The 214,336-nt window shown below is 71.9% G+C and carries 210 protein-coding genes, 7 tRNA genes and 2 pseudogenes (1 of these 219 cut by a window edge); 135 read left to right on the top strand and 84 right to left on the bottom strand.

Going from position 1 to position 214,336, the window contains the following annotated elements:
• Nucleotides 1–552, bottom strand: the 5' portion of a protein-coding gene (locus AAH991_RS05215) for a GlxA family transcriptional regulator (protein WP_346224592.1). Its footprint begins 420 nt before the window's first position; the window shows 552 of its 972 coding nt (coding positions 1–552); it begins with the start codon at nucleotides 550–552; the stop codon falls past the left edge of the window.
• Between the two features lie 111 nt (nucleotides 553–663).
• On the opposite strand from AAH991_RS05215, the gene AAH991_RS05220 reads away from it, so the two are divergent.
• On the top strand, nucleotides 664–1,263 hold the full coding sequence (locus AAH991_RS05220) for an HD domain-containing protein (RefSeq protein ID WP_346224593.1): 600 nt from the start codon (nucleotides 664–666) through the stop codon (nucleotides 1,261–1,263).
• Nucleotides 1,264–1,344: 81 nt separating this feature from the next.
• On the opposite strand, the gene AAH991_RS05225 is transcribed toward AAH991_RS05220, so the two are convergent.
• Nucleotides 1,345–1,725: an antibiotic biosynthesis monooxygenase family protein gene (locus AAH991_RS05225; RefSeq protein WP_346224594.1), complete on the bottom strand. Its 381-nt coding sequence runs from the start codon at nucleotides 1,723–1,725 to the stop codon at nucleotides 1,345–1,347.
• 82 nt (nucleotides 1,726–1,807) lie between these two features.
• Between AAH991_RS05225 and AAH991_RS05230 the strand changes: the two genes are divergently transcribed.
• Together AAH991_RS05230 and gltX are read left to right on the top strand one after the other, a co-directional pair.
• On the top strand, nucleotides 1,808–2,578 hold the full coding sequence (locus AAH991_RS05230) for a fumarylacetoacetate hydrolase family protein (protein ID WP_169984206.1): 771 nt from the start codon (nucleotides 1,808–1,810) through the stop codon (nucleotides 2,576–2,578).
• A complete protein-coding gene (gltX, locus tag AAH991_RS05235) occupies nucleotides 2,571–3,944 on the top strand; it encodes a glutamate--tRNA ligase (RefSeq protein ID WP_346224595.1) in 1,374 nt (457 codons plus the stop codon). The genes AAH991_RS05230 and gltX overlap by 8 nt, the downstream gene beginning before the upstream one ends.
• A gap of 95 nt (nucleotides 3,945–4,039) precedes the next feature.
• Here gltX and AAH991_RS05240 read toward each other — a convergent pair whose 3' ends face one another.
• Complete coding sequence (locus AAH991_RS05240; RefSeq protein WP_346224596.1) at nucleotides 4,040–6,022, bottom strand: M3 family metallopeptidase; 1,983 nt, start codon at nucleotides 6,020–6,022, stop codon at nucleotides 4,040–4,042.
• A 229-nt stretch (nucleotides 6,023–6,251) separates the two neighbouring features.
• Between AAH991_RS05240 and AAH991_RS05245 the strand changes: the two genes are divergently transcribed.
• The 6 genes and pseudogenes from AAH991_RS05245 to AAH991_RS05270 form a co-directional block, all read left to right on the top strand.
• Nucleotides 6,252–6,323, top strand: a tRNA-Gln gene (locus AAH991_RS05245).
• 49 nt (nucleotides 6,324–6,372) lie between these two features.
• Nucleotides 6,373–6,445, top strand: a tRNA-Glu gene (locus tag AAH991_RS05250).
• Nucleotides 6,446–6,458: 13 nt separating this feature from the next.
• Nucleotides 6,459–6,531, top strand: a tRNA-Glu gene (locus tag AAH991_RS05255).
• Between the two features lie 167 nt (nucleotides 6,532–6,698).
• Nucleotides 6,699–7,583, top strand: a complete 885-nt coding sequence (locus AAH991_RS05260; protein ID WP_346224597.1) for an alpha/beta fold hydrolase — start codon at nucleotides 6,699–6,701, stop codon at nucleotides 7,581–7,583.
• A complete protein-coding gene (locus tag AAH991_RS05265) occupies nucleotides 7,580–8,224 on the top strand; it encodes a TetR/AcrR family transcriptional regulator C-terminal domain-containing protein (protein ID WP_346224598.1) in 645 nt (214 codons plus the stop codon). Before AAH991_RS05260 ends, AAH991_RS05265 begins: the two co-directional genes overlap by 4 nt.
• 137 nt (nucleotides 8,225–8,361) lie before the next feature.
• Nucleotides 8,362–8,748 (top strand): annotated as a pseudogene (locus tag AAH991_RS05270) (ester cyclase); the annotation flags it as partial.
• Here AAH991_RS05270 and AAH991_RS05275 read toward each other — a convergent pair.
• The 3 genes from AAH991_RS05275 to AAH991_RS05285 all read right to left on the bottom strand — a co-directional run bounded on the left by AAH991_RS05275 (nucleotide 8,745) and on the right by AAH991_RS05285 (nucleotide 12,087).
• The gene (locus AAH991_RS05275; protein ID WP_428833941.1) at nucleotides 8,745–9,467 is read right to left on the bottom strand and encodes an MgtC/SapB family protein; all 723 of its coding nucleotides are present in this window, start codon (nucleotides 9,465–9,467) and stop codon (nucleotides 8,745–8,747) included. The pseudogene AAH991_RS05270 and the gene AAH991_RS05275 overlap by 4 nt on opposite strands.
• Before the next feature lie 103 nt (nucleotides 9,468–9,570).
• On the bottom strand, nucleotides 9,571–11,274 hold the full coding sequence (locus AAH991_RS05280; RefSeq protein ID WP_346224599.1) for a hypothetical protein: 1,704 nt from the start codon (nucleotides 11,272–11,274) through the stop codon (nucleotides 9,571–9,573).
• 96 nt (nucleotides 11,275–11,370) lie between these two features.
• Nucleotides 11,371–12,087 (bottom strand): IclR family transcriptional regulator, encoded by a 717-nt coding sequence (locus tag AAH991_RS05285; protein WP_030506070.1) that lies wholly within the window; start codon nucleotides 12,085–12,087, stop codon nucleotides 11,371–11,373.
• Between the two features lie 139 nt (nucleotides 12,088–12,226).
• On the opposite strand from AAH991_RS05285, the gene leuC reads away from it, so the two are divergent.
• From leuC to AAH991_RS05320, 7 genes are all read left to right on the top strand, one after another.
• On the top strand, nucleotides 12,227–13,612 hold the full coding sequence (gene leuC / locus AAH991_RS05290; RefSeq protein WP_346224600.1) for a 3-isopropylmalate dehydratase large subunit: 1,386 nt from the start codon (nucleotides 12,227–12,229) through the stop codon (nucleotides 13,610–13,612).
• A gap of 33 nt (nucleotides 13,613–13,645) precedes the next feature.
• Nucleotides 13,646–14,233, top strand: coding sequence for a 3-isopropylmalate dehydratase small subunit (leuD, locus tag AAH991_RS05295; protein WP_346224601.1), 588 nt, complete (start codon nucleotides 13,646–13,648; stop codon nucleotides 14,231–14,233).
• Nucleotides 14,212–14,472, top strand: a complete 261-nt coding sequence (locus AAH991_RS05300; protein ID WP_346224602.1) for an SCO5555 family protein — start codon at nucleotides 14,212–14,214, stop codon at nucleotides 14,470–14,472. Before leuD ends, AAH991_RS05300 begins: the two co-directional genes overlap by 22 nt.
• Before the next feature lie 53 nt (nucleotides 14,473–14,525).
• Nucleotides 14,526–14,822 carry an HU family DNA-binding protein gene (locus AAH991_RS05305; protein WP_030506067.1) on the top strand — a complete coding sequence of 99 codons (297 nt, stop codon included), beginning with the start codon at nucleotides 14,526–14,528 and terminating at the stop codon, nucleotides 14,820–14,822.
• 201 nt (nucleotides 14,823–15,023) lie between these two features.
• Complete coding sequence (locus AAH991_RS05310) at nucleotides 15,024–17,084, top strand: SpoIIE family protein phosphatase (protein ID WP_346224603.1); 2,061 nt, start codon at nucleotides 15,024–15,026, stop codon at nucleotides 17,082–17,084.
• Nucleotides 17,085–17,300: 216 nt separating this feature from the next.
• On the top strand, nucleotides 17,301–17,855 hold the full coding sequence (locus tag AAH991_RS05315) for an RNA polymerase sigma factor (RefSeq protein WP_346224604.1): 555 nt from the start codon (nucleotides 17,301–17,303) through the stop codon (nucleotides 17,853–17,855).
• Nucleotides 17,852–18,712: a hypothetical protein gene (locus tag AAH991_RS05320; RefSeq protein WP_346224605.1), complete on the top strand. Its 861-nt coding sequence runs from the start codon at nucleotides 17,852–17,854 to the stop codon at nucleotides 18,710–18,712. Before AAH991_RS05315 ends, AAH991_RS05320 begins: the two co-directional genes overlap by 4 nt.
• Here the strand turns inward: AAH991_RS05320 and AAH991_RS05325 are convergent, their stop codons facing one another.
• Complete coding sequence (locus tag AAH991_RS05325) at nucleotides 18,713–19,276, bottom strand: MFS transporter (protein WP_428833942.1); 564 nt, start codon at nucleotides 19,274–19,276, stop codon at nucleotides 18,713–18,715. It abuts the gene before it with no gap.
• Nucleotides 19,277–19,477: 201 nt separating this feature from the next.
• On the opposite strand from AAH991_RS05325, the gene AAH991_RS05330 reads away from it, so the two are divergent.
• Together AAH991_RS05330 and AAH991_RS05335 are read left to right on the top strand one after the other, a co-directional pair.
• Nucleotides 19,478–19,849: a YciI family protein gene (locus AAH991_RS05330; RefSeq protein ID WP_346224606.1), complete on the top strand. Its 372-nt coding sequence runs from the start codon at nucleotides 19,478–19,480 to the stop codon at nucleotides 19,847–19,849.
• Nucleotides 19,846–21,063, top strand: coding sequence for an RNA polymerase sigma factor (locus AAH991_RS05335; RefSeq protein ID WP_346224607.1), 1,218 nt, complete (start codon nucleotides 19,846–19,848; stop codon nucleotides 21,061–21,063). Before AAH991_RS05330 ends, AAH991_RS05335 begins: the two co-directional genes overlap by 4 nt.
• 144 nt (nucleotides 21,064–21,207) lie before the next feature.
• Here the strand turns inward: AAH991_RS05335 and AAH991_RS05340 are convergent, their stop codons facing one another.
• Nucleotides 21,208–21,408 (bottom strand): hypothetical protein, encoded by a 201-nt coding sequence (locus AAH991_RS05340; RefSeq protein WP_346224608.1) that lies wholly within the window; start codon nucleotides 21,406–21,408, stop codon nucleotides 21,208–21,210.
• A gap of 71 nt (nucleotides 21,409–21,479) precedes the next feature.
• Between AAH991_RS05340 and AAH991_RS05345 the strand changes: the two genes are divergently transcribed.
• Nucleotides 21,480–22,796 (top strand): MFS transporter, encoded by a 1,317-nt coding sequence (locus tag AAH991_RS05345; RefSeq protein WP_346224609.1) that lies wholly within the window; start codon nucleotides 21,480–21,482, stop codon nucleotides 22,794–22,796.
• On the opposite strand, the gene AAH991_RS05350 is transcribed toward AAH991_RS05345, so the two are convergent.
• The gene (locus AAH991_RS05350) at nucleotides 22,793–23,530 is read right to left on the bottom strand and encodes a TetR/AcrR family transcriptional regulator (protein WP_346224610.1); all 738 of its coding nucleotides are present in this window, start codon (nucleotides 23,528–23,530) and stop codon (nucleotides 22,793–22,795) included. The genes AAH991_RS05345 and AAH991_RS05350 overlap by 4 nt on opposite strands.
• A gap of 199 nt (nucleotides 23,531–23,729) precedes the next feature.
• Between AAH991_RS05350 and AAH991_RS05355 the strand changes: the two genes are divergently transcribed.
• Nucleotides 23,730–25,193 (top strand): MFS transporter, encoded by a 1,464-nt coding sequence (locus AAH991_RS05355; RefSeq protein ID WP_346224611.1) that lies wholly within the window; start codon nucleotides 23,730–23,732, stop codon nucleotides 25,191–25,193.
• Nucleotides 25,194–25,246: 53 nt separating this feature from the next.
• On the opposite strand, the gene cofC is transcribed toward AAH991_RS05355, so the two are convergent.
• Nucleotides 25,247–25,897, bottom strand: coding sequence for a 2-phospho-L-lactate guanylyltransferase (cofC, locus tag AAH991_RS05360; RefSeq protein ID WP_346224612.1), 651 nt, complete (start codon nucleotides 25,895–25,897; stop codon nucleotides 25,247–25,249).
• Between the two features lie 77 nt (nucleotides 25,898–25,974).
• Here cofC and AAH991_RS05365 point away from each other — a divergent pair, with 77 nt between their 5' ends.
• The 3 genes from AAH991_RS05365 (at nucleotide 25,975) to AAH991_RS05375 (ending at nucleotide 29,012) form a co-directional block, all read left to right on the top strand.
• Complete coding sequence (locus AAH991_RS05365; protein ID WP_346224613.1) at nucleotides 25,975–26,760, top strand: lysophospholipid acyltransferase family protein; 786 nt, start codon at nucleotides 25,975–25,977, stop codon at nucleotides 26,758–26,760.
• A 53-nt stretch (nucleotides 26,761–26,813) separates the two neighbouring features.
• Nucleotides 26,814–27,821 carry an NAD(P)H-dependent glycerol-3-phosphate dehydrogenase gene (locus AAH991_RS05370; RefSeq protein ID WP_346224614.1) on the top strand — a complete coding sequence of 336 codons (1,008 nt, stop codon included), beginning with the start codon at nucleotides 26,814–26,816 and terminating at the stop codon, nucleotides 27,819–27,821.
• A gap of 75 nt (nucleotides 27,822–27,896) precedes the next feature.
• Nucleotides 27,897–29,012 carry a D-alanine--D-alanine ligase family protein gene (locus AAH991_RS05375; RefSeq protein ID WP_346224615.1) on the top strand — a complete coding sequence of 372 codons (1,116 nt, stop codon included), beginning with the start codon at nucleotides 27,897–27,899 and terminating at the stop codon, nucleotides 29,010–29,012.
• Here the strand turns inward: AAH991_RS05375 and AAH991_RS05380 are convergent, their stop codons facing one another.
• On the bottom strand, nucleotides 29,013–29,468 hold the full coding sequence (locus tag AAH991_RS05380) for a DUF3515 domain-containing protein (protein WP_346224616.1): 456 nt from the start codon (nucleotides 29,466–29,468) through the stop codon (nucleotides 29,013–29,015).
• A gap of 23 nt (nucleotides 29,469–29,491) precedes the next feature.
• Nucleotides 29,492–29,725, bottom strand: a complete 234-nt coding sequence (locus AAH991_RS05385; protein WP_169947584.1) for an Lrp/AsnC family transcriptional regulator — start codon at nucleotides 29,723–29,725, stop codon at nucleotides 29,492–29,494.
• Nucleotides 29,726–29,790: 65 nt separating this feature from the next.
• Between AAH991_RS05385 and AAH991_RS05390 the strand changes: the two genes are divergently transcribed.
• The 3 genes from AAH991_RS05390 to thiD all read left to right on the top strand — a co-directional run bounded on the left by AAH991_RS05390 (nucleotide 29,791) and on the right by thiD (nucleotide 33,286).
• Entirely contained in the window at nucleotides 29,791–30,741 is a 951-nt protein-coding gene (locus AAH991_RS05390; RefSeq protein WP_346224785.1) for a thiamine-phosphate kinase, read from the top strand.
• 70 nt (nucleotides 30,742–30,811) lie between these two features.
• A complete protein-coding gene (locus tag AAH991_RS05395) occupies nucleotides 30,812–32,266 on the top strand; it encodes a hypothetical protein (RefSeq protein WP_346224617.1) in 1,455 nt (484 codons plus the stop codon).
• 222 nt (nucleotides 32,267–32,488) lie between these two features.
• Nucleotides 32,489–33,286 (top strand): bifunctional hydroxymethylpyrimidine kinase/phosphomethylpyrimidine kinase, encoded by a 798-nt coding sequence (gene thiD, locus AAH991_RS05400; RefSeq protein ID WP_346224618.1) that lies wholly within the window; start codon nucleotides 32,489–32,491, stop codon nucleotides 33,284–33,286.
• A 114-nt stretch (nucleotides 33,287–33,400) separates the two neighbouring features.
• On the opposite strand, the gene tsaA is transcribed toward thiD, so the two are convergent.
• The 3 genes from tsaA to rpmB form a co-directional block, all read right to left on the bottom strand.
• Nucleotides 33,401–33,805 (bottom strand): tRNA (N6-threonylcarbamoyladenosine(37)-N6)-methyltransferase TrmO, encoded by a 405-nt coding sequence (gene tsaA, locus AAH991_RS05405; RefSeq protein ID WP_346224619.1) that lies wholly within the window; start codon nucleotides 33,803–33,805, stop codon nucleotides 33,401–33,403.
• A 212-nt stretch (nucleotides 33,806–34,017) separates the two neighbouring features.
• Complete coding sequence (locus tag AAH991_RS05410) at nucleotides 34,018–34,860, bottom strand: NAD(P)H-binding protein (protein ID WP_346224620.1); 843 nt, start codon at nucleotides 34,858–34,860, stop codon at nucleotides 34,018–34,020.
• Nucleotides 34,861–34,970: 110 nt separating this feature from the next.
• Nucleotides 34,971–35,156, bottom strand: coding sequence for a 50S ribosomal protein L28 (gene rpmB, locus AAH991_RS05415; RefSeq protein WP_030506042.1), 186 nt, complete (start codon nucleotides 35,154–35,156; stop codon nucleotides 34,971–34,973).
• Between the two features lie 206 nt (nucleotides 35,157–35,362).
• On the opposite strand from rpmB, the gene fakA reads away from it, so the two are divergent.
• The 12 genes from fakA (at nucleotide 35,363) to ftsY (ending at nucleotide 49,465) form a co-directional block, all read left to right on the top strand.
• Nucleotides 35,363–36,937, top strand: a complete 1,575-nt coding sequence (gene fakA / locus AAH991_RS05420) for a DAK2 domain-containing protein (RefSeq protein WP_346224621.1) — start codon at nucleotides 35,363–35,365, stop codon at nucleotides 36,935–36,937.
• Nucleotides 36,938–36,973: 36 nt separating this feature from the next.
• Nucleotides 36,974–39,136: an ATP-dependent DNA helicase RecG gene (gene recG, locus AAH991_RS05425; protein ID WP_346224622.1), complete on the top strand. Its 2,163-nt coding sequence runs from the start codon at nucleotides 36,974–36,976 to the stop codon at nucleotides 39,134–39,136.
• A gap of 607 nt (nucleotides 39,137–39,743) precedes the next feature.
• Entirely contained in the window at nucleotides 39,744–40,313 is a 570-nt protein-coding gene (rsmD, locus tag AAH991_RS05430; protein ID WP_346224623.1) for a 16S rRNA (guanine(966)-N(2))-methyltransferase RsmD, read from the top strand.
• Nucleotides 40,314–40,329: 16 nt separating this feature from the next.
• Entirely contained in the window at nucleotides 40,330–40,806 is a 477-nt protein-coding gene (coaD, locus tag AAH991_RS05435) for a pantetheine-phosphate adenylyltransferase (RefSeq protein WP_169984181.1), read from the top strand.
• 70 nt (nucleotides 40,807–40,876) lie between these two features.
• Nucleotides 40,877–41,431: a YceD family protein gene (locus AAH991_RS05440; RefSeq protein WP_346224624.1), complete on the top strand. Its 555-nt coding sequence runs from the start codon at nucleotides 40,877–40,879 to the stop codon at nucleotides 41,429–41,431.
• 1 nt (nucleotide 41,432) lies between these two features.
• Nucleotides 41,433–41,612 carry a 50S ribosomal protein L32 gene (gene rpmF / locus AAH991_RS05445; protein WP_030506036.1) on the top strand — a complete coding sequence of 60 codons (180 nt, stop codon included), beginning with the start codon at nucleotides 41,433–41,435 and terminating at the stop codon, nucleotides 41,610–41,612.
• Between the two features lie 247 nt (nucleotides 41,613–41,859).
• Nucleotides 41,860–42,609 (top strand): ribonuclease III, encoded by a 750-nt coding sequence (gene rnc, locus AAH991_RS05450; RefSeq protein ID WP_346224625.1) that lies wholly within the window; start codon nucleotides 41,860–41,862, stop codon nucleotides 42,607–42,609.
• A gap of 16 nt (nucleotides 42,610–42,625) precedes the next feature.
• Nucleotides 42,626–43,504, top strand: a complete 879-nt coding sequence (mutM, locus tag AAH991_RS05455; protein ID WP_346224626.1) for a bifunctional DNA-formamidopyrimidine glycosylase/DNA-(apurinic or apyrimidinic site) lyase — start codon at nucleotides 42,626–42,628, stop codon at nucleotides 43,502–43,504.
• 47 nt (nucleotides 43,505–43,551) lie between these two features.
• Nucleotides 43,552–43,821 (top strand): acylphosphatase, encoded by a 270-nt coding sequence (locus AAH991_RS05460; protein ID WP_428833943.1) that lies wholly within the window; start codon nucleotides 43,552–43,554, stop codon nucleotides 43,819–43,821.
• A gap of 188 nt (nucleotides 43,822–44,009) precedes the next feature.
• Nucleotides 44,010–44,204, top strand: a complete 195-nt coding sequence (locus AAH991_RS05465) for a hypothetical protein (RefSeq protein ID WP_079312688.1) — start codon at nucleotides 44,010–44,012, stop codon at nucleotides 44,202–44,204.
• Between the two features lie 244 nt (nucleotides 44,205–44,448).
• The gene (locus tag AAH991_RS05470) at nucleotides 44,449–48,174 is read left to right on the top strand and encodes a chromosome segregation SMC family protein (protein ID WP_346224627.1); all 3,726 of its coding nucleotides are present in this window, start codon (nucleotides 44,449–44,451) and stop codon (nucleotides 48,172–48,174) included.
• A gap of 109 nt (nucleotides 48,175–48,283) precedes the next feature.
• Complete coding sequence (ftsY, locus tag AAH991_RS05475; protein WP_346224628.1) at nucleotides 48,284–49,465, top strand: signal recognition particle-docking protein FtsY; 1,182 nt, start codon at nucleotides 48,284–48,286, stop codon at nucleotides 49,463–49,465.
• 45 nt (nucleotides 49,466–49,510) lie between these two features.
• Here ftsY and AAH991_RS05480 read toward each other — a convergent pair whose 3' ends face one another.
• Nucleotides 49,511–50,581 carry a PLP-dependent cysteine synthase family protein gene (locus AAH991_RS05480; protein ID WP_346224629.1) on the bottom strand — a complete coding sequence of 357 codons (1,071 nt, stop codon included), beginning with the start codon at nucleotides 50,579–50,581 and terminating at the stop codon, nucleotides 49,511–49,513.
• Between the two features lie 306 nt (nucleotides 50,582–50,887).
• Between AAH991_RS05480 and AAH991_RS05485 the strand changes: the two genes are divergently transcribed.
• Nucleotides 50,888–51,481: a sigma-70 family RNA polymerase sigma factor gene (locus tag AAH991_RS05485; RefSeq protein ID WP_346224630.1), complete on the top strand. Its 594-nt coding sequence runs from the start codon at nucleotides 50,888–50,890 to the stop codon at nucleotides 51,479–51,481.
• An 82-nt stretch (nucleotides 51,482–51,563) separates the two neighbouring features.
• On the opposite strand, the gene AAH991_RS05490 is transcribed toward AAH991_RS05485, so the two are convergent.
• Nucleotides 51,564–52,400 (bottom strand): EamA family transporter, encoded by an 837-nt coding sequence (locus tag AAH991_RS05490; protein ID WP_346224631.1) that lies wholly within the window; start codon nucleotides 52,398–52,400, stop codon nucleotides 51,564–51,566.
• 65 nt (nucleotides 52,401–52,465) lie between these two features.
• Between AAH991_RS05490 and AAH991_RS05495 the strand changes: the two genes are divergently transcribed.
• From AAH991_RS05495 to AAH991_RS05510, 4 genes are all read left to right on the top strand, one after another.
• Nucleotides 52,466–53,170, top strand: coding sequence for a helix-turn-helix domain-containing protein (locus AAH991_RS05495; RefSeq protein ID WP_346224632.1), 705 nt, complete (start codon nucleotides 52,466–52,468; stop codon nucleotides 53,168–53,170).
• Between the two features lie 121 nt (nucleotides 53,171–53,291).
• Nucleotides 53,292–53,597, top strand: a complete 306-nt coding sequence (locus tag AAH991_RS05500) for a hypothetical protein (RefSeq protein ID WP_169984171.1) — start codon at nucleotides 53,292–53,294, stop codon at nucleotides 53,595–53,597.
• Between the two features lie 34 nt (nucleotides 53,598–53,631).
• Nucleotides 53,632–54,450 (top strand): polysaccharide deacetylase family protein, encoded by an 819-nt coding sequence (locus AAH991_RS05505; RefSeq protein WP_346224633.1) that lies wholly within the window; start codon nucleotides 53,632–53,634, stop codon nucleotides 54,448–54,450.
• Between the two features lie 63 nt (nucleotides 54,451–54,513).
• Nucleotides 54,514–55,140: a DUF2461 domain-containing protein gene (locus AAH991_RS05510; protein ID WP_346224634.1), complete on the top strand. Its 627-nt coding sequence runs from the start codon at nucleotides 54,514–54,516 to the stop codon at nucleotides 55,138–55,140.
• A gap of 14 nt (nucleotides 55,141–55,154) precedes the next feature.
• On the opposite strand, the gene AAH991_RS05515 is transcribed toward AAH991_RS05510, so the two are convergent.
• Together AAH991_RS05515 and typA are read right to left on the bottom strand one after the other, a co-directional pair.
• Nucleotides 55,155–55,877, bottom strand: coding sequence for a superoxide dismutase family protein (locus AAH991_RS05515; protein ID WP_346224635.1), 723 nt, complete (start codon nucleotides 55,875–55,877; stop codon nucleotides 55,155–55,157).
• A gap of 281 nt (nucleotides 55,878–56,158) precedes the next feature.
• Nucleotides 56,159–58,012, bottom strand: a complete 1,854-nt coding sequence (typA, locus tag AAH991_RS05520) for a translational GTPase TypA (protein ID WP_346224636.1) — start codon at nucleotides 58,010–58,012, stop codon at nucleotides 56,159–56,161.
• Between the two features lie 316 nt (nucleotides 58,013–58,328).
• Here typA and AAH991_RS05525 point away from each other — a divergent pair, with 316 nt between their 5' ends.
• Genes AAH991_RS05525 through AAH991_RS05540 form a run of 4 tightly spaced genes read left to right on the top strand, consistent with a single transcriptional unit; the run spans nucleotide 58,329 to nucleotide 61,729 of the window.
• Nucleotides 58,329–58,772: a hypothetical protein gene (locus tag AAH991_RS05525; protein WP_346224637.1), complete on the top strand. Its 444-nt coding sequence runs from the start codon at nucleotides 58,329–58,331 to the stop codon at nucleotides 58,770–58,772.
• Complete coding sequence (locus AAH991_RS05530) at nucleotides 58,769–59,992, top strand: NRAMP family divalent metal transporter (protein ID WP_346224638.1); 1,224 nt, start codon at nucleotides 58,769–58,771, stop codon at nucleotides 59,990–59,992. Before AAH991_RS05525 ends, AAH991_RS05530 begins: the two co-directional genes overlap by 4 nt.
• A gap of 28 nt (nucleotides 59,993–60,020) precedes the next feature.
• Nucleotides 60,021–60,923 (top strand): hypothetical protein, encoded by a 903-nt coding sequence (locus AAH991_RS05535; protein ID WP_346224639.1) that lies wholly within the window; start codon nucleotides 60,021–60,023, stop codon nucleotides 60,921–60,923.
• Between the two features lie 50 nt (nucleotides 60,924–60,973).
• The gene (locus tag AAH991_RS05540) at nucleotides 60,974–61,729 is read left to right on the top strand and encodes an alpha/beta hydrolase (protein WP_346224640.1); all 756 of its coding nucleotides are present in this window, start codon (nucleotides 60,974–60,976) and stop codon (nucleotides 61,727–61,729) included.
• Between the two features lie 199 nt (nucleotides 61,730–61,928).
• Here the strand turns inward: AAH991_RS05540 and AAH991_RS05545 are convergent, their stop codons facing one another.
• Nucleotides 61,929–63,365 carry an aldehyde dehydrogenase gene (locus AAH991_RS05545; protein WP_346224641.1) on the bottom strand — a complete coding sequence of 479 codons (1,437 nt, stop codon included), beginning with the start codon at nucleotides 63,363–63,365 and terminating at the stop codon, nucleotides 61,929–61,931.
• Between the two features lie 243 nt (nucleotides 63,366–63,608).
• Between AAH991_RS05545 and AAH991_RS05550 the strand changes: the two genes are divergently transcribed.
• Nucleotides 63,609–64,505: a coiled-coil domain-containing protein gene (locus tag AAH991_RS05550; RefSeq protein WP_346224642.1), complete on the top strand. Its 897-nt coding sequence runs from the start codon at nucleotides 63,609–63,611 to the stop codon at nucleotides 64,503–64,505.
• Here the strand turns inward: AAH991_RS05550 and AAH991_RS05555 are convergent.
• Nucleotides 64,487–65,770, bottom strand: coding sequence for a GH1 family beta-glucosidase (locus AAH991_RS05555; RefSeq protein ID WP_346224643.1), 1,284 nt, complete (start codon nucleotides 65,768–65,770; stop codon nucleotides 64,487–64,489). The two genes, AAH991_RS05550 and AAH991_RS05555, sit on opposite strands and share 19 nt — an antisense overlap.
• Before the next feature lie 76 nt (nucleotides 65,771–65,846).
• Between AAH991_RS05555 and AAH991_RS05560 the strand changes: the two genes are divergently transcribed.
• Nucleotides 65,847–66,512: a TetR/AcrR family transcriptional regulator gene (locus AAH991_RS05560; protein WP_346224644.1), complete on the top strand. Its 666-nt coding sequence runs from the start codon at nucleotides 65,847–65,849 to the stop codon at nucleotides 66,510–66,512.
• A 634-nt stretch (nucleotides 66,513–67,146) separates the two neighbouring features.
• On the opposite strand, the gene AAH991_RS05565 is transcribed toward AAH991_RS05560, so the two are convergent.
• The 4 genes from AAH991_RS05565 to AAH991_RS05580 all read right to left on the bottom strand — a co-directional run bounded on the left by AAH991_RS05565 (nucleotide 67,147) and on the right by AAH991_RS05580 (nucleotide 70,850).
• On the bottom strand, nucleotides 67,147–67,575 hold the full coding sequence (locus AAH991_RS05565; protein ID WP_346224645.1) for a hypothetical protein: 429 nt from the start codon (nucleotides 67,573–67,575) through the stop codon (nucleotides 67,147–67,149).
• A gap of 5 nt (nucleotides 67,576–67,580) precedes the next feature.
• Nucleotides 67,581–68,078 carry a hypothetical protein gene (locus AAH991_RS05570; RefSeq protein ID WP_346224646.1) on the bottom strand — a complete coding sequence of 166 codons (498 nt, stop codon included), beginning with the start codon at nucleotides 68,076–68,078 and terminating at the stop codon, nucleotides 67,581–67,583.
• Between the two features lie 123 nt (nucleotides 68,079–68,201).
• A complete protein-coding gene (locus AAH991_RS05575; protein ID WP_346224647.1) occupies nucleotides 68,202–69,113 on the bottom strand; it encodes an aldo/keto reductase in 912 nt (303 codons plus the stop codon).
• Nucleotides 69,114–69,158: 45 nt separating this feature from the next.
• Nucleotides 69,159–70,850, bottom strand: a complete 1,692-nt coding sequence (locus AAH991_RS05580; RefSeq protein ID WP_346224648.1) for a pentapeptide repeat-containing protein — start codon at nucleotides 70,848–70,850, stop codon at nucleotides 69,159–69,161.
• A 160-nt stretch (nucleotides 70,851–71,010) separates the two neighbouring features.
• On the opposite strand from AAH991_RS05580, the gene AAH991_RS05585 reads away from it, so the two are divergent.
• Entirely contained in the window at nucleotides 71,011–71,403 is a 393-nt protein-coding gene (locus AAH991_RS05585) for a MerR family transcriptional regulator (RefSeq protein ID WP_346224649.1), read from the top strand.
• 61 nt (nucleotides 71,404–71,464) lie between these two features.
• Here AAH991_RS05585 and AAH991_RS05590 read toward each other — a convergent pair whose 3' ends face one another.
• A complete protein-coding gene (locus AAH991_RS05590; RefSeq protein ID WP_346224650.1) occupies nucleotides 71,465–72,118 on the bottom strand; it encodes a maleylpyruvate isomerase family mycothiol-dependent enzyme in 654 nt (217 codons plus the stop codon).
• A 185-nt stretch (nucleotides 72,119–72,303) separates the two neighbouring features.
• On the opposite strand from AAH991_RS05590, the gene AAH991_RS05595 reads away from it, so the two are divergent.
• Nucleotides 72,304–73,359: a sigma-70 family RNA polymerase sigma factor gene (locus AAH991_RS05595; RefSeq protein WP_346224651.1), complete on the top strand. Its 1,056-nt coding sequence runs from the start codon at nucleotides 72,304–72,306 to the stop codon at nucleotides 73,357–73,359.
• 51 nt (nucleotides 73,360–73,410) lie between these two features.
• On the opposite strand, the gene AAH991_RS05600 is transcribed toward AAH991_RS05595, so the two are convergent.
• Nucleotides 73,411–75,315 carry an ABC transporter ATP-binding protein gene (locus tag AAH991_RS05600; RefSeq protein ID WP_346224652.1) on the bottom strand — a complete coding sequence of 635 codons (1,905 nt, stop codon included), beginning with the start codon at nucleotides 75,313–75,315 and terminating at the stop codon, nucleotides 73,411–73,413.
• Between the two features lie 229 nt (nucleotides 75,316–75,544).
• Here AAH991_RS05600 and AAH991_RS05605 point away from each other — a divergent pair, with 229 nt between their 5' ends.
• The 3 genes from AAH991_RS05605 to AAH991_RS05615 all read left to right on the top strand — a co-directional run bounded on the left by AAH991_RS05605 (nucleotide 75,545) and on the right by AAH991_RS05615 (nucleotide 78,684).
• The gene (locus AAH991_RS05605; protein ID WP_346224653.1) at nucleotides 75,545–76,831 is read left to right on the top strand and encodes an ABC transporter substrate-binding protein; all 1,287 of its coding nucleotides are present in this window, start codon (nucleotides 75,545–75,547) and stop codon (nucleotides 76,829–76,831) included.
• An 81-nt stretch (nucleotides 76,832–76,912) separates the two neighbouring features.
• A complete protein-coding gene (locus AAH991_RS05610) occupies nucleotides 76,913–77,797 on the top strand; it encodes a carbohydrate ABC transporter permease (RefSeq protein ID WP_346224654.1) in 885 nt (294 codons plus the stop codon).
• Nucleotides 77,794–78,684, top strand: coding sequence for a carbohydrate ABC transporter permease (locus AAH991_RS05615; protein ID WP_169984145.1), 891 nt, complete (start codon nucleotides 77,794–77,796; stop codon nucleotides 78,682–78,684). Before AAH991_RS05610 ends, AAH991_RS05615 begins: the two co-directional genes overlap by 4 nt.
• A 54-nt stretch (nucleotides 78,685–78,738) precedes the next feature.
• Here the strand turns inward: AAH991_RS05615 and AAH991_RS05620 are convergent, their stop codons facing one another.
• Together AAH991_RS05620 and AAH991_RS05625 are read right to left on the bottom strand one after the other, a co-directional pair.
• The gene (locus tag AAH991_RS05620) at nucleotides 78,739–79,797 is read right to left on the bottom strand and encodes a LacI family DNA-binding transcriptional regulator (RefSeq protein WP_428833944.1); all 1,059 of its coding nucleotides are present in this window, start codon (nucleotides 79,795–79,797) and stop codon (nucleotides 78,739–78,741) included.
• An 89-nt stretch (nucleotides 79,798–79,886) separates the two neighbouring features.
• Nucleotides 79,887–80,672 (bottom strand): IclR family transcriptional regulator, encoded by a 786-nt coding sequence (locus tag AAH991_RS05625; protein ID WP_346224656.1) that lies wholly within the window; start codon nucleotides 80,670–80,672, stop codon nucleotides 79,887–79,889.
• An 87-nt stretch (nucleotides 80,673–80,759) separates the two neighbouring features.
• Between AAH991_RS05625 and AAH991_RS05630 the strand changes: the two genes are divergently transcribed.
• Complete coding sequence (locus tag AAH991_RS05630; RefSeq protein ID WP_346224657.1) at nucleotides 80,760–82,145, top strand: MFS transporter; 1,386 nt, start codon at nucleotides 80,760–80,762, stop codon at nucleotides 82,143–82,145.
• Here AAH991_RS05630 and AAH991_RS05635 read toward each other — a convergent pair whose 3' ends face one another.
• The 4 genes from AAH991_RS05635 to AAH991_RS05650 form a co-directional block, all read right to left on the bottom strand.
• Complete coding sequence (locus tag AAH991_RS05635; protein ID WP_346224658.1) at nucleotides 82,146–82,745, bottom strand: Uma2 family endonuclease; 600 nt, start codon at nucleotides 82,743–82,745, stop codon at nucleotides 82,146–82,148.
• Nucleotides 82,746–82,795: 50 nt separating this feature from the next.
• A complete protein-coding gene (locus tag AAH991_RS05640; RefSeq protein ID WP_346224659.1) occupies nucleotides 82,796–83,335 on the bottom strand; it encodes a cysteine dioxygenase in 540 nt (179 codons plus the stop codon).
• Nucleotides 83,335–84,234, bottom strand: a complete 900-nt coding sequence (locus tag AAH991_RS05645; protein ID WP_346224660.1) for an amidohydrolase family protein — start codon at nucleotides 84,232–84,234, stop codon at nucleotides 83,335–83,337. Before AAH991_RS05645 ends, AAH991_RS05640 begins: the two co-directional genes overlap by 1 nt.
• A 100-nt stretch (nucleotides 84,235–84,334) precedes the next feature.
• On the bottom strand, nucleotides 84,335–84,706 hold the full coding sequence (locus AAH991_RS05650; RefSeq protein ID WP_346224661.1) for a phage holin family protein: 372 nt from the start codon (nucleotides 84,704–84,706) through the stop codon (nucleotides 84,335–84,337).
• A 185-nt stretch (nucleotides 84,707–84,891) separates the two neighbouring features.
• Between AAH991_RS05650 and AAH991_RS05655 the strand changes: the two genes are divergently transcribed.
• The 6 genes from AAH991_RS05655 to AAH991_RS05680 all read left to right on the top strand — a co-directional run bounded on the left by AAH991_RS05655 (nucleotide 84,892) and on the right by AAH991_RS05680 (nucleotide 89,228).
• Nucleotides 84,892–85,167, top strand: a complete 276-nt coding sequence (locus AAH991_RS05655) for a hypothetical protein (protein WP_346224662.1) — start codon at nucleotides 84,892–84,894, stop codon at nucleotides 85,165–85,167.
• A 60-nt stretch (nucleotides 85,168–85,227) separates the two neighbouring features.
• A complete protein-coding gene (locus AAH991_RS05660; protein ID WP_346224663.1) occupies nucleotides 85,228–85,932 on the top strand; it encodes a response regulator transcription factor in 705 nt (234 codons plus the stop codon).
• Nucleotides 85,929–86,993 (top strand): HAMP domain-containing sensor histidine kinase, encoded by a 1,065-nt coding sequence (locus AAH991_RS05665; protein ID WP_346224664.1) that lies wholly within the window; start codon nucleotides 85,929–85,931, stop codon nucleotides 86,991–86,993. Before AAH991_RS05660 ends, AAH991_RS05665 begins: the two co-directional genes overlap by 4 nt.
• A 4-nt stretch (nucleotides 86,994–86,997) precedes the next feature.
• The gene (locus tag AAH991_RS05670; protein ID WP_346224665.1) at nucleotides 86,998–87,384 is read left to right on the top strand and encodes an OsmC family protein; all 387 of its coding nucleotides are present in this window, start codon (nucleotides 86,998–87,000) and stop codon (nucleotides 87,382–87,384) included.
• A 1,101-nt stretch (nucleotides 87,385–88,485) separates the two neighbouring features.
• On the top strand, nucleotides 88,486–89,085 hold the full coding sequence (locus AAH991_RS05675) for a hypothetical protein (RefSeq protein WP_346224666.1): 600 nt from the start codon (nucleotides 88,486–88,488) through the stop codon (nucleotides 89,083–89,085).
• 69 nt (nucleotides 89,086–89,154) lie between these two features.
• Nucleotides 89,155–89,228 (top strand) — tRNA-Lys (locus tag AAH991_RS05680).
• A gap of 57 nt (nucleotides 89,229–89,285) precedes the next feature.
• Here AAH991_RS05680 and AAH991_RS05685 read toward each other — a convergent pair.
• Nucleotides 89,286–89,747 carry a GNAT family N-acetyltransferase gene (locus tag AAH991_RS05685; RefSeq protein ID WP_346224667.1) on the bottom strand — a complete coding sequence of 154 codons (462 nt, stop codon included), beginning with the start codon at nucleotides 89,745–89,747 and terminating at the stop codon, nucleotides 89,286–89,288.
• 207 nt (nucleotides 89,748–89,954) lie between these two features.
• Here AAH991_RS05685 and nhaA point away from each other — a divergent pair, with 207 nt between their 5' ends.
• Complete coding sequence (gene nhaA, locus AAH991_RS05690; protein ID WP_346224668.1) at nucleotides 89,955–91,268, top strand: Na+/H+ antiporter NhaA; 1,314 nt, start codon at nucleotides 89,955–89,957, stop codon at nucleotides 91,266–91,268.
• An 18-nt stretch (nucleotides 91,269–91,286) separates the two neighbouring features.
• Here the strand turns inward: nhaA and AAH991_RS05695 are convergent, their stop codons facing one another.
• Entirely contained in the window at nucleotides 91,287–92,462 is a 1,176-nt protein-coding gene (locus AAH991_RS05695; RefSeq protein WP_346224669.1) for a cytochrome P450, read from the bottom strand.
• Between the two features lie 359 nt (nucleotides 92,463–92,821).
• Between AAH991_RS05695 and AAH991_RS05700 the strand changes: the two genes are divergently transcribed.
• The 3 genes from AAH991_RS05700 (at nucleotide 92,822) to AAH991_RS05710 (ending at nucleotide 95,085) form a co-directional block, all read left to right on the top strand.
• Nucleotides 92,822–93,058, top strand: coding sequence for a hypothetical protein (locus tag AAH991_RS05700; RefSeq protein WP_346224670.1), 237 nt, complete (start codon nucleotides 92,822–92,824; stop codon nucleotides 93,056–93,058).
• Nucleotides 93,059–93,315: 257 nt separating this feature from the next.
• Nucleotides 93,316–94,260 carry an aldose 1-epimerase family protein gene (locus AAH991_RS05705; protein WP_346224671.1) on the top strand — a complete coding sequence of 315 codons (945 nt, stop codon included), beginning with the start codon at nucleotides 93,316–93,318 and terminating at the stop codon, nucleotides 94,258–94,260.
• 357 nt (nucleotides 94,261–94,617) lie between these two features.
• Nucleotides 94,618–95,085, top strand: coding sequence for an ATP-binding protein (locus AAH991_RS05710; RefSeq protein ID WP_346224672.1), 468 nt, complete (start codon nucleotides 94,618–94,620; stop codon nucleotides 95,083–95,085).
• A gap of 29 nt (nucleotides 95,086–95,114) precedes the next feature.
• On the opposite strand, the gene AAH991_RS05715 is transcribed toward AAH991_RS05710, so the two are convergent.
• Nucleotides 95,115–95,636, bottom strand: a complete 522-nt coding sequence (locus tag AAH991_RS05715) for a shikimate kinase (RefSeq protein ID WP_346224673.1) — start codon at nucleotides 95,634–95,636, stop codon at nucleotides 95,115–95,117.
• A gap of 86 nt (nucleotides 95,637–95,722) precedes the next feature.
• On the opposite strand from AAH991_RS05715, the gene AAH991_RS05720 reads away from it, so the two are divergent.
• Both AAH991_RS05720 and AAH991_RS05725 read left to right on the top strand, forming a co-directional pair.
• The gene (locus tag AAH991_RS05720; protein ID WP_346224674.1) at nucleotides 95,723–95,992 is read left to right on the top strand and encodes a DUF6458 family protein; all 270 of its coding nucleotides are present in this window, start codon (nucleotides 95,723–95,725) and stop codon (nucleotides 95,990–95,992) included.
• A gap of 44 nt (nucleotides 95,993–96,036) precedes the next feature.
• Nucleotides 96,037–96,429, top strand: coding sequence for a ChaB family protein (locus tag AAH991_RS05725; protein ID WP_346224675.1), 393 nt, complete (start codon nucleotides 96,037–96,039; stop codon nucleotides 96,427–96,429).
• A gap of 62 nt (nucleotides 96,430–96,491) precedes the next feature.
• Here AAH991_RS05725 and AAH991_RS05730 read toward each other — a convergent pair whose 3' ends face one another.
• On the bottom strand, nucleotides 96,492–97,463 hold the full coding sequence (locus AAH991_RS05730; RefSeq protein WP_346224676.1) for a helix-turn-helix transcriptional regulator: 972 nt from the start codon (nucleotides 97,461–97,463) through the stop codon (nucleotides 96,492–96,494).
• A 62-nt stretch (nucleotides 97,464–97,525) separates the two neighbouring features.
• Here AAH991_RS05730 and AAH991_RS05735 point away from each other — a divergent pair, with 62 nt between their 5' ends.
• Nucleotides 97,526–99,781, top strand: a complete 2,256-nt coding sequence (locus AAH991_RS05735) for an ATP-binding cassette domain-containing protein (RefSeq protein WP_346224677.1) — start codon at nucleotides 97,526–97,528, stop codon at nucleotides 99,779–99,781.
• Between the two features lie 6 nt (nucleotides 99,782–99,787).
• Here the strand turns inward: AAH991_RS05735 and AAH991_RS05740 are convergent, their stop codons facing one another.
• The 4 genes from AAH991_RS05740 to rfaE2 all read right to left on the bottom strand — a co-directional run bounded on the left by AAH991_RS05740 (nucleotide 99,788) and on the right by rfaE2 (nucleotide 104,418).
• Complete coding sequence (locus tag AAH991_RS05740) at nucleotides 99,788–101,614, bottom strand: transketolase (RefSeq protein WP_346224678.1); 1,827 nt, start codon at nucleotides 101,612–101,614, stop codon at nucleotides 99,788–99,790.
• Nucleotides 101,615–101,710: 96 nt separating this feature from the next.
• Nucleotides 101,711–102,709 (bottom strand): SDR family oxidoreductase, encoded by a 999-nt coding sequence (locus AAH991_RS05745; RefSeq protein WP_346224679.1) that lies wholly within the window; start codon nucleotides 102,707–102,709, stop codon nucleotides 101,711–101,713.
• A 4-nt stretch (nucleotides 102,710–102,713) separates the two neighbouring features.
• Nucleotides 102,714–102,962, bottom strand: coding sequence for a hypothetical protein (locus AAH991_RS05750; protein ID WP_346224680.1), 249 nt, complete (start codon nucleotides 102,960–102,962; stop codon nucleotides 102,714–102,716).
• Nucleotides 102,963–102,972: 10 nt separating this feature from the next.
• Nucleotides 102,973–104,418 (bottom strand): D-glycero-beta-D-manno-heptose 1-phosphate adenylyltransferase, encoded by a 1,446-nt coding sequence (rfaE2, locus tag AAH991_RS05755; protein WP_346224681.1) that lies wholly within the window; start codon nucleotides 104,416–104,418, stop codon nucleotides 102,973–102,975.
• A 187-nt stretch (nucleotides 104,419–104,605) separates the two neighbouring features.
• On the opposite strand from rfaE2, the gene AAH991_RS05760 reads away from it, so the two are divergent.
• Both AAH991_RS05760 and AAH991_RS05765 read left to right on the top strand, forming a co-directional pair.
• Nucleotides 104,606–105,658, top strand: coding sequence for a glycosyltransferase family 9 protein (locus tag AAH991_RS05760; protein WP_346224682.1), 1,053 nt, complete (start codon nucleotides 104,606–104,608; stop codon nucleotides 105,656–105,658).
• Nucleotides 105,659–105,663: 5 nt separating this feature from the next.
• On the top strand, nucleotides 105,664–106,767 hold the full coding sequence (locus AAH991_RS05765; RefSeq protein WP_346224683.1) for a DNA topoisomerase IB: 1,104 nt from the start codon (nucleotides 105,664–105,666) through the stop codon (nucleotides 106,765–106,767).
• Here the strand turns inward: AAH991_RS05765 and AAH991_RS05770 are convergent.
• On the bottom strand, nucleotides 106,727–107,635 hold the full coding sequence (locus tag AAH991_RS05770; RefSeq protein ID WP_346224684.1) for a glycosyltransferase family 9 protein: 909 nt from the start codon (nucleotides 107,633–107,635) through the stop codon (nucleotides 106,727–106,729). The genes AAH991_RS05765 and AAH991_RS05770 overlap by 41 nt on opposite strands.
• A gap of 25 nt (nucleotides 107,636–107,660) precedes the next feature.
• The gene (locus AAH991_RS05775; protein WP_346224685.1) at nucleotides 107,661–108,869 is read right to left on the bottom strand and encodes a glycosyltransferase; all 1,209 of its coding nucleotides are present in this window, start codon (nucleotides 108,867–108,869) and stop codon (nucleotides 107,661–107,663) included.
• Nucleotides 108,870–109,515: 646 nt separating this feature from the next.
• Between AAH991_RS05775 and AAH991_RS05780 the strand changes: the two genes are divergently transcribed.
• Nucleotides 109,516–109,761 carry a BON domain-containing protein gene (locus tag AAH991_RS05780; RefSeq protein WP_030505965.1) on the top strand — a complete coding sequence of 82 codons (246 nt, stop codon included), beginning with the start codon at nucleotides 109,516–109,518 and terminating at the stop codon, nucleotides 109,759–109,761.
• Nucleotides 109,758–110,486: a metallophosphoesterase family protein gene (locus tag AAH991_RS05785; protein WP_346224686.1), complete on the top strand. Its 729-nt coding sequence runs from the start codon at nucleotides 109,758–109,760 to the stop codon at nucleotides 110,484–110,486. Before AAH991_RS05780 ends, AAH991_RS05785 begins: the two co-directional genes overlap by 4 nt.
• 80 nt (nucleotides 110,487–110,566) lie before the next feature.
• Here AAH991_RS05785 and AAH991_RS05790 read toward each other — a convergent pair whose 3' ends face one another.
• A complete protein-coding gene (locus AAH991_RS05790; RefSeq protein WP_169947694.1) occupies nucleotides 110,567–110,716 on the bottom strand; it encodes a GPGG-motif small membrane protein in 150 nt (49 codons plus the stop codon).
• Between the two features lie 120 nt (nucleotides 110,717–110,836).
• Here AAH991_RS05790 and AAH991_RS05795 point away from each other — a divergent pair, with 120 nt between their 5' ends.
• The gene (locus tag AAH991_RS05795) at nucleotides 110,837–111,799 is read left to right on the top strand and encodes an LLM class F420-dependent oxidoreductase (protein WP_346224687.1); all 963 of its coding nucleotides are present in this window, start codon (nucleotides 110,837–110,839) and stop codon (nucleotides 111,797–111,799) included.
• A gap of 45 nt (nucleotides 111,800–111,844) precedes the next feature.
• Here AAH991_RS05795 and AAH991_RS05800 read toward each other — a convergent pair whose 3' ends face one another.
• Nucleotides 111,845–112,336 (bottom strand): DUF6328 family protein, encoded by a 492-nt coding sequence (locus tag AAH991_RS05800; RefSeq protein ID WP_346224688.1) that lies wholly within the window; start codon nucleotides 112,334–112,336, stop codon nucleotides 111,845–111,847.
• A gap of 55 nt (nucleotides 112,337–112,391) precedes the next feature.
• On the bottom strand, nucleotides 112,392–112,892 hold the full coding sequence (locus tag AAH991_RS05805; protein WP_346224689.1) for a DUF1360 domain-containing protein: 501 nt from the start codon (nucleotides 112,890–112,892) through the stop codon (nucleotides 112,392–112,394).
• A gap of 55 nt (nucleotides 112,893–112,947) precedes the next feature.
• On the opposite strand from AAH991_RS05805, the gene AAH991_RS05810 reads away from it, so the two are divergent.
• A complete protein-coding gene (locus AAH991_RS05810; RefSeq protein WP_346224690.1) occupies nucleotides 112,948–113,544 on the top strand; it encodes a nucleotidyltransferase family protein in 597 nt (198 codons plus the stop codon).
• 112 nt (nucleotides 113,545–113,656) lie between these two features.
• Here the strand turns inward: AAH991_RS05810 and AAH991_RS05815 are convergent, their stop codons facing one another.
• Nucleotides 113,657–114,019, bottom strand: coding sequence for a PRC-barrel domain containing protein (locus tag AAH991_RS05815; protein ID WP_346224691.1), 363 nt, complete (start codon nucleotides 114,017–114,019; stop codon nucleotides 113,657–113,659).
• Between the two features lie 160 nt (nucleotides 114,020–114,179).
• On the opposite strand from AAH991_RS05815, the gene AAH991_RS05820 reads away from it, so the two are divergent.
• Nucleotides 114,180–114,256 (top strand) — tRNA-Lys (locus AAH991_RS05820).
• A 162-nt stretch (nucleotides 114,257–114,418) separates the two neighbouring features.
• On the opposite strand, the gene AAH991_RS05825 is transcribed toward AAH991_RS05820, so the two are convergent.
• Nucleotides 114,419–114,619, bottom strand: coding sequence for a hypothetical protein (locus tag AAH991_RS05825; protein WP_346224692.1), 201 nt, complete (start codon nucleotides 114,617–114,619; stop codon nucleotides 114,419–114,421).
• Between the two features lie 166 nt (nucleotides 114,620–114,785).
• On the opposite strand from AAH991_RS05825, the gene AAH991_RS05830 reads away from it, so the two are divergent.
• Entirely contained in the window at nucleotides 114,786–115,685 is a 900-nt protein-coding gene (locus AAH991_RS05830) for a 2'-5' RNA ligase family protein (RefSeq protein WP_346224693.1), read from the top strand.
• A gap of 117 nt (nucleotides 115,686–115,802) precedes the next feature.
• Nucleotides 115,803–117,143, top strand: coding sequence for a DUF2786 domain-containing protein (locus tag AAH991_RS05835; RefSeq protein ID WP_346224694.1), 1,341 nt, complete (start codon nucleotides 115,803–115,805; stop codon nucleotides 117,141–117,143).
• Nucleotides 117,144–117,233: 90 nt separating this feature from the next.
• Here AAH991_RS05835 and AAH991_RS05840 read toward each other — a convergent pair whose 3' ends face one another.
• The 3 genes from AAH991_RS05840 to AAH991_RS05850 form a co-directional block, all read right to left on the bottom strand.
• Nucleotides 117,234–118,115 (bottom strand): hypothetical protein, encoded by an 882-nt coding sequence (locus tag AAH991_RS05840; RefSeq protein ID WP_346224695.1) that lies wholly within the window; start codon nucleotides 118,113–118,115, stop codon nucleotides 117,234–117,236.
• Nucleotides 118,010–118,849: a hypothetical protein gene (locus AAH991_RS05845; RefSeq protein WP_346224696.1), complete on the bottom strand. Its 840-nt coding sequence runs from the start codon at nucleotides 118,847–118,849 to the stop codon at nucleotides 118,010–118,012. The genes AAH991_RS05840 and AAH991_RS05845 overlap by 106 nt, the downstream gene beginning before the upstream one ends.
• Nucleotides 118,850–119,071: 222 nt before the next feature.
• Entirely contained in the window at nucleotides 119,072–119,800 is a 729-nt protein-coding gene (locus tag AAH991_RS05850) for a GntR family transcriptional regulator (protein ID WP_346224697.1), read from the bottom strand.
• Nucleotides 119,801–119,940: 140 nt separating this feature from the next.
• Between AAH991_RS05850 and AAH991_RS05855 the strand changes: the two genes are divergently transcribed.
• From AAH991_RS05855 to AAH991_RS05880, 6 genes are read left to right on the top strand one after another with little or no spacing between them, the layout of a single operon-like run.
• Complete coding sequence (locus AAH991_RS05855) at nucleotides 119,941–121,200, top strand: sugar ABC transporter substrate-binding protein (RefSeq protein ID WP_346224698.1); 1,260 nt, start codon at nucleotides 119,941–119,943, stop codon at nucleotides 121,198–121,200.
• Between the two features lies 1 nt (nucleotide 121,201).
• Nucleotides 121,202–122,146: a carbohydrate ABC transporter permease gene (locus tag AAH991_RS05860; RefSeq protein WP_346224699.1), complete on the top strand. Its 945-nt coding sequence runs from the start codon at nucleotides 121,202–121,204 to the stop codon at nucleotides 122,144–122,146.
• Nucleotides 122,143–122,961, top strand: coding sequence for a carbohydrate ABC transporter permease (locus AAH991_RS05865; protein WP_346224700.1), 819 nt, complete (start codon nucleotides 122,143–122,145; stop codon nucleotides 122,959–122,961). Before AAH991_RS05860 ends, AAH991_RS05865 begins: the two co-directional genes overlap by 4 nt.
• Before the next feature lie 5 nt (nucleotides 122,962–122,966).
• On the top strand, nucleotides 122,967–124,238 hold the full coding sequence (locus AAH991_RS05870) for a beta-N-acetylhexosaminidase (protein ID WP_346224701.1): 1,272 nt from the start codon (nucleotides 122,967–122,969) through the stop codon (nucleotides 124,236–124,238).
• Between the two features lie 36 nt (nucleotides 124,239–124,274).
• Complete coding sequence (locus tag AAH991_RS05875; RefSeq protein ID WP_346224702.1) at nucleotides 124,275–125,492, top strand: cellulose binding domain-containing protein; 1,218 nt, start codon at nucleotides 124,275–124,277, stop codon at nucleotides 125,490–125,492.
• Complete coding sequence (locus tag AAH991_RS05880; RefSeq protein WP_346224703.1) at nucleotides 125,393–125,677, top strand: hypothetical protein; 285 nt, start codon at nucleotides 125,393–125,395, stop codon at nucleotides 125,675–125,677. Before AAH991_RS05875 ends, AAH991_RS05880 begins: the two co-directional genes overlap by 100 nt.
• Before the next feature lie 47 nt (nucleotides 125,678–125,724).
• Here AAH991_RS05880 and AAH991_RS05885 read toward each other — a convergent pair whose 3' ends face one another.
• Entirely contained in the window at nucleotides 125,725–126,516 is a 792-nt protein-coding gene (locus AAH991_RS05885) for a class II aldolase/adducin family protein (RefSeq protein ID WP_346224704.1), read from the bottom strand.
• A gap of 152 nt (nucleotides 126,517–126,668) precedes the next feature.
• Between AAH991_RS05885 and AAH991_RS05890 the strand changes: the two genes are divergently transcribed.
• Together AAH991_RS05890 and AAH991_RS05895 are read left to right on the top strand one after the other, a co-directional pair.
• A complete protein-coding gene (locus AAH991_RS05890; protein ID WP_346224705.1) occupies nucleotides 126,669–127,349 on the top strand; it encodes an HAD family hydrolase in 681 nt (226 codons plus the stop codon).
• A 76-nt stretch (nucleotides 127,350–127,425) separates the two neighbouring features.
• Nucleotides 127,426–128,118 (top strand): hypothetical protein, encoded by a 693-nt coding sequence (locus tag AAH991_RS05895; protein WP_346224706.1) that lies wholly within the window; start codon nucleotides 127,426–127,428, stop codon nucleotides 128,116–128,118.
• Here the strand turns inward: AAH991_RS05895 and AAH991_RS05900 are convergent.
• Nucleotides 128,108–129,448: a helix-turn-helix domain-containing protein gene (locus tag AAH991_RS05900; protein WP_346224707.1), complete on the bottom strand. Its 1,341-nt coding sequence runs from the start codon at nucleotides 129,446–129,448 to the stop codon at nucleotides 128,108–128,110. The two genes, AAH991_RS05895 and AAH991_RS05900, sit on opposite strands and share 11 nt — an antisense overlap.
• Nucleotides 129,449–129,614: 166 nt before the next feature.
• Here AAH991_RS05900 and AAH991_RS05905 point away from each other — a divergent pair, with 166 nt between their 5' ends.
• Nucleotides 129,615–129,842 carry a hypothetical protein gene (locus tag AAH991_RS05905; RefSeq protein WP_346224708.1) on the top strand — a complete coding sequence of 76 codons (228 nt, stop codon included), beginning with the start codon at nucleotides 129,615–129,617 and terminating at the stop codon, nucleotides 129,840–129,842.
• Nucleotides 129,843–129,860: 18 nt separating this feature from the next.
• Here AAH991_RS05905 and AAH991_RS05910 read toward each other — a convergent pair whose 3' ends face one another.
• A complete protein-coding gene (locus tag AAH991_RS05910) occupies nucleotides 129,861–130,064 on the bottom strand; it encodes a hypothetical protein (protein WP_346224709.1) in 204 nt (67 codons plus the stop codon).
• A gap of 22 nt (nucleotides 130,065–130,086) precedes the next feature.
• Complete coding sequence (locus tag AAH991_RS05915; RefSeq protein WP_346224710.1) at nucleotides 130,087–130,920, bottom strand: type I restriction enzyme HsdR N-terminal domain-containing protein; 834 nt, start codon at nucleotides 130,918–130,920, stop codon at nucleotides 130,087–130,089.
• Between the two features lie 253 nt (nucleotides 130,921–131,173).
• On the opposite strand from AAH991_RS05915, the gene AAH991_RS05920 reads away from it, so the two are divergent.
• From AAH991_RS05920 to mgrA, 5 genes are all read left to right on the top strand, one after another.
• A complete protein-coding gene (locus tag AAH991_RS05920; protein WP_346224711.1) occupies nucleotides 131,174–131,767 on the top strand; it encodes a PadR family transcriptional regulator in 594 nt (197 codons plus the stop codon).
• Nucleotides 131,768–131,887: 120 nt separating this feature from the next.
• Nucleotides 131,888–132,298, top strand: a complete 411-nt coding sequence (locus AAH991_RS05925) for an SgcJ/EcaC family oxidoreductase (protein WP_346224712.1) — start codon at nucleotides 131,888–131,890, stop codon at nucleotides 132,296–132,298.
• Entirely contained in the window at nucleotides 132,295–132,750 is a 456-nt protein-coding gene (locus tag AAH991_RS05930) for a hypothetical protein (RefSeq protein ID WP_346224713.1), read from the top strand. The genes AAH991_RS05925 and AAH991_RS05930 overlap by 4 nt, the downstream gene beginning before the upstream one ends.
• A gap of 269 nt (nucleotides 132,751–133,019) precedes the next feature.
• On the top strand, nucleotides 133,020–133,649 hold the full coding sequence (locus tag AAH991_RS05935; protein ID WP_346224714.1) for an alpha-ketoglutarate-dependent dioxygenase AlkB: 630 nt from the start codon (nucleotides 133,020–133,022) through the stop codon (nucleotides 133,647–133,649).
• A gap of 161 nt (nucleotides 133,650–133,810) precedes the next feature.
• Nucleotides 133,811–134,809 carry an L-glyceraldehyde 3-phosphate reductase gene (gene mgrA / locus AAH991_RS05940; RefSeq protein ID WP_346224715.1) on the top strand — a complete coding sequence of 333 codons (999 nt, stop codon included), beginning with the start codon at nucleotides 133,811–133,813 and terminating at the stop codon, nucleotides 134,807–134,809.
• Nucleotides 134,810–135,064: 255 nt separating this feature from the next.
• Here the strand turns inward: mgrA and AAH991_RS05945 are convergent, their stop codons facing one another.
• The 5 genes and pseudogenes from AAH991_RS05945 to AAH991_RS05965 form a co-directional block, all read right to left on the bottom strand.
• A complete protein-coding gene (locus AAH991_RS05945) occupies nucleotides 135,065–135,319 on the bottom strand; it encodes a hypothetical protein (RefSeq protein ID WP_346224716.1) in 255 nt (84 codons plus the stop codon).
• 324 nt (nucleotides 135,320–135,643) lie between these two features.
• Nucleotides 135,644–136,278, bottom strand: a pseudogene (locus AAH991_RS05950) (integrase core domain-containing protein).
• Between the two features lie 117 nt (nucleotides 136,279–136,395).
• A complete protein-coding gene (locus AAH991_RS05955; RefSeq protein WP_346224717.1) occupies nucleotides 136,396–137,259 on the bottom strand; it encodes an NAD(+)/NADH kinase in 864 nt (287 codons plus the stop codon).
• A gap of 38 nt (nucleotides 137,260–137,297) precedes the next feature.
• Nucleotides 137,298–138,725, bottom strand: coding sequence for an ATP-binding protein (locus tag AAH991_RS05960; RefSeq protein WP_346224718.1), 1,428 nt, complete (start codon nucleotides 138,723–138,725; stop codon nucleotides 137,298–137,300).
• Nucleotides 138,722–140,380, bottom strand: coding sequence for an NAD(P)/FAD-dependent oxidoreductase (locus AAH991_RS05965; protein ID WP_346224719.1), 1,659 nt, complete (start codon nucleotides 140,378–140,380; stop codon nucleotides 138,722–138,724). Before AAH991_RS05965 ends, AAH991_RS05960 begins: the two co-directional genes overlap by 4 nt.
• Nucleotides 140,381–140,509: 129 nt before the next feature.
• Here AAH991_RS05965 and AAH991_RS05970 point away from each other — a divergent pair, with 129 nt between their 5' ends.
• Together AAH991_RS05970 and AAH991_RS05975 are read left to right on the top strand one after the other, a co-directional pair.
• On the top strand, nucleotides 140,510–141,208 hold the full coding sequence (locus tag AAH991_RS05970; protein WP_346224720.1) for a CBS domain-containing protein: 699 nt from the start codon (nucleotides 140,510–140,512) through the stop codon (nucleotides 141,206–141,208).
• A complete protein-coding gene (locus AAH991_RS05975) occupies nucleotides 141,205–141,684 on the top strand; it encodes a CBS domain-containing protein (RefSeq protein WP_346224721.1) in 480 nt (159 codons plus the stop codon). Before AAH991_RS05970 ends, AAH991_RS05975 begins: the two co-directional genes overlap by 4 nt.
• On the opposite strand, the gene AAH991_RS05980 is transcribed toward AAH991_RS05975, so the two are convergent.
• Entirely contained in the window at nucleotides 141,671–142,675 is a 1,005-nt protein-coding gene (locus AAH991_RS05980; protein ID WP_346224722.1) for a zinc-binding alcohol dehydrogenase family protein, read from the bottom strand. The two genes, AAH991_RS05975 and AAH991_RS05980, sit on opposite strands and share 14 nt — an antisense overlap.
• A 7-nt stretch (nucleotides 142,676–142,682) precedes the next feature.
• On the bottom strand, nucleotides 142,683–143,108 hold the full coding sequence (locus AAH991_RS05985; RefSeq protein ID WP_346224723.1) for a pyridoxamine 5'-phosphate oxidase family protein: 426 nt from the start codon (nucleotides 143,106–143,108) through the stop codon (nucleotides 142,683–142,685).
• A gap of 175 nt (nucleotides 143,109–143,283) precedes the next feature.
• On the opposite strand from AAH991_RS05985, the gene AAH991_RS05990 reads away from it, so the two are divergent.
• From AAH991_RS05990 to AAH991_RS06015, 6 genes are all read left to right on the top strand, one after another.
• Nucleotides 143,284–143,691, top strand: coding sequence for a VOC family protein (locus tag AAH991_RS05990; protein WP_346224724.1), 408 nt, complete (start codon nucleotides 143,284–143,286; stop codon nucleotides 143,689–143,691).
• A gap of 95 nt (nucleotides 143,692–143,786) precedes the next feature.
• Nucleotides 143,787–143,966 carry a hypothetical protein gene (locus AAH991_RS05995; protein ID WP_346224725.1) on the top strand — a complete coding sequence of 60 codons (180 nt, stop codon included), beginning with the start codon at nucleotides 143,787–143,789 and terminating at the stop codon, nucleotides 143,964–143,966.
• Nucleotides 143,967–143,971: 5 nt separating this feature from the next.
• Nucleotides 143,972–144,307, top strand: a complete 336-nt coding sequence (locus AAH991_RS06000; protein ID WP_346224726.1) for an ArsR/SmtB family transcription factor — start codon at nucleotides 143,972–143,974, stop codon at nucleotides 144,305–144,307.
• Entirely contained in the window at nucleotides 144,304–146,025 is a 1,722-nt protein-coding gene (locus tag AAH991_RS06005; RefSeq protein WP_346224727.1) for a SulP family inorganic anion transporter, read from the top strand. The genes AAH991_RS06000 and AAH991_RS06005 overlap by 4 nt, the downstream gene beginning before the upstream one ends.
• Before the next feature lie 81 nt (nucleotides 146,026–146,106).
• Nucleotides 146,107–147,429 (top strand): lanthionine synthetase LanC family protein, encoded by a 1,323-nt coding sequence (locus AAH991_RS06010; RefSeq protein ID WP_346224728.1) that lies wholly within the window; start codon nucleotides 146,107–146,109, stop codon nucleotides 147,427–147,429.
• Nucleotides 147,430–147,754: 325 nt separating this feature from the next.
• Nucleotides 147,755–148,924, top strand: coding sequence for a hypothetical protein (locus AAH991_RS06015; protein ID WP_428833947.1), 1,170 nt, complete (start codon nucleotides 147,755–147,757; stop codon nucleotides 148,922–148,924).
• An 18-nt stretch (nucleotides 148,925–148,942) separates the two neighbouring features.
• On the opposite strand, the gene secA2 is transcribed toward AAH991_RS06015, so the two are convergent.
• Nucleotides 148,943–151,207, bottom strand: coding sequence for an accessory Sec system translocase SecA2 (secA2, locus tag AAH991_RS06020; protein ID WP_346224729.1), 2,265 nt, complete (start codon nucleotides 151,205–151,207; stop codon nucleotides 148,943–148,945).
• Nucleotides 151,208–151,335: 128 nt separating this feature from the next.
• Here secA2 and AAH991_RS06025 point away from each other — a divergent pair, with 128 nt between their 5' ends.
• The 3 genes from AAH991_RS06025 (at nucleotide 151,336) to AAH991_RS06035 (ending at nucleotide 153,833) form a co-directional block, all read left to right on the top strand.
• On the top strand, nucleotides 151,336–151,692 hold the full coding sequence (locus tag AAH991_RS06025) for a VOC family protein (protein WP_346224730.1): 357 nt from the start codon (nucleotides 151,336–151,338) through the stop codon (nucleotides 151,690–151,692).
• Nucleotides 151,693–151,840: 148 nt separating this feature from the next.
• The gene (locus AAH991_RS06030; protein ID WP_346224731.1) at nucleotides 151,841–152,785 is read left to right on the top strand and encodes a hypothetical protein; all 945 of its coding nucleotides are present in this window, start codon (nucleotides 151,841–151,843) and stop codon (nucleotides 152,783–152,785) included.
• Between the two features lie 157 nt (nucleotides 152,786–152,942).
• Nucleotides 152,943–153,833 (top strand): DMT family transporter, encoded by an 891-nt coding sequence (locus AAH991_RS06035; RefSeq protein WP_346224732.1) that lies wholly within the window; start codon nucleotides 152,943–152,945, stop codon nucleotides 153,831–153,833.
• A 12-nt stretch (nucleotides 153,834–153,845) separates the two neighbouring features.
• On the opposite strand, the gene AAH991_RS06040 is transcribed toward AAH991_RS06035, so the two are convergent.
• Entirely contained in the window at nucleotides 153,846–155,000 is a 1,155-nt protein-coding gene (locus AAH991_RS06040) for an FAD-dependent monooxygenase (protein WP_346224733.1), read from the bottom strand.
• Between the two features lie 67 nt (nucleotides 155,001–155,067).
• On the opposite strand from AAH991_RS06040, the gene AAH991_RS06045 reads away from it, so the two are divergent.
• Nucleotides 155,068–155,637 (top strand): TetR/AcrR family transcriptional regulator, encoded by a 570-nt coding sequence (locus AAH991_RS06045; RefSeq protein ID WP_346224734.1) that lies wholly within the window; start codon nucleotides 155,068–155,070, stop codon nucleotides 155,635–155,637.
• Between the two features lies 1 nt (nucleotide 155,638).
• Here AAH991_RS06045 and AAH991_RS06050 read toward each other — a convergent pair whose 3' ends face one another.
• Nucleotides 155,639–156,217 carry a GNAT family N-acetyltransferase gene (locus AAH991_RS06050; RefSeq protein WP_346224735.1) on the bottom strand — a complete coding sequence of 193 codons (579 nt, stop codon included), beginning with the start codon at nucleotides 156,215–156,217 and terminating at the stop codon, nucleotides 155,639–155,641.
• Between the two features lie 115 nt (nucleotides 156,218–156,332).
• On the opposite strand from AAH991_RS06050, the gene AAH991_RS06055 reads away from it, so the two are divergent.
• The 4 genes from AAH991_RS06055 to AAH991_RS06070 are packed head-to-tail and all read left to right on the top strand — an operon-like array spanning nucleotide 156,333 to nucleotide 160,879.
• Complete coding sequence (locus tag AAH991_RS06055) at nucleotides 156,333–157,283, top strand: phosphotransferase family protein (RefSeq protein ID WP_346224736.1); 951 nt, start codon at nucleotides 156,333–156,335, stop codon at nucleotides 157,281–157,283.
• Complete coding sequence (locus AAH991_RS06060) at nucleotides 157,283–158,503, top strand: acyl-CoA dehydrogenase family protein (RefSeq protein WP_346224737.1); 1,221 nt, start codon at nucleotides 157,283–157,285, stop codon at nucleotides 158,501–158,503. The genes AAH991_RS06055 and AAH991_RS06060 overlap by 1 nt, the downstream gene beginning before the upstream one ends.
• 7 nt (nucleotides 158,504–158,510) lie before the next feature.
• Nucleotides 158,511–159,683 carry an acyl-CoA dehydrogenase family protein gene (locus tag AAH991_RS06065; RefSeq protein ID WP_346224738.1) on the top strand — a complete coding sequence of 391 codons (1,173 nt, stop codon included), beginning with the start codon at nucleotides 158,511–158,513 and terminating at the stop codon, nucleotides 159,681–159,683.
• Nucleotides 159,680–160,879 (top strand): acyl-CoA dehydrogenase family protein, encoded by a 1,200-nt coding sequence (locus AAH991_RS06070; RefSeq protein ID WP_346224739.1) that lies wholly within the window; start codon nucleotides 159,680–159,682, stop codon nucleotides 160,877–160,879. Before AAH991_RS06065 ends, AAH991_RS06070 begins: the two co-directional genes overlap by 4 nt.
• Here AAH991_RS06070 and AAH991_RS06075 read toward each other — a convergent pair whose 3' ends face one another.
• A complete protein-coding gene (locus tag AAH991_RS06075; protein ID WP_428833949.1) occupies nucleotides 160,880–161,527 on the bottom strand; it encodes a TetR/AcrR family transcriptional regulator in 648 nt (215 codons plus the stop codon). It lies immediately after the preceding gene.
• A 152-nt stretch (nucleotides 161,528–161,679) separates the two neighbouring features.
• Here AAH991_RS06075 and AAH991_RS06080 point away from each other — a divergent pair, with 152 nt between their 5' ends.
• The gene (locus tag AAH991_RS06080; RefSeq protein WP_346224740.1) at nucleotides 161,680–162,447 is read left to right on the top strand and encodes a nuclease-related domain-containing protein; all 768 of its coding nucleotides are present in this window, start codon (nucleotides 161,680–161,682) and stop codon (nucleotides 162,445–162,447) included.
• A gap of 47 nt (nucleotides 162,448–162,494) precedes the next feature.
• Here the strand turns inward: AAH991_RS06080 and AAH991_RS06085 are convergent, their stop codons facing one another.
• Both AAH991_RS06085 and AAH991_RS06090 read right to left on the bottom strand, forming a co-directional pair.
• A complete protein-coding gene (locus AAH991_RS06085) occupies nucleotides 162,495–163,871 on the bottom strand; it encodes a vWA domain-containing protein (protein WP_346224741.1) in 1,377 nt (458 codons plus the stop codon).
• Nucleotides 163,871–164,716 (bottom strand): AAA family ATPase, encoded by an 846-nt coding sequence (locus AAH991_RS06090; protein WP_169987807.1) that lies wholly within the window; start codon nucleotides 164,714–164,716, stop codon nucleotides 163,871–163,873. Before AAH991_RS06090 ends, AAH991_RS06085 begins: the two co-directional genes overlap by 1 nt.
• Nucleotides 164,717–164,805: 89 nt before the next feature.
• Between AAH991_RS06090 and AAH991_RS06095 the strand changes: the two genes are divergently transcribed.
• The 3 genes from AAH991_RS06095 (at nucleotide 164,806) to AAH991_RS06105 (ending at nucleotide 166,879) form a co-directional block, all read left to right on the top strand.
• A tRNA-Lys gene (locus AAH991_RS06095) sits at nucleotides 164,806–164,882 on the top strand.
• Nucleotides 164,883–165,087: 205 nt separating this feature from the next.
• On the top strand, nucleotides 165,088–165,474 hold the full coding sequence (locus AAH991_RS06100) for a hypothetical protein (RefSeq protein ID WP_346224742.1): 387 nt from the start codon (nucleotides 165,088–165,090) through the stop codon (nucleotides 165,472–165,474).
• Nucleotides 165,475–165,574: 100 nt separating this feature from the next.
• Nucleotides 165,575–166,879 carry an alpha/beta hydrolase family protein gene (locus AAH991_RS06105; RefSeq protein WP_346224743.1) on the top strand — a complete coding sequence of 435 codons (1,305 nt, stop codon included), beginning with the start codon at nucleotides 165,575–165,577 and terminating at the stop codon, nucleotides 166,877–166,879.
• A gap of 43 nt (nucleotides 166,880–166,922) precedes the next feature.
• Here AAH991_RS06105 and AAH991_RS06110 read toward each other — a convergent pair whose 3' ends face one another.
• A complete protein-coding gene (locus AAH991_RS06110) occupies nucleotides 166,923–167,852 on the bottom strand; it encodes a helix-turn-helix transcriptional regulator (protein WP_346224744.1) in 930 nt (309 codons plus the stop codon).
• A 100-nt stretch (nucleotides 167,853–167,952) separates the two neighbouring features.
• On the opposite strand from AAH991_RS06110, the gene AAH991_RS06115 reads away from it, so the two are divergent.
• Entirely contained in the window at nucleotides 167,953–168,873 is a 921-nt protein-coding gene (locus AAH991_RS06115) for an oxidoreductase (protein WP_346224745.1), read from the top strand.
• A gap of 11 nt (nucleotides 168,874–168,884) precedes the next feature.
• On the opposite strand, the gene AAH991_RS06120 is transcribed toward AAH991_RS06115, so the two are convergent.
• The 5 genes from AAH991_RS06120 to AAH991_RS06140 form a co-directional block, all read right to left on the bottom strand.
• Entirely contained in the window at nucleotides 168,885–169,478 is a 594-nt protein-coding gene (locus AAH991_RS06120) for a hypothetical protein (RefSeq protein ID WP_346224746.1), read from the bottom strand.
• Nucleotides 169,475–169,990 carry a hypothetical protein gene (locus AAH991_RS06125; protein WP_346224747.1) on the bottom strand — a complete coding sequence of 172 codons (516 nt, stop codon included), beginning with the start codon at nucleotides 169,988–169,990 and terminating at the stop codon, nucleotides 169,475–169,477. The genes AAH991_RS06120 and AAH991_RS06125 overlap by 4 nt, the downstream gene beginning before the upstream one ends.
• Nucleotides 169,991–170,070: 80 nt before the next feature.
• Complete coding sequence (locus tag AAH991_RS06130) at nucleotides 170,071–171,312, bottom strand: endonuclease Q family protein (protein ID WP_346224748.1); 1,242 nt, start codon at nucleotides 171,310–171,312, stop codon at nucleotides 170,071–170,073.
• Between the two features lie 73 nt (nucleotides 171,313–171,385).
• Nucleotides 171,386–172,246 carry a DUF4429 domain-containing protein gene (locus AAH991_RS06135; protein WP_346224749.1) on the bottom strand — a complete coding sequence of 287 codons (861 nt, stop codon included), beginning with the start codon at nucleotides 172,244–172,246 and terminating at the stop codon, nucleotides 171,386–171,388.
• A 67-nt stretch (nucleotides 172,247–172,313) separates the two neighbouring features.
• Nucleotides 172,314–174,227, bottom strand: a complete 1,914-nt coding sequence (locus tag AAH991_RS06140) for a Xaa-Pro dipeptidyl-peptidase (RefSeq protein ID WP_346224750.1) — start codon at nucleotides 174,225–174,227, stop codon at nucleotides 172,314–172,316.
• Nucleotides 174,228–174,476: 249 nt separating this feature from the next.
• Between AAH991_RS06140 and AAH991_RS06145 the strand changes: the two genes are divergently transcribed.
• From AAH991_RS06145 to AAH991_RS06180, 8 genes are all read left to right on the top strand, one after another.
• Nucleotides 174,477–175,505 carry an SIS domain-containing protein gene (locus tag AAH991_RS06145; RefSeq protein WP_346224751.1) on the top strand — a complete coding sequence of 343 codons (1,029 nt, stop codon included), beginning with the start codon at nucleotides 174,477–174,479 and terminating at the stop codon, nucleotides 175,503–175,505.
• 1 nt (nucleotide 175,506) lies between these two features.
• On the top strand, nucleotides 175,507–176,331 hold the full coding sequence (locus AAH991_RS06150) for a PfkB family carbohydrate kinase (protein WP_346224752.1): 825 nt from the start codon (nucleotides 175,507–175,509) through the stop codon (nucleotides 176,329–176,331).
• Complete coding sequence (locus tag AAH991_RS06155) at nucleotides 176,328–177,125, top strand: ATP-binding cassette domain-containing protein (protein ID WP_346224753.1); 798 nt, start codon at nucleotides 176,328–176,330, stop codon at nucleotides 177,123–177,125. The genes AAH991_RS06150 and AAH991_RS06155 overlap by 4 nt, the downstream gene beginning before the upstream one ends.
• A complete protein-coding gene (locus AAH991_RS06160) occupies nucleotides 177,122–178,189 on the top strand; it encodes an ABC transporter permease (RefSeq protein ID WP_346224754.1) in 1,068 nt (355 codons plus the stop codon). The genes AAH991_RS06155 and AAH991_RS06160 overlap by 4 nt, the downstream gene beginning before the upstream one ends.
• A gap of 55 nt (nucleotides 178,190–178,244) precedes the next feature.
• Nucleotides 178,245–179,231, top strand: a complete 987-nt coding sequence (locus tag AAH991_RS06165; RefSeq protein ID WP_346224755.1) for a substrate-binding domain-containing protein — start codon at nucleotides 178,245–178,247, stop codon at nucleotides 179,229–179,231.
• On the top strand, nucleotides 179,228–181,282 hold the full coding sequence (locus AAH991_RS06170; RefSeq protein WP_346224756.1) for a hydantoinase/oxoprolinase family protein: 2,055 nt from the start codon (nucleotides 179,228–179,230) through the stop codon (nucleotides 181,280–181,282). The genes AAH991_RS06165 and AAH991_RS06170 overlap by 4 nt, the downstream gene beginning before the upstream one ends.
• Nucleotides 181,279–182,991 (top strand): hydantoinase B/oxoprolinase family protein, encoded by a 1,713-nt coding sequence (locus AAH991_RS06175; RefSeq protein WP_346224757.1) that lies wholly within the window; start codon nucleotides 181,279–181,281, stop codon nucleotides 182,989–182,991. Before AAH991_RS06170 ends, AAH991_RS06175 begins: the two co-directional genes overlap by 4 nt.
• A 94-nt stretch (nucleotides 182,992–183,085) precedes the next feature.
• The gene (locus AAH991_RS06180) at nucleotides 183,086–184,180 is read left to right on the top strand and encodes a LacI family DNA-binding transcriptional regulator (protein ID WP_346224758.1); all 1,095 of its coding nucleotides are present in this window, start codon (nucleotides 183,086–183,088) and stop codon (nucleotides 184,178–184,180) included.
• Here AAH991_RS06180 and AAH991_RS06185 read toward each other — a convergent pair whose 3' ends face one another.
• The 3 genes from AAH991_RS06185 to AAH991_RS06195 form a co-directional block, all read right to left on the bottom strand.
• Nucleotides 184,181–185,680, bottom strand: coding sequence for a hypothetical protein (locus AAH991_RS06185; RefSeq protein WP_346224759.1), 1,500 nt, complete (start codon nucleotides 185,678–185,680; stop codon nucleotides 184,181–184,183). It abuts the gene before it with no gap.
• Between the two features lie 28 nt (nucleotides 185,681–185,708).
• Nucleotides 185,709–185,782, bottom strand: a tRNA-OTHER gene (locus tag AAH991_RS06190).
• Between the two features lie 45 nt (nucleotides 185,783–185,827).
• Entirely contained in the window at nucleotides 185,828–187,240 is a 1,413-nt protein-coding gene (locus tag AAH991_RS06195; protein ID WP_346224760.1) for a hypothetical protein, read from the bottom strand.
• Nucleotides 187,241–187,338: 98 nt separating this feature from the next.
• Here AAH991_RS06195 and AAH991_RS06200 point away from each other — a divergent pair, with 98 nt between their 5' ends.
• Nucleotides 187,339–187,920, top strand: a complete 582-nt coding sequence (locus tag AAH991_RS06200) for a GNAT family N-acetyltransferase (protein WP_346224761.1) — start codon at nucleotides 187,339–187,341, stop codon at nucleotides 187,918–187,920.
• On the opposite strand, the gene AAH991_RS06205 is transcribed toward AAH991_RS06200, so the two are convergent.
• A complete protein-coding gene (locus AAH991_RS06205) occupies nucleotides 187,880–188,329 on the bottom strand; it encodes a carboxymuconolactone decarboxylase family protein (RefSeq protein ID WP_346224762.1) in 450 nt (149 codons plus the stop codon). The genes AAH991_RS06200 and AAH991_RS06205 overlap by 41 nt on opposite strands.
• Nucleotides 188,330–188,412: 83 nt before the next feature.
• Between AAH991_RS06205 and AAH991_RS06210 the strand changes: the two genes are divergently transcribed.
• From AAH991_RS06210 to AAH991_RS06230, 5 genes are all read left to right on the top strand, one after another.
• Nucleotides 188,413–189,291: a sigma-70 family RNA polymerase sigma factor gene (locus AAH991_RS06210; RefSeq protein WP_346224763.1), complete on the top strand. Its 879-nt coding sequence runs from the start codon at nucleotides 188,413–188,415 to the stop codon at nucleotides 189,289–189,291.
• Nucleotides 189,292–189,368: 77 nt separating this feature from the next.
• Nucleotides 189,369–190,325 (top strand): DUF2332 domain-containing protein, encoded by a 957-nt coding sequence (locus AAH991_RS06215; protein ID WP_346224764.1) that lies wholly within the window; start codon nucleotides 189,369–189,371, stop codon nucleotides 190,323–190,325.
• Nucleotides 190,326–190,359: 34 nt separating this feature from the next.
• Nucleotides 190,360–191,100, top strand: a complete 741-nt coding sequence (locus tag AAH991_RS06220; RefSeq protein WP_346224765.1) for a class I SAM-dependent methyltransferase — start codon at nucleotides 190,360–190,362, stop codon at nucleotides 191,098–191,100.
• Nucleotides 191,101–191,140: 40 nt separating this feature from the next.
• On the top strand, nucleotides 191,141–191,506 hold the full coding sequence (locus AAH991_RS06225; RefSeq protein WP_346224766.1) for a hypothetical protein: 366 nt from the start codon (nucleotides 191,141–191,143) through the stop codon (nucleotides 191,504–191,506).
• A 32-nt stretch (nucleotides 191,507–191,538) separates the two neighbouring features.
• Entirely contained in the window at nucleotides 191,539–191,814 is a 276-nt protein-coding gene (locus AAH991_RS06230) for a HesB/IscA family protein (RefSeq protein WP_346224767.1), read from the top strand.
• A gap of 4 nt (nucleotides 191,815–191,818) precedes the next feature.
• On the opposite strand, the gene AAH991_RS06235 is transcribed toward AAH991_RS06230, so the two are convergent.
• Nucleotides 191,819–192,121, bottom strand: a complete 303-nt coding sequence (locus AAH991_RS06235) for a hypothetical protein (protein WP_182906538.1) — start codon at nucleotides 192,119–192,121, stop codon at nucleotides 191,819–191,821.
• Nucleotides 192,122–192,162: 41 nt separating this feature from the next.
• Nucleotides 192,163–197,559, bottom strand: coding sequence for a non-ribosomal peptide synthetase/MFS transporter (locus tag AAH991_RS06240; protein WP_346224768.1), 5,397 nt, complete (start codon nucleotides 197,557–197,559; stop codon nucleotides 192,163–192,165).
• A 624-nt stretch (nucleotides 197,560–198,183) separates the two neighbouring features.
• On the opposite strand from AAH991_RS06240, the gene AAH991_RS06245 reads away from it, so the two are divergent.
• The 4 genes from AAH991_RS06245 to AAH991_RS06260 are packed head-to-tail and all read left to right on the top strand — an operon-like array spanning nucleotide 198,184 to nucleotide 203,338.
• A complete protein-coding gene (locus AAH991_RS06245) occupies nucleotides 198,184–199,110 on the top strand; it encodes a TauD/TfdA family dioxygenase (RefSeq protein WP_346224769.1) in 927 nt (308 codons plus the stop codon).
• Between the two features lie 25 nt (nucleotides 199,111–199,135).
• Nucleotides 199,136–201,196: an HAD-IIIC family phosphatase gene (locus AAH991_RS06250; protein ID WP_346224770.1), complete on the top strand. Its 2,061-nt coding sequence runs from the start codon at nucleotides 199,136–199,138 to the stop codon at nucleotides 201,194–201,196.
• Nucleotides 201,197–201,201: 5 nt separating this feature from the next.
• Nucleotides 201,202–202,485, top strand: a complete 1,284-nt coding sequence (locus AAH991_RS06255) for a glycosyltransferase (protein WP_346224771.1) — start codon at nucleotides 201,202–201,204, stop codon at nucleotides 202,483–202,485.
• Between the two features lie 28 nt (nucleotides 202,486–202,513).
• Nucleotides 202,514–203,338, top strand: coding sequence for an SDR family oxidoreductase (locus tag AAH991_RS06260; protein WP_346224772.1), 825 nt, complete (start codon nucleotides 202,514–202,516; stop codon nucleotides 203,336–203,338).
• A gap of 23 nt (nucleotides 203,339–203,361) precedes the next feature.
• On the opposite strand, the gene AAH991_RS06265 is transcribed toward AAH991_RS06260, so the two are convergent.
• On the bottom strand, nucleotides 203,362–206,103 hold the full coding sequence (locus AAH991_RS06265) for a beta-L-arabinofuranosidase domain-containing protein (protein WP_346224773.1): 2,742 nt from the start codon (nucleotides 206,101–206,103) through the stop codon (nucleotides 203,362–203,364).
• A 330-nt stretch (nucleotides 206,104–206,433) separates the two neighbouring features.
• On the opposite strand from AAH991_RS06265, the gene AAH991_RS06270 reads away from it, so the two are divergent.
• A complete protein-coding gene (locus AAH991_RS06270; RefSeq protein WP_346224774.1) occupies nucleotides 206,434–207,696 on the top strand; it encodes a helix-turn-helix domain-containing protein in 1,263 nt (420 codons plus the stop codon).
• Here the strand turns inward: AAH991_RS06270 and AAH991_RS06275 are convergent.
• Both AAH991_RS06275 and AAH991_RS06280 read right to left on the bottom strand, forming a co-directional pair.
• Nucleotides 207,689–208,846, bottom strand: coding sequence for an NAD(P)/FAD-dependent oxidoreductase (locus AAH991_RS06275; RefSeq protein WP_346224775.1), 1,158 nt, complete (start codon nucleotides 208,844–208,846; stop codon nucleotides 207,689–207,691). The genes AAH991_RS06270 and AAH991_RS06275 overlap by 8 nt on opposite strands.
• 1 nt (nucleotide 208,847) lies before the next feature.
• On the bottom strand, nucleotides 208,848–210,113 hold the full coding sequence (locus tag AAH991_RS06280) for a serine hydrolase domain-containing protein (RefSeq protein ID WP_346224776.1): 1,266 nt from the start codon (nucleotides 210,111–210,113) through the stop codon (nucleotides 208,848–208,850).
• Between the two features lie 154 nt (nucleotides 210,114–210,267).
• Between AAH991_RS06280 and adh the strand changes: the two genes are divergently transcribed.
• The 4 genes from adh (at nucleotide 210,268) to AAH991_RS06300 (ending at nucleotide 213,307) form a co-directional block, all read left to right on the top strand.
• Complete coding sequence (gene adh / locus AAH991_RS06285) at nucleotides 210,268–211,791, top strand: aldehyde dehydrogenase (RefSeq protein WP_346224777.1); 1,524 nt, start codon at nucleotides 210,268–210,270, stop codon at nucleotides 211,789–211,791.
• Nucleotides 211,791–212,171 carry a DUF779 domain-containing protein gene (locus AAH991_RS06290; RefSeq protein WP_346224778.1) on the top strand — a complete coding sequence of 127 codons (381 nt, stop codon included), beginning with the start codon at nucleotides 211,791–211,793 and terminating at the stop codon, nucleotides 212,169–212,171. Before adh ends, AAH991_RS06290 begins: the two co-directional genes overlap by 1 nt.
• A 90-nt stretch (nucleotides 212,172–212,261) precedes the next feature.
• On the top strand, nucleotides 212,262–212,939 hold the full coding sequence (locus tag AAH991_RS06295; protein WP_346224779.1) for a hypothetical protein: 678 nt from the start codon (nucleotides 212,262–212,264) through the stop codon (nucleotides 212,937–212,939).
• Nucleotides 212,936–213,307, top strand: coding sequence for a type II toxin-antitoxin system PemK/MazF family toxin (locus AAH991_RS06300; protein WP_346224780.1), 372 nt, complete (start codon nucleotides 212,936–212,938; stop codon nucleotides 213,305–213,307). Before AAH991_RS06295 ends, AAH991_RS06300 begins: the two co-directional genes overlap by 4 nt.
• Before the next feature lie 81 nt (nucleotides 213,308–213,388).
• Here AAH991_RS06300 and AAH991_RS06305 read toward each other — a convergent pair.
• The coding region (locus AAH991_RS06305) for a pectate lyase family protein (RefSeq protein WP_428833950.1) at nucleotides 213,389–214,336 on the bottom strand (948 nt) is incomplete at its 5' end.

The following is a 214,336-nucleotide window of genomic DNA, read 5'->3' on the forward strand; positions in this document are numbered from 1 at the left end:
GATCGCGGCCGCGGCGTCCGCGCCGAACTCCCTGCGCACCAGGTGCAGGCACAGGTCGATGCCGCCCGCGCTGCCCGCGCTGGTGAGGATCCTGCCCTCGTCCACGTAGAGGTCGTCCGCGCGCACCGACACGTCCGGGTGGAGGCGGGCGAGCAGCCCGGCGTACGCCCAGTGGGTGCTCGCGGTCCGGTTCCCCAGCAGCCCCGCGCCGGCCAGCACGAACGTGCCCAGGCACAGCCCCGCGACGATCGCGCCGCGCTCGTACGCGGCCCGCAGCGCGTCCAGGGCGGGAGCGGGCGGCGGCTCGTCCGGCGGACGGCGGTAGGTCGGCACGATCACCAGGTCGGATTCCGCCACCGCGTCCAGCCCGTGCGGCGTCGCCAGGCGCACCCCGGCGTTCGTCCGCACCTCGGAGCCGCCGTCCCCGCCGATCACCCGTACGTCGAAGGACGGCAGCCCGGGCCGCTCCTCCCCGAAGACCGAGATCGGCACGGCGGACTCGAACATCGGGGTCCGGTCGAACAGCACGACCGCCACCCGGTGGAACGTCATGGGCGGAATGCTATTGCGCGGCAGGGCGGAGCCCGTCCGTGGCCTGAATCCTGCGGGAAGTGGCCGTGCGGCCGCTCGCGTCCCACCGGCCCGCCCTGCCAGTCTGGGGCCATGCCGGCTCCGATTCCCGAGACGTTCCCGCAGACCACCGCCGCGGCGGCCGCGCTGGCCGTCGCCACCAGGTTCTGCTCGCCCGCGCTGCTCAACCACTCGATCAGGTCGTACCTGTGGGGCGCCGGGTACGCCGGGGCGCACGGGATCGGCTTCGACGACGAGCTGTACTACGTGTCCTCCCTGCTTCACGACCTCGGCCTGACCGAGACCTTCGACAGCCACGAGGTGCCGGTCGAGGACGCGGGAGGACGCCTCGCCTGGGTCTTCTGCACCGCGGCCGGCTGGTCACCGGACAGATGCGCGCGGGCCGAGAAGATCATCGTGGTCCACATGCGCGATCCGGTCACCGCGGCCGAGGACCCCGAGTCGCACCTGCTGCAGGTGGCCACGTCGTGGGACGTGTCGGGGCGGCGGCCCGAGGAGTTCTCCGCGGACGACCGGGCCGCCGTGCTCGCCCGTTTCCCCCGGCTCGGCTTCGGTCAGGAGTTCCTCGCCGCCTTCGAGGAGCAGGCGCGGCGCAAGCCGGGCTGCGCCGCCGCCCACTCCGTCGCCGGCGGCATCGGCGGCCGGATCGCCGCGCACCCGCTCGACGCCTGACCCGGGCCGCCTCGATCCCGCACGGTCGCCGACCGGGCGCCGGGCCGGGCCGGCGGGGCGGCCCGGCGAGGCGACGCCTGCTCAGTCCTGCTTGGGCCCGGTGCTCTCCACGACCTCGAACGACCACAGCTCGGAGTCGGTCGCGGCCGGGCCCTGCCCGTGCCCATGACCCTGCCCATGACCCTGCCCGTGCCCGTGGCCCTGTGCGCCCGCCTCGGCGGCGGCCTGCGCGTGCCCCGACTGGAACGCCCGGCTCTCCTGCCAGCGCCGGAAGTCCTCCTCGCTGCGCCACCGCGTGTAGACGAGGTAGCGGTCGCTGCCCTCCACCGGCCGCAACAGCTCGAACCACTCGAACCCGTCGGCCGACTCGACCATCCCGGCCCGGTTGGCGAACCGCTTCTCCAGTTCGCGCCGCATCTCCTCGGGCACCGTCAGCACGTTGATCTTCACGACCGAAGGCACATCGACTCCCGTACGCTCGACTTCAGCTGATACCTGACCACCTTAAGTACGCCACCCTGGGATACCCCACTAGGCTCGTGACGTGCGTATCGCGAGGTTCTCGATGGGCGACCAGGTCGCCTTCGGCGTGGTGGAAGACGGCGGGCAGGTCATCGCCCGGATCGGCGGGCACCCCTTCCACGGGGTGGAGTTCACCGGTGAGCGGTTCCCGGTGGCCGAGGTCCGCCTGGTCGCCCCCATGTTGCCCAGCAAGATCATCGCTATCGGAAAGAACTACGCCGACCACGCCAGGGAGATGGGCGGCGAGCCCCCGGCGGAGCCGGTCGTGTTCCTCAAGCCCAACACCACCGTGATCGGTCCCTCGGAGGCGATCGCGTACCCGGCGAAGCTGTCGGAGCGGGTCGACTACGAAGGCGAGCTGGCCGTGGTGATCGGCCGGCTGTGCCGTGACGTCCCCGCCGAACGCGCGGGCGACGTCATCTTCGGCTACACCTGCGCCAACGACGTCACCGCGCGTGACCTGCAGGCCAGGGACGGCCAGTGGACCAGGGCCAAGGGCTTCGACACGTTCTGCCCGCTCGGTCCCTGGATCGAGACCGAGCTCGACCCGGCCGACCTGGCGATCACCACCACGCTCAACGGCGAGGTCAGGCAGAGCGCCCGCACCTCCCTCCTGCTGCACGACATCCCCGCGCTCGTCGCGTACGTGAGCGCGGTCATGACCCTGCTGCCCGGAGACGTCATCCTGACCGGCACGCCCGCCGGGGTGGGCCCGATGTCCGTGGGCGACGAGGTCGGCGTCTCCATCGAAGGAATCGGAACTCTCACTAACCGGGTGATCTCACGTGACTAGGGTGCGCTTCGCCCCTTCGCCCACCGGCATGTTCCACGTCGGCGGCGCCCGTTCGGCGCTGTTCAACTGGGCGATCGCCGAGCAGTCCGGCGGCACGTTCGTGCTGCGCATCGAGGACACGGACGCGGCACGCAACCGGCCCGAGTGGACCGAGGGCATCATCTCGGCCCTCGCCTGGATCGGCATCAACGGCGGCTCGCCGCGCTTCGAGGGGCCGTACTTCCAGTCCGCCTACGAGCAGCAGCACCGCGAGGCCGCGGCCAAGCTGCTCAAGGACGGCAAGGCCTACCACTGCACCTGCACGCGCGACGACGTGAAGGCCAGAACCGGCTCCGAGCACCAGGGCTACGACGGCCACTGCCGCGACCTCGGCCTGACCGAGGGCGCCGTGCGGTTCCGTACGCCCGACGAGGGTGTGACGGTCGTGGACGACAAGGTCCGCGGGCGGGTGGAGTTCCCCAACTCGGCGATGGAGGACTTCGTCATCGTCCGCGGGGACGGCTCGCCGCTGTTCATCCTCGCCAACGTCGTCGACGACATGGAGATGCGGATCGACCACGTGGTCCGCGCCGAGGAGCACCTGTCCAACACGCCCAAGCAGCAGCTCCTGTGGAAGGCGCTCGGGGCGGAGCCGCCGGTCTGGGCGCACGTGCCCGTGATCGTCAACGAGAAGCGGCAGAAGCTGTCCAAGCGCCGCGACAAGGTCGCCCTGGAGTCGTACCGCGACGAGGGCTATCTCGCCGAGGCGATGGTCAACTACCTCATGCTGCTCGGCTGGGGGCCCGGCGACGACCGGGAGATCATGCCGTGGTCGGAGATGATGCCGCTGTTCCGGCTCGAGGACGTGAACCAGGCGCCGGCCTTCTTCGACGAGAAGAAGCTGCGGGCCTTCAACGGCGAGTACATCCGGGCGCTGCCCCGCGAGGTGTTCGCCGCCCGCTGCGAGCCGTGGCTCGACCCGTCCTGGGACCGCTCGGTCTTCGCCCGCGTGGCCGACCTGGTGCAGACGCGGGTCGCCGTGCTGTCGGAGGTCACCGCCAACGTCGACTTCCTGTTCCTGGACGAGCCCGTCTTCGACCAGGCCTCCTGGGACAAGGCGATGAAGCCGGGGGCGGCCGAGATCCTGGCCGGGTACGCCGAGCGACTGGAGACGGTCAGCTGGGACCCCGACTCGCTCAAGACCGCCCTGGAGGAGGTCGGCCTCGCCCACGGGCTCAAGCTCGGCAAGGCGCAGGCGCCCGTCCGCGTGGCGATCACCGGCAGGACCGTGGGCCTGCCGCTGTTCGAGTCGATCGAGGTGCTCGGCCGCGAGCGCTCACTCGACCGGCTCCGTACGGCTCTCGCCCGGCTGTCCGAGGCTTCCTGACGCGTCAGGAAGCCCGACGGCGGGCGCGCAGAGGCGAGTGAGGGCGACGGCGCCGGGGAGTCCCCGAAAAGGGGTCCCCGGCGCCGTCCGCGTCTCTACAGGAGGCCGCGGCGGTCCAGCAGCGGGGTGATCTCCGGGTCCCGCCCCCGGAAGTCGCGGAACGCCGTCATCGAGTCCACGCTGCCGCCCCGCGACAGCAGGGCCCGGCGGAAGGTGTCGCCGTTCTCCCGGCGCAGCCCGCCGTTCTCGTTGAACCACTCGACGGTGTCGGCGTCGAGGACCTCGCTCCAGATGTAGGAGTAGTAGCCGGCGCTGTAGCCGCCCGCCCAGATATGGGCGAAATACGTGCTGCGGTAGCGCGGCGGGACGGCGGGCAGGTCCACCCCCGCCTCCCGCAGCGCCCGCTTCTCGAACTCCTCCACGTCCTCCTCGCCGTCGTACGCCGTGTGCCAGGCCCAGTCGAGCAGGGTGGCGGCGAGGTACTCCAGCGTGGCGAAGCCCTGGTTGAACTTCTGCGTCTCCAGCATCCGGTCGACGAGATCCTGCGGCATCGGCTCGCCCGTCTCGTGGTGCCTGGCGTACTCGGCCAGGATCTCCGGGTGGACCGCCCACATCTCGTTCACCTGGGAGGGGTACTCGACGAAGTCGCGCGGCACGGCGGTCCCGGAGAACCGGGGGTAGCGCACGTCGGAGAACAACCCGTGCAGCGCGTGCCCGAACTCGTGGAACATCGTGTTGACCTCGTCGAACGTCATGAGGGTCGGCTCGCCCTTGACGATGTTGAGGTTGTTGACCACGACCGGCCTGGTGCCCTCCAGGCCCGACTGCTTCACGAGGCTGTTCATCCACGCCCCGCCCCGCTTGGAGGCCCTGGCGTGGAAGTCGCCGAGGAACAGGCCCAGCGGGGAGCCGTCCTCGTCACGCACCTCGAAGACCCGCACCTCCGGGTGGTAGCCGTACAGGTCGGGGCGCTCGTGGAAGGTGACGCCGTACAGCCGGGTCGCCGCGTTGAAGACGCCCTTCTCCAAAACCGTGTTCAGCTCGAAGTACGGCCGCATGCGCCGGCTGTCGATGTCGTAGCGGGCCTTGCGCACCTTCTCGGAGTAGAACGCCCAGTCCCACGGCTGGATCGGGTGCCCGGCGATCTCCTCCAGGTCCGCCTGCTCCTTGCGCGCGTTCGCCACGGCCGGCGGCACGAGCCGGTCGAGCATCTCGGTGACCGCCCGGGTGGTGCCCGCCGTCTGGTCGGCCAGGACGTACTCCGCGTGGTTCTCGTAGCCGAGCAGCCGCGCGCGCTCCCGGCGCAGCACCGCCAACTCCTTGATCAGCTCCGCGTTGGCGGCGCCCCGCCCGACCGAGGCGCGGTGGATCCGCTCGCGCAGGGAGCGGTCGGTCAGCTCGGCCAGGGCCGGCTGGCCGGTGGGCAGGACCAGCGAGATCAGATACCTGCCGTCCAGCCCGCGTTCCCTGGCCTGGTCGGCGAGCGCCTCGATGGCGTCCTGCGACAGCCCGTCGAGTTCGGCCACGTCCTCGACCACCACGGCCCGCTCGTTGGTGTCGGCGAGCAGGTTCTGCTGGAAGGCCGTTCCCAGGGCCGACAGCCGTTCGTTGATCTCCCGCAGCCGGGCCTGGTCCTGCGGGCCCAGCGTGGCGCCCGCACGGGTGAAGTCGGTGAGGTAGCGCTTCAGCAGCCACCGCTGCTCGTCGTCGGCCGCCTCGACCGCCTGGATGCGGGCGAACAGCTTCGCGTTGAGGTGGATCGCGTCGGCGTGCTTGGCGAGCTTCGGCGTGACGTCCTTCTGGATCTCCTGTACGCCGGGCGTGGTGTCGGAGGACGCCTGGTTGAAGAACACCGCCGAGACCCGGTCGAGGAGAGCACCCGACTTCTCCAGCGCCTCGATCGTGTTCTCGAACGTCGGAGGGGCCGGGTTCTCCGCGATCGCCTCGACCTCCGCGATGTGCTCGGCCATGCCCTGCTCGAACGCCGGCGCGTAGTGCTCCTCCCCGATCTCCTGGAAGGGAGGCAGCCCGTAGGGCAGGGTGCTCGGACTGAGGAAGGGGTTCGCGGCCGAGGTCATCTCTGGCGGCTCCTCACGTGGTGCTGGCGTTTGTCCCAGCCTCGCACAGGAGCGCCACGCCCTTCCCCACAGGAGGACCGGACCCCTCTGACGGGAGGCTCGGACCCCTCGGAGCGAGGGATCGGATCACGAGATCAGGCGGCACGCCGCAATCGTTTTGGTAGTGGGTCGCAAGCTGGGCTATTCTTTCGGAGTCGCAAGCGGGAGCCGCGAGGCCCCCGCAAGCAGATGGGGTATGGGGTAATTGGCAGCCCGACGGATTCTGGCTCCGTTAGTCTAGGTTCGAGTCCTGGTACCCCAGCTGGATCCCCCCAAGGGATTCCGCTGGAAACAGCAAGTGCACAGTGCAAGGTCCCGTCGTCTAGTGGCCTAGGACGCCGCCCTCTCAAGGCGGTAACGGCGGTTCGAATCCGCTCGGGACTACTTCACTGCACACGGCTCCGTCGTCTAGTGGCCTAGGACGCCGCCCTCTCAAGGCGGTAGCGCCGGTTCGAATCCGGTCGGGGCTACATCATCGGGAACCCTCGGCACTCCCCGTGCCGGGGGTTTTCGTCGTTACGGGACGCCGCGCCCCGCTCATGGACAAATCCCTCTCTCGCAGTCGCCTCCCTAGACGGCCGCCTGCCGCCTGTCTACGCTGTAGACAGAATCTACGATGTAGAAACGAGGGGGTCGCATGCGGGAGTTCGTATCCGTGCCGGGTGCCAGGCTGTACACCGAACGGGCGGGGGAGGGGCCGGCGCTTCTGCTCATCTCGGGAGGGGGAGGCGACGCCGGCATGTACGAGGCGGTCGTCGCGCCGCTGTCCCGCCGCTTCACCGTCATCACCTACGACCGGCGGGGAAACTCGCGCAGCCGGCTCGCCGATCCCGCCGCGCCCACCTCGGTGGCCGAGCAGGCGGACGACGCCGTCGCCGTGCTCGGCCACCACGGCGTCGAGCGCGCGTACGTCTTCGGCAGCAGCGCCGGTGCGATCATCACGGTGGAGATGGTGGCGAGGCACGCGGACCGGCTGCTCGGGGCCGTCGCCCACGAGCCGCCGCTCGTGCAGATCATCCCGGGCGGCCCGGAGAGCGAGAGCATCCGCCGGCTTCAGGGCGTCGCCCGTAAGGGCCTGATGCGCGGCTGGGTGGCCTTCGCGACCATGACCATGCCCCGGACGCCCGCGTTCCTCCTGTCCCCGGCGGGGCGGCTCGTCGCCGCCGGGGCCCTTCGGGTGGGTACGGCCGTCCTTCCGGTCGTACGGCGGGTGCGGGGCGGGGAGCCCGGCGGCATGGAGCGTCTTCTCGGCAACACCCGGCGGCTGCTGCGGGTGGAGCTGCCCGCGTTCGTCGACGAGTACGAACCCGACCTGGCCGCGTTGCGCCGGGCTCCGGTGCCCTGGTGCACGGCCACCGGCCGGGACAGCGTCGGACGCCCCTACCATCGGCCCGCGCACGTCCTCGGCGAGCTGGTCGGCGTACGATGCGAGGAGTTCCCGGGAGGGCACGTCTCCTACCAGGAGACGCCCGACGAGTTCGTCCGCACGCTGACCGAGATCCTGGACGGTTTTTCGCCATGACCGACACGGGCGGCACGGTGGAGGGCAGGCCGGTGCGGCCGACCCTGAGCCACGCCTACATCGTCGCCGTCGCGCTCGCCCTCATCGACCGGGCGGGACTGGACAAGTTCTCGATGCGCAAGCTCGGCGCCGAGCTCGGCGTCGACGCCATGGCCGTCTACCGCTACTTCTCCGACCAGGAGGCGTTGTTCGACGGCATCGCCGAGGCGCTGTTCGACGAGCTCGACGTGGACTCCCTGCCGTGGGAGGCGTCGTGGCGCGAACTGGCCGCGGAGACGGCCCGCCGGATGCGGGACGCTCTGCTGCGGCACCCACACGCCGTGACGATCTTCGCGACCCGTCCCGTACGGTCGGCGGCGGCCATCTCCTGCGGCGACCGGGCCGTCGCCGTCCTGTGCGACGCCGGTTTCACACCGGTCCAGGCGGTCCAGGCGGTCCGGTGCCTCCAGGAGTTCACCGTGGGGCACGTGCTCGCCCTCACCGCCGCACAGCTGGGCGGGCTGCGGCGCAGCAGGAAGCCCGCTGCGGGCTCTCCCGGCTACAACCTCCTCGCGCTGGGCGCGGACGGGGCCGGGCGCGGCGACCACTTCGCAATGGGGCTGACGGCCCTTCTGGACGGCTTCGAGCGTCTTGTCGGCTGACCCGCCGGCGGTCCTCCACCCTCCCGCTGTGGGTGGCTCTCACATGGCGCCGCCTACGCTGGGAGGTGATGAGCAAGTGGGGGTGGTGAACGCGGTGACGAAGGCACGGGAGGTCATGGACCAGATGGGGCGTTGCTTTCGACGCCCACGACGCGGACGGCGCGATGCTGCTGTTCCATCCGGGGTGCGCGCTCGTGAGTCCCGAGGGCACGGCGGACGGACGTGAGGAGATCGCGTCGGTCGTGACGCGGTTCTTCACCGCCTTTCCGGACTACCACCGGTCGACCTGGCGGAAGATCGACGTCGGCGACTGCGCGGTGGACGAGGTCACGCTCACCGGCACCCACAAGGGCCCGCTGCTGCTGCCGGACGGCGAGGAGGCCGAGGCGACCGGGCGGCGCATCCTCGTGCGCTGCTGCGACCTCATCACCGTCCAGGACGGGCTCGTGGTCAGCTACCAGGTGTACTTCGACCAGTTGGAGCTGCTCGCGCAGCTCGGGCTCTACCCGCCGCCCGCCGCCTAGAAGTGCTGGGTGTCGGCGTCGCCGCAGGAGATGGTGAGCACACCCTCGATCTCGGCCAGCCTGCTCGTGAGGTCCCCCATCGAGCCGGGACCGTGGAGCAGCAGGGTGACCGTGACCGTGCCGGTGTCCCGGCCCAGGCCGGGCTGCTCGAGCGACAGCTCGTCGACCACGAAACGGCGGCCCGTGCACTCGGCCAGGGCCTGGCGCAGCACGCCCCGGCCGTCCAGGTACGACAGGCGCAGCCGCGACTGCGCATATCTCGAGCGGGGGAGCCGGGCCGCCAGCGGGGTGAGCCCCAGCATCACGACGAAGTTCCCGACCGTGGCCACGACGGCGAGCGGCCACAGGCCCGCCCCCGCGGCCATGCCGACTCCGGCGGTGAGCCACACGGCGGCGGCCGTGGTCAGCCCCTTGACCGCGTCACGGCGTACGAAGATCAGCCCGCCGCCGATGAAGCCGATGCCGGAGACGATCTGGGCGGCCACCCGGGACGGATCGAGCGACACGGAACCGCCGAGGACGTCGGAGAAACCGTGTTTGGACACGAGCATGAACAGCGCGGCGCCGAACCCCACGAGCGTGTGGGTGCGTAACCCGGCGCTCTTCTGCCGGATCTCCCGCTCGAGGCCGATGGCCGCCGACAGCACGAGCGCGATGACGAGGTCCACGGCCGGCTGCCACCACGCCACAGGGCTCACCATGAGTGAGATCGGCGTCACGCGACCAGACTAAGTCCGCAGGCCCGGGCCGGTCATCTCGCCGTGACCGTGGTGACGGCGAGGCCGGGACGGACACCGCCGTCCCGGCCCGGGCGGGGGACCGCTAGCGTCCCGACCGCGCCTTGAACAGCGCCCGCTTGGCGGCCTTGACCACCTGCTTGTCCGGATGGGTCTCGCCGATGAGGTCGAGCAGTTCCTCGATGTGGGGGTGGTGGACCTTCCAGATCACGTCCAGCAGCCCGATGAGCGTCTGCGCCGGGCCGATGTCGTGCAGGCTGGCCACGAACTCCGGCCGGCCGAGCCCGGCGGAGATCGTCCACATGTCGAGGATCAGCCAGTGGGTGTCCGCCTGGGTCGGCTCCGGGGCGTCCTCGACGTCCATCTGCGTCAGGTGCGTCGCGGCGTACGGCCGCAGCGAGGGCTCCTTCAGCGCCTCCTGCCAGGCCGGGACGGCGGCCTCGCCGAGCGAGCCCACCAGGCTGGCGGCCTGCACCCGCACGAGGGCGTCGGACTCCTCCTCGGCGGCGGCCTCGAGCAGCTCGGAGGCGGCCCGCGCCGGGTCGCGCAGCGCGAGCCAGGCGGAGAACTCCTCGTCGGCCTCCTCCTCGGACATGTCGGCGCTGAACGACAGCAGGTCGAGCGCGGTCATGGCGTCGATCGCGGGCCGGGCGTCGATCTCGATGTCCTCGTCGTCCAGCAAGTGGACGAGGCCCTCGGCGCCGAGCGGCGTCAGGGTCACCGTGTCTCCGTCGACGGTGGCCATGCCGTACCCGGTCAGCCAGGCGAGCACGGAGGCGAGCGGGTCGCCGGCCGCGGCCCAGGCGTCGGCGCCCAGGTCGTCGTACTCCGCCGCGGCCTCGGCCAGCTCCTCGCGCAGCTCCGGCACCCGCCGGGTGCCGCCGGCCAGCAGCACGCGGATCAGCAGCGCGCGGGTGAGGCCGGACAGGGCCAGCGTGAGGTCGTCGTCGTCGAGTTCGGGGTCGCCGTAGTCGAGCGAGTGGAGGCCGAGCATCCAGGCGTCCAGGACGTCGTCGTCGTCCTCGAAGGGCCAGGCCCCGGTGTCGGAGTCCACGCTGACCGTGTCGTCGCCGTCCGGGGCGAGGAACTCCAGGTCGATCGCGAGGTTCCACAGGTTCCAGATGTTGCGCGCGTCGGGCAGGCCGACCGCGCGCACCGCCTCGTCCACCTCGCTGTCGGTGAGCAGGGTCTCCTCGCCCACCTTGCGGCCGGTGCCGACCCACAGCGCCAGGTCGCGGGCCTGCGCGATGAGCGTCACCCGGCGGGCCGCCTCGGCCAGCTCGGTGTCGGGCCGCAGCCGGATCGTGGGCAGGGCGCCGATCTCGTCGGCGAACGGCTCGAAGTCGCCGAGGCCCTCGTCGGACTCGTCCTCGTCGAGCTCGTCCTCCTCCTCGTCCCAGTCGCGCTCGGCGATGGTGTCCTCCATCGCGTCCACGAAGTCGTCCTCGACCTCGTCCAGCTCGGCGAGCAGGATCTCGGGGGAGTCCGAGCCCGGCGAGAGCCGGCCGGTGGACGACAGGAACGTCAGGTACGCCCGGACCGCGGGAATCATGCCGTCGGCCGCGGCGTCGGGGTCCTCGACCACCTGGGGCATGCGCTCCAGCAGGACCGTGCGCAGGTCGCCGCGCTTCCACAGTCCGACGTCGGTGCGGGCGATCAGGCGGTGCCACAGGGCGACGGGGCCCACGAGATCGGGGTCGCTACCGGGTGCGTTGTCCGGCGCCCAGAGGATGAATTCTTGGAGCAGGGGACGCAGTTCAGCGGCGGCTGCCTCGATGCGGTCTGTCACCCCGCCAGCCTAGTGCCGCGACCGCCGGGATTTGCCCGGAAGGAGCGGTGTCCGGAGTGGTGCATCGCAAGGCGGAGGAGGAGCTCGGCGCTCCGATCAGTTCGCGCGTCGCATGGCTTCGGTTATCCGCTCGGCGGCGGCGACGACGGGGGCGGCGTGCATCCGGCCGGGCGTACGGGTGAGCCGCTCGATGGGGCCCGACACGGAGACCGCCGCGATCACCTTGCCGCCGGCGCCGCGGATGGGCGCGGAGACGCTCGCCACGCCCTGCTCGCGCTCGCCCACACTGTGCGCCCAGCCCCTCCTGCGTACGCTCGCGAGCGTGGCGGCGGTGAACTTGGCGCCGCGCAGGCCGCGGTGCAGGCGGTCCGGCTCCTCCCAGGCGAGCAGGATCTGCGCCGCGGACCCCGCGGTCATGGGCAGCGCGGAGCCGACGGGCACGGTGTCGCGCAGCCCGCTGGCGCGCTCGGCGGCGGCCACGCAGACCCGCTCGTCGCCCTGGCGCCGGTAAAGTTGAGCACTCTCCCCGGTGAGGTCGCGAAGATGGGTGAGCACCGGCCCGGCGACGGCCAGCAGCCGGTCCTCGCCCGCCGCCGTGGACAGCTCCGACAGGCGGGGCCCGAGGATGAACCGGCCCTGCGTGTCGCGGGAGACGATGCGGTGGTGCTCCAGCGCCACGGCGAGCCGGTGGGCCGTCGGCCTGGCCAGGCCGGTCGCCTGGACGAGCTGTGCCAGGGAAGCGGGGCCCGCCTCCAGGGCGTTGAGTACGAGAACCGCCTTGTCGAGTACTCCGACCCCGCTAGAGTTGTCCATACCCCGATACTGCCGTCTCGCCATACGAGATGCAAACGCAATGTTGGGATTCACCATATACAGTGTCCATATCCCGATATCTCCGTCTCATCATGAGAGACACGACCGGGGGTCTGAACGCGAGGAGGCGTCACAAACCATGGGTCGCACACTGGCTGAGAAAGTCTGGGAGCAGCACGTCGTACGCCGTGCCGACGGCGAGCCCGACCTGCTCTACATCGACCTGCACCTCATCCACGAGGTGACCAGCCCGCAGGCCTTCGACGGCCTGCGCATGGCCGGCCGCACCGTGCGCCGCCCCGACCTCACGATCGCGACCGAGGACCACAACGTCCCGACCGTGCTCGGGCCGATCTCCGACCCGGTGTCCCGCACGCAGGTCGAGACGCTGCGCAAGAACGCCGCGGAGTTCGGCATCCGCCTGCACCCGATGGGCGACGCCGGTCAGGGCGTGGTGCACATCATCGGCCCGCAGTTCGGGCTCACCCAGCCCGGCATGACGATCGTCTGCGGCGACTCGCACACCTCGACCCACGGGGCGTTCGGCGCGATCGCGTTCGGCATCGGGACCTCCGAGGTCGAGCACGTGCTGGCCACCCAGACGCTGCCCGCCTACCGGCCCAAGACGATGGCCATCGAGGTCAAGGGCGAGCTGCCGGTCGGCGTGACCGCCAAGGACCTGATCCTGGCGATCATCGCGAAGATCGGCACCGGCGGCGGCCAGGGCTACATCGTCGAGTACCGGGGCGAGGCCGTGCGCAAGCTCTCCATGGAGGGCCGCATGACCGTCTGCAACATGTCGATCGAGGCCGGCGCCCGGGCGGGCATGATCGCCCCGGACGAGACCACGTTCGAGTACCTGCGCGGCCGTCCCCACGCGCCCACCGGGGAGGCCTGGGACCGCGCCGTGGAGTACTGGAAGACGCTGCGCACCGACGACGACGCCGAGTTCGACAAGGTCGTGGAGATCGACGCCTCGGCCCTCACGCCGTTCGTCACCTGGGGCACGAACCCGGGCCAGGGCGCGCCGCTCGGCGCCGCCGTGCCGTCGCCCGAGCAGTTCGCCGACCCGGTCGAGCGGGCCGCCGCCGAGCGGGCGCTGGAGTACATGGGCCTGACCGCGGGCACGCCGCTGCGCGACATCCAGGTGGACACCGTCTTCGTCGGCTCCTGCACCAACGGCCGCATCGAGGACCTGCGCGCCGCCGCCGAGATCCTGCGGGGCCGCAAGGTCGTCACCCGTACGCTGATCGTCCCGGGCTCCATGGGGGTCAAGAAGGCGGCCGAGGAGGAGGGCCTGCACGAGGTCTTCAAGGCGGCAGGGGCCGAGTGGCGCGAGGCCGGCTGCTCGATGTGCCTGGGCATGAACCCCGACACGCTGAAGCCGGGTGAGCGCAGCGCCTCGACCTCCAACCGCAACTTCGAGGGCCGCCAGGGCAAGGGCGGGCGCACCCATCTCGTGTCGCCGCAGGTGGCGGCCGCGACCGCGGTGACCGGCCGGCTGACCGCCCCCGCCGAGCTCTGACCCCGCCCGCCTCAGTCCCAGGAAGAGACCATCATGGAAGCGTTCACCACTCACACAGGCCGGGCCGTGCCGCTGCGCCGCAGCAACGTGGACACCGACCAGATCATCCCGGCGGTCTGGCTCAAGCAGGTCAGCCGTACGGGCTTCGAGAAGGGCCTGTTCGCCGCCTGGCGTGAGGACCCGTCCTTCGTGCTCAACGACCCCGCGTACGAGGGCGCGACGATCCTGGTGTCCGGGCCGGACTTCGGCACCGGCTCCTCGCGTGAGCACGCCGTCTGGGCCCTTCAGCAGTACGGCTTCCGCGTCGTGATCGCCTCGCGTTTCGGCGACATCTTCCGCAACAACTCCACGAAGATGGGCCTGCTGCCGGTCGTCCTGCCCGAGGACGTCGTCAAGCGCCTGCAGGACGCGGCCGAGGCGGACCCGACGACCGAGATCACCGTGGACCTGGTGGAACGCCAGGTGCGCGCGGGAGACCTGGTCGTCCCGTTCGAGATCGACGACTACACCCGCTGGCGGCTGATCGAGGGGCTCGACGACATCGGGCTGACCCTGCGTCACGCGGACGCCATCGAGGAGTACGAGAATGGACGGCAGCCATGGCTGCCGACGACCGTCTGAACGAACCTCGGACCGGAGAAGAGCTGCTGGCGCGGCGACTGCGTGATGCGCATCGCCGCGTCAGAGCGTTAGCCTTACCACAGGAGGAGCAGGCCCGCCTGGCGCGACGGCTGCTTGCTATCTGTGACGTGGCAAAGCGGGACATAGCCCATGCGGCCGCCCGGCTGGACGCCTTCATCGCCTATCTGGACGGCACATTCGACACGCCGAGTAGGCGAAACATGCCCCCCGGTGATTGAAGTCCCGCGACCTCGTCCCCTAATTTCAAGCGCGTAAGGGGGAGGAAACCGAAATGAACAAGAAAGAGCTCGTCGACGCGATCACTGATCGTGTCGGTGACAAGAAGACGGCGACCGAAGCCGTCAACGCCGTCCTCGACGCCATCCAGAGCGCTGTCGCGGGCGGGGACAAGGTCTCGATCACCGGCTTCGGCGCCTTCGAGATGGTGCACAAGCCGGCCCGTACGGCCCGCAACCCCTCCACCGGCGATCCGATCAAGGTGGAGGAGAGCTGGGCGCCGAGGTTCCGCCCCGGCGCGGATTTCAAGGAGCAGGTCAACGCTGGTGGCAAGGCTGCCAAGAAGAAGTAGCCGGCCCCACCGGTACCAGTGGACGGCGCTCGGAGCCCCCGGGCGCCGTTCGTCGTTTCCCGGCCCGGTGCCGGCTGCCGCGCGAGAGCCCCGACCCTGCCTTTGACCTGTGCAAACGTGTGTACTCTCAAGTGAGCGAGTCGAGGGGGGCGTACGCGGGGGACCCCGATCGCATGCATCGTTCGACCGAGGGACAACGCAGTGCAAGTCGACCAGAAACGTGAGTCCGGCCGGGTGGCGCTGGAGGTGTTCGACCGGGCGCCGGTCGGAGTCCTGGTGACGCGGGGGGAAGAGCACCGGCTGCTCTACATGAACGACGCCTTCCGGGCGATGTTCGGGGACCGGCCGATCGGGACGCCGGCCGGGGAGGCCTTCGACGACGTCCTCGACCCGGAATTCCTCGGGATGCTGGATGAGGTCCTGGCGACCGGGAAGACCGCGTGCGCCGACCAGGTCTGCGTGACCGCGGCACGTCCCGGCGCCGCGCCACGCGAGCGCCTCTTCCGGGTGAGCCTCTCCACGCTTCCCCTGGAGAGCGGCGAGAACGGACTGCTGGCAGTGGCGCAGGAGGTCACGGCGCAGGTCGTGGCCACGCGGCGGGCTCGCACCATAGGGAAGGAGTTGCGCCGCCTCCGGCGCCGTTACCAGAGCATGATGTGGGCGGGCGCGCACATGGTGTGGGTGACCGGCCCGGAGGGCGAGGTCAGGGAGGTGAGCCAGGGCTGGCAGCGCCTGTCGGGCCAGACGCTGGAGGAGAGCCGCGGGTACGGCTGGCTGCGCGCCCTGCATCCCGAGGACCGCGACAGGGCCCTGGACGCCTGGGTCCGGGCCACCGAACTGGCGACCCCGATCTGGGAGCAGGTCTTCCGCGTCGCGAGCCCGGACGGCGTCTACCGGCACATCCGCTTCCGGGCCGTGCCCGTGTACGAGAACGGCGGGGTGGTGGAGTGGGTGGGCGCCTCCGCCGACGTCGAGCAGGAGTGGCAGGAGGAACGGCGCCGCCGGCTGCTGGACCGGGTCGCGGCCGCGGCGACCGACATCACCAACCTGGAGGAGATGTGCCAGGCGCTCGCCGACGTGATCGTGCCTGAGCTCGCCGACTCGTGCGACGTGTACCTGCGTCCCGAGTCGAGCGGTGGGTTCCCCCACGCGCCGGTCGTCACCGAGCGCATCGCCGCCGCCGTCCGTGCGGGCTTGCGGAGGCTGCCGACACGGCGCAAGGAGTATCACCTCCCCACCGGCGCGCTCGTGCGCGCGGTACGGCGGCGCCGCCCGGTCCACATGTCGTTCCCCCCGGGCTGCCCTCCGTTCCCCTGCCCCGAGGCCGTCAGAACCTGGATGGCCGAGAGCGGGGCGCACAACCTGGCCCTTCTGCCGATCGTGGTCCAAGGCGAGGTGGCGGCCGTGGTCGTGGCCGCTGCCTGCGGGGATCGCCCGCCGATCGCGCCGGACGACGTCGAACTGATCCGGGAGACGGTCGACCACGCGCACGACGCGATCAGCAACGCTCTGCGCTTCCGCCGTACGCAGCGGGTGGCGCTGGCCCTGCAGCACAGCCTGCTGGCCGAGCCGCCCCACGTCCCCGGCCTGGAGCTCGCCGCCCGCTACCAGGCGAGCCCGACCGCCGCCGAGATCGGCGGGGACTGGTACGACGCGTTCGTGCTGTCGTGCGGCGCCGTCAACGTGGTGATCGGAGACGTGGCCGGGCACGACCTCGCCGCAGCCGTGTCGATGAGCCAGGTGCGCAACCTGCTGCGGGCGCTCGCCGCCGACCGTGAACTCGAGTCCCCGGCCGACGTCCTGCGGCGGCTGAACGGCGCCCTGGAGACCCTTGACGGCGAGAGCACGGCGACCTGCGTCCTGACCCGCCTCGAAAGAGCCGGAGACGGCATGTGGCGGCTGGTGTACTCGGCGGCCGGGCACCCGCCGCCGCTGCTGGTTACCGGCGACGGACAGGGCCGCTTCCTCCGGGACGCGGGCAATCCCCTCCTCGGCCTGTGTCACGGGCAGCCGTGGATCAGCGCCGTGGAGCCGTTGCCGCCGCACAGCACCCTGCTGCTCTACACCGACGGCCTCGTCGAGCGGCGGGGAGAGGATCTCGGCGACGGGCTCGAACGGCTGCGACGGTGCGCGGAGCCCCTCGCCCGTGAACCCCTGGGCCAATTCTGCGACGAACTGCTCACCGGGATGCCGGTGACGGGCGAGGACGACGTCGCCATGATCGCGCTACGAGTGCCGCCGCCCGCCTGCGTCTCCTTGTGATCTTCAGGGCCGGCGGGGCCGGAACCCGGATCACGTCGCAGGCCCGGTGACGCCCTCGCCTCGATCGCCCTCGGTGTGAACGCAGGGGAAGACCGGGCCCGCCGGAGCCGTACGCCGCCTTCGCGATCGATGCGCGGGTGAGCAGGGCCGGAAACACTGCCGGAGGTGCCGGACACCTAATGAGGTGTTCCGTCGGCCTTCGACGAGGAGACACCTGTGCAAGATCCGCGCGCACCCTCCGGCATGCGAGATCGTTTCGAGGCGCTCTACCGCGCCTGCTATCCCGCGGTACACCGCTATGCGCTGCGCCGCACCGAGTCGGCCGACGACGTCGCCGACGTGATCGCGGAGACCTTTCTCGCCGCGTGGCGCCGGATGGACGACGTCCCGGACGGCGATGCGGCGCTGCTGTGGCTGTACGGCGCGGCCCGCCGTGTGCTGGCCAATCACCGGCGCGGGCAGTCGCGCCGCAGCGCGCTGGCCGAGCGGCTCCGCGACGAACTGGCCGTGCGGCAGGGCGCCCCCGCGCCCCTCGATCACCACGCGGAGAGGATCCGCGCCGCTTTCGCCCTCCTGAGCCCGGCCGACCGCGAGGTGCTCGCCCTGTCCGCCTGGGAAGGGCTGACCGGCCCCCAGATCGCCGCGGTGCTGAACTGCAGCAGCACCGCCGCCCGGCTCCGGCTGCACAAGGCCCGGAAACGGCTGGCCCGGCTGCTCGGCACCGCGGATGAGGTTCCTGTGATGAAACCGCTGCGAGGAGAGACCCGATGAACAAGATCGACCGCATGCTGGCCGGCGTCGACCCGGCCGCCGATCAGGACGAGCCCGCCCTGAGCCAGGGCATGGACGTACTTCTGGAGGAGATCGTCGCGACGCCGCCCGCCCACCGCCGCGCGTCCTGGCTGCCCGGCAGGCGGGCCACCGACCCGGAACTCGCCCACCCCTCCCCGGCATCCGCCGCGACGGCACCGCGGCAGGGCCGTTCCCCGCTGCGCCGGCGCCTGCTGGCGGGGGCGGCGGTCACGGGCATCGCCGCCGCCGCGGTGGTGGCCGTGCCGCTGTTGGCCGGAACCCAGAACGCGGCGTACGCCGTGGTGAAACAGACTGACGGGACCATCCGGGTGACGGTCAGGGAGCTCCGGGAGCCGGACGAGTTGGAGGCCAAGCTCGAGGACGCCGGCATCCCGGCAGACGTGACGTTCACCGAAGCGGGCAAGCGGTGCGCCCCCGGCCGCTTCGCCGGCGCGGACCTGGCCTACGACCCGCCGAGCACCGCGAACATGACCGAGCGGGAGCGCCGGGAGTTCGACAAGCCGGAGAACTGGCGCTCCCGCGACGCTGCCCGGCCCATCGACCGGGACACCTTCGTGATCTCTCCCGAGTACATCCGCCGGGGAGAGACGCTCGTGCTGGAGTTCCGGCCGGGCAACCACCCGGGGGTGGTCTGGACGCTCGGCACCTACCTGGCCAAGGCCGGCAGCCCGATCGCGCCCTGCGCACTCGTCGACGCGGAGTCCGACGAGGCATGGGTGAAGGAGATGACCAGGCCCACTGGTGACCATGCCGCTTGGGGTGTCCGGGCAACCGCACACCCCGGCCGCGGCTCCCACGGGGCAGGGCCGCAGTAATCAGCCGGGCAGTGCGGCGGGGGCGGTCCGGGTCGCCGGGCGCATCGCCAGGACCAGCACGGCCGGCCCGGCGAAGACGACCGCGGCGACGACGCCGGTGACGTGCAGGCCGGCGGTGAACGCCTCCCGGGCGGCCTGCAGCAGTTGCGCCCCCTGGCCGGCGGGAAGGTGCCGGCTGGCGGCGACCGCGCCGGCCAGCGAGTCGGACGTGCCCTCCATCCGGCTCCGATAGACCGCTGCGGCCACCACCCCGAGCAGGGCGAGTGTGGACGGCGCCAGGGTCGCCCCGGCGACGCCCAGGAGCGCACGCGCGACGATCAGCATCGACGGGCCGGCCACGAAGGCGGCCACGACCGACAGCACCAGGAACGCCGCTCCGCCGACCAGCAGCAGCCGCCGGTGGCCGATCCGGTCGCCGACCGTGCCCATGACGATGACCAGACCGGCCACCATGAATCCGTAGCTGTCGCTGATCCACAGCTGCTCGACGCCGGTGGCCCCCAGATCGGCGCTCAGCTGCGGCAGCGCGAGGAGCAACGCCGTCGCGTCGATCGCGACGAGCAATGCGGCAGCGCCAGGACGACCAGCCCCGGCCACGCCATGGTGATGCGCATATGTGGAAACTCCCTGTTCTCTCGACGTCTCGCCGGTTGGTCGGAGCGGCGGGGAGTTTTTTGACGCGGATGCGTGTCAAGACCACGGGGGCGGCTCCGACCAACCGGTGAAAGGGCCCGGCGGAGGCCCGCGCATCACGAGGAGAACGAGATGAAGTTCCTGATCGGCATGCATATCAACCCGGCCGTGCTGGACGCGCTGACCGATGAGGAGAGGGCGGCGATCGGCGAGGGTCACGGCAGGTTCATCGAGGAGCTGAAGCGGTCCGGCGAGCTGATCACCACGCAGGCGCTGGCCGACCCGTCGCAGGCCGCGGTGGTGTCCGTGCGCAACGGTCAGCCGGTGGTCACGGACGGCCCCTTCCTGGAGTCCAAGGAGTATCTGGGCGGCTTCTATCTGATCGACTGCGAGGACAGGGACCGGGCGATCGAGCTGGCGGCACTGATCCCGGACGCCGCGATCGAGGGTCTCGGAATCGAGGTGCGGCAGGTCATGTTCGCCGACGGACAATTGGAGGCATGACCGCACCGGTCGTCGAGGACCTGCTGCGTGAGCTCACGCCGCAGGTCCTCGGCGCGCTGGTACGGCGGCACGGCCGGTTCGAGGACTGTGAGGACGCCGTGCAGGAGGCCGTCCTCGCCGCCGCCGTGCAGTGGCCGGCCGAGGGGATGCCGGACAACCCGCGCGGCTGGCTGGTGACCGTCGCGTCCCGGCGGCTCATCGACCAGATGCGCAGCGACCACGCCCGCCGGGAGCGGGAGGCGGCAACGGCCGCCGACGTGGTGCCGCAGGACGTGCCGGCCACCGACGACACGCTCGTCCTGCTGTTCCTGTGCTGCCATCCCACGCTGACCCCGGCCACCCAGACCGCCCTGACGCTGCGGGCGGTCGGCGGCCTGACCACCGCCGAGATCGCCCGCGCGTTCCTGGTGCCGGAGGCCACGATGGCGGCCAGGATCAGCCGGGCCAAGCAGCGCGTCAAGGCCGCCGGCGGCTCGTTCGGCCTGCCGGACGGCGCGGAGCGCGCGGAGCGGCTGCGGGTCGTCCTGCACGTGCTTTATCTGATCTTCAACGAGGGCTACACCGCCTCATCGGGCAGCGAGCTGCACCGTGCCGACCTCGCGCGCGAGGCGATCCGGCTGACCCGGATGGTGCACGCGCAGCTGCCCGGGGACGGCGAGGTCACCGGGCTGCTCGCGCTGATGCTGCTGACCCACGCCCGCCGGGAGGCCCGTACGACGGCGGCCGGCGACCTGGTGCCGCTGGCCGAGCAGGACCGTACGAAGTGGGACCGCCGGCTGATCGACGAGGGCGTCGAGCTGGTGAAGGCGTCGCTGGCCGGTCCGGCGCTGGGGCCTTACCAGCTGCAGGCCGCCATCGCCGCCACGCACGCCGACGCCGCCATGCCCGAGGAGACGAACTGGCCGCAGGTGCACGCCCTCTATCTGATCCTGGAACGGATCGCCCCCAACCCGATGGTCACTCTCAACCGGGCGATAGCGCTCGCCGAGATCGAGGGCCCGGCGGCCGGGCTGGCCCTGCTGTCCACGCTGGACGGTGACGAGCGGATGGCCGGGCATCACCGGCTGCTGTCCGTACGCGCGCACCTGCTGGAGAAGACCGGCGACACGGCCGGGGCGTACGAGCACTACCGGCGCGCCGCGAAGGCCACCGCCAGCATCGCCGAGCAACGCTACCTGGAGTCCCGGGCCGGTCGGCTGAGGACGAGGTCGTAGCCCGTTCGGGGCCGCCTCCAGCGGTCAGGCGACGACCGGCGCGGTGGGGGAGCCGCCTCCCCTGCCTCGCCTCCCCGCATCCGGCGAGCGTCAACGGCGCGGACCTGGTGATCGACGGAGGGGCGATCAGGACCGTCCGACGGATCAGGGCGTCGGGAACGTGGAGAGCGTCACGTAGGTGACGCGGCCGTCCGTCATGACGAGGGCGACCCGCTGACCGGGGCGCAGGTGCCGCAGCGGGCCGGCGTCGAACGCCTCGCCGTCGAAGGGAATCCGGGTGCCGTCGTCGAGGAAGACCCAGCCCGAGCGGGTCGCGGCATCGAAGCTCTGCACCGTCGCCTGCACGGCGCAAGCCTACCGCTGCCGGTCCGAAACCACTTTGACCGGCTAAGCAGCTCGGTGCCAGCATCGTCCGGATGACTGCGGGGGTGCGAAGAAGCCTGTGGCGCGCCCGGGACTTCCGGCGCTACGCGGGGGCGGACGCGATCAGCAAGCTCGGCAGCGAGGTCTCCCTGGTCGCCCTGCCGCTGACCGCGGCGATCGCGCTGCGCGCGAGCCCGTTCCAGGTCGGGCTGCTCACCGCCGCGGAGATGGCGGCGTTCCTGCTGGTCGGCCTGCCCGCCGGGGCCTGGGTGGACCGGATGCGGCGCCGTCCCGTCCTGGTCGCCGCCGACGTGGTCCGCGCGGTGGCGTTGCTGTCGGTCCCGGCCGCCGCCGCGGCCGGGGTGCTCGGCCTGCCCCAGATGTACGCGGTCGCCCTGCTGACCGGGCTGTGCACGGTCTTCTTCGACGTCGCCCACCAGAGTTACCTCCCGTCCATCGTGGGCCGGGAGGACCTCGCCCGCGGGCACGGCACGCTCGCCGCGAACCAGTCGCTCGCCCAGCTCGCGGGCCCGGGGCTCGGCGGCTGGCTGGTGCAGGCCCTCACCGCCCCGATCGCGGTGGTCGCCGACGCTCTCAGCTACGGGGTGTCCGGGCTGCTGCTCCTCGGCGTACGCGTGGACGAGCGGCGTGAGGCCGGGACGCGGGCGGGTACGGAGGCCGGGACGCGGGCGGGCGCGGGGACCGGTGACACGCCGGACGCGGTGCCGGAGCGGGGCGCCTCGGGCGGCGCCCGGGCCGCCCGGCTGCGCTCGGAGATCGCGGAAGGGCTCCGGTTCGTCGCCGGACAGCCCGTCCTGCGCCGGGTCGCCGCCGTCGGGGCGCTGACCATGCTGTCGTTCGGCCTGTGGTCGGCCACGGTGCCGCTCTACCTGGTCCGCGAGGTCGGCACGAGCCCCGGCGCGTACGGCACGCTGCTGTCGGCGGGCGCGGTCGGCGGGGTGGCCGGGGCCTGGCTCGCCCCGCGCGTCGCGGCCCGGCTGGGCGTCGGCCGGGCGATGTACGCGGCGGCGTGGGCGGCCACGCTGTGCACCGCCCCGCTGGCACTGACGGCGGCCGGGTGGCGACTGCTGATCCTGCCGGCGGCCCTCGCGGCCAGTGGGGTGGCGACCACCGTCTTCAGCGTGGCGCAGGGGGCCTACCGCCAGTCGATCTGCCCGCCGCACCTGCTCGGCCGCCTGAGCGCCACCATGCGCTTCCTGATGTGGGGCTGGATGCCGTTCGGCGGCCTGCTGGCGGGCACGCTCGGCCAGCTCGCGGGGGTGCGGGTCGCGTTCTGGACCGCCTGCGGGGCCTACACGCTCGCCCATCTGCCGATCCTGCTGGCCCCGCGGGTCCGCGCGGTCTCCTAGCTCTCCTCGCCGGGGCCCGGCTCGGCGATGTAGGAGGCGAGGCCGCGCAGGAGGATCTCCAGGCCGAGTTCGAACCGGTAGTCGTTCGACTCGTCCACCATCCTGTCGGCGAGCGCCACCAGGTTCGGGAACCGGTCGGCGGGCAGCGAGGCGAAATAGCCCTCGATCTCCTCCCGCATCTCCTGCGGCGCCTTGCCGCCGCTCTCCGGATAGCGGTCCTGCCAGAGGACCTCCTCCAGCACGAACCCGTCCAGGTAGGTCGAGAGCAGGTCGCCCGCGATGGCCATGACCTCTCTCGGCAGGCCGGCCGCCGCGAAGACGGCCAGCAGTTTCTCCACGTGGGGGAGCAGCTCGGGCGAGAAGGGCACACGGCCGAGGGAGATCTTGACCGCGTCGCGATGGCTGAGGAGTCTGCGGCGGCCCTGGCGGGCGAAGTCCCTGATCTGCTCCTGCCAGCGCTCGGGGTCGGGCTCGGGCAGCTCGTAGCCCTCGAACATGCGGTTGTACATGAGCTGCAGCAGCTCGTCCTTGTCGCGTACGTGGACGTACAACGCCGAGACGGCGACGCCGAGCTCGGATGCGACCTGCCGCATGCTCAGGCGGTCGTAGCCCTCACGGTCCAGGACCGTGTAGGCGGCGTCGACGATGCGCTCGCGGGTGAGGGGCACCCTGGCCGGCGTACGTCGCCTGGGCGGACGCTCCCACGGCGGTGTGGGCATGTCCGGCTGCGTCATGAGGACCTCCCGCTGTTCCGCCCATGCTAGTGAACACCGCTCCGTGTTCACGAACACTGCTCTCAACACGAGATATATCTTGTGCGCGCGACAAGACGCGATATATCTTGTTGAACGCCGAACTTGTAGGTGAACATTGATCGGTGATAGAACAGCGCTCAGTTTACTATGAACAGTGTTCAGTACCCCTGGAGGGGTGATGTCGGAACCAATCACCGCCACGGCGCCACCAGCGCCGCCGACCCGAGCGCCGTACCGCTGGCGCTGGGCGGCTCTCTTCGTGATCCTCGCCGGGGAGGTCATGGACCTCCTCGACGCGACGGTCACCAACATCGCGGCGCCGAGCATGCGCGCCGATCTCGGCGGCTCGGAGGGGACCATCCAGTGGATGGGCGCCGCCTACACCCTGGCCATGGCCGTCGGCCTGATCACCGGAGGCAGGCTGGGGGACATCTTCGGCCGCAAGCGGATGTTCCTGATCGGCGCCGCGGGTTTCACCGCGGGGTCCCTGCTCTGCGCCGTCGCCCAGACTCCCGAGGTGCTCATCGGCGCCCGGGTGATCCAGGGCCTGTTCGGCTCGGTCATGCTGCCGCAGGGACTCGGCATGATCAAGGAGATGTTCCCGCCCGCGGAGATGGGCAAGGCGTTCGGCATGTTCGGGCCGGTCATGGGCCTGTCCGCGGTCGGCGGCCCGATCCTCGCGGGCTGGCTGGTCGAGGCCGACTTCTGGGGCACCGGCTGGAGGATGATCTTCCTCGTCAACCTGCCGCTGGGCCTCGCCGCGCTGGCCGCCGGCATGCGTTTCCTGCCGGAGTCGAGGTCGCCGCACCCGCTGCGCCTCGACATGGGCGGGGTGGCGCTCGCGTCCCTGGGCGGCTTCCTGGTGATCTTCCCGCTGGTGCAGGGCCGTGAGCACGACTGGCCGCTCTGGGCGTTCGCCATGCTCGTCGCCTCGGTCGTCGTCTTCGCCGTCTTCGGCCTGTTCCAGTCGCGCCGCAGCCGTTCCGGCGGCGACCCGCTGATCGTGCCGAGCCTGTTCCGCAAGCGCGCGTTCACCGGCGGCCTGCTGACCGGCATCGTGTTCTTCTCCGGCATGGCCGGGTTCATGCTGGTCTTCAACCTCTACACCCAGATGGGGCTCGGCTACTCGGCGCTCAAGGCCGGTCTGGCGATGGCCCCGTGGTCGGCCGGCATGATCGTCGGATTCGGGCTCGCCCAGCCGCTGCAGAGGTTCGGGCGCAGGCTCCTCCAGGGCGGCACCCTCGTCATGGCGCTCGGCGTGGCCGGCGTCCTGCTCACGCTGAACATCACGGGCACGCACCCCAACCCCTGGCAACTGGCCCCGGCCCTCGTGGTGGCGGGGATCGGCATGGGCCTGCTGATGTCGCCGTTCTTCGACATCGTGCTGGCCGGGGTCGAGGAGCACGAGACGGGCTCCGCGTCCGGCACCCTGACGGCCGTGCAGCAGCTGGGCAGCGCGTTCGGCTACGCCCTGCTCGGCACGGTCTTCTTCGACCTGCTCGGCGGCGTGCCGAGCGCCGGAAGCTTCGACCAGGCGATCAAGGTGACCCTCTGGGTGGTCGCCGGGATGCTCGTGGTGACGTTCGCGGTGGCCTTCCTGCTGCCCCGGCAGGCCCGGGAGAACGCGGAGGCGGCCCACTGACCACGACAGCGGACACGATCACGCCGGCACGGGGGCCGGCGTGATCCTCGCGTTCACGCGGTCCGGCCGGGCGCCGCGGACAGGCGGGCGGCGACCTCCGCGGTGGCGGGGCCGACGCCCAGGGCCAGGGCGGCACGCAGGTCCTCCAGCGTGTCCACGTCCCTGCGCACCGAGGCGATGTCGGGCAGGGCCAGCTCCTTGGCCCCCCGGGACAGGTGCCTGGCCCTCGACTCGCCGCCGAACCCCGGCCGGAAGGACACGCCCGGCCGTACGCCGTAGAACGTCGTGCCCACCTCGGCCGCGTCGGGGACGAACGCCTGGTCGAACTCCAGCGCCGCCGCGAGCACCGTCTCCAGCTCCGCGGGCCGCAGCGCGGGCAGGTCGGCCTGCAGAGCGCCGACGGCGTCGTCGGGCGCGAGCCGTACGGCCTCCTCCGCGCCCGCCCGCAGGGCGGTGTTGAGCCCCCGGTCCGGGTCGGCGACCACGTGGGCGCCGAGCGCGGCCAGCCGCCGCGCGGGCAGCGGGTCGGCCGTCACGACCACCACGCGCGCCACCAGCGGGCACCGCAGCGCCGCCGTCACGGTGTCGGAGGCCACCGCGACCGCCAGATCGGTCCGGTACGGCCCCGCCGCCGCGGCGAGCCGCGTCTTGGCCCGGATCAAGGTCTTCACCGGGACCACTATTGACCATCGCGCGAGGTGCATGCCTGTAGCATCCCGCCTCGACATCGCCCATGGCCAACCGGGAGACTTGTGCCGGATCCCGGTGATTTGGAGACCCTGTGAGCCACCCCAGCGAGCCCTCGTCCGACCCGAACGCCCCCGCAGTGCCCACCCCCGCCGTGGTGAGCCGCCGTGCCGGCCGGCCGCCGCGCTTCTGGGAGACGCTCGCGGTCGTCGTCGTCAAGCCGCTCTCACGGCTGTTCGTGAAGCGGCGGTGGCGCGGCGGGGAGAACATCCCCCGCACCGGCGGGCTGATCATCGCGGCCAACCACCTGTCGTGGTCGGACCCCGTGCTGCTCTCGCACTACCTGTACAACAACGGGCGGTGGCCGACGATCCTGGCCAAGGCGGGTCTCTTCCGGATCCGCGGACTGGGTCACGCCATCGCCCAGCTCCAGGCCATCCCGGTCGAGCGCAACAGCACCGAGGCCACCCAGTCGCTCAAGATCGCCGAAGAGCGGCTGCGGAGCGGCGCCTGCATCCTGTTCTATCCCGAGGGCACGATCACCCGCGATCCCGAGCTGTGGCCCATGGCCGGCAAGACCGGTGTCGCCCGGCTGGCCCTCGCGACCGGCGTGCCGGTCATCCCGATCGCCCACTGGGGCGCCCAGGAACTGCTGCCGTACGGAGCGACGAAGCCTCGCCTGCTGCCCCGCAAGAGCTTCCACGTGCTCGCCGGACCGCCGGTCGACCTGTCCAAGTACGCCGGGCAGCCCATGCGCGGCTCGGTCCTGCGCGAGGCGACCGCGGACATCACGGCCGCCATCACCGGCCTGCTCGCCGAGATTCGGGACGAGAAGGCGCCGGAGGTCCCCTATGACCCGAAGAACGCGGCCAACGGCTGAGCGGGGCGTACGGTGAGGGAGGAGCGCGCGGAGCAAGAGGAGTGGTGCGGCCAGTGAGCAGGGCGGCTGTTTTCGGAACGGGCTCGTGGGGCACCACGTTCGCGATGATCCTCGCCGAGGCCGGCACCCCCGCGACCCTGTGGGGCAGGCGGGCGGAGATCGTCGACGCGATCAACGAGACCCGGGAGAACCCCGAATACCTGCCCGGGACCCGGCTGCCCGACACGATCCGCGCGACGACCGACCCCGCCGAGGCCATGGACGGCGCGGACTTCGTGGTCCTCGCGGTGCCGTCCCAGACGCTGCGCGGCAACCTGCAGGTGTGGAAGCCCCACATCCCGTCCGGGGCGGTGCTGGTCAGCCTCATGAAGGGGGTCGAGCTCGGCACCTGCAAGCGGATGAGCGAGGTCGTCTGCGAGGTGGCCGAGGTGCCGGAGCAGCGGGTGGCCGTGGTCTCCGGGCCCAACCTGGTCCCCGAGCTGGCCCAGCGGCAGCCCGCCGCGGCCGTCGTCGCCTGCCGCGACGAGGACGTGGCCGTCCGGCTCCAGGATGCGTGCCACCTGCCGTGGTTCCGGACCTACACGAATCCGGACGTCGTGGGCGTCGAACTCGGTGGCGCGGTCAAGAACGTCATCGCGCTGGCCGTCGGCGTGGCGGCCGGCATGGGCCTGGGCGACAACGTGCGGGCGACGCTCATGACGCGCGGGCTGGCCGAGATCGCCCGGCTGGGCGCGGTGCTCGGGGCGGACCAGCACACCTTCGCCGGCCTCGCCGGCATGGGCGACCTCGTCGCCACCTGCACCTCCCCGCTGTCGCGCAACCGCACCTTCGGCGAGAACCTCGGCCGCGGCATGACGATGGCCGAGGTCGTCGCGGCCACGAAGCAGACGGCCGAGGGCGTCAAGACGTGCGAGTCGGTGCTCGAACTGGCCAGGAAGCACGACGTGGAGATGCCGATCACCGAGGTCGTCGTCGGGGTCGTCCACGACGGCATGACCCCCGGAGAGGCGGCCGTGCTGCTGATGTCGCGCACCCCCAAACCGGAGCGCTACGGCGTCTGATCAGGGATTCGGGCCTCCACGACGCGCGCGGCTGACAAGCCGTTTTGCGCCTCGAACACGGTAGATTCGGGCATCATGAATGAGGATCGCGAGTCCCCGTCACGCGTGCGCGTGGCAGTCGTCTTCGGCGGCCGCAACTCCGAGCACGCCGTATCCCTGATGGGCGCGGGCAGTGTGCTGGATGTCATCGACCGGTCGAAGTACGAGGTCATCCCCATCGGCATCGCCCAGGACGGCCGCTGGGTGCTGGCGTCGGGCACCCAGTCCTACGCGATCGAGTCCGGCCGCCTGCCCGTCGTGGACGACTCCGGCACCGCGCTCGCACTGCCGGGGGACTCCGGCACCCTCGTGGCGCTGGAGCCCGGTGAGATCCCGCAGGCGCTCGGGCGGGTCGACGTCGTTTTCCCCCTGCTGCACGGCCCGTACGGCGAGGACGGCACGATCCAGGGCCTGCTGGAGCTGGCCGGGGTCCGCTATGTGGGCTCCGGCGTGCTGGCCAGCGCGGTCGGCATGGACAAGGCCTACATGAAGCTCGTGCTGCACGCGGCCGGGCTGCCCGTGGGCCCGTTCGTGGTCGTACGCGACCGCGACTGGCGCATCGACCGCGGCCGGGTGCTCAAGGAGATCGAGGAACTGGGCTGGCCGGTGTTCGTCAAGCCGGCCCGCGCCGGTTCGTCGCAGGGCATCTCCAAAGCGCACGATCCCGAGTCGCTGGAGGCGGCCATCGAGCTCGCCCGCGAGCACGACCCGAAGGTGCTCGTGGAGGCCGCCATCGTCGGCCGCGAGGTCGAGTGCGCCGTGCTGGAGTCGCTGGACGACGCCGCCCCCGAGGCGAGCGTCCCCGGCGAGGTGCTCGTGGAGGGCGGCCAGGAGTTCTACGACTTCGAGGCCAAGTATCACCCCGGGCAGATGGCGCTCCAGGCGCCTGCCGACATCCCGGCGGAGGTGGCCGAGACGCTGCGCGCCATGGCCGTGCGCGCGTTCGAGGCGCTCGGCTGCGAGGGCCTGTCGCGGGTCGACTTCTTCTACACGCCGTCCGGTGAGGTGCTCGTCAACGAGATCAACACCATGCCGGGTTTCACGTCGACGTCGGTCGCGCCGCAGTTGTGGGCCGCCACCGGCCTGCCGTACGCCGGCCTGGTCGACCGGCTGATCCAGCTCGCGCTGCGCCGGCCCGCGGGCCTGCGGTGACTACTCGGGGATGCTCGACTTGACCGGCCCGGCGAGGTCGACCAGCACCGCCCCGGGCTGGTGGTCCTTCCCGATCGTCACCTCGACGTACGCCACGCGGTTGGTGGACGTGAACAGCGCCGGTCGGCGCGGGTCCTGGAACCAGCCGACGCCGTTGATGTCGGCGACCTCCGCCGTCGGCTCCATCGCGGCCGGCCGGGGCACGCCGCAGCGCAGGGCGATCTGGCCGTCGCCCCAGACCGCGACGTACGGCGAGGGGGGTTCGGAGTCGGTCCGGTCGAGCCCGTCGAGCGTCTTCGGCAGCGCGGCGTCGAGCGTGCGGCAGGCCGCGGCCGCCTCGCCGGCCGGCGTGGGCGGCTCCACGTGGACGGTGGACGAGCAGCCCGCGAGCAGGGCGAGCGCCGCCACGATCGCGACTCCCGGCGTCGTGCCCACGGGCCCCTTCGCCTTGCGCATCGTCTCCCCGGCTCGTGTCCCGCTCAGATGTGGACGATCGGACACGTCAGTGTACGGGTGATGCCCTGCACGCCCTGGATCTGGGCGACCACGAGCTTGCCCAGCTCGTCCACGTTGTTGGCCTGGGCACGGACGATCACGTCGTAGGGGCCCGTGACATCCTCGGCCTGTGTGACCCCGGGGATGGAGGAGATCTCCTCCGCCACGTTGGCGGCCCTGCCGACCTCGGTCTGGATAAGGATGTAGGCCTGCACCATGACGCCCTCCGGGTAGAGATCAGTGCCGGAGCGTAACCGTACCTCGAATGCACTAGGGGTGTGCCATCACAGTCGGAGATCTCGGCGAATTCGGAGTAATTCAGCGGATATCAGGACGCCTTCCGCGGACCGCGGCCGTACTGCTGGGCCCCGGCGACGACGCCGCGGTCCTCAAGGCCCCCGACGGGCGGGTTGTCGTGAGCACGGATCTACTGATCGAGGGTAGGCACTTCCGCCGCGACTGGTCGAGCGGGTACGACATCGGCCGTAAGGCCGCCGCACAGAACCTTTCCGACATCGTTGCCATGGGAGCCGATCCCACCGCCCTCGTGGTCGGTCTGGGGCTGCCCGCGGACGTCCCCGCCGACTGGCTGGACGCGCTGACCGACGGCTTCCGCGACGAGTGCGACCTGGTGGGGGCGACCGTGGCGGGGGGCGACATCGCCCGGTCGGAGACCGTCGTGCTCGGGGTGACCGCGCTCGGCGACCTCGGCGGCAGGTCGCCGGTGACCCGGTCGGGCGCGCGCCCCGGCGACGTGGTCGCGGTGGCGGGCCGCCTGGGATACGCCGCGGCCGGCCTCGCCCTGCTCGGGGCGGGCGTGACCGGCGGACCTCCGGAGTTGGTGGCCCTGCTGGAGGCGCACCGGCGTCCCCTGCCGCCGTACCCCTGCGGCCCGCGGGCCGCGCTGCTCGGCGCGACGGCGATGCTCGACGTCAGCGACGGCCTGCTGCAGGACCTCGGGCACGTCGCCGACGCGAGCGGCGTGGCCGTCGCGCTGGACGCCGCCGCGCTGCCCGTGCCCGAGACGCTGACCGCGGCGGCGCGCCATCTGGGTGCGGACCCGCTGGAGTGGGTGCTGACCGGCGGCGACGATCACGCGCTGGCCGCGACGTTCCCCTCCGAGGTACGGCTGCCGCCCGAATGGACGCCTGCGGGAGTGGTGACCGAGGGCCGCGGAGTGCGGGTCGACGGACAGACCCGGACCGAAGGGGGATGGGACCACTTCCGTGGATGATGTGAAATTTGTGACATACGCGTATTAGATCTGTTATTAAGTATGGCGGTCGGCAACAGGAAGGACCGTCATGGGCCGTCACACGGCAGGACGTAAGGCACGAGAGGGACAGCCGTCCCCGGCGCAGGACGGCTCTCCGGAGAGCACCGCCGACCCTGACCATCTGGCCTTCCGTCCTCCGGCGACGCCGACCGGCGCCCCGCCGGCCCCTTCCGGGATCGGCCACCCCGGGCCGCGGCAGAGCGGCGGGGACGTGCCGTGGCCGGTGCCGCCCGCGGACACGCCCGGGAATGGTGTGCCGTGGCCCGCGCCGCCCTCGCAGGCGACCGGTGGCGGCGTGCCGTGGCCCGCGCCGCCCTCGGACGCGACGACCCGGATGTTCACCGCCCTGTCGCCCGAGAGGCTGGAGTCCGAGAGCCTGGCGTCGCCCGAGCGTCCGGTGACGACCGGGCGTCCGGTGACGCCCGGGGGCGCCGGGGGCCGCGGCCTTCCCGCGCCGGGCCGGGACGACCTCGCGAAGCAGCCGAGACGCATGCGGAGGCTGGCGCTCGTGTCGGGGCTGTCCGTGCTGCTCGCCGTGGGCGTCACGACCGGCGGCGCGCGGCTGATCGCCGGGCGGACCTCCCTGACCATGGAGCAGCCGACGACGGCCTGCCCGGTCTCCGAGGACTGCACCGCTGCGGGAGCGCCCGGCTCCGGCCAGGCCCTCGGCGAGACGCGTGCCCCGGGCGATCCGGCCGGCGACCCGGTCCAGAACGGCCGGGACCAGCCGGGACGGGAGGACGCCGGCAGAACAGGTGCCGGACAGGACGATGCCCGGAGCACCGGGAAGGACGACACCGGGAAGAACGACACCGGGAAGAACGCCGCCAAGGACGACGGCCCCAAGAACGACACGGGTAAGGACACCGCGCGGGGCGGCTCGGCGGATCCGCGGGCCACACCGGTCTCCACGGCGACCTCCGGAGGCCCGGATCGCGACCACGCGTCCGCCCGTACGCGCACCCCGTCCACCGCCGCTCCGCGCGCCTCGTCCACCGCCGCTCCGCGGGTGGGCGATGCTCCCGCCGCCGTCACGGCGGCCGGAGACAACACGGCGGCCACCGTGCCCGGCGACAGCGGGAACGGCGAGGACACGGCGGGCACGGACACGGCGGGCACGGACACGGCGCAGACCGAGTCCGCCCTCGCCGGTGACGGTGCGGCGGTGCGGGTGCGCTTCACGATGACCCGGCATGACGAGAGCGGATACACGGCGCGGCTCGCCGTACGCAACGAGGGACCTGCCCTGCCGGCCTGGACCATCCGGCTGGCCGTCGGCGGGCAGGTGACGGCGGTCGAGGGGGCGGACTGGAAGCAGCGGGGAGACACGCTGACTCTGAGCTCGCAGACCGCACTGGACGAGGGCGGCGCGCTGACGCTGACCGTCCACGCCGACGGCGCGTCCGCCGCGCCCGCCGACTGCGTGCTGTCCGAGGGCAGGTGTGAGGTGACCGGCCCCGGCCGGTCCCGGCGCCACGCCTGAGCCGCCCTCATCGGGTCCGCGGGTCGCGGCGTCGCGGTGATCGGCCGACCTGCCGCCATCCGACCCTCCGGCTGGGCACGGCTTTGGTCGGCGTGGCCGTTAGGGCGACCTGCCGGTCTCCGGATCGTCCGGCTGTGCGGGGGTGGCGCCGGCCGGTCCTCGCGGCCCGTCCGGGATGGGGCGTTTGCGGGGAGGCGGGGGGTGCTTTGGTTGGATTGGCCCATGACCACCCCACCACGTGTCCTGACCATCGCGGGCTCGGACTCCGGCGGCGGCGCCGGCATCCAGGCCGACCTGAAGACCATGCTGGCCCTCGGCGTGCACGGCATGAGCGTCATCGCGGCCGTGACGGCGCAGAACTCGCTGGGCGTGCAGGGCTATTGGGAACTGCCCCCCGAGGCGGTGCGGGCGCAGCTCGACTCGGTCCTCGGCGACATCGGGGCCCAGGCGATCAAGACGGGCATGCTGGCGTCGTCCGTCCTGGTGGAGACCGTCGCGGAGGTGCTCACGGACGTGACCGCGCCCGTCGTGGTGGACCCGGTCGGCGTCTCCAAGCACGGCGACAGCCTGCTCGCGCCGGAGGCCGTGGAGACCGTCAAGAGCGCGCTGCTGCCGGTCGCGACCGTGGTCACGCCCAACCTGTGGGAGGTCGAGCAGCTCACGGGCGTCAAGGTCGAGGACGAGGACGACCTGCCCCGCGCCGCCGAGGCCGTGCTGGCGCTCGGGCCGAAGTGGGCGCTGATCAAGGGCGGCCACCTCCCCGGTGCGCCCGTGGACCTGCTCACCGACGGGTCGGGCGAGCACCGCTTCACCGCCGAGCGGCACGACAACCGGCACACCCACGGCACCGGCTGCACGCTCGCCTCCGCGATCGCGTCGTACCTCGCCCTCGGCGAGGACGTGCCCGGCGCCGTACGGCGGGCCAAGGAGTACGTCACGGGCGCGATCGCGCACGGCTTCCCGCTGGGCGCGGGCATCGGTCCCGTGGACCACGGCTGGCGGACGCGGGCGGACGTCTGAACGCCGACTCGCACCGTCGAGGTCGGCACAGGACCCGGGCCGTCCGGCGGCCTGGAGTGGTGCCGGGCGGCGACCACGCCGGCCGCGCCCGTACCCATGGCGCGGCCGGCGGTGTCATCGGTCGGGTGTGAGGAGAGGCTTCACGTCCAGGATCGGGGTCGCGTCGAGGGCTTCGAGGTTGCCGACATGGACGCGCGTTCCGTCGATGGCGAGGATGCGCACTTCATGCAGGCCGATCGGGTTGGGCCGGTCGGGACTGCGGGTGGTGAAGACGCCGGCGCGCGGGCGTGTGGCGTCACCGCGAGGGTGGACGGTGAGCGTGTCACGGTCGGCACGGTCGAGCCAGGTGAGCAGGAGCACGTCGGTGCCGGGGGACAGGCCCTCCAGGGCGGGCGCGTACCGTTCGTCGAAGACCAGCCAGGCGGCGGGGGCGCCTTCGTCGGCTTGCAGGGGTGCCACCGCTCGATCGGTGAGGGGCGATTCGACTCGCCCGATCACGCGCAGCGTGCATTCGGTCAACAGCTGAATCCCTTCGAGTTCGCCGATGTCCGGAAGGGCGTCGGCGTGCCAGATCCGACCCATGATCCAACGCGTGCGGGCCCTCCGTGGTGCGCAATTCCGAAAAACGTCGCATAAGAAGCGGGAGCCCGCCGTGCGCCGCTGAGACCGGGCCCTTCCGCGGCAGGCGTGCGTGGTGGCGGCGGTGTAGCCGGTAGGCCCGGCGGAAATCGTCATCGGAAGGCGTCGGCGTGCTCGGCGGCCCACTGCCGGAACGTCCGCGCGGGCCTTCCGGTGATCTTCTCCACGGTCGGAGTGACCAGGTCGGAGCGGGGGCGCCGGGTGCTCGCCAGCAGCGCCTCGACCAGGGCGGGCGGCCGTCCGTCCGAGAGCATCCGCTCCCGTGCCGCCTCCACGGGGATCTTCTCGAAGCGCAGCGGACGCCCGATCGCCTCGCCGATCACGCGGACCTGGTCGGCCCTGCTCACCACCTGGGGCCCGGTCAGCACGTGCGTGGCGCCCACGTGCCCGCCTCCGGTCAGCACGCGCGCCGCCACGGCTGCGACGTCACCCTGGTGGATCACCGCAGTGGGGGCGATGTCGGGGCCGCGTACGACACCGTCCTGGCGAATCTGCCCGGCCCATCCCAGCGCGTTGGAGGCGATCGTGTCTGCCCGCAGGACGGTCGGCTCCAGGTCCGACGCCTCGACGAGGCTCTCCATGTCGGCGTGGAGCTGGTTGATCGGATCGGTCTGCCGCTCGGCGTCGTCGCTCACCCCGGACGACGACAGGTAGACGAGGCGGCGGGCGGAGCCCGCGACGGCGGCGAGAACGGTGGGCGCGCCCTCGGACGTGAGGAAGGGCCAGACCAGGAACACCGTCGTGATCCCGGCGAGCGCCCGCAGGAGGGTTTCCGGTTCGGACAGGTCGCCTGTCGCGATCTCCACGCCTGGGGGCAGGCGGGTCGTCCGGGCGTCGCGCACGAACGCGCGCACCGGGACGCCGGCGGCGACGAGCCGAGCGGTCACCTCCCGGCCGACGTTGCCGGTCGCGCCCGTCACGAGGATTCGAGTCATGATCGTGGTCAACCGGCCCGGGCCCGGCGTATTCCCGGTGCCGGCGTCACGCCGGACGCGCGAGAGCCCGCCACCGGAACCGGTGGCGGGCTCTCGCGAATGTCAGACGGTCAGCGCGTGACCTTGCCCGCCTTGATGCAGGAGGTGCAGACGTTCATCCGCTTCGGCGTCCCGTTGACCACCGCGCGCACGGTCTGGATGTTGGGGTTCCAGCGGCGGCGGGTGCGGCGGTGCGAGTGGGAGATGTTGTTGCCGAAAATCGGCTTCTTGGCGCAGACGTCGCAGACGGAAGCCACGGTAATCGCTCCTTTGAATCAGTCGATCGGCCCGGCGCCGGTGCAGCGGCTCGTCCGAGCAATGCCGGGACAACCGGCTGGCCACACGAGGATATCCGATGTTCACCGGTGCACGCCAAACGGGACTCCGGCGAACGGGGATAGTCTCGTACCCGCCAACGGTAGCGCATCGAGGGGCTGGAGCGCGCGGAAGGAAGGGCGGCCGGATGCTCAAGGAGCTCGATCCCCCCGCGGTGCGCCGCTGGTCCCGCCACTGCGCGGCGGCCCTGGGCCGGGCCAGGGCGGAGATCGACGCGCTCAACGTGTTCCCCGTCCCCGACGGCGACACCGGCACGAACCTGCACCTCACGATCCTGTCGGCGGCCGAGGCGGTGGACGAGCTGCCCGGCGACGCGGACGCGGGCGCCACCTGGGAGGCCCTGACGCGCGGCGCCCTGCTCGGCGCGCGGGGCAACTCCGGGGTGATCGTCAGCCAGGCGCTGAGAGGCATGGGCGAGGTGCTCGGGCACGCGCCGGGCGGCGGCGCCGACCTGCGTGACGGCCTGACGAGGGCGGCCGAGATGGCCAGGGCGGCGGTGGTCCGGCCCGTGGAGGGCACCGTGCTGAGCGTGCTGTCGGCCGCGGCGCACGCCGTACGCGACACGCCCGACGACCTGGCCGAGGTGGCCTGCCGGGCGGCGGGCGAGGCGCGGCGGGCGCTGCGCCGCACGACGGAGCAGTTGGACGCGCTGTCCCGCAACGGAGTGGTGGACGCGGGCGCGGCCGGCCTGGTGATCATGCTGGAGAGCCTGTCCGAGGTCGTGACCGAGGCGTACAGCGAGCGGCACGAGGTGCCCGCCCCGGCCGCGCGGATCGCGCCGGAGGAGCTCGGACGGCAGGACGCGGGCGGCCCCGGATACGAGGTCATGTATCTCCTGGACGCGGGCGCGGGCGAGGTGGGCCGGCTGAGGGGCGAGCTCGACGCGCTCGGGGACAGCCTGGTGATCGTCGGCGGGGAGGGCCTGTGGAACGTCCACGTCCACGTGGACGACGCGGGCGCGGCCATCGAGGCCGGTCTCCGGGCCGGGCGCCCGCACCGGATCAAGGTGACCTACCTCGGGGGACGGCCGCACGAGCCGCGCCCGGTGACGGGCGTGGTCGCGGTCGCCGCCGGGGACGGCCTGGCGGCGCTGTTCCGGGAGGCGGGAGCGGTGGTCGTGCGGCGTGAGCCGGGCTCGGCCCCGACGGCGGCGGCCCTGCTGCGGGCCGTCCGCGAGGCCGGGACCGAGGTGGCGGTGCTGCCCAACGACGCCGCGGTGTACGACGTCGCCGTGGCCGCCGCGGAGATCGCCAGGGAGGAGGGCGTGACGGTGAGCGTCCTGCCCACCCGGGCGTCGGTGCAGGGCCTGGCCGCGCTGGCCGTGCACGACCCGCTGCGCCGATTCGACGACGACATCGTGGCGATGACGGACGCCGCCGGGCACACCCGCCACGGCCATGTGTGGGTCGCCGACCGTGCGGCGATGACCAGTGTCGGGCTGTGCCGGATCGGCGACGTGCTCGGCGTGGTGGACGGTGAGGTCGCGCTGATCGGCGCGGACCTGGCCGCTACCGCGGTCGAGGTCGTCCGGCGCCTGGTCTCGGGCGGCAGCGAGATGGTCACGCTCGTCACCGGCTCCGGCGCGCCCGGGGCGCTCCTCCACGCCGTACGCGACCATCTGGAGCGCGTCCGCCCGGATCTGGAGATCGTCGTGTACGAGGGCGGCCAGGGCGGCTACCCCCTCCTGGTCGGCGTCGAGTAGCCGGATTGTCGGCCGCTACGGGTAGAAATTGGTGACGTGACGAGCTTCGACGAGCCGCTCAAGAAGGTGGTCGGCAGGTCGGCCGCCCCATTGGAGAGCGCGCTGGGCATCAGCACGGTCGGTGAGCTGCTGCGCCACTACCCGCGGCGGTACGCGCAGCGCGGGGAGCTGACGCCCATCGCGTCGCTGGAGCACGACGAGCACGTCACCGTGGTCGCGAAGGTGTCGTCCGCCGTGCGCAGGCCGATGAAGAACCGGCAGGGCACCTGGCTCGACATCGAGGTGACCGACGGCAAGGAGAAGCTGCACCTGGCCTTCTTCGGCAAGGGCGCCTACGTCGCCGAGCAGCGGCTCACTCCCGGCACCGAGGCGATGTTCTCCGGCAAGGTCGGCGTCTTCGTCGGCGGACGGACCAGGCGCGTCTCGCTCACCCATCCCGAGTACGAGTCGTTCGACGAGACGGAGGAGACGGCCGAGGAGTTCGCCTCCGCGCTGGTGCCGATCTACCCCTCCGCCCAGGGGCTGCCGAGCTGGAAGATCCGCCGGGCCGTGCGCACGGTGCTCGACGTGCTCAGCCTGGACGACCCGGTGCCCGCCGAGATACGGGAGCGGCTGGGGCTGCTGCCGTTCGAGGAGGCGCTGCGGCGCGTCCACCGGCCCCGCAGCCAGACCGACGTCACCCGGTCCCACGACCGGCTGAAGTTCGACGAGGCGTTCGTCCTGCAGGCCGTCCTGGTGCGGCGGCGCATGGCCGCGTCCGCCTGGCTCGCCAGGGCCCGCCCCGGGCGCGACGACGGGCTGCTGCACGAGTTCGACGCGCGGCTGCCGTTCCAGCTCACCGAGGGGCAGCGGCTGGTCGGCGAGGAGATCGCCGCGGACCTCGCCCGTGAGCACCCCATGCACCGGCTCCTGCAGGGCGAGGTGGGCGCGGGCAAGACCGTGGTCGCGCTGCGCGCGATGCTCCAGGTGGTCGACTCCGGCGGCCAGGCCGTGCTGCTCGCGCCCACCGAGGTCCTCGCCCAGCAGCACCACCGGTCGATCGTGAACATGCTCGGCGATCTCGCGGCCGGCGGGATGTTCGGCGGGACGGCGGTCGCGCTGCTCACCGGTTCGATGGGGGCCGCCGCGCGGCGGAGCGCGCTGCTCGACGCGGCCTCCGGAGCGGCCGGCATCGTGATCGGCACCCACGCCGTGCTGCAGGAGCACGTCCAGTTCGCCGATCTCGGGCTGGTCGTCGTCGACGAGCAGCACAGGTTCGGCGTCGAGCAGCGCGACGCCCTGCGCGAGAAGGGCGGCGGCGGCCGTCCCCACGTGCTCGTCATGACGGCGACGCCGATCCCGCGCACGGTCGCGATGACCGTGTTCGGCGACCTGGAGGTGTCCACGCTGTCCCAGCTCCCCTCGGGCCGGGCCCCGATCACCACCCACGTGGTGCCCGCCGCGGAGAAGCCCCACTTCCTCGACCGCGCCTGGCAGCGGGTCCGCGAGGAGGTCGGCCTGGGCCGCCAGGCGTACGTCGTGTGCCCGCGCATCGGAGACCAGGAGGGCGACGAGGGCGACCTGGCGAAGGACGACGACGAGCGCAGGCCGCCCCTGGCGGTGCTCGACGTCGCGCGCATGCTCGCGGAGGGGCCGCTGGCCGGCCTGCGGATCGAGGCGCTGCACGGCAAGCTCGCGCCCGAGGACAAGGACGCGGTGATGCGCGCCTTCGCCCGGGGCGAGATCGACGTCCTGGTCGCGACCACGGTCATCGAGGTCGGCGTCGACGTCCCCAACTCGTCGGTGATGGTCATCATGGACGCCGACCGTTTCGGCGTCTCCCAGCTCCACCAGTTGCGCGGCCGGGTCGGCCGGGGCGGCCTGCCCGGACTGTGCCTGCTCGTGAGCGAGGCACCGGAGGGCACCCAGGCGCGCCGCAGGCTCGACGCGGTGGCGACGACCCTCGACGGCTTCGAGCTGTCCCGTGTCGACCTGGAGCAGCGCCGGGAGGGCGACGTGCTCGGCGCCGCCCAGTCGGGGCGCAGGTCGTCGCTCAAGCTGCTGCAGCTCCTGCGTGACGAGGACGTGATCGAGACGGCCCGGACCGAGGCGACGTCCCTGTTGTCCGCCGATCCCGAGCTGTCGGCCCACTCGGCCCTGCGCGCCGAGATCGACACCATGGTCGCCGACGAGCGCGCCGAGTTCCTCGAGAAAGCGTGATCGCCGTCCCCTCGCGGTGGCGCCCCCGGGGAGCGGGGGCGCCGCGGCCTGCGACGGGGGCCGGAAAGTGAAACGGGCGCCGTGTGAACACGGCGCCCGTTAAGGACCCAGAGCCCGGCCTTGGGACGGCCTCCCCCCGAATGCCGTCCCCGGCCGGGCCCACCCTCGGGTCAGGTGCCGAGGGCGCCGGCGTGCGGAAGGGCTCACGACCACGCCGGCCGGCCTTCCCCTGGGTCACCGTGAAGGCCGCAGAACTCATGATGCTCATGTGACGGAGCGCGGGATACGGCTCTTACTCATTCGTCGCCGCCGCTTGCCCACTCTTGACCTCGTGCCCCTCCCGTCAATCTGTGCCCCGTCACGTCGCCCAGAGCGGTACCTCGCTGCGTTGTCGCCCCACCCACGAGGATTCCTCGCAAGCTCAGAATCTCCGCGGGGCCCGGGCAAGATCGCTCGTAGCTCCGCTACGAGCTCCTCCTCCGCCTTGCGATGCGCCACTCTGGACACCGCTCCGATCGGGCAAACCTTGTCGGTCGCGGCACTGGTCGATCTCTCCGCCCATGGCCCGCCGTGCCGGGAAGGCCGTCGCGGGCGGGACAATGATGACGTGACGCGGGTGATCGCAGGGACGGCGGGGGGACGCAGGCTCGCCGTGCCGCCGGGGAGATCGACCAGGCCGACGAGCGACCGCACCAGGGAGGGCCTGTTCGCCACCGTGGGCTCCACGCTCGGCTCGCTCGACGGGGCCCGGGTCCTCGACCTGTACGCCGGGTCGGGCGCCGTGGGGCTCGAGGCGCTGAGCAGAGGGGCCGCCCACGCGCTGCTGGTCGAGTCGGACGCCAGGGCCGCGCGCACGATCAGGGAGAACATCGCGTCGCTCGGGCTTCCGGGGGCGTCCCTGCGGGCCGAGAAGGCCGAGCGGGTGGTGGGCCGTCCGTGCGAGGAGCCGTACGACTTCGTCTTCGCCGACCCGCCCTACGCGGTCTCCGACGAGGCGGTCTCCCGGGTGCTGACGGCGCTGCGCGACAACGGCTGGCTGGCCGAGGGCGCACTCGTGGCCGTGGAGCGGGAGTCGAGGGGTAAGGACCTGCTGTGGCCCGAGGGCTTCACGGAAGACAGGGTCCGTCGGTACGGCGAAGCGGCCGTTTGGTACGGTCGCGCAGCCGGGAACCCGTAAATCATGGGGGTGCGCCTTGCGTCGCGTCGTCTGCCCGGGATCGTTCGATCCCGTGACCAACGGACATCTGGACATCATCGGCCGGACATCACGGTTGTACGACGAGGTCGTCGTGGCCGTGCTCATCAACATCGAGAAGCACAGCCTTTTCACCGTGGACGAACGCATCGAGATGCTCCAGGCGGTGACGAAGGAGTACGGCAACGTCCGCGTGGAGAAGTTCCACGGTCTGCTGGTCGACTTCTGCCGGCAGCAGGGCATCCCGTCCATCGTGAAGGGCCTGCGCGCGGTCAGCGACTTCGACTACGAGCTGCAGATGGCCCAGCTCAACTACCGGATGTCGGGTGTGGAGACGCTTTTCATGTCCACCAATCCGGAGTACTCGTTCCTGTCGTCCAGCAGGCTCAAGGAGATAGCGCGCTACGGCGGGGACGTCTCCGGCCTGGTCCCGGACCTCGTCCACCAGCTGCTCGTGGAGCGGCTCAGAGGCTGAACGGGGGCTGGTATTCTTGCCTTTCAGCCTTGCACGACGGCGGTGATTCGCCATGCCTAACGAGAGCAGGATGAGTCTGCACAGCCTCGATCCCCGAGCCCCATGGGTGATCTCCACCCACGACCTGGGGCGCCGACCGGGATCGATGCGCACGCTCAGCCCGGTCCTCCCGGCACCGGCGGACCTCGCGGTCGGAATGATCGGCGTTCCCAAGGACGCCGACGTCGAGCTGGACATCCGGCTCGAAGCGGTGATGGAGGGCGTGCTCGTGACGGGCACGGCGCAAGCTCCCCTGACGGGGGAGTGCTCGCGCTGCCTGGACCCGTTGACCTCGGAGATCGAGGTCGACTTCCAGGAGCTCTACTTCTACTCGGCGGAGGACGCCGGAGAGGACGATCTGCTCCTCGACGGCGAACTGCTCGATCTCGAGCCGGTTTTCCGTGACGCGGTGGTGCTCGCACTGCCGCTGAGCCCGGTGTGCGGTGAGGACTGCCCCGGTCTCTGTGCGGAGTGCGGGATCAGGCTGGCGGATGCCGGCCCGGACCACCGGCACGAAGCGATCGACGCCCGCTGGGCGGCGCTGCAGGGTTTGGTTGTGGAACAGGAAGACGATCAGGAGGGTTGACGTGGCCGTCCCCAAGCGGAAGATGTCGCGGAGCAACACCCGCGCCCGCAGGTCCCAGTGGAAGGCGGCGGCGGTCGCACTCGTGAGCTGCCCGCAGTGCCGCTCGCCCAAGCGCCCGCACGTGGCGTGCCCGACCTGCGGCACCTACAACCGCCGTCAGGTCGTCGAGCCGTCGGCCTGATCGCGCGTTAGGCGGACATCGGGACGCCGGCCGGATCGTCAAGGCGAGCCGGTCGGCGTTACCGTGCTTCACAGGAACGTGCGGTGGCGGTTGGACGGTACGCACCCACATGCACGCCCGCGGCCGTGGTGGACGCCGGGGCCATCGGCTCCCGGCGGACCGGCGTCCACCACGCCTTCGGGCCTTCGGCCGGTCCACCTGCCTCCCGTGCACGGCCCTGCCTGCACATAGGAGTTGGGAGGATTTCATGGCCGCACCGTCTGTAAAGCCCGTCCCCGTCGAGGTCGCCAGGGACGAGCTCTATCAGGTGCTGAACGTCAGGCTCAGCACCGGCATCCTGGAGCGGGCGCTGACGCACCGCTCGTACGCGTACGAGAACGGCGGACTGCCGACGAACGAGCGCCTGGAGTTCCTGGGCGACTCGGTGCTGGGTCTCGTGGTGACGGACACGCTGTTCCGCAACCACCCCGACCTGCCGGAGGGCCAGCTCGCCAAGCTGCGCGCCGCCGTGGTCAACATGCGGGCCCTCGCGGACGTCGCCAGGACGCTCGACCTCGGCAAGTACCTGCGGCTGGGCCGCGGCGAGGAGGGCACGGGCGGGCGCGACAAGTCGTCGATCCTGGCCGACACGCTGGAGGCCCTGATCGGCACGGTGTACGTCGACAAGGGCCTCGACGAGGCGTTCCGCGTCGTCCATCTGCTGTTCGACCCGCTCATCACGCGGTCGGCGTCGCTCGGCGCCGGGCTCGACTGGAAGACGTCCCTGCAGGAGCTCACCGCCGCCGAGATGCTCGGCGTGCCCGAATACCACGTGGACGAGAGCGGGCCCGATCACGCCAAGTCGTTCTCCGCCACGGTGCGCGTGGGCGGCAAGGAGTACGGCAAGGGCTCCGGGCGCAGCAAGAAGGAGGCCGAGCAGCAGGCGGCCGAGGCGGCCTGGACCGCGATCCGCGCGCTGCGCGACGCCCGCGAGGGCGCCGGCCCCGTACGCGCCTGAGCCCGGGGGACGGCGCATGCCCGAACTGCCCGAGGTCGAGGTCGTCCGAAGGGGCCTGGAGAGCTGGGTCGCCGGCCGGACCGTGGCCGCGGCCGAGGTCCTGCATCCCCGGGCGGTCCGCCGCAACGTGGGCGACCTGCCCGCCCAGCTCAAGGACCGCACGCTGACGTCGGCCGAGCGGCGCGGCAAGTACCTGTGGCTGCCCCTGCGGGACGGCGCCCGGGAGGAGGCGGATGAGGCCCTGATCGCCCACCTCGGCATGAGCGGGCAGCTGCTCGTCGTCGATCCGCTGTCGCCGGTGGAGAAGCATCTGCGCGTGCGCATGGGCTTCACCGACGGCGGACCGGAGCTACGGTTCGTCGACCAGCGGACCTTCGGGCACCTCCTGGTGGCGCCGATGGCCGCCGCCGGGCGGGGCCGGCCGGTGCCCGAGCCGATCGCGCACATCGCCGCCGACCCGCTGGAGGACGCCTTCGACGACGAGGAGTTCGCCGTACGGCTGCGGCTGCGCCGTACGGGGATCAAGCGGGCGCTGCTCGACCAGTCGCTGATCAGCGGGGTCGGCAACATCTACGCGGACGAGGCGCTGTGGCGGGCGCGCCTGCACTGGGCCCGGCCGACCGAGACGCTGACCCGGCCGAAGATCGCCGAACTGCTCGCGGCCGTCCGCGCGGTCATGACCGAGGCGCTCGGGCAGGGCGGCACCTCCTTCGACAGCCTGTACGTCAACGTGAACGGCGAGAGCGGCTACTTCGACCGCTCGCTCGCGGTGTACGGCAGGCGGGACGAGCCCTGCCGCCGTTGCGGGACGCCGATCCGGCGGGAGGCGTTCATGAACCGGTCCTCCTACAGTTGCCCGAAGTGCCAGCCCCGCCCGAGGAACGCCCGCCAGTAGGGGACCCCCGCCTGTGGCGGCCGGAGTCGATCTGGATACTTGTAGGCGTGGTTCGGTTGACGGCATGGGTCCGGGGACGGGTGCAGGGCGTGGGATTCCGCTGGTGGACGCGGGCCCGCGCGCTGGAGCTCGGACTCGTCGGGTGGGCCTCGAACCTGGCCGACGGGAGGGTCGAGGTCGTCGCCGAGGGCCCGAGGGAGTCGTGCGAAAGGCTCCTGGCGTTGTTACGCACCGATGACACGCCCGGCCACGTTGAGGGGGTGGTCGAGCGCTGGAGCGATGCGAAGAGAGGTATCGCCGGGTTTGTCGAGAGGTAGGGCTTCCCTCAAACCCCTCAAATCCGGTATATTTATCTAGCGAGAGTGTCCACCGGTACGTCATCGCGGAGCGTTCAACTTGACCGTCTCCAATGCCGGTGCGACTCTTGAGAGGAACCACGCGCACCCCTCCCGCGGCATGAAGTGCGCGAACCAGTCTGGTCACTCAGCGTGGAGGACCCTTTACTATGGCGAAGGCTCTACTCGGCCACGTCGGCGGTCCTGACCCTCGGATGATCTCGGAAATGCGCCGTCTCCAGCAGCGCATCCGCGACCTCGAGGCAGAACTCAACCGGCTCCAGGCCCAGAACGACGCGCTCGCGGCGCAAACTCGTGATGAGGCCCTGGTCCGGCTGCAGGATCGCGAGCCGGCTCTCACCTGAGGTCCGGCAGGAACGGGAAAGGATTGTAGGGACGCCCCGCAAAGGCGTCCCTTGCCATTTCCGCCGCCGTTCCCCGGCAATTGATTCGGCGGCTAATCGATCATAAAGAGATGGGCGAACCGCCCCGCTTGTCGTTTCCGGTCTTCCCTTCACAAGCGTGCCGCCGGTGCCTATCCCGCGTGCCCGGCCGCCGGGAGCTGTAGTCTTTCCCCCCAAACGCCGGGCGGCATCAAGGGGGGCGGACGTGTACCTGAAGACGCTCACCTTACGCGGCTTCAAATCATTCGCCTCGGCCACCACCCTCCGCTTCGAGCCGGGCATCACCGCCGTGGTCGGCCCCAACGGCTCCGGCAAGTCCAACGTCGTGGACGCCCTCGCATGGGTGATGGGCGAGCACAGCGCCAAGTCGCTGCGCGGCGGCAAGATGGAGGACGTCATCTTCGCGGGCACCTCCAGCCGCCCGCCGCTCGGCCGGGCCGAGGTCACCCTGACGATCGACAACACCGACGGCGCGCTCCCCATCGACTACACCGAGGTGACGATCAGCCGGCTGATGTTCCGGTCCGGCCAGAGCGAGTACGCCATCAACGGCGACACCTGCCGGCTGCTCGACATCCAGGAGCTGCTGTCCGACTCGGGCATCGGCCGGGAGATGCACGTCATCGTCGGCCAGGGCCAGCTCGACCAGGTGCTGCACGCGGGACCGGAGGAGCGCCGGGCGTTCATCGAGGAGGCCGCGGGCGTCCTCAAGCACCGCAAACGCAAGGAGAAGGCCCTCCGCAAGCTCGACGCGATGCAGGCCAACCTGACCCGCGTCCAGGACCTCGTGGCCGAACTGCGCCGTCAGCTCAAACCGCTGGGCCGCCAGGCCGAGATCGCCCGCAAGGCGGCCGTCATCCAGGCCGACCTGCGTGACGCGCGGCTGCGCCTGCTCGCCGACGACGTGATCACCCTCCGCGACACCCTGCAGCGGGAGGAGGCCGACGAGGCGGCCGTACAGACGCGGCGCGCCCAGGTGGAGGCCGAGCTGGCCGAGGGGCAGCGGCGGGAGGCGGAGCTGGAGGCGGCCGAGAACGAGGCCCAGCCGCGTCTCAAGGCCGCCCAGGAGACCTTCTACCGCCTTTCGGCCCTGCGGGAACGGCTGCGCGGCGTGGAGAGCCTCGCGGCCGAACGGCGGCGGCACGCCGCCGACGCCGCGTCCATCGAGCGGCGCGGGCGCGACCCGGAGGACCTGGAGCGCGAGGCCGCCGAGGTGCGGGAGCAGGAGCGGGTGCTGGCGGAGGAGCTGGACGAGGCGCGTGAGCGGCTCGCGGCCGCCGTCGAGGTCCGTGCCGAGGCCGAGGAGGCGCTGGCCGCAGAGGAGCGGCGCCTGGCCCTCGCCGCCCGGGCCGCGGCCGACCGCCGCGAGGCCCTCGCCCGTCTGCGTGGTCAGGTCGAGTCGGCCAGGAGCAGGGCCAGGGCCGCGGGGGACGAGATCGGCAGGCTCACCAAGGCCGTCGAGGACGCCACCCGGCGTGCCGAACAGGCCCAGGACGAGCTCGACGCGCAGGCGCTCGACGAGGCGCCGGCCGACCCCGGGCTCGCGGCCGAACTGGAGGCCGCGCAGGAGGGCGTCGACCTCGCCCGCGCCGCGGTGGAGGAGGCCAGGGCCGTGGCCGAGCAGGCCGAGGCCGTGGTGGAGCGGGAGCGGGCCGAGCTGGCCGCGCCCAGGGACGCGTTGGCCGCCGCCAAGGCCGCCGTGGGCACGGCCCGCGCCGCCGACGCGGAGTCGCAGCGCGCCGTCGCCGCTCTCCAGGCGCGGTGCGAGGCACTGGAGATGAGCCTGGCCGGGGGAGCGGACGGGGCCGCCGCGCTGCTCGGCGCCGGGCTGCCCGGGGTGCTCGGCCCGATCGCCACGCTGCTGGCCGTACGCCCGGGTGCGGAGGCGGCCGTCGCGGCCGTCCTGGCGGTCGACGGCGTGGCCGTCGCCTCGCTCACCGCCGCCGTCGCGGCCGTCGAGCACCTGCGCGAGGCCGACGCCGGTCGCGCCGCCCTGCTGATCGCCGGCGACAGGAACGGTGGCGGGAGCGGTCATGACAGGCGGCCGGAGGTGCCCGTCGCGGGCGCCGAGTGGGCCGCCGACCTGGTCACCGTGCCGGACGAGCTGCGCCCCGCCGTGGAGGCGTCGCTGTCCGGCGTGGTCGTGGTGCCCGATCTGCTCACCGCGCGCAAGGTCGTGGACGCCCACCCCGAGCTGCGGGCCGTGACCACGTCCGGCGACCTGCTCGGCGTCCACGCCGCGCACGGCGGCTCCGGCGGCGGCGCCTCGCTGCTGCAGATGCGTACGGCCCTGGACGAGGCCGCCGCCGATCTCGCCACCGCCCGGGCCGGGGCCGAACGGCACGCGGAGGCGCTGGCCGAGGCCGTGGCCGCCGAGCGGGAGTGCCAGCTCGCGCTGGAGGCGGCGCAGGCGCGAGTCGCCGAGGCGCAGAGCGGCGTGAGCGCCGCCCAGAGCGGGGTCAACGCCGCGCAGAACGGGCTGAACGCGGCGCAGGCCGGGCTCGACCGCCTGCGCGGCAGGCAGCGGGAGGCCGACCAGCGGGCCGCGGCGGCGGCCAAGCAGCTCGCCCGGCTGGAGGCCGCGGTCAAGGCCGCGCAGGACGAGGCGGCCCGGCTCGGCCGGTCCGTGCTGGACGCCCAGGAGTCGCGCGAACAGGCGCAGGCCGCGGTCGTGGAGCTGGAGGAGCAGCTCGCCGAGGCGGAGTACGCCGCCGAGCTGGAGGCGGAGCCGACCACCGACACCCGGGACGAGCTGGCCGCCGCCTGCGGCGTCACCCGGCAGGCCGAGATGGAGGCCCGGCTGACCGTCCGTACGGCCGAGGAGCGGGTGCGGGGCATCGCCGGCCGCGCCGAGGCCCTGCTGCGCGCGGCGCAGCGCGAGCGGCAGGACCGCGCCCGGGCCGCGGCCGACCGGGAACGCCGCCGCAGGCAGGCGGAGATCGCCGCCGCGGTGGCCGACGGAGCACGCGCCGCCCTGGGCGCGCTGGAGGGCTCGCTCGCGCGGGCCGCCGAGGAGCGCGACGAGGCCGATCGGGCGCGCGGGCAGATCGACGCCGAGCTCAAGCAGGTGCGCCTGCGCGTGCGGGAGCTCGGCTCCGAGCTGGACGCCCTGGTCAACCGGGTCCACGGCAGCGAGATGGCCAGGACGGAACGCCGGCTGCGCCTGGAGCAGATGGAGCAGCGCGCCCTGGAGGAGTACGGCATCGAGCTCGAGCCGCTCATCGCGGAGTACGGGCCGGGCGTGCCGGTGCCGGGCGACCCGCCGGTGCCGTACGTCCGGGAGGAGCAGGAGAAGCGGGCCAGGACGGCCGAGCGGCAGATGACCCAGCTCGGCAAGGTCAACCCGCTGGCGCTGGAGGAGTTCGCCGCGCTGGAGGAGCGGCACGCCTTCCTCACCTCCCAGCTCGAAGACCTCAAGAAGACCCGGCGCGACCTGCTGCTCGTGGTGAAGGAGGTCGACGACCGGGTCGAGCAGGTCTTCGCGGCGGCGTACGAGGACGTGGCGCGCGAGTTCCAGGGGATCTTCCAGCGGGTCTTCCCCGGCGGGGAGGGGCGCCTGCTGCTGACCGATCCGGAGGACATGCTGACGACCGGCGTCGAGGTCGAGGCCCGGCCACCCGGCAAGAAGGTCAAGCGCCTGTCGCTGCTGTCCGGCGGAGAGCGGTCGCTGACGGCGGTCGCGTTCCTCATCTCGATCTTCAAGGCCCGCCCGTCGCCGTTCTACGTGATGGACGAGGTCGAGGCGGCCCTCGACGACACCAACACCCAGCGGTTGCTCACGCTGTTCGAGGAACTGAGACAGACTTCACAGCTCATCGTGATCACGCACCAGAAGCGCACGATGGAGATCGCCGACGCGTTGTACGGCGTGTCCATGCGCGGCGACGGTGTCACTCAGGTCGTCAGCCAGCGCCTCCGCGAGAAGGTCTAGGCAGAGCGCGTCTCCCGTTTACCCGGGGGCTCGTTTCCGCCCCTCCGGATCGCTCGAATGACCTGTGCGCTGGCGGGAGTAATGCGGGTGATCTGGGAAACTGCATGGTGTGGACGGTTACCTCGGCATCATCGTGATCGTGGCCATCGTCGCCATATTGGCGGTGGGTGGCCTCTGGCTGCTGTTCCGGCCGAAGGCGAAGGACCTGCCGCCCGCGCCGCCGGCCCCGCCCGAGCCGCAGGCTCCCGTGATCGAGGAGCCCGCGAAGACGGGACTCGGTGAGGAAGACGGCGGCTCGACGACCACGCTGCCGCCCCCCGCCCCTCCGATCGAAGAGCTGATCAAGGCTCCCGAGATCGAGGTCCCGCCGCCCTCGGCCGGCCGGATGGTGCGGCTGCGCAGCAGGCTGGCCCGTTCGCAGAACGTCCTCGGACGCGGCCTGCTCGAACTGCTGTCCCGCGACCGTCTCGACGACGACGTCTGGGACGAGATCGAGGAGACCCTGATCACCGCCGACGTCGGCGTCGCGCCGACCAGGGCGATGGTGGAGGAACTGCGGACGAAGGTGAAGGTCCTCGGCACCCGCACCCCGGACGAGGTGCGCAAGCTGCTCAGGGAGGAACTGCTCACGCAGATCGCTCCCGACCTCGACCGGACCCTTCACACGAAGCCGCACGGCGAGCGGCCCGCGGTCGTCCTCGTCGTGGGCGTCAACGGCACCGGCAAGACCACGACCTCGGGCAAGCTCGCCCGCGTCCTGGTCGGCGACGGCGGGAAGGTCGTCCTCGGCGCCGCCGACACCTTCCGCGCGGCGGCCACCGACCAGCTGCAGACGTGGGGCGACCGCGTCGGGGCGGGCGTGGTGCGCGGCCCGGAGGGCGGCGACCCGGCGTCCGTGGCGTTCGACGCCGTGGCCAAGGGCATCGAGGACAAGGCCGACACCGTGATCATCGACACGGCGGGCCGCCTGCACACCAAGACCGGCCTCATGGACGAGCTGGGCAAGGTGAAGCGGGTCATCGAGAAGAAGGCCGCGGTGGACGAGGTGCTGCTCGTCCTCGACGCGACCACGGGGCAGAACGGCATGCGCCAGGCGCAGGTCTTCGCCGAGGTGGTCAACGTCACCGGCATCGCCCTGACCAAGCTGGACGGCACGGCCAAGGGCGGCATCGTGATCTCGGTCCAGCGCGAGCTGGGCGTGCCCGTGAAGCTGGTGGGCCTCGGTGAGGGGCCGGACGACCTCGCGCCGTTCGACCCCGAGGTCTTCGTCGACGCCCTGCTCGGCGACTGACACAGGGGAAAGACCGGCGGGCCGGATTCACCGGCCCGCCCGTCGTCAGTCGCGCAGGAAGGCGCGCAGCTCCTCCAGATGCGGGGCGATGTCGATGCCCTGCCCGGACAGCCAGCGCGGGTCGCCGTAGGTGTCGCGGTAGCGCTCGGCGCCGTCGCAGATCAGCGTGACCACGCTGCCGCGCTCGCCTCGCTGCCGCATCTCCCGGATGATCTGCACCGCCGCCGCGATGTTGGTGCCGGTCGAGCCGCCGACCTCCCGGCGGGTGACCTCTCTGACCCAGTGCATGGCCGCGATCGACAGGGCGTCCGGGACCTGCGTCATCCGGTCGATGACCGTCGGCAGGAACGACGGCTCGACCCGCGGCCGGCCGATGCCCTCGATCCGCGATCCGGCGCCGCCGTGCTCCTCGCCGGAGACCCAGGACGGGTAGAACGCCGAGCCCTCGGGATCGGCCACGCACAGCCGCGTCTGGTGCCGGCGGTAGCGGATGTAGCGGCCGATCGTCGCGGAGGTGCCGCCGGTGCCCGCGCCGACCACGATCCACGCGGGCTCCGGGTGCCGTTCGAGGGTCATCTGCTGGAAGATGCTCTCGGCGATGTTGTTGTTTCCCCGCCAGTCCGTCGCCCGCTCGGCGTAGGTGAACTGGTCCATGTAGTGCCCGCCGGTCTCGGCGGCGAGCCGGTGCGACTCGTCGTAGATCGCCCTCGGGTCGTCCACCAGGTGGCACTTGCCGCCGTAGAACTCGATGATCTCCCGCTTCTCCGGCGAGGTGCTCGCCGGGATCACCGCGATGAACGGCAGGCCGAGCAGGCGGGCGAAGTACGCCTCGCTCACGGCGGTGGAGCCGCTGGACGCTTCGATGATCGTGGTGGTGGGGCCGATCCAGCCGTTGGCCAGGCCGTACAGGAAAAGTGAGCGGCCGAGCCGGTGCTTGAGTGAACCGGTCGGGTGCACCGACTCGTCTTTCAGATAGAGGTCGACCCCCCAGTGCGAGGGGAGCGGGAAGGCATGCAGATGAGTGTCACAGCTTCGGTTGGCGTCGGCCTCGACGGCCTGGATGGCGTCGGCCACCCAGGCCCTCGTGACCGGATCATGCCGATCCAGGTGGTTCATGGCGCCACTCTGGCACGTTGTCCGGCATGAACACCAAGGTCCCAGCTGTACGGACACACAGTGAAACTTGCCACATTTTACTCTCGATTGAGGCTCCAGTGTTACGCTAATGAGACTTGTTCGGCTTGCGCGTGACCTGGCCGCGCGGGCCTGGTCCCTACATCGACGGTTCTGACCAGGCCGGACTAATTAACAGCGTGCTTAGGCCCCGATCGGCACGATGTCCTTGGCACAACGATGAACGAGCGACCTCGCATGTGTTCCGGCCGGACGGGTAACGGGGGAGAAGTTCCGTAGGGGGAAGAGATGATCTCGACCGACGAGCAGCGGCAGGCATGGTTCGAGCGTGAGGTCGTGCCGGTGACGAGCCAGCTCTACGCGTCCGCGATGCGTCTGACGCGCAACCCCGCCGACGCCGAGGACCTGGTTCAGGAGACCGTGGCCAAGGCGTTCACGTCGTACCACCAGTTCCGCGAGGGCACGAACCTCAAGGCCTGGCTGCACCGCATTCTCACCAACAACTTCATCAACGACTACCGCAAGAAGCAGCGCTCGCCCAAGCTGTCGGCCGCCGAGGAGATCGAGGACTGGCAGCTGGCCGCGGCCGAGTCGCACATGTCGACCGGGCTGCGCTCGGCCGAGACCGAGGCGCTCGACCAGATTCCGGACAGCGTCGTGATGAACGCCCTGCGCTCCCTTCCGGAGGACTTCCGGGTGGCCGTCTATCTGGCCGACGTGGAGGGCTTCGCGTACAAGGAGATCGCCGACCGGATGGGCACGCCGATCGGCACCGTCATGTCCCGGCTGCACCGGGGCCGCCGTCAGCTCCGGGGGATGCTGGAGGGCTACGCCCGCGAGGAGGGTGTCGTACGCGTCCCCGAGCAGGCCTGCGCGGCCTGACGGGCAGACGCCGGGCGGCGGGGCCGCCCGGCTCAGGCGCAGGCGGCGCTCATGCGGGTCCCCAAGCGCTGTCCGGGGGCGCTCAGGCGGCGGCGATGAGGACGATCGCGCCGAGCGCGAACCCGACGCCGGTGATCTGCACGGGGCTCAGCCGCTCGCCCAGGACGTACCGCGCGAGCAGCAGCGTGCTCGCCGGGTAGAGCGACACCAGGACGGCGACCAGGGTGAGCATCCCCCGTTGCGCCGCGAACAGATAGAGCACGTTGGCGGCCATGTCGAGCACCCCGGCCGCGATCGTCACCGTCAGGCTGCCGGGCACCGGGCGCAGGCTCCTGCGCGTGGCGAGGGCGAGCAGCGCGACCAGAGTGATCGACGCGATCCTCGCCCCCAGCAGGGGCCACGTGCCGGAGTCGGCCGGGGCCAGCTTGAGCAGCACGAAGAACCCGCCGAAACCCGCTCCCGACACCAGGGCGGCGATGATCGGCCCCGCTTTCGGGCCGCTCGCGCCGCCGTTCGGCTCGCGGCTGACCAGCAGGACGGCGAGCAGGCCGAGCGCGACGCCCACCAGTGCCAGGGCGGACGGCCGGTCGCCGGTGAGCAGGCCGAAGAGCACGGGGACGGCCATCGCGGTCGTGGCCGTGGTCGGGGCGATCACGGACATCATGCCGGTGGCCAGGCCGCGGTAGAACAGCACGATGCCGAAGGCGCCGGCGACCCCGGAGGCCATCCCCCAGGCCAGCGCGGCCGGGCTCGCGTGGCCCGGCAGGAGCGGGAGCAGGACGGCGATCAGCAGCAGGCCGCCGAGCTGGGAGAGCACGACGACTGCCAGCACCTGCGAACGCCTGGTGGCGAGTCCGCCGAAGAAGTCGGCCGTGCCGAAGATCACCGCGCATGCCGTCGCGAGCGCCGCCGCCGTCACGGATCCCCCAAGAGATTGCATCAACAGTGCAATGGATTGTACTGGGAGATCACTATTGTGGACCCATGGCTGATCCTGCGACGATCACCGCGGCCATCGCCGCCAACGTACGGGGCCAGCGAGCCCACCGGGGGATGACCCTCGACGAGCTCGCGGCGCGGTCGAACGTGAGCCGCGGCATGCTCATCCAGATCGAGCAGGGCCGCACCAACCCGAGCGTCAACACGCTCACCCGCATCGCCGACGCACTGGGCGTCACCCTCGCCCGGCTGGTGGAGGTCGCCGACACCCCCGTCGTACGGGTCGTGCACGAGTCCGAGGTGGTGACGTTCCGGCATCCCGGGGGAGGATCGGCCCGCCTGCTCGTGGGGACCGACGCGCCCGCGATCCTGGAGCTGTGGGACTGGCGGCTCGGGCCGGGCGAGCACCACGACGGCGACGCGCACCCCGCGGGCACCCGGGAGATGCTCACCGTGCTGGAGGGACGGCTCACGCTGACCGTGTACGGCAGGAGCCACGTGGTGGGGTGCGGTGACGCCGTCGTGTTCAGCGCCGACCGGCCCCATCGCTATGCGAACGAGCACGACGAACCGCTGCGCTTCGTCATGGTGGTCACCGAGCCGCCCGAGCCGCCGGATGTCACGGTCCCGCCGGATGTCACGGTCCCGCCGGATGTCACGGTCCCGCCGGATGTCCAGGTGCCGCCCGATGTCACTGTGCCGTCCGACGTGCGGGAGCAGGCCGATGCCGGAGAACCTGCAGATGACTGACGAGTAAGGGCTGCGTGGTGACGCTCAGTAGCCGATGATTACAGAATGAATCCGCAAGCGCCGCTCCAAGGTTGGGTACATCCCTTTTTGTGCGTGTCTGCTGTGCAGGGGGCGGTGGCCGGTGAGTGAATCGCGAGTCGCGGTGGAAAAACTTCGCGCGGAACTCGCCGCGCTCGGGGTGGCCGACGCCTACGAGATCGGCGACGAGGCTACTCTCTCCGTCTGGATAGGCCTGGTCGTGACCTTCCGTGAGGGCTTTTACCGTTGGCGCGAGGGTGCCGTGAAGTGCCGGCACCTGGGTACGGACCCCGCAGGATGCGCCATCCGGGTGGCCCGCAGGTACGCCGAACTCAAGGCGGACGTGCCGCCCTGGTGGGAGGAGCTGGAAAAGGTTCTGCGGGGGGGATCGGCCGGAGGCTATCCGTAGCGTTCGTGGCCCCCCGCCTGCTCCGGGGGGTCGTATGCGGATCGGATCCGTTCTGCTGTCGTTGCTGCTGCTCGGCGGATGCGCCCAGGCCAGGACCGTAACGGCCGCGGGCGAGCGTCCCGTGGCGCCGCATCCGCGCTTCGGCACGCCTGGGCGTTTCGACGCCGACCTGCTGCGCTTCCGGCTGGCGGGGACACAGCGGGGAGCGCCCGGGCCGCGCCTGCCCGCGATCCCGCCGCCCCGGCGCGTCGACTGCAGACAGCACAAATGCGTGGCGCTGACGTTCGACGACGGGCCGGCCGAATACACCGGGCACGTCCTCGACCTGCTCGCCGCCCACCACGCCAGGGCCACGTTCTTCCTGCTCGGGCAGATGGTGACGGACGAGACACGGGACTTCGTACGGCGGATGGCCTCCGAGGGCCACGAGATCGGCAACCACTCCTGGGACCACGCCTCCCTGCCGGGGCTGTCGCCCGACGGCCTGCGCCGCGAGCTCGACCGGACCCAGGAGGCCGTGCGGAAGGTGACCGGCGTGCGGATGCGGCTCATGCGCCCGCCGTACGGCGCGACGAACCACACGGTCGACAACGAGACCAGACAGGCGGGCCTCGCACAGATCATGTGGGCGGTCGACACCCTCGACTGGCTCAACCGCAACCCCGCCGTGATCACCCAGCGCAGCGCCGCGGCGAAACCGGGCGACATCGTGCTCATGCATGACATCCACGCCACCACCGTGCAGGCACTGCCCCGCCTGCTCGACGAACTCGACCGCAAGGGCTTCACGTACGTGACCGTCTCGGAGCTGCTCGGCGCCACCACGCCCGGCAAGAAGTACACCAACCGGTAGACGGGCCGCGTCCCGCGCGTCCCGGTCCCGGGACTGTCGGTGGGGCGTGCGAAGGTGGGTGGCATGGGTTTCAGCGGGTTCCCTGACGAGGCGTTCATCTTCTACGAGGGCCTCGTCGCCGACAATTCGAAGGCGTACTGGACGGCCCACAAGGAGTTGTACGAGACCGGGGTCCGGGCGCCGATGCTCGCGCTGATGGACGAGCTGGAGCCGGAGTTCGGGCCCGCCCACCTGTTCCGGCCGCACCGCGACGTGCGGTTCGCCAAGGACAAGTCGCCGTACAAGACGCACCAGGGGGCCTACTGCGGGGTGGGCGTGGAGGGCGTCGGCTACTACGTCCAGGTGGACGCCGACGGCCTTTACGTGGCGGCGGGCTGGTGGATGCCCGGCGACCAGGTGCTGCGCTACCGCGAGGCCATGGACGACGACACCGCCGGGCCCCTGCTTGAGGAGATCCTCGCGGCCCTGCCCGGCGATCTCACGGTCGGCGGCGAGCGGCTCAAGACCCGCCCCCGCGGCACGCCGGAGGACCACCCCCGGCTCGGCCTCCTGCGGCACAAGACGCTGCACGCAGGGCGGCGGTTCGAGCCGGAGCCGTGGCTGCACACCCCCGAGGCCCTCGACCGGGTCCGTTCGACCTGGCGGGCGCTCGTCCCGCTGGTCGACTGGCTGAGGCGCCACCTGTCCTGACCGCCCCCGTCCGGTCAGGCGCGGCGTTTCACGACGCCGCAGCCGATCCGGGCGCCGGCGTCCCCGGTCTTGCGCGTGGTCGTGTCCGGGCCCACGGCGCCGGTGTCGTCGGGGCGGTGGAAGTACCGGTCCGGGATGTGCGCGAAGTTGTCCGGTCCGGCGTGCACCACGAACGCGCTCCCGTTGGCGTCGGCCAGTTGCTCCGGGGTGAACTTGTCGGTCACGAAGGACGCGGAGGCGGTGCCGTCCTCGGCCGCCAGCAGCGGCGGCATGTCCCCGGCCGTGTCACCGTGCGCTCCCGAGCCGAGGTGGCTTCCGGCGCTGGAGAACGCGCTGCCCGTCGCCCGGTCCACGGAGCGGGGATCGCACACGCCGGCGGCGTGGACGTGGAAGCCGTGGAAGCCGGGGGCGAGTCCCCGCATGCCGACGCTGACCCGCGACTTCTTCGCGTCGTACCGCTCGACGTGCACGGTGCCCAGCACGCGTCCCGCGGTGTTCCTGACGACCGCGGTGATCGGCTCGCCGGGGCGGGTCCGGGGTGCGAAGGCCCCCATGGTGGTCCCCGTGGCGCCGGCTGCCCTGGTGGTGGCCCCTGTGGTGGTGGCCCCTGTGGTGGTGGCCCCTGTGGTGGTGGCCGCTGTGGTGGTGGCGGACAGCACCGGCACGGCCGGGGCGGCCGCGGCGGCCAGTCCCAGGGCGAGCCCGGCGGCCATGGCGAGACGGGTTGTGCGGGGCATGATCGCTCCTCCTCAGACGCTGCACTGCCTGCGACAGCAGAGCACGGCCGGGTGTGAGGGGGAGCGCGAACGACGTCATCTGTGCCCGCCGTTTACCCGCTCTTGCCGTCGGCGTCCTCTCGTCGGCGTCGCCGCGCGCGGTTCCGGAGCACGCCGCCGAGCGGCGCAGACCGGCGGCGGCATCGCCGGGTCCGTGACGGCGCTCGCCCCACCTGCGGCCGGAAGGCCGAAGCCCCCGCCGACCGGTCGGCGAGGGCTTCGGGTGAAGGAGCCTGAGGAGCTCAGTTGGCGCGCTTGGCGCGCGCGGCGGCGCGGCCTCGGCTGGCCGAGTCGAGGACGGTCTTGCGGATGCGCACGGTCTCCGAGGTGATCTCCACGCACTCGTCGTCGCGGATGAACTCCAGGGCCTGCTCCAGGGACAGGACGCGCGGCGGGATCACCTTCTCGGTCTCCTCACTGGTGGAGGAGCGCATGTTGGTGAGCTTCTTCTCCTTGGTGATGTTCACGTCCATGTCGTCGGAGCGGGAGTTCTCCCCGATGATCATGCCCTCGTACACCTCGGTGCCGGGGGAGACGAACAGCACGCCGCGCTCCTGCAGGTTGAGCATCGCGAACGCGGTGACCTGGCCCGCGCGGTCGGCGACCAGCGAGCCGTTGTTGCGGGTGCGCAGCTCGCCGAACCACGGCTCGTACGTCTCGAACACGTGGTGCACGAGGCCGGTGCCGCGGGTCTCGGTGAGGAACTCGGTGCGGAAGCCGATCAGGCCGCGCGCCGGCACCAGGAACTCCATGCGGATCCAGCCGGTGCCGTGGTTGGTCATGTGCTCCATGCGGCCCTTGCGTACGGCCAGGAGCTGGGTGACGGCGCCCAGGTACTCCTCCGGGCAGTCGACCGTGAGGCGCTCGACCGGCTCGTGCACCTTGCCGTCCACGACCTTGGTCACGACCTGCGGCTTGCCGACCGTCAGCTCGTAGCCCTCGCGGCGCATCTGCTCCACGAGGATGGCCAGGGCCAGCTCGCCGCGGCCCTGCACCTCCCAGGCGTCCGGGCTCTCGGTGGGCAGCACGCGCAGCGAGACGTTGCCGACCAGCTCCTTGTCGAGGCGGTCCTTCACGAGGCGGGCGGTGACCTTGGCGCCCTTGACCTTGCCGACCAGCGGGCTGGTGTTGGTGCCGATCGTCATGGAGATCGCCGGCTCGTCGACCGTGATCAGCGGCAGCGGGCGCGGGTCGTCGGGGTCGGCCAGCGTCTCACCGATCATGATGTCCGGGATGCCGGCGATCGCGATGATGTCGCCGGGCCCGGCCTCCTCGGCGGGCTTGCGCTCCAGCGCCTCGGTCATCAGCAGCTCGGAGATCTTGACGCGCTGGACGCTGCCGTCGGTGCGGCACCACGCGACCTGCTGACCCTTGCGGATCGTGCCCTGGTGGACGCGGCACAGCGCGATACGGCCGAGGTAGCTGGACGCGTCGAGGTTGGTGACGTGGGCCTGGAGCGGCGCGGACGGGTCGTAGACCGGCGCCGGGATCGTGCTCTTGATCGTGTCGAACAGCGGCTCGAGGTCGGGGGAGTCCGGCATGCCGCCGTCGGCGGGGCGCTCCAGCGAGGCCCGCCCGGCCTTGGCCGAGGCGTACACGATCGGGAAGTCGATCTGCTCCTCGGTCGCGTCGAGGTCGATGAACAGCTCGTACACCTCGTCGACGACCTCGGCGATGCGGGCGTCCGGCCGGTCCACCTTGTTGATGCACAGGATCACCGGCATCTTCGCGGACAGCGCCTTGCGCAGCACGAAGCGGGTCTGCGGCAGCGGGCCCTCGGAGGCGTCCACCAGCAGCACGACGCCGTCGACCATCGACAGGCCGCGCTCGACCTCGCCGCCGAAGTCGGCGTGGCCGGGGGTGTCGATGATGTTGAGGGTCATGCCGCCGTGCCTGACCGCCGTGTTCTTCGCGAGAATGGTGATCCCCTTCTCGCGCTCGAGGTCGTTGGAGTCCATGACCCGCTCGTCCACGTCCTGGTTGGCCCGGAACGCGCCGGACTGCCATAGCATGGCGTCGACCAGCGTGGTCTTGCCGTGGTCGACGTGCGCGATGATCGCGATGTTCCGCAGGTCGTCGCGGGTGTTCATAGGCATAGTGAAGTCTCGCTCTGGATCGTCGGGGTGTCGTCCGCGTCCCGGGACTGAAGCGAGACGCACATCCGCCGCATGACACGGCCAAGCCATTTTAGTTGATCCCGATCGCCACCACGTGCCGACGGCGTACGGAACCCTCGATGGAAACGCCCGCGCGGCGATCGGCATTCCACGCCGCCGAAGGTTCGGTTCAAAGGCTCTCCGTTAGGGCAGGTGGACCGGCTGTGACGGATGAAGGCCTCGTGCTGCTGATCGCCTGGGCGGAGTTCCTCGTGCCGATCCTCGTCCTCGCCTACCTCCTGCTGCGGCGGCGCACATGATCCCGCCGGCTCGGCTGGTGCCGCCCGCCCTGCTGACGGCACTCCTGTTGTCCGGGTGCGTCAGCCCCGCGTGGGACGACCACGACTACGCGCTCAAGGCCGGGAAGACGGCAGAGTCGGCCGCCTCGGCCGTGCGGTTCGCCCGTTCCGTCGTGGCGTACCGGGACCGCATGACCGGGCCGTACGCCGAGGTGGTGCTGACCGAGGCGGTGCGCGACCTGGGCAGCGTGAACGACCAGTTCGGCGGTGTGCAGCCGCCCTCGGACGCCTCCGACCGGGTCAGGGACGAGGTGCTGCGCCTCACCGAGAAGGCCGAGAGCGAGGTCGAGGACCTGCTCATCCAGACGCGCCGGGACGGGGTGAAGGACCCGGCGGCGGCCGCACGGGACCTGGGCAGGCTCGCGAGCGAGCTGAACGACTTCGCGGAGAGGCACAGGTGAAGAGGTTCCTCGCGGTCACGCTCGGCATCCTGACGGCCTTCGGCGGGTTCGTGGACATCGGCGACCTGGTCGCCAACGCCGTCGTGGGGTCGAGGTTCGGCATGTCCCTCGCGTGGGTGGTGATCCTCGGCATCATCGGCATCTGCGTCTTCGCCGAGATGTCCGGCAGGATCGCGGCGGTGTCGCAGCGGCCGGTCTTCGACCTCGTCCGCGAGCGCATGGGCCCCCGCGCCGGGCTGGTCAACCTCGGGGCGTCGTTCTTCATCAACGTGCTCACGCTGGCGGCGGAGATCGGCGGCGCCGCGCTCGCGCTGGAGCTGGCGACCGGGCTGAACTACCTGCTGTGGGTGCCGCCCGTGGCCCTGGTCGCGTGGCTGGTCATGTGGCGGGTGAAGTTCGAGACCATGGAGCGCGTCTTCGGGCTGGCGGGGCTCGGGCTGGTCGTGTTCATCGTGGCGCTGTGGCAGCTCGGGCCCGACTGGGGCGAGCTGTCCACGCAGCTCGTCCGGCCGCCGTCGGACGAGGGCGTGCCGACCTACCTCTACTACGCGATAGCGCTGCTCGGCGGGGCGATGACGCCGTACGAGGTGTTCTTCTTCTCCTCCGGCGGCGTCGAGGAGCGGTGGACCCGCAGGGATCTGGTCACGGCGCGGGCCAACGTGTTCGTCGGCTTCCCCCTCGGCGGCGTGCTGTCGCTGACGATCGCGGCGTGCGCGGCGACCGTGTTCATGCCGGTCGCGGCCGAGCCCGACTCGCTCGGGCAGATGGTGCTCCCGGTGGCCCAGGGGCTGGGCAAGGTCGGCCTCGGCGTGGTGATCCTCGGGGTGTTCGCGGCCACGTTCGGCGCGACCCTGGAGACCGCCCTGTCGTCGGGCTACTCCCTGAGCCAGTATTTCGGCTGGCAGTGGGGCAAATACGTGGTGCCGGGCCGCGCCGCCCGGTTCCACGTGACCGTGCTGGCCGCGGTGATCGTCGCGACCGCGCTGATCCTCACCACCATCGACCCGATCAAGGTGACCGAGTATTCGCTGGTCTTCTCTGCGGCGGCCCTGCCGCTCACCTACCTGCCGGTCCTCATGATCGCCAACGATCCCGACTACATGGGGGAGAAGGTCAACGGCAGATTCAGCAACGTGCTGGGAAGTTTCTACATGGTGCTGCTGCTCGTCGTGGCGGTCGCGGCCATCCCCTTGATGATCGCGACCAAGGCGGGGCAGTGACGACGCTGCCGGAGGAGGTGAGGACTCGTTGACCGAACCCGCGCGGGTGCTGCACGCCCGTCTGCACCTGCTCGACCGGCAGGTCGTCAGGGAGAGCGACGACCGCCTGCTGTGCAAGGTGGACGACCTGGAGATGCGGCCCGGAGACCGGCCGTACGTCACCGCGATCCTTTCGGGCCCGCTCGCGCTCGGCCCGCGGCTCGGCGGCCTGCCGGGATGGCTGATGACGGAGACCGACCAGCTCTTCCGGCGGGAGGAGCGGCCGGGGCCGTACCGGATCGAGATGAGCCTGGTGACCGAGATCGGCAGCGCCGTACGGGTGGCCGGCCACCGGCAGGACCTGGCGCTGGAACGCTGGCTCACCAGGAACGTGATCGGCCGGATCCCCGGCGCCGCCGGGACCCCGGAGCAGGATGCTCCCGAGGGCGGGGCGCAGGATGCTCCCGAGGGCGGGGCGCAGGATGCTTCAGAGGGCGGGGCGAAGGATGCTTCAGAGGGCGGCGCGCAGGGCGCTTTCGGAAGCGGCGCGAGGGACGCGCCGGAGAAGGCGCTCAGGGTGCGGGAGCGGTGGGAGGACAGGCCGGACGCCATGCGGCTCGGCGGGCTGCTCGGCCGTACGGTCCGCGGCCCGTCGGGGGAGGTCGCCGGTAACACCGTGGACGTCCGACTCGTCCAGGACGGGCCACTGCTGGCCGGGGTCCAGCAGGCGTTGCGGGCGGCCGGACTGCTGATCGCCCGGCGGCGGGCCGGGCGGCTCTTCGGGTACGAGCGGGGCCCCGGGCTGTGGCGGCCGTCGCTGCTGGGCGCCCTCGTGCGCCGCATGCACGGCGAGATCCGCTACGCCGAATGGGACCAGATCGAGTCGCTCGACGACGAGGAGGTCAGGCTCGGCGTCCCCTGGGAGCGGCTGCGGTCGACGGCCGATCTCTGAACGAAGCCCGTCGCGTGGGGGGTGGAATGGCGGGAAATAAGGTCGAGGGCATGTCTCTCGCTGCTGCTTTCGGGGCGATGCTGCGCACGGCGGACGGTGTCCGCATCGACGCGGCGCACACGCCCAACGGCTCACTCGATCTCGGCATCGTGGTCGCGCACGGTTTCACCGGAACGTGGAGGGGGCCGGACACCCGGCGCATCGTGCACGTCCTGTCGAGGTTCGGCGGTGTGGTGTCGTTCGACTTCCGGGGCCACGGACGCTCCGGCGGCCGGTCCACGGTGGGCGACCTGGAGGTCCTCGACGTGGACGCGGCGGTCAAGCACGCCCGCTCGATCGGCTACCGGCGCATCGCCACCGTCGGCTTCTCGATGGGCGCCGCCGTGGTCGTACGGCATGCCGCGCTGCACCGAGGGGTGGACGGGGTGGTGTCGGTGAGCGGGCCGGCCCGCTGGTACTACCGCGGCACCAAACCCATGCGGCAGGTCCACTGGGCGATCGAACGCTGGCACGGGCGGCTGGCGGCCCGGCTGGTCAAGCGGACCAGGATCGCGGGCGGCGGATGGGACCCCGTCCCGCTCCCGCCGTACGAGGCGGCGGCGCTGGTCGCGCCCACGCCGCTGCTGATCGTGCACGGTGACCACGACCCGTTCTTCCCCGTCGAGCACGCCCACCAGTTGTACGAGTGCGCGGCCGAGCCGAAGGAGTTGTGGGTCGAGCCGGGGTACGGCCATGCGGAGGCGGCGGCCACCCCTGACCTGGTCCGGAAAATTGGTCAGTGGATTTCACGAACCAAATCCCCATAAGGGTCGTCTATGAGGGTTGTGCGGATCTGGAAGTCCCGATCCACATGGCCGATTGGGGGATCGGCGCACACCCTCAGCGGGTGTGGCCCAGCGTCGCGGGGGCGCGCTGGGCGGTTTCACCGGCCCGGTACGGCACACGCCGTACCGGGCCGGAGGGACGCGTTCCCCGATGTCGGCCCCGCGTGTCAGCTCATGCGCTTCAGCCCAGGCGGGCGATCGACTTGGTCTCCAGGTAGGCCGACAGGCCCTCGGGGCCGAGCTCCCGGCCCAGGCCGCTGGCCTTGAAACCGCCGAACGGCGTGTTCGGGTCGAGCGTGTGCATCATGTTGACGCCGTACGTGCCGGTGCGCACCCGGCGGGCGACGTCCACCCCGTGGTCGGTGTCGGCGGTCCAGACCGAGCCCGACAGGCCGTAGTCGCTGTCGTTGGCGATCCGCACCGCGTCCTCCTCGTCCTCGTACGGGATCACCGCCAGCACCGGGCCGAAGATCTCCTCACGGGCGATGCGCATGTCGTTGGTGGCCCCGGCGAAAACGGTGGGGGCGACGTACCAGCCCCGGTCGTACGGCCGGTCGAGGCCCCCGACGACGGGCTTGGCGCCCTCCTCGATGCCCGTCCTGATGTAGCCCTCGACCCGCTCCTGCTGCCGCCGCGCCACCAGCGGCCCGATCCCGGTGGCCGGGTCGGCGGGGTCGCCCACCTGCTGGCTCGTCACCATCTCGGCGACGGCCTGGACGACCTCGTCGTACCGGGTGCGGGAGGCGAGGATGCGGGTCTGCGCCACGCACGCCTGGCCGTTGTTCATCAGTGAGGCCATCGACAGGAAGCCCATGGCCGAGGGCAGGTCGCAGTCGTCGAGGATGATCGCCGCCGACTTGCCGCCGAGCTCGAGCGTGCAGCGCTTGAGCTGTTCGCCGCAGATCGCCGCGATCCTGCGTCCGGCGGCGGTCGAGCCGGTGAAGGCCACCTTGTCGACGCCGGGATGGGAGACCAGGTGCTCGCCCGCCTCGCGACCGGCCGCGACGATGTTGACGACCCCGGCCGGGATGCCGGCCTCCTTGATCATCTCGGCGAGCAGGTAGGAGTCGAGCGGCGTCTCGGGGGCCGGCTTGATCACCACGGTGCACCCCGCGACGAGCGCCGGGGCCAGTTTGGTCATGAGGACGAACTGGGGGACGTTCCAGGGGACGATGGCCGCGACGACGCCGACCGGCTCATGGCGGACGATCATCGGGCCGAACAGGCCGGGCCGCTCCTCCTCGACGGGGAACGTCGCGCCGAGACCGGCGAAGTACTTGAGCATCCCCAGGGGCTGCGGAGCCTGGGCGAGCTGGGAGAACGTGATCGGAGACCCCATCTCCACAGTGATGATCTCGGCCATCTCGGCCTGGCGGGCCTCGTAGACCTCCGCCAGCCGTCCCACGATCGCCGCGCGCTCGGCCATCGTCATCCGCGGCCAGGGCCCGTTGTCGAAGGCGTCCCTGGCGGCCGCGACGGCCCGGTCCATGTCGGCGGCGGTGCCGTCCGGCACCCGGCCGACGACCTCCTCACTGTGCGGGGAGATCACCTCGATCGTGCCCGTGCCCGCGGGGGTCACCCAGTCGCCCCCGATGAACAGCGTGTCGTGCTGCAGCATTGCCTGCCTCCTGATCGGGCGCGCCATCGCGCACACAGAAAGACCGAATCATGTTCTGCTCTGCCTTGGCAAGAGCGGGCCGCCGAAACGGGATCGGGCCAGGTAGGCGCGTCGACGGCGAACGGGGCACACGGGCGGAAATCCGGCTGCTGTCCGCTTTGAACCCAAGAGCTTCCCCTGTTCCGGTAGCAGAGCGTAAAGATCGTCTTCTATAGTTTCGGACCGAATCCGAGTGGAGGTCGCGTGCGGTCGGGACGCTGGGCCAGGCTGGCGGTGGTCACCACCGCGCTGCTTGTCGCACCGTCCGTCTCGGGCGCCCTCACCGCCGAGGCCGAACCGGACCAGCAGGCCAAGCTCCGCAAGCTCACCCAGGAGGCCGCCGCGCTCCAGAAGGAGTACCGCGGCGAGATCCTCAGCCTGGAGGACGCGAAGAGGGCCGCGCAGAAGGCCTCCGGCCGGAGCAAGAAGCTGCAGGCCGACCTGCGGCTGGCCCAGCGGCAGGTGGCGGCGTTCGCGCAGTCCTCGTACATGACCGGGGGCGCGGACGCCTCGCAGCTGTTCTCCCTGTCGGCCGACCCGAGCTCGCTGGCGATGCTGTCCTATCTGGGCACCGCCAGGACCGAGCGGCTCAACAGCGTCAAGGACCTCGTCGCCAAGCAGAAGAAGGCGGCCCTCGCGGCCGCCGGCGAGATCGACAAACTGCAGGCGCACATCAAGCAGCTCAAGTCGCGGCGCGGCGAGGTCGAGCGGCTGATGGCGAAGTACGGTTTCCAGACCCCCGACGCCGGCAGCGGACTGACCCAGCGCATGGTCTCGACGCGTAACGCGATCATGGGGCAGTTCCCGATGCCGTTCGGCGTCGGCTGCCTGCGCCCCGGCGACCCGGGCGAGCACGGCAAGGGCCGGGCCTGCGACTTCATGATGAGCAGCGGCGGCCGCATGCCGGACGCGGTGGCCAAGGAGCGCGGCGACGCCCTGGCCCAGTGGTGCATCCAGCACGCGAGCGAGTACGGGATCATGTACATCATCTGGCAGCAGCGCTTCTACGACATGCGCACCGGCGCCGGGTGGCGGATGATGTCGGACCGCGGCGGCATCACCGCCAACCACTACGACCACGTTCACGTGTCGGTGCTCTGACCCTCCAGGAACTTCCGCAGCCAGTGGTAGGACGCCTTCGGCGTGCGCTCCTGGGTCGCGAAGTCGACGTGGACCAGGCCGAACCGCTGGTGGTAGCCCTCGGCCCACTCGAAGTTGTCCAGCAGTGACCAGACGAAGTAGCCCCGCAGGTCCACGTCCGCCTGCCGCATCGCCCGGATGTGGCCGTCGAGGTAGGCGATCCGCTCCTGGTCGTCCAGGCCGTCGTACGAGCAGCCGTTCTCGGTGATGTAGACGGGCGGCAGCGCGTCGCCGTACCGGGCCTTGAGGCCGTCGAGCAGCTCGCGCAGGCCGTCGGGGACGACGGGCCAGCCGAAGGCGGTGGTGGGAACGCCGGGGATCTCCTCGAAGCGGAACGGCAGGCCGTCCCCGCCGCCGGGACCGCCGATACGAGTGGGGTTGTAGTAGTTGATCCCCAGCCCGTCGAGGGGCTCGGCGATCGTCTCCAGGTCGCCGGGTCGCACGGGGATCTCGACGCCGAACGGCGTCAGGTCGGGGTAGGCGCCGGTGAGCACCGGGTCGTTGAACAGCCGGTTGTGCAGGATGTCGTAGGTCTCGGCGGCGGCCAGGTCCTCGGGGGAGTCGGAGGCGGGCCGGACCGGGGTGCAGTTGTTGGTGATCAGCACCTGCTCCGCGCCGGCCGCCCGCAGCGCCTGCGTGGCCAGGCCGTGCCCGAGCAACTGGTGGTGGGCCACCGGCAGCGCGTCGAACATGAGCGCCCTGCCCGGGGCGTGGATGCCCAGGCCGTATCCCTCCACCATGTGCACGAACGGCTCGTTCAGCGTGATCCACATCCGTACGCGGTCGGCCAGCCGTCCGGCCACGACGGCGGCGTAGTCGGCGAAGCGGCGGGAGGTGTCGCGGCTGAGCCAGCCGCCCTCGTCCTCCAGCGCCTGTGGAAGGTCCCAGTGGAAGAGCGTCGGCACCGGGGTGATGCCGTTCTCGCACAGCGCGTCCACGAGCCGGTCGTAGAAGTCGAGCCCGGCCTGGTTGACCGGGCCGCCGCCCGCGGGCAGCACGCGCGGCCAGGCGATGGAGAAGCGGTAGGCGTTGACGCCGAGGCCGGCCATCAGCGCCACGTCCTCGGCGTAACGGTGGTAGTGGTCGCAGGCCACGTCGCCCGTGTGCCCGTCGCGGACCCTGCCGGGGGTGTGCGAGAAGGTGTCCCAGATGGAGGGCCCTCTGCCGTCCTCCGTGACCGCCCCTTCGATCTGGTAGGACGCGGTGGCCGTACCCCAGAGGAACATGATGCCGCCTCTCTCCGCTAATATGAGCGAAACTCATGTTAGTCCGAGTGGTTGCGAAGCGGGAGAGAATGGCGGAATGACCACAGGGGGAGTGCTGCGCCGCCGGCCCGCACAGCGCCGCAGTCAGGAGCGGGTCGAGCGCATGCTGGACGAGTGCGCCCTGCTGCTCGACGAGGTGGGGTACGCGGCCCTGACGACCAAGGAGGTCGCCCGCCGGGCCGAGGTGCCGATCGGGACCTTCTACCAATTCTTCACCGACAAGCAGAGCCTGGTCCGCGCGCTCGCGCTGCGGAACCTGGAGGCGTACCTGGACCGGATCGCGTTCCGGCTGACCGCCGCGCCGCTGACCGACTGGACCGACGCCGTGGACCTGGTCGTCGACGAGTTCGTACGGATGAAACGGACCACGCCCGGCTTCGGCGTGGTGGACTTCGGCGAGGTGCTCGCCGCTCCCGGCGGCCCGGCCCTGCCCGGCACCCAGAGGATGCTCGACGAGGCACTGGAGAACAACGTCGTCGTGGCCGACCGGCTGCGCTCCCTCGTGGTGGAGTCGCTCGGCGTGGCGCCGGGCGCCGACCTGTCGCGCGCCTTCGTGGTCGCCGTGGAGGCCGCCGACGCCGTGCTCAAGCTGGCCTTCCGCGCCCATCCCGAGGGCGACCCCGACCTCATCGCCGAATGCAAACGCCTCGTCCGCCGCTACCTCTCCGACCACCTTCGGCAGGCGCCTGTGGAGGGCGGCTGACGGACTTGGGGCCGGAGCCGAAGCGGCGGAGGTTGTGCGCCCTGGAAGACTCATCGACTCCTGACGGTTGCGGCATGATTACTCCGTGCATTCCCCCGGGTTGGCCTTGGTCGGCTACATCGACGAGTCGATCCACACCGAAGTACGTCTCTACGCGATCGGACTCGTGCCGGCCAAGCCTGCCCTGAGCGAAGAAGTCCGCAGCCGATTGTGCTCGGTGGTTCCGGCCGCGCGGACGCCGCACCGGTCACAGGAGGACGAGCGGACTCGCGCCGAGACGATCCGCGAGGTCCGATCTCTACCGATCGCGGCGAGGGGTACGGCTGTCGCTTCGATCGACCCAAGTGCTCGCGGAGCGTGAGGCGAACCAGGATAGGCACGACCGCCGGGTTCTTCGTGGTCTGGCGGGTCGACCGCCACGGTTCGAATACGGGCATGCGGCAGTCGCCAAAGAGCCTCTTCTCTGGGCGGCAGACGTGGTGGTGAGTAGTACCCGCGAGGGCGCTCGCGCGAGACGAGGACCCGTGCGCCGTCGGCTTGGGAGAGGTCCTTTCGTACGTGGGCTGCGAGCCTGTATGACCTCCGGATACGCGAAAGCCGGGCCACCACCTGCGGAGGTTAACCCGGCTTCACTTCATAACCCCGAGTGGGTTACGCAGAGGCCCCAGTGGCACAGCGCGCCGGTCGCGACCCCGACGGCCACGCCCGCCCAGCCGTACCGGAGTGCCACCAGCCCCGCGGGCACGCCCGTCAGCAGCACCAGCGCGAGCATGAGATAGGCCAGCCCGGTCATGCCGCCGTCGTCCTCGCTGGTACGCAGGGGGTTGCCCGCGCGGCGATGCGGCTCGGTGCCGGGCACCAGCCCGTACACCGGCACCAGCGGCACCAGTCCGGCCGCGCCGCCCAGCAGGGCGGGCAGCAGCGCCAGGACCAGCGGCCACCGGCCGTCGGCGATCGCGGTGAACATCACCGTCACCGCGACGCCCACCGGCGCGTGTGCCGACAGCCAGGCCAGCTGCCTGCCGCGCACGTCACTCGCGCCGGGGGTCATCCCGGGGGTCATCAGAGTCAGCCACAACGCCGTGCATCGGTTCCGTACAGGTTGGCGGTCATGGCGGCGGCCATCACGATGAAGATCGGACCCGCGTACGGCAGCATGCCGTCCCAGCCGAGGACCAGCGGGCTGGCCGCGAAGCAGACGCCGTACGACAACGCGAAGATCAGCTGGTGGTCGCGTACCTGGTCGCGTGACCAGGTGCGCGCAGCTCCTTGGCGCCGATCGCGCCGTTGGCGGTGGCCGCGCGCATGGGACGTCTGCCGCGTGCGGACGGTCGCGCGGCCCCCGTACGCCTGGTGAGCAGGGCCGCCCACGCGCCCAGGAGCAGCGCCGCCAGCACGGCCAGGGCCGCCTGCCAGGGCCCACCACTCGCCCCGGACGGCCGGCAGGCCCCATGCGGAGGGCAGGTTGAACTCGAGGTTCGTCTCGAAGTACACGCGTAGCGCGTCGGAGGCGGTCGTCTGCGCCAGGACGCGCGGCTCCATCAGATCGGTGGCGAGCTTCACCACGTGGCGACGACCGCGTCGATCAGCTCGTCCTTGCCCCCGAAGTGGTACGAGATGAGCCCGGGGTGATCCGGGCGGTGCCGCAGCGGCCCCGAGGCGCATGACGCGTCTCGGGGCCGTGCCCGATCAGGCGGGGGCGTCGAGGCGGGCGATGTGCTCGTCGTCGAGCTTGACGTCGACGATGATCTCTTCGAGCTGGGCCATCGAGCTGACGCCGACGATCGGGACGATGTCCTGCGCCCGCAGCCAGGCGAGCACGACCTGGTTGCGCGTCGCGCCGAGCTCGCCGGCCACCTCGTCCAGCACCGCCAGCCGCCTCGTGGTGCCCGGGTGGTCGTAGTACTCGGGCAGCGGCTTGGCGGTGTACGCGCCCGCGAGCAACGAGGAGTAGACCCACAGCGTCAGGTCGCCCTCGGCACGCACGTAGTCCAGCAACTCGTCGGAGACCTGGGTGTGGCCGCCTTCGGGCAGGTGCACCCAGGGCCGGGGGCGGAGGTAGGAGTGGCGGAGCTGCACGTGGCGGTATCGAGTGCCGCCGCGCGCCGCCGCGAGGGCGCGGGCCCGTTCCAGCCGCCACACCGCGTGGTTGCTCGCGCCGACCTCCTTGGCCTTGCCGGCGAGCACCAGTTCGTCGAAGGCGGCGACCGTCTCCTCCAGCGGCGTCGACCTGTCGTCGATGTGCGCCCAGTAGACGTCGACGTGATCGGTGCCGAGCCGGCGCAGGCTGCCCTCGATCGCGGCCCGGATCACACCGGCGGACAGGCCCTCGGCGGCGTCGAGCGTACGGGCGCCGGGCACGGCCGGGCGGGCGCCGCACTTGGTGCTGATCACCACGCTGTCCCGGTTGCGCCGGGAGGCGAGCCACCGGCCGATGGTGGCCTCGCTCTCGTCGCCGGTCGCGCCGTCGAACCAGAACGGATAGTTGTTGGCCGTGTCGAGCATCGTTCCGCCGCCTTCGACGAAGCGGTCGAGGATGGCGAACGAGGTCGCCTCGTCCACGGTGGTCCCGAAGGGGATCGTTCCCAGAGCGATTCTCATGCCGATCACCTTGCCGCCTGGAGCGCACTCCAGCGCAAGCGGCTTTCAGCGGCGGCGGTCGAGGGCTCTGCGGCCCCGCGCCACAATGGTCTCGACGTCCCTCAGGTCGTCCAAGTCGTGGGCCCGCGCCAGCGCTTCCTTGGCCGCGTCGTAGGCGTCCAGGACCGCGTTCCAGTCGACGTCGCCGGTTCTGTCCGTCGCGCTGTCGATCGCCTCGCCCAGCCGGGTCACGTTCTCCTCCTGGGCGCTCTTGGCGTCCTCGAACCGGACGGCTCTCTCCGCGGCCCGCTCCCTGGCGGCTCTCCTCCGCCGCACCCTTACCGTGACCAGCCCGGCGGCGACCCAGAAGACCACCAGGCCGGCGATGCCGAAGAAGACCAGCCAGCCGGTGGACATGCGGCTGGAGGACCCGGACAGGTCGAGGTCCTTGGCGAAGTCCTGGTCCAGCCCGGTGACCTCGGCGTCCTCGAACGTGGCGCCCCGCAGTTCGGCCGAGGACACGTCGGCGTCGGTCAGGACGGCCTTGCGGAAGACCGCGTCGCGGTACTTGCCGTAGTGGAGGTACGCCCGGTCCAGCCTGGCGCCGGTGAAGTCGGCCTGGTCGGCCGTGACGCTGTTCATCTCCGCGTCGCGCAGGTCGGCGCCGGCGAGTTCGGCCCGGGTCAGATCGGCGCTGCCGAGCGCCGCGCCCGACAGGTCCGCCCGGGACAGGTTCGCCCCGACGAGGTCGGCGCTGCCGAGCTTGGCCCGCCGCAGCCGCGCGCCGCGCAGGTCCGCGCCCTTCGTCTCGCGGAGCCTCGTCCCGACGGCGGAGACGTCGCGGAGGATGGCCCGGTTCAGCTTGACGCCCGACAGGTCGAGGCCGTCCAGTTTGGCGCCGGTCAGGTCGGCGCAGCTCAGATCGCCGGGGAAACTCGTGACCGCGGTGAGGTCCCAGCCTCGGTAGTCCTGACCGCCGCCGGGCTCGCAGGACGGGTCCGGCGCAGGCAGGTATCTGGGCACGCCCGTGCTTCCGGTGAGCCGGGCGTCCCTGACGTCGCGCAGGTCGGCCCCGGCGAGGTCGGCTCCCCGGAAGTCCGCGCCGGTCATCACCGACTCGTACAGTTGCGCCTCGCTGAGATCCGCCTGCCGCAGGACCGTCCTGATCAGGGTGGCGCCGTAGAGCTTGGCCCTCGCCGCCTTGACCCGGGTGAGGTCGGCCCGGCGCATGTCCGCGCCGTAGGCGAAGGCGTCGGTCAGGTCGACGCCGACCAGCTTGGCGTCGTCGAACTGCGCGTCGTACGTCTTGGCCCGGGCCATCGTGGCCCCGCTCAGGTCGGCCCCCTCGAAATGCGCGTAGTACGGCGAGGAGTCGTCCATCGTCGCCTCGCGCAGGTCGCTGCCGCGCAGGTCCGCGTAGTACAGCTCCGCCTCGGAGAGGTCTGCCTCGCGCAGCCTGGCCCCGGCCATCCGGGCGTATCCGAGATGGGCTCCCTTGAGAGAGGCTCCGGTCAGGTCGGCTCCGGTGAGCACGCTCCGCACGGTCAGGCCGTCCAGTTTGGCGCCCCGGAGATCCGCGCAGGACAGATCGGCGGGCAGCGTGGCGCGGGTGAGGTCCCTGCCGGCGAGATGCGGGCCGCTGCCGGGGCGGCACGGCAGGCGGTCGGCGGGCGTCGCCTCGGCGGCCGGGGCCGTCGGGATCGACAGCGCGATCGCAGCGGAAAGGGTCACCGTGCCGGCGATCAGGCGGAGGGGCATTTCTGTCTCACTGTCTTTCTCGGAGCGCCACCCGGACGCTGACACCGGTTCGTAGGTGACAGAACCCGTTATAAAGCGGCGAGTTGCGCCACGCTTGCGAAACACCTACAGCGCACAAAGCGCGCATGCGCTCGAGACCGGATGTGACAGGATCAATGGCGTGGCGGTGTACACACCTGGACAGGTCGTCGAGGAGACCGGGTTCAGCCTCGACACCCTTCGGTACTACGAACGGATCGGGCTGCTGGAGCCGGTCGGCCGCAACGCGGCGGGCCAGCGGCGATTCAGCGAAGAGGACGTGAGCTGGCTCGGCATGATCCGCTGCCTGCGGGACACCGGCATGCCGATCGCGGAGATGCTGCGCTTCGCCCAGCTCGTACGGCAGGGCGAGCACACCATCGGGGACCGGATCGCGTTGCTGGAGGAGCACGACCGGAAGGTCGAGGAGCAGATCGCCGACCTGCGCCAGAAGCAGGGCGCGATCCAGCGGAAGATCCAGTACTACAAGGACGTGCGGACCATGCGCGACATGCTCCCCGAGCAGGCGTCCTAGGGCGCGCGTACGGTCCGAGCCGTTCCGGAGCCGGCGGGACTGAGGGGCCCGGAGTGAGGAGTCACGTGACCTCGCCGCGGGCGCGCAGGGTCGCCACACCGTCGCCTTCGAGCTCGTTCCAGTAGCCGCTGCGTCCGGTCATCGCCATGATCAGTGCCAGCGTGGGGCCGGCCACGAGCGCACCGGAGCCGGTCGTGAACGGGCCATCGGTGGCGGCGAGGCGCAGGCCTCGGATGCGGCCCTTGGCGAGGACGACCAGGTCGGAGCCCCGGTAGTAGCCGGCTACCCGGGTGAGCGTCTCGATGGGGTGGTCGCGCCGGATGCCCAATGGCCGTCGGATGTCCTCTCCGTGCACGATCGTCTCGCCCAGCATCGCCATCACGGGCAGGGGCGGCTTGGTCGTGCTGGTCACGATGCGGCGGAACCGGGCGAGCGTGTCGGCCGGGGTCGCACCCAGCTGCTCGGCCAATCGCATGGCCACCTGTTTGTCGAAGTCGAAGCGGCAGCGGATGACGCCGGTCATCCACCGCACCGGCGTGAGGCTCGCCCCCGAGATGATGTGCGCCAGCACCTCGCGCACCGTCAGCCCGGTGCACAGGGACGGTGTGGTCCATTGCTCGCCGGTCAGATCCGCGAGGTCGGCCGCCAGGGCTGCCCGCTCGCTGTGGACCAGGGACCAGACATCGGTCTTGTGGTGTGCTGTCGGCTCGGTCATGGTCAGCGGCTCACCAGACCGACGGGGATGCCGTCGGGGTCGGCGAACACCGCGATCCGTCCCAGGATGTCGGACCATCCGGGCGCGGGATGAGATCCGGTCGACGTCATGGCAGTCCTCCTTCACGAGGGCCGGTGTGCCCTCTCACCTGGTAGGACTGCCGCCGTAGGGCACAATCGTCGCTCATGCGGGAAAAATCTTCCGGGCTCCGGGCGGATCCGGCGGCGCAGCGCGTTCAGGACGCCGACTTGGCTCGGGCTCGCGCGGGGGACGATGCCGCTTTCGCCCGCCTGGTAGGACCGCTGCGCCAGGAGTTGCATGGGCATTGCTACCGCATGCTGGGCTCCAGTCAGGACGCCGACGATGCACTGCAGGATGCCCTGCTGCGCGCGTGGCGAGGGCTCGCGCGGTTCGAGGGACGTGGCTCGTTGCGTTCGTGGCTCTACACAGTGGCCACCCGTGCCTGCCTGGACCTGGCCGGCTCCCGCGGCAAGCGGGCGTTGCCCGCCGACCTCGGCTCATCCAGCGAACGCGCCGTGCTCGACGCCGCCCCGCTGACTGAGGTCGCCTGGCTGGGCCCTTACCCCGATCAGGGCCTCGCCGACGGCCGGGCCGTCCCTGAGGCACGTTACGAGCAGCGTGAATCCGTCGAACTCGCGCTCGTCGCCGCCCTGCAGCACCTGCCGGGCAACCAGCGGGCCGCGCTGCTGCTGTTCGACGTTCTCGGGTTCTCCGCCGCCGAGATCGCCTCCATGATGGGTACCTCGACCACGTCAGTGAACTCCGCCCTGGCTCGGGCCCGCAGGCTCGTGACAGAGAAGATCCCCTCCCTGAGCCAGCAGCAGGCGCTGCGGAAGATCGGCGACGCCAAGGTTCAGCGGCTCGTGGCCGCATTCGCGGCGGCGCTGGAACGCGGCGACATCGGCGCCCTGGTGCCGCTGCTGACCGAGGACGTCACCTGGTCCATGCCGCCCCTGGCGACCTGGTACCAGGGGTTGGCGGCCGCCACCGACTTCGCCGTGCGGGTCCCCATGACCAGGTGCCCAAGCTGGCGGTCCCTTCCGACCAGCGCCAACGGCCAGGCCGCCGTGGCGTTCTACATCGGTGGCGACGCCATCGGACCGCACGCCGCCTGGTCGATCACCGTGCTCGCGTTCCGCGGCCCGCGCATCCGCCAGATCGTCTCGTTCCTTGGTCCCGAACACTTCCCCGCCTTCGCTCTGCCCGCCTCGCTGCCCTGATCCACATAGCCGCAGGTGCCGGCCGAGGAGCGGCCGGCACCTGCGGGCGGGTCAGGGGGAGCGGTACGCCTCGGCCTGGAGGTTGTAGAGCTCGGCGTAGAGGCCGTCGAGGGCGATCAGCTCCTCGTGGGTGCCGTGCTCGCGGACCTTGCCGTGGTCGAGCACATAGATGCGATCGGCGTAGCGGACGCTGGCCAGGCGGTGGGTGATGAGCAGCACGGTCCGGCCGTCGGCGTGCTGCCGGATCCGCTCGAACAACGCGTGCTCCGCCCGGGCGTCGAGGGCGGCCGTGGGCTCGTCGCAGATCAGCAGGGGCGCGTCCCGATAGAACCCGCGCGCCACCGCGATCCGCTGCCACTGCCCGCCCGACAGTTCGTGACCGTTCTTGAACCTGCGGTCGAGCAGGGTGCGGTAGCCGTAGGGGAGTTCGGCGATGACCTGGTCGGCGCCGGCGACCTCGGCCGCGCGGGCCACCTCGGCCTCGCCCTTGTCCATGCCCATCGTGATGTTGTGCCGGGCCGTCAGCGGCCACCGGGTGTGGTCCTGGGCGATCACCGCGATCCTGCGGCGCAGGCTGTCCGGGTCGACCTCGGACAGGTCGGCGTCGTCCCACCGGACGCGGCCGCCGTCCGGCTCGTACAGACCGGCGAGGATCTTGGCGAGGGTGGTCTTGCCGGAACCGTTCTCCCCGACGAGGGCCACGACCTCCCCGCGCTCGATGCGGACCGACACGCCGCGCAGGGCGGGCGCCGGTGCGCCGGGATAGGAGAAGGTGACGTCCTCGACCGTGATGCGGCCGAAGCCGTCGGGGGCCGTCCGGTCGCGGGCCGCCGGGATGCGGGCCTCGGCGTGCGCGATGAAGTCGAGGAAGTCGGTGAAGTAGAGACCCTCCTCGTAGAGCCGGTTCGTCGCGTACATGAAGTTCGACAGCGACGTCTGGCCGGACCGGATCGCCAGCACCGCGGTGCCGGCGACCGCGAGCGGGACCGCGCCCGCGGCGAGCAGCAGACCGAGCGCGACGTAGACCGCGCCCTGCCCCAGGCCGCCGAGCGCCTCGCCGAGGACGCGGGCGACGGTCTGCCGCCGCGCGAGGTCGAGCATGACCCGCTGCTCGCCCCGGGCGACCGCGTCGAACATCCGCAGCAGGAAGCCGCGCATGGTGAACGTGCGGACCTCGGCCGCGGTGTCCTTGTCCGCCAGCAGTTCCTCGATGATCCATTTGCGTCGTCTGGCCGGGACGAGCACCAGGGCGGTCGTGTAGCGCATCCTGGCGGTCCGGACGGCCGCCCAGGCGTCGGGGACGACCGCGAGCAGGAGCAGGGGCAGCAGCACGGGGTGCAGCACGCCCAGCACGCCCGCCGCGGCCACGATGCCGACCAGGCCCGACAGCGTGTCGATGGTCGTGCTCACGATCATCTCGGCCATCTGCATGCCGCGGATGCGGGCCCGTTGCAGGGCGTCGTGGAACTCGGGGTCGTCGAAGCTGACGAGGTCGACCCGGCTGGTCAGCGTGTAGAGGCGCTCTTCCGTGGTCCGGCTGACCTGGGGTTCGAGCCGGGACTGGGCCCAGCCGGCCCCCGCCTGCAGGGCCGTGCGCGCGGTGGCGGCCAGGCCCACGAGCAGCAGGCTGGGCAGCGCGGCCCGGACCCGCTCCGGGGTGGGGCCCGCCTGGAACAGCGCGGTCAGCACCCCCGTGGTGGCGAGGAGGCCGAAGGCGGTGAAGACGCCGCCGAGTGCGCTGAGCGTGATCGTGGCCATGGTGTCGCGTGGGCTCGCCTCCCAGGCGATGCCCAGTGCCTGCCGGACCAGCCGGGGCAGCCGCCGCGCCACCGTGAGGAAGCCCAGCCCCGCCATCGTTCCGTGGTGCCGCGCCCACTGCGGGGATTCGACGTCCGCCATGTCCGGCAGGTCGTCCTCCGACAGGTGATCAGGTCCCCCCTGTTGTGTCACCGTCATGCCTGAAGTGTGAGCGCGCGCGCCGACAATTTCCCGGCCGTGAGTGACGGCCCTTCTTTTGACGCACGCCCCTAACACGGCGCCAGGACCCGTATGCAGAGACGTTATCGGCACAAACTTGACGACGTACCGGTGAAAGTGGGTTGATTGGGCCTGCTGACAACGTTGTCAGCCATATCTGTCTTCGGGGGCCCGAAATCCTCCCGATCAGGCTGAAGGGAATGTTGCGATGAGACGACGGTGGATGGCGGCCGTCGCGGTCTCTGTTGCAGGTCTGCTCACTCTTTCCGCCTGTGGTGGCGGTGACAAGCAGGAGAGCGGCGGCGGTCAGGCCGCGCAGAAGAAGGTCGAGGTCTTCTCCTGGTGGACGGGTCCCGGTGAGGCCGACGGCCTCAAGGCGATGCGGGACATCTTCGCCAAGCAGAACCCGGACTTCGAGTTCTTCGACGCCGCGGTGGCCGGCGGCTCGGGCGACCAGGCCCGCGCGCTGCTGTCCAGCAAGCTGCAGGCCAACCAGCCCCCGGACACCTTCCAGGGTCACGCCGGCGCCGAGCTCCAGGGCTACATCAAGAGCGGCAAGCTGGAGTCGGTGAACTTCCTGTACGACGAGCTGAAGCTGAAGGAGGTCTTCCCGCAGCAGCTCATCGACCAGATCTCGGTGCAGGGCCAGGTGTACTCCGTGCCGGTGAACATCCACCGGTCGAACGTCCTGTGGTTCAACCCCTCGGTCCTCAAGGACGCCGGCGTCGACGGCGCGCCGAAGACCGTCGAGGAGTTCATCACCGACCTCGAGAAGGTCAAGAAGACCGGGAAGATCCCGCTGTCGATCGGCTCGCAGTGGACCCTGGTGCACCTGCTCGAGTCCGTGCTGCTCGGCTCGCTCGGCACCGACGCCTACAACGCCCTGTGGACGGCGGGCGCCGACTGGTCCAACGCGAACGTGACCAAGGCGCTGGAGAACTTCAAGACCATCCTGTCGTACGCGGGCACGCCGCAGGACGACTGGCAGCCGGCCGCCAAGCAGGTCGCCGACGGCGAGGCGGCCTTCAACATCATGGGCGACTGGGCCTACGGCTACTTCCACAACCCGCCGCAGGGCGGCCTCGGCAAGGAGTCGCACAAGGACTTCGACTGGGCCGCGTCGCCGGGCACCGACGGCACGTTCATGTGGCTGTCGGACAGCTTCACGCTGCCGAAGGGCGCGCCCAACCGCGACGGCGCGATCGCGTGGCTGAAGGTGGCCGCCAGCAAGGAGGGCCAGGACGCGTTCAACCCGCTGAAGGGCTCGATCCCGGCCCGCAAGGACGCCGACCAGTCCCTCTACAAGGACTACCTGTCCTGGAGCCTGGAGCAGTGGTCCGGCAGCAAGCTGGCCGGCTCGATCCAGCACGGCGTGGTCGCCAACGACGCGTGGCGCACCGCCATCACCGACGCGGTCGGCCTGTTCCAGCAGGACAAGGACGTCGCCAAGTTCCAGCAGGCGCTGGTCGCGGCGGCCAAGAACAGCGGTCAGTGAGCTGATCTCCTCGTACGGCCCACGCTGTGGACACAGGCGGCGTGGGCCGTACTTGATCCCTGAGAGGTACATGTGACGCGGGTGCGCAGATGGCTGCCCGGGCTGCTCCTGGTGTCGCCGTCGATCATCCTCATCGCGGTCTTCGTGTACGGCCTGCTCGGCTGGAACTTCAAGCTCGCCATGACCGACAAGCACGACGAGATCGCGGAGATCCCCGGCGACTTCGTCGGGCTGGAGAACTTCACCTCCATCTGGAGCGACGAGCGCTGGGGCCTGTCGGTCCGGCACTCGATCGTCTTCACCGTCGTCTTCGTCGGCGGCGCGCTCGTCCTCGGCTGGCTCCTGGCCTTCCTGATGGAGAAGGGCATCCGGGCGGAGAGCGGTTTCCGCGCCGTCTACCTGTTCCCGATGGCCGTCTCCTTCATCGCCACCGGGGTGGTCTGGCGATGGCTGATGAACAGCGCGACGGGCGACCACGCGGTGGGCCTCAACCGGCTGTTCCACTACCTCGGGGTCGACTTCCTGCAGTGGCAGTGGTTCCGCGACGGCGACTGGGGCATGGCCGCCATGGCGATCCCAGCGGTCTGGCAGATGTCCGGATACATCATGGCGCTTTTCCTCGCCGGGTTCCGGGGTGTGCCCGAGGAGCTGCGGGAGGCCGCCCGGGTGGACGGCTGCGGCGAGTGGGGCGTCTACCGGCACGTGGTGCTGCCGATGCTGCGCCCGGTGACGCTGTCCGCGCTGATCATCCTCGGTCACATCTCGCTGAAGGTCTTCGACCTCGTCGTCGCGGTGTCGGGCAAGCAGATCATCACCGACGTGCCCGCGACCTACATGTGGACGGCGGTCTACGACTCGCACGACCCGGCGAAGGGCGCGACGATCGCGTCCTACATCGTGCTGTCCGTCGTGGTCTTCGTCGTGCCCTACCTGATCTGGGACGCCCGTAAGGGGAAGCGTTCATGACCGCGCACGTCGCCGAGAAGGCCCCGCGCACGGCGCCCGCCCCGGTTCGCGAGCGGGGCAGGACCGCCGCGTGGGTGCGGCTCGTCCTCCTGCTGCTGTTCGTCCTGGTCTTCCTGATCCCGGTCTACGTGCTGCTGGTCACGAGCTTCAAGCCGCTCAGCGAGGCCGACCCGGCGCAGGCGTGGAACCTGCCGAAGGTGTGGACGACCGAGGCGTGGAGCGTCGCCTGGGAGAAGCTCGAACCCGGCATCGTCAACAGCTTCCTGCTGGCGATCCCCGGCTCGCTGATCTCCGCGGCGCTCGGGTCGCTGAACGGGTACGTGCTGTCCAAGTGGCGCTTCCCCGGCGCGGACGTGCTGTTCACGCTGTTCCTGTTCGGCATGTTCATCCCGTACCAGGGCGTGATGATCCCGCTGGTGCAGCTCATGGTGGACGTGGGCGACGCGCTCGGCGTGCAGCTGTACGGCGGCATCCCGGGCCTGGTCCTCGCCCATGTGGTGTACGGCATCCCGATCTGCACGCTCATCTTCCGCAACTACTACGTCACGATCCCCGACGAGCTGATCGAGGCGTCCCGTGTGGACGGCGCAGGCATGCTGCGGACGCTCTGGTCGATCGTGCTGCCGGTCTCCGGCCCGGCGTTCGCCGTCGTGATCATCTGGCAGTTCACCTCGATGTGGAACGACTTCCTGTTCGCGGTCTTCCTCACCGGGCCGAGCTCCTGGCCGACCACGGTCATGCTCAACAACATCGCGGGCGCCGTGACGACGCCGTACAGCCAGCAGATGGCGGCGGCGATCCTGGCGTCCATCCCCACGATGGTCATCTACGTGCTGCTCGGCAGGTTCTTCATGCGCGGCCTCATGGCGGGCGCGCTCAAGGGCTGACTTCCGGGCCGAGGACACCGCCCGGCCGCCCCCGCGGCGGCCGGGCCTTATGCGTCAGCCCGCCGTACGGTCCCGGACGGACAGGGGAGGACGTTCGCCCGACCCCCGCGGGATGAGCCGCGTGGCCAGTTCGATCCTGCTGGTCGGTCCGTCGTCCCCGGACAGGCGCATGAACAACAGGTCCGCGGCCGTGCGGCCCAGCCTGGTGGGGTCCTGGGCCACCACGGTGACACCCAGCAGGTCGGCCAGCTCGAAGTCGTCGAACCCGACCAGCGCGAGGCCGCCGGCGGCGCCCGCGTCGGCGGTGCCGGTGAGCGACGCCAGCGCACGCAGGGTCTCCACAGTGGTGCGGCCGTTTCCCGTCAGCAGGGCGGTCGGGGGGTCGAAGGCCGTGAGCAGCCGGGTGAGGTCGGCCCGCATCCGCGCCGGGTCCGGCGGCCCCATGACCACCAGGCCCTCGTCGTACGGCAGGCCGGCCGCGGCGAGCGCCTGCCGGTAGCCGCGCAGCCGCTCGGCGGCGGTGAAGATTGCGGGGGAGTCGCCGAGGAAGGCGATGCGGCGGTGGCCGTGCGCGATCAGGTGGGCCGTGCCCGCGCGCGCCCCGCCCGTGTTGTCGCAGAGGACGGTGTCCGCCTCGCACCCCGCGCCGGGCGGCCGGTCGGCGAAGACCGCCTTGATCCCGGCGTCGAACTCGGGCGCGAGATAGGCGTGGTCCCTCCCCGCGGGCACGATGATCAGCCCGTCCACGCGGCGGGCGCAGAAGGCGAGCACGAGGTCGCGCTCGCGGGCCGAGTCCTCCCGGGACGAGCCGCTGAACAGCAGGTAGCCGTGGTGCAGCGCGGCGTCCTCCACCGCCCGGCTGAGGCTGGAGTAGAAGGCGTCGGCGACGTCCTCGATGACCAGGCCGATGCTCGCCGTACGGCCCCGCCGCAGGATGCGCGCGCTGTCGTTGCGGCGGTAGCCGAGCCGCTCGATGGCCGCCTGCACACGATCGGCGGTCGCGGCGTTGACCCCGGGTTCGTTGTTGACGACGCGGGAGACGGTCTTGAGCGCCACACCGGCCGCGGCGGCCACGTCGTTCATGGTCGGACGGCCGCGTCTCGTCTCTCCCACGCAGGGATCATCTCCCATTTCACCGGGCTAGACAACGTTGTCAGTTCCATGGTGGGAGATGATCGGTTTTGTGGGGACATGGGGGTGCGTCAGAGGGGGTCCGCGCGGTTCGCGCCCCCGGTGGCGCGCAGGTCGGCCTCGATCCCGGCGGCGGTGGAGAGCAGCGGGGGCAGCAGGTCGCGGCGCGCGGACTCCGGCGTGGTCCGGCTGGCGTGCGAGGAGACGTTGACCGCCGCCACCACCCGGCCGTCGCGGCCCCTGATCGGCGCGGCGATCGACCGCAGCCCCTCCTCCAGCTCCTGGTCCACCAGGGCCCAGCCCTGGGCGCGTACCTCGTCGAGCGCGGTGCGCAGGGCCGTCGGCGACGTGGCGGTGCGGGGGGTCAGCCGCCGCAGGTCGGCGCGGGCGAGATAGGCGTCGAGGTCCTCCGGGGACAGCCCCGCGAGCAGCACGCGGCCCATCGAGGTGCAGTACGCCGGGAAGCGGGTGCCGATCGCGATCGTCACGCGCATGATCCGGGCCGTCGGCACGCGGGCCACGTAGACGATGTCGGTGTCGTCCAGCACCGAGACCGACGCCGACTCGTGCACCTCGGCGGCGAGCCGTTCCAGGTGGGGCAGCGCGACCTCGGGCAGGGACAGGCTCGACAGATAGGCGTAGCCCAGCTCCAGGACCCGGGGCGACAGGGCGAAAAGCCGGCCGTCGGTGCGCACGTAGCCCAGGCCGGCGAGCGTCAGCAGGAACCTGCGCGCGGCGGCGCGGGTGAGACCGGTCTTGCGGGCCACCTCGCTGAGCGTCAGCTCCGGGCTCGTCGCGTCGAACGCCCGGATCACCGCCAGGCCCCGGGCCAGCGACTGGACGTGCTCCTCCGCCATGGCCGCCCACCTCCCGACCGAACCCTAGCGCCAGGGCGCCCGGGGAACGGACGGACCTCGGGACACCGCGCCGATAGGGTTTGGCGGGTGACAAGGGGGATCGTGGTCCATCGGGGGAATGTGCTGCTCATCGCCGGATTCGTCCTGGCGGCGCTCAACCTGAGGCCCGCTCTCGCGGGCGTGTCACCGCTCCTCCCGGCCATCATGCGGGATCTCGGCCTCAGCCCGGCCGGAGGCGGCGCCATCACCACGGTGATGGTGGCGTGCCTCGGCCTGCTCGCCCCGGCCGCGCCCGCGCTGGCCACCCGCATCGGGCTGGACCGCACGTTGCTGGCCGGCCTGCTCGTCCTGGCCGCCGGCGTCGCCCTGCGCAGCGCGGACGGCGTGCCCACGCTGTACTTCGGCGCGGCCCTGGCCGGCACGGCCATCGCCGTCATGAACGTCGTCATGCCGGGCCTCGTCAAGCAGCACTTCCCGGACCGGGTCGGGCTCTTCACCGGCCTGTACGTCTCGGTCATGGTGGGCGGGGCGGCGACGGCCTCGGCGGCGATGGTCCCGCTGGCGGGGCAGACCGGCTGGCGGGCGGCGGCGGGGTCGGCGGCCCTGCTCGCGCTGCTGGCGGCGGCCCTGTGGTGGGTGGCGCTCACCCGGGCGGCGCCGCTTCCGGCGCCGCGGTCCCGGGGGGAGACGGCCCGGGGGGAGACGGCCCAGGGGGAGACGGCCCGGGGGGAGACGGCCCGGGGGGAGACGGCCCGGGGGGGAACGGCCCGGGGGAAGGCGGCCCGGCCGGAGGTCTCCCCGGCCGAGGCGGCACGATCGCCGGCGGGTCCGGAGCAGCCGTCGTCCCCGGAGGCGCAAGAGACCCGGCGTTCCCGGCCCGGGAACCCGGGCCACCGGCCGTACGCGACCCTGCTCCGCGCGCCGGCGACGTGGTCGGTCATGGCGTTCATGGGGCTGCAGTCGCTGACCTTCTACGTCCTGCTGGCCTGGCTGCCCACCGTGTTCCAGGCCGCCGGCCTGCCCGCCGACGAGGCGGGATATCTGCTTGGCCTGACGAACCTCGTGCAGATCCCCGCGGCGCTGGTCGTCCCCCTGCACGCGGGCCGGGCCCGTTCCCAGGCGCCGCACGTGGCGGTGGCCGCGCTGCTGACCATCGGCGGCTATCTCGGGGTGCTGCTCGCGCCCACCACCACGCCGTGGCTGTGGATGATCGTCCTCGGGCTCGGCCAGGGCGCCTCGATCGCGCTCGCCCTGCTGATCATCACGCTGCGGGCGCCCGATCCGTCCTCGGTGACCGCGCTGTCGGCGGTCGCCCAGTCGAGCGGCTACCTGCTGGCCGCGATCGGGCCGCTCGCGTTCGGCCTGCTCCACGAGCTGTCCGGCGGCTGGACGGCGCCCCTGCTCGCCGGGCTCGGGGCGTGCGCTCTCCAGTTGGTGTCGGGGATGCTCGCCGCCCGCCCGGCGCGGATGTAGTCAGCGCGGCAGCCGTTCGAGGTCGATCTCGATGGGGAACGGGGTGCCGACCGTGAGCCGGGTGTGGTGGACGCCGGTCACCTGGTATCCGGCTCCGCCGGCGTCCAGCTCGTAGGAGTAGACGAACGGCCGGCAGCCGGTGCTCTCGACCCGCCAGAAGTGCGGGATGCCGGCCGCCGCATAGTGGTGTGGCCGCACGTCGCGGTCGGGGACGGCCGAGTCGGGGCCGGCGATCTCGATGACCAGCCGCACCTCCTCGGCGAGGTAGCAGGTCCTCCGGTCGTCGGAGGCGGCGAGGTCGTCGACCAGGGACACGTCGGGGCGGGCGCGCCGCTCCGGCTCCAGCAGGACGTCCATCCGGCTGACCGCCACCAGGTCGCCCGGCGCCTGCGCGTTCAGCGCCGTGCGCAGGCCGTAGGCCACGCGTTCGCGGAACCGTGTCTGGGCGCCGGTGGAGATGAGGCCGGCGTCGAGGCTGCCGCCGTCGCTCCCGCCGTCCCGCTGCTCGGCGGCGGGACGGGGCAGGGATAGCCGGTCGGGGACGCCCCCGGCCCCGTCTCCCGGACGAGGCTGCAGCCAGTCATCGAGCACGCTGGTCATGGCAGCAGCCTAGCGTCACCGTGCGTGATGGCCGAACTACTCGCACCGCCCTAAGCCGGGTCCAGCGGGCGCAATTCGTCCGCGTAGCCGACCGAAAGGCGGCGCATGGTCCCGTCCCCGGTGATGGAGTACTGCCCCATCCGCCACAGGGGTGGGGAGTACGCGTGGATCGAGACCGAGCCGGGCGCCTCGCCGGTCAGCCGGTGGATGTGGTCGGGCCCGAAGGAGAAGGCGTCGCCCGCCACGACCCGCGTCTCCAGGTGGGCGCCGCCGATGCGCGGGTTGCACTCCTTCAGCTCCCCGGCCACGACGCGGACCGCGCCGGAGGAGACGTCGTGGTCGTGCCAGCCGGTGTCGTCCCCGGGGCGCCAGCACAGCAGCCACACGTCCACGTACGAGTCGCGGTGCAGAGAGACGTAGTGGCGTCCCCCGTTCTCCGCGCCCTCGAAGCCGAGGTGGTGACGCCACAGGTCGGGCCGCCCGGCCAGGTCCTCCACCAGGGCGAGCAGTTCGCGGCGGTCGAGCGTGCGTGCGGGCAGGCCGGCGAAGGAGGCACACACCGCGCCTTCCTGGATCGTGGGCGTGCTCATTAGGGCGACTCCTTCCGGGACAGCAGGCGGCCGGGATTGGCCACGCGGACGGCGTGATCGATGGCTCGTTGGGCGGGGTCGCCGGGGTCCGGCCAGGCCGACTCGGCGTACGGCTGGTCGCTTCCGGCGACGAGGACGTCGATGCCGAGTTCGCGGATCACCGCGTCGGCGGCACGCGGGCCGTAGGACGACGTCTCGAGGAACAGGCCGGGGTCCACCAGGCCGCGCCCGGCGGCGCCCCGGCTCAACTGGCGCTCCCTGTGCAGCGGGGCCAGCCCGGCCAGCAGTGCGAAGCAGACCTTCAAGCGGGGATGCCGGGGCCGGCCGAACGCCTCGAACGCGTACCAGGCGGCGTGCATCTGCTGCACGTACGGCACGACGGCGGCCCACCACGCGGGACCCGAAGCGGCGGCGGCGGGGCCCGGGTGGACGAACAGCGGCAGGCCGCGCTCCTCCAGCACGTCGAGCAGCGGGGCGGCCAGGGCCAGCCCCCGGGCGTCGCCGAGCGCGGTCGCCGGAAGCTGCAGCCCGGCCAGCCCATCATCGAGGACGTGCGCGAGCCGTACGGGGTCGGGGTCGGTGACCGGGGCGGCGGCCCAGGCGCCGAACGGCGCGGGCAGCGCGCGGGCGTCGGCGTGGTAGGCGTCGACGAGCGGCCACGCCTCCTCCGGCGGCAGGTGCTCGATGCCGAGCGGGCTCGACAGGGAGACGAGGGCGAGGCCGAGGTGGGCGTTGCGCTTGCGCCGGATCTCCACGTCGTGGTCGGCCGGATCCGCCTCGTACGGCGGCTCGCCGTCGAGGACGAGCGTCCATCCGTCCAGGAACGGCGGGCGGGTCCGGCGGCGCAGCGCGTCGACGAGGGACGGCGTCCACAGGTGCTGGTGCACGTCCACACTCATCGGCCCGGCCCCTCCGAGAAGCACTAATTACCTACTGACAATACATGATTAGCACCCGGGTGTGACCCCCGGGGCGGATCGCGACCCGCCCCGGAGCCGGTCAGTCGTCGCCGAGGATCATGTTGAGGAGCCAGCTGATCACGCCCACGACGATGGCGCCCCAGAAGGCGGCCATGAACCCGTCGACGTGGAAGGGGAGGTCGAACTGCTCGGCGAGCCAGCTCGTGAACAGCAGCAGGGCGGCGTTCACCACCAGGGCGAACAATCCGAGCGTGAGCACGTAGAACGCGCAGCCGATCGTCTTGATGACCGGCTTGATGACGGCGTTCACGAGGCCGAAGATCAGCGCGACCGCGAGGAGGGTGCCGATCTGCCTGGCTGTGGAGCCGGCGCTGACGGTGATGCCGTCCACCAGCTTGGTGGACGCCCACAGGGCCGCGGCCACCACGATGATCTTGAGTATGACCTTCACCTCAAGAATCCTTCCACGGCACGGCAAAGAACGCGCGGCTCCCGTGTGGCCGATCTGGGCGGGCCGGCCCCGGTGGCCGGCGGGGGTGGCGGCAAAAAGCGGGTCCGCTCCCGGCGGTCTTTCTCTTGTGGCGGGGGTATAAGCGGCAAACCTGGGGGAAACCCGTGAGTTGGGGGTGAGATCGAATGGACGTGGAAGAGCTCGAGTCGCTCCCCGCGAAGGAGCTGCACGACCGCGCCGTGCGCTACGCCGTACGGCACGGCGACCTGGGGTTCCTGTGGGAACTGCTGAAGGTCATCCCGGCGGCCGAGGCCGCCAGCGGCAACACGGGCGAGACCGCGAACGACCTCAGCAGGGTCTCGGCGCTGCTCAGCGACGCGATCGGGGCGGGCGAGGGCGAGCTCGGCGACGCGCTCCGGCCGGTCTACGTCGAATACCTGTCCAAACATCCCGACGCCTGAGCGCGTCCCGTCCCCGGGAACGCTCAGCAACCTCTCATCTCCGCACGTCACAATGGCGGCGTGGTCAAGACACAGGTGCTCGTCGTCGACGACGAACCCGAGGTCCGCGACGCGATCGCGCGGGCGCTGCGCGTGGAGGGATACGGCGTGGCGACCGCCGGGGACGGCATGGACGCCCTCGACGCCATCGACGGCGTCGCGCCCGACCTCGTGGTGCTCGACGTGCTCATGCCCGGCATGGACGGGATCGAGGTCTGCCGCGCGCTGCGGGGTGACGGCAACCGGCTGCCGGTGCTCATGCTGACGGCCCTGGACGGCATCGGCGACAAGGTGGCCGGCCTGGACGCGGGCGCCGACGACTACCTGGTGAAGCCGTTCGCGCTGGAGGAGCTGTTCGCCCGGGTGCGCGCCCTGCTCCGCCGCGCCGCGCCGCCCCCGGAGGCGGGCTTCGCCGACCTGGTCCTGCTGCCCGACAGCAGGCAGGCCCGGCGCGGCCGCCGCCTCATCGACCTGACGAGGACCGAGTACGCCCTGCTCGACCTGCTCATCCGCAACGGCGGCCAGGTGCTGACCCGGCAGGTCATCCTCGAACGCATCTGGGGCTACGGCTTCCGGCCCGGGTCCAACCCGCTGGAGGTCTACATCGGTTACCTGCGCAAGAAGACCGAGGCGGGGGGCGAGCCGCGGCTCATCCACACCGTCCACGGCCTCGGGTACGCGCTCAGGGAGCCCGCCGCCGCTGCCGCCGCGGGGGAGCAGCCGTGAAGCTCCGCTGGCGGCTCGCGATGGCCTCCGCGCTGGCCGGCGCGGTGAGCGTGATCGTCGTGATCGTGGCCGCCTACGTCATCACCTGCCGCCGGGTGGAGTGGGCGATGGACCACTACGGGACGTACGAGAGGTATGGCGACCGGCCTCCCAACGGCGTGCTGGCCGCCCTCGCCGACGTGGACGACCTGGGCTGGCCCTTCGTCGTCGTGGCGGTCGGCGGCCTGGTGCTCTCCGGGGCGCTCGGCTGGCTGGCCGCGCGGGCGGCGCTGCGGCCCGTCAACGCGCTCAAGGACGCCGCCGGGCGGGTGGCCACCACACGTGACCTGACCACCCGCATCGACGTGGCCGGAGACGACGAGCTGAGCAGCCTGGCGCGCAGCTTCAACGCGATGCTCGACGCCCTGGAACGCTCCGCCAAGTCGCAGAAGCGCCTCGTCGCCGACGCCTCCCACGAGTTGCGCACCCCGCTCACCGCTCTGCGGACCAACGTCGAGCTGCTGATGAGGGGAGACCTGCCGCAGGAGGTCCACGACGAGGTGAGCCGGGCCGTGGTGAGCGGCCTGGAGGAGCTGACGGCGCTCGTCTCCGACGTGGTCGAGCTGGCCCGCGACGAGGAGCCCGCCGTGCTGGTGGAGAGCGTGCGCCTCGACGAGCTCGTGGAGCGGGAGGTCGCCCGCGCGGCCCGGCACTGGCCGTCGACCGCGTACTCCGTCTCGGTGGAGCCGTTGGTGGTGCGGGGCGTGCCCGACCGGCTCGCCCGCGCGGTCGCCAACCTGCTCGACAACGCGGCCAAGTACAGCCCGGCCGGCGGCCTGGTCGAGGTGTCGCTGCGGGGCGGTGTCCTGACGGTGCGCGACCACGGCCCCGGCATCTCCGCCGACGACCTGCCGCACGTCTTCGACCGCTTCTACCGCGCGCCCTCAGCGCGGGCGCTGCCCGGATCGGGGCTCGGCCTGGCCATCGTGGGCCAGGTGGTGGACAGCCACGGCGGCAGCGTGTCGGCCAGCGCCGCCCCCGGCGGCGGCACGCTCGTCCGACTGGCCCTGCCAGTAGGGTGAGGTCATGGGCTCTGTACGCGTCGAGCGGACCGAGGACGGGTTCGTCGCCCGCAACGAGCGTGGCGCCGAGATCGAGATGGGCACGGGTGACGGCCTGTTCAGCCCGGTGGAGCTGCTGCTGGCCGCCGTCGGCGGATGCAACATCATGACGGTCGAGCCGCTCACCGCGAAGCGGGGCCACCGGCTCCTGCGGCTGGCCGTCGAGGTCTCCGCCGAGAAGGAGGGCCCGACCCTCCTGCGCTCGGTCACCGTGACGTACGACGTGGAGCTGCCCTCGGAGGACTCCGGCGAGGTCTTCGAGGCCGTCGCCGAGCGGGTCCACGAGCGTCACTGCACGGTGAGCCGGTCGCTCCAGAAGGGCACCGAGGTCCGGCTGGACCTCGGGAAGTAGCACGGCCCGGCAGGGGCCGCCCGGATGTAGGCCGGAAATCAACCTGCCGATGACGACTTCATGACAGGGCCCCTTGTACTGTTGAAGCAGGTCCTCGGGAGAGGCCGACAGACTTTCTTGATAAAGGACGCGGATGGGGGAACCGCGTCCGGAAAGCGGGGGACCCGCCGGTGCCTTTGGGGAGGGCATTCCTGGCGGAACCGCTTTGATCCGGAGCCGGGCAGTTGGGGGACTGCCCGGCTCCGGCATTTCCAGGGTCCTTCACCCGTTCTCCTCCCGCCCCGCTCCGGGTGCCGGTCGCCTCGCGTGTGGGCCGCCCGGCCGCCGAAGGCACGCCGGCCCTTCTGGAAGCCCCGGCCGCCCGGGCACATCCCGCCGGGTGCCCTGACCGCCGCGGACCGCGTCCGGCGTACCCCTTCACCTGGCCGGTCCGCTTCCCCTGGCCGCCGGCTCCACCTTGATTCCCGCCCGCCGGCTCGACCTGATTCCCGCCCGCCACCCCTGCGCCGGCCTATCGCCCTCCTGAGCGCGTCTCGCCGCAGGGAAAGGGCTTTGCATTCGTAAACCCGGGAGGCTTCGTCTCGCCGCGCGCTCGCGCTTTTGCGGCCGAATGCTTTCCCGCGTCGTCTCCGGTGATTTCCTTGGTGCTCTCTTGCCGTACGGTCCTCCGATTTTGCCTCGCGCGGATCGGGCGCCCGGTCACGCACCGTCGGCATCACCGCGGGCAGAGGGGCCGGCGTCGGTCCGGCTTGGGGTAAACAGGACCATGGGTAGATCTTCTGGGCGTTATGCGGCTTTTACTTTGCTCCGTCCTGACTCGTCCTGTAGTGTCCTGTTTGCCGCCAACCGGTGGCTGGTTTGGACTTGGAGAGGAGATCACCGTGGGTGACCCCACATCGACCTCTGAGCCAAGGCATTTCGGATCACACGTCTGACTCACGACGGCCTTCCGGCCGATCGCCATAGCTTCCGCGCACACGCCTCCGGGTGAACGACCTCCCGTACCCGGACACGTGGCCCGTCTTCGCGGTCTGCCGTTCGCAGGTCCCTAGATGACGCATGGCCATCCTCTGTCGTCTCAACGAAAGATCCCCAGCCCTGATGAAGACTCTGTTTGACCTGCGTGGCAACCGACGCCTCACCGCCGCGGCCACGCTCGCCGGTGTGGTGGCCGTCACCGCGTCCCTTGTGGCCGCCGCGCCCGCGCCCGTCGAGCAGCCGGTCAACGAGGCCGCCAACGTCTCCGCCGCCGCCCCGGCGCGCGAGCTCGCCTTCGCCATCCCCGCGCACGAGGAGGTCCTGCTCCAGGGCAGCACCACCGGCTCGTACTTCTGGGACGACTCCTCTGGCCGCCAGGGTGACACCGGCCTGCCCGCCATCGGCAAGCCCATGCAGAAGGGCCTGTTCGCCAGCCCGAGCTGGCCGCTCGGCACCGAGGGCTACGTCTTCTACAAGGGTAAGAAGGCCAAGTTCTTCATCGGTGACCGCGGCCCGGGCGTCCCGTCGGACAGCGGCGTCATGCTGGACATCGACGGCAAGACCTTCGCCGAGCTGACCGGCACCAGCTGGAACGAGGACTCGCTGACCGTCAGCGGGGACCTCGGCCACATCCCGATCCAGTACGTCGTCACCAAGTGGGGCGACGGGCCGGGCACGCGCGGCGAGCCGATGCCGTTCTCCAGCGGCGCCTGGCGGAGCTGAGCCCCGAAAACCGATCACGTGTCGATGTGCGTGACCTTCGCGGGACTGCTAAGGTTACGGACATCGCAGGCGCCGCTAGCTCAGTTGGTTAGAGCAGCTGACTCTTAATCAGCGGGTCCGGGGTTCGAGTCCCTGGCGGCGCACAGCACGAAAGCCCAGGCCGGCACAGCCCGCCTGGGCTTTCGCTGTTCGCCGACGTGTCATCCCCGCAGCAGCCTGGTCATGAAGACGCTGTTGGGGTCGGGCCGATAGTCGGCGAAGGGCTCGCAGTATTCGAACCCGAACTTCTCGTACAGTCGTCTCGCGGGCAGGAAGAAGCCTGCCGAGCCGGTCTCCAGGCTCAGGCGGGCGAAGCCCAGCCGCTCGGCCTCGGTGAGGATGTGCCGCAGCAGCAGGGAGGCGATCCCGCCGCGTTTGCGCGCCGCGGCGGTCCGCATCGACTTCAGCTCCGCGTGATCGGCGTCCAGCCTCTTGATCGCACCACAGCCGACGACGGCGTCGCCGTCCAGCACCGACCAGAACCTGATTTCGGGCGCACGCAGAGCGTCGAGGTCGAGGGCGTGCTTGCTTTCCAGGGGAGTGATGGACCGCATCTCCCGGACGTGCTCCATGAGGAACTCGGCGATCTGCGGGCCGGACAGGTCGTCTTCGACGATTCTCATGTGTTCCGTTCATCCATCGGGGTCGACAGCGCTGTCCCGCACTCTAGGCCGCCGCCGGGCGTCTTCCGATCCCGGCGGCGCTGCCGAAGGCGCGGCGGAGGAAAGGGGCAGCAGGCAGGAATCCGGTCGATACGCCATAAGATGGACGCGGAGTGCCGGGAAGTCTGGTCGGCGGTCGTCGTCACCGATTCCGGAAACGGAGCGCCCATGGCCACTCCCCGCCGACTGTCCCTCCTCGCTCCCGCTTCCCGGGCCGAGACCCGCCGCATCGCCGACATCCTCCGCAAGGAGACGATCGGCGGCGCGCTGCTCCTGCTCGCCGCCGTCGCGGCCCTCGTCTGGGCCAACTCGCCCTGGTCCGAGACGTACGCGGGGCTGCGCTCGGCCACGGTCGGTCCGGCCGGGTGGCACCTGGACCTCAGCCTCGCCAAGTGGGCCTCGGACGGGCTGCTGGCGGTCTTCTTCTTCGTCGCCGGGCTGGAGCTCAAGCGCGAGTTCGTGGCGGGGGACCTGCGCGATCCCCGGCGGGCGGTCGTGCCGGTCGCGGCGGCCGTCGGCGGTGTGATCGTCCCGGCGCTGCTCTACCTGCTGGTCAACGCGCTCCTCGACGACGGCGCGATGCGGGGATGGGCGACCCCGACGGCCACCGACATCGCGTTCGCGCTGGCCGTGCTCGCCGTGGTGGGACGGCGCCTGCCCGCCGCGCTGCGCACGTTCCTGCTGACCCTGGCCGTCGTGGACGACCTGCTGGCGATCGTGATCATCGCGGTGTTCTACACGTCACACCTGTCGGTGGTGCCGCTGCTGGCGGCGCTGGCGCCGCTCGGCGTCTTCACCGTGCTGGTGCAGCGGCGGGTGCGCTCGTGGTGGCTGCTGCTCCCGCTGGCCGCCGTGACCTGGGGGCTGGTCCACGCCTCTGGCGTGCACGCCACGGTGGCCGGGGTGCTGCTCGGCTTCGCCGTACCCGTCCTGCGCAGCGAGAAGGCGGGCGGCCCGGAGGCGGGACCGGGCCTCGCCGAGCACTTCGAGCACCGGTTCCGCCCCATTTCGGCCGGCGTGGCCGTGCCGCTGTTCGCGTTCCTGTCCTCGGGTGTGCCGCTCGGCGGGCTGGGCGGAGTGACGAACCTGCTCACCGACCCGGTGCCGCTGGGCGTCATCGCCGGGCTCGTCGTGGGCAAGCCGCTGGGGATCATGGCGGCCACCTGGCTGACCGCCCGCTTCACCCGTGCCGACATCGACGAGGGGCTGGCGTGGGTGGACGTCGGCGGGCTGGCGATCCTGTCCGGCGTCGGGTTCACGGTGTCCCTGCTCGTCGGCGAGCTGGCGTTCGGTCTGGGCACGGCCCGCGACGCCCAGGTCAAGCTGGCGGTGCTGGCCGGCTCGCTGGTCGCGGCGCTGCTGGCGACGGTGGTGCTGCGGCTGCGCGACCGGGCGTACCGGCGGCTCGCCGAGGCCGAAACCGCCGAATGCGAGCGTGCCGGGGCCGTGGCCGGGGATGACCGGCCACCGTACGGCGAATGACGGCGCGCCCGGCGCCCCTCACCACATGACGGGCAGCGTGTCGAACCCTCCGGCGAGTCTGTCGGTGTGCGCCCTGAGTTCCTCGTACGGCACGGCGAGCGCGAGGGTGGGGAAGCGCGCGAAGAGGGAGCCGAAGACCGCGCGCAGCTCGACCCGCGCCAGGGACGCCCCGAGACAGTGGTGCGGCCCGTGGCCGAACCCGACGTGCGGCTGGGGATCGCGCCGCCGGATGTCGAAGCTGTCGGGGTCGGGGTAGACGCGCTCGTCCCTGTTGGCCGCCGGGGTGGACAGCATGACCAGCTCGCCCGCCCGGATCCGCACACCGGCGAGCTCGACGTCCTCGTGCGCGTAGCGCACCAGCCCATGCTCGCTGGGAGAGGCGACCCGCATGATCTCCTCGACCGCGCCGTCCAGGAGAGAGGGGTCGCTCCGCAGCGCGTCGCGCTGCGCGGGGTTGCGCAGGAACAGCAGCACGCCGTAGTCGATCTGGTTGACCGTGGTCTCGTGGCCGGCGAACAGCAGGCCGCCCGCGATCCTTGCGACGTCGTCCTCCGGCAGCGCGGCGTTCGCGAGGTCGGAGTAGACGTCCTCGGCCGGGTGGTCCCGCTTCGCCTTCACGATCTCGTAGGTGTAGGTGTTCATCTCCACCTGCGCGGCGGCGGACCGCTCGGGGTGGCGCAGGTCGGTCATCGCCTCGGCCATGGCCCGGAACCTGTCCCTGTCCTCGTACGGCACGCCGAGAAGCTCGCAGATCACCTGGATCGGCAGCGGCAGCGACAGACCGGCGTGCAGGTCGGCGGGCGGGCCCTGCTCGGCGAGCCGGTCGAGCAGGCGTCCGGTCAGCGCGCCGACCCGGTCCGACAGGCTCCGCATGCGCCGGGCCGAGAACGCGGGGGACAGCAGCCGCCGCATCCGCGTGTGGACGGACCGCTCGGTGGCGTAGTCGCCGGTCGGGCCGCCGAGCAGGGCGTTGTTCGACAGGCGGGCCGCGCTCGGCGGGTCCGGGTGGGAGCGGCCGAACCTGTCGTCGCCGAACACCTGCCGTATCTCCGCGTAGCCCGTCACGAGCCACGCCTCGTCGCCCATCGCGGTCGTGACCTTGGTAATCGGCGCCCTGCTCCGCAGTTCGCCGAAACCGGGAGATATCTCCAGGACGTCCGGCCGGTCGAACGGCAGCCGTGGGAGTCCGGGCATGGGTGACCTTCCCTTCGCTCGATGTCGGCCCTCTCGAATCTCTCCCCTGACTCGCTGTCCGGCAAGGTAGTAAAACCATGTCCGGTGTGATCGGAGACGCGACGTTTGCCGCACGCCGCCACGTCGAAGCAGGCCGGGGGCCGAGCGGGAACACCAGCGTCGTTCCGCGGGGCGGCATGACACGGGTGGTACGGGAGGAACGGGACTCAAGTGGTGGTGAAGTGACCGCATCCGGCGGGAGATCTTCGTCGGGGCCGGGGTGGCGGCGCCGCCGAAGGGGGGAGGTCGCTTCTCACTACCAATCGTGTCCGGATGAGCACATCGTTGTCTCCCGGCACAGAGCCTGGAGGTGGTGACGAGTGCGGTTCTCAGCCGAGGACGCTGCCTGGAGACAACTGAGCAGCGAGTACGCCGGTCGCTGGTCGATCTGGAGGAGCGACGCCGGCCGCTGGTACGCGACCCGGCTGACCAGGTCGCTGTCCCGGATCGAGATGGACCGGGGCCTGATCATGACCGCATGCGGCGAGAGCGCGGAGGAACTGCGCGCGCTGCTCACCGCGCAGGACGGCCTGGCGGGCCAGCCGATCTCCTCGTGACGCCCAGGACGTGGGCCCGGCCCCGCCGGGCTCACGCTCGGGAACCCGCCGGGCTCACGCTCGGGAACCCGCCGGGCTCACGCTCGGGAACCCGCCGGGCTCACGCTCGGGAACCCGCCGGGCTCACGCTCGGGAACCCGCCGGGCTCATGACCGAGAGGCGCGCCCGGATCCGCGAGCGTCCGCCGCGCGCCGACGCTGAGGAGTTCCCGCCGGGCCCCCTGCGAGCGTCGTGGGACGGATGGGAAAATCCCTCTCATGACAGAGCCAGCGGTTCGCGGACCCGTCCCCCCGACCGGCACGCAGCACACGATCGCCGCGCACGGATACGAGGCGACCGTCACGGAGGTGGGCGGCGGCCTGCGCGCCCTGACCTACCGCGAACGGCCGCTGGTCATGTCGTACCCCGCCACCGCGCAGCCCGTCGGCGGCGCCGGGCAGTTGCTGCTTCCCTGGCCGAACCGGGTGCGCGACGGCAGGTACGACGCCGACGGCGAGACCAGGCAGCTCGCGATCAACGAGCCGCGGACCGGCAACGCCGCGCACGGCTTCGCCCGGCTGATGCCCTGGAGGGTCCTCGAGCGGGACGACGCCTCGATCCGGCTCGGGCTGCGGCTGTTCCCCCAGCCCGGCTATCCCCACGTGCTCGACCTGACGGCGTCGTACGCGCTCGGCGAGGCGGGCCTGAAGGTCGAGGTGTCGGCCGTGAACGTGGGCGACGGCGTCGCGCCGTACGGCATGGGCGCGCACCCCTATCTCACCCTCGGCGAGGAGACGGTGGACGACGCCGTGCTGGAGGTCCCCGCGGCCGAGTGGACCCCCGTGGACGAGCAGAAGATCCCGGTCGGCCGCCGCCCGGTCGAGGGCACGGAGTACGACTTCCGCGAGGGACGCCGCATCGGCGGCACGGTGCTCGACACCCCCTACACGGCCCTGCGGCGCGACGCCGACGGGCTGGTGCGGGCCCGGCTCCGGGCGGCCGACGGCTCCCGGGGCGTGGAGTTGTGGGGCGGGACCGGCGTCGAGTGGCTCCAGGTCTTCACCGGGGACACGCTCGCCGAGCCCTACCGGCGGGCCGGAGTGGCGGTCGAGCCGATGAGCTGCCCGCCGAACGCCTTCGCGACCGGCGAGTGCCTGGTGCGCCTCGCGCCGGGGGAGCGGGTCGCCCACCGCTGGGGGATCGCCGCGTTGCCGGCGGCGTGAGAGGGCACGTCAGAAGGTGCGCGAAAGGGTTGTTGCGGTTCACAGCGGACACACGGTGCGATTCGGGCCTGCCGCATCGGCAGTCCGGGACAGGCTCGATTTCAGCTATTTTCACGGCGACGCCCCACGGGCGGGGTCGCCCCGCCGTCGCGGGGAAGAGGCCGGGGGCGCCGGACGTGGCGCCGCTGACGTGCGCACACGCGAGGTGGAGGAGACAAGCGCCGCATTCTTCTCTTCCGCGGCCATCACGGATCGGGCATTGACCGGAAACAATCTTGTTTCTTTGAATTCACATGACTGCGTTGCGTGCCGTATCTTGAGCCGTGGGAGCGCTCCCATGAGCCTAAGGAGGCGCGCGTGACTCTCCCCTTCGGTACGGCGCCGGTCAACCCGGCCCCCGTCTGGACCGCGGAATGCCTCCTGCCCGCCGTCGGCGCGAGCGTGGCGGAGGCACGCGCTCTCGTACGCCGCGAACTCTGCCGATGGGGCCTCGACGAGCTCGTCGACGACTGCTCCCTGATCGTGAGCGAACTCGCCTCCAACGTCGTACGGCACGGGGGCAACGTCTTCACCCTCCGGCTGGGCAGCAACGGCACCTGGGTGTACGGCGAGGTGTTCGACCAGGGCGAGGGCGTGCCGCACCAGCGCGAGGCGGACCTCGACTCCATCGGCGGGCGCGGCCTGCTCATCGTGGACGAGCTCGCCGACGACTGGGGAGTGGCGAGTGCGGGGCGGGGCGGCAAGACCGTCTGGTTCCTCGCCGGAGCGGGCAGCCCCCCGCTGCTGCCCGTCGTCCCGTACCAGTCCCGCATCCCCGTCGGCTGATTCGTCCCCGCCGAACCCGGCCCGGCGGCTCAGGGGGTCTTCGCGCCGTCGAGGTTGGCGAGGATGGTGGCCGCGATCTCCTCGGGCCCGTGCGCGGAGGGGTCCACGACGAGGTCCGCCACCTCGCGGAACCCCGGCAGCCGCAGGTCGCGCATCTCGGTCAGCATGCGTACCAGGTCGGGCTTGAAATGCGGGCGATGAGGGCTCGACTTCATCCGCTCGGCGAGCACCTCGGGCGGGCCGTCGAGGAACACCACGAAGGCGGGGGCCAGCGCGCGGCGCGTCGCCACGTCCTCGACCGTGCTGGCGGCGGCCGCGATGACCGGGGCGGGGCGATCCACCAGCGCGTCCCGCAGCACCAGCGCCTCGCGCGCGTGCAGCTCGTCGGCGCCGACGTCGGCGGCCATCGCCGCGGCGGTCGTGCCGTACTTCGCCTGCAGGTCGGCGTCGCTGTCGCGCATGGGACGGCCGAGCGCGTCGGCGAGAAGCCGGGCGACGGTGGTCTTCCCCGCGCCCATGAGTCCCATCACCACTATGGGGATATCGGTCATGACTCGCATGTTGCCCTATGCGGGCACCGGCATGCGACGTTTGGAATCCGTGGGAGGGATAGAGCAGAAGGCGAAGGAGGAAAGCCATGACCATCGCCGGAAGCATCATCCTCATCATGCTGGGGGCCATCCTCACCTGGGCGGTCGACTTCACCATCGCGGGCCTCGACATCCAGGTGATCGGGGTGATCCTCATGGTGGGCGGTCTGGCCGGGCTGCTCTTCGGCATCTGGCGCCTGACGACGGTCCGCCGCAGGACCACCGTCACCGCCGCCGCCCCCGCCGCCCCCATGGACGCGACCGCCACCCGTCGCCACGTGTACGAGGAGCGGCGCTACGACGACCCCACCATCTGACCCCCTCCGACGGACTTCCGACGGTCTGAAGGGAGGCACCGACCATGCCAGGACGTAAGGAACTGCCCTCGACCCTGGAGCGCTCGCCCAAGGAGGCCCAGGAGACCTGGATCAAGGCCCACGACTCCGCCGTCGACACGTACGGCGAGGGCCAGCGGGCGCACCGTACGGCGTTCGCCGCGCTCAAGCACTCCTTCGAGAAGGTGGGCGACCACTGGGAGAAGAAGAAGGGGCGCGGACCGTCGGACGAGCAGGCGGAGAAGGGCACGCCGAAGCAGGGCAAGACGGCCGAGGGCGTCGACGCGAACGCCTCCAAGCAGCACCTCTACGACGTCGCCGGCCGTCTCGGCATCTCCGGCCGGTCCAAGATGACCAAGGACGAGCTCGTGGACGCCATCAAGAAGGCCAACCGCAAGGCGACCGCCAAGGCTCGCTGACCGTCTCCGTGCGCCGCCGGCAGCCCCCAGGAAGGGCCGTCGGCGGCGCTCACCCGACCGGTTCACAGGGAGGCCGGGCCGGACGCGGCGAGGAGACGGCGGCCGAAGGCGGCGCAGGCGGCCCGGAAGTCCTCGGGCTCGACGACGGTGAAGTCCGCGCCGAGACGGGCGAGACCGGGGATGAGCCATTCCCAGGAGTCGAGCCACAGGGTGACGTGGGTCTCCCGCTCGCCCGGCGCCCGGTGTATCTCGGCGTCCTGGAACTTCAACGCGTCGGCCACCTGTTCGGGCCGCGCCCGCACGACGAGCCGTACGCGCCGGCGGTCCGCGTGGAGGCCCTGACGCAGGTACGACAGGGCCGCGTCGGCGGGCAGGGCGCGGGGAGCGTGCCGGACGCCGGTGCGCGCGAGGTCGCGGACGCGGTCGAGGCGGAAGACCCGCCAGTCGTTCCTGTCCAGGTCCCAGCCGAGCAGATACCAGCGCAGATGCAGATGGATCTGCCGGTGCGGCTCCACCCGCCGGTGGCTCTGCCCGCCGTGCCTGTCGCTGTAGCCGAACCGCACGACCTCACGGCCGCCGATGGCCTCGGCGAGATCGGCCACGAGCGCCGCGTTCACCGCGGGCGCGGCGTACCCGCCGGTCTCCAGGCCGGCGCGCAGTGCGCCCGCGCGGGGACGCAGCCGCGCGGGCAGGAACTGGTCGAGCTTGCCGTACGCGCGGGTGGCCGCGTCGTCGAGAGCCCCGTCCTCGCCGGATCCGGTGGAGGCGAGAGTGGCGAGGCCGAGCAGCGCGGCGACCGCCTCGTCGTCGTCGAGGAGGAGCGGAGGCATCGTCCGGCCCGCCCTCAGCCGGTAGTAGCCGCCGGGTCCCGGCTGGGTCTCGACGGGATAGCCGTACTCCCTGAGCCGGTCCACGTCGCGGCGTACGGTCCTCGGACTGACCGCCAGACGGGTGGCGAGTTCCTCCCCGCTGAACGGGCGCCCCGTCTGCAGGGTCGACAGCAGGTCCAGCATGCGTCGGGTCACGTCGGCCATCCGGCCATCATGCCCGCGATCGCGGTCAGGATCCGGCCACATCTCCTCGTACGGTCGGCGGCATGGCCGCATCGCACATTTCCATCAGAGGCGCCCGCACGAACAACCTCCGCCGTCTGGACGTGGACATCCCGCGGGGCCGCCTCGTCGTCTTCGCCGGCGTCTCGGGGTCGGGCAAGTCGTCGCTGGTCTTCGACACGGTCGCGGCGGAGGCCGGGCATCAGCTGAACGAGACCTTTCCCCCGTTCGCGAGGAACCGGCTGCCGAAGTGGACGCGTCCCGAGGTGGACCACATCGACGGGCTCTCGCCGGTGGTGGTGATCGACCAGCGGCGTCTCGGCGGCAACGCCCGCTCCACGGTCGGCACGATCACCGACACCTGGACGTACCTGCGGCTGTTGTTCTCCCGCCTCGGCGAGCCGCACGTGGGCGAGTCGAACCACTTCTCGTTCAACGATCCGGCCGGGATGTGCCCCACCTGCTCGGGGCTCGGCGACGTCGTCGTCACGGCCGTGGACCGCATCGTCGACCTCGGCAGGTCGCTGCGTCAGGGCGCGATCCGTCTCCCCGGATTCGGCGACGGCAACTACTGGTACTCCCAGTACGCCGACATCGGCGTGTTCGATGCCGACACGCCGCTGCGGGACTGGAGCGACGACGAGCGGAACGCCCTGCTGCACGGCGGTGAGGCGGCCGCGCGACTGGGACGGCGGCTGGGGCGGAGGCTGCCGAAGGACTACGAGGGCGTCGTCGAGCGGTTCGAGCGGATCTACCTGAAGACCTCCGACAACCTGTCCGAGCGCAAACAGGAGACGATCCGCCGGTTCACCCGGTCGCAGGTCTGCCCGGACTGCGGGGGAGACCGGCTCAACAAGGAGTCCCGCGCCGTCACCGTGCTCGGGCACACCATCGGGGAGATGTCCCGCCTGGAGGTCTGCGAGCTCGCCGCGCTCGTCCGCCGCGTCGGCGCCCCCGGCGTCGTTCCCGTCGTCACCGCGCTGACCGCCAGGCTCGACGCCATGATCGCGATCGGCCTGGGCTATCTCAGCCTGGCCCGCGCGACGACGACGCTGTCGGGCGGCGAGTCCCAGCGGATCAAGATCGTGAAGCATCTGGGCTCCAGCCTCACCGAGATGCTCTACGTGTTCGACGAGCCCACCGCCGGGCTCCATCCCACGGACGTCGAGTCGATGACGAGGCTGCTGAGACGGCTGCGCGACAGGGGCAACACCATCCTGGTGGTCGAGCACGACCCCGCCGTCATGGCCGTCGCCGACGAAATCGTGGAGATCGGCCCGGGTGCCGGTGCCGACGGAGGCCGCCTCGTCTTCCAGGGCGCGTTCGCAGGCCTACGGCGGGCCGGCACGCCGACGGGCCGCGCGCTCTCGAGGCCCGCACCGGTCAAGACGGCCCCGCGTAGGGCGGAAGCGGTGATCACCGTGAAGGAGGCGACGCGCAACAACCTGCGGCGCGTCACCGTGGACGTCCCCGCCAGCGTGCTGACGGTCCTCACCGGCGTCGCCGGTTCCGGCAAGTCCAGCCTGGCCGCCGAACTCGTGGAGCAGCACGGAGCCGTCGTGATCGACCAGCGGCCGGTGGGCGCCAATCGCCGATCCACCCCGCTCACCTACACCGGCGTCGCGCCGGCCATCCGCGGGCTGTTCGCCCGGCGCAACGGCGTCCCCGCCGCGCTGTTCAGCGCGAACTCCGCGGGCGCCTGTCCCGCGTGCGGCGGTCTCGGGATCGTCTACACCGACCTGGCCTTCATGGACGGCCAGGAGGTCGTCTGCGAGGCATGCGAGGGGCGGCGCTTCACCCCCGAGGTGCTCGCCCACACCGTCGACGGCCTGTCCATCGCCGACGTCGACGCCCTCTCCGTCGACCAGGCCAGGCACCGCCTGCCCGACAAGGCCGTCGACCGGGCGCTGCGGCACCTGTCGCAGGCCGGGCTCGGCTATCTCCGGCTGGGCCAGTCGCTCACCACGCTGTCCGGAGGGGAGTGCCAGAGACTCAAGATCGCCAAGGAGTTGCGCGACGCCGAGGGGCCCGCGACGTACGTGCTGGACGAACCCACCACGGGCCTGCACATGAGCGACGTAGACGGCCTGCTCCGGGTCCTCGACGCGCTCGTCGATCGGGGGCACACGGTCGTGGTCATCGAGCACAACCTGGACGTCGTCCGGCAGGCCGACTGGCTGATCGACCTCGGCCCGGGACCCGGCAGGCACGGCGGGACCGTCCTCTACGAGGGGCACGTCGCGGACTACCCACCGGACGCCGGAACGCCGACGGCCCGCGCCCTCGCCGCCCACCGGTAGCGGCGTTCACCCGAGCAGGGACAGGACGGCCTCCCGGATCGCGTGCCTGTCGATGCCGGCGTCCTCCAGCTGCTCCTGTGCGGTCGCGCTGCCCGGCATCCCGGACACGCCCAGCTTGCGCACCCGCACCGGCGATCCGGCCAGCGCGGAGAGCACGGCGTCGCCCAGGCCGCCCTCCGGCCAGTGGTCCTCCACCGTGACCACCTTCCCGGTCGCCTCCGCCATCTCGACCAGTTCGGGGGAGTCGAGCGGCTTGATCGAGTAGGCGTCGATCACGGTGACGGAGACGCCGTCCTCGGCGAGCAGGTCGGCCGCGGCCAGGGCCTCGTGCACGGTCACCCCCGCGGCGACGACGGTGGCCTGGCCGCCGGTGCGCAGGATCTTGCAGCCGCCCACGGGGAACTCCTCGTCCGGCCCGTAAATCACCGGCGTCTCGCCCCGCGTCGTCCGCAGGTAGCGGACGCCCTCCAGGTCGGCCATGTCCGTGACGAGCCGGGCCGTCTGGTTCGCGTCGCAGGGATACAGCACCGTGCTGCCGTGCACGGCGCGGAACGCCGCGAGGTCCTCCAGGCCCATCTGGGAGGGCCCGTCCTCGCCGATCGACACCCCGCCGTGCGACCCCACCAGGCAGATCCCGGCCCGGCTCACCGCCGCCATCCTGACGAAGTCGTACGCCCTGGTGAGGAAGGCCGCGAACGTCGCGGCGTACGGGGTCCAGCCGCGGGCGTCCATGCCGACGGCGGCGGCCACCATCTGCTGCTCGGCGATGTAGCACTCGAAGAACCGCTCCGGATGCGCCTTGGCGAACGCCTCCAGCTTCGTCGAGTCGGCCACCTCGCCGTCGAGGGCGACGACGTCGCCCCGCGCCGTGCCGAGCGCGGCCAGCGCCTCGCCGAAGGCGGTCCGCGTGGCCACGTGCTCGCCCACCGCGTATTTCGGCAGGTCGAGCCCGCCGTCCGCGTACCGGTACGGCGTGGCCGAGGCGTCGGGCGGGGTGACCCGGACGGTGAGGGCGCGGGGCCCGCCGAGCTCGCCGAGCGCCTGGTCGGCGTCCTCCAGCGGCTTGCCGTGCTTGCCCTCGCGGTTCTCCACCGCCGACACGCCGCGGCCCTTGCAGGTCCTGGCGATGATCGCCGTCGGGCGGCGCCGGGTGGCCCGGGCGTCGGCGAGCGCGTAGTCGATCTGGCCGGGGTCGTGGCCGTCGATCTCGATGGTGTGCCAGCCGAAGGCGCCGAGCCTGGCCGCGTACGCCCCGAGGTCCCAGCCGTGCCGGGTGGGGCCGTGCTGGCCGAGCCGGTTCACGTCGATGATCGCCGTGAGGTTGTTCAGCCCCTCGTGCCCGGCGTGCTCGAACGCCTCCCACATCGATCCCTCGGCGAGCTCGCTGTCGCCGCACAACACCCAGACGTGGTACGGCAGGCGGTCCAGCCTGCGCGCGGTCAGCGCCAGCCCCACTCCCACGGGCAGTCCGAAGCCCAGTGAGCCCGTGGCCACGTCCACGAACGGCACCTCCGGAGTGGGGTGGCCCTCCAGGCGACTGCCGCGTCTGCGGAAGGTGAGCAACTCCTCGTCGGCGACGACCCCCGCGGCCTTGAGCATCGCGTACAGCAGGGGGGAGGCGTGGCCCTTGGAGAAGATCAGGTGGTCGTTGCCCGGGTTGGCGGGGTCCTCGACGTCCACGCGGAGGTGACGCGCGAGCAGCACGGCCATCAGTTCGGCCGCCGACATCGAGGACGTGGGGTGCCCCGAGCCGGCGGCCGCGGCGGCCCGGACCGAATCCACTCGGAGCTGGGCCGCGAGTTCGCACAGGAACCGGTAGTCAAGCTCGTCCATCGCCCTCGACTACCCCGCTGAGCCACTTCATATCACCGCAAAAGGTGCGGATCCCGATATGTCGGGATTATGGATCACCGGCGGTGGCGCGGGCCGTCAGCGGCGGCGCAGGCCGAGACCGGCGACGGCGGCGAGCCCGAGACCGGCGGCGGTGACCAGGCGGCGGTGCTGCGAGATCCACAGCTGCACGCTGCGGCCGTGCGACCGGCGGTCGAAGCTGCCGTGCGCGCCGTAGTCCTTGTCCTCGTCCGCGGGTTCCCACAGATTGGACACGCCCGTCGGCGCCTTCTCGCCGGTGAGCTGCGACTTCACCCCGGTTCTCGCGAGGTAGCGGTCGAGCAGGGCGGGCACCGCCCGCTGGCCCATGATGGTGGCCGCGGTCATCCCGCCGACCCAGTACTCCTTGCGCTCCGGATGCTCGGCGGCGTAGACGAGCGCGTCGGCGGCGACCTCCGGCTGGTAGATCGGCGGCACCGGCTGCGCGTGCCGCCGCATCCGGTTGAGCCCCCAGTCGAACTGCGGGGTGTTCAGCGCCGGGAGCTGCACCACCGTGATCTTCACGCCCGAGTCCTCGGCGAGCAGCTCGGTCCGCACCGACTCGGTGAACCCGACGATCGCGTGCTTGGCGCCGCAGTACGCCGACTGCAGGGGGATCGACCGGTAGGCCAGGGCGGACCCCGCCTGGACGATGACGCCCTTGTCCCGCGGCTTCATCATCTCCAGGGCCACCCGGGTGCCCCACACGTAGCCGAGGTAGGTCACCTTGGTCTCGCGCTCGTACTCCTCGGGAGTGATCTCCAGGAACGGCGCGAACACCGTCGTGAACGCGATGTTGATCCACACGTCGATCGGGCCGAGCTCGGCCTCGGCCCGCTGGGCGGCCTGGCGGACCTGGTCGTAGTCGGACACGTCCGCGGCGAAGGTCTTCCCGGTGCCGCCCTCCGCCCCGACGTCCACGGCGGCACCGGCCAGGCCCGCCTCTCCCCGTGCGATGAGCGCGACCTTCGCGCCCTCCGCTCCGAGCCGCCGGACCACCGCGCGGCCCACGCCGCCGCTCGCGCCGGTTACAACGACGACCTTGTCCTTCAGGCTCACCGCGTCATCCTCTCGATTGCGGCCCGCCGCCGAGCCTCTTCTGCCTGCGCACGGCGAACGTCATGTAGATGGCGATGCTCGCCATGATCGCCACGACGATCGCGGTCAGCACCCAGATGCGTCCCACGAAGGAGAGCACCAGAACGGCGAAACAGAAGACCAGGGCGAACGACGCGATACGGACGTGGATCACGTCCATCGGCGTCGCTTCCACCATGGGCTTGCCGGTCGGCGAACGTTGTTCTTCGGTCATGAAGGCCCCTCTACCCTCGAATGCGGTTCACTATCGCCGTGGTGGAGCGGTCCGGGACGTAACCGAGCACCCGCACCTCGCCGCCCAGCTCCCTGACCAGGTCCGCCTCGGGCAGCAGGTCAGGGTGGTAGTCGCCGCCCTTGACGTACACGTCGGGCCGGACGAGCCGCAGCAGCTCGGTCGGGCTGTCCTCGTCGAAGACGGTGATGTAGTCGACGCAGCCCAGCGCCGCGAGCACCGCGACCCGGTCCTCGCAGCGGTTGATCGGGCGCTGCGGCCCCTTCAGCCGGGCCACGCCGTCGTCGCCGTTGACGGCGACGACCAGCACGTCGCCGAGCCGGGCGGCCTCCTCCAGGCAGGCGACGTGGCCGCGGTGCAGCACGTCGAAGCAGCCGTTGGTGAAGACGACGCGCTTGCCCTCGGCCCGGTCGCGCTCCAGGCACGCGGCCAGCCGCTCGGGCGGCAGCGCGGTGTCGGGCCGCAGCGCCTGCAGCAGGTCCTCGTGGGAGCAGGCGGCCGTCCCCTGGCGGCGCACCACCACGCTCGCCGCCGCCTGGCCGATGTCCGCGGCGCGCTCGGGCTCCGCCCCTGCGGCCAGGGCGAGGGAGAACGCCGCCGTGAAGGTGTCGCCCGCGCCGATGCTCATCGTGTCGGGCGCGGGGGTCGCGTACGTGCGGTGCGGCGGCCTGCCGCGCCGGTGCAGCAGCGTGCCCTCGCCGTCCAGCGTGGTGACCACCAGGTCGGCGCCGGTGGCCTCGATGAGGTCCTCCGACCGCGCGGACAGGAACGCGACCCGGTCGTGGTCGTCCCCCTCGCCGAGCAGCCGCCGCACCTCGGCGTAGTTGGGCAGCACGGCCGTCGGCCGGCACTCCCGCCAGGCCGCCACGTCGTGGGCGTCCACCACGAGGATCGGCGCGCCGCGCGCGCCCTCGCTGCGGTCGAGGCTCAGGTCGCACAGCACCCGGCGGACGGCCGGCGTGCACACCCCGCCGCCGTAGTCGCAGGCGATGACGACGTCCGCGTCCGCCGCGAGCCGGGTGATCTGCTCGATGAGCTCGCGCTCGGCCGCCTCCGGCAGCGGCGCCTCGTCCTCCTCGTCGTACCGCGCCACGATCTGGCCGTCGGTCAGCACCCGGCGCTTGACCGAGGTCCGCCAGCTGCGCACGATGACCAGGCCCTCGATGTCGAGCCGTCCCAGGGTCGCGTTGAGCGTCGCCCCGGCGGGATCGGCGCCGGTGACTCCCACCATGTGGACCCGCGCGCCCAGGGCGGCCAGGTTCACGGCCGTGTTGGCGGCACCGCCCGGCTGGTCCTCGATCTGCTCGACGGTCACCACCGGCACCGGGGCCTCCTGCGCCATGCGCTTGGTGCGGCCCCGCAGCCACGAGTCGAGCATCACGTCCCCGACGACGACGGCTGTGACTTCACCGAAACGGTTGAGCGTCTCTTCCGTCATACATCGGCGGCTACCCCCGCAGACGCAGGGGAAACAACAGGCACGGCAGACCCGGCGAGCCGGTTTGGGGCGGCCGCACCGGGGTAACCGGGATCAGACGTCGCACCACACGAGCGCTCCGCCGGGGGTCAGCCGGCGGGCCGGGCGAATGGGGGTGTCCGATGCACGAGGGGACGAGGCGGGTGGCATGAGCGCGCTGCTCGTCGAGGGGGTCGAGCGGATCGCCGTGCTGAGGGCCAACGCCCTCGGCGACCTGCTGCTGGCACTGCCCGCCATCGGGGCGCTCAGACGGGCGTACCCCGCCGCCAAGATCACCCTGCTCGGCCGTGAATGGCACGCGCGGTTCCTGCGGGGCCGTCCGGGCCCGGTGGACGAGGTGGTGGCGCTGCCGCCCATCTCCGGTGTCTCCTCCTCCCCGTCGGACGGGACCGACGGCCCCGAGGAGCTGTACGAGGACCTGCGTGAGCGCAGGTTCGACCTGGCCGTCCAGATGCACGGCGGCGGGCGCAACTCCAACCCGTTCATCCGCAGGCTCGGCGCGCGGGTGACGGCCGGCCTCCGCACGCCCGACGCCGCGCCGCTCGACCGCTGGGTGCCGTACGTCCACTACCAGCACGAGACCCTGCGCTATCTGGAGGTGGCCGGCCTGCTCGGCGCCGCCACCAGCGAGATAGAGCCGAGGATCGCGGTCGTCAGGGAGGACTGGGCCGAGCTGAACCGCACGCTCGGCAAGGTGCCCCGGGGCCTGGTGGCGATCCACCCGGGCGCGGGGGACCGGCGCAGGAGATGGCCGCCGGAGCGCTTCGCGGAGGTCGCCGACCGACTCGGACGGCCGGTGGTGGTGACCGGCGTGGAGGAGGAGCGGGAGGTCGTCGAGAAGGTCGTCGCGCAGATGCAGACCCCGGCGCGGGCCGTCGTCGGAGAGCTGTCACTCGGCGGGCTCACCGCGCTGTACGCCGCCTGCGACCTGCTCGTCAGCAACGACACCGGACCACGCCATCTGGCGGCGGCGACGGGCACGCCCACCGTGGGCATCTACTGGTGCGGCAACATGATCAACTGGGGTCCGCTGAGCAGGGGTCACCAGCGGCCGCTGATCTCCTGGACGTCGGGCTGCCCGGTCTGCGGGCTGCCCGCCGGCACGGAGGGCATGCGCGAGTGCGGCCACCGCGACGTCTCGTGGGTGGGTGACGTGAGCGTGGACGACGTGCTCGAACAGGCGTGGGACCTGCTGCGGTGAGCGCCGTGGCCGACAGGACCGGCGCGGGGAGGTCCGCGGCGGACAAGGCCGCGGCGGGAAAGTGCGCGGCGGAGAAGGCGAAGGTCTTCGAGACACCGCCCGTCGAACTGCGGCCGAGCGACCCGAGCGAGCCGGGCATCCGGCGCCGCCGGCGCGGGCGCGGGTTCAGCTACACCTGGGCCTCCGGCCGGCCCGTGAAGGACCGGGCCACCCTGCACCGGATCAAATGCCTCGCGATCCCCCCGGCCTGGACCGACGTGTGGATCTGCGCCCATCCGAACGGTCACCTCCAGGCCGTGGGCACCGACGCCGCCGGCCGGCGGCAGTACCGCTACCACGACGAGTGGCGCAGGCAGCAGGACGAGGCGAAGTTCGACCACGTGCTGGACATCGCCGAGCGGCTCCCCGCGTTCCGCGGACGGGTCGCCCGCGACCTGCGCGGGGACGGCCTGGGCCGCGAGCGCGTGCTGGCCACCGCCGCGCGCATGCTCGACATCGGCTTCTTCCGCGTCGGCGGGGAGGAGTACACCGACTCCTACGGCCTGGCCACCCTGAAGACGTCGCACGTGAAGTGCGGGGACGGCAAGGTGGTGTGCCGCTACCTGGCCAAGGGCCGCAAGGAGCGGGAGCAGGTGCTGGCCGACGCCGAGGTGTGCGCGGTGCTCACCGCGCTGTCGAAGGGCCGCCGGGGCGAGCTGCTGCGCTACCGCGCCGAGGAGGGCTGGGTGGACGTGCGCAGCGCCGACATCAACGCCTACCTGAAGGACGCCTTCGGCACCGACGTCTCGGCCAAGGACTTCCGCACCTGGCACGCCACGGTCCTGGCCGCGGTCGGGCTCGCCGTCTCCCGGCCCGTACGCAGCGGCGCGGGGCGCAAGCGGGCCGTCTCCAGGGTCATGAAGGAGGTGTCGGAGTACCTCGGCAACACGCCGTCGGTGTGCCGCGCCTCCTACGTGGACCCCCGCATCGTCGCGTTGTACGAGAAGGGGCGGACGATCCCCCTCGAACGGCTGGGTGAGGACACCGGCGAGGGCCGGCTCGCCACCCACGGGCCGGTCGAGGAGGCCGTCATCGAACTCCTGCGCCGAGCGCCCGCACGGCGGCGCTGACCACCTGCGCGGCCGGGACCACCGCGCCCAGGTGATCGGAGGCGTCCGCCTCGTGCAGGATCGGGTGGCGTCCGTCCGCCGTGGACACGAGCACCGAGGGCGTCCGGTAGGCCCCGGCGAGCCGGGTCATCGCGACGTCGCCGCTGATGACCAGCCGGGCCCCGGCGACCAGCGCGCACAGCTCCCGCAGCGAGGTGCGCCCCGCGAGCACGATCTGCGGCGGCAGCACCGCCCGGGTCGCCACGAGCAGGGCCATCGGCCGTTCCCGGACGCTGCCGGTGATCACGACGGGCAGGCCCTCGTCCGTCAGCACCCGGGCCACCTCGGCGAACCGGTCGGCGGGCCAGCGCAGCGAGGTGCCGCCCGCGCCGGGGTGGATCACGACGGCCCCCGGGGCGGGACTCGCGGTCAGGGGAGTGGGCAGCGCCATGTCCTCCGGGTCGGCCGGCACGCCGTGCCACTGGAGCAGCCGGCACCACCGCAGCACCTCGTGCTCGCCCGGGTCCCACCACGGCCCCCGGATCCAGGGGACGTCCGGGTTCGCGTACGCCCACAGGCGCCTCGTCCCGACACCGAGGAGGACGCGGTGACTTCGCGGCCCGCGGTCGTGCAGGTTGACGGCGAGATCCGGCAGCAGCGGCGGGTGGTCGGCGTCCTCCTCGCCGGGCCCGGGCCACGACAGCGGCGCGAGCCCGTACGCCGGCAGGATCCGGTCCACCGCGCCGGTGAGCGCGGCGAGCTCGCTCAGCTCCGGCGGGCAGGCGAGGACGACGCGCAGCCCGTGGCGCCGCAGGGCGCGCAGCGCGGGCACCACGGTGAGAAGGCCCCCGATGCCGTCGGAACGCAGCACGAGGGCCGTCGACGTCACCGGCTCACCTCGGAGGTCGGCAGGATCAAGAAGCACTCCTTTCCAGCTCCCGGGTGGACAGCACCCGGTCGTAGGCCGCCAGGGTCTCGGTGGCGATGCGGCTCCAGGCGTACCTCGCGCGGGCCCGGTCGGCGCCCGCGATGCCGTACGCCGTGCGCCGCACCCTGTCGTCGAGCAGCTTGCGCAGCGCCCGGGCCAGCACGGCGGGCTTGCGGGGCGGCACGAGGAGACCGGTCACGTTGTTGACCACGGTCTCCTTCTGGCCGCCGACGGCCGAGGCGACGACGGGGACGCCGCAGGCCATCGCCTCGAGCGCCACCATCCCGAACGGCTCGTACCACGGCACGGAGACGACGGCGGTGGCCGAGCGCATCAGCGCGGGCAGCGTGTCGCGCTCGACCCGGCCGAGGAAGCGCACCCGGTCGGAGACGCCCGCCTGGGTCGCCAGCCAGCGCAGCCGGGTGACCTCGGGGTCGTGGTGCAGTTCGGCGGCCGGGGGACCGCCCGCGACCACCAGCTCCGTGTCCCGCAGGTACTGCAGCGCCCGGATGGTCGTCTCCAGGCCCTTGCGCGGCACGAGCCGGCCGACCGACAGCAGGCGCGGGCGCTCCGGCCGCTCCAGCGGCTCGACGTGCGGGTGGAAGGCGGTCACGTCCACTCCGCAGGGAACCACCCGGGTCGCGCGGCGGGGCACCCGCATGCGGATCAGCTCGTCGATCTCGTCCGTGCAGGTCGCGATGACGCAGTCGACGCGCCGTCCGATCTCGGCCTCGGCCTCGACGCGCTCGCGCGGACTGGTGTCGGCCGTGCCCTGGTGCCGCCGCTTGACGCTGCCGAGCGCGTGGTAGGTGTGGACGACCGGGATCCGCAGCTTCTCCGCCGCGGCGAGCGCGGCCAGCCCGCTCATCCAGAAGTGGCTGTGCACGACGTCCGGCCGGTCGAACAGCCACCGGTCGTGCAGCCACTTCCCGAAGTGGGGGATCCAGGGAAGGATCTCGTCCTTGGGGATCTCGGCGGCGGGGCCCGCGGGGACGTGGACGACCTCCACTCCGGGACCGAAGGGGACGGTCTCCGGCAGGTCCTCGCGGTCCCTGCGGGTGTAGACGGTGACCTCGTGCCCGGCCCGGGCGAGCTCCCGGGCGAGGGCGGCGACGTGCACGTTCTGACCGCCGGCGTCGACACCGCCGAGGGTGGCGAGCGGGCTGGCGTGCTCCGAGACCATGGCGATCTTCACTGGGGGTTCCTCCAAGAGCGGCAGTGGCGAGTACCCGGCTCGGGGGTCAGGGAGTCCAGGTGAGCAGGTCCGGCGACCGGGGCGGGGGCGGCGGCGGGTCGCCGTGCGCGGGAACCGGCGGCGCGGACGCGGCGGTGACGGTTCCCCGGGGCGGGACGGCCCGCGACGACGGCGGCGCACGCATGGCGGGCCGTGGCGGGCGGACGGCGGAGGGCGGGCGCGTGGCCCGCGAGGACGGTGGCGCGTGGCCGGTGGGGGATGCCGGAGACGGCCCGTACGGAGGGGACCGCGACGTGGGGGGCCGTGGCGTAGGGGACCGCGACGTGGGGGGCCGTGGCGTAGGGGACCGCGACGTGGGAGGCCGTGGCGTGGGGGCGGCCGGAGGAGGCGGTGCCGGTGGAAGAGGTGCGGTGAGCGGTGCCGCCGGTGCCCGCGGTGCTCCGGCCGGGGCGGGGTGAAAACCGGTCACACGTTCCCAAGACGCTCCTCCGTCACGGCATGCTCACGCCAAGGAGGTACCTGCGTCTTAGGCACCAGGAATACCAACAACCATATCCACCCTCGCGCCCGTCAAACCACTGGTTTCGCCCGGCAAGGGCCGGGCAGCGCTAGCGATACAGAACCGAGGGGGACACGAGGGGAAGAGATGGAGACGCCGCACTATGTCGCGGCCCGCGTGCAGCGGGCTCTCGCGGAGGACGATCGGACCACCGAGCTGGGCATTCGGGTGGATGTGCGAGGAGAAGAGGTCTACCTGCGCGGACAGGTTTCCTGTGACGAGCGGCGCCACCAGATCGAGAACGTCGCCCGGGAGGCGGCTCCGGGCCTGCGGGTGCACAACGAGATCACCTTGGTGGAGGTGCGGGAGCCGGGAGAGGAGGAACATCTGTGAGGGAGTTGCGGATCGCCGCCGTCGCGGACATCCATCTGGGCGAGGATCTGCGCGGTCACTATCGCAAGAAGATCGAGGGCATCGAGCGCCGCGCGGACGTGCTGCTGGTAGGAGGCGATCTGACCAGGCACGGCACCGTCCCCGAGGGCAGGGTGGTCGCCGAGGAGCTGAGCGGCCTGCCCATCCCCGTCGTCGCCGTGCTCGGCAACCACGACTACCACTCCGACTGCAACCAGGAGATCATCGATCTCCTCCGCGACGCCGGCATCACCGTCCTCGACGACGAGGGCACGGTCGTCCCCATCGACGGCGTACGGCTCGGAGTGGCCGGAGGCAAGGGCTTCGGCGGCGGTTTCGCCGGGAAATGCGCGAGCGAGTTCGGCGAGCCGGAGACCAAGGCGTTCGTCCGGCACACCAAGGAAATCGCCGAGCGGTGGCGGCGCGCGCTCAAGGAACTCGACGCCGACCACAAGATCGTGCTGAGTCATTACTCACCGGTCAAGGACACCCTCATGGGCGAGCCGCCGGAAATCTATCCGTTCCTCGGCAGTTACATGCTGGCCGAGGCGGCCGACGCCGAGGGCGCGGATCTCTTCATTCACGGCCACGCGCACGCCGGCACGGAAAAGGGTGTGACTCCCGGGGGTATCCGGGTGCGTAATGTCGCCCTTCCGGTCATCAAGCACGCGTACACCGTCTACTGCCTGAACGGCGATCATTGCTGAGCGTTCGGTCGTGAGACGGCGGCCGGCCCTTGTGGCCGGCCGCCGTCCCGGTGTCCGTGAGCAGGGTGGGTGAGGTGTGACTAGGGATTGAAGATACTGACGCCACCGGGGCCGACGAGGAATCCGATGACGATGAGGACGATCCCCCAGAGGATGTCCCGACGGGCCAGGATCACGTAGATCCCGGCGATTACCAGTACCACGGCGATGATCCAAAGCAGAGTAGCCATGGCCCTCCACTGCCCGTACAAAGGGTCTCGTAACATCATTCAGGCCTGGGGCCGATCGAATTTGCCTTCGCAGCGCTCATTGTTACGTTTGCTTGACAATAATCGGGCATGTGGTCATACATGACCACTTTCGGCTATTTCCTGTCCAGTGAGGAACATGATCCGAAGGAGCTGGTCCGCCAGGCGAAACTCGCCGAGGAGGCCGGCTTCGAGGCGTTGTGGATCTCGGACCACTATCACCCGTGGCTGGACGAGCAGGGCGAGAGCTCGTTCGTGTGGTCCGTCATCGGGGCCGTCTCGCAGGCCACGTCGCTGCCGGTGACCACCGCCGTCACCTGCCCCATCATCCGCGTCCACCCGGCGATCATCGCCCAGGCCGCGGCGACCGCCCAGATCCTGCTGGACGGCAGGTTCCGGCTCGGGGTCGGCACGGGCGAGGCGTTGAACGAGCACATCCTGGGCGACCAGTGGCCTCCGGCCGAGGAGCGCCAGCGCATGCTGGAGGAGGCTCTCGACGTCATCAGGGAGCTGTGGACCGGCGAGCTGGTGACGTACCACGGTGAGTTCTACGAGGTGGACACGGCCCGGCTGTACTCGCTGCCGGACCGGCCCCCGCCGATCTACATCTCGGGCTTCGGGCCCAAGTCCGTCGAGCTCGCGGGCCGGCTCGGCGACGGCTACATCCACACCGCGCCCGCCGCCGACATGGTGGAGGCGTTCCACAAGGCGGGCGGCGAGGGCAAGCCGTGCGCCGCCGGGCTGAAGGTGTGCTGGGCGGACGACGAGGCCGAGGCGCGCAGGACCGTACACCGGCTCTGGCCCAACCAGGGGATCCCGGGCGAGGCCGCACAGCTGCTGCCGCTGCCCCGGCACTTCGAGCAGCTCTCGCAGCTCGTCACGGAGGAGGCCGCGACCCGGTCAACGCCCTGCGGACCCTCCCCGGAGGCGCACCTGAACGCGATCCGCGAGTACGTGGACGCCGGCTTCGACGAGGTCTACGTCAACCAGATCGGCCCGGACCAGGACGGGTTCTTCGAGTTCTACGCGACGCGGATCCTGCCGCGCCTGCGGGAAGCGCGCTGACAGCGCGGAGCGGCGCGACCGCGGTGCACGCGGTCGCGCTGTCTCTCAGGCGTCGTCCTTGACCAGGCGCAGCGACAGGAGCGGCTGGATGAACCAGAGCCAGCCGGACAGCAGCGCCACACCCGCACCGATCAGCGCCGTCGGCCACATGCCGGTCAGCGCGTCCATGACCAGGGCGGTGGAGCACGCCATGGACACGGCCAGGGCGAGTCCGCCGGCCACGCCGAGCCGGTTCGCCCGGTGCAGCAGCAGCTCCTTGAGTCCCGACCGGAACAGGATCCGGTGCTGGGTCGCCGGAGCGATCAGGCAGATGGACGCGACCGCCGCGGTCACGACCGCGGTGTAGAACAGCCAGTTCCCGGTCGCGTCGATCTTCTCGAAACCGGCGGAGAACGGGAGCGTCAGCAGGAACGCGAACAGCACCTGCACGCCCGTCGCGGCCACCCGCAGGCCCTGCAGCAGCTCGCCCAGCTCGCGGTCGACGCGCTCCTTCGGATGCTCGTCGGTGTTCTCCAACGGCTCCAGCACCTCGCTCATGCCGCCTCCCCGCCCCGCGGCGCGAAGTCAGGTCGTGCGGTGCCGGTCCGCTCGCTCATTCAGCCGCCTTCATCAGGCGCGCGTAGGCGAGCTGGAGCCAGTCGGAGATCGCCACGGCCGCCATGGTGGCCCCAGCCAGCCGGGTCACCCGAGGGAAGAACACGGTGCCCGCCGCGTATCCGGTGGCGATCCACTGGGACAGGCAGAACGGGCAGGTCAGCAGCTCGCCCACGGCATGCTGCAGTCCGTGGCCGCGGACCTCCTCCTTGAGCTCCGCCGGCCCGGAGACCCCCTCGTACCGGGTGAAGGGGGCGCGGATGGGGCTGGTGACCGGGTCCTTCGCGAGCGTCCGCGAGAGCCGGTGCGTGAACAGCCCCATGAGCATGAGGTCCATCACTTTGATTTTCTCGGGGCCCGTGCGGCCCGTCAGTTTCGCCGCGGTCAGCAGCGCCCCCACGGCCCCGCCGTACACCGCGAGAACCCGTGTGTACGAGGCGAGCGGACGGCTCTCCTCGCCCTCGTACTCGCGCTTGATCTCCTGGAGGGTCTCGGTCATGAGCGCGCCCTACCCGGGATTGTTTGCGGCGAACATGGCTGGGCAAGCGACGTGAGTGGGTAGTCACAGTCACGAAGTCACCGACGCGATTCTTGAAACGCTCAAGCGCGCCGGGGCCGGTCTCAAGGAGGCCGGGGTGCGCTTCGCCCTGGCCGGAGGCTGCGCCGGCTACGCGAGGGGCGCCGCGCCATCACTGCACGACGTCGACTTCGCCTTGGTCGAGGAAGACGTCCCGCTCGCGCTGAAAACCCTGGAGAGCCTGGGTTTCCGGACCGCGAAACCACCGGAGGACTGGCTGGTCAAGGCGTTCGACGAGGAAGGTGTGCTCGTCGACCTGATCTTCTCACTCGCCGACAGGCCCGTGACCGAGGCCATGATCGCTCGAGCCGAGCCGATCAACACCGCCGCGCTGAGCCTGCCCGTCCTCGAAGCCACCGACCTTGTGATCTCCTGGATCCTGCCGCTGTCGGAGCACGCCTGCGACTACGGCTCGCTGCTGCCGATGGTCCGCGCCATGCGGGAGCAGGTCGACTGGGACCGGGTCGCCTCGGTCGCCGCGCCGTCGCCGTACGCATCGACGTTCGTCACGCTCCTGGAGCGGCTGCACATCATCGCCCCTACGACACCTCGGCCCGACAGCACCTGGCCCTGAGAGGCCCGCTCCGGCCGCCGTCCCGGTCCATGCGGAGGAGGGGCCGGGAGGGACCTCCGGGGGAGAAAAGAAGGGGGCCGTGCCGCCACGGCGGCGCGGCCCCCTTCCGCCGTCACATGGACGAAGTGCGGGGGAAACGCCCGTAGTACTCCCCGACGCGGTCCCGGTAGCCCGGCTCGCTCATCGCCGCCTCGTTGAACTCCGGCGCGTTCTTGATCTCCTGTTTGGTGCGGCTGACGAAGACCTTGCGATCCTGGAAGTCGATCCTCGTCACCACACTCGCGGGGAGCATGACCTTCTTGCCGAAGATCCACGGGCCCGTGTCCACGACGATGTAGCTCTGGCCCGCCTCATAGGTGGCCTCGTCCACGGAGCCGATCTTCCCGTCCACGGCCTGCACGTCGTATCCGGCGATGTCCATCTGCTGTCCCGTGCCGCTCACGGTGTCGGAATACGACCAGAGATCCGGTGTCATGGTGCTCACTCCCTTCGTCGTCACTCTCCGTACCCGAAGGGGAGAAGGGGAACATCCCGGACACGTAAGGGCAGGACATCATCTGGTCGCCCGCCATCCGCCACGACCGGTCACGCCGTGGCGCGGAACACCTCCGGATGCCGCTACTCTTATGGGGCGGGCGCCGCTAGCTCAGTTGGTTAGAGCAGCTGACTCTTAATCAGCGGGTCCGGGGTTCGAGTCCCTGGCGGCGCACCACAAGAAGGCCCGGGTCGGCACAGCCGACCTGGGCCTTTCGCATTCGGGGCGCCGGGAGTCATCTCGTGAGGTCGGCTCGCCGCCGGAGCATCCTGACCGCGCCGGACGGCGAACGCTTCCAGGCTTGGGGCAGTGGGCCGGCCCGTACGCGGGGGCGCGGTGTCAGCGGGAGGTCTCGTACCAGTGGTAGGGGATCGACCAGTCCCAGTGCTCGGTCTCCTCCTGCTCGCGTGCGAGGTGGGCCGCGTCGGGGGCCCAGGTCAGCGTGCAGGCGACGCCGAACTGGGCGGCCCAGTACCGGCCGAGCCGTACGAATCCCTGGCCGAGAGCGAAGACCATCCGCTTCACCAGCGACAACACCATCGGGCACCACTCCTTGCACGATCAGGCTCGGCACCAATGTGGCCCAGATCACCAGGTATCTGGAAATAAAGATTTAATCTGCCCGAATCCTCCATGTAAATGCCCAGAGGGTACGAGATGCGCCCCACGGCCGTACGCGTGACCTTGCGGCGGGAGGATGTCGGGCATGGCACCCTTCGAGATCGGTGAGACCGCCCTGGTGGTGGAGGTTCCCCCGGCCGAGCCCCTGGCCGGGGGCCTGCGGGAACGCTACGGCTTCTCCCCGGCGTACGGCATGCCCGCCCACGTCAGCGTCCTGTGTCCGTTCCTGCCGCGTGAGCGCCTCGACGCCGGCGTGCTCGCCGGCCTGCGGAACCTGTTCGCGGCGCGGCGGCCGTTCGAGGTCGCGTTCGCACGGGCCGCCCGTTCCGGGGACGTGCTCCACCTCGCCCCGGAGCCGGACGGCCCGGTGCGGGAGCTCACGGAGGCGGTGGCGGGCCGCTGGCCGGAGGCCGTGCCCTACGGAGACGGGCCCGCCGTGCCGCACTTCGCGCTCGCGGAGGGACTGCCCGGCGACGCGGGTCAGGCGGCCGGGCCTCCCGTGACGACGCACGCCGGCGGTGTGACGCTGCGGGTCTTCGACGGCGAGAGCTGGCGTGCGGAGGCGTTCTTCCCGCTGGGCGAGCCGCCGGTGGCCGAGTTCGCCTTTCCCGGGCCGCTGCGCGAGCGTCTGGTCGCGGCGATCCTGAGCGGGGACAAGACGGCCACCGCGGGCCTGCTGGCGGATTACGAGCACTGCGGCGACCCCCTCCCGGTGACCGGCCGGTGGTCCGCGCTGATCGACTCGGCCGGGCGGCGCGTGGCGCTCCTGGAGACGACACAGGTGCGGGTGGTGCCGATCCGCGAGGTCGACGAGGCGTTCGCCCGCGACGAGGGCGAGGGGTACGAGACCGTCGCCCAGTGGAGGGCCGACCACGAGCGCTTCTGGACCGGCCCGGAGATGTCCGCCGTCCTCGGCGGACCACCGGTGATCGACGACGACACGCTGATCGTGGCCGAACGCTTCCGTCTGCTCGGACCCCTGTGACCACCTGTGGATAACGTCACGGCGCCGGTGGCCGGGCCTGACAGAATCGCTCGCACGACCCGACCGGGCGGCCGTCGAGGGCCGCCGGAGGGGCGCCGATCGGGGGAGGGCGAGCGGATGATCGGGGCGAACCGGCGGCGTGCAGCCGGAGAGCGGGAAGACACGCCGCGGCGGAGCCTCGGGCCGCCGGGCGAGGCCGCCTGGAGCTTCCCCTGGTCGTCGCAGTCCCCCGGGCGGGCGGCGGAGGAGCTGGTGGCCGAGCTGCTGTCGGCGGCGCTGGAGGCGGGGCGCCGCCGTGACGAGGCCGAGTTCCGGCGATGCGTGCGGGTCCTCGCACAGGGCCAGGGGCTGCGCGAGATCGTGGACCGCGCCCTGCTGGACGCGCTGAACCGGCACGTGACACTCGCCTGGGAGCGCGGCTGGCAGCCCGCCGACGTCGTCCGGCTGGCCGGGCGGCGGCTTGAGGCCCGGCACGTCCGCCTCGCGACCGACGCCGTCGCGGCCGAGATGCGGGCCTACGCCGCGGCGACGGTGGACGAGCGCTGGCTGGACCAGCTCGCGGCCGTCGGTGCGACGGTGTGGTGGAGCCGCGACGGGGAGTACCTCCGCGAGGACGGCGACCGGATCGGGATGGTCGCCTGCGCGCTGCGGGTGATCCGGCTACTGGCCACGCTGCCGTCGCTGGAACGGCTGTGCCCGGTGCCGGGAACGGCCCGCCGTACGCCCGGCTCCCCCGGCGGCGCCGTGGACGAACGGATGCTCGCCCGGGTGCGGGCACTGCTGGCCAAAGCCGAGTCGACCGAGTTCGAGGCGGAGGCCGAGACGTTCACCGCAGCGGCCCAGTCGCTGATGGCCCGGCACAGCATCGATGCCGCGTTGCTGGCCGCGCGGACGGCCGGTCAGGGAGGAGCCGGGCGGCCGGAGGGACGCCGGCTGGGCGTCGACGCGCCCTACGAGGGTCCGAAGGCGATGCTGCTGGACGTCATCGCCTCGGCCAACCACTGCCGCTCGGTGTGGAGCCGGCATTTCGGGTTCGCCACCGTGCTCGGGTTCCCCGCGGACCTGGCCGCGGTGGAGGTGCTGTTCACCTCCCTGCTGGTGCAGGCCACCACGGCGATGACGCTCGCGGGGTCCCGCCGTGACGGCCTCGGCCGTTCCCGCACGCGGTCGTTCCGGCAGTCGTTCCTCGCGGCGTACGCGCAGCGCATCGGCGAGCGGCTGCGGGAGGCGGCGGGACAGGCGATGCGGGAGGCCTCCGCCGACACCGGGCGCGACCTGCTGCCGGTGCTGGCGGCACGGGAGGCCGAGGTCGAGGCGAGAGTGGAGGAGCTCTTCCCGACACTGACCATGGTCGGCGCGGGCGCGATCAGCAACCGGGAGGGCTGGATCTCGGGCCGGGCCGCCGCCGACCGTGCCGTCCTCGACCCGCGCGCCAAGGTCACCCGGGGAGGCGCGTGATCCGACCCCGCGACGCCCCGGCCGCGGCAGGTGCCCGACGGCCCCGGCCAACGTCAACGCCGGCGGCACGGGCCGGCCGTGCGTCGGGCCTCAGGCATCGAGCAACTCGTGCGGCCCCCAGCCGTCGGCGTCCTCCACCACCCGCAGGGCCAGCTCCGCGGGGCCGGCCATGTCGAGCGGGGTGACGCCCGAGACCGCGTGACCGTGCGCGAGCCGGTCCAGTGCGGCGCCCACGAGCGGCCCGGCCGTCCGTACGGTCGAGGGCAGCGCGATGGATCGCGTCGAACCGCCGTGCAGCACGATGTTGCGCTGCCGGTAGAGGCGCCGGAAGCAACCGCGCAGATAGCGCTCCACGCGGCCGAGGGTCACGGACGGTGCGGCGACCAGCTCGCGCATCCGTCCGAGCGCGGCCGTGGTGACGGGGTCGTCCACGCGCACGACCGGCTCCCCGCTCAGCCACCGGACCATCCGCCTGGCGCGTTCGCGGTTGTTGCCGCCGAGCACGTCGAGGTCGCGGCACAGGCGAGGGTCTTCCTCGCGGATCCGCGCGTCGTAGCTGAGGGCGGTCAGTTCGGCGCGTGGCCAGCCCGCCGCCACCAGCGCGGCGGCCCGGTCCGCGGCCACCGCCCGCCCCTCCTCGCGGTCGGCTTCGTCGGTGTCGCAGAAGAGCAGCGACTCGATGGCGGCCCAGGCTCCCGCCACGGCCGTGCTCGGCGAGCTCTCCGTGAGCGGCGCGGCGAGTTCGAGCGCGTCGTCGATGCGCAGCCCGTGCGCACCGGCGTCGGGCAGGTCGTAGAGCACGCCGACGCGTTCCAGCGACAGCACGGTCACCGCGGGGTCGCCCCGCCGGAAGTCCTGTGGTTCGGTCAGCCCCGAGATGAACACCTTGGGGTAGACGTCCAGCGCCGTCTGCCCCCGCCGGTACCGCACCCTGTTGCGGACCCGGTCGAACGACTCGGTGACCTGCTGCACCGCCGAGACGTGGTCGCGAGCCCGTACGCGAACAGCAGGCCTCCGCTCGCGCGAACGCCCGTAACCTGTGGAAACTCCGTCAGCAGCCGCTGGCGCACCTCCTCCTGCGACAGCCAGTGCGAGGACTTCAGCGCGACCTGCGGCGCGGGCACCTTGTCCTGGAGGACGATCACTCCCTCGTAGCCGAGGTCGCCACGTGATTCCAGCTCGATGAGGAGATCGATCAGGTCGACCGGGTCGGCCGATCCGGCGAGCCGTGTCTTGATCTCACGCCGGAGGAAATCCTGATGAAAGCCCTCGTCCAGGAGGTGAGCGGCGATGCACCGGGCGGAACGTTCCACATGAACGCGGCCAGAGGTGAGGAGATCGCGCCAACGACGAAGATAGCCGTCGGCCACGAGGTCCGACAGGAGCGCCAGCGCGCGCTGGCTGCGGGCACCCGGCTTGATCGGCCTGACGCAGATCTGGTGCAGGTGCCGGCGGATCAGCCCGTCTCCCAATGCGCTGTCGGTCTTGAGCCTGGGGAGCAGCGACTCCCGGGCATACCATGCGAGGGAGGCCTGCGAGAGGACGTGGCGTCCCACCCAGTCGGCCGCCTCCACCGCCTCGCGCAGGGCGAGGACCGTGCCCACGTCCCACAGGCGGCGCTGCCAGGGACGCCACGATTCCAGCAACTCCTGGATCCGGGCGGTGACCAGAGCACCGGTTTCAGGCCTGCTGCTGACGGCTCCCATCGGCGAGGTACCCCTTCGACTGAGTGACTGCTGCGTTACTGCTTGCGCACAGCCCGCCGGGGAAAGTACTCTCAGAAGGAACTTAGGCAGGGGAGTCGCCCGGAAGGGCCGCTCCCCATCGCCTTTTCCGGGGGGTGTGCGGCACCCAGTGTGGCCGATCGAAGACTCGCTGATCACTGTTTTCGCACATCTCGTGTACGTTGCGTGACCGTCTTCCGGAGGTCAGCCGGAGGAGTCGTCGAAGTGGAGCTCCGAGGTGATCCGGTAGCGGTCGCCGCGGTAGATGGACCTCGTGAACTCCACGACCCGGCCACCGGCCTCGCGGGCCGTGCGCTCGATGAGCAGGGCGGGGGCGTGCTGGGGGACGCCGAGCAGCTCGGCCTCGGTCTCGTCGGTGACAGTCGGCTCGATGCTCTGGGTGGCGCGGCGGACGTCGACGCCGAACCTCGTGCGCAGGAACCGGTAGAACGACCCGGACACCATGTCCTCGGGCCGCAGGGACTCGACCAGGCGGTGCGGGAGGTGGATGCGCTCGATCGCCATCGGCTCGTCGTCCACCAGGCGCAGCCGTACGACGCGCAGGACCGGGTCGGCGGGCGAGACCTGCAGGCGGTGCGCCAGCCGGGCGGTGGCCGGGGCCGAGTCGAACTCCAGGATGCGGCTGAGCCAGGTTCCCTCGGCGGCGGGGGCGTGGAAGGAGTCGTCGCCGGCCGCGAGGGGCTGGGTGACCTTGCGGCGGCCGGTGAACGTCCCCCGCCCGTGCTCCCGCACGAGCATGCCCTGCCGTACGAGCCCGTCGATCGCCGCGCGGAGGGTCGGGCGGGAGACGCCGAGCTCCCGGGACAGGTCGCGTTCCGAGGGGATGGCGGTGCCGGGCTCCTTGTCGGCGATCAGGTCGAGCAGGACGTCTCTGACCCGGTCGCGCTTGAGGCCCGCTGGAAGTCTCTGCACGCCCCAGACCTTACCAGTAGTTGACCACTCCTCCCCATCTCGGCCTGGCGATAACCCGAAATATCGCCTCTTGACAGCCCGACTGGTTAAGACCACTCTCCTCTCAATGGTTTACCAATAACTGACCACTGGGAGGACCGATGAGGTTACGCCTCCTCGCCGCGGCGGCCGCGTTCAGCCTCACGCTCGCCGGTTGCGGCTCGGCGTCCGAGCCCGGGACATCCGGACAGACCGGTACGGCCACGCTGACCGTGTGGTTCATGCGCGACAGCCTGTCGGACGCGATCGTGAAGCGGTTCACCGACGACTTCCAGCGGTCGCATCCCGGAATCACCCTGAACATCCAGATCCAGGAGTGGGACGGCATCGGGCAGAAGGTCACCAGCGCGCTGGCCAGCAAGGACGCCCCCGACGTCATCGAGGTCGGCAACACCCAGGTCGCCGAGTACGCCGCCAGCGGCGGGGTCGGGGACCTCACCGGCAAGGTCGCCGACCTGGGCGGCGCCGACTGGCTGCCCGGCCTGGCCGAGCCGGGGAAGATCGACGGCAGGCAGTACGGCATCCCCTGGTACGCCGCCAACCGAGTGGTGATCTACAACAAGGACCTGTTCGCCAAGGCCGGCGTCACCTCTCCGCCGAAGACCCGCGACGAGTGGATCGGCGTCACCACGAAGCTGAACGAGGGCGGCGTGCAGGGCATCTACCTGCCGGGCCAGAACTGGTACACCCTCGCGGGGTTCGTCTGGGACGAGGGCGGCGACCTCGCCGTCGAAGAGGGCGGCCAGTGGAAGGGCACGCTCGACACGCCGCAGGCGCTCGCCGGGATGGCGTTCTACAAGCGGCTCCAGTCGCTCGGCAAGGGGCCGAGGGACTCCGACGAGGCCAGGCCGCCGCAGGCCGACGTGTTCGGCAAGGGCGACGTCGCGCAGATCATCTCCGCGCCCGGCGGCGTGGTCGCGATCGAGAAGGCCAACCCGGACCTCAAGGGCAAGCTGGGCTTCTTCCCGATCCCCGGCAAGACGGCGGACAAGCCGGGCGCCGTCTTCACCGGAGGGTCCGATCTGATCATTTCCGAGGCGTCCGCGCACCCCGACGAGGCGTACGAGGTGGTCAAGGCGCTGGCGGGGGAGAAGTTCCAGCTCGACATGGCCAAGGAGATGAGCTATGTGCCCAACCGCACCTCGTACGCGGGGGTCCTGAGCGGCGACGAGGCCACCGCGGCGATGGCGGCCGGGGCCGCGGCCGGGCACGCCACGCCCAACTCGCCCAACTGGGCGGCCGTGGAGGCCAGGAACGTCATCAAGGAGTACATGACCAAGGTGCTCACCGGAGGCGACGCGGCCACCGCGGCGAAGGAGGCCTCCGGAGTGATCACCACGATCCTCAACACCAGGTCCTGACATGGCGCGCGCCCTCGCCCGCACGGCCCGTCCCGCTCTCGTCGTCGAGTCGAGAACCCGCAGGAAAGGCGCGCTCTGGCCCTACCTGCTGGTGGCCCCGGCCCTGGCCGCCTTCGCCTGCCTGCTCGTCTACCCGCTGGCCCGCAGCGTCGTGATCTCCTTCCAGCACTTCCGGCTGGGCGAGTTGATCAGGGGCGGGGCGGCCTTCGAGGGCCTCGCCAACTACGCCGAGGCCCTCGGCGGGCCGGAGTTCTGGGCGGTCGTACGGCGGACCTTCCTGTGGACCGCCGCCAACGTCGTACTGATCATGGTCATCGCGACCGCCGTGGCGCTGATGCTGCCGCACCTGGGGCGCCGGATGCGGCTGGCCGTCATGAGCGGGATGGTGCTCACCTGGGCCACGCCGGTGCTGGCCGCGACGACGATCTTCCAGTGGCTCTTCCAGTCGCGCCTGGGCGTCGTCAACTGGGTGCTGGTGCGGCTCGGCTTCGACTCCTTCCGCGACTACACGTGGTTCGCCGACGGACGGGCGACGTTCGCGATCCTGGTCGCGCTGGTGGTCTGGCAGTCGGTGCCGTTCGCCGCGCTCACCCTCTACGCGGGACTCACCACGATTCCCGGTGAGCTGTACGAGGCGGCCCGGATCGACGGAGCCGGATCGTGGCAGGTCTTCGGCCGGGTCACGTTCCCCATCCTGCGTCCGCTGTTCGGCCTGATCACGTCGCTGGAGGTCATCTGGGTCTTCACCTGCTTCGCGCAGATCTGGGCGATCAGCAAGGGCGGCCCCGGCGGCGCCACCGCCACGCTGCCGGTCTACGCGTTCCAGATCGCGCAGTCGCTGCACCGGTACGACCTGGGGTCGGCCGTCTCCACGCTGACCGTGCTGATGCTGCTCGCGGTGCTGGTCGTCCACCTGCGGCGGATGTTCCGGGAGGAGGGAGCGTGAGGAGGGCCGCACTCAACCTGGCAGCCGTGGGCGTGCTGGCGGTGTCGGTGTTCCCCGTCTACTGGATGGTGATCACCGCGTTCAAGCCGACGGTGGACATCCTGACCGAGACCCCGGCGTTCTGGCCCGTTCGGCCGACCCTCGACCACTTCGCGACGGCCGTACGTGCCGCCGGGTTCTGGACGTTCTGGCGCAACAGCCTGGCGGTCACGCTCGGCGCGGTGCTACTCGCGCTGGTCGTGGCGCTGCCGGCCGCCTTCGCCGTGGCCCGGCTGCGCTGGCCGGCGCGGCGCGGGTTCATCCTGATGGTCTTCGTCGCCCAGACCGCCCCCTGGTCGGCGCTGCTCGTGCCGGTCTACATCATCGCCCGCGACGCGGACATGCTCGACCGGCTGCCGACGCTGACGCTGGTGTATTTCGTCACGACGCTGCCGTTCACGATCGTGACGCTGCGCGGGTTCATCGCGGCGGTCCCGCCCGAGCTGGAGGAGGCCGCGCTGATGGACGGCTGCGGCCGGGCCGAGGCGTTCCGCCGGGTGGTGCTGCCGCTGCTCGCGCCGGGCCTGATGTCCACGTCGCTGTTCGGCTTCATCACCGCATGGAACGAGTTCGCCTTCGCCAACGCGCTCATGATCAAGGACCAGGGCGACCGTACGCTGCCGATCTGGCTGTCCGGGTTCGCCAACGTCTTCGGCACCGACTGGGGCGCCACCATGGCCGCCGCCACGCTGTTCATGCTCCCCGTCCTGCTCGTCTTCCTCGTGCTCCAGCGCCGCGTGTCCTCCGGGATGATCGCGGGCGCCGTGAAGGGATGACCCAGATGATGATTCCGCGGCCCCGCGAGGCGGCCGTGCTCGGGGGAACCGTCACGCTCCACGACGGCCTCGTACGGCACGCACCCGACGATCTCCGGCTGGGAGAGGAGGGGTATCGCATCGACGTCGCGCCGGACGGCGCGGAGCTGACGGCGGGAGGACCCGCCGGGCGCTTCTACGGCCTGCGGACCCTGGCGGCGCTCGGCCCCGAGGCGCCGCTGTGCCGCATCACCGACCGGCCCGCGCACGTCTGGCGCGGGGTCATGCTCGACGTCGCCCGGCACTTCATGCCGAAGGACTTCGTGCTGCGGCTGATCGATCTGCTCGCGGTCCACCGGCTCAACCGGCTGCACCTGCACCTGACCGACGACCAGGGCTGGCGGCTGCAGATCAAGCGCTATCCCCGGCTCACCGAGGTCAGCGGGGAGCACTACACGCAGGAGGACATCCGCGAGATCGTGTCGTACGCCGCCGACCGGTTCGTCACGATCGTGCCCGAGATCGAGATGCCGGGGCACGCCCAGGCGGCGATCTCCGCCTATCCCTGGCTCGGCAACCACCCGTCACGCCGTCTGCCGGTCCGCGACTCGTGGGGGATCAGCCCGCACGTGTTCAACCTGGAGGAGGCGGCGATCGGCTTCTGCCGGGACGTGCTCGACGAGGTCATGGACCTGTTCCCCGGGGAGTACGTCCACCTCGGCGGCGACGAGTGCCCGCCGGACGAGTGGGCGCACAGCGAGGCGGCGCTGCGGCGGATCGCCGAGCTCGGGCTGCCGGGCCCGGACGCCGCGCGGGCGTGGTTCACCTCCACCGTCGGCGCGTACGTGACCTCCCGGGGCCGGCGCCCGATCCACTGGTACGACACACCCGGTGGGCCGCCGGGCGTCACGGCGATGACATGGCTCGACCACGAGAGCGGACCGCGCGCGGCCCTCGAAGGGCTCGACGTCGTGCTGGCTCCGCACACCAGCACCTACCTCGACTACCCGGCCGACGCCCCCGGCCCGCACGGCCGGATGCTCTCCCTCGCCGACGTGTACGGGTTCACGCCGCCCCCGGCCCCCGAGGGGGCGACGGGCCGGATCCTCGGGGCGCAGTGCCAGCTCTGGACCGAGTACATGCCCACCCCCGAGCACGTCGAGGCGATGGCGTTTCCCCGGTTGTGCGCCTTCGCCGAGGTGGCCTGGGGCACGGCGGGGGACTACCACGACTTCCTGCGCAGACTCCCCCCTCATCTGGAGTCCCTGGGCGTCCGGCCGGGGCCGGTCATCCCCTGAACTCCGCAACCCACCCCCCATGAAAGGAAGACTGCGGTGTCACGAAAGCTCTTGTGGGGCGGCCTCGCGGCCGTCCTGCTGGCCGCGCTGGTCGTAGCGCTGCCCGCGCAGGCGGCCCAGTCGCTGCGCCTGCGTTACAAGACGAGCGCGACCGGCGCCACCGCCGACCAGGTGGAGCCCTGGTTCGACCTGGTCAACAACGGGACCACGGCGGTGCCGCTGAACACCGTCAAGATCCGCTACTACTTCAGGGCCGACTCACCGGCGCAGCAGTACCGCTTCGCCTGCTCGTGGGCGGTGATCTCCTGCTCCACCGTCACCGGGACCTTCCAGACGATCTCGCCGGGCACGGCCACGGCCGACCGTTACCTGGAGGTCGGCTTCACCTCCGGCAGCCTGGCGGCCGGCGCGTCGACCGGCGACCTGCAGCTCCGCTTCTACCGGGCCGACTGGCAGACGATCCGGCAGAGCGACGACTACTCCTTCGGCCCCGCGCGCACGACGTACGGCGACTGGGACAAGGTCACGGTCCATCAGGGCGGCACGCTGGTGTGGGGCACCCCGCCCGCGGGTGTGACCGACCCCTCGCCGTCCCCGTCCCCCTCCACATCGCCGGGCGGGCCGGGCGGCGGCAGCGGGGTCGTCTTCGACGACTTCGCCTACGCCTCCTCGTCCGACCCTCAGATCACGGCGCACAACTGGACCGTACGGACCAACAGCGGCGGCCCCGGCGTCCCCGGTGCGAGTTGGCCGGCGTCCAACGTGAGCTTCCCCGTCGTGAGCGGGAGCAACAAGGCGCTGCAACTGCGGGCGGCCACCGACGGCACCGCGGGAGGCACCTCGCAGGCCGAGTTCCTGCACCAGCGCAAGTTCTTCGAGGGCACGTACGCCGCGCGGGTGAAGTTCGCCGACGCCCCCGACAGCGGACCGGACGGCGACAACATCGTGGAGACGTTCTTCACCTCACGCCTCTCGCGTACGACCTCGACCCGGACTACAGCGAGCAGGACTTCGAGTACCTGCCGAACGGCGGCTGGGGCGCGCAGGGCCCGATCATGTACACCACCACCTGGGAGACCTACCGCAACGAGCCCTGGCTCGCGGTCAACACGCACACCGAGCGGACGGCGAGCTACGCCGGCTGGCACGACCTCGTGCTGCAGGTCTCCGGGGGCACGGTCCGCTACTTCATCGACGGCACGCTGTTCGCCGAGCACGGCGGCGACTACTACCCCGAGACGCCGCAGTCGGTGAACTTCAACCTCTGGTTCATCTCCGGCGGGTTGCTGGGCAGCGCAACCCCGCGCGTCTACACGCAGCAGGTCGACTGGTTCTACTTCAGTAAGAACGAGGCCGTGGCTCCGGCCGAGATCACCTCCAGGGTGAACGCGTTCCGGAGCGCCGGCACCACGTGGAAGGACACCGTGCCCATGCCGTAGCCGGTGCCGCCCGGGCCCCGGCGGCGTGCCGGGGCCCGGGTGACCGGTCAATCGAGGAGATCGGGGTCGGAGGCGAGGATCTGGTCCAGCAGGGGCTGGAAGTTGATCCAGCCGACGAGGTCGTTGCCGATCTGGCCGTGCGTGAGCTTGGCGTTCTCGTGCGAGATGGGCACCGTCGGCCCGGCGGCCTTGGCCGCGAGCTGCGCCTGGCAGCTGCGCTCCATCGTGATGAACCACCAGGCCGCCGCCTCCACGCTGCCGCCCACGGTCAGCAGCCCGTGGTTGCGCAGGATGACCGCCTTGTGCGAGCCCAGCGCCCGCGCGATGCGGCGGCCCTCCTCGGTCTCCACGACCACCCCCGTGTAGTCGTCGAACAGGGCGTGGTCCTCGTAGAACGCGCAGGCGTCCTGCGTCAGCGGCTCCAGCAGCGTCCCGAGCGCCGACATCGCCTTGCCGTACACCGAGTGGGAGTGGGCGGCGGCGACCACGTCGGGCCTGGCCCGGTGCACCATCGAGTGGATGGCGAACGCCGCCTGGTTGACGTGGTGGCGGCCCTCCACCACCTGGCCCTCGTGGTTGACCAGGATCAGGTCGCTGACCTTGATCTGCTTGAACGACATGCCGAACGGGTTCACCCAGAAATGGTCGGTGTGCTCCGGGTCCCGGGCCGTGATGTGGCCGGCCACGCCCTCCTCGAAGCCGAACCTCCCGAACAGGCGCAGCGCCGCCGCGAGCCGCTCCATGCGGTGGCGCCGCTCCTCCTCCACGGTGGCGAAGGCCGGCGGCAGCCGGAAGGCGAGCTGGTCGGCGGGCACGGGCTGCAGGTCGGACAGGCTCATCGCGACTCCCAAGGCTCGTGGGGCGTACCCGTCCAGCCTGTCCTCCGCCGCCGTCCCCTGTCCATGCCGGAACCGAATGTTCTTCGGTGCCCCTGGCGGCTTCGGTCCTGTCCGACAGGGCAGTGGAGGCCGACCGAATCCGCGTAAGGTGCATGCAGCGTGAGAGACGGGAGGTACCGATGCGGCTGGAGGCCGTCTTCTTCGACGTCGGAGAGACCCTGGTGGACGAGACCCGCGAGTACGGCACCTGGGCCGACTGGCTGGGCGTCCCGCGGCACACCTTCTCCGCCGTGTTCGGCGCCGTGATCGCGCGCGGTGGCGACTACCGGGACACCTTCCAGCACTTCCGCCCCGGTTTCGACCTGCACGCCGAGCGGGAACGCCGGGCACAGGAAGGCCAGGCCGAGACGTTCGGTGAGGAGAACCTCTACCCCGACGCCCGGCCCTGCCTGGCCGAGCTCCGGGAGATGGGGCTGCGCGTCGGCCTCGCCGGCAACCAGACCGCCCGCGCCGAGACCATCCTGCGCGCCCTGGATCTGCCCGTGGACGTCATCGGCACCTCCGACGGCTGGGGGGTCGAAAAGCCCGACACGTCCTTCTTCGACCGGCTGGTGACGGAGGCCGGCTGCCCGGCGGAGTCCGTCCTCTACGTCGGCGACCGTCTCGACAACGACATCCGGCCCGCCCAGAAGTCCGGGCTGCGCACCGCCCTCGTGCGGCGGGGCCCATGGGGCCACATCCTCCGCGACGAGACGGCGGCCCGGGCCTGCCTGTTCCACGTCGACTCGCTGGCCGAGCTTCCCGCGCTGGTCCGCAAGCACAACGGCGACTGACGGCTCAACCGGCTCCGCGCGGACCTGGACCGATGGGGGAAGCCGAGCCGGGCCACGAGCCTCTAGAGTCGCGGGGGTGGAGCTCGATCACGATGCCGACATCACGCCGCTGCTCGGCCGCGACTGGAGTGCGGTGAACCACCGGGACGCGCTGGCCGATCTCGCCAGGCTCGGCTGGACGCCCTGCGGCGTGGGCGACTGGGCCGTCGGGCTGCGCTCGCCCCGCGGCCTGTCCGCCGCGCGGATCTGCCCGTTCGACCCGGCCTATCCGGCCTTCCTCGAACTGTGCCGTCGCTGCCCCGGCAACCCGTACCTGCCGCAGGTGGCGCTCGCCGAGGCTCTGGACGGCGGCGGCTCGCTCACGGTGCTGGAGTTCCTGGCCCCGGCCGCGCCGGAGGAGGCGGCGGAGGTGGCCCGCCGATGGCGCGAGGGGGAGGGCGACGAGGCGTTCGACGCCGTACGGCGCACCGCCCTCACGGTGGACGAGGAGTGGCGGGCGCGGACGCCCTGGTGGGACGGGATCGACCTCAACCACGGCAACGTCCGCCGGGCGGTGGACGGGAGGATCGCGCTCGTCGACGTCTTCTGCATGGACGGGGCGTCGTTGTACCGCCAGGTGCTCGACGACTCCGCCGTCGTGCGCGAACGCCTGTCCACCGCCGCGACGCGACACCTGCTGGACATCCCGTACATCGCCCGGGAGAGCTCTCCGGCGGAGATCGAGGCGCTGCGCGCGGCGTGGCGGGCGGGGGCCGCCGTCACATCGTGAGCTCGGGGTGCCTGGCGCGGCCGATGTCGGTCAATCGTTCGTCCAGCACCCGCGTGTCCGCCGCGGGCGGCAGGACCTTCAGCACGCCGCGGACACGGTCGTGCCCGATCGCGTACCACTGGTCCTCGAGCGCGTCGACCGCCTTCCGGAGATGCTCGGCGGCCTGGTCGCCGTCGGTGGAGGCGTGCGCGGCCGCGAGGTCGGCGAGCAGCACCGAGCGCTGCTTGCCGCCGTTCGGGCCCAGGTCGTCGAGCGCCTTGCGCAGCCGGCGGGCCGCCTCCTCGTGGTTGCCCGCCGTCAGGGCGCTGTAGCCGGCGAAACCGTCGAGCCTGGCCCGCTCGAAGAAGTCCAGCCAGGACGGGTCGTCGCCGCTCGCGTCGATCATGTGGTCGGCGCGGTCGATGTGGCGCATGCACTCCTTCGGCTCGCCGCAGCGGGCCGAGATCTCCGACGCCACGCAGTGAAGCCATGCCCTGGTCAGCGGGCTGACGCCGTGCCAGGCATGCGCGAACGCCGCGTCGAGCAGGCCCAGGGCGTCCGTTCGGTGGCCCTCGAAGCCCGGCACGAACGCCGCGTGGGCGAGCACGGCGGCGGCCAGCGGGTGGTCCCCGCACTCGCGGGTGGCCGACAGCGCCATGCGGAACAGCCGCGCCGCGGTGGGGCCGTCGTTCAGGTCGAAGAAGGCGACCCTGCCCGACAGCAGGGCCGAGCGCGCGGCCGCCTCGGCCAGCGTGTGCCGGACCGCCCCCTCCGGCGCCGCCCGCAGCAGGCTCATGCCGAGCCGTGTGTGCGCGACCGACGCCTGGAAGATGTCGTCCGGCGGCGAGGTCCAGTAGAGCGCGGCCTGCTTGTCGACGACCCGGGCGAACGCCTCGGCCGACTCGGCGTCGACCCCGCGCCCGCGTTCCACCGCCGCGGGAAGACGCTCGCCGCCCTCACCGAGGAGCGGAGCGAGCACGCCCGCGCCGAAGAGCCCCCGCAGGAACGTGGAGCGGTCGATGCCGTCTGCGGCGATCATGCTCAGCAGCCTCCGTATCTCGTCCACCACCTCCGTGACCGGCCGCATGGCCATCTCGTCGGGGGTGAGCAGTCCCAGTTCGCTCGCGGGCTTGTCGAAAATCGTCACCAGATGCTTGCGGTAGCGCGGATCCGGCCACCGCTCGCCGGTCTCCCACCGCCTGACCGTGTTGGCCGTCAGGCCGGTGTCCTTCTCGCCGCACGACCGCATGGACGTACGAATGCGTTCGCACAGCTCCTCGTAGGACCACCCGCGCTGCAGGCGTTCCCACGCGAGCCGGCGATTTTGCGGATGGCGGTGGTTGGCCGGCATGTCGCACCCCCAGCACACTGTGTCAGCGTGACACGCTGACACTACGGGAGATTCTGTGTTCGCGCGGCTACTGGCTGTGATTGGACGTCCTCTGGCTGATACTCCAACCGCTTCAAAAGCGCTTAGCTTGGCCCACTTCCGCGAGCAGCCGTTGGAGATGGGTGACATGACCACGCTGGAGGACATCGCACGAGACCACGCCGGCTGGATCATCTGGCGGTCGGACGTCGGCCGCTGGTGGGCGACCAGGCGCGGCCCGGTGAACCTCGACGCGATCCGCAGGGGATGCGCGATGACGCTCGACGCCGACGACCCCGAGGCCCTCGCCGCGGCGCTCACGGCCCAGGCCGAGCTGACCGCCGCAGTCGCCGCCGACGCCGCGACGACCGGGTGACGGGGGCCGCCGGCGCGGTCAGCGGCCGTGCCGCAGGCGGTCCCTGATGTAGTGGACGACGTGGACCGCGCAGGCGCCGTTGTCGGCGCCTGCGCGATCGGTGACGGTCAACTCGGCCGGCGACGGGCATGACGAACCGCCCCAACTGCACCGGCGTTCGTGCCCCTTCGTGCCCGGCCGGTAGTCGCCCGCTTCCCAGAACTTGATCTGCAACAGATCCATCCGCCCCTGCCCCTCCGCTGTCTCAGGCGAGGAGATCGGGCCTGAGGACGTCCGCCTGCAGGATGCGCTCGATCTCCTTCTCGTCCGCATTGTGTCCCGTCTGCCGCCGGAGCTCCTTTCGTACGGCGTCGAGGATCACGGGCGTGAGGAGAACGCGGATGAGAGATTTCGGCGCCGTCGCCGCGCGGGCCTTCCACAGGTCGTCGATCAGTCGGCGCTTGAACGCCTCCTTGCTGAGGTAGAAGAGCGCGTCGGCCTTCCCACTCAGCCCCCCTTCGTCGAGGAGGTCGACCTCCAGGGCCAGGTCGACGACGACCGGGAGGCCACCGGTGAGGTGGTAGACCTGCCACATCTGCCCGTTCGTCAGCACCATCCATTCGACGCCCTCGTTCACCGCGTACATTTGCACCTGCCGCAGGTGTTTGACGCCCAATTTCTGCGTGCACCGCTTGACCTCGATGAACGCGGCCAGCTGCTTGTCCACGCGTATGCCGTAGTCGGCGAATTCGCCTTTGACCTGGTATTCGGTGGTGAGATCTTCGTATTTGTCGTACCCCAGCCCCTCGCAGAGGAAATCGGTGACGAGCAGGCGGGTGTCGCCCTCGTTGGCGTCGCGGGCGATGAGATCGCTGAGGGGCTTGCCGTATCGGCGAATCGCCGTGCGGATGCGGATGCGCGCCTCGGATTCCCACTTCGGCATGGTCCGAGGGGTGGCGGGCGCCTTCCGGGTTCCGCGAACGTCGCCCTCAGGCGTGAGGGAGGCTTGAGTCGCATCGGGTGTGACGAGGGCCTCGGACGTCTGCTCGGTCATCGGGTGCACCTTCTCCTCAAAACGCTCGGGTCGTTTGCCGGTCATCGACGTGACGGTGTTGGACGCGTTTCCGCCCCCGAATGGTTACCGCCGTAAATATCTGTTCAGCAACAAATGAAATTGCGGCCGTATGTCTCAAATTAGGATTTATCCGGTTATGTACGGTCATTTCGACCGCCATGTTCGAAGCCGAGTCGGTGTGCCTCGCGGGGCGCCGTCCGTGTGCCTCGGAACTGGGGGTTCCACGTCGTGTTGCGTCTCGCTATAGTGCGGATTGCACTAAGGCGATGGGGGAGTGATGGGGCGGGCGGACAGGGATCTGGTCGGGCTCACGGTGCTCGCCCTGCTGTCCGTACGGCCCGCCCACCCCTACGAGCTGCACCGGTTCGTCATCGACACGCACAAGGACTACATCGGCGGGCTGCCCCGCAGCCTCTACCACGCGGTCGACCGGTTGGCCCGCGACGAGCTCATCGCTCCGGTCGAGACCAGCAGGGAGGGCCGCCGGCCGGAACGCACGGTCTACCGGGTGACCGAGGAGGGGCGGGCCGAGCTGAGCACCCGGCTGCGCCGTCTCCTGGAACAGCCGGACGGCGACACCAAGGTCTTCCTGGCGGCGGTGTCGCTGATGGGATGCCTTCCCGTCCCCGAGGCGGAGCGGGCGCTGAGCACCCGCGCCGCCACGCTGGAGGGCGCGATCGTCGCGGCCGACGCGCACATCGAGACGCTGGGCGGCTCCGGCCTGCCGCGCGTGCTGGTCCTCGAAGTGGAGTACGACCGGGCGATGAAGGCCGCCGAATTGGAGTGGGTCCGTGCGACCCTCGCCGAGATCCGGTCCGGCCGGATCACCTGGAGCACCGAGACGAACGCCGGGCAGCTCGACCGGCAGTGATGCGCCGGCCGGATGCGCCAACATCCGGCCGGCGCCCGACCCGACCACCGCGAAGCGGCCGATCAGGGCTCGCACTCGAAGGATAGGCGGCTTCGCGGTCATCCGAAAGGAGCCGTAGCGATGCCGGAAACCGCATCCGATGACATCCACCGCCTGCTGGACGCGCTGACCGCGGCCTGGAACGACGGTGACGCCGCCGCCTTCGCGGGGCTTTTCACCGAGGACGCCGACTACGTGACGTACTTCGGGGCCCGCATGGAGGGCCGCCGGGCAATCGAGGACAGCCACCGGGCACTGTTCGAGGGCCCGCTGAAGGGGTCCCGGCTGGGCGCGCCGGCCGCCGCGCCGCCGCTGCGGAAGATCCGCCTGCTGAGCCCGGACACGGCGCTGGTCGTGATGACCGGGGGATCGTCCCTGCCGGACGGCGGGTCCGATCCGGGCCGTGACTCGATCATGACGTTCACCGCGGTCAGGGAGGGCGACGGCTGGCGCCTCGCGTCGTTCCAGAACACGCGGATCGGTGCGCCGTGACGCCTGCCGAGACCCCGCTGTGCGAGGTGCGCGGCGTCGTCGAGGCGCCGGTCGACCGGGTGGCCGGCCTCATCCTGCGGGTACGGCCGGGGCCGGTGGGGCGGCACAACTGCTTCCCGCTGGCGGAGCACGGCGGAACGCTCACGGGGGGACCGGACCGGTTCGTGCTCGCCGCCCCCGGGCACACGATGACCGTCGAGGTGGGACCGGACCGGCTGGCCGTCCAGGGCGGCTGGTGGTATCGCGGTGAATACCGCCTCGCCCCCGATCCGGCCGGCACGCTGCTGGTCCACCAGGTCCGCAACGTGGCTGAGCGCCTGCGCTGGGGAGTGCCCCTGGCCAACGGGTTCTTCCGGCGGTTCGGACCGCGGACGCGCGAGGGCTTCGCCGTCCTGCTCGACCGGGTGGGAGCCGAGCTGGGCTGCCCGGTCCGCCTGCTGGGCGGGCGCTGAGAGGCCCCGGCCCGGTCCGGCCCGGCCCGGTCCGGCCCGGCCCGGCTCGGGCCGGTCCGGGACCCCGGCCTGCACGGGTGCGGTGCGCCGCGACGTCGCCGCCCGGGTTGCGCGCCGAGATCCGGGCGGTGTACGGGGCGAGCGAGACTCTGGCCGGTCGCGACGGAGGGGAGCGCGAACGCACGGTCGAGCCGGTGCGCATGGTCGCCGCAGGCCACCGCTCCGGGCACGTGGCATGATCGAATAGATGTTCTAATACAATCGATGTCATGACGGCTTTTCAGGCCTCGCTGCTGGACTGGGGTAAGGACGTTCAGATCGGGCCGCTCGGTTCGTCGGTGCGGCGCACGCCGCTCGGCCGGGGCGCCTGGATCGACGTCCGGCCACACTGGGTCGAGGGGGCGGACGCGCTCTTCGAACGCCTCCTCGAGGCGGTGCCCTGGCACGCCGAGCGCAGGCACATGTACGACCGGGTCGTGGACGTGCCGCGGCTGCTGAAGTTCTACGACGAGGGCGAAGAACTGCCCGATCCCGTCCTGGCCGAGGCGAGGGACCTGCTCGACGCCCACTACGAGGAGGAGCTCGGCGAGCGGTTCCGCACGGCGGGCCTGTGCCTGTACCGGGACGGCCGCGACAGCGTCGCCTGGCACGGCGACACGATCGGACGCGGCAGCACGCAGGACACCATGGTCGCCATCGTGTCGGTCGGCACCCCACGCCCGCTGCTGCTGCGCCCGCGCGGCGGGGGAGGCCCGACGCTGCGGCACGAGCTGGGCCACGGCGACCTCATCGTCATGGGCGGGAGCTGCCAGCGCACCTGGGAGCACGCTGTTCCGAAGTCCACCAAGGTGATCGGCGCCCGCATCAGCGTGCAGTTCCGCCCGAGAGGCGTACGGTGACGGCACGCGGCGGGCACCCCTGATCCGACCCGCCTCGGCCGCCTCCCGGGCATGAGGGCCCGCCCCCGCCTGCCCGGCCGTTGACACGTGCGGTTTCCTGGTACTGCTGGAGCAAGGCCCGGGCAAAGGACGGGCCACGGTCGCACGAGGAAAGGTCGCGGATGATCCCGAACCCCTACGCCCCCGCCCCCACCCGGTACGACGACATGCGGTACCGGCGCAGCGGAAGGAGCGGGGTGCTGCTTCCCGAGATCTCCCTCGGCCTGTGGCACAACTTCGGCGACGGCCACCCCCTCGACGTGCAGCGTGCCGTCCTGCGCCGGGCCTTCGACCTCGGCGTCACCCACTTCGACCTGGCCAACAACTACGGCCCGCCGTACGGCTCGGCGGAGGAGAACTTCGGCCGCCACCTGCGCGCGGACTTCCGGCCCTACCGGGACGAGCTGTTCATCTCGACCAAGGCGGGCTACGACATGTGGCCCGGCCCGTACGGCGAGTGGGGATCGCGCAAGTATCTGCTGGCCAGCCTCGACCGGTCGCTGAGCCGGATGGGCCTCGACTACGTGGACGTCTTCTACTCCCACCGGCCCGACCCGGACACCCCCATCGAGGAGACGATGGGCGCCCTCGACACGGCGGTGCGCTCCGGCAAGGCCCTCTACGTGGGCATCTCGAACTACTCCGCCGAGGAGACCGAGCGGGCCGCCGCCGTGCTGCGCGAGCTGGGCACCCCGCTCCTGATCCACCAGCCGCGCTACTCGATGCTCGACCGGTGGGTGGAGGACGGGCTGCTCGACACGCTGGAGCAGGCGGGAGCGGGCTGCATCGCCTACTCGCCGCTGGCGCAGGGCCTGCTCACCGGGCGCTACCTCGACGGCGAGGTGCCGGCCGACTCCCGGATGGCGATCGGCCACTTCCTCACGCGCGACCGGCTCACGTCCGGCCTGCTGGAGACCCTGCGCGGCCTCGACAAGATCGCGCAAGAGCGCGGGCAGACGCTCGCCCAGCTCGCCCTGTCGTGGATCCTGCGCGACCGGCGCATCACGTCCGTGCTGGTCGGGGCCAGCTCGGTCGGGCAGCTCGAGCAGAACATCGCGGCCCTCGCCGCGCCCCCGCTCACGCCGGAGGAGCTGGCCGAGATCGAAAGCCTGCTGCCGTAGGGGCTCGTTCCGTGATGGTGTCCCGCCTGAGCATCAGTGAGGAGTAGCAGGATCACGCCCCGGGGAACGAGGAAGATCGATACCGGCAGACGGAAGAGGTCGCGCTTCATGGGCTCGGCGTTCGCCTGATTCATCGGCTCACGGGTGGAGTGTTCTATGAAGCGCTTCGGTGTGGAGCGCGCTTTTCGGTGACGACTTCGTGAACTGATCTACGCAACGGGGGCGGGTGTATGCCGGCCGGGCTCTTCTTTCTGCTTACTCGCCCCCGTCGCCACCGTCTCCGCCGAATCCACCGTCTCCTCCGCTTCCGCTGTATCCGGCGCCACCACCGCCGCCGTATCCGGAGCCGCCGGCGCCTCCGTTCGAGCTGCGCTCGCCCGCCTCCTCCATCAGCCCCAGGACGCCGCCGAGGACCAAAGCGCCGACGAGAAGCTTGAGGACCCCCTCCCAGCCCCATTTGGCCAGCACGAACAGGGCGACGATGGCCGCCACTGTCAGGAATTTGCGCATGATCCCTCCTCGAGTTCGGGCGATCTCACTGTCGCTCACGCAAAGTGACGAAGTCAATACGCCAATCAGGCGTCGCGGGACAATCTCGTTCAAGGGCTCTTTCTCTGTGCTGAAGGTCTGCTCGTGACTCTCTGATCGCGCATCTCGCGTGCGGCCGTATCTCCTCGCGGCGTCGCTGCTCCCGGGAATGAAGCCGCCGTCTTGGGATGCCGCGCACCCCGGCCGTACGGATCGGATCCAGCCCATCGACGAGACCCGTTCAAATGCCGTAGTCGCCGCCGGCGGTCGCTTTCAAGCCCGCCGGATCGGGGTGCCCGCCGCGGTCTAGTTGTTCTGTCCCGTGAGGGTGGGTACGCGGCTGGCGGGTGGTAGGCCGTTCAGCGCGGTGTGGCCGCGGTGGTGATTGTAGGTGTGCAACCAGGCGGGCAGGGCGGCGCGGCGTTGGTCTCGGAGGTGTAGGGCTGGGCGTATGCCCATTCGCCGAGCAGGGTGCGGTTGTAGCGTTCGGCCTTGCCGTTGGTCCGGGGTTTCTTGATGTCGACGTGTACGAGGTCTCCGGGTGTGAGGTGTTCGTAGCGGCGGATGGTGCGGCTGGTGGCGCGGTCGAGGTGGGCCAGGCGGGTCAGTCGGTAGCGGGCAAGGACGCGGGGGACGGTCGAGGGGTGCGGGCCCAGCAGGTAGGCGATGCGGGCCGGGCCCGACCGGCGCAGCACGCGGACTTTGATGATGCGCCGCTCGGTGCGGGTTGGGGTGCGGCGAGGGCTGTGGTGCGGGCGCGAGGAGCGGTCGGCCATGCCGGCTGCTCCGTCTTGCCGGTAGCGGTCGGCCCAGCGCCGGGCGGTGGTGACGGCGACCTGGAAGCGTTCGGCTGCCCTGCGCAGCGGCCAGCCGTCGTCGACGACCCACCGGGCCAGGCGCAGGCGTCCGAGTTCGGTCAGCGGGGCGTTATGGTGGGGCATGAGGGCCTTTCTGGTTGGCGTGTAGATGTCGCAATCCACACCAAACCGAAGGCCCTCACCCATTTACAAGGTCATTCGTGCGTGTCGCCCCGTACCTAACCTCTGTGGTCAGTACAACTAGTCGACCTCGGCGCTGCCGTTCACGCGGAGCTTGCGGCGGGCCCGCTCGTAGAAGGTGGTCGTCCCCAGCCGTACGACGCGGGCGGCGGCGCGCAGCGCGGTCACGGTGAGCCGGTCGCCGGGGCACAGGTGGCCGCCGATCATGCCGTCGACCTCCATCGCGAGCTGCCCGCTGGTGGAGAGCACGTCGAGCGTCACCTCCTCGTCCGCCGACAGGACCAGCGCCCGGTTGAACGCCGAGTGGGCGGCGGCGGGGACGACGAGGAAGCCCTCGACGGTCGGGGAGACGATCGGGCCGCCCGCCGAGAAGCTGTACGCGGTGGACCCGGTGGAGGTGGAGACGATCACGGCGTCGGCGGCGTACCGGACGAACGGCTCGCCGTAGACGGAGACGGAGACGGCGGCGAGCCCGTCGCCGGGGATGCGCACGAGGGCGATGTCGTTGAACGCCGTCACCATCCGGCCGTCGTGGCTCGTCGCCCGGACGGCCATGCGGGGCTCGACCGTGTATCTGTGCTCGTCGATCGCCGACAGCGCGGGCGCGAGATCGTCCACGTCGATCTCCGCGAGGAAGCCGAGCCGTCCCAGGTTCACCCCGAGGACGGGGGTCGGCCGCCCGGCGATCAGGCGCATCGTGCGCAGCATCGTGCCGTCGCCGCCGAGGCTGACGAGAAGGTCGGACCGCCGCACCAGGGCCGGGGCGTCCACCGCGACCGCGCTGCAGTCGATGCGTCCCACCTCGTCGGGCAGTCCGAGCACCGTGACGTCCCGTTTGCGCGCCCACTCGACGATCGTGTCGATCGCCTCCTTGGAGTCGCGCTGCGGGTGCAGGACGAGACCCACGGTGCTGACCATGCCCATGCCCCAACTGTACGGCCCGGCCCGGGGCGCGGCCGCTCTCAGGCCGCGAGGGGCAGGTAGACCCGGAACCGCGTGTCGCCGGGGCGCGACTCCACCCGGATGTCCCCGTGGTGCTTGTTGACGACGATCCGATAGGAGATGTCCAGGCCGAGGCCGGTGCCCTCACCGACGGGCTTGGTGGTGAAGAACGGCTCGAAGATGCGGGGCCGGACCTCGGGCGGGATGCCGGCGCCGGTGTCGCCGACCTCGACGATCAGATGGCCGTCCTTGCGCCGGGTGCGGAGGGTCAGCGTGCCCGCGCCGTCCATCGCGCCGAGCGCGTTGTCGATGAGGTTGGTCCACACCTGGTTGAGCTCCGCCGCGTACGCGGGGATGGGCGGCAGCGACCGGTCGTACTCCTTGACCGTGCGCACGCCCTCGGGGATCTTGCCGTGCAGCATGGTCAGCGTGGCGTCGAGCAGGTCGTGCACGTCGACGGTCTGGTGCGGGGCGCGGTCGAGCTGGGAGTACTGCTTGGCGGCGGCGACCAGGCCGGAGATCCGGTTGACCGTGTCGTCGATCTCGGACATCAGCAGCTCGGTGTCGACGGTGTAGGTGAGCCACCGGACCGCCGGCTCCAGGTTGTCCTCGCCCACCGCCCCGGCGATCTGGTCGAGCCAGACCGCGTCGACGCCCCCGGCGACCAGCGTGGCCGCCAGGTCCCAGCCCCCGACGATGTCGTGGTCGTCCAGCCAGTCGGCGACCGCGTCCTCGGCGTCGGAGCGCGCCAGCGGGGACAGTTCGGGGGCGGACGCGGCGCGCTTGACCGCGTCCTCCTGCAGCTCCACGAGGTCGTGCAGCTGGCTGCCGTCCAGCCGCCCGTCGGCGATCATCGCGAGCTTCTGCCGCATGCCGGCGACCCGCCCGCGCAGCGCGGACGTGGCGCGCACGGCGGCGGCCGCCGGGTTGTTCAGCTCGTGCGTCAGCCCGGCCGACAGCGAGCCGAGCGCGAGCAGCCGCTCCCGTTCGCCGACGATCGTCTGCGTGGCGCGCATGCCGAGGAACAACCCCTCCAGCAGGTGCATCGCCATCGGGAACCACTCCCGCACGCACGCCCCGATGACCTCGGCCGGCAGCACGAAGAACTCGGCGTCGGTGAGCGCGGTCAGCGTGTTGAGGTAGAGCTGGGAGAACTCGCCGGTGATGTACGCCTGGGTGGCGCCGCCGTACACGCCGCGCTGGTCGGTGCGGCTCACCTCGACCTCGTCGCCCTGCACCCGCCTGCTCATCGCGACCGCGCCGCTCAGCAGCACGAAGAAGCAGGTCGCCGGCTCGCCCTCCTGGAAGACGCTGGTCCCGGCGAGCCGGCGCTCCACCCGGCCCGCCTCCGACAACTGGGTGAGCTGCGCCTCGTTCAGCGCCTCGAACAGGAAGAGCGTGCGCAGCTCGCCGGGCGGCAGGGTCGGCTCACTCGGATGGTCGGTCATCTGTCCTCCAGATAGCGGTGCACGAGTGAGACCGCCATGGCGCCCTCTCCCACGGCCGAGGCGACCCGCTTGACCGAACCGGCCCGCACGTCGCCGGCCGCGAAGACGCCGGGCATGCTCGACTCCAGGTGGTAGGGGTCCCTGGAGGGCGTCCAGCCGGGCGGGCGGCGGCCGTCCGCGAGCAGGTCGCTGCCGGTCAGCACGTAGCCGCCTCCGTCGCGGGCGACCACGTCGCCGAGCCAGTCGGTGCGCGGTTCCGCCCCGATGAAGACGAACAGCCACGACGCGGGCACGGACGTCGTCCGGCCGGTCCGCCCGTCGCACAGGATCAGGCGCTCCAGGTGGTCGCGGCCCTCGCCGCCGACCACCTGGGTGTGCGGATGGACCTCGATCGCCGCAATGGCCTCGATCTGGTCGATCAGGTAGCGCGACATCGACCGGGTGAGGTCGTCGCCCCGGATGAGGATGTGCACCTTGCGGGCGAACCGGGAGAAGTACACCGCCGCCTGCCCGGCCGAGTTCGCCCCGCCCACGATGTAGACCTCTTCGCCGGCGCAGCTCGGGGCCTCGGTGGCGGCCGCGCCGTAGAAGACGCCCCGGCCGGTCAGGCCGGCCAGGCCGGGCGCGTCCAAGAGCCGGTACGACACGCCGGTCGCGAGCACGACCGTGTGCGCCGTCACGGCGGTGCCGTCGACGAAGCGCAGCACGGTGGCCGAGCCGCTGCGTTCGAGGCCGACGACCTCGCGGGTGGTGAGCAGTTCGGCCTCGAACTTCAGCGCCTGCCTGCGGGCCCGGTCGGTGAGCTGGGCGCCGGAGACCCCGTCGGGGAAGCCGAGGTAGTTCTCGATGCGGCTGCTCTGCCCGGCCTGCCCGCCGGTGGCCCGCTGCTCCACGAGCAGGGTGCGCAGCCCCTCGGACGCGCCGTACACGGCGGCGCCGAGGCCCGCGGGGCCCGCGCCGATCACGGCGAGGTCGTAGAGCTCCGAGGCCGGGGTGGTGGCCATGCCGACGTGCGCGGCGAGATCGGCCTCCGTGGGCCGCGCCAGGGCCTTGCCGTCCGTGGTGATCACCACCGGCACGTCCGTCTCGCCCATCCCGGCGGCGGCCAGCAGTCGCGCGCCCTCGGCCTCGTCGGCACGCAGCCAGCGGTACGGCACGAGGTTGCGGGCCAGGAAGTCGCGCACCGCGAACGACTGCGCCGACCAGCGATGGCCCACGATCTTGGTCTCCGGCATCGTCACGACGGGGGTGGCGAGCCAGGACTCCAGCAGCGCGTCCAGCACCGGATAGAGCTTCTCCTCCGGCGGGTTCCACGGCTTGAGCAGGTAGTGGTCGAGGTCGACGATGTTGATCGCGCTGATGGCGGCGTCCGTGTCCGCGTACGCGGTCAGCAGCACTCTGCGCGCCAGCGGGAAGACGTCCATGGCGGCCTCGAGGAACTCGATGCCGTTCATCTGGGGCATCCGGTAGTCGGCCAGGATGACGGCGACCTGCTCGCCGCGCAGCTTGATCTCGCGCAGCGCTTCGAGCGCGCTGGGGCCGGACTCGGCCCGGATCACGCGGTAGCGGTCGCCGTATCGGCGGCGGACGTCACGAGCCACCGCCCGGGAGACGGAAGGGTCGTCGTCGACGGTGAGGATCGCGGCATTCTGCACATCTCACACGGTACTGGCGGATCTCCGGCGGATGGCACTCCTAGGACATAGGTCCCATAGTGCGGTGACGTTCGCCGGTCGTTCCGTCACCGGTCCTGGCCAAGGCTGGGGGAGACGAAGGAGGACGCCATGCCGATGACCGTCCGGGACGTCATGAACAGGTTCGTGGTGGCGGTCGAGGCGACGGCCTCGTTCAGCGACGTGGTCACCGCCATGTGCCGGTTCCACGTCGGCGCCGTACCGGTCGTGGACGGGGAGCGGCGCGTGATCGGCATGGTGAGCGACGACGACCTGCTGCTCAAGGACCTGGACCGGCGGCCCGGCGACCTGTTCATCGAGGGGCCGTCCCGCCGCAGGGAGCGCAGGAAGGCGAGGGGCCGCACCGTCTCCCAGATCATGACCAGCCCCGTGATCACGGTCACCGAGGACACCCCCCTGCGCCGGGCCGCCTGGCTGATGCACTGCAACAGGATCAAGGAACTTCCGGTGGTGGACGGGCAGAGCGGCCGCATCTCCGGGCTGGTCAAACAGTCGGACCTGATCAGGGCGTTCTGCCGGCCGGGGGAGGACACCCGTGACGACGTCCTGGAGGTCGTGGCGCGCTACTCCCGGCAGTGCGCCGTGCGGGTCGAGGACGGGATCGTCCACCTCGACGGCGGCGTGGAGCGGAGGTCCCAGCTCCGCGCCCTGATCGACGAGGTCTGGCAGGTGGACGGCGTGGTGGACGTCGAGTCCTCCATGACGTACGAGACGGACGACGTGAGCCGGGTCGTCTCCGCGGGGCGGCCGTGGGGGAACGGTCCGGCGGAAGGCGGTGAGAAGCGATGAGCGTCGAGACCATGACGGCGTCCGAGGTGATGACCCGGACGCTCGTCACGGTGGAGCCGGAGGAGTCGCCGCTCCTGGCGTGGGAGCTGATGTGGCGGGCCGGGGTCCACCATCTGCCGGTGGTGGACGACTACGGCCGGCTCGTCGGCGTCCTCGCGCGGGAGGACATCGCCGGCAACTGGTCGGGCGGACCCGCCGAGCAGTCCCGGGCGCAGGTGCGCACGCTCGTGCGGGGCATGCGCTGTCCCCGCGCGGCCCCGGACACCCCGCTCTCCGAGATCGCCGCGCTGATGGCCGACTCCGGCTGCGGCGCGGTCCCCGTGCTCGGGCCGGACGACATCCTGCGGGGCCTGGTCACCACCACCGACGTGCTGATGGCGCTGGCCGGGAGGACGCCCGGGCCGGCCGCGGGCCTCGCGGACGTGAAGGGCGGCCTGTTCCATCTGGAGCCGGTGCCGCCGGTCACCTGTCCATGAGCAGGACGGCCGCTCCCTCGACCCGGTCGGCGGCCAGGTCGGCCAGGGCCCTGTCGGCCGCGTCGAAGGAGTAGGGCGTCGTGGTCACCAGTGGGTGGTGAAGGGCCGCCAGCCGCAGGAACTCCCGCCCGTCGGCGCGGGTGTTGGCCGTGACGCTGCGCAGCGTCCGCTCCTGGAACAGGTGACGCCGGTAGTTCAGCACCGGGATGTCGGTGAGGTGGATCCCCGCCACCGCGAGCGTGCCGCCCCGGTCGAGCGCGGCCAGCGCGACCGGCACGAGGTCGCCCACCGGGGCGAACAGGATCGCCGCGTCCAGGGGCTCGGGCGGCGGGTCGGCGCTGCCCGCCGCGGAGGCCGCGCCCAGCCGGAGCGCGAGCTCCCTAGCCGCCGCCGACCTCGTCATCACGTGCACCGTCGCGCCCTCGGCGACCGCGATCTGGGCGGTCAGGTGGGCCGAGGCGCCGAACCCGTAGATCCCCAGCCGCCCGCCCGGCGGCAGGTCGGCGCGGACCAGCGCGCGGTGGCCGATGATCCCCGCGCACAGCAGCGGCGCGAGCGTCTCCGCCGGGGCGTCCTCCGGCAGCGGGTAGACGTACGCCGCGGGGGCGGTCAGCAGCTCCGCGTAGCCGCCGTCGGCGTCCCATCCCGTGTAGGCGGACGCCGGGCACAGGTTCTCCGCACCGCGCCGGCAGTAGCGGCACCGGCCGCAGGTCGAGCGCAGCCAGGCCACCCCCACCCGGGCGCCGACCGGCGGCCCCGGCGTGTGGGGGCCGAGCCCCGCCACCCGTCCCACGACCTCGTGCCCCGGCACCGTACGGGGCCGTTTCGGGGGAAGGTCGCCCTCGGCGAGGTGCAGGTCGGTGCGGCAGACCGCGCACGCCTCGACCCGGACCAGCAGTTCCCCGGGCCCGGGCACGGGATCCGGCAGCACGGTCCGCTCCAGCGGCCGCGTCGCCACGGGCCCCGGCCGGGTCACGACCCAGGCGTCCATGACGCGCCTATCCGTGCTGGATGCGCCGGCCGCTGATCTCGACGGGCGCGATCCGGACGTACAGCTCGCGCTCGCCGCCCGCCCAGGTCTCGACCTTCGTGTTCACGTCGCCGGTCACATGGTGGGCCCCGCCGCGGACGAGGACGCTCCAGCCCTCCCGGGTGCTCTCGTCGATGTGGTCGACCTCGAAGGCCACCATGAAGTCGGCGCCCTCGACCCCGGTGCGCAGATCGGCGTCCATCGGGCCGCCGAGAGCGGTGCGGAACAGCACGGCGCCCTGCTCGACGGTGTAGTTGACCGGCAGGATCACCGGCCCGCTGGGGTTGTTGAACGCGATCCTGCCCACGCCGCCCGGGGAGATCAGCCGCAGGCACTCCTCGCGGTCGAGCTTGTCCAGGCGCGGCATGCCGGCGGGCGCGGTGTCTTCAGTCATACGGACCTCCACAATGATCCTCAACGGGCGTCGGCGACCAGTCTGCCGCTCCCGTTCCCCCGGCGGCACGGCGGTCCGTCACTTCCGGAGGGGCCGAAAGGCCCGTGTACGCCCTTGGCCGCCGCTTGCCCAATCCATCCTTCACCCGCATGCCCCGGATGGGCACAACGCTCACATGGAAGTGCTGAGCAGCCGCATACTTCTGCGCCCGGCCGATCGGGCCGAGAGCCGCCGTTTCTACCGGGAGGTCCTGGGCCTGGCCGTCAGCCGGGAGTTCGGGACGGCCGAGGACCCCGGGATCATGTTCTTCCTGGGGCAGGGGCTCCTCGAGGTCTCCCCGCGCGGCTCGGGCGCCGTGGGGCCGGGCACCGCGATCTGGATGCAGGTGCGCGACGTCCAGAAGGAGTACGACCGGCTGGTGGAGGCGGGGGCGCCGGTGTCCCGGCCGCCCCGGCTCGAACCGTGGGGGCTGGTGGAGATGTGGATCGAGGACCCCGACGGCCTGCCGATCGTGCTGGTCGAGATCCCCGAGGGCCACCCGCTGCGGCGCGACCAGCGTTCCTTCACGCCGCGCCCCGCCTGAGCCCGTCCTCCTCCGGGAGGGCTGCGGAACTGACAAATTGAAGAATTCTTCATATTGCGAATATGCTGTGCCCGTCGGACGGACGAGAGGACGACATGCACGAGTTCACGGCGGAGCTGCGCGCCCGGCTCGGAGAGGCGCACGAGGAACTGCGGCGGGCGCGGGAGGCCGGCGACGAGCACGGAGTCCAGATCGCCTCCGGCCGGCTGGACAACCTGACGCGGCTGGCCGCCGACCACGGGATCAGCCTGGAGGCGGCGGGAGAGACGGAGTGACCCCGATGCCCGTTCCCCTCTATCAGGCCAAGGCCGACTTCTTCCGCACCTTAGGACACCCGGTGCGCATCCGCGTGCTCGAACTCCTGCGGGACGGCCCCCGCCCGGTCCGCGAACTGCTCGGCGAGATCGAGGTGGAGCCGTCGAACCTGTCCCAGCAGCTCGCCGTGCTGCGCCGTACCGGCCTGGTGAGCGCGGTCAGGGAGGGGGGCACGGTGGTCTACTCGCTGGCCACCCCCGACGTGGTGGACCTGCTCGCGGCGGCCCGGCGGATCCTCACCGACATGATCACGGGCCAGGGCGAGCTGCTGGCCGAGCTCCAGGCGGAGGCGGCGAAGTGACCGGCGCGGCCAGACTGCTGTACGCGCGGGTCGCGGGGCTGCTGCCCTCGCCCGCCGACTGGCGACCGGCCCGCCGCAGCCCCGGCCGCGACCTGATCGCCGGTCTCACGGTCGCGGTGGTGGCCCTGCCGCTCGCGCTGGCCTTCGGGGTCGGCTCCGGCCTCGGCGCGCAGGCCGGCCTGGCGACCGCCGTCGTCGCGGGCGCGGTGGCCGCCGTCTTCGGCGGCAGCAACCTCCAGGTCTCGGGCCCGACGGGGGCGATGACCGTCGTCCTCGTGCCGATCGTGCACACGCACGGCCCGACCGGCGTGCTCGCGGTCGGCCTGCTCGCCGGGATCGTGCTCGTCGCGCTCGGCCTGGCCCGGGTCGGCAGGTACGCCCGCTACATGCCCACCCCCGTCATCGAGGGTTTCACGGCGGGCATCGCCGTCGTGATCGCGCTGCAGCAGGTGCCCGCGGCGCTCGGCGTGAAGGGCGAGGGGGAGCGGGTGTGGCAGGCGGCCGGTGACGCCGTCGCGAACTTCGCGCGCGACCCGCGCCCGGTGCCGATCGTGCTGGCGCTGGTGGTCGCGGCGGCCATGCTGCTGGGGGCGCGGTGGAGGCCGGCGGTGCCGTTCTCCTTCCTCACGGTCGTCGCGGCCACGGTCGTGGCCGAGGTCGCCGGGCTGGACGTCGCCCGCATCGGGACCCTCCCGGCCGGGCTGCCCGCGCCGTCGATGGGCTTCCTCGACGTCGGCGCCATCACGTCGCTGCTCCCGGCGGCCTTCGCGGTGGCCGCCCTCGGGGCGCTGGAGAGCCTGCTGTGCGCCTCCGTCGCCGACGGCATGAGCGTGGGGGAGCGCCACGACCCCGACCGTGAGCTGTTCGGGCAGGGCCTGGCGAACGTCGTCTCCCCGCTCTTCGGCGGCATCCCCGCCACCGCCGCGATCGCCCGTACGGCCGTCAACGTCCGCTCGGGCGCGCGCTCACGCCTGGCCGCCCTCACGCACGCCGTCGTGCTGGCCGTCATCGTGTTCAGTGCGGGCGGCCTGGTGGGGCGCATTCCGCTCGCCGCGCTGGCCGGGGTGCTGCTGGCCACCACGGTCCGCATGGTCGAGGTCGGGTCGCTGCGCGCGATCGCCCGGGCCACCCGGGGCGACGCCGCGGTCATGGTCCTCACCTTCGCCGTGACCGTCGTCTTCGACCTCGTCACCGCCGTCGCGGTCGGCGTCGGCGTCGCGATCGTGCTCGCCCTGCGGGCCGTCGCGCGCAGCGCCCAGATCGAGCAGGTCCCGCTGGAGACCGGCGACCACGGCGACGAGGAACGGCGCCTGCTGGCCGAGCACATCGTGGCCTACCGGTTCGACGGGCCGCTGTTCTTCGGCGCGGCCCACCGCTTCCTGCTGGAGTTGTCGGAGGTCGCCGACGTGCGGGTGGTCATCCTGCGCATGTCGCGCGTGTCCACGATCGACGCCACCGGCGCGGGCGTCCTCGGCGACGTGATCACCCGGCTCGAGGGCAGGGGGATCACCGTGCTGCTGTCGGGCATCCGGCCGGGCCACGACGAAGTCCTCAGCGGGCTCGGGGTGGCCGATCATCTCCGCCGCGACGGCCTCGTCTTCCCGGACACGCCGGCCGCGATCGCCCACGCCAGGACACTGCTCGGACTCCCGTCCGCGCCGCCGCCGGCCCCGGTCGCCACGGCGCGCCACCCCGACGTTCCCGTGCCGACGGTGTGATCGGCGCGCGACTCCCCGTAGGCTTCCGTTTGTACGAGTGGTAGCCTTAATTTCCTACCAGCTTTGTGGGAGACTGGGGTGATGAGCGCCTGGCCCCGTGAGAGCCCTGTCACCGCCGCCGTCACGGCCGCGCGCTGGGTGCGGTCGGCGGGGATCGACGACGACCTGGGACGGCGATGGCGGGCCAACCCCGATCCCCGGGGGCGGTCGTCCGGCGCCGGGGACGCGTCCTCCCTGTACGCCGGCGCGGCCGGCGTCGTGCTGTTCTTCCTCGAACTCGCCGCCGCCACCGGCCACGAGGCGTACCTGCGGGACGCGCTCGCGGGAGCCCGCCGGCTCGCCGCCACCTGGCCGGAGCAGCGTGACCCGACCTTCTACCACGGGCTCGCGGGCGCGGTCTTCGTGCTGGCGGAGACGGGGTGGGCCACCGGCGACGAGGAGGTCTTCGGGGCGGCCCGAGCCGCCGCCGACCGCCTCGTCCGCGACGCCCGTCCGCTCGGCGGCGGCATCGGCTGGACCGGGGACCCGGCGCAGCGCGGTGACGGGGGGATCGTGCTCGCCCTGCTGCACGCGGCGGGCATCCTCGGCGTCCCGGCGTACGAGGAGGTGGCGATCGAGGCGGGGGAGCGCATCGCGGGCCTCGCCGTCCCCGGGCACCGCTTCGGCGGGGACGCCGTCCCCGACCTGCCCGTGGACGCCGTCACCCCCGGGTTCCTGTCCGGGACGGCGGGCACGGCCTTCCTGCTCGCCCGGCTGTACGGCGTGACCCGCGACGAGCGGTTCCTCGCGGCGGCCCGCCGGGGCGCCGACTTCGTCCGGACGGTCAGCGTGGTCACCGACAGGTGCGCGCTCGTGCCGCATCACCTCCCGCAGGGCCGCAGGCTCCACTACCTCGGCTTCTGCTCGGGGTCCGCGGGGGTGGCCCGGATGTTCTACGAACTGCACCGGGTCACCGGCGACCCGGGCGATCTCGACTGGGTGGAGCGGCTCGCGCACGGGATCGTGCAGAGCGGGGTGCCCGGGTCCCGGCCGCCGGGCCACTGGGACGTGGCCTGCCTGTGCTGCGGCACCGCCGGGCTGATCGACTGCTTCGTGGGTCTGTACGCGGCCACGGGATGCGGGCCGTACCTCGACTTCGCGCGCACGCTCGCGATCGACCTGATCGGGCGGGCGACCGCGGGCGACGACGCCGGCTTCCGCTGGTATCAGGCGTACCGGCGGCTGCGGCCCGGAGAGGTCACGGCGGACACCGGATACATGGTCGGAGCCGCGGGCATCGGGGCGGCTCTGCTGCATCTGGAGGCCGCGGAGCGGGCCGCGCCGCGCCGGTTGATCCTCCTGCCGGACAACCCGTTCCCGGCCATCCCGATCCCCGCCGCCGTCCTGCGCGGCGAACAGGCGTAGCGGCTGAAAATTTCAGTCATGCCCGGCCCGTATGCCCAGCTCGGCGGGGGGCGACGGGCCCCTGGCTTTGCGTGCCCTCCTTCCCTTCAGCCCCCCCGGAAGGGGGGCGCGTCCACATCCGACTTTGCCACTTCCTGGGATATTCGTCCAGAAAGTAAAACTTTTGTCCGCGATGTCGAGATTTGGGGTGTTCTTGGCCTAGTGTCCGGTTATCCGACCGTGACCAGTCAGGAGATCCCCCATTTCCAGCTACGCGGACCCCCACAACGACGCCCTCCGGGAGCAGACGAGCCCGGCGAAGGGCAAGACGCACCACGCGGCCGCCGTGTCCCCGCACCGGCAGGACGCCCCCGCCCGCCCCGCCCCGGCGGGCCCCCAGCACGCCCACGCCGACATCGCGACCGTCGTGAGCCACGTCCTCGGGCCGGAACCGGCCGAGGCGCGCGCCGAAGCCGCCGACGCACCCGCGCCGAAGGCGCCCGCCATCCCGGCGGTCGGCTGCCCGACGGCCGAAGGCGAGATCGTCCTTCACTCCGGCAAGACGACCGCGTCGTACTTCTGGGACGACGGGTCGGGCATCAACGGCGACACCGGCGCCCCCGCGTCGGGGAAGCCGATGCAGAAGGGCCTGGCCGCCAGCCCGAGCTGGCCGATGGGCACCAAGGGCTATGTGATCTACAAGGGGAAGAAGGCCGAATTCTTCGTCGGCGACCGCGGCCCCGGCGTGCCCTCCAGCAGCGGGGTCATGCTCGACCTCGACGGCAAGACGTTCGCCGAGCTCACCGGCGGCACCTGGAACGCCCGCTCGCTCACCGTCGAGGACGCGGGCGGCCTCGGCCACATCCCGGTGAAGTACGTGATCACCCAGTGGGGCAAGGGCCTCGGCAAGACGGGCGCGCCCAGGCCGTTCTCGACCGGCGCGTACGGCGTCAGGGACCACGCGGAGCCCCCGCCGCCGTGTCCCACCGCGGCTCCCGCCCCCTCCGCGACTCCCGCCGCACCCGAGGACGCCGCTCCCGCGTCCGCCCCCGGCGTGAAGGAGGAGAGCCCGGCCCCCGCTGCCTCAGCGGCGCCCGCTGCCTCCGCGACCCCGTCCGTGGCTCCAGCCGTGGTCCCGTCCGCGACCCCCGTGTCGCCCGCCGAGCCCGCCGCGCGGATCCAGGCGGCCGGAGCCGGGATGTCCCCCCTCTCGGCCGCGACGGCGGGCAAGGGCGGCGCGTCTTCCGCACCCGCGGCCGTCGCGAAGACCACGGCGAAGACCACGGTGAAGAGCACGGTGAAGAGCACGGAGAACACCGTGAAGACGGCGAGGACCGGCGAGGCGACGGCCTCCCCGGCGTTCGCTCCGGCGTCGGCCGCGAGCGGGCAGCTCGACGAGGCGGCCGTTCCCGCGTTCTCGGTCGCGATCGTCGTGTGCGCGCTCGTCGCCGTCGGCGCCAAGGCCGTGCTGAGCCGCCCCGCGCACGCGCACGCGGGCCGCCACCGCAAGCGGTAGGGACGCCGCCGCGGGCCGCTACCGCTTGCGCTTGAGCGTCCCGGCCACGCGCTTGAGCACGCGGTCCCACTCCGAGCCGAACGGGTTGTCCTGCACCAGGTAGGTCCAGGTGGCCGTGGGCCGCTTGAGGCCCTGCTCCGCGAGGTCCCGGGTGACGTCGGCCTTCTCGAAGGTCTCCTTGGAACGCCGCTCGACCTCGTCGAGCATGGCCCGGTAGGCCGGAACGGCCTCGCGGTTGAACTCGTCCAGCGGGTTCAGCCGGCCGAGGGCCCGCAGGTGGATGCCCTCGCGCAGGTCGGCGAGGAAACCGAGGTGCTCGGTCCAGCAGCGGTCGAGGTGATACAGCACGATCTGCCGGGCGGCCCGCTCGACGGGCTCCCGGCCGGCCTCGTCGCACAGCTCGCGGTAGCGCTCGGGGCAGGCCTGCTCCAGCGCCCGCGCCCCGGTGTCGCCGTGCAGGACGCGGTCGCGCCGGTCCAGCACCTCCGCCCGCTGGTGCTCCTGCTGCCGTGTGTAGCGCCAGGTGTTGCGGTGGATCTCCAGGTTGACGCCCTCCGCCACGCGCTGCGCGTGCGCCACCAGTCCGGCGGCGTCGGCGCCGGTCACGACGCCGTCGCGGCCGGCCGGGGGCAGCGACTGGTCCGGCGCGTACGCGGTGAGGAGCGTGTCCTCGCCGCTGACGAAGAAGACCGAGCCGCCGGGGTCGCCCTGCCGTCCCGCCCGGCCGCGGAGCTGGTCGTCCAGCCTGCTGCTCTCGTGCCTGCCGGTGCCGATGACGTAGAGCCCGCCGAGCCCGGCGACCTCCTGCTCCTCGCCGGGCTCGCCGGCGCCGAGCCGGATGTCGGTGCCGCGTCCGGCCATCTGGGTGGAGACCGTGATCGCGCCGCGGCGGCCGGCCTTCGCGATGATCTGCGCCTCCTCGGCGTCGTTCTTCGCGTTCAGCACGGTCGCGCGCAGGCCCCTGGCCTCCAGGGCCCCGGCCAGGCGCTCGGACTCGGCGACGTCGAGCGTGCCGACGAGGATCGGTTGCCCGGTGGCGTGCCGGGTCTCGATCTCCTCGAGCAGCGCCCGTTCCTTGTCCTCCAGCGTGGCGAAGATCCGGTCGGGCTCGTCCACCCGTACGCACGGCTTGTTGGGCGGGATGACCGCGACCTTGAGGTCGTAGAACTCCCGCAGCTGCTCGGCCACGGCGATCGCGGTGCCCGTCATGCCGCACACACGCGGGTAGCGGCGGATGAGGCTCTGCACGGTCATCGAGTCGAGGATCTCGCCCGTCTCCGACGCCGGCAGGTGCTCCTTGGCCTCCACGGCCGCCTGGAGCCCGTCCGGCCAGCGCTGCAGCACCGCGACCCGGCCGCGCGAGGTGTTGATCAGGTGGACCCGGCCGTCCCTGACGATGTAGTCGACGTCCCGGGTCAGCAGCGCGTGGGCGTGCAGGGCGAGGTTGACCTGGGTCACCACGCCGGGGTGCTCGTAGAGGTCGATCCCGAGGGCCTTCTCGACCGTGTCGGTGCCCTTGGGGGTGAGGAAGACGCTGCGTCCCTCCTCGTCGATCGTGTAGTGGTAGCCGCGCGACAGCCGCCGCACGAGGGCCGCCATCTCGGGCAGCGCCGTGCCCGGGTCGGCCGTTCCGGCCAGCACCAGCGGCACGCGGGCCTCGTCCACGAGCACCGAGTCGGCCTCGTCCACGAGCGCGATCTCCGGAGTGGGCACGACCAGCTCGGCCGGATCCGTCCGCAGACGGTCGCGCAGCACGTCGAAGCCCAGCTCGCTGACGGCGCCGTACGTGACGTCGCACGCGTACCCCGCCCGGCGCTCCTCGGGGGCCGAGGTCTCGCCGATCCACCCGGCCGTGAGGCCGAGCGTCTCGTACAACGGCCCCATCCACTCGGCGTCGCGGCGGGCCAGGTAGTCGTTCACGGAGACCGCGTGGACCCGCGCGCCGCGCAACGCGTACCCGGCCGCGGCCAGGGCGCCGACGAGCGTCTTGCCCTCGCCGGTGGCCATCTGCACGACGTTGCCCTCCAGCATGGCGAGCACGCCCACGAGCTGCACGTCGTACGGCCGCTGGCCGAGCGCCCGGCGGGCCGCCTCCCGCATCACCGCGCAGAAGTCGGCGCTGCCGACCCAGCCGGGATCCGGCTCCGCGGGACGGAGGCCGGCCCGCCGGGCCACCTCGCTCTCGAGTTCGCCCGCTTCGGCGACGATCCGCTGGAAGGGGGCCAGGTCGACACTTCCCGGCTTCTCCAGGAACCGCCTGATCCATGCACCTACCCGCGCCACACCCGCTCCAACGACTCGCCTGCCGGACTGGTTCCACATGCCCGGTTCATGGTCCCACTATCGGCGAAGATTCCGGTGGTGCGGGTACCTGACACTCCCTGACAGGAATAGGCGGCAGGATGTCGGCCATGACAACGATCGCGAAGCTCATCGCCGTGACCATCGACTGCGCCGAGCCGAAGAGGCTTGCCGAGTTCTACTCGCAGATCACCGGATTCGAGGTGCAGTACGCCGAGGAGGAGTACGCCGGGATCGGCGACGGCACGACGAGCATCTACTTCCAGCGCGTCCCCGAGCGGAAGGCCCCCTCCTGGCCCGGCGGGGACAAGCAGTTCCACCTCGACTTCCGGGTGCCCGACGTGGCCAAGGCGGTGGAGGAGTACATTGCGCTCGGGGCGACCAAGCCGGAGTTCCAGCCGGGCGACTGGGTGGTGCTCGCCGACCCGGAGGGGCACCTTCTCTGCGTCTGCCCGGAGAGATCCTGAAACGGCCCCGGTGGCCGTGAAACGCGCACAGTGTGGCCGACTCTCCTAGCGATGCAGGAAGCGTGATTACATCGCGTGAACGAATCTAGTCTCTGCGTGATCGATCTCGGCGGGCAGGGGGCCCGCCCGATGCGACGCGGAGGCATTCATGACGACTCGTTCAGCGACACGCCCCGGCCTGGTCTCCCTCGGGGTGGGGGTCGCCTGCGCGGCGAGCCTGCTGCTGGCCGGATCGGCCACCGCCCCGGCGAGCGCGCAGGCGCAGCCCGGAAAGCCCGCGCGGGCGGCCGTCGCCCCGCCCCGGATCGGCGTGCTCAAGGCCGGCGGCGACGCTCTGGTCAAGGAGGGCGGCCTGTCGGCGACCTGGGTGCTCGAGCACGACGGGGTCATCCAGATCGCGCTCGCGGGCGACCGGATCGGCGTCGTCACCGGGGACGGCAAGGCCTGGGTGAAGGAGGGCGGCCTGTCGGGCACCTGGGTGCTGGAGCACGACGCCGGCATCAAGCAGCTCGCGCTGTCGGGCGACCGCATCGGCGTCGTCACCGGGGACGGCAGGGCTTTGGTGAAGGAGGGCGGCCTGTCGGCGACCTGGGTGCTCGAGCACGACGGGGGCGTCAAGCAGCTGGCGCTGTCCGGGAACCGGATCGGGGTGCTGACGGCCGACGGCAAGGCCTGGGTGAAGGAGGGCGGCCTGTCCGCCACCTGGGTGCTGGAGCACGACAACGCCAAGCAGCTCGCGCTGGCCGGCGACCGCATCGGCGTGCTGCGGGCGGACGGTGCCGCCCTCGTGAAGGAGGGCGGCCTCTCGGCCACCTGGGTGACCGAGAACACGGCCGTCAAGCAGCTCGTCCTCGCCGGCGATCGCATCGGCGTCGTCAAGGGCGGCGGCGCGGCTTTGGTGAAGGAGGGCGGCCTGTCGGCGCCCTGGGTGACGGAGAACCTCAACGTCCTCGAACTTGCGCTCGCGGGCAAGCGGATCGGCGTGCTCAAGGTCACCGGCGAGGCGCTGGTGAAGGAGGGCGGCCTGTCCGCCACCTGGGTGAGCGAGAACACCGGCGTCATCGACATCGCGCTGTCCAGCGGCACCGACTGAGCCGTACGTCCGCCGCACGTCCTTCGTCCCCGGGATCCGCGCCGCCGCGGATCCCGGGATCTGCCCGGAAAGCCCCACTTGTGTCGCGAGCTCCCTCGGCGCCCGCCGGGTCCCACTAGGCTTGCGTGGTGATTTCTCGACACACCGGCGGGCGCGCATGACCTGGGTGGGAGTGGCGATCGCCCTCGTCGGCGCGCTGGGGTACGCCCTGGGCGCGGCGCTGCAGCAGTTCGAGGCGGTGAGCGAGGGGGCGACCCTCGCGCTCGTCAGAAGGCCCCGCTGGTGGATCGGCGGCATCATCGGTTTCACCGGGGCGTCGCTGCACGCGGTGGCGCTCAGCCTGGCGCCGCTCGTCGTCGTCCAGCCCGTGAGCGTGGCGACGCTCGTCTTCGCGGTGCCGCTCGCCGCGACGCTGCACGGCAGGCGCCCGCGCAGAGCAGAGATCGCCGGGTCCATCGCGGTGGCGGTCGGCCTGCTCGGCCTGATGCTGCTGGTCCCGGCGCACAACGTGACTCCGGTCCTGTCCGACGTGCACGCCCTTGAGCTGATCGGCTGCATCGGCCTGGTGGTCGCCGTCACGTTCACCGCGGCCCGCTGGCTGAAGGGCCCGGCGAAGGCGCTGCTGATGGCGATCGGCGCCGGTGCGGTCACCGCGACCGTGTCCACGTTCGTCCGGGTCGTCGGCGGCGGGCTCGAAGGCGACCTCGGCCACCTGCTGCACTGGTTCACTGCGGCCATCCCGGTGCTGCTGGTCTGCGCCGTGGTGCTGCTGCAGAAGTCGTACGCCGTGGGCTACTTCGGCATCGCCTACGCCGGGGTCCAGGTCGTCGACCCCATCACCTCCGTCACCGCCGGGGCCCTGCTGCTGGGCGAGTCGCTGCCCACCGAGACGGACAAGGTGATCCCCGCCCTGCTCGCGGCGGCCCTGCTCATCGCCGGGACGATCACGCTCGGACGCCTCGCCCCCGACCATTCCAAGCCCGCCGCCGCGCCGGCCGAGCCGGACAGGGGCGGCGAACCGGTGGTCGCGTCCGAAGCCGCCGCCTGAGCTCCGCGATCCTCAGGGCCGCCAGTCGAAGACCGGGTCGAACTGCCGCATCGCGACGTTCGGCCCGAACCGGCCCGCCGCGCGCATCGCGCCGTCGCGGAGTGCGACCGCCAGGGGATTGCGCCACCGGGTGAGCCGGCCGATCGCCCGCGACCGCCGCACGATCGGAGTCGTCCGCGCCAGCCGTTCCCGGCTGTAGGCCGCCAGCCCGGCGGCCGGATCCGCGCCGTGGCGCGCGACGAGCCCGGCGAGCACGACGGCGTCCTCCATGGCCTGACAGGCTCCCTGCCCGAGGTTCGGCGTCATGGGGTGCGCCGCGTCGCCCAGCAGCGCGACCCGCCCCGCGTGGAAGGCGGGCAGCGGGGTGTCGAGACAGTGGACGTCGTTGCGGAGCACGGCCTCCGGGTCCGCGGCGGCCAGCAGCGCGGGGATCGGGTCGTGCCAGCGGCCGAACAGCCGGAGCAGTTCCTCCCTCTCGTCCGCCGCGCGCAGCCCCGCGGGGACCGGCGCGGTGGCGTAGCAGTACACCTGACCGCCCGCCAGCGGCATGACCCCGAAGAGCCGTCCCGCACCCCAGGTCTCCGACGCGCCGGTCACGGCGGCCAGCGGCACGATCGCCCGCCAGCTCGTCACGCCCGCGTAGACCGGTGCGGGGTGCCGGGGGAACAGGGCGGCGCGGGTCCGCGACCTGATCCCGTCCGCCGCCACGACGAGGTCGGCCTCGATCGTCTCCGCCGCCCCCGCGTCGCTCGCCGCCAGGGTGACGCGCCCGGTCGCGGGGTCGGCCGACTCGGCGCGCGTGTTCACCCGCAGGGCTCCCGGCGGCAGCCGCTCGGCGAGGATCCCGACCAGCGACGACCGCGCGAGCAGCACGATCGGGTCGCCGTACCGCGCGGTGGCGTCCTCCGCGGTGGTACGCGACAGCCACCGGCCGTCCGGCATCCGGATGCCGCTGCGGCCCTGGATCGCGGAGAGCTTCCTGACCTCGTCGCCGACGCCGATCACGTCGAGCGCCCTGAGCGCGTTGGGCGCGACCGCCAGCCCGGCGCCCACCGGCTCGATCGACGCCGCCCGTTCCAGGACGGTCACCGACCACCCCTTGCCCGTCAGGGCGAGGGCCGCCGTCAGCCCGCCGATGCCCGCCCCGATCACCACCGCGTGCGCCATGCCCGCCTCCTGTCACTACAACTGTAGTAAGCGTACTACAGCTGTAGTCCGGCCCTACGATGTGAGGGTGAGCAGTCAGCGTGCGGTGCTCGTCGCGGACGCGGCCATCGCGATCCTGGCCGAGCGGGGGATGCGCGGCCTCACCCACCGGGCGGTCGACGAGGCCGCCGGGTTGCCGCCGGGATCCACCTCGAACCACGCGCGTACGCGCGCGGCGCTGCTCGAGCTGACGCTGGCCCGGCTCGCCGAGCGCGAGGAGGCCGTCTTCGCCGCCGCGACCGGACCCGAGGCCGAGGTGTCCCGGGACGAGGTGGCGCGCCTCCTGGCGAGGATGACGCACGCGGCGGTCACCGTGCACCGGGAGACCACGATCGCGCGATACGAGCTGGCCCTGGAGGCGACCCGGCGGCCGGAACTGCGCAAGACCTACGACGAGATAGGGCGCCGCTTCCGCGAGCTCGCCACCGGGGTGCTGGCCGCCGCCGGCTCGCCCGACCCCGTACGGCACGGCCGCCAGATGGTCGCCTACGTCGAGGGGCTGCTGTTCGACGCGGTCGTCGGCGCGGGCGGCGTGCCGCCCGTCGAGGATCTGGACGCCGCCTTCCGGGACCTGCTCCGCGTCGCCACGAGCATGTGATCTACCGGGGGGACAGCAGGCGGGCGCGGTGGGCGGGCCACTCGTCGTCGAGGATCGAGTAGAGAGGGCTGTCGCGCCACGTGCCGTCCGGGCGGCGGTACTGCCGCCGGAGCACGCCCTCCCGCACGCCGCCGATGCGCTCGATGGCGGCCTGCGACCGCAGGTTGCGGATGTCGGTCTTCAGCACCACGCGGGCGAACCCGAGGGCGAAGGCGTGGTCGAGCAGCAGGATCTTGCACTCGGTGTTCACGGCGGTGCGCCAGTAGGCCCTGCCGTACCAGGTGGAGCCGATCTCCACGCTCTCGTCGAAGCCGCCGACGTCCCAGTAGCCGGTCGAGCCGATCGCCCGGCCCGTCTCCTTGAGGACCACCGCGAACTGCGTGGTGCGGGGATCGGCGAGCAGCCTGTCCACCATCCGGCGCGTGTCGTCCTCGGTCTCCGGCACGGGCTCCGGCCGGAACCGCCAGACCTCCTCGTCCTGCGCCACGAGGAACAGGTCGGGCACGTGGCCGGGGGCGAGCGGCTCCAGGCGTACGACGCGGCCGTCGAGCACGGCCGGTGCGGGCATCTTCGCGGTCATGTGCACGACGGTATCGGCGACGTATCGTGCGAGCGGAGGGCCACTCGGGTCCGATAGGGGACGACCACTTCCGGCTCTGTCGACACACATACCGGCTGGTCGGTATGCTTCCCCTGTGAACCCTGACCCGCCCGGCCTCGACCTCGCCCGCCTCGCCGAACACCTCCGGCGTGAGGGCCTGACCCGGGGGCCTCTCACCGCCGAGCTGATCGTCGGGGGCAAGTCCAACCTGACGTACGTCGTCGGAGACGGCGAGGACACGTACGTCGTGCGGCGGCCGCCCCTCGGGCACGTCCTGGCGACGGCGCACGACATGGGCCGCGAATACCGGGTGATGAGCGCGCTCCAGGACACCGGCGTCCCGGTCCCGCGCACCTATCACCTGTGCCGGGACGCCGAGGTCGTCGGCGCGCCCTTCTACGTCATGGAATACGTCCGGGGCGGGCAGCCGCCGCTCACCCCCGCCCTCGCCCACGGGCTGGTGGACGTGCTGGCCGCACTCCACTCGATCACCCCCGAGAGCGTGGGCCTCGGCGACTTCGGCAGGCCCGAGGGCTTCCTGGAGCGGCAGGTCGCCCGGTGGAAGCGGCAGCTCGACGCCTCGCGCAGCCGCGAGGTGCCCGGCATCGACGACCTCTACGAGCGGCTCGCCCGGGACGTGCCCGCCTCCGGCCCGCCGGCGATCGTCCACGGGGACTTCAAGCTCGGCAACACGCTGATCGCCGACGGCGAGGTGCGCGCCGTGCTCGACTGGGAGATGTCCACGCTCGGCGACCCGCTCACCGACCTGGCGCTGTTCCTCCTCTACGGCGAGGTCGCCTCGCTCGACCGCGGCTCGGCCGGGGAGGTGCCGCCCAGCTCCGAGCTGGCCGCGCACTACGGCGAGGCGTCCGGCCGTGACCTGTCCCGGCTCGGCTGGTACGTCGGCCTCGCCTGCTTCAAGCTCGCGGTGATCGCCGAGGGCATCCATTTCCGATACACCAAGGGGCTCACGGTCGGGGAGGGCTTCGCCGAGGTCGGCGACCAGGTCGCCCCGATCGTCGCCCGCGGCCTGATGGAGGTCTAGTGGATTTCGGGTTCGACGCGACCACGGAGCGCTATCGGGAGCGGCTGCTCGCCTTCATGGACGAGTGCGTCCACCCCGCCGAGCACGCCTTCCACGAACAGGCGGCCGCCAGCGGGTGGAGTCCGCCGCCCCTGCTGGAGGACCTCAAGGCCGAGGCCCGCTCGCGCGGGCTGTGGAACCTCTTCCTCCCCTCTTCCGAAAGAGCAGGGGAACGCGGCGCGGGGCTGACCAACCTGCAGTACGCGCCGCTCGCGGAGATCATGGGCAGGTCGCCCGGCATCGCGCCGCCCGCCACCAACTGCGCCGCCCCGGACACCGGCAACATGGAGGTGCTCGCGGAGTTCGGCAGCGAGTGGCAGCGCAAGGAGTACCTGGAGCCCCTACTGGCCGGCGAGATCAGGTCGGCCTTCGCGATGACCGAGCCCGAGGTGGCCTCCTCCGACGCGACGAACATCGCGACCTCCATCAGGAGGGACGGCGGGGAGTACGTCATCAACGGCCGCAAGTGGTACATCACCGGCGCGATGAACCCGAACTGCAAGATCTTCATCGTCATGGGCAAGACCGACCCGGAGGCGCCCAAACACCGGCAGCAGAGCATGGTGCTGGTCCCGCGCGACACCCCCGGCCTGACCGTCCGGCGCGGCATGACGGTCTTCGGCTACGACGACGCCGACCACGGCGGCCACGCCGAGGTGGTGTTCGAGGACGTACGGGTGCCGGTGGACAACCTCGTCGGCGAGGAGGGCGGCGGCTTCGCCATCGCCCAGGCGCGGCTCGGGCCGGGCCGCATCCACCACTGCATGCGGCTCATCGGCATGGCCGAGCGGGCGGTCGAGCTGATGTGCCGCCGGGTGCTGTCGCGCGAGGCGTTCGGCAAGCAGCTGGCCCGGCAGGGGGTGATCCAGGACTGGATCGCCGAGTCCCGGGTGCGCATCGAGCAGTTGCGCCTGCTCGTGCTGAAGACGGCCTGGCTGATGGACACGGTCGGCAACAAGGGCGCGCACACCGAGATCCAGGCCATCAAGATCGCCGGCCCGGCGACCGTGGAGTGGATCCTGGACAAGGCCATCCAGGCGCACGGCGCCGGCGGCCTCAGCCAGGACTTCCCGCTGGCGGCGCTGTGGGCGGGGGCGCGGTCGCTGCGGTTCGCCGACGGCCCCGACGAGGTCCACAAGCGGTCGCTGGCCTACCGCGAACTCAAGAGATACATGGGGTGATGTGCTGGTGACATGGGATGAGGCGTCGGTCGCCGAGCGGGCCAGAGCCTTCCTCGCGGAGCACGACCCGGCGGTCATGGACCGCTTGGAGTTCCTGCGCGCCCGGTTCGACGCCGGGCTGGCGTGGGTGCACTTCCCCGAGGGCCTCGGCGGGCTCGGCGCGCCCCGCGGGCTGCAGGCCGTGGCCGACCGGGAGCTGAAGGGCACGCCCGACAACCAGCCGGGCCGGATCGGCATCGGCCTCGGCATGGCGGCCCCCACGATCCTCGCCTTCGGCACCGAGGAGCAGAAGAGGCGCTTCCTGCGGCCGCTGTGGACGGGCGAGGAGGTGTGGTGCCAGCTGTTCAGCGAGCCCGGCGCCGGCTCCGACCTCGCCACGCTGGCCACCCGCGCCGTACGCGAGGGCGACGAGTGGGTGGTGGACGGCCAGAAGGTGTGGACGTCGAGCGCGCACACCGCGCGCTGGGCCATCCTCGTGGCCCGCACCGACCCGGACGTGCCCAAGCACCGCGGGCTGACCTACTTCGTGTGCGACATGCACGCGCCCGGCGTCGAGGTGCGCCCGCTGCGTCAGATCACCGGAGAGGCCGAGTTCAACGAGGTCTTCCTCACCGGGGTGCGGCTGCCCGACTCGCTGCGGCTGGGCGAGGTGGGCGACGGCTGGCGGGTCGCGCAGACCACGCTCATGAACGAGCGGGTCGCCATCGGCGGCACGCCGAGCCGTCGCACGATGATGGGCGTCGTCGCCGAGACCTGGCGTTCCCGGCCCGAGCTGCGCACCCACGACCTGCACCAGCGGCTGCTCAAGCTGTGGGTGGACTCGGAGGTCATGCGGCTGACCGCCGTACGGCTGCGCGAGCAGCTCGCCGCCGGGCATCCCGGGCCGGAGGGGTCGGGCATGAAGCTGGCCTTCGCCCGGCTGCACCAGGAGCTGTCGGGCCTGGAGGTGGAACTGCTCCGCGAGGACGGCCTGGCCTACGACGACTGGACGTTCCGCCGGCCCGGCACGGTCGACTTCATCGGCCGCGAGGCGGGCTACCGCTACCTGCGCGCCAAGGGCAACTCGATCGAGGGGGGCACCTCCGAGATCCTGCGCAACATCATCGCCGAACGTGTCCTCGGCCTGCCCGCCGAGCCGCGCGCCGACAAGGACGTCGCCTGGAAGGACCTCCCCCGATGACGCTGCTGTACACGGAGGTGGAGGAGGAGCTGCGGGCCGCCGTGCGCGCCCTGCTCGCCGACAAGTGCTCCCCGTCCGCCCTGCTCGACCGTGCCTCCCGTACGGCGGAGTCGGGCACGCCGTACGACGCGGAGCTGTGGAAGGCGCTGGCCCGCGACATCGGCGTGGCTGGGCTGCTGATCCCCGAGGAGCTCGGCGGCACCGCCTCCCGTGAAGGCGGCGCGTCGGCCCGCGAGGCCGCCGTCGTGCTGGAGGAGCTGGGCCGGGCCGTGGCTCCCGTGCCGTTCCTGAGCAGCGCCGTCCTGGCCACCCAGGCCCTGCTGACGGCCGCCGGGCAGAAGGCGCGCGGAGACGTCGCGGCGGAGCTGCTGGGACGGCTGGCCGCCGGGGAGACGACGGCCGCGCTCGCGGTGTCGTTCGCCGCCTCGCCGTACGCGCCGCCGAGTCCGGTGGCGACGCTCGGCGAGGACGGCACGGTGACCGGCACGGTCACCGGGGTGATCGGCGCGGAGGCCGCCGACGTCCTGCTCGTGCCGGTACGGCTCGCGCGGTCCGCGAAGCAGGGCACCGGCCTGTGCGCGGTGGAGGCGTCCCCGGCCGCCGGAGAGGCGGTGCGGGTGACGCCGGTCACCTCACTCGACCTGACCCGGCCGATCGCGACCGTGTCGTTCGACTCGGCGGCCGCCCGCGTCGTCGCCACGACGGACGGCATGGAGGCGCCGTGGGTGTGGGAGGCGCTGGTGCGCGGCGCCGGGCTGCTCGCCTCCGAACAGCTCGGGGTGGCCGAGTGGTGTCTCACCACGACGGTCGCGTACGTGAAGGAGCGCAGGCAGTTCGCCCGGCCGGTGGGGTCGTTCCAGGCGGTCAAGCACCGGCTGGCCGACCTGTGGCTGGAGGTCGTGGGGGCCAGGGCCGCGGCCCGCAACGCGGCCGCCCGGCTGGCGGAGGCGCCCGCCGGGGGACCGCTGGGCGACGACGCGGCGGTGGCGGTCGCGGTGGCGCAGGCCCACTGCGCTGCGGTGGCGGTGCACGCGGCCGAGGAGTGCGTGCAGCTCCACGGCGGCATCGGGATGACCTGGGAGCACCCCGCCCACCTGTATCTCAAGCGGGCCAAGGCCGACCAGATCGCGCTGGGCACGCCGGGCGACCACCGCGACGCGCTGGCCGGTCCTGCGGACCTCCCCGCGCCCGTCTGATCACGGCCGAAGCGCGTTGAGCAGGAGGTCGGCGAAGTGGCGGCCGACCTCCTGTCCGGTCAGCGGGCCCTCGGGGTGATACCAGGTGCCGAGGTGGTGGACCGAGCCGAAGAAGAAGTCCACCACCATCTCGGCGGGGATGTCGCCGCGGAAGACGCCGTCGCGCTGCCCCTCGACGACGAGGTCGCGGAACCGCTCGTGGTAACGGCGCCGCTCGGCCCGCACGCTCTTGTACGTCTCCGGTGCGAGCTGGTGCATGGACCTGAAGAAGATCTTGGAGTCGTCCAGGTTGTCGACCGTGGTCACCACCACGTCCGTCGCCGCCGCGTGCAGCCGCTCGTCCACCGGGCCCTCCGCGTCGGCGAACCGGTTGAGGCGCTCCATCTGCAGGCGCAGCACCCGGGCGTAGATCTCGTGGAGCAGGTCGTCCTTGGAATCGAAGTAGTGGTACATGGCGCCCTTGGTGACGCCGGCCGCCGCCACGATCTCCTGCACCGACGTGCTCTCGAAGCCCCGCTCGGCGAACAGGCGGGTGGCCTCGGCGAGCAGACGCTGCCGCACCGGCTCCTCCAGGGACCCGTTGGCGGGGCGATCCCCGTTCGCGAGATCCCCGCTTACGCGGCGCTCTCCAGCTACGCGGCGGGCCATGCCGACCTCCTTCGTCTCTCGAGTCAAGCATACCGACTGGTCGGTCAACTGTCGGCACTGGCGTAACTGCGCTACTTCCCTCACCTTAGGAGGGTTGGGATTCCCGGTCGGGTATCCCGGAGAAAGCCGCATGCCTAGTGTGGGGGGTTCGCGTGCCCAATGGGTCCATTTACGTCCCGAGGGACGAGAAGTTCACCGGCGCCTCGCCGCAGAACCTGTACGAGACGTTCTGGTACGCCGGACGCAAGAACCGCATCCGGATACGGGCCGCCATCGCCTTCGCGGGATTCGTCGCCGGCACCCTGGTGGGCCCGCGGCTCGGGCTGAACATGGTCGCCGCCGGCCTCGGGCTGGCCGTCCTCGCGGGCGGCACCGACCTGTTCGTCGCCTGGCGTCTGCACGAGCGCACGGCCGTGTGGCGGGGCAAGCGCCGCGGCGAGGTGCGCACCGGCCGGCTGCTGCGTCTCGGGCTGCGCCGGCACGGCTACCGCGTGATGGACGGCCGGGCCGTGCCCGGAGAGGCGTCGATCGACCACCTCGTCATCGGGCCGGGCGGCGTCTGGATCGTGGACAACGAGGCGTGGTCGCCCGACACCCTGATCGCGCGGTACGGCGAGCGGTTGTTCTTCGACGAGAAGTTCGGCACCTCGGTCGCCAAGGGCCTGATCTCGGCCGCCGGGTCGATGGCCGCGCTGCTCACGAAGGAGACCGGCATCCAGATCTCGATCAACCCGGTGCTCGCCGTGCACGGCGGGAAGATCAAGACCAGGGGCGGCGTGCTGTACGGCGAGGGCCTGACCGTCGCCTACCCGCGAAGGATCGCCCGCTGGATCCGCACCCACGGCTCCCCGAAGTTCACCGAGGACGAGATCGAGCTGCTGGCCCGTACGGCGGCCCGCATCCTGCGCCGCATGAACTGAGAGCAGGCGGACGCGGGCCGGAATCGGGTCGGGCGAAGGGTCTCGATTCAGGCGAGCGTCTCGACGAACGCGGCGAGCTGGGCGACGTTGCGGCACTCGTGCATGGCGACGACCGAGCCGTACGACGTGGCGAGCGAGTCCCCGGTGTCCCACTGGGCCCGGGGCTCGGGATTGAGCCAGTAGGCGTGCCTGGCCTGCCCGGCCAGCCGTTTCAGCGTGCCCAGCGCCGGGGCCTGGTAGTTGGACCGGGCGTCGCCGAGGATCAGCAGCGACGTCCGGGGGCCCACCGCGTCCGGGAACCGTTCGGCGAAGCGCTCGAAGACGTGGCCGTAGTCGGTGCGGCCGAACCTGACGATGTCGGCGTCCCTCGTCAGGCGGCCGATGGCGTCCAGCACGTCCGCGCCCGGGGCGAACAGACGGGTGATCTCGTCCACCGTGTCCACGAACGCGAACGCCCGGACCTTGGTGAACTGCTCCCGCAGCGCGAACGTCAGCAACAGCGTGAAGTGCGAGAACGTGGAGACCGAGTCGCTGGCGTCGCACAGCACCACCAGCTCGGGGCGGTGCGGGCGCGGCGGGCGCAGATGGGTGGTGAGCGGCACCCCGCCCGTCGACAGCGACGCCCGGACCGTACGCCGGAAGTCGAGCCGCCCGCGGCGTCCGCGTCTGTGCCGGATCGACAGCCGGGTGGCCAGGCGGCGGGCCAGGGGATGGACCTCCCGGCGGAGCCGGGCCAGCTCGTCCTTGGTCGCCCGCAGGAAGTCGACCTGGTCGATCGGCGGACGGACCGCCGACCTGGCGATCTTCTCGATCCCCGACTCCTCGGCGATCCTGCGGCGTACGTCGGCGGCGACGGCCTCGGTGAACGCCTCGATGGTCCGGGAGATGTGCCGCCTGGCGACCTTCTCCGGCAGGCCGCCGCGCTCGTCGAGCATGGCGGCGAGCATCCGGGCCACCAGCGTCTCCGGCGACAGGGCGCGCAGCACGGGGAAGGAGAACCACGACTGCCTGCCGGGGGCCGCCTGGACCTGCCCGAACCGCCCGACCATGGCCCGGGCGAACTCCCGGAACGCGGGATCGGCCGGATCGCCCATCAGCAGCTCGGCCAGCCGTTCCCGCAGCTCGGGCAGCTCGGCGTCCTCGGCTTTCTCTGCTTCCTCGGCGACGGCGGTGCCTCCGGCGCCGCTGATCACCGGCGGGAACCACAGGTCGAAGAGCGTGTCGAAGCCCGGCCGGTGGGCGGGCCGCTTCACCAGCGTCGCGGCGTACGCCTCGCGCAGCGTCTCCCGGTCGGACAGGTCGACGACCATGAGCGCGTGGGCCGCGTCCAGTCCCTCGGCAGGGGAGACCGGCAGCCCCGCCGCCCGCAGGGCGTGGACGAACCCCACGTGCCGGTCCACGAGGGACGCCGGAGGCGTTGTCATCACCGGGCGGGCAGGCCGAGCTCCTTGGCGGCCCGCACCTGGTCGGAGTTGTGCTTGAGCACCACGCCCAGCGTCTCGCCGATCAGCGCCTCGTCCAGCTCCGTACGGCCCAGGGCGAGCAGGGTGTGCGCCCAGTCGACGGTCTCGGCGATCGACGGCGACTTCTTCAGCTCCAGCGCGCGCAGCGTGGCCACCGTACGGGCGAGCTGGTCGGCGATGCCCGCGGGCAGCCCGGGCACCTGGGCGAGCAGGATGTCGCGCTCCCGTTCCGGGGTGGGGTAGTCGAGGTGGAGGTACAGGCAGCGCCGTTTGAGCGCCTCCGACAGCTCGCGGGTCGCGTTCGAGGTCAGCACGACGTACGGCCGGCGCGCGGCGGTGATCGTGCCCAGCTCGGGGATCGTGACCTGGTAGTCGGACAGGATCTCCAGCAGCAGCCCCTCGACCTCGACGTCGGCCTTGTCGGTCTCGTCGATGAGCAGCACGGTGGGCTCCTCGCTCCTGATCGCCTTCAGGAGGGGACGCTCCAGCAGGAACTCCTCGGAGAAGATGTCGTCCCAGGCGCCGTCGTCGGCCTGGATGCGCAGCAGCTGCTTCTTGTAGTTCCACTCGTACAGCGCCCGCGCCTCGTCCAGGCCCTCGTAGCACTGCAGGCGGATGAGCCGGGCGCCGGTGGCCTGGGCGACGGCCTTGGCGAGCTGGGTCTTGCCCACTCCCGCGGGTCCCTCGGCCAGCAGCGGCTTGCCCAGCGCCCCGGCCAGGAACACCGAGGTCGCGATGCCGTCATCGGCAAGGTAGTCGACGGCCGCCAGCCGCCCGCGGACCTCGTCAGGCGAGGCGAACCACATGTGCGCTCCCAACCGCTGATAACCGAATGTTGTTCTACTCTAGCCCGATTTTGACCGCTCTGAGGTGTGCGATAACCTCTAAGAGCTCTGCGCCGCTAGCTCAGTTGGTTAGAGCAGCTGACTCTTAATCAGCGGGTCCGGGGTTCGAGTCCCTGGCGGCGCACCAATGTAAAACCCCAGGTCGGTATCACCGGCCTGGGGTTTTTCGATTGCTGATCGCATCGGTGGTGCCCCCCCGCCCGCCGTGACGGCAGAGAGTGTCCGGACAGATCCTGAAAGATCAGGACAGCAGTAGCATGGGCGCCATGCATCCGCCGGTGCCACCCGCCCCATGGAGCCAGCCGCCCCCGCCCGCTCCTCCGGGCGCGCAGGTGACTATCGATGTGAAGCGGCACTGGCTGAGCTTCATGCTGGCCATGATCACGCCGAAGATCGTCATCAACGGCCGTCAGATGCTGGGCCGGTGGGGACGCAACACGATCCCGCTTCCTCCCGGCCAGTATCACCTCCACGTCCACCTGCCCTATCTCCTCCCCGCGCGGATCGGTCCGGCGGATCTGACGATCTGGCTCCAGCCCGGGATGGCGCTCGAACTCGAATACCGCGCTCCCATGTGGACCTACTCCAGAGGCGCCCTCGGCCCCGCCCCTCAGCCGTGGAACGGAATGGGCTGTGCGATCACGTCCCTGGTGTTCGCAGGCGTCGGGGTGGCGCTCCTGCTGGTGCTGATCGTCGCCGTGGTGGTCTCGGTCGGCTGACGCCGGGAAGGGCCTGAACCGGCCTTAAGTGCTATTCGAGCGGCGCCGATCGCACTTTCGGCTGATACCGTGCCAGGCTCGGGCCTCGCAGGATCAGGCCATGCCATACAAAGATCCGCATGCGGCGGTGAGAGCCGAGGGCCCCACCAGGCATGACGAGGCACGTCCGGCTCTGACCGGCCGTCGTTGGAGCAGCGGAAGGCCGGCGTTCCGGACTCCGATCCTGTGGGCCGGCCTGACCGCGGTCGCAGGACTGCTCACCTTGACGGTCCCCGCCTCCCGGACTCCGGCTTCCGCCTCTTCCGCATACGCCTCTGCCGGCTCTCCGGTCACGACGAGCAGCGCGCCGTATCTGCCCGAGCCGACCGGTCCCCATCCGGTCGGCACGACGTCCCTGCGTCTGGAGGACATCTCGCGCCCTGACCCCTGGGTCCCTGAGACCGGGTCGAGAGAGCTCATGGTCTCCCTCTGGTATCCGGCGAAGTCCCGGAACGGACGGCGTGCGCCCTACGTGACGCCCAGAGAGTCGGCGCTCATCCTGAAGGGCAAAGGCGTGACGGGGGTGCCGTCCGACGTGCTGAGCAGAACGCGGACCCACGCGTTCAGCGGCGCCGAACCGGCGGGACGTGGAGACTCTCTGCCCCTCGTCGTGCTCTCTCCCGGCTTCACCGACCCCCGAAGCTCGCTCACCGCACTGGCCGAGGAACTGGCGAGCAGAGGCTACGTGGTGGCCGGCATCGACCACACGTACGAGACTTTCGCCACCACGTTCCCCGACGGGCGGCTGACCACCTGCGCCGCATGCGAACTCGAAGGCGTCGACGACTTCGGGAAGAAAGCGGTGGAGAATCGGGCGGTCGACGTCTCGTTCGTGATCGATCAGCTGACCGGTCCACATGCCAAGTGGACGGGCGCTTCGCTGATCGACGCGTCCCGGATCGCGATGGCGGGCACGTCCCTCGGAGGCGCGAGCGTCGCCGAGACGATGCTGAAGGACTCCCGGGTACGCGCCGGCATCAACATGGACGGCCTCATGTTCGCGCCGATCCCCGCGAGCGGGGTGGCGCGCCCGTTCCTGTTCCTGGGCCAGCCGTTGCACAGCCCGGGTGGCGAGGACGCCACATGGGACCGCGACTGGGAACACCTGACCGGGTGGAGGCGCTGGCTCGTGGTGGCCGGAGCGGTACACCCGTCCTTCAGCGACTACGACCTGCTGGCTCAGCAGATCGGCGTCGACCTCGGCAGCGAGCTCGCCGGAAGCCGCTCCGTGGCGATCACCCGCAGGTACGTCCGAGCCTTCTTCGACCTGCACCTGGGCGGTAGGCCACAGCCTCTGCTGCACAGGCCGTCGGTGCGCTACCCCGAGGTCAGGTTCTGCTCGCCGGAAACGAAGACCTGCACATAGAAAGGTTCGACGGCTGGGGGTACGGGGGCTGAAAGACTTCTGCTCAGCGGGTCCGGGGTTCGAGCCCCCGGCGGCGCACCACTTCGGAAAGCCCGGGCCGTTCGATCCGGGCTTTCCCCGTCTTCCGGGTGGCGTGCAGGGACGCGAGCAGCCGGAGGCGTTCGGCGTCCGCGGTCCCGGGCTCGGCCGTGTGGACGAGCAGGACCGGCCCGGGGTTGCCGGGCAGGGGATAGACGTCCCAGTCGAGGGTGATCTCGCCCACCTGGGGATGGCGGAACAGCTTCGTCCCGTGGACCGTCTCACGCACCTCGTGGCGGGCCCAGAGCCGGCGGAAGTCCGCGCTGCGGATGCTCAGCTCGCCGATGACCTCGCGGGCGCGCGGATGGTCCGGATCGGTCGCCACGGCGGCCCGCAACATGCCGATGTACTGCAGGGCGGTGGCCTCCCAGTCGGGGCAGCGTCCACGGGCCCCGGGGTCCTCGAACAGCACCATCAGCATGTTCCGCCGCCCCGGCGGCAGGGTGTCCGGATCGCCGAGCAGCGCCTCGGCGAGGTCGTTCCACGCGAGCACGTCGAGGTGCCGGCCGAGCACGACCGCGGGAGTCGCCATGACGTGCAGCAGGCGCCTCGTGCTGTCCGGCACGCGTTCCGGGGCGCGGCGCGTACGGACGGCCGCCGGCCGGCGTGCCGCCCGGGCGAGGGTGAACAGGTGCCGCCGTTCCTCGTCGTCGAGGTCGAGCGCGGAGGCGATGGCGTCGAGCACCTGGTCGGAGGGCCGCACCTCACGGCCCTGCTCCATGCGCTGGTAGTAATCGGTGCTCAGCCCGGCCAGCAGCGCGACCTCCTCGCGCCGCAGACCGGCCACCTTGCGCCGGGGCCCCGGCTCCAGGCCGACGTCCTGCGGGCGCAGCCGGCCGCGCCGGGCACGCAGGAAATCGCCGAGCTCACGGGCGTACGGGTGGTCGACAGCCATGACGACAGTCTGCCGGTGCGGTCCGCGCCGAAGGTAGGTCTGGCGTTCCCAGGCAGACGCGTACGACCGAATGCCGGCGACCCCGTCCTAGCGTCGTCGCATGACCGAATGGAACGCCAGTCACATCCCCGGCCAGCACGGCCGGGTCGCCGTCGTCACCGGCGCGAACTCAGGGCTCGGCCTGGTCACCGCGACCGAGCTCGCCCGGCACGGGGCGCGCGTCGTGATGGCCGTACGCGACACCGCCGCGGGCGAGCGGGAGGCCGAGGCGATCCGGCGCTCGGCGCCACGGGCCGAGATCGAGGTGCGTGAGCTCGACCTGGCCTCGCTCGCGTCGGTGCACGCGTTCGCCAAGGCCCTGACCGGCGACTTCCCGGCGATCGACCTGCTGGTCAACAACGCCGGCGTGGTCCTCCTCGGCCCGGCCCGCACGACGGCCGACGGGTTCGAGCTTCAGCTCGGCACCAACATGCTGGGCCACTTCGCCCTCACCGGCCTGCTGCTCGACAGCCTCGGCCGGGCGGACGCGGCGCGGGTGGTCAGCCTCAGCTCGATCACCCACAAGAACGCCCACCTCGACTTCGACGACCTGATGTCGCGGCGCGACTTCAACGCCAGTCGTGCGTACGGCCGCTCCAAGCTCGCCACCACTGTCTTCGGCCTCGAACTCGACCGCCGACTGCGTGCCGCCGGCTCACCGGTCGTCAGCGTCATCGCCCACCCCGGGCTGTCCAGGAGCAATCTCACGCCCCGGGCCTGGGAGTACCGCCCCCGGGCCGGGCGATTCTTCGCCCGGGCCGGGCTGCTGGTGACGCAGCCCGCCGAGCGGGGGGCGCTGCCCCAGCTCTTCGCCGCGACCGCGCCCGGCGTGCGCGGTGGTCAGTTCTTCGGACCGTCCGGCCTCTTCGAGATGCGCGGCCGGGTCGTGGAGGTCCGCCCCAGCGCGGAGGCGGCCGACCCGAGCGTCGGGCGCCGCCTGTGGACCGCCGCCGAGGCCCTGACCGGCGTCACCTACCTCTGACCCGGCCCCGGTCAGATGGGCACGCGGTACAGGCACCGGGTGGCGTCGAGGTACCGCTCGTCGATGAAACGCCCCGAAACGCGACCCGCCAGGATGAGCCAGTTGTCCAGCCACAGGCCGAGGCTTCCCTCGGGCCTGGCGGGCTCTCCCGTCGTGAACACGTCGATCACACCAGGGCGCTGTGGCACGAGCCCTGCGGCGTACTCGTGGTAGGGCCAGCCGGGAGCGGCGATCTCGGTTGGGCTGTGCCGCCCGGCCGTGCTCCCGTCCGAGTAGTACAGATCGTGCACGCCGAGGCCGTACGGCTCCCACACGACCTGGAGGAACCTGCGTCCGGTGGCGGCCAGCAGGTCGGTGCGCAGGCGCGGCCCGGCGATGGTGATGGCGTGGGTCCAGCCGGGGGAGTGCTCGCCGAGCCAGACGAGTTCCCTGAACGCGTACGGCTCGTACTCGCGCATCGCCTCGTCGAGGCCGCAGGGCACCGCCGCCGCCGGGTCGGCACCCAGGGCGCGGGCGATCTCGTCGGGGTCGTCGCCCTCGATCCAGGTCCCGGCGAACATGTCGTCGAACCCGCGTGCCGCCAGCAGGGGCCATTGCTCCGTCATGAGGCCTTCGCTCCCGCCGTGATCCGGCACAGGGCGCGTCGTTCGGCGAGCCAGTCCCGGTCGACGAACCGGCCGGTGATCCGCCCGACGGCGATCAGATGGAGTTCGAGCTCGTCCTCGGCGCCCTGGTCGTCGTTCAGTTCCAGGTCGTCGAGTCCCTCCTCGCTGTAGAGGCCGGGGACACCGTAGAACTCGTCGATCTCCCGTAGGTAGCAGAAGTCGAAGACCCGCCGGCCCGGCAGGTTCAGGTCGGCCGCCGAACCGGTGAGCGTCAGGGCGAACGTCCAGCCGGGCGCGTGCTCACCCACCCACAGGACGCGCTTGCGGGCGTCCATGGTGCTCCAGCGCAGCGCGGTGGCCAGGTCGCACTCCAGCGCCTCCGCGGGATCGATCCCCAACTCGGCTTTGATCGCGTCGAGGTCGTCGCCTTCGATCCACGCGGCCTGGAAGTCCTCCCGCAGCCCTGCCTCGGTCAGCAGTCCCCACTGGCTCTCTTCGGGGAAAAGCCTCATCAGCACCCCAATCCTGAGGTGGCAGAAGATACCGCATAAATGATCACTGGTCTGCCATAAGCGGGCGTACGCCGGCCGCGTCATGGGGCCAGGGTGCGGATACGGCCGAACTCGCCGTCGTAGCCGGGGTCCTTGGTCACCTCGCCGTTCCGCAGGCGCCCGATCGCCTCGGCGAGGCGCGGCGAATGGGCGGCGATGTCGTCGAGGGGGAGGTCGCCGAGGATCGCGAGCTCCGGTCCGAGCGCGGCAACGAGCCTGTCGGTCTCGGCGCTCACCTTCTTACTCTTCGGGCCCACTCCCAGGATCTCGGCCACGAGATCCGGGAGCGGGACGAGGTTGCGGAAGCCCGCCGCGCCGGGCGGGGTCCTGCCGGCGGGGCGGTCGGCCAGGTCCTCGACCCTGCTGAGCACGCCGACCGTGAGTTTCCTGCCGCACACCGGGCACAGGCCGCCGAGCTTGCGCGTCTGCTCCGGGTCGAGCCGCACGCCGCACTTGCGGTGGCCGTCGACGTGGTATTTGCCCGCCTCGGGGAAGAACTCGGTCGTGCCGCACAGGCCGGCGCCCGTGCGCAGGACGCGCTCGATCGCGAAGTAGTCCAGGTCGGTCTCGAAGATCGTGGTCTCGCGGCCGACGATGGGCGGCGAGTGGGCGTCCGAGTAGCTGACCAGCCGGTATCCGTCGAGGCCGGAGACCTGCCACATCATCGCGGGGTCGGCGGACAGCCCGGTCTCCAGCGCGAAGACGTGCTCGGTGAGGTCGCCGAAGCACTCCTCCAGGCTGTCGAACCCCGATTTCGAGCCGAGCACGCCGAACCACGGTGTCCACACGTGCGCCGGCACCAGGTAGGCGCCCTCGCCGCAGGCCAGGACGGCCTCGAGCAGCTCCCGGCTGCTCATGCGCACGGTGGGCCGGCCGTCCACACCGAGGTCGGCGACCTTGGCGAGGCCGCGGTCGAACTCCTCGACCTGGTCGAATCCGGGCAGGTAGACGAGGTGGTGGATCTTTCGGGAGCGGCCGCCCTGGGAGTAGACGGTGGAGATCTCCACCGACAGCATGTACCGCACGGGGGCGCCTGCCACGCGGTCCGGCAGCGTCGCGGCGACCTCGCGGTCGAGGTCGTCGCGCAGCCGGAACAGCCCCGGCTCGGCCGGCACGAGAGCCGTGCGCAGCCGCTCCAGCCAGGCCGGGTGGGTGAAGTCGCCCGTGCCCATGAGCGTGACGCCCTTGCGGCGGGCCCACCAGGTCAGCTGCTCCAGGTCGCTGTTCCTGCTGCAGGCGTACGCGTACCTGGAGTGCATGTGCAGGTCGGCGTGGAAACGCACGGTGACCTCTCCCGTCGGCGTGATCCCGGATCCACCAGCTTGCCGATCAGGAGAGGTCGAAACGCCCGCCCCTTTACAGTTCGGCGATGCGGTCCAGCAGCGCCTTCTTCGCCGTGCTGAACTCCTCGTCGGTCAGCACTCCGCTCCGGTGCAGTTCGCCCAGGTCGGTGAGTCGCCGGATCAGCAGGTCGCGCCCGTCGGAGGCGGGAGGCGGCAGGGCGGCGGGCGGTTCCGGCGCGTGGCGGGCCAGCCGCGCCAGCACGGCGGCCGCGACGAGGACGCTCGTCCCGCCGAAGCGCTGCACCCCCCAGGACAGGCAGCGGGGGTCCTCCTCCGGCCGGCGGGTCGGTCCCCCGCCGCGCACGTGGAATCGCAGGCTCCCGTAGGACAGGCCCGCCTGCGGCTTCCACTCGACGCCGGTCAGATCCGGCAGCCGGAACTCCTGCGCGCCGGCCGCCTCCTTGATCTCCTTCGCGAACCCCGTCCACTCCAGGCGGACCCGGACGCCGTCGAAGCTCACGGTGCCGTCACCGGCCGTGGCGCTGATCGGCACGGCCGGACCGGGCAACAGGAAGTCGGGGCAGGGTTCCTCCGGCACCTGGGCCAGCCGCACCAGATCACGGATCTCGCCGGCCATGTACTCCGCCGCCGCCTTGCGCTCCTTCGGCACCGCCAGCCGGTAGGGGTCGGCGGGGGCGGCCAGCAGCCCGGCACCGACCTCGGTCAGCGGGTCCGCGCCGGGGCGCAGCCGCAGCCGCAGGTGCCCGCCTTTGCGGGAGGGCTCGAAGACGGCGCCCGCCACGGCCTCCAACGGCACCACCAGGTCTCCGAGGGCCTTGCGCACCTCGTGGACGTCGCGGCCGCTGCCGGGGGTGATCCGTACCGCCTCGACATCGACCGTCCATGCGCCGTCTTCCACGACGATCTCGGTCATGCGATCACACTACGACGAAGGCGGGCACCCCGGACGCCGGCGCCGGCGTCCGGGGGCGGCCGGGGGATCAGTAGAGCGTGATCTCCGGCACCGGCAGCCGCACCTGCTTCGGGCCGTGCCAGTCCTTGGGGCCCTTCGGCAGCCCGGTCAGCGCGCCGGCCAGATCCAGCGGGAGCGAGACGCTGCTCTTCCTGAGGTCGAGCGTGACGTTCGCGCCGGTGGCCTGCTCACGGCTGTAGGTGGAGTCGGTCCCCGCGATCACCAGCCCGATCCTGTGGCCCTTCTTGAACGTGTACTCCTGCGGCAGGGTCTTCCACCTGACCTGTGCGTACGTCCCGGGGGTGAGCGGGGACGACTCGGTGAGGGAGCCGCGGTTCTGCGTGTCGATCCAGCCGCGGGCCACGACCTCCAGGGGCCTGGTGGCCAAGTTGGTGGCGACCTTCTTGTAACAGCCGTCGTCGGCGGCGGTGCCGTCGCCGTGGCAGTCCTCCTCGGCGAGGGTGGTGATGCCCTGCCCGAGACGCCAGTCGACCCGGGTGTCCTCGCCGAAGTCGACCAGGAGCGCGGTCAGGTTCGCGGCCGGCCTGTCGAGGGAGATCCGCAGGTCCACCTCGGGCGTGCCGGACATGCGCAGGGTCAACGGCAGCGCGCCGGTGGTGAAGGCGACCCGGCCCGGCGCCGCCGTGCCGACGTCGGCGACCATCGCGTCCTCCGACTGGCGGGTGTCGGTGAAGGCGGCCGTCTCACCCTTCCCGGCGGGGAGCAGGCCGAGCGAGCCGTCGGCGGACGGCCGGAGCGGCACCTTCCGGGCGAGCGGCGCGGGCCAGTCGCGCTGCGTGATCCACTCGGCCGGGCCGACCTGCACGTCGGCCCGCGGCTCCCGCATGATCCCGTTGTCCACGCCGAGCAGCCAGCGGTCGAACCAGCGGTGCAGCGTGTCGACCCACAGGTCGCGGCGCCCCTCGAAGTCGAAGGGGTCCACGTGCTGATACTGGCCGACCCAGATCTTGCGCGGCACGTTCCGGTCGGCGAGCGCCTGCCACCACACCGAGAAGTTGTCGGGCTTGACGTTCAGGTCGTTGACCGTGTGCACGACGAAGACGCTCGCGCGCACCTTGGAAGCGTCGCCGAGCGACCCGGCGACGTAGTCGCGCTCGGCCCAGAACCCGTTGTAGTCGCCCGTGGCGTCGTCGGCGTCGGCGTCCAGCCGGGCCCGTACGGCCGCGCACTTGGCGGCCGGGTCGGTGTCGACGGCCCGGGCCAGGTACGACATGTAGTTGTAGTTGTAGACGACGCCGTTGGAGCGCTGGTACTTGTACCAGGAGCTGATGGCGGAGATCGGGACGATCGTCTCCAGGCCCTCGACCCCGGTCGCCGCGACCGCGTTGGCCAGCGTGCCGTCGTACGACTTGCCGATCATGCCGGCCTTGCCGGTGCTCCAGTCGGCGACCGCCGGGGTGCCGTCGTCGTGGTAGGCGGGGGCGCGGCCGTTCAGCCAGTCGACGACCGCCTTGCCGCCCAGCACGTCGGCCCTGCCGCCCACGTCCGGGCAGCCGTCGGACTTGGTGGTGCCGGCCATGTCGACGTTGAGGACGGCGTATCCGCGCGGCACGAAGTAGTTGTCGTAGAACAGCGGGAACTTGGCGAGCTCGCCCGCCGCGTCGTAGACCTTGCGCTCGGACTCGTTGCCGCGTCCCGAGTTGTCGTAGTAGGGGCTCTCGTCGATGATCGACGGCACCGTGAGCCCGGGCCCCGACTCCCTGGGCCTGATGATGTCCACCCTGACCCGGTCGAGGCGGCCGTCGGAGTCGCTGTCGACGCTCGACTCGACGTAGACGTGCTCGCGGATCGCGTCGGCGTAGGAGAAGACCGCCTGGGTCCGTCCCTGGGCGACGGTGATCGCGGGGCCGGCGGCCGCGTGGGCCGGTACCGCGCCGATCGCGGTCACGGCGACGGCGGCGAGGGCTGCTCGTAACAGCACGGAGAGCCTCCTGGGGGGTGCGGAAGTCCCCGTAAATCTCCATGCGGGCCGGTATGTCGACAAGATTCCTTTATGTGATCGACATCACCTTGGTCCTGCCACGTGACAAGAAGTCGGTCGGCCGAGTCAAATTCGCCGTTGCCTCTTGACTGCTCCCCGGCAGGGTTGAGAACCTTCTCATCAACCCGGTGAGAACGTTCTACGCGTTCGTTCGCCGGTCAGTGAGAACGTTCTACATGCGGAGTGCCCATGACTTCGAATACCGGCCTGCGGCCCATCGACCCCCAGCTCAGGGAGGTCATCGGGGGAGCGGTCGACCAGCGCGGCGTCGCCGCGAAGGTGGCGGCGCAGGCGGCCTCCGCCGGAGTGACGGACGTGTTCTTCCTCGGCTGCGGCGGTTCCTGGGCCTCCTCGGTGCCGGCGCACGCGACCCTGTCCGCGTCGGCGACCGGACTGGTCAGCCACAACATCAACGCCGCCGAGTTCCTGGCGTCCCCCTCGCCCCGGCTGTCGGAGCGCTCGCTGGTGGTGGCCTCCTCCCACTCCGGCGCGACCCCCGAGACGGTGGCCGCCGCGCGCCTGGCCAAGGAGGCGGGCGCGTACGTCGTGGCGGTGGCGACCGACGACGACAACCCGCTCGGCGAGCTGGGGGACGCGGCGTTCACCTACCACAGCGAGAAGACGATCACGGCGGCCAAGCACGTCCTGCTGGGGCAGCTCGTGCAGGAACTCCTGCGGGCCGACGGCGCCGACCTCGACTACGAGACCCTCCGGCGCGGCTACGAGGCGCTGCCCGACGCGCTCGCCGTCGCCACCGAGGCGCACGAGGAGCTGTCGGCGACCATCGCACGGGAGACCGCCGACGCCGACCTGACCTTCGTGGTCGGCGGCGGCAACGTGTACGGCGTCGCCTTCCTGCTCTCGGTCTGCTACCTGATGGAGATGCAGTGGAAGAAGTCGGTCTGCGTGGCGTCCGGCGACTTCTTCCACGGCGCGTTCGAGATGGTGGTCGGCGACGCGCCGCTCATCCTCCTGCGTAGCGAGGACCGCACCCAGGCGATGGCCGACCGGGTCGCCGCCTTCGCCCCCAAGGTGACCTCCCGGGTCTACACGCTCGACTCGGCCGCCCTCGAACTGCCCGGCGTGCCCGCCGCGGCGCGGCCCGAGCTGTCGGCCCCGGTGCTGGCCAACCTCGCCACCCGGCTGGCCGACCACTACGAGTCCGTCACCGGCCACTCGCTCGACGAGCGGCGCTACATGCACAAGATGGCGTACTGAGATGCGGCTGTGCGGCGTCGGCGACAACGTCGTCGACAGATATCTCGACCTCGGCCTCGTCTTCCCCGGCGGCAGCGCCTGCAACGTCGCGGTCCACGCCCGGCGCCTCGGCGCCGAGGCCGCCTACCTCGGCTCGATCGGGTCCGACCCCGCGGGCGACCTCGTACGGCACAGCCTGGCCGCCGAGGGCGTCGAGGCCCGCTGGTCCCGGTACGGCGGCCACCCCACCCCCCGGGCCGACGTCAAGCTCGACGCCGACGGGAACCGGACCTTCGTCGACTATGTCCCGCCCACCGAGGACCTGCGGCTGAGCCCGGCGGACCTGGATTACCTGGCGTCGTTCGACCTCGTCCACACGGGACACACCAGCCTGGTCGAGGACCAGCTGCCCGACATCGCCCGCGTCACGAAAGTCTCCTTCGACTTCTCCTACAAGGACATGGAGTACGCGCGGGACCTGCTGCCCTCGGTCGCCGTCGCCTTCTTCTCCCGGGCCCGGCTCGACCGGCCCGAGTGCGCCGAGTTCGCCGCGTCCGTTCTCGCTCTCGGACCCCGCGAAGTGGTCGTGACCTGCGGAGATCAGGGGGCGTTGCTCGCCTCGGCGGACCGTACAGTGTGGCAGCCGGCGGTTCCCACCGAGGCGGTGGACACGCTCGGCGCCGGCGACGCCTTCGCGGCGCAGCTGCTGGTCGCGCTGCCCGTGGCCCCGGCCGAGGTCGCCATGGCGCGGGCCGCGGCCTACGCCGCCTCGGTCTGCCGCCACCACGGCGGCTACGGCTACCCCGCCGATCTCGACGCCCTCTACCCACCGGAGGAGACCTCATGAAGGACAGCGCCGACCTCGCTGTGCGGGTGCGCGGCGTGCGCAAGCGGTACGGCCACGTCGAGGCGCTGCGCGGCGTCGACCTGGACATCGCACCCGGGGAGATCCACGCCCTGCTCGGCGACAACGGCGCCGGCAAGTCGACGCTGGTGAAGGTGCTCGCGGGAGCGGTGACGCCCGACGAGGGCACCGTCGAGATCAACGGCGTGCCGCACCGGTTCACCGGCCCGAGGGACGCCCAGGCGGCCGGCATCGAGACGGTCTACCAGGACCTGGCACTCGCGCCGACGCTGCCGCCGGACGCCAACCTCTTCCTCGGGCGCGAGCCCTCCCGCCCCGGGCTGCTGGGCCGGCTGGGGTTCGTCGACCGCAAGACCATGCGGGCCGAGGCCGCCACGCATCTGCGCCGGCTCAACTCGAAGATCCAGGACCTGGGCGCCGAGGTCGGCTCGATGTCGGGCGGGCAGAAGCAGGCCGTCGCGGTGGCCAGGGCGGCGATGTGGGGCTCGGCCCTGATCATGATGGACGAGCCGACCGCGGCGCTCGGCGTGGCGCAGACCGAATCGGTCCTCGAGCTCATCCGGCGGATCCGGGACGAGAAGGGCCTGCCGGTGCTGCTCATCTCGCACAACCTGCCCGACGTCTTCCGCGTCGCGGACCGCTGCACGGTCCTGCGGCTCGGCAGGCGAGTCCTGACCGCGCCCATGTCCGACGTCACCTCGACCGACCTGATCAGGGCGATGACGGGCGCCGACACGCTCAGCCCGACCGAGGAAAGGGCGGCAGAACCCCGATGACCGATCTCGCTTCCCCGGCCAAGCCGCCGGCCACGCCGCCGGCCAGGGCACGCAGGAGGGCCCTGCCGCGCACCCAGCGGCTGTCCGACGCGACCATCCTGCTCCTGCTGATCGCCATCGTGGCGGTCTTCTCGATCGTCACCCCGGCGGGCACGTTCCTGTCGCTCAGCAACGCCGAGTCCATCCTGCTCACGGCGTCGCAGCTGCTCATCCTCTCGTGCGGCATCACGTTCCTGCTCATCGCCGGCGGGCTCGACCTGTCCATCGGCTCGATCACGATCTTCTCGGCCGTCGTCGTGGCCAAGGTGATGGGGGCGCTCGCCGGGACGGCGGCGCAGGCCGCCGACTTCCACTATCCCAACCTCGGCATCGCGATCACCGTGGCCATCGTCTGCGGCCTGCTCGTCGGCGTCGGCTGGGGGGCCGTCAACGGGGTGCTCGCCGTCAAGCTGCGCATCCCCCCGTTCATCGCGACGCTCGCGACCGGCGGCATCGTGCTCGGCCTGGCGAGCGTCTGGACCAACGGCCAGAACGTGCAGAACGTGCCGCTGCCCTTCCAGTCGTCGTTCGGCCTGGGCAAGCTGTTCGGGATCATCCCGTGGTCCATCGTGATCGCGGCCGTGGTCACCGCGGTCTTCTGGGTCGTGCTGTCGAAGACCCGCTTCGGCCTGCACACGTACGCGATGGGCGCCAACCTGGAGGCGGCCCGGCGCTCGGGCGTGAACGTCAAGCGGCACATGATCCTGCTCTACGTCGGCACCGGCGCCCTGTGCGGGATCGTGGCCGTCCTCGACGTCGCGCGCTTCGGCACGGCGTCGATCACCAGTCACTCCGGAGACGCGCTGTCGGCGATCGCCGCCGTCGTCATCGGCGGGACGAGCCTGTTCGGGGGACGGGGCCGCATCTCCGGGACCGTGGTGGGCGCGCTCATCCCGGCGGTCCTGCAGAGCGGCTTCGTGATCATGGACGTCCAGCCGTTCTGGCAGAACGTCGCCGTCGGCGTCGTCCTGCTCGTGGCCGTCTACGTGGACCAGGTCAAGATCCGCGCCCAGGAACGCACATGACCTTTCTCCCTCGCTCCACAGCCCTCGCCCTCGCTCCACACCCCGAAGGAACCCGATGAAGCGAACCATCCCCGTCCTGGCCGCGAGCGCACTGGCGGTCGGCCTGCTGGCCGGCTGCGGCACGTCCTCGTCCGCCGACGACGCCGGCGGCGGCAAGAGCGCCGCGGGCAAGAAGATCGTCATGCTGCTCAACGACCAGTTCGACCCCTACTACCTCACCCTGGTCGCCGGAGCCGAGGCCGAGGCGAAGAAGCAGGGCTTCGAGTTCAGCTGGCAGGCGCCGTCCACCCTCGACGTGGCCTCGCAGACCCAGCTCCTGCAGTCCGTGGCCGCCCGCAAGCCGGACGGGATCATCATGTCCGCCCTGGACGCCAAGGCGATGATCGCGCCGATGAAGCAGGTCATGGCGCAGGGCATCCCGATCATCACGGTGGACGCCGACGTCGCCGACCCGTCGGCGCGCCTCGCCACCGTCACCTCCGACGGCGAGGCCGCCGGCCGCCTGGCCGCGGAGACGATGGACAAGCTGCTCGGCGGCAAGGGCAAGGTGGCCTTCGAGGGCTACACCCCGGGCACCTCCAGCACTGACGCCCGCCTCAGGGGATGGCAGGAGGGGCTGAAGCAGACCGGCCTCGAGTACGTCGCCGAGCGCTACGACGCCACCGACCTCACCACCATCGCCGGCACCGTCAGCGCGGTGCTCAAGCGGTACCCCGACCTCGCCGGGATCTTCACCAACTGGACGAACCCCACCCTCGGCGCCGCCCAGGCCGTCCAGGCCGCGGGCAAGAGCGACCAGGTCAAGATCGTCGGCTTCGACGCCTCGCCCGACGAGGTGAGCCTGCTCAAGCGCGGCCTGGTCTCCGCGCTGATCATCCAGAAGCCCGGCGACATGGGCGTCAGGGCGGTCTCCGACCTGGCCGCCTACCTCAAGGACGGGACCAAGCCGCAGTCGGTCAGCCTCGACGCGGTCGTCGCGACCAAGGAGAACATGAACGACCCGGCCGTCAGCGCGTACTTCTACAAGGCGGGAAAGCAGTGAGTCAACGCCTCGGAATCGACGTCGGCGGGACCTTCACCGACGTCGTGGTCATCGGCGACGACGGACGCGTCCTCGTCGAGAAGGTCCCCAGCACTCCGGAGAACCAGGCGGGCGGCGTGCTCGACGGCGTACGCGCCGCGCGCGGCACCCGCGGCGTCGACACCGGCGCGCTGCGGATGTTCGCGCACGGGTCCACCGTCGCCACCAACGCCCTCCTGGAGTTCAAGCTCCCGCCCACCGCGCTGATCGTGACCCGCGGCTTCCGGGACGTCCTGGAGATCGGTACGCAGCTGCGCCCCGCGCTGTTCGACCTCGGGGTCGTCAAGCCGGAGCCGGTGATCCCGCGTGAGATGGTCTTCGAGATCGACGAGCGGGTCGACCGGCTCGGCGAGGTCGTCACGCCGCTCACCGACGAGGAGATCGACCGCGTCGTGGCCCAGGTCGCGGCGAGCGGCGCCGAGGCGTGCGCGGTCACGCTGCTGTTCTCCTTCCGCAACCCCGGCCACGAGCGCCGGCTGGCCGAGCGGCTCGCCGCCGCGGTGCCCGGCCTGCACGTGGCCGTCTCCTCCGAGGTCGCGCCCGAGATCAAGGAGTACCCCCGGGCGTCGACCACCGCGATCAGCGCCGCGCTGCGGCCGCTGGTGGCGCGCTACCTGTCGGCGGTCGAGGACGGCCTGGAGCGGGAGAAGGTCACCTGCCCGTTCTTCGTGATGCAGTCCTCGGGCGGCGTCATGTCGGCGGCGGAGGCCTCGGCCGCCGCGCACAAGATGGTGCTGTCCGGCCCCGCGGCGGGGGTGCTCGCCGCCGCCCGGGTGGCGGAGAACCCGGCGTACGCCAACCAGATCACCTTCGACATGGGCGGCACGTCCACCGACATCTGCCTCATCTACGAGGGCCGGCCGCGCCTGGACCGGTCGTCGCAGTTCGAGGGGCGGCCCCTGCAGGTCGCCCAGTTCGACATCCACACCATCGGGTCCGGCGGCGGGTCGCTGGCCCGGGTGGACGCCGCCGGGCTGCTGCGCGTGGGACCGGAGAGCGCGGGCGCCGTCCCCGGCCCCGCCTGCTACGGACGCGGCGGCACCCGGCCCACGACGACCGACGCCCAGGTCGTGCTCGGCCGGGTCGACCCCGCGCGGTTCCTCGGCGGGGAGATGACCCTCGACGTGGAGGCCGCCAGGCGGGCGGTCGCGACGCACGTCGCCGAGCCGCTCGGGATCGGCCTGGAGGAGGCCGCGCTGGGCATCCTCGACGTCGCCGACGCCATCATGGCCAGGGGCGTCCGGGTGGTCAGCGTCAACCGCGGCTACGACCCGCGCGACTTCGTGCTGCTGCCCTTCGGCGGGGCCGGTCCGATGCACGCCCTGTCGGTCGCCGAGATGGTCGACATCAGGACCGTCCTGGTGCCGCGGCACCCCGGCACGTTCTCGGCGCTCGGCCTGGCCACCTCCGACCTGAAGTACGACTTCTCGCTGACCGTGGACGCCCCCGTGGACACGCTGACCCCGGAGCGGATCGAGGAGCTGTTCACCGGCCTGCTCGACCGGGCCCGCGACCGCCTGTCCCGGGTCGAGTCGCTCACCACGGGCCGGATCGAGAACCGGCTGGCCCGCTTCCGCTACGCCTGGCAGGACAACGACGTGGAGGTCCTGCTGCGGCCGGGCCCGGTGGACGCGCAGAGCCTCACCGAGGCGCTCGACCGCTTCCACGCCCAGCACGAGTTCGAGTTCGGGCACAGCGACAAGGAGGCCCGCGTCGAGCTCGTCGCCGTCGGCGTCGAGGTGCACGGCGTGCTGCCGCGTACGGCCGCCCCCACCGCGGTGGCGGGGTCCTCCACTCCCGCCCCGGCCTCCGTACGGCGGGTCTGCTTCCGCGGGACCGGCTGGGTCGACACCGACGTGTACGAGCGGGCGGACCTCGCGCCCGGCGCGGCGTTCAGCGGCCCGGCGATCGTCGAGGAGCGCGAGGCGACCACGGTCGTGCCGCCCGGCGCGCGGGTGCGGGTGGACGGCGACGGCAACCTCGTCCTGACTGTGAAGGGAACCCCGGCATGAACCCCGGCATGAGCTCCGGCACGAGACGAACCGATCCGATCACCACCGAGGTGATCCGGCACGCCCTGGAGACCATCGCGGAGGAGATGGGCACCGCGCTGCGCCGCACCGCGCTCAGCGTGGTGGTCAAGGACATGCGCGACTACAGCTGCGCGGTCTTCGACCGGTCCGGCCGGCTGCTCGCCGCCGCGCTGGACATCCCGACGCTGCTCGCCTCGATGTCCCCCGCGCTGCGGGCCTGTCTCGACAAGTGGGGCGACGACATCCACCCCGGTGACGTCTTCCTCAGCAACCACCCCTACCTGGGGGCCTGCCAGACCAACGACCTCAACCTGTTCGTCCCGGTCTTCGACGACGACGAGCGGCTCATCGGCTTCACCGGCGCCATCGCGCACCACGCCGACTGGGGCGGGGTCGTGCCCGGCACGGCGGCCGCGACCAGCCGCAGCGCGTTCTACGAGGGCGTCATGCTGCCGGCGGTCAAGCTGGAAGTGCGCGGCGTCCCCGAGCCGAACGTCCGCGACATCATCACGGCCAACACCCGTCACCCCAAGCAGAACCACGGCGACCTGCGCGCCCAGGTCGCCTCCGCCCGCTCGGGTGCCCGCCGCTTCGCCCGGCTCGCGGAGCGGTACGGCACCGACACGCTGGTCACGGCCATCGACGACCTGATCGGCTACACGGCCGAGCGCACCCGGGCCGAGCTGGCGGCGCTGCCCGACGGGACGTACCAGGCCGAGGGGTGGCTGGACGACGACGGGATCAATCCCGGCGCGGCGGTCCGCCTCGCCGTCACGGTCACCATCGAGGGCGACGGCGCGTACGTCGACTTCTCCGGCTGCGACCCGCAGATGCCCGGCGGCATGAACATCCCCACGTCCACGACGCGGTCGGTCGTGCACTACGCGATCAAATGCCTGCTGCCCGACGACGTGCCGTTCAACGAGGGGTCGATGGAGCCGGTGACCATCCACGCCCCCGAGGGCTCGGCGGTCAACCCGATCTTCCCCGCCGCGGTCGGCGACCGGCACCTGGCCTCCCAGCGGCTGGCGTCCGTCATGACCCGGGCGCTCGCCCCGGCGGCGCCGCACCGCGCGTCGTCCGAATGGTTCGTGGGCTGGCCGGTGCTGATCTGCGAGTCGGCCTCGCCGAAGACCGGGGACGGCGTCGTGCTGCTCGCCAACGTCGCCGGCGGCGCGGGCGCCACCGCGGCGCACGACGGCGCGGACGCGGTCGACGTCCACATGGCCAACTGCGCGATCATCCCCGCGGAGATCATCGAGTCGAGCTACCGGTTGCGTGTCGAGCGCTACGAGCTGGTGCCCGACAGCGGTGGTGCGGGACGCACGCGGGGCGGCCTCGGCATCCGCGCCGACTACCGGAACATCTCCGACGAGCCCATGCAGTTCCTCTCCGAGGCCGAGCAGAGCGACCCCGGTCACGCCCCCCAAGGGCTCGACGGCGGCCTGCCCGGCACGTCCGCCTCGATCGTCCTCATCCGGCAGGACGGCGAGGAGACCCCGCTCCCGGCGAAGGGGCAGCATGTCGCAGCCCCGGGCGATGTGGTGAGCCTGCGCGCCGGCGGCGGAGCCGGATACGGCGACCCGGCGCTGCGCCCGAGGGAGGCCGTGGAGGCCGACCTGCGCAGCGGGCGGATCACCGCCCGCGCCGCCCGGGATCACTACAATCTCGCTGCGGCGGATCGCTGATGGGCGAGCCGCCGGCGCCTCCCGGGCGTACCCGCGAACGCGACGACGTCCGGGAACCCGCCGGCGGCGACCGATACCGGGAAAGGGAGGATCCGTGACCGCATCCAGGCCGCGGCGGGCGACGCTCCCGGACGTGGCGGCGCTGGCGGGCGTCTCCACGGCCGCCGCGGGGCGCGCGCTGGGGGGTTACGGAAGCGTCAGCGAGGATGTACGGCGGCGGGTGGCGGAGGCGGCGCGGCAGCTCAACTACCGTGCCAACCGCCTCGCCGCCAGCGTCCGCACCGGCCGGACCGACACCATCGGAGTGGTGTGCGCCGACATCGAGAGTCCCTTCTTCGCCCGCGCGCTGCGGGGGATCTCCGACGTCGCGCACGAGCACGGCTTCAGCACCCTGGTCACCAACAGCGACGAGGACCTCGCCAGCGAGCGTGAGGCGGTCCAGCTGCTCCTGCACAAGCAGGTGGACGGGATCATCTGCGCGCCCGCCGACGTCACCCAGGTCGACCACCTGGCGCAGGCGCAGACCGGCGGCACGCCCGTGGTCCTGTTCGACCGCGTCAGCGACCACCTGGAGGCCGACGCCGTCGTCGTGGACGGCATGAAGGCCGCCTACCAGGCCGTACGGCGACTGCTCGACCTCGGTCACCGGCGGGTCGCGATCGTCGCGGAGCTGCGCCAGCCGCGGGAGCAGGACTGGGCGAGGTTCCTCACCCCGCGAACCGAGGTGTCGCTGGGCGAGCTCAGCCCGAGCGAGGCCCGGCTGCTCGGTTATCTGCGGGCTCACTGGGACGCCGGGGTGCCGGTGCGCCGCGAGCTCGTGCGGCGCACCGGCACCTACGCCGCCGAGGCCGCCTATCAGCAGACCAAGCGCGTCCTCGCGCTGAAGAACCCGCCCACGGCGGTCTTCACGGTGGACAACCTGATGACGGTCGGCGCCTATCGCGCGATCCGCGACCTCGGCATCGCGGTGCCCGACCGGCTCTCGGTGGTGGCCTTCGACGACCTCGACTGGACCGTGCTGGTCTCCCCGGCCCTGAACGTCATCGCACAGCCGGTCTACGAGATGGGCGCGGAGGCGGCACGGCGCCTCATCCGACGCCTGCGGGACCCCGAGCCGGCGCCGCCCGGCACGCTGTTCATGGACGTCACCCTGGTCGAACGGGAGTCCGTCGCCCCGATCCCGACCTGATCACCGATTCTGCGACGTGGGTCGCAGATGCCAGCGCAGCAGGTGCGTGGTCTGGCCGCCCAGCACGTCGTGGGCCCGCTCGACCAGCGCCGCCAGCTCGCCGCGGAGCGGCTCGGGGGGTCCCGCGTACGCGGTGGCCGCCTGCCGGGCGAGCCAGTCGCCCACGCCGGCGCGGGCCCGCTCGCGGAGCGGCTCGTCCGGTCCGGTGAGGAGAACCAGGTCCGCCTTGAGCCGGTTCCACATGTCCGTCCGGGTGAGCAGCCGGTGGGCCGCCCGCCGTACGTGCGGGGGACGGCCGCCGTCGAGCAACGGCCACAGCCGGTCCGGCGGCGGGGGCGAGTCGCGCAGCGCCTCGGCGACGTGGCGGACGACTACCGGCGCGGGGTCGACGAGCATCGCGGCGAGGCCGGCGCGCGCTCCCAGGCGGCACGCGGCGCGTACGGCCTCCGCCCGCACACGGGGGCTCTCGTCGGTCAGGTAGGGCAGCACGATCGAGGCGTCGGCGGGATGGCCGCACTCGCCCAGGCCCGCGACCAGCTGCCGTAACCCGCGGCCCGGCCGCTCGTCGAGCAGGCGGCGGTAGGACTCCGCCGGGTCGCCGCCCGCCCGCCTGACCGCCCACTGTGCGGTCAGCCGTACGACCGGGGACACGTCGCCGAGCATCCGCTCCCCGTGCTCCGGTGCGCCCAGCCGAACCAGGGCGGTCAGCGCGGTGGCACGCACCCGGGCCGCCCGGTCGGCCAGCAGGCTCCGCAGCAGGTCGGGGCGGTCCAGCTCGGCGACCGCCTCCGCGCACAGCGTCCGGGAGACGAGGTCCTCCTCGTGCCGCGCCGCGTGGATCAGGTCCGCCTCACCGAGGCGGCGGTCGTCGAGGCAGGCCCGGTAGGCGAACCGGCGGGTGGGGATGTCGGCGCTGCCCCGCAGGGCAGCGAGGACCTCGTCGCCCGCCCGCGAGAGCGCGTCACGGACCATCCGCACCACCGCTTCGCCGCGTCGCCGCTGCCCGATCCGTACGGCCACCGGCGCGACGGTCCCCAGAGTGGCGCCGGTCGGCACCGCGAGCACCTGCGCCAGGACGTCCGCCGCCGCCGACCGCACCTGGGCCACCCAGTCGGCGGCCCGGATCACCAGGATCGGCAGCAGCCGCGGATCGTGGCGCATGGCCGGATGCCGGACGGCGCGCTCCCGCTCGTGACCGTCGTGGGCGCAGGCCGCCGTCAGCACGGCGAGCGGGGTGTCCGGCACGGGGGGCCTGCGGCGCAGGCGCCACGGCCCGCGCGGCTCGGGCACCGCAGCGACCACGGGTGCCGAGTACCACATCGCACGCCGCGCGGAATCGAGTTCGGGCCACAGCCAGGGCGGGGCCGACGCCAGGGCGTCGAGAGCGCGCTCGGCGTGCTCGCGATCGCCCGCCGCCTGCGACAGTGCGGTCCACAGGTCCCACAGCATGTATCGCCGGCCCGGTGCGGCCCTGGCGACGAGCGTTTCGACGGCATCCACCACATCACCATGATCCACGTTGTGGAGGTCCTCGCCGGCCGGGCTCGAACCGGCGCCCACCCGGAGAGAGAGCCGGGCGTTCTACCGCTGAACTACGGCGGGGCCGGTTCCAGTCTGCTCGACCGTTCCCCGGCCTCGCCACGGAATTCAATCCCTCTCCCGGGATTCGGGCAGGTCACCGGTCACGACACCGGCCCTGAGCCCGTGCAGGGCGTCCGGCGCCAGATCGGGCCTGACGGGCCGGCCGCTGAACACCCCGGCCCGCCGCAGCAGGGCCGCCCACACCGGATCGGCGACGGCGACCCCGTGGACCAGCTCCGGAGTGGGCCGGAACACCGCGACACGGCGCTTGGCCGCGGGCGCGGTCCAGCCCGACCTCTCCGGGTCCAGCCCCGCCGTACGGCATGCCGCCTCGACGTCCGCACGGGTGCAGGACGCCGTGCCGTCCAGCACATCCCAGGGCGGCGGCAGCGCGGCCCAGACCCTGGTGCCGGGATCGACGTCGCCGCCGGTCGAGCGGTGCCAGGCCGCCAGGTCCGCGGCCATCAGCCGCATCGCCTTGCCCGGGCAGGACACGTCCAGCAGTTCGAGCGCGTCCAGGGAGGCGAGGCACGCGAGCCACCCGGCGCGGGCGGCGTTGTAGGCCCCCGCCAGCGAGTTCCACGTGCTGGAGTCGTCGCCGGGCCGGACGACCATCGTCGCCCTGTCCATGGCAGGCCGCCACCGGTCGCCGAGGAGCCGGGCGGCGTGCCGCATGACCGCCGACCACTGACCGAGCAGCCGTCCGCGCTCCTCGTCGGTGAGACGGTCCAGCACGTCGGGCGTGGACCGGACCTGAGCGATCATCCACCAGTCCGCGTCGTCCCCGCACCGGGCGAGCAGGACGTCCGCGATCTCGTCGAAGGGGTTGTCCCGCCCGGAGAGGCTGAACTCGCGGCGCAGTTTGCGGCGCGCCGTGTAGTACGCCACGAAGCAGGCGGCGTCCGGGTCCTCGAGGAACCTGTCCAGCGGGATGTGCGCGCCGAAGCCGGTGACGCCGATGATCAGCAGCCGTCGCTTGTCCTGCTCGGTCTCGAGGGTGCCCGCCTTGGCGGCGATGCGGCGCAACATCCGGAACCGGCGGTTGTACTGCCGCTTCGACAGGTCCATCCCGGCGGCCTCCCGGGCCTCGCGGTTGAGCCGGTCGGCCAGGAAGTCGCTCCGGTCGGGCGTCCACCCGATCGAGCGCCCGGCCCTGCTCGCGTACGTCCGCAGCGACTCGGGGTCGTCGGGGTCCACATCCGCCGGCCCGTCGAACAGCCGGGCGGCCACCGCCACCTGACGCGCTCCGCCGACGGGGCGCGCGTAGTCGTCCGACAGCGAGGTGAACCACGCGGCGCCGCGTGAGGAGTGCCGTGCGGCACGGGCGAGCACGTTGCGCTCGCGGCCCGTCAGCCGCCCCGCGAGCGCCTGGAGGATCAGCTCGGCGACGTCCTCCGGCCGGTGGCGGCGGTCCAGCGAGCCGTGCAGCTCGGCCAGCGCGTCCCGGCGGGAGCGCTCGGAACCCTTGCGGTGCTTCATGCCCGCCATGATGGACGCGAGACCCGCCGGGAATCGATCGGTTATCCACGGGTGGAAAACCGCTGGGCGTACGGCGCGTGGCCGGGGAGACTTCCGGCATGCACGACACCATCGCGGCGGGTCCTCTCACGCTCCGGCCGCTGACGGCCGGGGACGCGGACGAGATGACGGGAGTGCTGGCGGGGGAGGAGCTGTACTCCTTCATCGGCGGAACCGCGCCCACCCCGGCCGAGCTGCGCGCCCGGTATCAGGCGCTCGAGGCCCGCCGGTCCCCGGACGGACGGCAGGAGTGGCTCAACTGGATCATCCGCCGGGACGTCGACGGCCGGGCGGTCGGCTACGTCCAGGCGACGGTGACGGACGAGGGGCGGCGGGCCGAGGTCGCGTGGGTCGTGGGCACCGCCTGGCAGGGCCGGGGGTACGCGACGCGGGCCGCCGCCGCGCTGGCCGGGTGGCTCCGCGGCAGGGGAGTCGCCCGAATCGAGGCGCGCATCCATCCCGATCACCACGCGTCCATGAAGGTGGCCGACCGGATCGGCCTGCTGCCCACCGATCACAACGAGGACGGCGAACGCCTGTGGACCTGGGAACGGCCCGGGGGGCTCATCGCAGGGCCCCCCGGCGTACGCCCGCCTCGGTTCACCAGGTCTTGCCGGCCTGCTCCCGGATCGTGTGGTTGATGCGGTTGAAGAAGTTGGTCAGCGCGATGTTCAGGATGATCGCGGACAGCTGCTTCTCGTCGAAGTGAGCGGCGGCGGCGTCCCAGATCTCGTCGGTCACGCCCGTGGCGCCGTCCTGGATCCGGGTGGCGGCCTCGGCCAGCGCGAGCGCCGCCCGCTCCCCGTCGGTGAAGAACGGCGTCTCGCGCCACGCGACCACGTTGTGCAGCCGCTCGTCGGTCTCCCCGTGCTTCTTCGCGGACGCGACCCCGGCGAACACGCACGGGGCGCAGCCGTTGATCTGGCTGGCGCGCAGGTGGACCAGCTCGAGCACGAGCGGGTCGGCGCCTCCGGCCTGGATCGCCCTGTTGAGGTGCTGGATCGCGGTGAAGACGTCGGGGCTCACCGTGCTCTTCATGCGTGCTTCCATTGTTCCTGCTCCTTCGTCGGTTACCTGTGCCCGTCCGGGCCCGTCATCTCCCATGACGGAGCAGAGCCGAGGAAGGTAACGACATGTCCCACAACAGTTCCGCGGACCGGGTGACCGAGGCCTTCGAGGCCGAGCGCGACCGGCTGCGCGCCGTCGCCTACCGGATGCTCGGTTCGCACGCCGACGCCGACGACGTGGTCCAGGAGGCATGGCTGCGGCTCTCCCGCCAGGAGACGGCGACGATCCACAATCTCGCCGGCTGGCTGACCACGGTGGTCGGCCGCATCAGCCTCGACGTCCTGCGATCGCGTCAGGCGCGCGCCGAGGCGTCCTACGACAACCGGCTGCCCGAACTCGTGGTGAGGGCCGACGACGGCCCCGCGCCGGAGGACGACGTGGCGCTCGCCGACTCGGTCGGGCTCGCGCTCCTCGTCGTTCTCGAGTCGCTCAGGCCGGACGAGCGGCTCGCGTTCGTGCTGCACGACCTGTTCGCGGTGCCGTTCGACGAGATCGGTCAGATCCTCGGCAAGTCGACCGCCGCCGCCAAGATGCTCGCCAGCCGCGCCCGCAGGAAAGTGCAGGCGTCCGAGCGGCGGGCCGCCGTGGGACAGGAGCAGCGCGAAGTGGTCCAGGCGTTCCTGGCGGCGGCCCGCCGCGGCGATTTCGAGGGGTTGCTGCGCGTGCTCGACCCCGACGTGAAGCTGACCGCCGACACTCCCGACGGTGTGGTCGTCACCCTCGGCGCCACCGCGGTCGCCGCCTCCGCGCGGCTGTCCGCCCGCCCGGCCGCGCGGAGGCGCCTGGTGCTCGTCGACGGCCTTCCCGGGATCGTGGCCTGGCGCGAGGACGGCGCACCGCTCTCGGTCATCTCGTTCACCGTCGCCGGGGGCCGGATCACCGGCATCACGGTCGTGACCGACCCCGCCAGGCTCGCGTCGCTGGACCTGCCGGACCCGGAGTGAACGCACCGGCGGCTCCGGGAAGCTCGCGCGCCGCGGCCTGATTCGATGGAGCCCTGGGCGTTCCTGGGGAGGCGGGCATGGAGACGGCGGAGTGGTACCGGTACTTCGCGGAGCGCGAGGTCAGGGGGCACAGCCCGGTCTACGAGGCGCTCGCGCTCGGGATCGCCGCCGATCCCGGGCTGATCGATCTGATCGACGGCCTGCCGGAGCCGAAGCGGCAGCCGAACCTGCTGCTCGCGTCGGTGCGTCACCTCGGCGGGCCGTACGACGAGTTCGGCCGCTTCCGCGAGTGGGTCATGAGCCACTGGGCCGAGGTGCGGGAGACGGTGCTCGCCCGGCGGACGCAGACCAACGAGGCGGGCCGCTGCGCGAGCCTGCTGCCGGTGCTGGCGGCGTTGCCGCAGCCGCTGGCCCTCGTGGAGGTGGGCGCGTCGGCGGGGCTGTGCCTGTTTCCTGACCGGTACCGCTACCGGTACGACGACGGGCCCGAGATCGGGCCGGCCGACAGCCCCGTCCTGCTCACCTGCCGGACGAACGGGAGGGTGCCGGTGCCGGTGCGTCTCCCCGAGGTGGTGTGGCGGGCCGGGCTGGATCTCGACCCGGTCGACGTACGCGACGACGAGGCGGTGCGCTGGCTGGAGTGCCTGGTGTGGCCGGAGCAGGAGGACCGGCTGACCCGGCTGCGCGGGGCGGTGCGGATGGCGCGGCAGGACCCGCCGCGCCTGGTGCGCGGGGACGCCGAGGCGGCCCTGCCCGAACTCGTCGCCGCCGCGCCGGCCGGGGCGACGGTCGTCGTCCTCCACAGCGCGGTCATGCCCTACCTGGACGCCGAGGCGCGGGACCGCTTCGTGGCACTCGTACGGACCCTGCCGGTGCGGTGGATCTCCAACGAGGGCTCTCCCCGGCTGCCCGCACTGGCCGCGAAGCTGACGGCCGGGCTGCCGGACGGGCGGCTGGCGTTCCTGCCCGCGCTCGACGGGGAGCCGCTCGCGATGGCCGGGCCGCACGGCGAGTGGCTCGACTGGCTCGCCTGAGCAGCCTCACCCGGCGCGGCGGATACTGAGGATCATGACCCTCTACGACGAGATCGGCACGACCTACAGCGCCGCGCGCAGGCCGGACCCGCGGCTGGCGGCCCGGATCGCCGCCGCGCTCGGGGACGCCGCGACGGTCGTCAACGTGGGGGCGGGCACGGGGTCGTACGAGCCGCCGACGACCCTGCTCGCGGTGGAGCCCAGCACGGTGATGATCGCCCAGCGGCCGCCGGCGTCGGCCCCCGTGCTGCGCGCCCGGGCCGAGGCCCTCCCGCTCGCCGATGGCGTGGCCGACGCCGCCATGGCCCTCCTGACCGTGCATCACTGGGCGGACCTCGCGGCCGGGATCGCCGAGTTGCGCCGGGTCGCGCGGCGCCGCGTGGTGATCCTCACCTGGGACCGGGAGCTCACCCGTGACTTCTGGTTCCTCAGGGAGTACCTGCCCGAGGGCGCGGCGCTGGACGACGCCCGCGCCGCCTCGATCGCCGATCTCGCCCGGCTGCTCGGCGGCGCGCGGGTCGAGCCCGTGCCCATTCCGCACGACTGCACCGACGGGTTCGGCGCCGCCTACTGGCGCAGGCCCGAGGGCTACCTCGATCCCGTGGTCAGGTCCGGCATGTCGGTGCTGGCCCAGCTCGACCAGGCGGTCGTACGGCCGGCCCTGGACCGGCTCGCCGCCGACCTGGAGTCGGGCCGCTGGCACGAGCGCCACCGCGACCTGCTCGGCCTGGAGGAGTACGACGTCGGATACCGGCTGCTCGTCGCCGACCTGTGAGGGGGCGTGGGATCCGCGCACCGGCGGGTAAGGACACCGTGTGGACACGGAGCGGCTGCGCCAGGTCGTGGACGAGATCTTCCACGACCGTCCCCACGTCACGCGACGCGACCTCTACTCGGCCGCCGCCGCGGACATCCACGTGCCGGCCGAGACGCTCGCCCTTCTGCACGAGATCCCCGAAGGCTCCTACAGCCGCGGGGAGATGCTGGAGGCCATCGAAGGAGCCGTACGGGACCGGGACGAGGCGGAGCGGAGGGCGCGGCCACCGGAGCGGGTCGCCGCACTCGAGGACACGGCCGAGGCCGAGCACGCCATCGCCGAGGACACCACGCTGGGTGCGCTGACCCAGGAGAACGCCGGTCCTCCGCCGGACGCGCCACGGTTCCGGGAGCCGGGCGAGTGAGGACGCGTGAGCAGACACACGGGAGGCGCGTCGTGCTGACAGTCACCGACCACGCCGTTCGGGCGATCCGCGATCTGATGGTGGGGGAGTATCTCCCCGAGGAGGCGGGCCTGCGCATCGCGGCCAAGCCGGGCGAGCCCGCCTCGCTGGAGCTGTCGCTGGTCAGCGCGCCCTTCTCGGGCGACGAGGTGATCGAGAGAGCGGACGTGCGCGTCTTCCTCGAACCGGAGGTCGCGCAGGCCGTCGGCGGCAAGACCCTGGACGCCGAGACCGGCCCCGGCGGCCGTCCCACCTTCCGCCTCACCTAGCCGTTCACTGGTCGCCCTCGTCCTCCTCGTCGTCGGGCGGCAGGCCGGTGCCGGCCACCGTGTCGGCGAGCTGGTCGTCGTCCAGCCGTCCGGTCGGCGGCTGTCCGAGCGTCCCTCCGCCGGAGGCGCCGCCGCCCGAGATTCCCTTGCCGCCGACGATGCCCGCGGCGTCGAGGTCCGCCTGCTCCACCGATCCCTGGCGAGTGGCGCGGATGCCGGGCGTCCGGTTCTTGAACCGCGGGTCGTCCTGCGCGTTCGTCGCCAGCTCCTCGGCGAGCTGCTTCGGGTTCATCTTCTTCTCGTCCATACGGGCCGCCGTACCCGGCGGCCCGCGTGCCATTCACATCCTCACAGCTCGGACGGAACCCGCTGCGGGGGGACGTGCCGCCGCTCCCGCCGGCTGCGCAGCGTCTCCAGGCCGACCAGGTCGTCCGGCTCGGCGTCCGGGGTCTCCTGGTCGAACCTCGCCAGGGCCGGGTGCCGCAGGGCCAGCGTGATCGTGATCGCGATGGCCAGGCCGCACACGATGTACAGCAGGCCGATGCCGCGGCCCTCGCCGACTCCGATCACCCTGCCGACCGTGCCGGCCAGCGGGCCGTCCGGCCGCATCAGCGGTTCGAAGACCAGCCCCACCAGCCAGGCCTGTACGGCCAGGCCGACCGGCTGGGTCGACAGCGCGAGCATCCGGTTGATCGCGATGACCCGGGCGTGGTAGCGCTGGGGCACCTTCGAGTGGATGATCGTCAGCCAGATGCCGTCGCTGATCGTCATCATCAGCGACATGCCGAAGGCGCCGACCGTGATCAGGATGAGCGACGGGCGCAGACCGGCGATCGCGCAGAAGATCCCGAGCACGCCGGCGGCCGCCAGCATGCCGAACATCCGGCGGTCGCGCGGGCCGCCCCACAGGGTGATGACCAGGCCGCCGCAGACCGCCCCGATCCCGGCGAGCAGCGCCACCCGCCCGGTGTCGGCCAGCTCGCCGACCGACAGCACCAGCGGCGGGATCATGATGAACCCGGTGAACAGGAAGAAGTTCACGATGAACATCGTGAAGGCCATGGCCCGCAGGCCCCGCCGCCGCAGCAGGTAGCGGAAGCCGTTGCGGATCTCGGCAGAGACCGTCTCGCGGCGCCGCCAGGCCATCGTGGCCGGGAACCGGACCAGCAGGGTCACACCGAACGCGATCGCGTAGCAGACCACGTTGGCGGTCAGGATGCCCTCGATGCCGATCAGCGCCAGCACGGCGACCGAGAACAGCGGCACCATCAGCTGGGCCACGGCGTTGCCGAGCTGGACGACGCCGCCGACGTGGTGCAGGTAGGCCTTGGGCGCGAGTTGCGGTCCGGCCGACTGCCAGGCCACCCGTTGCAGGGTCACCGATATCGACAGCAGCACCAGCAGGCCGTACAGCAGGGGCATGTTCAGCACGTCGCCGGCCATCAGCGCGAGCAGCGCGGCCTGCACGGCCAGGGACATGCCGTCGGCGGCCAGCATCGCGCGTTTGCGGTCGTACCGGTCGACGAGCGCGCCGATCAGCGGCGCGAGCACGAGCCCGGGCACCAGGGCGATGATGGCGAACAGGCCGAACTGCACCAGCGAACCGCTCTTCAGGTACGCCCAGATCGGCACGGCGAACTCGGTCATCACGGCGCCGATCATCGAGACGATCTGACCCGTCGCCACCGTGAAGAAGCGCCCGAGGCTGGGCTGCGGCCCGTCCACGTCGGCCTTCCGGTCGGTGGACACGCGCTCCCGCCACCAGGTGGCCGTGTCGCCGGGCGCCGGGACGTGCCATTCCTCGGGACGGTTCACGCTGGTGTGCGCGGTGGTGACGATCGCGGCCAGCTCCTCGGTGCGGTACCGGAGGAAGTAGTGGCCGGCCTCGGCCATGACGACCAGCGCGGTGGTCTCGGAGACGCAGTGCCAGTCGCGGTAGCGCTCCTGGTAGAAGTCGGTCAGCGCGTCGCGGTCGCCGACGATCGAGATGACCGGGGCGCGCAGCTGCGGGCTCTGCTGCTCCACGAGCTCGCTGAAGTAGTCCTCGCCGGCGCGCGCGTCCACCCGCATCGTGCGGATGATGTGGTCGACCTGCTCGGGATCGAGATCCTGGAGGTCGGCGCCCATCGCCCGCAGCCAGTTGGCGTGCGCGTTGGCGTTGTCCAGCGCCTTGCTGCGGAAGATCCGGCCGAGCAGGCCGTTGAGGCCCTTGCTGGGGGTGGCGAACGGGAAGCTGCCGCCCGTGTAGACGGCCTCGACGCGCCGCCCGGCCGCCTCCAGCCGCCGCGCGATCTCGGCGGTCAGCGCGCTGCCGACGCAGTGGCCGTACAACGCGACCGGGCCGCGCACGCGCTCCATGACCTCGTCGCAGACCCGCTGGGCGGCCTCGTGGAACGGGATCGTGCTCTCCTCGACGCCCAGCTCGTGGCCGGGCAGGGCGACCGCGAACAGCGAGTGGCCGTCCGGCAGCGCGTCGGCCAGCGGCTGGTAGACCATGGCGCTGGCCCCGCCGTACGGGATGCAGACGAGCGACAGCGTCGGCGCCTTGACCGGCCGGGTGAGCTCGACGAGCAGGCCGCGCGGGCCCTCCTCGGCGACGCCCTCCGGCGCCCCGTTGGCGGCGTCGACCAGCGCGGCCAGCTCCCGCACCGTGCGGTTGGCGATCGCGTCGAGGACGGTCACCTGGTAGCCGCCGGCGGGCAGCACCTGCCTGAGCTTGGCGACCATGCGGATGAGCAGCAGCGAGTGGCCGCCGAGCGCGTTGAAGTCGCTGTCGACGGAGATCGCGTCGATGCCGAGGACCTCACGCCAGACCCCGGCCACCGCGATCTCGGTCTCGGTCTCCGGCTCGGCCAGGTCCTCGCCCACCCGGACGACCGGGTCGGGCAGCGCCTTGCGGTCCACCTTGCCGTTGGCGTTGAGCGGAATGGTCTCCAGCGGCACGAACACCGACGGGACCATGTAATCCGGCAGCCGCGCCGCGCAGTGCTCCGCCAGATCCGCGGGCTCCCGCGACTCGGGCACGTAGTAGGCGACCAGCCTCTTGTCCTCGGGCGTGAACGCGTGCACGGCGACGACCGCGTCCCGGACGCCGGGGTGGTCGAGGACGGCCGCCCTGACCTCGTCCAGCTCGATGCGGTAGCCGCGGATCTTCACCTGGTCGTCGAAGCGGCCGAGGAAGGCCACGTCGCCGTCCCGGGTCCAGGCCACCCGGTCGCCGGTGCGGTACATCCGCCCGCCGGGCTCGAAGGGGTCGGGGAGGAACCGCTCCTCGGTGAGGTCCGGCCGGTTCATGTAACCGCGGGTCACGCCCACGCCGCCGACGTACAGCTCGCCCGGCACGCCGACCGGCTGCAGCTTCCGATTGGCGTCCAGCACGTACATGCGCATGTTGGGCAGCGGGCGGCCGATCGGCACGACCTCCACGAGCTGGGCGTCCCGCACGGGATAGACGCAGGTGCCGACCGACGCCTCGGTGGGGCCGTACTCGTTGACCAGCCGGCCGGGGCCGAGCATCTCCAGCCACCGGTTGGCCATGGAACCGGGCAGCGCCTCGCCCGCCACGACGATCTTCCCGGCGAGTGCGGCGGCCTGCCGGGCGTCGATCTGGTGACCGAGCACCTCCAGGTGGCCGGGGGTGCACTTGATGAAGCTGTACGGCCCGCCCGCCGCCAGCAGCGTGCCCAGCTCGCCCATGTCGAAGTCCTGCGGCAGCACGGTGACCCGCTGGCCGGTGACGAGCGGCGCCCACAGGTTGGGCACCACGAGGTCGAACGCCACCGAGCCGAACAGCGGGGCGCCGCCGTCGCCCTGCGACGCCAGGTCCTCCACGGCCCACCACACGTGGTTCACCAGCCCGCGGTGGGTGACCTGCACGCCCTTCGGCTTGCCCGTGGACCCCGACGTGAAGATCACATAGGCCAGCCGGTCGACGTCGTACGGCACGCCCACCGGCTCGCGGGGCCGGTCGTCGAGCACCCCGCTCGCCACGTCCACGATCTCGGCGTCCGCGAGAACGCCGTCGAACAGGTGCGCGTGGCCCGCTGAGGTCAGGACCAGCGGGGTCGCGGCGATCGACAGCATGTCGCGCACGCGCTGCGCGGGAAACTTGGGATCCATCGGCAGGTAGGCCGCGCCGGCCTTCCACACGCCCAGCAGGCAGGCGATCAGCTCCGGGCTCCGGTCGAGCAGCACGCCCACCGTGTCCTCCGGGCCGACCCCTCGCTCGCGCAGCAAGTGGGCGACCTGGTTGGCGCGGGCGTGCAGCTCGGCGTAGGTGGTCGCGCGGCCCTCGAAGGCGACCGCCACCGCGTCCGAATCCGCGTGGCGCTCCAGCAGCTCGGGCAGGGCCACGTCCGGGTACGGCCGCGCCGAGTCGTTCCACGTCCCGAGGACGAGGTCGCGCTCGGCGTCGGTGACCAGGTCGAGCCCGGCCGGCGGGGTGTCCGGCGCGGCGGCGATCCGCTCGGCCAGCGCCCGGTAGTGCCCGGCCATCCGGGTGATGGAGTCCGCGTCGAAGCGGTCCTTCTGGTAGGTCAGGTAGAGCTCGGGGTCGCCCGTGCCGTTCAGGTGCACCAGCAGCGCGAGGTCGTAGGTGAAGTCGTCGACCTCGTGCTCCCAGACCGACGCCTCCAGCCCGGGCCAGCGGCCCCGCTGGTCACGGAAGACGCGCAGCGAGAAGCCGACGGTCGACAGCGAGAAGTTGCGGGCGTCCCGGTCGCTCAGCGCCCCGGCCAGCTCGGAGAACGGCAGGTGGTTGGCGAGCGCCTCGCCGAGCCTGCGCCGCACCCCGGCGGCGGCCTCGCGGAACGACGGGTCGCCCGACAGGTCGGCGCGCAGCGGCAGGGCGTTGACGAAGCAGCCCAGCACGGGCTCCAGCTCCACCCGGCGCCGGCCGCCGTCCACCGTGGCGATCGTGAGGTCGCCCTGTCCGGTGTAGCGCGCCAGCAGCATCGAGAAGACCGTGAGCAGGGCCACGAACGGGGTGGTCCCGGGGCCGCCGGCCTCCCGCAGCGCCCGCAGGACCTCCTCCGGCAGCGTGAAAAGGTGGCAGTCGCTGCGGTTGCCCTCGGCGGCGGTCCGGCCGTCCCGCGCGATGGGAAGCTCCAGCGCGCTCGCGCCGTCCAGCCGGTCGCGCCAGTACGCCAGGCGCCGCTCGCGCTGCTCGCCGCTCAGCTCACGCCGCGACCAGGCCGCGTAGTCCGCGTACTGCAGCGGGGGCGGGGCCACCCCGGGGGGACGGCCCTCGTGGGCGGCCGCGTACACGCCGGTCAGCTCGTCGACGATGATGCCGACCGACCACCCGTCGCACGCGATGTGGTGGCAGACGAACATCAGCACGTGGTCCTCGTCGGCCAGCCGGACCAGCGTCGTGCGGTGGACCGGCCCGGTCTCCAGGTCGAAGCGCTCGACGGCGGCCCGGCTCGTGATCTCCCGGGCCCGGCCCTCCCGCTCGGCCTCCGGCAGGTCCCGCAGGTCGACGACGTCGAGCGGGGCCGACCCGGGGTCGAGGACGATCTGCCGGGGCTCGTGCCCGTCGCCCTCGTAGACCGTACGCAGGATCTCGTGGCGTTCGACCAGGCTGTCCAGGGCGACGGTCAGGGCCCGGAGGTCGAGCGGGCCGGTCAGCCGCAGGCCGATGGTGGCGTTCGGCGCCGGGGCGCCCTCCGCGAAGCGGGCGCCGAGCCACATCTGGGTCTGCTCGTAGGAGCAGGGGGCGGGTCCCTCCCCACGGGGGGCGATCACGCTCGCGGCGGCGGCCCTGGCGGCTCTGGCGGCGAGCAGCCGGCGCAGCGCCTCCTGCCTGCGTGGGGAAAGCGACGCTATTAGATGCTCGTTGTCAGTCGTCGGCGATATCGTCACCGAGCGTTCTCCTCTCTGCGCAGAAATGCGCAGGACCAGCTGACCGCGCAGAAAAGTGGTTGAACCAGAAAACGCTTTGATCGTCGATTCCGCAGGACCTCGCCGCGTATCTCGCCGCGTTCGGACCGAGATGCGTGGGAGCGCTCCCACGAAAGGGATTATTTCACGATACGGGATGTGAGTCTGGTCACGCAAGCCTCACTTCGACCTGCGATCAGGCGCGAAGAGTAAGGGGAAATCGACCTTCCGTCATCGATTGCGGGCGACGGATCACGAGTGCTCGCCGACGTTGCCGGCGGACACACGGTCATGTCGAACAATTTGACTGCCGCCGTCGAGTGGACCGGATTAAACATGTTTCTTGCGCGTAAGCCGACCCTGGTTCTATGTTGGCCGCCGGAATCTATTGCCGCAGGGGCGCCGCCTATTCGAGGGCCCGCCTGCCTCCTTAATTCGACTTTTTCCCCGTGCTCGGCCGCGGCCGGATCCCGTGCAGAAGGAGGACGCATGGACGACTTCTGGAAGCCCCTGGAAATAACCCCCGACGGCTCCGCCGCCACGCCCGAGGGGCTGGTGGAACGGCTGCGCGAGACGAATGTGGGCGACCTGCTGGTCCGCGAGAAGGCGCTCGTCTTCCGAGGCTTCGGCGTCACCCCCGAGACCCTCGACGCCGTCATGGACCTGCTGCTGCCCAACCGGCTGGCGTACGTCCACGGCAACTCGCCCCGCACCAAGGTGGGCGGCAACGTCTACACCTCGACCGAGTACCCGCCCGAGTACACGATCTCCATGCACAACGAGCTGTCGTACTCCGCCACCTGGCCCTCCCGGCTGCTGTTCTACTGCGAGAAGGCGGCCGAGAGCGGCGGGGCGACTCCCGTCGTCGACGGCGTGCGCTGGCTGGAGTCGCTCGACGACGAGGTCAGGGAGGCGTTCGCCAAGGGGGTGCGCTACACCCAGAACCTGCACGCCGGCCGCGGGCTCGGCAAGAGCTGGCAGGAAACGTTCGAGACCGAGGACCGCGACGAGGTGGCCGGGTTCCTCGACCGCATCGGGGCGGACTGGCAGTGGCGTCCCGACGGCGGCGTGCGAGTCTCGCAGGTCAGGCCCGCCACCACCCGGCACCCCGTGACCGGCGCCGAGGTGTGGTTCAACCAGGCCGACCAGTGGCACCCCGCGTCGCTGGGCGACGAGACCGCCGCCATGCTCGCCGAGCTCATGCCGCCGGAGGAACTGCCGCAGTCGGTGACGTTCCCCGACGGCGCCCCGATCCCCGGCGACTACGTCATCCAGGCCCGTGACCGCGGCCTGGACAACGCGGTGGACGTCGACTGGCGGGAGGGCGACCTGCTGCTGATCGACAACGTCCTGGTCGGGCACGGCCGCAGGCCCTTCACCGGCTCCCGCCGCATCCTCGTCGCCATGTCCGACTGATCACGCTCTCGGAAGGGAAACCGCTGTGGACACGATCGGGCTGGGGGTCGCCGCGACCTTCACCGCCGAGCCGCTCGGGGACGCCCTGCGGTTCTGGCTCGCCGAACTCGACGGCGGGGGGGACGCCGAGGGGGACGTCGCCTTCGCTCCGTACGACCAGGTCTTCCCCTCGCTCCTCGACCCGGGGAGCGTGCTCGGCCGGGCCGGCGCCGCCGTCGTGCTGGTCCGAGCGGAGGATCTGGTGGCCGGGCAGGACGGATCCGGCGAGCTGGACGCCGTGGCCACCGACCTCGCCGCCGCGCTGCGGGCCTCGGCGCGCGCGTCCGGCGCGCCCCACGTGCTCGTCGTCTGCCCTCCGTCGCCCGGGCACGGCTCGCCCGAGGCCCACGCGCGCTTCGCGGCCGGGCTGGCCCGGGCGTTCGAGGGCGACCGGGCCGTGTCCGTGCTCACCTCCGCCGAGCCGTACGAGCCGGAGCCGGAGGACGTCCACGACGCCTTCGCCGACCGGACCGGCAACGTCCCCTACACCGACCGCTACTTCGCCGCGCTGGCCGCCGCGGTCGCCCGCCGCCTGCAGGCCGTGACCACTCCGCGCCCCAAGGTCGTCGCCGTGGACTGCGACGGCACGCTCTGGGACGGCGTGGTTGGCGAGGACGGCCCCGACCGCGTGGTCATCGGCCCGCAGCGGCTGGAGATCTGGCGCGAGCTGGCCCGCCAGGTCGCCGCGGGCAGGCTGCTGTGCCTGTGCAGCAAGAACGAGGAGAAGGACGTCCGCGAGGTGTTCGCGCGGCACCCGGAGCTGCCGGTCGGCCTGGACGACGTCACCGCGATGCGCGTCGGCTGGGAGGCCAAGTCGGAGGCGCTGCGCTCGCTCGCCGCCGAGCTCGGCCTCGGCCTCGACTCCTTCGTCTTCCTCGACGACAGCCCGGTCGAGTGCGCCGAAGTCCGGGCCGGCTGCCCCGAGGTGCTGACGCTCCGGCTCCCGGCCGACGCCGCCGGGGCCGCGGCCTTCCTGCGGCACTGCTGGCCGCTCGACGTGACGTCGGTGACCGCGGCCGACAGTGAGCGCACCCGGCGCTACCAGGAGGAACGCCGGCGCGACCAGGCCAGGGGCGAGATGTCCCTCGCCGACTTCTTCGCCACGCTCGATCTACGGGTGACCATCACCCCGGCCGGTCCCGAGCACGAGGCCCGGGCCGCCCAGCTCGCCGAGCGGACCAACCAGTTCAACCTCTCGGGGACGCGCCGCCCGGACGGCGAGGAGACGTTCGTCGTGGACGTGCGGGACCGCTTCGGCGACTACGGCGTGGTCGGCCTCACCGGCGTACGGACGGAGGGGGACACGCTGCGCGCCGGCGCGTTCCTGCTGAGCTGCCGGGCGCTCGGGCGCGGGGTGGAGCACCGCATGCTCGCGCACCTGGGGGCGCTCGCGCGGGAGCGCGGGCTGGCCCGGGTGGCGCTGGCCTTCCGGGCGACCGAGCGCAACCGGCCGGCGGGGGACTTCCTCGCCACCCTTCCGGCGACGGTGGAGCCGGACGGCGAGGAGACGGCCTGGTACGTCCTCGACGCCGGCGACGCGGCGGCCGTCGTCCACACGCCGGGCCCTGCTGAGGAGAGGGCAGCGGGGCCCGTCCGGACCGCCGAGGCGGGCGCTCCCGCCGGCTGGGCGGCCGTCGAACGGATCGCGACCCGGCTGACCGGCGCCGACGCGATCCTCGACGCCATGCGGGCCGCCCGCCCCGTGACGGAGGTGGCCGGCGCGAGCCCCGTCGAGGCGACCGTCATGCGGTTGTGGGCCGAGCTGCTCGACACGGCGCCGGCCTCGGTGGACGACGGCTTCTTCGAGCTGGGCGGCCACTCGCTGCGGCTGGTGCAGTTCATGGCGCGGGTCCGCGCCGAGTTCGGCGTCGAGCTCCCCTTCGACACGCTCTACACCACCTCGTTCACCGTCGCCGAGGTCGCCAAGGTGATCGAGGAGCGGCAGCTCGCCGACACCGACGACGAGGAGCTGGCCGGACTGCTCGACGAGCTCGCGGGCCTGTCGGACGAGGAGATCGACGCCCTGCTCGACTCGGGGAACGGCTGATCCGCATGGCGACGATGCTGCTGAGCACCCACGGCACCAACGGCGATGTGCTCCCGTTCGTACGGATCGGGCGCGAGCTGGCCGAGCGCGGCCACGACGTCATCGTCATGACGCACTCCTGGTTCGCCGACCGGATCGCCGCCGCGGGTCTGCGGCACCTGCCCATCGACACGGCGGAGGGTTACGACCGGCACCTGGACGACGCCCGGCGGTACATGCTCGATCCCCTGAAGGACCCCGAAGGCGTGCTCGCGCTCTACCGGCGCAACGGCCTGTTCGAGCTGCTCGCCGACGAGGTCCGCATGATCGAGGCGCACTACCGGCCGGGCGACACCGTGGTGGTCGCCCGGCACACCTCGGGCATCGCCGGGCTGATGGCCGCCGAGCTCCACGGGGTCCCGGTGGCGCTGGTGTCCGTCACGCCCCATCAGTACGTCTCGTTGCCGGTTCTCGGGAACCTCTTCCGGCGCGTGCTCGGGCAGGGGTACGACGAGGTCTTCCAGTCGTTCGGCCTGCGTCCGGTCCGCGACTGGGCCGCCTATCTGACGAGCGCCCGGACGCAGCTCGCGCTGTGGCCGGAGTGGTTCGACGCCGCGGGCCAGCCGGCGCCGGAGGGCGTCGTCCGCTGCGGGTTCGTGCTCGGCGACACGGCGGAGGGGCCGGTGCCGGACTGGACCGAGCCGCCCGTGCTGATCACCGGGGGCACCGGGCAGGTGCTGCACGACCGGTTCTACGACGTCGCGGCGCGGGCGTGCCGGCGGATCGGGAGGCGTGCCCTGCTGGTGAACCGGCACCCGGCGTTCCAGCCGGAGTCGCTGCCCGACGGGATCGAGTGGACGCCCTCGGCGCCGTTCGCCTCGTTCATGCCCCGGGTCGCCGCGGTCGTCCATCACGGCGGGATCGGCACGCTCGCCCGGGCGCTGTCGTCGTCGACCCCGCAGGTGCTGCTGGCGCACGGCGTGGACCGGCCGGACAACGCCGAGCGGCTGGAACGCGCGGGCGTCGCGCGGTGGCTTCCCGTGTCCCGATGGGACGAGGAGCGGACGGCCCGGCTGCTGGCCCGGGCGCTGGACTCCGCTGCCGACGGCGGATACCGGGAGCGGATCGCGCCGCTCGCGGCGGACGCCGCGTCGCAGGACGCCGTGCGGCTCGCGGCCGATCACGCCGAGGCTCTGATCGGCACCGACGCGATCATGAAACGACCGGATCCGCGCGAACGGCTGGCACGGCTCACGCCCCGCCAACGGGAGCGCCTGGCCCTCATGGCCCGCGCCCGGCGGGGCGTGTAGGCGCGGATCTTCCGGGTACGCCGGGCCCATGGCGGACACGACGGCGCCGATCTCGCGCTTCGACTACGACAAGGTGGCGATCGTCACCGGAGCCGACTCGGGCATCGGGCGGGCGACGGCGGTGACGCTCGCCGCCCACGGCTTCGACGTCGGCGTCACCTGTCACCGGGACGAGAAGGGCGCGCGGGAGACGGCCGGCCAGGTCGTGGAGCAGGGACGCCGCGCGGCCGTGCGGCGGCACGACCTGACCGACCCGGTGGCCGCGGCGGCCGTGGTCGACGAGCTCGCCGACGAGCTGGGCGGCCTCGGCGTGCTGGTGAACAACGCGGGCACCGGCACGGCCGAGCCGCTTCTGGAGATCGGTTACGACCGGTGGCGGTCGGTCCTCGCGGTCGACCTCGACGGGCCGTTCCTGTGCTCGCAGCGCGCCGCGCGCCGGATGATCGAACGCGGCGCGGGCGGGCGGATCATCAACGTGACCAGCGTCCACGAGGACTATCCCCGCCTCGGGGCCGGGCCGTACTGCGCGGCGAAGGGCGGCCTGCGCATGCTCAGCCGCACGCTCGCCCTGGAGCTGGCCAGGCACGGCATCACGGTCAACACGATCGCACCGGGAGAGATCGCGACCCCGATGACCGGCCAGGAGGACCGGCCGCCGGAGCCGGGCACCCGGCCCGGCTACCCCCTGGGCCGCCCCGGGGACGCCCGCGAGGTCGCCGCCGTGATCGCCTTCCTGGCCGGCCCGGCCTCGTCGTACGTCACCGGTGCGTCGCTGTTCGTGGACGGCGGGCTCGGCCTGATGGGCCCGCAGGCCGCCGGCGACATCGACAAGGACATCTGGTCCTCCGGCTGAGGCCGAACTCCGTCCGGCGCCGGCTAGATGAACCGCCAGAGATGGTCGTCGGTGCCGTTGTCGTCCCAGAGCACGACCTGGGCACCCTGCGTGGTGGACATGTCGGTCACGCCGAGGACGCGGCCGCCGTTGGCGTTCTGGATGCGGAAGTATCCGTTCTTGCCGTACCGCAGCCGCCACCGGCGGTCGGCCGCCCCGGTGTCCGCCGCCTGGACGACACGGGAGCCGTTTCCTGCGCCCGCGCCCTCGACCGCGAGCAGCTTGCCGCTGTTCGCGTTGCGGAAGCGCAGGTAGCCGCCCGAGTCCACGATGGCGGTCCACAGGTGGTCGTCCGCCCCGCTGTCCCCCCACTGGACGACGAGCGCGCCGTCATCCGCGGAGCCGTTCTGCACGCCGAGGACCAGGCCGCTCGCCAGGTTCTGGATCCGGCAGGCGCCGTCGGGCACGAACCGCCACTGGTTGTCCGGGGTGCCGTCGTCGGAGACCTGCACGGCCTGGGCCCCCCAGGCGGTGGAGCCGTTGAGGATGGCCAGGAGCTTGCCGCTGTTGACGTTGCGGATCTTGTGGGAGCCGTCGCCGGCGTCGATGACGGTCCACTGGTGGTCGGCGGTGCCGTTGTCGGTCCACTGCAGGACGCGGGCGTTGTCGGCGGTGGACATGTTCTCCACGCCGAGGACCTTGCCGCTGTTGAGGTTGCGCAGCTTCACGGCGGCTCCGTCGACCACGATCCGCCAGTTGTGGTCCTCGGTGCCGGTGTCGCCCCACTGGAGCGCGAGCCCGCCGTCGGCCATGGACATGTTCTGGATGCCGAGGACGAGGCCGGTGCCGGCGTTGACCAGACGGAAGGTGGGAGCGTCGTCGTCGCCGCCGGGGCCGGTCCTCCAGTAGACGGTGTAGTTGTGCCCGTGGGCGTCGTAGAAGGGCCCGAGGTCGACGGTCTTCCCGTTGGCGGTGGCGGTGAAGGCGAGCGTGTCGGTGCCGGTGCGGGTGATCGAGGCGGGGTCGAGGGACGGCAGGGTGCGCAGGGTGGTGTCGCCGTAGTCGCCGGACAGGACCACCGGGCCGTACAGGATCGCGGCGACGTCGGGGTTGTCGTTGGCGGCTTCCAGGACGACCCGCATCGGCAGGCGGACCGTGACGACGTCCCCGGTTGACCAGGACCGGGTGAGGCTCGCGTAGGTGCCGGGCTCGGCGGCGATGTCCTGCGGGCTGTCGTTGACGCTGATCGTCGCGTCCTTCGTCCAGGCCGGGATGCGGAACCGCATCGTCCACGTCCCCTTGACGTTGCCGCGGACGGTGAGCGTCGTGGTGTCGCTGACGGGATAGTCGGTCTTCTGCTCCACGACGATTCCGCGGTGCGACCAGGTGAGCCTGGACGGCACGTACAGGTTCACGGTCAGCGTGGTGCCGCTGTAGAAGTAGACGGAGTCCGCCAGCTTGGTGTTCACCTCGATGCCCGAGCCCTGGCAGCACCAGAAGGAGTCGTAGTCGGTGCTCCAGGTGCCGCCGCCCCAGGCCGGGCCCACGCCGCGGCGGCCGCCCGGCTTGAGCGGGGTGAAGTAGGTGATGTGCCCGTGGCTGTCGGCGGGGTTCTGCGCGCCGATGATGTGGTTGAGCAGCGCCCGCTCGTAGAAGTCGAAGTACGCCACCCGGTCCGGGTCCAGCAGCCACAGCTCGCGGGTCAGCTTGAGCATGTTGTAGCTGTTGCAGTGCTCGCAGGTGTCGTTGGTGAGGTAGCCGGCGATCGCGTTGGGCGGGCGGAAGTGCTCGGCCTGGCTGTTGCCGCCGATCGCGTAGGTGTGCGCGCCGACGGTGAACTTCCAGGCGTTGGTGGCGATGTCCCGGTAGCGGGTGGTGCCGGTCGCCTTGTACTCCCGCGCGGCGCCGATCCACTTGGGCACCTGCGTGTTGGCGTGCAGGCCGCTGAGCCGGTCGGTGTTGGCGGCCAGCGGGTCGAACACGGCGGCGTGGTCGAACCGCTGGGCGGCGTTGAGCCAGCGGGCGTCGCCGGTCTGGTGGTACAGGTTGGCCAGCACCTCGTTCATGCCGCCGAACTCGGTGCCCAGCATGGCCTGCATCTGGGCGGTGGTCAGCCTGCCGGTCCGCCAGTCGACCCAGCCGGCCAGCGCCAGCAGCACGTCACGGGCCGTGGTGTCGCCGATGAGGCGCCAGACGTCCAGCAGACCGGCCAGGGTCTTGTGGACGCAGTAGTACGGCACGTTGCCGTTGCTCAGGGTTCGGGCTTCGAGGGCCGTGAATTCCGACTCGGGGAAGCCGGACAGGTAACCGGCGTTGAACCCGGCGGCCTCGTTGTTGCCCTGGCACTTGGCCAGTTCGGCCACCATGTAGGTCGCCTTGTCCCGGCAGACGGTGTCACCGGTCACCGCATAGGCCTGGGCCCACGCGGTGAGGAAGTGCCCCTGCATGTGGGTGCGGAACGGGAAGTTCGGGGCGTCCCACCCTCCGTTCGCGGCGGCGCCGCCGGTGGACAGCCGGTGGTTGGCCCGGAAGTTGTACAGCAACCGGTCCACGTCGACGAACCGCAGGTAGTTGAGGGTCCGCTCCTGGTTCTCAAGCCACCGGCCGGCGGTGAGCCGCACCCGGGCGAGGTCGAACGCGTACGCGGACACGCCGATTTCGCCACCTGCCGGAGCAGGGGCGGCGCTCGCGGGGGACCTGCCCGCGAACGCACCGGCGGCCGAAGCGGCGGCGGTGACAGCGGCGGCCTGCAGCAGACCACGCCGGCTGATTGATCCAGACGACACAGCGCCTCCTTGCGATGAGCGAACGTCCCGGCGGTGCCGCTGACAAGGTGGTCACAGGCACACGCGCAGCGGCCGTGGGAGCACGGCCGCCGTGACGGGATGGGGGGTGGGCATCAGTGTTAGCGCTAACATGTTTGGGCTTGCCAAAAACATACGTAACGGATCGGCTTAGGTCAATGGTGATCGCCGTCGCTCCGGTCCTCGGGGGTGTGGTCGCGCACCGGCGCTGCGCTACCTGACCTCCGTGCCCCGAACAATCCGCGCGGAAGGTTGCCCGGCGGCCGGGGCTGGGTGACGATGGCGCCTGAAGACGCGGAGAGTGAGGGCGCCGTGACCAATCCATGGCTCGCGCTTGAATCCGGGGCCGACGCGGCGGAGCGCACCGGTGAGCTGCGCCGCGCCCATGAGCGCTTCCTGTCGGCCGGGGCGATAGACGGACCCGTGCGCTCCGTGGTCGCCGACTCGTGGCGGCGCTCGGCGCGGGCCGTGGACCCGGACGCGCTCGCGCCGCTGGAGCTCACCGACGCCGAGCTGGAGGAGTATCGCGACGCGCACCCGCTGGCCCGGGTGCTGCCGCTGTTCCGCGACCTGCTGGGCGGCATCGCCGACGACGGGCGGCACCTGCTCGCGGTGTGCGACGCGGCCGGGCGGCTGCTGTGGGTCGAGGGCCATCGCGGGGCGCGGGCGCGGGCCGAGCGGATGAACTTCGTCGCCGGAGCCCGGTGGGACGAGGCCCACGCCGGCACCAACGCCCCCGGCGTCGCGCTCACGGTCGGCCATCCGGTGCAGATCTTCGCGGCCGAGCACTTCGCCGTACCCGTGCAGCCGTGGACCTGCGCCGCCGCGCCCATCCACGACCCGCACACCGGCCGCCTGCTCGGCGCGGTCGACGTCACCGGCGGCGACAACCTGGCCAGCCCGTACAGCCTGGCCCTCGTGCAGGCGGCGGCCCGCGCCGCCGAGGCGCATCTGGCCACGCTCCCCGCGCCGGACCTCAGGCCCGCCGTGACGCTCGCCGCGCTGGGCCGGGACGACGCCGTGCTCGGCGAGGGCCCGCGCCGCATCAGGCTGGGCCCCCGGCACAGTGAGATCGTCGTCCTGCTGGCCTGCCATCCGGAGGGGCTGAGCAGCGACCAGCTCAGCGCGGAGCTGTACGGCGACCGCATGCTGAACCCCGTCACGCTGCGTGCCGAGCTGTCCCGGCTGCGCCACCGGCTCGGGCCGCTGCTCGACTCCCGTCCGTACCGGTTGCGGACGCCGGTCCGGGCGGACTTCCAGGCGCTCGCCGAGCACCTGGCCGCCGCGGACGCGGACGCCGCGCTGCGCGCCTACCGGGGGCCGCTCCTGCCCGGGTCGGAGGCGCCCGGCGTCGTCTGGCAGCGCCGCCTGCTGGACGACGGCGTACGCGAGTTGCTGGTGGCCCGCCGCGACCCCGCGCTGCTCGAACGATGGACGCGCGCGCCATGGGGGAGGGACGACCTCGTCGCCTGGCAGGCGCTGCTGGCCGCGCTGCCCGCCGGGTCCCCGGCCCGGGATCGGGCCGCCCGGCGGGTACGCGACCTCGACGCGGAGTACGGCCTGCCGCTCATCTGATGGCGTCGCGCAGCCAGCGCGAGGCGACGGCCGCCGCCAGGCGGGGCGGCACGGTGCCGGCGCCGAGCCCGACGTCCACGAGCAAATCGAACACCTCGGTGCGGCGGGCGGCGACGGCGATCGCCGCGTCGATGAAGCCGGGGGAGCGGGCGGCCAGGGCGAGCACGTCGGTGGTGCGCAGGTGCCGCCCGAGCGCCCGGCGCAGACCACGCCGGTAGGCCCGCAGCGGGTCGCCCGGCGAATCGATCACGGCCTCGGCGGCGAGCCGCCCCGACAGCAGCGCGTAGTAGATGCCCTCGCCGGTGAGCGGATTGACGAGGTTCGCCGCGTCGCCGGCCAGCAGCACCCGGCCCGCTCCGGGCGCCGGCCGCCCGCTCGACAGCGGCAGGTGATGCGCCCGCAGGTCGCGGACGGGCGAGCTGATCCCACCCAGTAGGGGGAGGAGCCGGGCCAGCCGCCCGTGCAGCACCTCCCGGCCCGGCAGCCCGGTCTGTCGCAGCGCCGGCAGCAGCAGGCCGTAGCCGACGTTGGCCGTGCCGTCGCCCACCGGGAACGACCAGGCGTAGGCCGGCCACGCTTCGCTCTGCATGACGATGACCTGCACGTCGTCCGCGGGCGGCACGTCGGCGTAGCCGCGCACCGCGATGGCGGTGTGCCGGTCAGGGCTCGGCGGCACGCCGATCAGCCGTCGTACGGCCGAGTTGGCGCCGTCGGCGGCGACGACCGCCCGGGCGACCAGGTGACCGTCGATCAGGACGTGCTCGCCGAGGGCGGTCAGCGTACGCACCCGGTGGCGGCGCACCTCCACGCCGCGCGCCCGCGCCGCCTCGACCAGCCGGGCGTCGAAGACCCGGCGGGGCACCACGTGGTTGGGCCGCGCGACGACGGCCGAGACGTGGGCTCCGCCGGGCGACGTCACCGACAGGCGCGGCGTCGGACGGTGGTCGTCGAGCACATCGGGCAGCCCGAGCAGCGCGAGCTCCTGCCGTGCGTGCGCCGCGATGCCGTCGCCGCAGGCCTTGTCACGCGGGAAGGCCGCCCGGTCGAGCAGCAGCACCCGGCAGCCGGGGGCGAGCTGCCGGGCCCGCAGCGCGGCGGCCGAGCCCGCCGGCCCGGCGCCGACGACCACCAGGTCCCAGACGTCGTCCACATCACAGACCGTACGTGGAGAAGAGGTTGGTGGTGGGCCAGGACTTCACCGAGTCGGCTGCGGTGTGGAGCTGGGCGTCGATGTCCCCGTAGTTCAGCCCGGAGGCGTCGTCGCGCTGGTCGAACAGCACCACCCAGCTCAGCCCGTCGTAGCGCCGGACCATGAGGGTGGAGGTGCCGGCCAGCGACCCCGTGTGCCAGGTGTTGCGGCCCCCGGTGACCGGGCGGACCTGCCATCCGAGGCCGTAGTACCAGCCGTCGGAGTTGACGCCGATCGACGGCTTGGCGAACGCCCTGGAGATCGACGCCGAGGTCAGCACGCCCGCCGCGTCGAAGAGGGTGGTGAACTTGGCCAGGTCGACGGCCGTGGCGAGCCACCCGCCGTGGGCGGCCATGTTCTCCAGGTTGAACCCGCCGTACGGGAAGGGCACCACGGAGTTGGAGGTGTCGATCACGCTCTTGCCGGTGTACTGCGAGAAGTACGGCGCCTCACCCGATTTGCGGAGACTCTTCGCCGTCCTGCCGAGCGCCATCCGCTTGATCTTGAGCGGCGTCAGGATCTTGCTCTGGACGTAGCTCGCGTACGAGACCCCGCTCGCCTTCTCGACGACCTTCTGCAGGAGGAGGTATCCGTAGTTCGAGTACGCGTACGTCGTCCCGGGGGCGTGGTCGAGCTTGCGGCCGGACGTGTGCTTGATGATGTGCGCCTGCGTGATCGGCAGCGGGACGCCGAGGGCCGAGGCGATGACCTGGTCCTTGAACATCGGGTCGCCCGAGATCGCGGAATCCCACCCGCCGAGGTGCTGCAGCAGGTGGGTCACGGTGACGTTGGCGAGGCGCGGGTCGGCGGTCGTGCTCAGTCCGAGCAGCGGCGCGACCTTCGCCGTGAGGCTCAGCTTGCCGTCCTGCGCCAGCTTCAGCACCGCGGCGGCGGTGACCGGCTTGCTGAGGCTCGCGACGCGGAACAGCGAGGTGGGCCCGGCCGCGAACGAGGTGTCCGCCGTCCAGTTGTAGCCCCGGGCGAGCATCAGCTTGCCCTTGCGGACCACGGCAAGGGACGCGTGGGGGATCGTCCGCGCCTGCATGAAGCGCTTCAGCGTGTCGTCGAAGGGCTTCAGCGACGTCGCGCTGCGGCCGGTGACGCTCCACACGCGGGCCGCCGCGCTCGCCGGCGACGCGGGCAGCCCGGCGGCGAGCCCCGCCGCGGTGCCGCCCGCCAGCAGGCGCAGGGCGCTCCTGCGGGAGACGGAAAACGTTTCCGGAATCATGACGGGTGATCTTAGGGGAGATTTGACCATCCATAACCGCATTTCTGACTACGCGGACCGGAGGCTGTGTGCGGAAGGACGCAACGTCTCGGCAACGTGCCCGCGACTAACGTCCGGGGCGTCAGTCCCACACCCTGTCCGGGAGGTCTCTCTCATGACCCGTTACGCCGCGCCGGGACAGCCGGACGCCCTCATGGCGTACGAGCAGCGTTACGACCACTGGATCGGCGGCGAGTACGTCGCGCCGCAGCGGGGGCGGTACTTCGAGAACCCCACCCCGGTCACCGGCCAGACGTTCACGGAGATCGCGCGGGGCACCGCCGAGGACGTCGAGCGCGCTTTGGACGCCGCACACGGCGCCGCGCCCGCCTGGGGCCGTACGCCCGCATCCGAGCGGGCGAACATCCTCAACCGGATCGCCGACCGCATGGAGCAGAACCTGGAGCGGCTCGCCGTCGCCGAGACCTGGGAGAACGGCAAGCCGATCAGGGAGACGCTGGCCGCGGACATCCCGCTGGCGATCGACCACTTCCGTTACTTCGCGGGCGCGATCAGGGCCCAGGAGGGCAGCCTGTCGGAGATCGACGCGGACACCGTCGCCTACCACTTCCAGGAGCCGCTCGGCGTCGTCGCCCAGATCATCCCGTGGAACTTCCCGATCCTGATGGCCGCCTGGAAGCTCGCGCCGGCGCTGGCCGCCGGCAACGCCGTGGTCCTGAAGCCGGCCGAGCAGACCCCGGCGTCGATCCACTACTGGATGAGCCTGGTGGCCGACCTTCTCCCGCCGGGCGTCCTCAACATCGTCAACGGGTTCGGCGTCGAGGCCGGCAAGCCGCTGGCCTCCAGCGATCGGGTCGCGAAGGTGGCCTTCACCGGGGAGACCACGACCGGGCGGCTGATCATGCAGTACGCCAGCGAGAACATCAAGCCGGTCACGCTGGAGCTCGGCGGCAAGAGCCCCAACATCTTCTTCGACGACGTGTCCTCCGCCGACGACGAGTTCTTCGACAAGGCGCTGGAGGGCTTCACGATGTTCGCCCTCAACCAGGGGGAGGTCTGCACCTGCCCCTCCCGGGCGCTCGTCCAGCAGGGCCACTACCGGCGGTTTCTGGAGGCCGCGGTCGAGCGTACGGAGAAGATCGTCCGCGGCCACCCGCTGGACCTTGCCACGATGGTCGGCGCCCAGGCGTCCAACGACCAGCTGGAGAAGATCCTGTCGTACCTCGACATCGGCCGGCAGGAGGGCGCCAAGGTGCTCACCGGCGGGCACCGCGCCGATCTGGGCGGTGAGCTGTCGGGCGGCTACTACGTCGAGCCGACGATCTTCGAGGGCGCCAACCACATGCGGGTGTTCCAGGAGGAGATCTTCGGGCCGGTCGTCTCGGTGACCTCGTTCACCGACTTCGACGACGCCATCAAGATCGCCAACGACACGTTGTACGGCCTCGGGGCGGGCGTGTGGACCCGGGACGTCAACAAGGCGTACCGGGCGGGCCGGGCCATCCAGGCCGGGCGGGTCTGGACGAACTGCTACCACGCCTATCCCGCCCACGCCGCCTTCGGCGGCTACAAGCAGTCGGGCATCGGCAGGGAGACGCACAAGATGATGCTCGACCACTACCAGCAGACCAAGAACCTGCTGGTCAGCTACTCGCCCTCGAAGCTCGGCTTCTTCTGATGCCCGAGGTGTCCCGCGTGGACCTCACCCCCGCGGCCGCCGATCTCATCCGGCGGCTGCGGGCGGACCACGGCCCGCTGATGTTCCACCAGTCCGGCGGCTGCTGCGACGGCAGCGCCCCGATGTGCTATCTGGAGGGCGAGTTCCGCACCGGCTCCTCGGACGTGCTGCTCGCCTCGCTGACCGTCGAGGGCGTGGACGAGCCGGTCACGTTCTGGATGTCGGCCAGTCAGTTCGAGCGATGGCGGCACACCCATCTCACCGTGGACGTCGTACCGGGCCGGGGCAGTGGCTTCTCCCTGGAGGTGCCCGAGGGCGTCCGTTTCCTGATCCGTTCCCGCCTGCTCACCGACGCCGAACGCGCCGCCCTCGACAGCTGACTGCTCGTCACTTCTTGACGTTGCAATGTGACGGTAAGTAATGTCCCCGCTGTAGTTGTGTGCGGTGGCGGACGGACCGGGAGGGGTACGGTGAGCATGCGGCTGATCCGGGGAGGAGCGGTGATCAGCATGCCCGTCGACGCGCCGAATCCTCTGGCAGGGTCCGTGCTGTCCATACTGGTGGCGGCACGCGAGCTGAGGCTGTCAGTGACCGAGACCCATCTGGTGGGGCTCCTTTATCTCACCGACGTCGCCGCCGTCGAGGCGGGGCATCCGCCGATCACCGGGGCGACCTGGCGCCTCGGGCGCCGTGGCCCCTATGACCCCGCCCTGACGCGGGCCCAGGGCTATGTGGTGGAGAGCGAACTCGTGGAGCGCGGCGACGACGAGTCTGCCGACGCGGAGTCGGCCGTCTTGTTCCTGACCATGGATGTGGACGATCCTCTCGACCCTGACGCCATGGACTTCGTCCGTTCGGTCGTGGCTCTGCACGGCGGAGAGGACACAGCCGTACTTCGGAGCGTGGTGGACGCCACCGTGCCCGTCGTCGAGGCGCAGGCGGGCGGAGAGTCCGGCGTCTTGCTCGACCTCAGCCGGGCACGGCGGCGCAGGCAGGCCACGGCGCTGCTCACACGGGCGAGGGCGAGGCGTGCGTCCATGCCTCCCGAGCAGGACGACGCGAATGTCGGTGCGATTCTCAAGGATGAGTTTCTGCAGACGCGAGACGCTCTGCGGCGCGCTAACGCGAAGGCCCTGGACGATCGGTGAAAGCGTTCATTCGCAAGGGCGGTGTCTACTACGTCTCGGACAGATCACTGACGATGCCGCCGAACGACCAGCGCAATCTTCACCCCCGGCGACCGGTCGTCGTCCTGAGCGGTGACGCGAAGAACCAGCAGCCGGACTGGGATCTGATCTACGTCGCGCCGTTGTCGACGGCGACGACGCTCAAAACGGAGTATTGCGTCAAGCTCGCGCAGGGGATCGCCAATCTGCCCAGCAAATGCTGGGTGCGCACGATCTGCGCGCAGCCCTTTCTCAAGGATGAACTCGGCGACTACCTGGGCCAACTTCCACCGCAGTTGGTGGCCCTGATCGAGGACAATCTGTTCGCGTATCTCGGCCTGGTCGACTGAGGGGCGAGCGGAGGCCGCGGCGGGGGTGCCGCGGCCTCCGGGGACTTCACAGGGACGTGCCGGTACCTGTGCGCCGGGAACTCAGATCTTGCCGGTGCCCGCGTTGGCGAGGACGTTCGCCTTGACCCCGCTGGGGTTGTCCACCGTGTACGAGTACGGAATGGAGGCGACGCTGCCGGAGGTCTGCGGCGTGCCCGAGTTCACGAAGTAGTTGTTGCGGGCGACGATCGACCCGCCGGGCGACGAGCCTTCGGAGGTGTGGGTGGGCTCGGCGACGTTCTCGAAGTAGTTGCCCTCGACGAGCACGCCGGCGCCGCACGTGGAGGCGATGCCGTAGCTGTAGTCGGTGTAGGACGAGTCCTTGTAGTAGTAGTTGTTGAACACGTGGACCGGGTTGCCGAAGCGCACCCGGGGGTTGCGCTGGGCGCAGGTCTGGAACGCGTTGTGGTGGTACGTCACGCGCAGGTGCCCGGTGTCCTCGGAGCTGTTGTTGTCGCTGTGGCCGACGAGCGAGCACTTGACGTGGTCGTGGAGCTTGTTCCAGGAGACGGTGACGTAGTCGGAGCCGTGCGTGACGTCGAGCAGGCCGTCGTAGTAGTCCGTGCCGTGGCTGGTGTCGCTCGACAGGTCGTTGTGGTCGAGCCACACGCGCTTGGCGTTGTCGAGGTGGATCGCGTCGCCGTTGCCGTTGCCGGCCCGGACCTTCGAGATCTTCATGTTGCGCACGATCACGTTGCTGACGTCACGGATGTTCAGGCCGCAGCCGGTCAGCCCGGAGCCGGCGCCGACGCCGACGATGGTGGTGTTGCCGCCCACCCGCACGTCCTCGGAGCAGGTGAAGGTGCCGTTCACCTGGACGATCTTCGCGGCGTCGCCCTTCACGGCGGTGGTGAGCGCGGTCAGGGAGGTGACCGTCGTCGTGGCGCCGCCCGCGCCGCCGCTCGTGCCGCCGCCCTGGGTCGCCCAGCCCACCAGCCCGGTGGTGGGCGGGGTGGTCGGGCCGCCCGTGGGCGTGGCGGTCGGCGTGGC

This window comes from Microbispora sp. ZYX-F-249, assembly GCF_039649665.1.
Taxonomy (GTDB): domain Bacteria; phylum Actinomycetota; class Actinomycetes; order Streptosporangiales; family Streptosporangiaceae; genus Microbispora; species Microbispora maris.

What these genes read in the sequence shown, in the direction of transcription:
- AAH991_RS05220 (WP_346224593.1), top strand. Translation starts at nt 664, where the DNA reads ATGCCGGCTCCGATTCCCGAGACGTTCCCGCAGACCACCGCCGCGGCG.
- AAH991_RS05240 (WP_346224596.1), bottom strand. Translation starts at nt 6,022, where the DNA reads ATGACCTCGGCCGCGAACCCCTTCCTCAGTCCGAGCACCCTGCCCTAC.
- AAH991_RS05260 (WP_346224597.1), top strand. Translation starts at nt 6,699, where the DNA reads ATGCGGGAGTTCGTATCCGTGCCGGGTGCCAGGCTGTACACCGAACGG.
- AAH991_RS05265 (WP_346224598.1), top strand. Translation starts at nt 7,580, where the DNA reads ATGACCGACACGGGCGGCACGGTGGAGGGCAGGCCGGTGCGGCCGACC.
- AAH991_RS05285 (WP_030506070.1), bottom strand. Translation starts at nt 12,087, where the DNA reads ATGGACAACTCTAGCGGGGTCGGAGTACTCGACAAGGCGGTTCTCGTA.
- leuC (WP_346224600.1), top strand. Translation starts at nt 12,227, where the DNA reads ATGGGTCGCACACTGGCTGAGAAAGTCTGGGAGCAGCACGTCGTACGC.
- leuD (WP_346224601.1), top strand. Translation starts at nt 13,646, where the DNA reads ATGGAAGCGTTCACCACTCACACAGGCCGGGCCGTGCCGCTGCGCCGC.
- AAH991_RS05300 (WP_346224602.1), top strand. Translation starts at nt 14,212, where the DNA reads ATGGCTGCCGACGACCGTCTGAACGAACCTCGGACCGGAGAAGAGCTG.
- AAH991_RS05305 (WP_030506067.1), top strand. Translation starts at nt 14,526, where the DNA reads ATGAACAAGAAAGAGCTCGTCGACGCGATCACTGATCGTGTCGGTGAC.
- AAH991_RS05320 (WP_346224605.1), top strand. Translation starts at nt 17,852, where the DNA reads ATGAACAAGATCGACCGCATGCTGGCCGGCGTCGACCCGGCCGCCGAT.
- AAH991_RS05330 (WP_346224606.1), top strand. Translation starts at nt 19,478, where the DNA reads ATGAAGTTCCTGATCGGCATGCATATCAACCCGGCCGTGCTGGACGCG.
- AAH991_RS05335 (WP_346224607.1), top strand. Translation starts at nt 19,846, where the DNA reads ATGACCGCACCGGTCGTCGAGGACCTGCTGCGTGAGCTCACGCCGCAG.
- AAH991_RS05345 (WP_346224609.1), top strand. Translation starts at nt 21,480, where the DNA reads ATGACTGCGGGGGTGCGAAGAAGCCTGTGGCGCGCCCGGGACTTCCGG.
- AAH991_RS05350 (WP_346224610.1), bottom strand. Translation starts at nt 23,530, where the DNA reads ATGACGCAGCCGGACATGCCCACACCGCCGTGGGAGCGTCCGCCCAGG.
- AAH991_RS05355 (WP_346224611.1), top strand. Translation starts at nt 23,730, where the DNA reads ATGTCGGAACCAATCACCGCCACGGCGCCACCAGCGCCGCCGACCCGA.
- cofC (WP_346224612.1), bottom strand. Translation starts at nt 25,897, where the DNA reads ATGCACCTCGCGCGATGGTCAATAGTGGTCCCGGTGAAGACCTTGATC.
- AAH991_RS05375 (WP_346224615.1), top strand. Translation starts at nt 27,897, where the DNA reads ATGAATGAGGATCGCGAGTCCCCGTCACGCGTGCGCGTGGCAGTCGTC.
- AAH991_RS05380 (WP_346224616.1), bottom strand. Translation starts at nt 29,468, where the DNA reads ATGCGCAAGGCGAAGGGGCCCGTGGGCACGACGCCGGGAGTCGCGATC.
- AAH991_RS05385 (WP_169947584.1), bottom strand. Translation starts at nt 29,725, where the DNA reads ATGGTGCAGGCCTACATCCTTATCCAGACCGAGGTCGGCAGGGCCGCC.
- AAH991_RS05395 (WP_346224617.1), top strand. Translation starts at nt 30,812, where the DNA reads ATGGGCCGTCACACGGCAGGACGTAAGGCACGAGAGGGACAGCCGTCC.
- thiD (WP_346224618.1), top strand. Translation starts at nt 32,489, where the DNA reads ATGACCACCCCACCACGTGTCCTGACCATCGCGGGCTCGGACTCCGGC.
- AAH991_RS05410 (WP_346224620.1), bottom strand. Translation starts at nt 34,860, where the DNA reads ATGACTCGAATCCTCGTGACGGGCGCGACCGGCAACGTCGGCCGGGAG.
- fakA (WP_346224621.1), top strand. Translation starts at nt 35,363, where the DNA reads ATGCTCAAGGAGCTCGATCCCCCCGCGGTGCGCCGCTGGTCCCGCCAC.
- AAH991_RS05440 (WP_346224624.1), top strand. Translation starts at nt 40,877, where the DNA reads ATGAGTCTGCACAGCCTCGATCCCCGAGCCCCATGGGTGATCTCCACC.
- rnc (WP_346224625.1), top strand. Translation starts at nt 41,860, where the DNA reads ATGGCCGCACCGTCTGTAAAGCCCGTCCCCGTCGAGGTCGCCAGGGAC.
- mutM (WP_346224626.1), top strand. Translation starts at nt 42,626, where the DNA reads ATGCCCGAACTGCCCGAGGTCGAGGTCGTCCGAAGGGGCCTGGAGAGC.
- AAH991_RS05465 (WP_079312688.1), top strand. Translation starts at nt 44,010, where the DNA reads ATGGCGAAGGCTCTACTCGGCCACGTCGGCGGTCCTGACCCTCGGATG.
- AAH991_RS05480 (WP_346224629.1), bottom strand. Translation starts at nt 50,581, where the DNA reads ATGAACCACCTGGATCGGCATGATCCGGTCACGAGGGCCTGGGTGGCC.
- AAH991_RS05485 (WP_346224630.1), top strand. Translation starts at nt 50,888, where the DNA reads ATGATCTCGACCGACGAGCAGCGGCAGGCATGGTTCGAGCGTGAGGTC.
- AAH991_RS05495 (WP_346224632.1), top strand. Translation starts at nt 52,466, where the DNA reads ATGGCTGATCCTGCGACGATCACCGCGGCCATCGCCGCCAACGTACGG.
- AAH991_RS05505 (WP_346224633.1), top strand. Translation starts at nt 53,632, where the DNA reads ATGCGGATCGGATCCGTTCTGCTGTCGTTGCTGCTGCTCGGCGGATGC.
- AAH991_RS05510 (WP_346224634.1), top strand. Translation starts at nt 54,514, where the DNA reads ATGGGTTTCAGCGGGTTCCCTGACGAGGCGTTCATCTTCTACGAGGGC.
- AAH991_RS05515 (WP_346224635.1), bottom strand. Translation starts at nt 55,877, where the DNA reads ATGCCCCGCACAACCCGTCTCGCCATGGCCGCCGGGCTCGCCCTGGGA.
- typA (WP_346224636.1), bottom strand. Translation starts at nt 58,012, where the DNA reads ATGCCTATGAACACCCGCGACGACCTGCGGAACATCGCGATCATCGCG.
- AAH991_RS05525 (WP_346224637.1), top strand. Translation starts at nt 58,329, where the DNA reads ATGATCCCGCCGGCTCGGCTGGTGCCGCCCGCCCTGCTGACGGCACTC.
- AAH991_RS05540 (WP_346224640.1), top strand. Translation starts at nt 60,974, where the DNA reads ATGTCTCTCGCTGCTGCTTTCGGGGCGATGCTGCGCACGGCGGACGGT.
- AAH991_RS05545 (WP_346224641.1), bottom strand. Translation starts at nt 63,365, where the DNA reads ATGCTGCAGCACGACACGCTGTTCATCGGGGGCGACTGGGTGACCCCC.
- AAH991_RS05555 (WP_346224643.1), bottom strand. Translation starts at nt 65,770, where the DNA reads ATGTTCCTCTGGGGTACGGCCACCGCGTCCTACCAGATCGAAGGGGCG.
- AAH991_RS05560 (WP_346224644.1), top strand. Translation starts at nt 65,847, where the DNA reads ATGACCACAGGGGGAGTGCTGCGCCGCCGGCCCGCACAGCGCCGCAGT.
- AAH991_RS05565 (WP_346224645.1), bottom strand. Translation starts at nt 67,575, where the DNA reads ATGACCCCCGGGATGACCCCCGGCGCGAGTGACGTGCGCGGCAGGCAG.
- AAH991_RS05575 (WP_346224647.1), bottom strand. Translation starts at nt 69,113, where the DNA reads ATGAGAATCGCTCTGGGAACGATCCCCTTCGGGACCACCGTGGACGAG.
- AAH991_RS05580 (WP_346224648.1), bottom strand. Translation starts at nt 70,850, where the DNA reads ATGCCCCTCCGCCTGATCGCCGGCACGGTGACCCTTTCCGCTGCGATC.
- AAH991_RS05590 (WP_346224650.1), bottom strand. Translation starts at nt 72,118, where the DNA reads ATGACCGAGCCGACAGCACACCACAAGACCGATGTCTGGTCCCTGGTC.
- AAH991_RS05595 (WP_346224651.1), top strand. Translation starts at nt 72,304, where the DNA reads ATGCGGGAAAAATCTTCCGGGCTCCGGGCGGATCCGGCGGCGCAGCGC.
- AAH991_RS05600 (WP_346224652.1), bottom strand. Translation starts at nt 75,315, where the DNA reads ATGACGGTGACACAACAGGGGGGACCTGATCACCTGTCGGAGGACGAC.
- AAH991_RS05605 (WP_346224653.1), top strand. Translation starts at nt 75,545, where the DNA reads ATGAGACGACGGTGGATGGCGGCCGTCGCGGTCTCTGTTGCAGGTCTG.
- AAH991_RS05615 (WP_169984145.1), top strand. Translation starts at nt 77,794, where the DNA reads ATGACCGCGCACGTCGCCGAGAAGGCCCCGCGCACGGCGCCCGCCCCG.
- AAH991_RS05625 (WP_346224656.1), bottom strand. Translation starts at nt 80,672, where the DNA reads ATGGCGGAGGAGCACGTCCAGTCGCTGGCCCGGGGCCTGGCGGTGATC.
- AAH991_RS05635 (WP_346224658.1), bottom strand. Translation starts at nt 82,745, where the DNA reads ATGACCAGCGTGCTCGATGACTGGCTGCAGCCTCGTCCGGGAGACGGG.
- AAH991_RS05640 (WP_346224659.1), bottom strand. Translation starts at nt 83,335, where the DNA reads ATGAGCACGCCCACGATCCAGGAAGGCGCGGTGTGTGCCTCCTTCGCC.
- AAH991_RS05645 (WP_346224660.1), bottom strand. Translation starts at nt 84,234, where the DNA reads ATGAGTGTGGACGTGCACCAGCACCTGTGGACGCCGTCCCTCGTCGAC.
- AAH991_RS05655 (WP_346224662.1), top strand. Translation starts at nt 84,892, where the DNA reads ATGGACGTGGAAGAGCTCGAGTCGCTCCCCGCGAAGGAGCTGCACGAC.
- AAH991_RS05670 (WP_346224665.1), top strand. Translation starts at nt 86,998, where the DNA reads ATGGGCTCTGTACGCGTCGAGCGGACCGAGGACGGGTTCGTCGCCCGC.
- AAH991_RS05675 (WP_346224666.1), top strand. Translation starts at nt 88,486, where the DNA reads ATGAAGACTCTGTTTGACCTGCGTGGCAACCGACGCCTCACCGCCGCG.
- AAH991_RS05685 (WP_346224667.1), bottom strand. Translation starts at nt 89,747, where the DNA reads ATGAGAATCGTCGAAGACGACCTGTCCGGCCCGCAGATCGCCGAGTTC.
- nhaA (WP_346224668.1), top strand. Translation starts at nt 89,955, where the DNA reads ATGGCCACTCCCCGCCGACTGTCCCTCCTCGCTCCCGCTTCCCGGGCC.
- AAH991_RS05695 (WP_346224669.1), bottom strand. Translation starts at nt 92,462, where the DNA reads ATGCCCGGACTCCCACGGCTGCCGTTCGACCGGCCGGACGTCCTGGAG.
- AAH991_RS05705 (WP_346224671.1), top strand. Translation starts at nt 93,316, where the DNA reads ATGACAGAGCCAGCGGTTCGCGGACCCGTCCCCCCGACCGGCACGCAG.
- AAH991_RS05715 (WP_346224673.1), bottom strand. Translation starts at nt 95,636, where the DNA reads ATGACCGATATCCCCATAGTGGTGATGGGACTCATGGGCGCGGGGAAG.
- AAH991_RS05720 (WP_346224674.1), top strand. Translation starts at nt 95,723, where the DNA reads ATGACCATCGCCGGAAGCATCATCCTCATCATGCTGGGGGCCATCCTC.
- AAH991_RS05725 (WP_346224675.1), top strand. Translation starts at nt 96,037, where the DNA reads ATGCCAGGACGTAAGGAACTGCCCTCGACCCTGGAGCGCTCGCCCAAG.
- AAH991_RS05730 (WP_346224676.1), bottom strand. Translation starts at nt 97,463, where the DNA reads ATGGCCGACGTGACCCGACGCATGCTGGACCTGCTGTCGACCCTGCAG.
- AAH991_RS05735 (WP_346224677.1), top strand. Translation starts at nt 97,526, where the DNA reads ATGGCCGCATCGCACATTTCCATCAGAGGCGCCCGCACGAACAACCTC.
- AAH991_RS05740 (WP_346224678.1), bottom strand. Translation starts at nt 101,614, where the DNA reads ATGGACGAGCTTGACTACCGGTTCCTGTGCGAACTCGCGGCCCAGCTC.
- AAH991_RS05750 (WP_346224680.1), bottom strand. Translation starts at nt 102,962, where the DNA reads ATGACCGAAGAACAACGTTCGCCGACCGGCAAGCCCATGGTGGAAGCG.
- rfaE2 (WP_346224681.1), bottom strand. Translation starts at nt 104,418, where the DNA reads ATGACGGAAGAGACGCTCAACCGTTTCGGTGAAGTCACAGCCGTCGTC.
- AAH991_RS05760 (WP_346224682.1), top strand. Translation starts at nt 104,606, where the DNA reads ATGAGCGCGCTGCTCGTCGAGGGGGTCGAGCGGATCGCCGTGCTGAGG.
- AAH991_RS05780 (WP_030505965.1), top strand. Translation starts at nt 109,516, where the DNA reads ATGGAGACGCCGCACTATGTCGCGGCCCGCGTGCAGCGGGCTCTCGCG.
- AAH991_RS05790 (WP_169947694.1), bottom strand. Translation starts at nt 110,716, where the DNA reads ATGGCTACTCTGCTTTGGATCATCGCCGTGGTACTGGTAATCGCCGGG.
- AAH991_RS05795 (WP_346224687.1), top strand. Translation starts at nt 110,837, where the DNA reads ATGACCACTTTCGGCTATTTCCTGTCCAGTGAGGAACATGATCCGAAG.
- AAH991_RS05800 (WP_346224688.1), bottom strand. Translation starts at nt 112,336, where the DNA reads ATGAGCGAGGTGCTGGAGCCGTTGGAGAACACCGACGAGCATCCGAAG.
- AAH991_RS05805 (WP_346224689.1), bottom strand. Translation starts at nt 112,892, where the DNA reads ATGACCGAGACCCTCCAGGAGATCAAGCGCGAGTACGAGGGCGAGGAG.
- AAH991_RS05815 (WP_346224691.1), bottom strand. Translation starts at nt 114,019, where the DNA reads ATGACACCGGATCTCTGGTCGTATTCCGACACCGTGAGCGGCACGGGA.
- AAH991_RS05825 (WP_346224692.1), bottom strand. Translation starts at nt 114,619, where the DNA reads ATGGTGTTGTCGCTGGTGAAGCGGATGGTCTTCGCTCTCGGCCAGGGA.
- AAH991_RS05830 (WP_346224693.1), top strand. Translation starts at nt 114,786, where the DNA reads ATGGCACCCTTCGAGATCGGTGAGACCGCCCTGGTGGTGGAGGTTCCC.
- AAH991_RS05835 (WP_346224694.1), top strand. Translation starts at nt 115,803, where the DNA reads ATGATCGGGGCGAACCGGCGGCGTGCAGCCGGAGAGCGGGAAGACACG.
- AAH991_RS05845 (WP_346224696.1), bottom strand. Translation starts at nt 118,849, where the DNA reads ATGGGAGCCGTCAGCAGCAGGCCTGAAACCGGTGCTCTGGTCACCGCC.
- AAH991_RS05855 (WP_346224698.1), top strand. Translation starts at nt 119,941, where the DNA reads ATGAGGTTACGCCTCCTCGCCGCGGCGGCCGCGTTCAGCCTCACGCTC.
- AAH991_RS05860 (WP_346224699.1), top strand. Translation starts at nt 121,202, where the DNA reads ATGGCGCGCGCCCTCGCCCGCACGGCCCGTCCCGCTCTCGTCGTCGAG.
- AAH991_RS05870 (WP_346224701.1), top strand. Translation starts at nt 122,967, where the DNA reads ATGATGATTCCGCGGCCCCGCGAGGCGGCCGTGCTCGGGGGAACCGTC.
- AAH991_RS05885 (WP_346224704.1), bottom strand. Translation starts at nt 126,516, where the DNA reads ATGAGCCTGTCCGACCTGCAGCCCGTGCCCGCCGACCAGCTCGCCTTC.
- AAH991_RS05890 (WP_346224705.1), top strand. Translation starts at nt 126,669, where the DNA reads ATGCAGCGTGAGAGACGGGAGGTACCGATGCGGCTGGAGGCCGTCTTC.
- AAH991_RS05900 (WP_346224707.1), bottom strand. Translation starts at nt 129,448, where the DNA reads ATGCCGGCCAACCACCGCCATCCGCAAAATCGCCGGCTCGCGTGGGAA.
- AAH991_RS05905 (WP_346224708.1), top strand. Translation starts at nt 129,615, where the DNA reads ATGACCACGCTGGAGGACATCGCACGAGACCACGCCGGCTGGATCATC.
- AAH991_RS05910 (WP_346224709.1), bottom strand. Translation starts at nt 130,064, where the DNA reads ATGGATCTGTTGCAGATCAAGTTCTGGGAAGCGGGCGACTACCGGCCG.
- AAH991_RS05915 (WP_346224710.1), bottom strand. Translation starts at nt 130,920, where the DNA reads ATGACCGGCAAACGACCCGAGCGTTTTGAGGAGAAGGTGCACCCGATG.
- AAH991_RS05920 (WP_346224711.1), top strand. Translation starts at nt 131,174, where the DNA reads ATGGGGCGGGCGGACAGGGATCTGGTCGGGCTCACGGTGCTCGCCCTG.
- AAH991_RS05925 (WP_346224712.1), top strand. Translation starts at nt 131,888, where the DNA reads ATGCCGGAAACCGCATCCGATGACATCCACCGCCTGCTGGACGCGCTG.
- AAH991_RS05935 (WP_346224714.1), top strand. Translation starts at nt 133,020, where the DNA reads ATGACGGCTTTTCAGGCCTCGCTGCTGGACTGGGGTAAGGACGTTCAG.
- mgrA (WP_346224715.1), top strand. Translation starts at nt 133,811, where the DNA reads ATGATCCCGAACCCCTACGCCCCCGCCCCCACCCGGTACGACGACATG.
- AAH991_RS05945 (WP_346224716.1), bottom strand. Translation starts at nt 135,319, where the DNA reads ATGCGCAAATTCCTGACAGTGGCGGCCATCGTCGCCCTGTTCGTGCTG.
- AAH991_RS05955 (WP_346224717.1), bottom strand. Translation starts at nt 137,259, where the DNA reads ATGGGCATGGTCAGCACCGTGGGTCTCGTCCTGCACCCGCAGCGCGAC.
- AAH991_RS05960 (WP_346224718.1), bottom strand. Translation starts at nt 138,725, where the DNA reads ATGACCGACCATCCGAGTGAGCCGACCCTGCCGCCCGGCGAGCTGCGC.
- AAH991_RS05970 (WP_346224720.1), top strand. Translation starts at nt 140,510, where the DNA reads ATGCCGATGACCGTCCGGGACGTCATGAACAGGTTCGTGGTGGCGGTC.
- AAH991_RS05975 (WP_346224721.1), top strand. Translation starts at nt 141,205, where the DNA reads ATGAGCGTCGAGACCATGACGGCGTCCGAGGTGATGACCCGGACGCTC.
- AAH991_RS05980 (WP_346224722.1), bottom strand. Translation starts at nt 142,675, where the DNA reads ATGGACGCCTGGGTCGTGACCCGGCCGGGGCCCGTGGCGACGCGGCCG.
- AAH991_RS05985 (WP_346224723.1), bottom strand. Translation starts at nt 143,108, where the DNA reads ATGACTGAAGACACCGCGCCCGCCGGCATGCCGCGCCTGGACAAGCTC.
- AAH991_RS05990 (WP_346224724.1), top strand. Translation starts at nt 143,284, where the DNA reads ATGGAAGTGCTGAGCAGCCGCATACTTCTGCGCCCGGCCGATCGGGCC.
- AAH991_RS05995 (WP_346224725.1), top strand. Translation starts at nt 143,787, where the DNA reads ATGCACGAGTTCACGGCGGAGCTGCGCGCCCGGCTCGGAGAGGCGCAC.
- AAH991_RS06000 (WP_346224726.1), top strand. Translation starts at nt 143,972, where the DNA reads ATGCCCGTTCCCCTCTATCAGGCCAAGGCCGACTTCTTCCGCACCTTA.
- AAH991_RS06010 (WP_346224728.1), top strand. Translation starts at nt 146,107, where the DNA reads ATGAGCGCCTGGCCCCGTGAGAGCCCTGTCACCGCCGCCGTCACGGCC.
- AAH991_RS06025 (WP_346224730.1), top strand. Translation starts at nt 151,336, where the DNA reads ATGACAACGATCGCGAAGCTCATCGCCGTGACCATCGACTGCGCCGAG.
- AAH991_RS06030 (WP_346224731.1), top strand. Translation starts at nt 151,841, where the DNA reads ATGACGACTCGTTCAGCGACACGCCCCGGCCTGGTCTCCCTCGGGGTG.
- AAH991_RS06035 (WP_346224732.1), top strand. Translation starts at nt 152,943, where the DNA reads ATGACCTGGGTGGGAGTGGCGATCGCCCTCGTCGGCGCGCTGGGGTAC.
- AAH991_RS06040 (WP_346224733.1), bottom strand. Translation starts at nt 155,000, where the DNA reads ATGGCGCACGCGGTGGTGATCGGGGCGGGCATCGGCGGGCTGACGGCG.
- AAH991_RS06050 (WP_346224735.1), bottom strand. Translation starts at nt 156,217, where the DNA reads ATGACCGCGAAGATGCCCGCACCGGCCGTGCTCGACGGCCGCGTCGTA.
- AAH991_RS06070 (WP_346224739.1), top strand. Translation starts at nt 159,680, where the DNA reads ATGACGCTGCTGTACACGGAGGTGGAGGAGGAGCTGCGGGCCGCCGTG.
- AAH991_RS06075 (WP_428833949.1), bottom strand. Translation starts at nt 161,527, where the DNA reads ATGGCCCGCCGCGTAGCTGGAGAGCGCCGCGTAAGCGGGGATCTCGCG.
- AAH991_RS06085 (WP_346224741.1), bottom strand. Translation starts at nt 163,871, where the DNA reads ATGACAACGCCTCCGGCGTCCCTCGTGGACCGGCACGTGGGGTTCGTC.
- AAH991_RS06090 (WP_169987807.1), bottom strand. Translation starts at nt 164,716, where the DNA reads ATGTGGTTCGCCTCGCCTGACGAGGTCCGCGGGCGGCTGGCGGCCGTC.
- AAH991_RS06105 (WP_346224743.1), top strand. Translation starts at nt 165,575, where the DNA reads ATGCCATACAAAGATCCGCATGCGGCGGTGAGAGCCGAGGGCCCCACC.
- AAH991_RS06110 (WP_346224744.1), bottom strand. Translation starts at nt 167,852, where the DNA reads ATGGCTGTCGACCACCCGTACGCCCGTGAGCTCGGCGATTTCCTGCGT.
- AAH991_RS06115 (WP_346224745.1), top strand. Translation starts at nt 167,953, where the DNA reads ATGACCGAATGGAACGCCAGTCACATCCCCGGCCAGCACGGCCGGGTC.
- AAH991_RS06120 (WP_346224746.1), bottom strand. Translation starts at nt 169,478, where the DNA reads ATGACGGAGCAATGGCCCCTGCTGGCGGCACGCGGGTTCGACGACATG.
- AAH991_RS06125 (WP_346224747.1), bottom strand. Translation starts at nt 169,990, where the DNA reads ATGAGGCTTTTCCCCGAAGAGAGCCAGTGGGGACTGCTGACCGAGGCA.
- AAH991_RS06135 (WP_346224749.1), bottom strand. Translation starts at nt 172,246, where the DNA reads ATGACCGAGATCGTCGTGGAAGACGGCGCATGGACGGTCGATGTCGAG.
- AAH991_RS06145 (WP_346224751.1), top strand. Translation starts at nt 174,477, where the DNA reads ATGACTTCGAATACCGGCCTGCGGCCCATCGACCCCCAGCTCAGGGAG.
- AAH991_RS06150 (WP_346224752.1), top strand. Translation starts at nt 175,507, where the DNA reads ATGCGGCTGTGCGGCGTCGGCGACAACGTCGTCGACAGATATCTCGAC.
- AAH991_RS06155 (WP_346224753.1), top strand. Translation starts at nt 176,328, where the DNA reads ATGAAGGACAGCGCCGACCTCGCTGTGCGGGTGCGCGGCGTGCGCAAG.
- AAH991_RS06160 (WP_346224754.1), top strand. Translation starts at nt 177,122, where the DNA reads ATGACCGATCTCGCTTCCCCGGCCAAGCCGCCGGCCACGCCGCCGGCC.
- AAH991_RS06165 (WP_346224755.1), top strand. Translation starts at nt 178,245, where the DNA reads ATGAAGCGAACCATCCCCGTCCTGGCCGCGAGCGCACTGGCGGTCGGC.
- AAH991_RS06175 (WP_346224757.1), top strand. Translation starts at nt 181,279, where the DNA reads ATGAACCCCGGCATGAGCTCCGGCACGAGACGAACCGATCCGATCACC.
- AAH991_RS06195 (WP_346224760.1), bottom strand. Translation starts at nt 187,240, where the DNA reads ATGAAGCACCGCAAGGGTTCCGAGCGCTCCCGCCGGGACGCGCTGGCC.
- AAH991_RS06200 (WP_346224761.1), top strand. Translation starts at nt 187,339, where the DNA reads ATGCACGACACCATCGCGGCGGGTCCTCTCACGCTCCGGCCGCTGACG.
- AAH991_RS06205 (WP_346224762.1), bottom strand. Translation starts at nt 188,329, where the DNA reads ATGGAAGCACGCATGAAGAGCACGGTGAGCCCCGACGTCTTCACCGCG.
- AAH991_RS06210 (WP_346224763.1), top strand. Translation starts at nt 188,413, where the DNA reads ATGTCCCACAACAGTTCCGCGGACCGGGTGACCGAGGCCTTCGAGGCC.
- AAH991_RS06215 (WP_346224764.1), top strand. Translation starts at nt 189,369, where the DNA reads ATGGAGACGGCGGAGTGGTACCGGTACTTCGCGGAGCGCGAGGTCAGG.
- AAH991_RS06220 (WP_346224765.1), top strand. Translation starts at nt 190,360, where the DNA reads ATGACCCTCTACGACGAGATCGGCACGACCTACAGCGCCGCGCGCAGG.
- AAH991_RS06235 (WP_182906538.1), bottom strand. Translation starts at nt 192,121, where the DNA reads ATGGACGAGAAGAAGATGAACCCGAAGCAGCTCGCCGAGGAGCTGGCG.
- AAH991_RS06245 (WP_346224769.1), top strand. Translation starts at nt 198,184, where the DNA reads ATGGACGACTTCTGGAAGCCCCTGGAAATAACCCCCGACGGCTCCGCC.
- AAH991_RS06255 (WP_346224771.1), top strand. Translation starts at nt 201,202, where the DNA reads ATGGCGACGATGCTGCTGAGCACCCACGGCACCAACGGCGATGTGCTC.
- AAH991_RS06260 (WP_346224772.1), top strand. Translation starts at nt 202,514, where the DNA reads ATGGCGGACACGACGGCGCCGATCTCGCGCTTCGACTACGACAAGGTG.
- AAH991_RS06280 (WP_346224776.1), bottom strand. Translation starts at nt 210,113, where the DNA reads ATGATTCCGGAAACGTTTTCCGTCTCCCGCAGGAGCGCCCTGCGCCTG.
- adh (WP_346224777.1), top strand. Translation starts at nt 210,268, where the DNA reads ATGACCCGTTACGCCGCGCCGGGACAGCCGGACGCCCTCATGGCGTAC.
- AAH991_RS06290 (WP_346224778.1), top strand. Translation starts at nt 211,791, where the DNA reads ATGCCCGAGGTGTCCCGCGTGGACCTCACCCCCGCGGCCGCCGATCTC.